Source organism: Leptospira levettii (assembly GCF_002812085.1).
Lineage (GTDB): Bacteria > Spirochaetota > Leptospiria > Leptospirales > Leptospiraceae > Leptospira_A > Leptospira_A levettii.
In genome coordinates, this window is sequence record NZ_NPDM01000001.1 from 115,343 (window position 1) to 346,028 (window position 230,686).

Consider the following 230,686-nt stretch of genomic DNA (forward strand, 5'->3'; position numbering starts at 1 on the left):
GTTTTTTTGGATTCCTTCCAATTCCTTTTGGATGTCTGCATCCGAAATTTTAATTTCTTTTGGTTGGATTTTGATTTTCTTTAACTTTGGTAAGGTGACTTCCGGTTTTGTATCGTAAGTGGCTTTTGCTTTTGCACCCGTATTTTTATCAAAGGTTTCCATTTGGAATTGTGGCAAACGGATTGGTTTGTGTTCCAATTTGTCAAAGAGGTCTGCCATTGCTTGGTTTAACATAATGTTGGCAGCATCGTCCATGACGGAGTCACCTAGGACTTTTTCCACCATATTGAGTGGTGCCTTGCCTGGTCGAAACCCAGGGATTTTTACTTTTTCAGCTGCATTTTTGTAAGCCTGTGAGTAGGCGGTGCGGACTTCGTCAGCGCTAAATTGAATGCTGAGGTCACAAGTTGCGTTGTTATTTTTTTTAGCCGTAAATTCCATCGTATTATATCCAGTGTAAAAAAAGAGAGTGTAGTGGAAAGAAAAAGAAGAAGACCTTCATTAGCGGGAAACGGGACTTGAACCCGCGACCCTCTCCTTGGCAAGGAGATGCTCTACCGCTGAGCTATTCCCGCAGAAGGTTTGTGAAACCATCATTTGGAACCTAATCAAATCGGCAAGGAAAAAAGTCGAAAAAGCATGAATGGAAATCCATCCCAATTGGGTTTGGAGATGAGTTCGGTTTCACTGGTGGGGGTATCCAGGTGGTGATGCCACCTAACAGAATCGTAACGGGCGGGATCAATTAGGCAAAGGAAAGGATTCTCGAGTTCGTTTTTTGTCGACGACTATCTCTCCATCCAAAAGGGACTTCGGAAGGAGAAGAATCTTATTTTTCTAAGAGGGGTTTGATATAGGGATACACCGTGTCCGCAACCAATTTGTGGCCGGCTTCCGTCGGATGGATACCATCCTTTTGGTTGAGTTTGCGAATGGTTGCCACTTTTTCTAAGATAAACGGAACAAGTGGAATGTTTTCTTCTTTTGCAAGTTCAGGATAAATCGTATTAAAAGCGGAGGCATATTTTTTCCCCATATTCGGTGTAGCCATCATACCAACTAACAAAATTTTGGTGTTCGGGTATTGTGATTTAATTTGTTTTACCATGGTTCGGAGGTTTTCTTTTGTGACTGTTGGGCTAATGCCTCGTAACATATCATTTGCACCTAATTCCAGAACAAAGATGGAAGGTTTTTCTGCGAGCACCCATTCCAATCTCCCAAGTCCTCCACTCGTTGTATCACCTGACACACCCGCATTGGTCATTTGGTAAGAATACCCTTCTGCATTGATTCGATTTGTGAGAACATGAGGCCATGCATCTTCATAATTCAGAAGGCCATATCCAGCAGTTAAGGAATCTCCAAAATAAAGAATCCTTTTGGTTTGATTTTCAGTGGGAATTCCCGTTTTCTTTTCGTTCTCTGGATTGGAAGGATTCCCACATTGGATGAGGAGTAACAGTGATAGAATTGTAATGAAGTAAGGCATCACTCATTAGATTGGTCTGAATCTAAGAAAATGCAAACATTTTTAGCGAACCAATTTGAATACCAAAACCAATTCCAAAGAAAAAAATAAAGAAAAGAAGAACTATCTCCTAATAAATTTTATCTTCGTCATAATAAAAGGAAACCCCTGGCATGATATAAAATTCTGTAACAGTATGTTTGATGGATGTTGACATTTCCGAAAATCCGATGTAAACGCTTCTGGCAGAATAATCACTTCTTGGGACTGACCCCACTGTATCTCCCAAATAGGTTTCATAGGTTCGCTTGATATCTTGGCGGATCATACCTATGTCCAAAGAAAAACGACAGTATTGGAAAGATGTTTCCAAATTTAAAATGGTTCCTTTGTCTCTGACCCTTCCACCATACGCAGGGATGACTGCTGTGAGAGAAGAGGAATTATCATTAAATACTTCTTGGATGATTTGAGAACCTAACACAGAAAAATTCCCTTTCCTGTCCAGAAGTTCCAAACGTGCTCGGATCTCCCACCAATCTCTTAATTTTAATTTTGAATAAATACCTGGTAATATCCCTTTCATGGAATATTCTGCATTGGCATCACCACCAATTGACCAAGTGGTTTTATTCGGAACGGTTGCTTCGGGACGACTTGTCGAATAAGAGCCATAAGAAATATTGTTTCGTTCCGTATAACGATGGAAATTGATCGATGGTCCCACCATCAATATTTTCGTAACAGGATGTGTGTAGGAAAATCGTAAATTTTGACTGACTCCTTCAAAACGGAGTAATCGGTTCCCTTCAAAACTACTTGCCCAATAAGCATCTGTCCTTGGAGAAATAAAATTATTGGAAGCAGGAAGGTTACGGCTATAAACACCTAACGTAGTATCTTCGGCATATTGGATTTCGTATTTATTTTTATAACCATACCGAATGTCAAAAAACTGCGAATTAACACCTAAATCTTTTGCAGGTTTATAAGGAATGGCAAGTGGAGCACCAGGTTCTGTGATTTGTCGAAATAAGGAATTTTGGAACCAAGCAGGTCCAGTTTCATTCAGGATCGCTGGAGATAATTTTCCAAAACCAAATCCACTTCGAATCATCAATCGGTGTTCGTAAACTTTATTAAAAATCTCCATTGGAGTTTGGTTGTCTTCTCTCCGTTCCAAACCCACAAGTGGATTTGTACTTGGTGGTTCAGTAACCGAAGTTGTTTCGGTTTTTGGAGCCACACTTGGATTTGTTTTTTCTGGGGTAACTACCGAATCCTTTTTTGGTTCAACACTCTGGTTCGCCTTATTTGTTTCTTCTGCGGATAACCGATTTCCACTCAATACAAAACTTAAAATGAGTACAGTATAAAGAACTGATTGGTATTTTTTTTGATTTAAATTCTTAGTAAACAATGCGAACTGTCCCTACGTAAATTTCAGTTCTACGATTTTTCTTTTCAGCTAACATCGTATCTACGATCTTATGTAAATCAGCATAACCATCCACTTCCTTAAATCGTTCTTCTGCGATTTTATGGACAAGTTTGAGTTCTTTTTTTACAGATTGAGATCTTTCTTTACTGAGTTTTAAATTCATGGAAAATGCCCCAACACTATCAGTGTGACCACCAATCCGACAATTGGTTTCTGGATAGGCTTCCATGGCATCCCCTACTTTTGCGATGAGTTCTTTTGCTTTGGGAGTTAATGTAGATTTTCCTGAAGGGAAGGCAACGTCTCCGTCAATGATGATGAGAAGTTCACGAAGTCTTTTTTCATCGTCTTCGATTCGTTTGAGTTCGACACCTTTGGCAACTAAACTTCCGCCTACTTCTTCGAAGGGAGTTCCTGTGTGTTCAAAATCACTTCGAAGTCCCTTGTATAATTTTTCTAAATAATCAGGAGTTCCTAATTTATCGAGAGAACCTACAGGTAAACTTCCTAAATGTTCACTGGGTTTCGATTCATCAATATGAACACAACCACAAAATCTTTGGAAGGCCTCTGATTCAATCCACTCTGGTTTGGTGGTCGTCTGGCAATAGGTAACGGATAACGAAAATACAGTGAACAATAATTTTCTAAACATAGAACGAACTGTCCCTATCTTTTGCACCAAGAATAGAAATCAATTGATAATTCTATCAGGAGATCATTGGAAATTAATTTCAAACTATTTCCTTCAATTTAACGTATCTTTGCCACATTTGCCTAGTAAAAATACGGAATGAATGGAATGGCTTACCAATCTTAGCGTCTATAATAAACATTGTTTAACGTACGTTACTTGTACATTCTTTCTACACAAGAATGAGATTGTCGTTGCCATGAATGGAAAGGCATCCATTTATTGTTTTATAAAAAAAGATTGGTTAACGGGAAATTTAGTATGAACTCCACCAAACAACGACTGGCATCATCCTTGTCATTATTATTAGTATCACTCCTAGTGGGATGTAGTGGAGCCGCATCTGCCGGAGATAATCTTTTATTTGGTATCAGCGAACGTTTTGAACGAACATTCGGGAATCCAACTTCTACTTGTTCTTCTGATGTGACCATCACTACCAAACTTGTTTCCCTTTCGGAAGATGGAGATGTTAACTCAACCTTTAGCACAGTGAATGAAAATGGTTTAGACGATGTGGATACTGATGGTGGGACTTCATGGGGTTATAAATCCTTCCAAACCTGTATTTATCCGAACGCTCCCTTCAGTGGGAGTTTGGAAATTCCTGTTTCCGTGACTTCCAGTTATGGAACAAGGATCATATCATTAAAAACCTTTCCTGCTCCCGATGTTGCCATCCCCACCAAACTCACGTTTACTGGCAACGGAGTCACACAAAGACAATGTTTTACATTTACTGTGGTTCAAGATGCTGTCAGGAGTGCAAAAGTAGATCCAATGGCAGTGGCCCTTGGAACCATGACACAAAAAAACGGTAGTGGTGAAGAAGTTTCTGGTACGTACACTGGAAAAGATGCCTGTGATATTTCTGTTGCGGTAGAGGATGATGAAGGACCCGGTGTACGCGTTTCCAATATCTCCTCAGTGATGGAAGAACCAGGCCCATCCGCAACAACAACTAGTGGCTCGTTCCAAGTGGTATTGCGTACGGCACCAACTGCCAATGTTACCATTCCCATCAATGAAGTGTATGATTCCGTCAACGCTAGTAACCGCGAAGCAACAGCCAATCCAAAGACACTCACATTCACAACTGGTGCATGCCCAGGAACCGGAAATTGGTGTACACCCCAAGATGTTACGATCACATCCGTTGATGATTTGGAAATTGACGGCATCAAAGTGTATACTGTGGAAGTATCGAATACAAGTAGTTCTGACGCCGATTATAATGGAATCAAACCAAGAAACGTTGTGGTTTACAACCGTGACCAAAGTGTTCCCGGTTACGCCTACCAAAGGTTTGATGCCACAACAGGAACTACTGGTGCATCAGGTGGAGCGATCAATCGATTTGCAACAGATGAAAGTAATCGATTTGGAACCAAATACTCACAATTCCAAATCAAACTCCGCACCAAACCCACAAATACGGTTACACTTAATTTTTCTTCCAATTGCGGGAATAAATGTAATATCCTGACACCAACTCTCAGTTTTACGACATCGGATTGGAATGTATACCAAACCTTCCAAGTCGAAGGGAAATCAGACTCAGCAAACACAGGAAATGCGGACTATACCGTTTCCTTTGTCGCATCCTCATCCGATGCCACATACAATACAACGGTTGCAGAACCAACCTTTTCTGTACGTTCCTGTGATAATGATGGAACCAACCTCCTCCAACCATGTAATTTTTCAGGTTCGTCCTTTGGTACTGTTAGCAACCGTTTGTCTGCTGTGGAAGGAGGGTCTACGAATATTTGGATGATCTCCCAAACGGCACCAAGTTCCGATATCACGATTGGCCTCACTAGTTCCGATACAACAGAAGGGACAGTTCCTGGAAGTGTCACTGTATCCTCATCTAACTATAATTTCATGGAATCAGGTGGGGCAAACCAAATTGTCCTCACACACGTAGATGATATCCTTGTGGATCTAACCCAAAACTGGACTGTCACAACGGCTTTATCAACGGGAGGCCTTTCCTACAATCCGATTGATGTTTATGCTGCCACAACTGATGATGAAAAATCATTTTATATCTCACATGTGGGAAACACTCGTGAAGGAACAAGCAACACAGCTACGGTATCGGTATGTTTAGGTGGCAATAACCCAACACAACCTGTGGTTCTCAATATCAGTTGCAAATCCTACTCTGCTGGAACCGCATCTGCTGGCGAATGTGGGACCATCACATCTTCCCCCATTACCTTCCCTGTGAATAGTGAAGTAGAACCTGGCAATGCTTCTGATAGTGGATGTGCAAGTTCTGCCAAAAAACAAACCTTCACTGTTGTGGGTCTTAATGATACCTATTCGGATGGAAACCAAAGTTTTGACATCCAACTCTCCATGGTTGCAAACACCGACACAAATTACCAAAATGCAACTAGCCCCAGTGACCATTCCATCACCAACGAAGACGATGAACCAGCCGGGAAAGCAATTTTTGTGACTACCTCTAGTTATAATGGAGAAATGACCGCACAAGGTGTGTTTGGTGCTGATGATACATGTAATAATAACAAACCTGGTGGAGTTCCCGCTGGAACTTATAAGGCTTTGATTGTCAGTGATAGCGCAGGTGGAGTTACAAATGATCGAGTTCCCAATGGAACCAATTGGGTGTTAACTGCTGGTTATCATTATTACCGTTGTAATAGTTCTGGGTATACCAATTGTAGTGATGAACATACGAGTTTATTTGTAGCAAATGGTTCCGCTGGATTTGATCCAACAAGTATCTCTCGTTCGTTTTCTACAGTGGGAGATCAGTACTGGACAGGGATGACAACAAGCCTAACAGCAGCAACACAAGGATTAACTCCTACGTGTACGGGTGATGGATTGACATACCGTCACAACTGTAATGGTTTTACGTACCAAAACTGTCCTTCTACACCAAGTTCTTATATGTATGGACAAACTTGGACCATGGCATCAAACACAAGTGTCACAAGCCAAGAATCCATTTGTTCTGCTACGAAGAAATTAATCTGTGTGCAACAGTAATCTTTATGAGTACGATAGGATCAGATGATGATAGATACAAGTGAACAATCACATCAGGAAAAAAAAATAAGGGACTAATTCCCTTTTAGTTTTTCCTTCAGTGATTTGGCGGCCATGGCAAATCCACCATCCGCTCCATCTACAAAATGAACCTCATCTGAGGATGCCACTTTTAAAACACAGGTCATGAGTGACCTGTTGGATACAAAAAGTCCATAGTGTAACAATCCTTCACCTTCTAACTTTTGTAAGAATGTCTCTAGTGCCAATCTATGTTTTTTTGTCCCATCGATTACCATTTTAAGTGTGCCATCATATTTCCGAAAATCAGCACTCATCACCTGGTATTCCTTTAATCGATCTAAGGAATAATGACCAGACTTTAATGGCAATTTCCATTTTATGGCAAGGGCCATCACTGTCCTTTCGATCCAAATTTTGATTAAGGTAAGTGCAAATTTGAATCCAGAATGATTGCCAGTCCTTGCGATTGCCTCTTTCCTGAGTTCACCACCTGATCCCAATTTGATTTGACCAAGGCTTAAAGGATGGTATTCCTTTTCTTCTCCATATTCCGACTTGATAAAGTTTAACACTCGTATCACGATCTTCTTACAAACTTCTAAATCGGAATGGTTTGGTTTGACAATGAGAGATACAATTTCCCCTCTTTCACTTGGGACATCCTTCCAACGGCAAGTAAAGCCTGTGAAGTCGGCAGGTAGGATTTTTTCATTTTCACGGACCAAATAGGATTCGTCTTTGCCTTCTTTGATCCATTGTTCCGCAAGTGGAAGTGCCGTTCCAAAGAGGGAACATTGTACGTAATGATCTGAAGCTTTGAATTTTGTTAAAAATAATTCCGTTCCCGCTCGGTATAATTCTTGTACAGGAACAATACCGGCTCTCATCGTAAGTCCAAAAGCAGACTTCACTTGTAAAATCGTATCTGCAATGGCAGAACGAATGGGGAATAATAAATTGATGGGTAATAAAAAGGTGACACCATCTCCACCAAATACAAATGGAAAGTCCATATGCCCATACACATTGGCAACTGCAATGGCAGTCAGTCCACCTGCAGTGTTCACATCTTTATAGCGTCCTTCCTCAATTGCTTTTGTGGAGCCCACAATATCAGTGATGAGGACAAACCAATCATCGGGAACTTTGGCAACGGTTGTTTCTTCAAAAATACTTTGGAACTGAGAACTGGGTTTTATGTTTTTATAAAAATCATCCACTAGATACTCAGACGACCCAAACCAAAAACATATGAGAGATTTTTCGTAGTTGTCTTAGAAAAGCGGATCGTAAAACGTACAATCATACTCTATGAACCAAGTTCTTTTACGTACCTCCTTTTCCCTCTTCCTTTTGTTCGGATTTTTTGGATCTTCTTATTGTTTTGGTTTTTACCTCACGGAACTGGCAGCAAACGAACGGAAACGATGGTTGGATGAAAAAGCATGGTCAATCACAAACAGTATGTCGGAAGAAGAACTGGTAGGCCAAACCATTCACATTGCCATCCCTTCCAAAACAGTGGACCAAATTGCATTGGATGAAATCAAACAAACAAAACCAGGTGGTATCATCCTCTTTGGAAAAAACCTAGGCAAAAAAGAAGAGATCCTCTCCCTCACTGAAAATCTGCAAATCGTTGCCAAAGAGAATGGTCTACAACCATTTCTCATCTCAACAGACCAAGAAGGAGGCCGTGTATTCCGTGTTCAAGATGGGATCACACATTACCCAGGTGCCATGGCTGTGGGACAAACTGGGAAAAAGGAATGGGGAGAAATCATCGGCTTTGTCACTTCCTATGAACTGAGAAGTTTAGGTTTGAATTTTTTGTTTGCACCTGTTTTAGATATCAACAACAACCCACTCAATCCAGTCATTAACACTCGTTCGTTTGGATCGGATGTAAACCGAGTTTCAGAAGTTGCCGTTGCCTATGAAAAAGGTGCAAGGGCTGGTGGTTGTTTACCGGTGATCAAACATTTTCCAGGCCATGGGGATACCACAGTCGATAGCCATCTCGGACTTCCCATCATCAATAAAAGCCTAGAGGAATTGGAAAAACTAGAACTAGTTCCGTTCAAACAATCCATCCAAGGTGGGGCAGAAGCGGTGATGTCTGCTCATATCGTGTATCCCAAAATTGATCCTAATTTTCCCGCCACACTTTCAAAAACAATTCTAACAGATGTTTTACGGAAATCACTACAATTTGATGGGATTATTATTACAGATGCAATGGAGATGCATGCCATTTCCAAAAACTATGAAAAAGACAGACCTGGTGTTTTAACAATCCTTGCTGGAGCCAATATCGTTTTACTGACAAGTTGGGGCGAAACTGCCAAAAAATTCAAAGCCCAATTGATGGATGCTTACAAAAAAGGAGAATTTCGTTTTGTAGACAAAGAAGGAAAAGAACGTGACATCTTAAAAGAAGCTGTCCAAAAACAAATTCGCAAAAAATTGGAACTGGGTATCTATGATGCAAACTCCATCTTACCAACAGTATACGAGGAAAACCAAAAACAAAAAGAATTCCTTACGACTTGGGAAAAAGAAAGAAACGATCGTTACACAACACTCAGTAAATCACTTTTTTTTGCAAAAGAAATCAATGAAGACTCAATCCGTGCCTATCCAAAAGCCGTAAAAACTGCCCAGATTTTACCAGAGCAAACTCTTTCCTTTGTGAAAAACCAAAAACTCAAAGAAGTATTAAAATCGAAAAAAATCCAATCTGTTCCCCCAAAATCATTTGGAAGTTATGTGAAACAAAAAACATATACAACTTATTTATTCGATTCCACTTCGGAACCTGAAATTCTTTATGTTGTGAGTCTTGCTAAAAAATTTCCAAACAAACGTTTCCTTGTCATGCATGGAGGGACACCCTTCATCCAATTACCAGAAATGCAAAACGTAGAGTATCTATTGTCTTTTTCGTTAACTGTTGGTTCTTGGGAAGCACTTGGAGTGAAACTCACTTCAGGAAAAGAGATTCCAAAAGTGGATTTGATTTTATTAACAAAGGAATTAAAGACACCTTCCAAAGGTGCCTTTCCTGAAAGTTTATAAGTTTAGATTACGTTAAAACTTCTCTCACTCCACCACGTTTGCGGATTTCTTCATACAAAGATTTCCGCATGGTTTCATCTGCATCTACATATCGTAATAAGTATACATCTGATTTTTGTTTTGTGGGCATCATCTTTGCACGGATATGAAAGGTTGGTCCTTTATCAAAACTAAAACTGACTTCCCATAAATCTTGGTGTTTCCAAATTTCAGAGGAAATTCCCGAAGGAAAGGTAAATAAAATCCCTCTATCAGACAATCGTTCTGAAAGTGTGATGAATGGTTTTGCGGTTTCTTTGATTTCGAATTTTTTTTCGTTATTTTCTTTTTGGTCTTTGGCTATGCGTTTTAACACTTCTAATTGTTTATCAATGTTTTCTTCGCTGAGTAATAATTTATGTTTATCTAACTCTAAATCCTTTTTTTCTTCAGGAGGTGGCCAAGGAGAAACGGTAATCGACATTTTGTCCATTAACATCAAATGGGATTCCCCTTTTCTTTCGATTTTTCCATTAAAATGAAAAATGACTCCACTTTCATTTGTTTTGATCACTTTACCATCTAACAAATAACCACCACTGCTAGGACGGAATACATATAATTTTGCTTCTTTTCCAGGAACAAGTAAGTCCTTCGACAAACCCTTTGTGGACAAAAGTAATTCATCGGAAGTTTTTTGCATCACATAGGTGAGTTCTTCTCGTCCGTCTGCTTCAAGTGCTGCCACCTCACCAACGGTTAAATCGTTTAAGGATAAAATTTCTTTTTTGAATTCAACACCAGAACGAAAGAGTTTATCAAAAAGATTCACTTCCTTTTCAGTTGTATTTGCATTTGATTTTAGAAAATAACGATACAATGCATTTTTGAGTTTGTTCCTGTTTTCAGGGAGAAGGTAAATCTCTCGTTCATCATCATTCAAATGGTCATAAAAACTATGTAGGATATTGAGTTCTACTTGGTTGCATTTTCTTGCAATGGCATACCTTTGGAATTCCACCCAGTGGTTTACCACACTTGTTTGTTTGTTTTGTAAGTAGTTCATGACCTTTACGTAAATAAAGGCTGCAACGCCCATGAGAAAAATGTAAAAGATGTAGATTGTATCAAATTTTGGAAAAATCCAAACGACTTGTGCCATAAAATTCATAAATTACTTTTCCTCATATCTCCGTTGTGTCGAATGGAAGCAAGGTGAGCTCTTCCTACTTTAAAATTATCGGCAAAAATCCACTCCACGGGACAATTGTTCCCCAAGGAAATAAAAACGAAGCACTTCCACTCCTAGGAGCTTTGCTCTTATGGGAAGGAGACGTGATTTTAGAAAACCTACCCGAAATTGCCGACGTCCAGAAGCTCATGGATGTTCTCCGCCACATTGGTGTGGAGATCACTTCCCTCGATACCAAAGGATCCTACCTCTTTCAGAAAAAAAATCCAGTGAAATCGGATTTACCTTATGAACTTTGTTCCCAACTCCGAGGGGCTGTGACTCTTGCAGGTCCTATCCTTGCCAGAACGGGGCGTGTATTTTTACCAAAACCTGGTGGAGACAAAATTGGTCGCCGCCGTATGGACACCCACCTCCTTGCGTTAGAAGCCCTTGGTGCGAAAATTGAAGTGTTTCCAGATGGTTATATGATCACAGCCGATCGATTGTTCGGGAAAGACATCCTGCTCGATGAAGCATCGGTGACCGCTACCGAAAATGCAGTGATGGCAGCCGTTTTTGCAGAAGGAACAACTACCATTCGAAATGCAGCTTCCGAACCACATGTACAAGGACTTTGCCGATTTTTACAAGCGGCAGGTGCCAAAATCGAAGGCATTGGGACAAACCACCTAACGATCACAGGTGTCACTTCTCTTTCTTCTCCCAGTGGTGGTTTAAGACACCGCATAGGATCGGATTATTTGGAAGTTGGATCCTTTATCAGTTTAGCAGCCGTAACTGGTGGGGAAATCCACATTACCGATGTTAATTTGGAAGACATTCGAATGATCCGAATGGTCTATTCCCGACTTGGGATCGAAGTGCGACCAACAGAAACTGGTATCCTTGTCCCTTCCGACCAAAAAATGGAAATTATACCCGACTACCATGGTGCCACTCCCAAAATTGATGATGCACCTTGGCCTGGATTCCCAGCTGATATGACATCCGTTGCGTTGGTGACTGCCACACAGTGTAAGGGAACTGTTCTCATCCATGAAAAACTCTTTGAATCTCGGCTCTTTTTTGTGGACAACATCATTGCGATGGGAGCCCAAATCATCCTATGTGACCCACACAGAGCCATTGTGATTGGTGCCAATCGATTGTATGGACAACGAGTGGCAAGCCCAGACATACGTGCAGGAATGGCGATGATCATTGCTGCTCTTTGTGCGGAAGGCCAAAGTGAGATCCATAACATAGTCCAAATTGACAGAGGATTTGAGTCAATTGATACAAGGTTAAGGTCACTTGGGGCACAAATCGAAAGAATTCCAAGTTAAATGAAACGTAAGGATCTTTTCCGAGAAGGATTTAAATCCGTTTTCCAATTCACCTTTACGAAAGCGGATGAAATTTCCGAAGCCATCAAAGAAGTTTGGCAGGAAGAAACAGACCAAATCCCTAAAAAAACACCCAAATCCGATCCAAAACAGAACGTCAAAAAAACAAAACAAAAGAGTAAGCCGACTCTTGTTCGGAAACGTAAGACAAAGATGTTCCAAACTCTGTCTTTACCTCCAGGAGCATCAAAAGATTTTTTTTCTCTCTGTACAGGTTGTAACGAATGTATTTTTGCCTGTCCTTACGCCGTCTTATTCCCTGTTACAGCAACAGATTCCGAAAAAACATATCCACATTTTGATCCAAATGCAAAAGCTTGTCACCTTTGTTCTGATTGGCCTTGTATCACTGCTTGTCCTGAAGACGCATTATTACCGTACGAAGTGTCCGAAACGACGCCAAAGTTTGGTAAGGCGAAACTTTTAAAAGAATTTTGTATCAATGAAAAAACAGGGGAATCAACCTGTAATGCTTGTTTTGTTACCTGCCCTATTGAAAAAACCGTTAAATTTAAAGGGAATTTACCAGTTTTTGCACAATCGAGTTGCACAGGATGTGGGTTATGTGTAGAAACTTGTCCAAGTTTTCCAAAAGCAATTCAGATTAAGTTATTCAAAAGCGAATGATCACCTATCAAACGTTTTAGAAAAAAAACTTCGCAAAACATCAAAAAATTGTTATTCGGTAAAAAAAATATCTTGAATTTTTATGAAAGAAGAGAGATACTCTTGTTAGGGCAAGGGATTTCCCTTCGTCAAAAAAAATATAAATTAAATTTAAAGGAAAAAGAAAGCTATGGAACCACAAAAAGTAGGCCCAGGACAAATCGACAAAATCGCGGATGATCTTAAAAAAGACCCAGAGAAGTCGATTGGGAATTACCTTTTCAAAGGATTCAGAATTCAAATCTCCAAGTACAAAGCATCTGGAGCGGAGAGAGTTCAACAACTTTACAAAAGAAGAAGAGCACAAGGTCTATGCATCGTTTGTGGTACCAAAGTAACTCGTAAAAATCCGGTAACAGGAATTCTTTACAGACTTTGTGACACTCATAGAGCAGAAATCGACCAAAAGAATAAAGAAAAAGCAAAAGCGAAAAAAGGAAAATAATTTCCTTTCCATTCACTTTTCGAACTGAAAGGGGACAATAGGTCCCCTTTTTTGTTTACAGAGACAAATCTTACCGTAACCTCATTTCCTATGAAAACTCTCCTTCCTTTTCTCCTGCTTTCTGTTTTTGGTTGTTCCCAACTCATTTGGCGTGATGCACAATTGCCAGAAGAAATCTCACCTAGTAATGATCCGAATGTGAACCTGGTTTTAACAGTCGCTTACCAAGAGAAAGATTCTTGGAACCCTCTCAATGGAACCACAGACAAACGTGATTACAAAAGTCATATCAAGTTGGTAACGAACGGTGTTACGGGAGGAAAAGTATTAAGGGAATGGGATTTACCATCGTGGGCGTTAGGGGATGGAATTTTTTACCATACAAAATCGAACACATTATTTGTGTTATATGGTAAAAATGACGAATATGGAACCCTTAACCAAACCCTTTCCATTTACCCAGAAGTAGGTGGTGCATTTTCGTATCCCGCAACTCCAGAAAGGAAAATTATTTTCCAAATGGCTCCTTCCCCCAACGGAAATTTAGTGGCACTCATCACAGCAAGTCCAACCAAAGAAGATGAATTCACAGAATTCGAATTGTCCATCCTGCAAACTGCTGACAAATCAGTGCAGTCCTACCCTCTCAGTTTCTGGACCGCATTACCTCTCTATGGGATTCGCTGGGCAGAAGATGGCAGCAAATTGTACGTTCGGACACCCGATCGTATCCTTGTTTGGACAGGCAAAGACCTGACCGAAACAAAAACCTTCCCAGATTGTTTTACGGTCCCTACCAATTTTGGCAAGTGGGCATATGAATCAGCAGACCTTGCGGAAGGTGGAAACGTCAAACTTGGGAAAAAACTGCCCTCCCCCAAACTGATCTCCAACATGGACCAAATCAAACTCTGTCGTTAGAACGAAATAGGCCAGAGATTCCTACTTTGAGTTTCTGGCATCAATTCGCTTGATTTAATTATGTCTCATGATTGGATGAGTGAAAAGACCCCATGATCGAGAAAAAATTCACAGAACAAATCGATGCCATTTCGAAATACCTGAATGTCGTCGAAAAAATCGAACCCATTCGCAAAAGTGGGGTCGTTGTATCTGTTGTGGGGAACGTCATCTATTCCCAAGGACCTCCCGATTCTAAGGTTGGTGAAATTTTAGAAGTCGAACGTGGGTCAGACAAAGGATACCTAGCCTGTGTCCTTGTTGGATTTAAAGACCATCTATACACCTTAATGCCATTAGGTGATACTCAAGAAATATTCCCTCATGCCTTTGTATTTTCCTCTGGTAGACAAATCACTTTAAATGCAGGTCCAGAACTTTTAGGACGAGTTTTAAATGGTCTTGGGAAACCAATTGATAACAAAGGGATCCTCATCACAAAAGAAGAAAGAGCATCTGAACCAAGGTTCTTAAACCCACTTGATCGCCCTCCTATCTCTGAAATTTTAGAAACAGGGGTTCGTGCCATTGATGGAATGTTAACTGTTGGGCGTGGACAACGGATTGGAATTTTTTCAGGTTCTGGAGTTGGTAAATCCAGTTTACTTGGGATGATCGCCCGTTATACGAATGCAGATGTAAACGTGGTAGCACTCATTGGAGAAAGGGGACGCGAGGTAAATGAATTTTTACATGTAGAACTTGGGAAAGAAGCACTGGCAAGATCGGTTGTTTTTGTTGCGACTTCTGATTCTTCCAAGATGGAACAAGTGAGTTGTGCAAACCTAGCTTGTTCAGCGGCAGAATACTTTCGTGAAAAGGGAATGTCAGTCAATTTGTATATGGATTCCCTTACCAGGTATGCAGAAGCCCTAAGAGAATTATCCATTGGCGAACCAGTTGTCACAAAAGGATATGCATCCACTGTATTTACTAAAATGGCAAAACTAGTCGAACGTGCCGGAACCTCACATAACGGCGGTTCTATTACTGGTTTTTATACTGTATTAACTGATGCCGAAGATGATATGGATGATATTGTGGCGGACAAGGTTCGAGGATTTATTGATGGGCATATTGTATTAACAAGAAAACTTGCCGAACAAAGCCATTACCCTGCGATTGATGTACCTTCTTCTCTTTCTCGATTGATGCAAAAAATTGTGAATGAAGATCACTATATGCGTGCCTCCATTGTTCGGGAATTGATCTCCAAATACAAAAATTCTGAAGATATCATCTTACTCAATGCCTATGTGCGTGGTGCTGATGAAAAAATAGACATGGCAATTGATAAAAAATCGCAAATTGATGACTATTTAAGACAACGAATTGAAGAAAAATCTTCTTACAACGAAGCGATCAAAAAACTGGAACTTATTTTACAATCATCATCTCGCAATGACGATGAGTTTTAATCCAATTAAATAGTCTTAACTCATTCAATTTCTAAGATCACAAGGGTTACGTCATCATCTGGAGTTCTGTTCCCAGTAAACTCTTTGATTTTTTCGAGTAACAAACGTTTTGATTCTGTGACGGGATAACCACTATAACGGTGTGACATCGTTTCCCAATTTTCTTGGCCAATCATTTCTTTTTGTGCGTTGGTAGCTTCCGTAATACCATCTGTATACAATACAATTCGATCACCTGATTGGATTTGGATGTGGTCTTCCTGAATATCAAGTTCTGGGATCCAACCAATGAGTTTTCCCTGTGGCATACTGAGTTTGGCTTTGTTTTCTCCTTTACGGTTGAGGATAAGAGGAGGGTGTCCACAACGAGCATGGATCATTTGTTTGGTTTCCAAATTGATATAGACATACGATGCAGTCACAAATGCACCCTTCATCTTTCCTAAGAGCGTTGTATTGATTTGGTTCAATAGTTGTGAAGGTTCTTTGGCAAGTCTCACTTGTGTGGAAAATGCAATTTTTAACATCGCTGACACAAGGGCAGCGGGGATTCCATGCCCGGATACGTCTGCAATGAGAACTCCCAATTCAGTTTCAGAGATCGCATGGAAATCAAAAAAATCTCCACCGATACTGTCCATTGGTTCATAATAAAACTCAGTTTTAATTCCAACTACATTTGGTGCTTCTTCCGGTAGAATGGAATACTGAAGTTTTCGCGCCAAACCCAATTCGTTTTGGATGGCGATGAATTTGTTTTGTTCTTCTACTGCTTTTTTTAAAGTAATTAGATTTTTAGCACGAGAGATCAATTCACGTTTGTCAAATGGTTTTGCCAGATAATCATTCCCGCCTGCTTCCAAAGCAGCGATAATGTCTGCAATTTGATTTTTGGCAGTTAAAAACAAGATGGGTAATTGGTATAAAGAATATGATTCTCGTAAAACAGCACAAACATCATACCCACTCATCCCAGGCATCATAATATCAAGCACCATAAGTTCAAATGGGCCTTCGTCTCTCACAAGACGAATCGCATCCACACCATTCGCAGCTTCACTTACATCACAGCCAATGAGAGTTAAATGATTCTTTAGCACCTGACGGTTGATAGGTTCATCATCCACAACGATGACTTTTAATTTTTCACCCTCAAATTCTTCTTCTGTATCTTCAATTGGTTCAAAATCAAAATTGTCTCCACCAAACCACATCTCTGTTTTTTTCATAGGTGGTTTTTCGATCGGGATTTCCCCTTCTCGTGCTAACGGCAATGAAAAAGAAAACACAGATCCTTCTGAAGGAATGGATTCTACCCAAATATTTCCTCCATGGAGTTCGACCAAACGTTTTGAAATGGCGAGTCCAAGCCCCGTCCCACCAAACTTACGTGTTGTGGAAGAATCCACTTGTTCAAAGGAACGAAAGATATCAGAAAACTTGTCTTTAGGAATTCCGATCCCAGTATCTCGGATGGAAATCACTGCCATTTTATCTACGATTTCACAAGATACTTCAATCCTACCCTTTTCTGTGAACTTGATAGCATTTCCAATGATATTGAACAAAATCTGTTGGAGTCGTGCTTCATCACCAAGAATCGGTGGAAAATCAATAGGAACATTATTCCTAACGGTAAGATTTTTTGTTACATATAAAGGTCTTGAAATCACAAGGACAAAATCACAAATTTGGTGTAGGTCAATTGCCTTCAGATCCAAATCCAAATCGCGATTTTTCATTTTGGAAAAATCTAAAATGTCATCAACGAGGGAAGAGAGTCTTTTCCCAGAACTGACGATCATTCCCAAATTTTGTCTCTGTTCTTGGTTGAGTTTCCCACCGATTCCATCAAACATAGATTCGGCGATACCAATAATCCCATTTAATGGTGTTTTTAGTTCATGGGATGTATTTGCCAAAAACTCATCTTTCAATTTATCCAAAGCCAATAATCGTTTCGATAAAGTTTCCACTTCTGAAAATGCACGGCTAAATCTTCTAGATAGTGTAAGAGATTGAACTAGGATAAAAACGAAAATCCCAATGGGAATTGCTTCCACCGAATAAAAAATTTGGTTTGCGTTTAACAAATCGACAAGAGCTGCAATCGCAACTGTACAGATTCCTACAAAAAACAAAAATCCACTTTCTTTTTTGTGGATGGCTGCCCGGAACACACCTTGTAGAATCATGAGGATCCCAAATAAAAATACAATCTGGTAATAACTGTTTAGTTCTGTATAAACTTGTGTTGGCAAAACAAACAAAAATGAAATAAACAAAAGTGTTGGGAAAAGAAGTAACCTGTGCATCCATTTCGGATAATAATCAGGATAAAACTCACGAAAAAATGCAAAGAACAAATAAGGTGAGATATAAAACGTAAAGTATTCAATTCGTAAACATACATTCCAACTTAAAATAGGTGATAGTTCATTGAAGACAAATCGTTCACCTGTGAATAAAGTCCGAAGTGCTAATAGTAATGCGGCAAACCCAAATAATAAATTCCCTTTGTCCGTGCGTCGAAAGTAAAACAATCCAAAATGATACAATGCAATGATAAATACAGATCCAGCCAAAAACAGTGAAGAGGCAAGGTCAGTTTCACTTTCCCTGTACAACTGGTTCCACTCACCGATGTAAGGTGGTTCCCATAACCCACCCTTAGCATGATGGAAATTAGAAATTTCAATGAGTAACTCGTTTGGGCCATCCTTCCATGGTAAAGGATACAATTGGAATTGGTAAGAAGGGTCAGACTTGTCTCGTGTTTTTCCGACAACACCGGAAGAACCAAGTTGTTTGCCGTTCCAAATCACACGAGAGGCAGTTGCCACATCCAAAATTTTGATTCCAAACACTTCCTCATTTGCCAAATAACTTGGCTTTTGCAAAACGAGGCGGTAGGTCCCATACCCTTCTCCTGAGCCGAGGACGGAGTTCCAAATCCCTGGAACTGTTAACATTTGGAAAGGAAGATCCCGTGTTTCCACTTCCGACAAAAACACTCGGGGGTAAAACTCCCAATCCCCTTCTAAATGGATCGGGGTACCACCACTGGACTCCACTGATTCACCAAGTGAGGTGGCAAATGCAGGAGAAAAGGAACCTAAAAACTGGCTCCAAACAAACAAAAGGAGATGTAAGTATTTATGGGACAATATTCCAAGTTTTACGTATTTTTTTAAAAATACGAGTAAAAAAGAGTACAAAAATTATTTAGAACCGAAGAAATAGACAGCTGTGAAACGATTTCGCTTCAGTTTGGAGACGGTTTTAAAACTTCGGGGCTTAAAAGAAGAGGAAGAAATCCGCCGTTTGTCACTCGTTGTATCCAAACTCAATTCCCTTATTTCCGAAAAGGAAAACAATCAAAAAGAAATCGAATCTTCCTACGAAGCAATCTTATCTTCTGCAAAAGTAGGGACAAGTTTATCTGACTATTTATCCATTGAACAATACATCAAAGGTCTCATTCGTCGGAACGAAGAATTGGATCATAGAATTTCAAACCAAACCGAAGAAGTCAATTTGGTTCGTAAAGATGTGATGGTTGCCAGGATGAATAAAAAAGTGATCGAGGTCTTAAAGGACAAACGATTCCTTGAATGGAAAAAAAAGCGAAATCGAATGGAACGTAGAGAAGTGGAAGAATTCAATTTCCATCTAAACAAACAGTCATTATTTGATTCACTTGAAAGTTATGGTCCTAAAGTTTCCAAAAAAATTCCAAGAACTTTCAAAATATTAAACAGGGAAGATGGCGGAGACGAACTCGCATCTGACTTTAAAACTCTCCGCGATTTTTATGAAAAATATTACCTAGGACAAGGCAAATCATAATGGCAAGTGTAACTGACAGCACAAGATCCTTCTTTTTAATTGTATTGATTTTCTTTCTTATAGCGATTGGTTTTTTTGTTTTTGACTACTTCCAAGTCATTAATGCTGAAGACTATCTTCCTTTTTTAAAAAAACAAGCGGGCCTTGTGAACCAAGACCTACTCTCTCCCACGGAACTTGAGAAGTTGGAGATGGAAAAAGCAAAAGAAAGACTCATTGCTGACCGTGAAGAACTTGAACAAATGGAACGTGAGTTAGAGGAAAAATCTTCATCACTCAGTGCTGACAAAGAACGATTGGAAGAACTCAAAGAAGGGATCCAACGGAAAGAAAAAGAAATGGCGGAAAAAGCGAGAAAGGACAATGCACGTGCCGAAAAAGTAAAAGTCCTCGCAAACAAAGTGGCGAACATGCCTCCCGAATCAGCAAGAGATATGCTCCTCAATTGGCCAGACTACGATATCATTGAAGTATTCGAACAAATGGACAAAGATGCAGAAGAAGATGGAAGGCAAACCATCACAACCTATCTTCTCACTTTATTCCCTGCAGAAAGAAGGTCTGTGATCTCGAATAAATGGCTCGATGCAGGTGCCAAAAATGTTCCAAACTACGGCAAAAGTATCGATGAGGAAAACGACGAACCTTAAATCAGAATTAAGTGTACTTGTTAGCTGGCGTCTTTTTTACTGAGTTTTCGTTTTTGTTCCACAAAGGATTGCTTTCACTTCTGTGATAGCATCTTCCAATTTGTCATTGATGACAACATAATCGAAGTTTGGTGCTTCTTCCAATTCTTTAATTCCATTCTCAATTCGCTTTTCGATACTTGTTTTTGAATCTGTCCCTCGTCTGATGAGGCGTTCAATCCAAATCTCACGGCTTGGAGGTTCGATAAAAATAGTAACAGATTCAGGTCTTAGTTCCTTAGCAGATTTGGCACCTTGCACATCCAAATCGAGAAGTGCCACACGGTGTTCCTTGATAGCCTCTAAGATCGGAGCTTTAGGAGTTCCATAAAAATTGCCATGAACTTCCGCCCATTCGTAAAATTCACCAGCAGCGATTCTTTTTTGGAACTCAAGCGTGGTTAGGAAGTAATACGTTTTTCCTTCTTCATCTCCAGGCCGCGGGTCCCTTGTTGTACAGGAGATGGAAAAATAGAACTCTGGGTTCTCTTTGAGAAGGGCTTGGATGATGGTCGATTTCCCTCCACCAGCAACGGAAGAGATGATATAAAGATTCGGAATTGCTTTCAATCTTCTGACTCCTCTTCCCCTTCTCCAATGTGGTTGTCACCTGTTTCCAAACGTTTGGACAAACTTTCAGGGCGAATTGCAGATAACAGAATATGGCCTGAGTCAAGGACTAACACAGACCTAGTTTTACGTCCACAGGTAGCATCAATGAGACGGTTCTCCGATTTTGCTTCCGTTCGGAGTCGTTTTGCCCCTGCTGAATCTGCCAACAATATGGTCAGAATTTTGGAAACAAAAACAACGTTAGAGAATCCTACATTGAGAACCGGAAACGAAGACATGGAAACATATTTTTAGATTCTTCTAGATCGATCAAGTCGAATCGTTTCTATCAAATGAATTTCATGGATACCAATGTTCATCGCTTCTGAGATTTCGTCATGTTTGTATCCCTTTTTGATGAGATGAACCACTTTATCTATCTTTGTTGCAGATGTTGGTAACTCTTCTAAAGCAGACTCAATGGAAAATTCCACCTTGTCTAAATTCATCCTTTGGTAAGAAGCAAATGCTGGATCATTTGCTTTCGAAACTTCATTTAAGAATTCTCTTTTTTTCTGACCTTCCACCATTTCATTCCGAATGGCTTCAGCAGGTTTTTCTTCTGTGAAAGGATTTCCACCGACCGTATAATTCATCTTAGGTTGGAAGGTAAGAACTTCCACATTATCCACTGCTTCTTTAGAAGGTTCCGTTAATGGTTCCATACCGAACATTCCTTTTACGGCCTTTCCTAGTTTTCCAAAGGCTTGGTTCACGGCCCCTTCTGTTGTTTCTGCCTCATCAATGGAAACGGGGATTTGGTTTGCTTGGTAAATTTTACCGATGCCAGTCCTTTGTTCTTTTGTATCAAGGATCGGTTCTTCTGATTCAAGAGGAGTTGGAACTAACTCTTGTTTCATTGAGAGACCTTGGTTCTGGTAGTGTTTGAATTCTTTTACTAAAGCCTCACCCTTCTCCATCATGGTTCGAAGTGCAACCATCTTAGATTCAATGATACTTACCGTGGCGTCTAACTCGCGTATGGTTTCCGCCGTAGCCATATCAATGGCTCGGTTTAATTTTTTATCGTAGTATTCACTTACAGCTTTTTGGACTTTTGCTGAGATGAAGACATACATCATCCCACAGAATAATAAATTTACGAGTACGAGAGAAAAAAGCTCCATATATTTCTCCTAAAGAACATTTCCAACAACATTCCGTAGAAAAAAATTATGCTTTTGAATCAAAACGAGATCCACGTTCCAAATTGGGACGATCATAAATGATCCCTTCTTTGGAATAAGCAAATACCGAATTTTCTTTGTCTTGTTTCGGTTTTGCCGCCGAACCTTGGGTTCCTGATTTTGTTTCAGGGACCGTTTGGGCTCGGTTTTGTGTTTGGATCACCACCTTTTGCAATTCCACCACCTGGTTTTGGTGGGTGAAGGGATTTTCAGCCTGAGCCCTACGTGCAAAATCGTAGTGGTGGGCGATACTGGCGAAATTTTCGTTGAGTATCATCTGGCGTCCCTCCTAATTCTTAGACTTACCACGCCCTCTCTTTTTTCTCCAGTCATTTTTCGTTTCATCTGGGTCTTCGTATGGCTGGCTACGGACTTGGGACTCTTCTTCGTAGAAGGTTTTGGCCTTGGTCTCGTGGCGGAGTTTGTATTCTGCGTTGCGGATACGGATCGTAACCCCTGGGAAGATGGTTTTTTCCACAGAAACACGACCGCTTGCAGCCTGTTCATCCATGTACTCAGTAAGGGTTTGGATGTCCTTACTTGCCTCAGCGATCCGTTTTTCGAGTTTTTTAGTCCCAGCTTCTAATTTCTGTAAATGGGCATCTTGTTCCGCTGTAAAACTCGCAGGGTCAGCATCTTTCCGTGCTTTGAGGGTGCGCATGGTTTTTGTGAGTTGGTCGAGTTTGTCTTGGTTCTCTTTTTTCTTCTCTTCAAACTCACTGATCTGTTTTAAGATCTTAGGATTGTTTCCAACGATGAGGTCGGTTTGTGGGTTTGCTTGGGAACCAATGATTTTCGCGGAAATGAGTTGGGCAGCCTGGATTGTTCCCCCCACAATTTGCCCCCGTTTCCCTTTACAGGAAATTTTTCCCCCTGCCATAAGGTGGGAATGTAAAATCCCTTCTTGGACGATGATGTCTTTTTCTGTGATACAAGTGGCGTTCTGGATGAACTTGGCAACGATATTGCCTCCTGTGGACTCCACACGTGCCTCCTCGCGCCCTGTGACCCCTTGGCGGACAATAATGTCTCCATCCGCTTCCACAATGGCCTTTTGGACCGTTCCATAAATTTCAATATTCCCAGCGGCTTTGACAGAATAATTGTCTTCGACGTTTCCTGTGATGATGATGGAACCAAGGAAGGTAACATTTCCTGTACGAACTCCCACATCTCCATTGATACGATAGACGGTTTCCACAGAAAGGCGACCAGCAGCGTATAACACTTGTCCATTGACTTCGGCGGTAAGACGCATTTTGTCTTCTGAAAGAATGGTTCCTTTCCCTTGTTTGAGTTCGGTGTCCAAACCATCTTTGGCCGGTAATACCATTCCAAATAAATTGCGACCAAACTTTCCTTTTTCAGCAGGGAGCTTTTCAGCTAACAATTGTCCAACGACAACGTTTTCGATCATATCCAGATCTTTGTAGTCCACACGACCCGATTGGTCTTCTTTGAAATTGATTTTCTTTTCCGTGCGAACGTAGTATTTGATTTCGGCATTTTTCCCGTTCACAGGGAAATCACCTTCGGCGCCAATAAATGGTTTGTTATGAACTTCTTCATCCAAATGTTTTCGGATTTCGTCTTCTTTTAAACCATGAGCGACACCCATGCCTTTTAAGGCAGCAACGATATCGGCAACTTCTAAATCACGACCACCAGGTCTTGCCGGGAATACTGTCACAAAGGCACGCATATTCTCTTGGGCAATCTCCACATTACAACTGGAGTCATTTCCAGGTTTTGGTTTTTGGTTGGAGATGAGGATTGGTTCCCCTTTTTTTTCTTTGAGGATTTTATTGATGAGGTTTTGGTCAACACCTGCCACACCACGAAACGACAGTTTTTTAGAAACATCTGCCATTGTCATTTCGAGACCTTCCCCGGAAGGCGGGTAAACAGTTAAAAATACGCCGGTTCGGTAAATTTTCACAACCACTCGGCCGTCTTTGTTTTTTGGAGTGACGAGTTCTTTTAATTCTTTGGAGACTAATTTTCCACTACCGCCCGTTAGGTGTTCATCCAATAAACTGAGTTCATCGAGTAACATATCATCAGGGATAACCGATGCGCGGATGTGGTACGGTTCAGAAAAAAATAGGGATTTTTTTCCGCGTTTTAAAACTGTATAATCGATTTCGTGGACTTTACGGCCTAGGTGACTCGAAGCAATTGCCAGACACTCTTCGATGGTATCGGCAATGACTTCCACTTGTTCTTTTTCCTTACGATCGAACTCTTTCAGTTCCTCTGTAAGAAATTCCGTGAGAGACATCTTCTATTACCTTTTTTGGATCGCTGATTTGACTTTGGAAAGTTTACTACGGAGTCTTGCGACTGCTTTGGTATGAAGTTGAGAAATTCTAGACTCAGTCACTTCCAAAACTTCTCCAATCTCTTTTAAGGTTAAGTCTTCATAATAGTAAAGTACGATGACTTTTTTCTCTTTTTCAGGAAGGGATTGGATGGCTTCGACAATTACGTTTTTGATTTCTTCTTTTTCGATGATATTGTCTGGGTTCATATTCATCGGAGACTCTAAAGTTTCCATAAAGGAAACTTCATCGTTCTCATCTCCGAGAAACCAAATATCATTTAAAGAAACAAGAGAGGTTCCAGAGAGTTTGGCAAGGAGAGAATTGTACTCTTCCATCGACACACCAAGTTCTTTGGCGATCTCTTCGTCATCGACTTTTTTACCCTCTTTGTTTTCGAGCATGGCAATGATGTTTTCGAGTTGTTTTGCTTTTTGGCGGATGGAACGAGGGATCCAGTCCACACTTCTGAGCTCATCAAAAATGGAACCACGGATACGGGTCATCGCATAGGTTTTGAATTTAATTTCTCGAGAAGGGTCAAACTTCTCAATTGCATCTAACAGACCAAAGACGCCATAACTGACGAGGTCTTCGAATTCCACATTTTGTGGCATTCCGATCGCAATCCGCCCAGCCACGTGTTTGACGAGAGGTGAATATTTTTCAACAAGGTAACTTCGGATTTCCGCGTCTTTTTTGACACGGTATTGTTTCCAAAGATCTGTCTCATCAAACTGATTGTATTTGTCTAGCAATCTTGACATTGGGAACCGGGGTACGGAATCTCTTTACTTTATAGAAAAAATCGTAAAGAAACAAAAATTACAAGAGGATTTTTTCTTATGTCCTCTAAAAACCGTAATTTTTCAGCCCTCTTGCGGGTCATCCTTGGCCATCATGGTGCGAATTGCCTCTGCCATGAGTTTTGGCTCGTTTTTGATCGCAATTTTGTCCACGATGATATGGTCTCCAAACTTTCCTGATTTTGCCATAGCGAGTTTGGCATCCATTGCCCCATCACCCACAGGTTGCACACCAAAGTCATCTGAAGACCCGCTTGCTGCGGAAGATGGTTCCATTCCCCCATGTTCGTGGTCGAAGTCATCTGCATGGTCTCCGCCCCCAAACCCACCAATGGAAAAGGTAGATAAAAACTCTAAAAATTCAGGGACTTTTTTTTGTAAGACACTAAAAATGCCAAAGCCAAGTCCACCAAACGCAAATGTAGAAATAAGAGAGACAAAGAAGATATAACCGATTCGATTTCCAACTAAAAACCCACAAACGGAACTGATGATGGCTCCAAGGATTGCAAATCCCAGTACAAACCCGACGAGCATTTAGTTGTCTTCCTCCATTCTCGATTCCATTTCTTTTTCTTTGAAGTCAACAAAGCTAAAGAACTTCTTAAAAAATCCAGTGAGGCCTTCTTCATCATCATAACCACCTTCTGTTTGTAAGAGGGTATGTGTGACACGTGTGAGGCAAGCTGCTGCTTTGGAACGAGGAGCTCCTATGATAAATGGTTTTTGTTCGCGAATGGATTTTTCTACTTCTTCATCTTGGAAAATAAAACCTAAGTTTTCCACTTGGACTTCCAAAAACTGTCCAGAGATATCAATGACTCGGTCAGCCACTTTTTTTCCTTCGATGGCAGAACGCACTCGGTTCACAATGATTTTGAGGTTTTTGTCTTTGGATTGGGAGACAATGGATTTGATGAGGCCATAGGAGTCAGTAATCGATGTTGGTTCTGGGGTTGTCACCACCACCACTTCATCTGCTGGCATCACAAGCCCAATGACGTTTGCCGAGATCCCAGCCCCAGTATCAATGATCATCACATCATAACGATCGAGTTCGGCAAAACCTTTGATGAGGTTGTTTCTTTGGGTTTCATTCAGGTTGGCTAGTTGTGAGTACCCAGATGCCCCTGCAATGATATCCACACCTTCGGGAGTGGAGATCACGATGTCTTTTAAGGACTTATGGCCTTTGACAACATGGTATAAATTGTATTTTGGAATGATACCGAGTAGGACGTTTACATTGGCAAGACCCAAGTCACCATCAAAGATTAATACTTTGAGTCCAGTTTTGGCGATGGAGATGGCTAAATTGACAGAGACTGTACTTTTACCCACTCCCCCCTTTCCAGAGGCAACCGCAATGATTTTGGTTTTTTTAGCGGCGTCCTGGGGTTGAACGAGTTTTAATCCAGTACCAGTTTCTGTTAACTTTCTAAGATTTGCTGCTTGGTCCATCGTTACCCCTAGGTATCAGGATAACGAGGCACCCTTACACAGTCTTCTCGAAGACTTCGCCCGCTATCCCTTTCAATTTTTCAGGAAAAATTACACATTCGGCAAGGATTTTTTTGGTGGCATTTAGGATATCAAATGGAACATCCTGGCCAACACTTAAGAATGCGAATTCCCTGTGAATAGTATCGGCTAATTCTACTACAGAACCTAAAAATTCTGCTTCATCGAGCTTAGTTAATAAAATTCTTTTATAACCTACCGACTCATACGCGTTTGTTACCGCAAGAGCATTGTCTTTGGAAACCGTAGAGGAAAGTACCAAGATGGTTTCAATATGATCCTTTTCCCCAAAAACTTGGTAGAATTCCTGAAGTTTTTCGAGGTTTTCCGATTTGCGATGGGAGTATCCAGCAGTATCGACTAAGATAAGTTCGGATCCATCTCGAAGGATGGCCTCCTTCCATTTGCGCAAGTCTTTGGCCGCATAAAACGGAAGGCCCATCGCATCTGCATAAAACTTCAATTGGTCAATGGCGGCGATGCGGTAATTGTCAGTCGTATACAGAGAAACTTTTTTCCCCATATGCAAACTGTATTTAGCAGCTAACTTTGCAATCGAAGTTGTTTTCCCTGACCCTGTAGGTCCTACAAAAAAAACAACCTTCCGTTTGCCACGAGGGGTTCCACTAAAAAGATCAGAATCTACTTGGATCCTTTCCTCTAAATAAGTCACTGCTTTGTCTGTGACATTCGCATAACGACTTAAGTCCACTGCAGAAAGACGCGATGTTAGAGTAACGGCCATTTCTTCTAAGTATGATTGAGAAAAACCTTCACGTAACAGACGATCAACGAGTTTTTGGATATGAGGGTGTCTTTCCTTTGTTTGGGGAACTGTTTCCGTTTTTGGTTCGAGGAATGATTCCTTTGCTTCTGCTAAAGACAAACCAACAGGTCTTTCTTCATACGACTCGATTTCATAAATGGTTTGGCTTTGTCTTCGTTTGCGTTCTGAAAAAGGGCGAACGGATTCTATATTTTTTTTACGAGAGTTGTAAGTTAGGTTTGTGTTTTGCGAAGAGGAAGAACCAACACCCACGCCCACAAGTCCAGATTCAGGGAGGGATTCTGTTCTTTGTTTTTGTTTGATGAGTTCTTTTAGGTCTTTGAGTTTTCGTTCGATTCGTTCTTTCGAATTTTGTTTTTCAGGCACACCCACATCGATTTCATACATACGTTGAGCCATAAGGCCAGTTCCAAAAAGACCACCTTCTGTGATCACTCGTTGGTCATACAAATGGGCCTCTGGACCATATTTCATCTTCATCTGCATGATGCAGTCTTGTAAGTCTTTGCCTCGGATTTTCACAAAATCCATAGAATCTCCCCCAAACCTGGGAAAAATATGAATGGTACCCTCAATTTGGAAAGTCTTTTTTATGAGACATAATAAAATTGACCAATTCGGATCCGTTTTTACCCATTTCCTAGATACAGGTTCAGATTCCGTTTCCCTTTCCCTTTTGTTCCCTCATTCTGGCTAAAAACAGAACCTTACCTATGGATCCAAACAAAGAAAAAGTCGGAATTGAAATGAAGGATGGAGTTCCCGTATCTCTTTCGTTTGATGATGTTTATTTTTCCAAAGAAGGTGGTTGGGAAGAATCCCGTTATGTATTTGTGGAAGGGAACCAAATCCCAAGTAGATTATCGGCAAACGAAACCGAGGTTGTCTCCATTGGAGAATTAGGGTTTGGTACGGGACTCAATTTATTTGTGACCTTAGATCTTTGGTTAGGTGCAGAGAACCCAACTTCCCTAGAGTATTTCAGTTTAGAAGGATTCCCTTTACCGAAAGAAACTTTACTCGCACTGAATTTTTCCTTTCCCAACAAACCTTTATGGACAGAAACATTACTCAAGTCCTATGAAGAACAATTCCAAAAATGGGAAATGAACCCAAGTGAGAAGGAATGGAAGACAGATTTCCTTCATCCAAAGGCGAAGGCTATGTTCCACGTCCATTTGTACTTTGGTGATGTGAGTGAATGTTTAAATGAATTTCCAACCATCGATTTTTGGTATTTGGATGGTTTTTCGCCAAGTAAAAATCCAAAGATGTGGTCCGAGGACACGTTATCAAAATTACGTAGTCATTCTAAAACGGGAACTCGATTTGCTACTTTCACAGCAGCTGGGTTCATCCGCAGGAATTTGGAAGGTTTGGGGTTTATGGTCCAAAAACAAAAAGGATTTGGGAAAAAAAGAGAAATGCTAACAGGAATTTTACGCTAATCCTTGTGAACCCATCTCAATCTAAAACAGCATTAGTTGTAGGAGCAGGTATCGCTGGTGCTAGTGTATGTTATGCACTTTCCAAACAAAACATCAAAACAATTTTATTAGAACAAGAATCCAGTGCCGCAAAAAAAGCAAGTGGTAACCCAATCGGAGTTGTGTATCCCTTCCTCACCAAACACAAAACTCCTGAGTCTGAATTTTCTCTACTTGCATTTCAGTATTTTTTAGAACTTTGGGAATCTTTGGAATTGGGGCAACGAGTACCACATGTAGATGGAATCCATTTTTTACTCGATTCCAATTCAGCATACGACCGTTATTCGCACTCTTTACTTTCCCATTGTATTCCAGAAACGTTGGCATGCCTTTCCAAAGAACCAAATTCAAATTTAGATGCATTACTATTTCCAAAAGGGAAGGCGGTTTCTCCCGTTTTACTCACGAAAGAACTCATTCGAATTGCAAATCCTTTGGAATCCTATCATACAAAACTCCTATCTTGGGAAATGAGTGATGCGAGCGGAAACCTCATTTGTCATACAGAAAAGGAAATCCTAAATGTTGATTATTTATTCTTAACACAAGGTTACCAATTTTTTACTGATCCAAAACTAGAGTGGATCCCTATGAAACAAGTTCGTGGGCAAATTGTAGAAATTCCATCCTCCATGTTTCAGAATCAAATTTCTATTTTATATGGTGATTATATAACTGCAGAGATTGGCGGTAAACGAGTGCTTGGTGCAAGTTTTGATGAGTTCCATTTGGAAGAGGAAACAAGGCCCAAGGAAACGTTCGATTTATGGAATGGGTTACAATCAAAACTTCCGAACTTACTTAAAAATTGGGAAAAAATCGATATCCAAAACTTTGATACTCGTGTCAGTTTCAGAACCCAGTCCCAAGATAGACATCCAATTGTCGGTAAACTTCCAAATTTATCACGTTTAGACACATCCATAAAATACCAAAATTTATTCCGAAAAAACGCCAAAACCTTTGAAATTCCTTATTATGAAACGGTAGGGATTCTGAATGGCCTCGGATCTCGCGGGTTAACACATGCACTACTCGCAGCAGAAATCTTAGTTTGTGATATTCTATCTCAAAGTATCAATATTTCTGAAACGATCAGGAAGGCTTTGAAACCAGACCGTTTTTTACTTCGTAAGTGGAAACGAGATGAGCTAACATAGACTCAAAAACAGATTGTTCCTTTATCACCACATCAACTCTGATGACTAATAGTTGTATTTTTTTCCGTTTTAATGCTTCGATAAATTTGTTTTGAGTTCTTACCTTTACCCAATCTTTTTCCGTTGTCACAAAAATTGTTTTTTCATCTTTACCATCCAGTAAAGAGAGCAAAACCTTTTCTTCAAATTCATAATGGTCAGGGAAAAATGAATGTTGGATTTGATTTGTATTCAAAGTAGAGATCGTTGTTTCCAAAACATGATGTGGATTCCCAACACCTGTAAACAAAAAATAACGATCGCTAGTTGATGCATCTTGCATTTGCGTATTATTGTGAATCAATGTTTGTTCAAATGTATCTAAATGAATTTGATAGACTTCCGCTTGGAAAGATGAACCAAAAGTAGGCAATTGAATTCCCAATTGTTTGAGTGTTTCTTTGCCTTTCTCGAATTCTTTTACATTAGATTCCGTGATTTTTGTGAATACAATGACGTTTGCTCGTTTTAAATGCGAAATAGGTTCTCGTAAATACCCAAGTGGGATCGTAAAACCATTCCCAAATGGAGCATTATTGTCGAGTAATACAATATCAAAATCTCTATAAATTTGGTTGTGTTGGAATCCATCGTCCAAAATCACAATGTGTTTTTTGGACTGAATTTGATTGTGATTGGAAAAACTAACAATTCGATTCTGCCCAATTATCACTTGAACACTAGGAAAACGTTCTTTGTGTTCGCTTGGTTCATCTCCATATAGATTTGGAGAATTTCCATTTGGAAGGATTGCACCTCGTTTTGACAATTTTGCTTTGTATCCACGTGATAGGATCGTTATCGCATATTCTTTGTTAGTTTTTTGAAAGTATTGGACTAAATATTGAACAAATGGAGTTTTCCCAGTACCACCAACTGTGATGTTCCCCACACTGATCACGAGGGCATTTGGTAATACGGTAGTATTTTTTCTCCCTTGAGACAACCAAAAGAGAAACTGATACAACCATGTAAGAGGTAAAAATAATGTGAAAAAAACTTTCATTTCGTTTCGCAAATGGAAACTACTACTCTTAACTATGTCTTTTTTCTAATTCTTTTGCGATTGTCGATAAGCTGATGCCTTTTTCTACCATCAAAACTTCTAAATGGAAAACCAAATCTGCAATTTCATGAATGAGTTCTTTTTCGTTTGGATTTTTTGCGGCAATGATGACTTCACCCGCTTCTTCACCTATTTTTTTAAGGATACGATCAACACCGTCGCGAAATAATTCAGCTGTGTAAGATTTTTCAGGTAATTCTTCTTTTCGTTTGCGGAGTAAATCTTCCAATTTTAATAAAAATTCCATTTCGTTTGCCTTCTAACTACCATGGAAACAGCCTATTCTATTTCGAAAAAGCGAAAATTGGTTGTTGGTAATCTATGAAATTAGCTAGAATGAGAAAGGATGTTACGATTTACCACTCTAGTTTTTTCCTTCATTTTTAGCTCGAGTTTATCTGCTGAGTCAAGTTGGGGTAATTCCATTCAAAAGGGATTTGAAACCGCCAAACAGGAAAATAAATTCATCATCGTAGATGTATTTGCAGATTGGTGTACGTATTGTATGGTTTTGGAAAAAGAAATTTTCCCAGACCCAGAAGTGAGTCGCATTTTAGACCAGTTTGTTCGAGTTCGACTCGATGGGGAAGAATTCCCCAACCTCCGCAAAAAATACAATGTCGAAGGTTATCCGACAATTTTGTTCTTAGATGGGGATGGTAATTTTGTCACTAAGATCGTAGGACTTGCAACTAAGGAAGATATTGTCTCCCTTTCCAAAAGGATCTTACAAGAACCAAACTTAGAATCTTTTTTAAAAACTGAAATCAGAAAAGAAAAAGAGAACCCTCACTTACACTTTCGTTTAGGACTGTTGTACTTTCAAAACAAGGAATATGAAAAAGCAGAAGAACAATTCCTCACTTCCATTCAAAAATCAAAAAACATTCCGATTGTGAAAGAAAACTCTCACTTTAATTTAAATTTGATTCGGACCGTTAATGGGCCTAAAGATGTAGCGCTTTCCTCTTGGAAAGAATTCATCAAAAATTATCCAAATTCCAAACGGATCACAACCGCTAAATTGTATTATGGGATTAGTTTAAAAGAAACGGGAGACTACAAACTTGCAAAATCGATTCTTACCGAGATCCAACCAAAGTTAGTCTCGGAGTCAGACAAAACAATTTGTAAAGAAACCCTTTTACAAATAGAAAAAGGATTTTAATTTAGAAATTATTTTGGCAAACAAAGGTTTGCCTAAAATCAAATTAACGATTCCCAATGGAATAATAAGTAAAACCTAGTTCTTGCATGAGTGTAGGTTTATATTGATTTCTTCCATCAAAGATAAGTGGAGCCTTTAACAAAGATTTGATTTTCGCAAAATCTGGTTCTCTGAATTCTCGCCACTCCGTTAATAATAACATAGCATCAGCACCTTCTAAAGTAGAATATGCATCTTTTTTATATTCCACTTTGCCATCAAAGTAATACTTTGAAGTTTCCATTGCAGCTGGATCAAATACTTGGATTTTGGCACCGTTTTTATGTAGTTCATAAATGAGTGGAATTGATGGAGCTTCTCGCATATCATCTGTTCCAGGCTTAAATGAAAGACCCCAAATACCAAATGTTTTCCCTTTCATATCCGTTGATTTGAAGTGTTGGAAAATTTTATCAGTAAGCCTTGTTTTTTGTTTTTCATTCACATCTTCCACAGATTGAATGATGTGCATTGGTGCATTGACCTCTTCTGCAGTTCTAAGAAGTGCCCTCACATCTTTTGGAAAACAAGATCCACCGTAACCAATGCCTGCATATAGAAATTGTCGTCCAATCCTTGAGTCTGTTCCCATACCTTTTCGAACATCATCGTAATTGGCACCTAACGCATCACATAAATTTGCAATCTCATTTACAAATGAAATTTTTGTCGCAAGGAAGGCGTTACAAGCATACTTCGTGAGTTCCGCAGAACGAATGCTCATGGTGATAATTGGGTTTCCATTTAATACAAAAGGAGAGTATAACTCACTCATTTTTTTAGCAGCATGATCTGATTCAGCACCAATCACAACTCGCTCAGGGCGCATAAAATCTTCAATCGCTGCCCCTTCTTTTAAAAATTCAGGATTGGAAACTACATCAAACGAGTATTTTGTGTTTTTTGCGACGATTTCCTTTACTTTGTCTGCAGTTCCAACTGGAACAGTTGATTTATCAACAATGATTTTGTGTCCATTCATTGTTTTACCAACTTCTTCTGCGACTGCGAATACAAATCGTAAATCGGCAGATCCATTATCGGATGTTGGTGTTCCAACAGCTATGAATACAAATTCAGAAGACTCCACACCATCCTTTAACGAAGTGGAAAATTTAAGTCTGCCTTCCTTATAATTACGTTCTACCAGTTCTGACAAACCTGGTTCATAAATCGGTATGATTCCTGTTTTTAAATCACTGATCTTTTTTTCATCTTTATCAATACAAATCACATCATTGCCATATTCAGCAAAACAGGTACCTGCAACAAGACCGACATATCCGGTTCCGACTACGCAAACTTTCATAGGATTTCCAGAATTTCTATTTTGACCAAAAAGGAAACTGTTTTTCTAATAGGAAGATCCTAATCTTCTCGGATATGGAATTCTGTTGGGATATGACAAATTCCTACGAATTTTTCAATTTTCCCTGATTCTACTTCAAAATCTAAGATGGATTCCCGCCAGAAATAACTCCCTTCAATATGGGATTCACCTTTATGGATTGAAACGCCAATGGTATACTTTCCTTGGGAAAACTGAATCGGGAATACAAACTCGACTTGGTATTCTTTTCCCTTCTGGAAACTCCTTTTGCCATCACCTAAATGGTGGGTATTGGTTCCAAAAATACGAATTCCTTTTTCATTATCGATATGAAAACCAACGGTTACATCTTCTAACAACCCATCGGATTGAAAGGTTAGTCGTAAACAAACTTTTGTTCCGATAAAAAACACATTTGAGGATACACCATTTTGATTTTGAATGGAAACATGTAAATTTTGAATGGAATTGGAAGAATAGGAATCTGATGGGCTCGTTTCACCAGCTAACACATGCATGTATTGTTCAATTGTTTCTTTTGGATTACCTTCATAAAGAAGTTTGCCCTTATCTAATAAAAGGGCACGTGTGCAAAAATAAGAAACCAATCCTAAATCATGACTCACGACTAGAATAGAAGTTCCTAATGCAGAGAATTCACGAATTCGTTTCAGACATTTTTGTTGGAAACTTGCATCTCCCACAGCCAAGGCTTCATCTACGATGAGAATGTCTGGTCGTTTTGCAGTCGCCAAACTAAAACCAAGTCTCATTGCCATACCAGAACTATAGTTCTTTAAGGGAGTGTATCGAAACTCCTCCAGTTCCGCAAAAGAGAAGATAGTATCAGATAACGATTTGATTTCTTTTGGTTTGTATCCCCACACAAGACCATTGAAGTATACATTTTCTTCACCTGACAATTCTGGGTTAAATCCAACACTTAATTCAAGTAAGGCACGAACGGAACCATTCACTTGTAAAGTACCCTTATCTTTTTGGATCACACCTGTGATTAACTTTAAAAGAGTCGATTTGCCAGCTCCATTCCTTCCAATGATGCCAAGTATTTCTCCAGGACTTACTTTTAAGTTCAACGAATCGATTGCTGTAAATTTTGAATCAATCCCTAAGTAACCAAAACTAAGACCCGCAAGGATTCGTTTCCAAGGTTTGGAGAACCCATGATAATCCTTGGAAAGATTTTCAATCAATACAGAATTCATGTGAATTTAAAGATGATCCAAAATCACGGATTGGAATTTCCGTTTGGCGAGTAAATAAACAAGAAAAAAGAAAAGTAAAAATGGTGTTATGTGTAACCACTCAAACTGAGACTGAAACCCACTAATCACAGTTGTGCGAAACACATCCAATGGAATTGTGAATGGATTCCATTCATTCCATTGTTTTAGATATCCTGTAGGGTAATACAAAACAGGGATCCCCCAAAATACCAATTGGCTCACCAAACGAATTAAAGGTGAAATATCCTTTAAAAGAATATTAAGACGTGAAAGATAATGTAATAGTAACATCAGATAGAGTCCAGACAGAACAAGGACTGTGTAGCCAAAAAAGATTCCTGTTAGATTCAATGTTCCTGAATACCCTAAGTAAAGGAACACCGGAATGGATGTGATAAAACTATGGATGAGAAACTGGACAAATGGAATCCATAAAAATAGATCTATGCCAAGGCTTGAACGTTTGAGCAGGGAACGATTGTCGGTAAGGATGCCAGTGCCTCGGACGAGTAATTCTTGGATGGGTATCCAATACAAAAGGCCAGTGAGTAAATACGCCGTGAAATCTTCTTGGGTGGATGGGTTTCGAAGATTGAGGACTAAAAAGACAAGGGCATACAAACTAATGAGCACTAAGTTCTGCAAAAACATCCATGAGATTCCCAGAAAGGAACCTGCATATTGCAGAGCATAGTCACGCCGAACGAGAGCCCAAAGTATGGATAGTTTCTCCATACTTTGATTGTCGGCCCCTAGCTTCCGATTCTAGACCAGAAACCAGGGCATTGGTCCTTACATCTTCCTTAGGTTCTTTTGGCCTAGGTCGGATAGGTTTGGCGATACCCAATTTCCTTTTTGGACCACCTCACCTTGGAATGCTTCCATGAGGTACTCTTCGAAGGTTTTTCCGGATTGGTTTTGGGCAAATCCCTTTTTAGGACCTTGGCCAGCGAGCCCAGAATCCTTATGGCGGTTGTAAGCGGGTTGTTGGATGGATCGAACGATCATAGGTTTTTCCTCCCCGTCATCTAGTTAGACGACATAAAACTAAAAAATAATACCAATAATATACTAAACGCTTGTTTACACTACTTAACATTTGAGAAGTTAAGTCAATATTTTTTTCACGTTTTTATCGGTTTGTATTAACAATTTAGCATTCCTATGGGACAAAACCCGCCCCTTCTTGGATTTTTTTTCGCTCTTCTCTAGAATATGTCCCTTTTTCAAAAAAAAGCAAACGGAATGAGGGAAAAAAAGAACAAAATCGAACCCCAATCCTGGTGGATTGGCAGAAAATTGCGCTATTTTTGTCGTTTATCTTCGTACAGTCATTGTTTGCTGGCGAAAAATCACCAAAAGAAGTACCTGTGGCCAGTTTGCTGCGTGTTGGATTTTCCCCAAAACTTGTGGCCATCTGGCAACAAAAGGTAAAAGCCCCAAGGGCAGAGTTTTTTGCCTGGAAACGTTCTCTGAAGGATAAAGAAGCGGCACTTGTATCCAAATTATGGAAAGTCGAAAACTTGAGTTATCCCCCTCCGACTAGAGAAACAAAACCAAACGTATACCAATTCCAAAACAATAGAGGGAATGATGTACTGAACGAAAACAAACCCAAAACAGAAAGTCCGGCCAAGGATCCATTTTTAGAAGATCATTTGTTTTTAGGACTTGGGTACCAAAACTTAGATGTCCAATACCTTCCCAGGGAAGAAAAAAACCACTCCTCCTTTGCCATTGGGGGATTCCAAAAAGGCCAACGATTTTCCTTCGAAAAACGAGATGAAAACTTTTTATATGGCATTCATATCAAATACAATTCCTTCCACATAACATCGGGTAATCGGTATAAACCAATCCCTCACTTTTACTTTGCCAAAGATCCCGAGTTTTATTCTCAAATGGATAGACCCAATTCACCTCTCCCCCAACCCATTCAAAGTTCCCATTTTTTCGGTACCCAAAACTCTATATTTGGGAAACTAACAGACTATGGAATTTATTATGCACCTGGGTTTTCATCATACCCTGGGATCTACGTTTCATCACCAAACAAATCATATTCGGGTGTTTGGTCCCCTGGCGAAAATAAATCCAGTTTTTTTATCAATGACACATTACAATTACAACAGTTTGGAAAACATAGAATCCAATCGGAATCAATTTTGAATCACAAAGAATCTGTTGGTTTTTACTATTCCAAATCAGAATTTGTGGATTCAAATTTTTTAGTTGATGTTACTGTTTACCGCGACTCACCACTTTTATATGGGAACGTATCCAGTGGTGACATTCGCCCAGAAATCCCACAAACATTAGGGTATATGAGAGGTAGCTACCGAAACATTCTAGGAGGAGAGGTTTTATCTTCGCAGGAAGGGCATCGTTATGAAAGTGGTGGTTCAGGTTTTTTACCCATCATTGTTTCGCAGTATGGAAATGTTCTCTGCCGGTATCGGCAATATAATGAAGTGGGAAACTACCAATACCAAGAAACAGGAAGAGCCATATTCTATGAATGGAGAAAAGATCGTACAGTTTTTTCCATTGGATGGGAGCGAAGGGAATTAGGAAGCCAATGGGAAGGAAAAATTGCAATCCCGATTCAAACTGGACATTTATTGGAACTGAGTGCAATTTTTAGAGAAGGGAATTTAAAAACAAGATCGTGGTTTGAGAACTGGACTTATGCTTCCGATTTTAATATCAATTTAACAGATAGAGAAGAAATCATCAAAATTAAATATATAAACCAATTTCTATCGTTAAACGTCAGTTATTCTGAGAAAAAAACATCACCCGCACCGATTTTATTCATCAATTTTCAATTTTTACATTTAATTGATCTTTAATACAACAAATCGTCGGTTCTGATTTCCTGGTAGGTTTGTAATTGAAAAATTGGAATGGATTGTTTATCGATAAATTCATTTTTTTCGCCAGGAAGTTTTTTGGGTGTGGGCAGAGAGGACCTTTTTCCTCTTTCATCGACTGCATAATAATAGTATCCGATCCATTCACCTTTTACTAAATAAGGATTACCAATAAACAAATCTTTGACAAAAAATTCTGCGTCCAAATCAAACTTATTCCTACGATACCGGAAGTGAATTTCATCTCCATTTAAATCATAAAATACAACAAAATCCCCTTGTTTCCCTTTAAAATACAACTTCCATTCTAATGGGAAAATTCCCGTTTTTTGGAATTCTATTTTACCATCTAAGATTCGTTTTTCGGAACGAGAGATAGGACCTGTGTATTTGGAATCCGTTTCTGCAAAAAGACTACTGGATAGAAATAGAAAACCAATGAATCCAAAAATTTGTATCGGAGATAAAAATATCTTAGTTTGGATGGGAATATATTGATTTCGTAAATGTTTCCATTGCAAGAGAACTTTATGGAAAAAATTTGTGTACCAAAAGAATTTCATTTCGGTTCTTCTTCTGATTTATCCTCAGTTGTTTTATCATCGTCAGAGGGATTGTCTTTTCCATTGATCAAATCAATCGCTTTTTTTGCTGCTTTTTGAACCTTCGGACTTGGATCACGATCTCGTTTGTATTCCAATAATTCTAAAGCTTTGGGATCACGTAAATTTCCCATAAATTCAATCGCACGTAACCTAACCATACTATCATCATCACGAGCAAATTCATTCAGTTCTTGGAAAACTTCTTTATCACCCATAGTTACCAAAGCACCAATAGCATAAATTTTGAGTGATTGTGCTTTTTTTGCATCTAACTTTCCAGATGTTTTTTTAAGAGAATCTAGTAGTTCATATAACTTAGGTTTCGCAGCTTCTGATTTCAATTTTCCCAAAGTATTCATTGAATAACAACGGAGAGTTGTTGGTTGGATGTCGTCAAAAGCAACCTCGAGAAGAGCCGACTCCGCTTCTTGGTATAAAACGGTTCCAAAATACAATGCAATTTGTCCACGGATATCTGCATTATTAAACTTCTCTCTAAACTTTGTTTCCAAATAAGGTGCCGCAATTTTTCCCTCAGGTAATTCGGCGAGAGAACTGATGTATAAACTAAGAGTATTTGAGTTTTTAGTGAAATCTTCTTTTTTTACTTTTTCTAAAAGTGGGCTCGTTGCTTCAGCGAGTTTCATTTTTTTTGCTGAAGTAACAGCTTGTTTGTTCACATCTTCGTTTGGATCTTCAAAGAGTGAAATGATAGTTTCATGGTTTTCCTTTAGATTCAAATCTCCTACTGTTTTGAGTAAGACAATCTTCATCCCCATATCTTTTTCTGTTTTGAGTTGTTCTCCAACCAAAACAAAAAGTTCACTTGCACTTTCTTTCGGAAAACGAACAAGCTCACCTAACGCTTGTTTTCGTTCTTGGCTTGTGCCATAACGAATCATTTTAGAGAGAACTTCTTTTTTTTTGGAAATTTGTTCTGAAGAAAGTTCTTTCTCTTTTCCCATTAATGGAGAAAGAGAGAGAACTCCGATGAATAAAAAACTAAGGAATTTATTTTGGTTGGTTTGCTTCCAATTCCAAAATCCTACGGTTGAGGGCTTGGATAAGGTGTTGGTTTTCCAAATTTTGACGGAACTTATCAAGTAAGTCTTTGATGTCTTTGGATAACTCTTCAATGTTCCAAGGTTTTTCGACATACCTACTGAGTCCCCCATTATTGATGGCGTAAATTGCGGAATCCAGTCCCGCTTGCCCTGTAAGAAGGATTTTGATCGCATCTGGGAGGCGTTGGTGCACCTGTTCCAAAAATCGATCCCCTTTCATTCCTGGCATCACCTGATCAGAAACGATGAGTTCTACAATATCGTTGCTACCAATGATTTCATCAATGAGGGAAAGTGCTTCTTCTGCACTACTTGCTGTCTCGATGATATGGGATTCTCCAAACCGAGCCAGTAGTTGTTCCGCAAGCGTCTCCAACACTGATACTTCATCATCGACACATATAATATAACCTTTACTCATTTGAAACCCTTCCCTTGGAACGATAATCCTTCTGTTCTATACTGTCGATTCAGTTTTGTGGCAATTTATAGATAGTTTGGGGTGGAATTGTGTCAAGGAGTGGGACTTTCCAAATGTCCTTGGCATATTCCCGGATCGTTCGGTCAGAAGAAAATTTGCCAGACCTAGCCACATTGAGAATGGACTTTTTGGTCCAAGTCACCTCGTCTAGAAAGTCATGAGCCACTCGGTTTTGTGTTTCGTCATAGGAGCGAAAATCAGCCATGAGTAGGTAATTGTCAGTGTAAAACAAACTATCATAAATCGGACCAAAAACACCAGGTTCGCCCAAAGAGAAAAAATTCTCACGGATCATGAGTAAAATTCGGTGTAAGTCTTCATTTTGGTGGATAACATCGGTTGGTTTGTATCCTGCTTCTTTCATTCGAAACACTTCTTCAGTATGGAGACCAAAGATATAAATGTTTTCTTGTCCCACTTCTTCCAAAATTTCAACATTGGCACCATCCAAAGTACCTATGGTCAAAGCACCATTTAACATGAATTTCATATTACTTGTTCCGGATGCTTCTGTACCTGCAGTTGAAATTTGTTCTGACAAATTACTTCCAGGTATAATTTTTTCAGCAAGGCTCACGCGGTAATTAGGAATAAAGACAACCTTCAGTCGTTCGGCAACATCCTTATCGCGGTTCACAACCCAAGCCACATTATTAATGAGTTTGATGATGAGTTTTGCCATGTAATACCCAGGAGCGGCTTTACCTCCAAAGATGACAGTTCTTGGTGTGATCTCTGTATTGGGATTTTCTTTGATCCTACGATAAAGTGCAATCACTCGTAAAACATTTAGAAGTTGGCGTTTGTATTCATGGAAACGTTTGATTTGCACATCAATCAGTGAAAGAGGATCGATTGTGATTCCAGTTTCACTTTTGATGATCCTTGCGAGTTCATTTTTGGCAGTAAACTTTACTTGTTTCCAATCATTGTGGAAATCGGCATCATCTACAAATGCCTCTAAATCCTTTAACTTGTATAAGTTGGTTGTGAACTCATTCCCTATTTTTTTTGAAATTAAATTCGCAAGGCTAGGGTTCGATTGTAACAACCAACGTCTTGGTGTGATTCCATTTGTTTTGTTATTAAACTTTTCAGGAAATACTTTTGTGAAAGGTTGGAAAATGGTTTTTTGGATGAGATCTGAATGTAAAGCGGCAACTCCATTCACACGGTATGATCCGATGACCGCTAAGTTTGCCATTCGCACTCGTTTTTCACTTCCCTCCTCGATGATACTCACTTGTTGGATTTCGGATTCGGTTAAAACTCCTTTGTTACGAACGTCTGTTAAAAAACGATGGTTGATCTCATAAATGATTTCTAAATGCCTTGGTAATAATTTTTCAAATAACTCAACACGCCAAGACTCAAGGGCTTCTGGTAACACTGTATGGTTGGTATAAGAGAATACGTTTGTCACAATCTCCCATGCAGGGTCCCAATCCATTTCCTCATTGTCTAAAAATATGCGCATGAGTTCTGCAATTCCAATGCTCGGGTGTGTATCATTCAATTGGATGGCAATATAATCTGGGAGTTCCTTTAAATTGTATTTGAATTCACGAAATTGGATGAGGATATCCTGTAAGGAAGCACACACCATAAAGTATTGTTGTTTGAGACGTAACACCTTCCCTTGTTCGGTAGTATCATTTGGATATAAAACTTTGGAGATATTTTCGGAGATTGATTTGTCTTGTACGGCTTTCATATAATCGCCGTGGTTAAAATAATCTAAGTTGAATTCCTCTGATGATTTTGCTGCCCAAAGCCTAAGATAGTTCACCGTACTCGTGTTAAATCCAGGGATAGGATAATCATGGGCGGAAGCAAGGACGGTTTCATCTGGTACCCAATCATGTTGTATTTTTCCTTTTCCAGAAACCCGCGTTTCTGTATGACCAAAAAATCCAACTGAAAACGAAATATCAGAGCGAACTACTTCATATGGAACACCATCTGCATCCCAGTGGTCCGGCATTTCTAATTGGCTACCATTGGCTATGATTTGATTAAAAATCCCATAATCATACCGAATTCCATATCCAAATCCTGGAACATTGAGAGTTGCCATTGAATCTAAGAAACAAGCTGCAAGTCGTCCAAGCCCGCCATTCCCTAAACCAGCATCCGTTTCAAATTCTAAAACATCTGTTAGTTCAAACCCAATCCCTCGTAACATTTCTTGGATGGTTTCATACAAACCAAGATTGATGAGAGCATTCATAAGAGTACGCCCCATTAAAAACTCTAACGAAAAGTAAAAAACTTTTTTTGGGTTTTGTTCTCGGTAACGTTCGTGAGTAGAATTAAGTCGATCAATCAGGAAGTCGCGAATGGTATGACCGAGTGCCTTATAGATGTCTTCATTTTTTAAATTATAACGATTTTTTCCAATGGTATATTCTAAGTGGTGAGCAAATTGTTTTTCCATCGAAGCCAAGTCGGCTTTTTGTTCTTCGGATAATAAATTGATGAGACGAGGGTTGTTGACTACCATGCTTCGAAATGGTAAACGTCTCGAAAGGAAGATTCAAGTAAAAAGAGAAAATTTAATCCTTTGCGGATACTTTCCTTTCTAGGGTGAGTACTGCATCTTTCCCAATTTTATGCTTCGCAAACCAACCTTGGTTCACTTCAAGTGCATACATAGCAGGTTTGGTTCCGTTATAAACCTCATCGGTTTGGTTCGGTTTCATATCGAATGATTCTAAAAGTCGCATATCTTCTGAAAAATAACCAATGGACAATGGGATCAGGGTATTTTTCATCCAAAAGTTTAGGTAATCAGGTTTGGGGAATACAAAAAGCATTCCCTCGTCTTCTCCCAGTTTCGTGCGGTACATCAGTCCCGTTGCACGAGTGGATGGGGTATTTGCAATTTCCAATTTTAATACACGGTCAGCAACACTTCCAAACAGTACTTCTGGAGTATTGGTTTGTGATGGGAATGATTCCGCTTGTTTACAAACCAATCCGAAAAGTAAAATCAAAAGGAAAATGAACCGTGTCTTCATAAATGGATTCCTTAAAAATTTGGTTTTCTTTTTTCAAGGAAAGCGGAAAGGCCTTCTTTCGTTTCTTTGTCTGCGAATCGACCACCAAACAACTGCTTTTCCCACTCAAGTCCACGATCCATATTGGTTTCTAAACCTTGGCGAATCGCAGTTTTTGCCGCCTTAATTGCGTTAGGTCCTCGAGATAAAATTGTGGAGAGAGTTTTTTCTGATTCGTTTAAGAGTTCGGCTGGATCACAAACTTTGTTGACTAGGCCTAATCTGTATCCTTCCTCAGAGGAAATCATATCACCAGATAAAATGAGTTCTGTTGCTCGGCCTACACCAATGAGTCTAGGCAATCTTTGGGAACCACCAAAACCAGGTAACAATCCTAAAGTAACTTCAGGAAGACCCAATTTGGCAACTGTCGACGCATAACGAATGTCACATGCCATTGCCAATTCCATTCCACCACCTAAACAAAATCCATTGATAGCAGCAATTGAAATGAGTCCCGACAATTCCATTTTTCGAAATACAGTTTGTCCCAGTTCCGAAAATGATTGTCCTTCTTTCACATTGAATTCTTTCATTTTGGCAATGTCAGCACCTGCGACAAATGCTTTCCCTTCGCCAGTAAGGATAAATCCCCTTACCTGAGGATTTGATTCTAATGTATCGACCATAGCGCCGATTTCAGTGATGACAACATCGTTTAGCGCATTGAGGGCTTCTGGTCTTTTGATGGTGACAATTGCAAAATTGGATTTGATTTGGATATCTAAAAAAGACAAATGATTTCTCCTTATTCTTCTACTTCCAATATGAGGAACATGGTGTCATCAGAAAAAGTATCTAAACCGAACTTGGTTTTGAGTTCATGTAGAAGATTGTTTTCGAGTTGCTTGACGTTTTCGCTATTCCTGTGGCGATTGAGGAGAGCAAGTAACCCTTCGGTACCCAAACAATTGCCTTTGTGGTCCATGGATTCTATGAGTCCATCGGTATAGATAAAAAACCTGTCCCCTTTTGTGATCGGAAGGATCTTCTCTGAGATAGGAGGTACTTTGATATTAAAACCAAGGATTGCTCCTTGTGTTTCCAATTCCTGAAAATCCTCTCCTTTTTTTGCCAAAATCAGATAAGGATGGCCTGCATTTCCGATGGTGAGTTTTTTTTCGATAAAATCAAAAAACAAATAAATTGCGGATGCATGGTATTTATTCAGATCATGTGCCAGACGGTCATCCAAATAATCCATCAAACGTGCCGGTGCCGTTTTAAAACGATAAGGGATCGTAGAGACAAGGACCTTCATGATAGAAGCGACCATTGCAGATGAAATTCCATGCCCCGCTACATCAGTCAGAAACACACCCACGTTTCCTTCCCTGAGTTGTACAAAATCAAAAAAGTCACCACCAATCACATTTGGACTTTTTCGATAAAAAGTAAAAGTTAAGTTTGGGATTTTGATATTTCCTGGGAAAAGTGCATCTTGTACACGTTTCGCAAGTTCTAACTCTTGTAACATAAATCGTTTTTCTTCAGACAGACTGTACATATCCGTTGTGTCTTTCCGTTTATTATAAACAAAAACTACCCCAAGAAGAGCACTGCCCCAATAAACAAAGAGTAAGAAGTATTGACTGAAATAAGAAGACCTTTCTGCAATCTCAAGTGGAAGTTGGAATGTATACGAAAGATGGAATCCTGTAAAATAAATTGCACTTAAGATACACCCCCAAGGATTGAGTCGTGTACTATATAACAAAATGGGAATGATAAAGGACATGAGGTAAGAATTTAAAAGATAAAAATGACTGAGTGAAGGGAATGATTGGATTCCTTTTAAGAATACCAAATAGATAAGCCCATCAGAAACAAACCCACTAAAATATATTACCTTTTCAATCGATATGGAATTTGTATAAAATTGTAATAACAAAACAAATCGAAGGATGGTAACTCCAAGCAAATAAGGAAGAATTTCCATTCGAATTTCTGCAAAAGGAGGAACGAAGAGTAAACTATAAACAATGAAATGCGTTAAAAAAACGGAATATGTATATTCTTTATCAAAACGAGGCTCTGCTAGTTTTAAAATGTCCCATTCTTGTTTGGTTGGCTTATGAAAAATTTCTTTAAAATAAATATAAAACGAACGAGTCAATCGGGTTCTCCCCATACCAAAGTTTGGATTTCAGATCCATTCAAGGTGATGGTGAAACTTTTTCCTGTGTCCAGAAACTTGTCCATTTGATTCGCAAGTTCCATGGCTTTTTTCTCATCTCCCATCCGAAAAAAAAAGGGATGGGACATTGCTTTATAATTGTAAGGGAATCGTTCAGAAACCAGTAACGTCACTCGGAAATGATCTGGGCGTTTTTCTAAAACAATATGCGAAACTTCTTTTCTAGTTAAGATACGCACATTTGGTCTAAGGTTCCATGGATTTATTTCAGCGAAAAGGATTCCTGGCAAAAAAAAGCATAGACCAACAAATCCTTTCATATAGAAATACCATCGGCAAATGAAATCAATTCCTTCTCTTATAACCTTCCTATCATTTCTTTTTTTGGGATGTTCCCCAAAAGATTTCCATTTACCTGAGAACACATATGCCACTTGGGCCAAAACAAGCCCTGGGCTACAATTCGATTCCATCCCGAATCTAAAACCAGAATGGAAAGATCGTATATACCCATTGGATGCAAAACGATTGAGTACACTGATGGAAGTCAATCAAATTGATGGAATCGAAGAAGTTCCAACCGGAATAAAAGATTTGGACAAATGGAAAGATCGTATCAGCGCAATCCATTCTTCTTTTCCAACTTCCTTAAACAAATTAGCAGATGAATTGTTAGTTGGCATTTATTTTGTATCAAATCTTGGATCAACTGGTCTAACAGGAATTCTGCGAGACAAAAATGGAAAACCAATTGCAGGTATCATATACTTAGATGCAGACTTATTGAATGTGGGAGGAAACGACTGGGTAACCAATCGAGAAAATACATTTTTCAAAAAAGATCCCGTTTACTCCGTAAAAATCCAATTGGACCCAACTAATTCATTCAATTCTGCTCTCTCTTTTATCATTTTACACGAATTAGGTCATATTGTTGCCATTGTGAAAGGTTATGCACCTGATTATACAGAACCTAAACGCGATTTTCGCAAGTATCCTTATTTTGAGGGAGTATGGTTGTCTGAAACATATTCTCCATATGAAGATAGCTTTTTCCCAGAACGACCCAACATCAAATTTTATCAAAAAAATCCGACAACTCCCCTTTTCCCTGATGGAAAATCCTTATACAAAAAATTGACAAACACACAGTTTGTATCTTTGTATGCTGCTACCAATGCAGATGATACTTTTGCAGAAGCATTTGCACAATACGTTCATGTATTAGTTTTAAAAAAAGAGTATAAGGTTATTTTTCAAACGAAGGGTGAAGAAGAAGTAATTCTACTCAACCCTATCCAAAAAGAAGGAGGCAGAAAATTTCGTGAGTTATTCCAAGATCTATTTGCGAAAACTTTATGATTTGATTCTTATCTCTTTCTTCTTTTTGATTTTAACAGTCCAAATTCGATCTGAATCAAAATCAGATGATAACAAATCCATCACAATTGATACTCATACAGAAATTGTGTCGGATTTTATTTGGAGGGGGAATTCATTTGCAGGGGAAGGACAAAATCGAAGGAATGGAGCGTCTTACCAAAGTTTTACTTATGCACCTGCATTACAACCTACGATATCCATTTTATCTCCAGACAAAAAAATGGAATGGATGTTATTTGGTAGTTTCCAATTAACAAACCGGAGTGATAAAGACTCAGACAAACGACTTTTCCAATCGAGTCCAGGTGGTGTGGGTCCTTCCTATTTGGGAGAAGAATCTAAGTATTTTGATCCTTATAACCAAGACCCATGCGTACAATCAGTACACAACCAATTGATTTCAGGGACTCCTACCAATACAAATTGCCAATCGTTCCTACCAAACCAAGGTTATGGCCCCAAAAAAGAACCTAACGGTAACAAACGTGTGGATGGAATGTTTTTTTCAATGATGTATCATTTTGATCCTAGCGTTTTTGGTGACTTCAGTGTGGGAATTTGGTTTTACAATACATTCCAAAAAACTCCCAACTCACTCCTTCCCCCTGCCACACAAAAACAAAACGGTGTGGTTTCTGGTGGTCCAAATAATGCTTTCAATGCAAACAATCCAGATGCGCAAACACGACTCTCTTGGCATGAATATTTTTTCCAATGGAAACTACCTTGGTTGCGAATTGTAAAACCAACCATTTCTTATTACACCCAGTATTCTACTGAGAATGGTGGGTTATTTGCAGGGAAAAATTACCTTGCCTTGTCTGCACAGTATACCTTTTTTGAAGGGGATTTTTTCCGCATCCAACCCCATTGGAACCTCGGTTATGCCATGAGTAATAATGCCATTGACAATCGAAATGGGATACAAGACATAACTTCTTCCATCACCTTTTTCTTTGGAGATTTTTTTCTAAAGGGAGCTCATATCCTGAGACCCAATCCTTATCTCTTCGATACCAATAATTACTTTGGTTACCCAAATGGTGATCCAGACAAAGCAAATTGGAATCGGAGTTCGGAAGATGGAAAAGTGGTGAACCCATCGCGGATCAATGGTGCGTACAACACCGCAATCCTAAATGCGATTGACCAAATTTCTACAGGGAATTCTCTAAATGATACAATCATCAAAACTGCCTTACGAGAATCCTATACCTTGCAGAAAATACCGATCCATTTATTTTATGTTAGCTTTGGTTATTCAAAATCATTCTAAGTGATTTGGGTTTTATAATTTTAATCAAGAATATTAGGAAAGGCTTGACTACCTAGGATTTAGCCTCATACTTTGCCCCACCTCTTGGGGACTAATTATGAAATGGATTCAAAATTTAAAAATTCGCGCAAAACTCCTTCTGGCATTTATGATCACGATTCTCTTAATGATCGTGGTTGCTTCCGCTAGTTTTTATTCAGCCAATCAAATTTTAGCATCCTTACACACAGTTTTTGAAGACAGGGTTGTGCCCATAAGCCAAATCAAAGAAGTTTCAGATGCTTATCTCATTGGAATTGTTGATGCTGCGAACAAAGTTCGTGCGAAAAAAATGTCAGTGGAGGAAGCTCTCGAATCCATCCGAGAATCAGAAGCTAAAGCGGATGAAGTATGGAAAGTTTATTTAGGAACGTATCTTGTCCCGGAAGAAAAAGCAATCATCGATGAAATGGAAAAAGAATTCCCACCACTAAAAGCTGGGGTCAAACGATTGCGAATCCTTTTGGAAACTAGGAATGAAGCAGAAATAGAAAAATTTGTTTCTGTTGATATGTATCCAATTTTTGAACCTCTCACCCACCATTTAGATGATTTGATCCGAGTGCAACTAAAGGTCGCAAAGGAAGAATACCAAAAATCAGAAGCACATTTCCAACAATCTTTGGTGATTGTAACAGTAGTGGTCATTGTTTCCTTTGTATTGGTATTTTTAATCGCTTTTCTCTTTTCCGATGCAATTGCAAGGCCCATGAAAAAAATAGTATCGATTGCCCAATTAATCTCAATTGGCGATTTAAATGTAAATCTAGAATCAAACAAAGAAACGATCCAATCAAAACACTTAGAAGGAAATGAAATCCAACAACTTTCACAAGCCTTTATGGAATTAGTCGACTTCATTAAGGAAAGAGCAGAACACTTGGAACGAATTGCAAATTCTGATTTAAGTTCCGATGTAACCTTAAAATCGGAACGGGACCAATTGGGCCTGAGTTTAAAAAGAATGTTAATCAATTTATCTGAGGTTGTAGAGAAACTTTATTTCACATCGCAAGAAGTTGATTTAGGGGCACAACAATTAGCAGATGCAAGTACTTCCCTTTCAGAAGCCGCAAGTGAACAAGCAAGTGCCGTGGAAGAAATCTCTGCAACTCTAACAGAAATCAGTAATAGTTTTTTATCCAATGCTGATAATGCAGAACAAATGACAGAATTTTCAGAATCCACAGCAAAACAAGCGATAGAAGGGAACAATCGGATGAAAGACCTTGTTTCAGCGATGGGCGAAATCAGCAATTCATTTGAACAAATATCAAAGATCAATAAAGTGATCAATGACATTGCATTCCAAACAAACATACTTGCTTTAAATGCAGCAGTGGAAGCTGCACGTGCTGGCCAACATGGAAAAGGATTTGCTGTTGTTGCAGAAGAAGTGAGAAACCTCGCTCAAAAAAGTGCCAATGCTGCAGACGAAACAACCCTCCTCATCGAAGCTTCGCTAAAAAAAGTAAAACTGGGAAATGAAGCAACGGAAAAAACTGCTGAAGTGCTTGGAAAAATTTCAGAAAGTGCAGATAATGTCAGCAATCTAACTAAAGACTTAGCACTCTCCATCAACGAACAAAAATCAGCTGTTTTACAAATCACACAAGGGATTGACCAAGTAACAACTGTTACTTCAACTACTGCCGCCTCAGCTGAAGAAGTTGCAGCTTCCAGTGAAACACTGAAAAGACAAGTGGAGATTATGCGAAACGTAATTATGGGATTTAAATTAAAAGAGGACGGATCCAAATCGACTGCTTTAACTCGTATCGAAAGGCCTAGAATTATTTTATAGGATACTACCATGAACAATACATCAAAATCATGGGAGATAATAGAAGATGAAGATACAATGCGAGACTTGTATCTTTGTTTTAGCTTAGAGAATCGTTTTTATGCATTCGAAGTTCGGTATTTAACGGAAATAATGGCCCTCCCAGCCATCACAACGATACCGGGTACCGCTCCTTTTCTAAAAGGTGTGATCAATATTAGAGGGAAAATAATCCCTGTAATGGATGTTAGATTACGATTTGATATGGAATTCCAACCATACCATGAACGAACTTGTGTCTTACTCGTTGAGTTGGATGGTCATCCTTTGGGACTGATCGTAGACAAAGTAAATGATGTAGTTAAAATACCTCCAGAGAATGTTGATTTAGCTCCAAAAATTGGAGAATCCAAATCATCTCGTTTTATTTATGGAACAGGTCGTGTTGGAGAATCAGTTAAAATCTTAATCAACCTCCAAAGACTACTCACCCAAGAAGAAAGTTATATGATCCAAGACATTCCTGGAAATTGAAAGATGGAAAGAGAAGATGTTTTAGAATACCTAGTCGAAGCCAAGGAAAGTTTAGAGAATATCGAATCCGGTTTATTAAACTTTGAAAAAACGACCTTAGATGGAAGTTTGGTTGAGCGAGAAATTTTAGATACATTGTTTCGGCATTTTCATACCATCAAAGGCAGTTCTGGTTTTTTTGGATTGTCTGGGATTGTTAAAATCGCTCATGCAGCAGAAAACCTACTTGATTATTTACGAAATAAACCTGAATCACAAGACGAAGAAACGTTAGAAATTTTACTTACCGCCTTAGATCTATTAAACGAACTTGTGATCCATGAAGAGGATTCGCCTACTGGCGGAGATTTGTATTCAGAAGAACAAAATCAGTTTTTACAAAGATCTCATGATAAATTATTAGAATTAAAAAATTCGGGAATCGATATAAGTCCAATCAATGAAACTGATCCAAACAAAGAAGAATTCGGAATCTTTCAAGACACTAAGGGCAATCTAACACCAAAGGAAGAATTTGGGATTTTTACGAAGGAAGTAAAACAACAGGCCCCAGAAGAATTTGGTTTATTTCAAGATGATACAATCAATACCAAAAATGAAGAATATGGTTTGTTTGAACCAATACAATCAGAAACAAATGCTGAATTTGGATTGTTTACTCCAAATCAAATCCAATTGGAATCAAAACCTGAAAAAACACCAACTAACATTTCAAAATCGAAACCTGAAGAAAAAAAATCCAACCAAAAAAAAGACATACGAATTGATACCGATAAACTTGACTCACTCTTAGACATCGTAGGTGAAATTGTAATCAATGAGCCAATGGTCACTGAACACCCTGATTTAAAGAAATTAAAATTAGAAAATTTTCATAAGTCTGCCATTCAATTAAAAAAATTAATTAGAAGTTTACAAGAGATCACACTCAGTCTACGTATGGTTCCTATCTCTGGTGTATTTTCACGTATGGAACGATTGGTACGAGATACAGCGAAAAAAACTGGTAAACAAGTAGAACTCATCATTTCAGGAGAAGATACAGAAATCGATAAATCAATTATCGAAGAAATGTACGACCCACTTGTTCATATCATTCGGAATGCAATCGATCATGGTTTAGAAACTCCAGAGGAAAGAAAAGAAGCAGGTAAACCACCTAAAGGCATAATTCATTTAACGGCCGTTCAATCAGGAAAAGAAGTTTGGATTGAGGTAAAAGATGATGGGAAAGGTCTACAAAGGGAAAAAATCATTCGTAAAGCAATTTCCTTGGGACTAATCAATCATCTGGAAGCTGAGAATTTAAAAGATGAAGAAGTTTGGGATTTTTTATTCCACCCTGGATTTTCAACAGCAAAAGAAGTAACTGATTTATCAGGTAGAGGTGTTGGCCTTGATGTAGTTCGTAAGAATGTCAGCACACTCAAAGGATTTGTAGACGTAAGTTCCAATTTTGGGCAAGGCACTGTGTTTTTAATCCGAGTGCCATTAACTCTTGCCATCATCGAAGGACTTGTTGTCAGAAAATCAGAAACTTACTTTATACTCCCCTCCATAGATGTAAAGGAATCCCTGTATATCAAAGAAGAGCCAATCCACGAATTGTATCGTAATAACCATAGTATCTTATATCGAGAGAATCAAATTCCTATTGTTGATATCGACTTATTATTTGGGAAAGAATCAGAACTTAATGATCAACATTCGATTAACGAAAAGTATATGATCGTAACTGAATCTCATGAAAAACAGATGGGAATCGTATTTGATGAAATTTTAGGGAACCAATCCATCGTTATCAAACCAATATCACCTTTATTTAAAAACATCAATGGTTTAGCAGGTTGCACCATCCTTGGTAATGGGCATGCTGGTTTGATTTTAGATGTCAGAAAATTAATCAACCAACACATGGCAATCCAATCGGCATGAAAAAACACAGAGCAATTATTGTAGATGACCAACGTTCTGTCAGAAGTATGATCAAACGTTGGATAGAATCGGATGAAAATTGGGAAGTGGTAGGAGAAGCTTCCAATCCTTTTGAAGCTAGAGATCTCATTATTGAAAAACAACCAGATGTAATGACACTCGATGTACATATGCCTGAGATGGATGGAATCGAATTCTTAAAAAAATTACTCCCTCAACATCCCATGCCAGTTATCATGTTTAGTTCATCCACGACCGAGGGCACTTCCATCACATTAGAAGCACTCGATGCAGGTGCATTTGATTATGTTACGAAACCGTCAGGTACAGAAGAAAGTTTAATAGAAGCCAAAGAAGATTTATTAGAAAAACTGAATGCAGCATTAAATTATAATGTCTCTCTTTTTGAACAATCGAAGAGAGTCATTTCTGCTTCACCTACAGTAACCAAAAAAACAACAAACTTCAGAACAAAGTTGATATTAATAGGATCAAGCACAGGAGGAACAACTGCCTTACGAAAGTTACTAGACGAAGTGGATCACACCTACCCTCCTATTCTCATTGCCCAACATATGCCAGAAAATTTTACTGCACTATTTGCAAGCCGACTCAATGCAGAATTAAAATCAAAAGTTGTAGAAGCAAAAGACAAACAAATTTTGGAAAAAGGAACCATATACGTAGCTCCCGGAAATTATCATTTAGAAGTTCAAAAATGGAATGGAGACTTATACACAAAAATTCTTCAATCCGATAAAGTAAATGGTCATAGACCATCTGTCGATGTTCTTTTCGAATCCGCAGTACAACATGGTTTAGCGAAAGACTCAATTGGTATTATACTGACAGGTATGGGAAGTGATGGTGCTAAAGGTTTACTCAAGTTAAAAAATAATGGATGCATGACACTTGGGCAAAACAAAGAAACCTGTGTTGTTTATGGTATGCCTAAGGTTGCCTACGAATTAGGTGCAGTGATGTACCAACTCCCTCTAGAAAAAATTCTGGATAAAGTAAAAGAGATAGGTGCCAGATGATTCCTCATAGTTTAATTTTAGAATCCTCAATTTCAAGCCAACTAATAACGATTTTAGATGATCTTCATTATACTTATGAACGATTGGAAAAATTGGATGATGTTTTAAATTCATTAAAAAAAGAGAAATTTCATTTTTTGATTATCCCAATTGATTCATTAAAAGAGAGTCATTCCCAAGAAATTCTCGAGAGTATCACAAATTCATTTCCCAATACATTGATCCTTCTTATCACCAATTCTGAAAACTGGGCACAAACTGCTTCTTTACTCAAAAGGCATAGTGCTTATGATTTTTTGCAAACGCCACTAGAGACCGATCATGTAAAGTTTACCATGGATCGTTCCTTCCAATACCTAAACACAAAACTAAAAACACAATTTATACACGAAGCGGAAAATCATTTATACCGAAGAGTGATTGAAATCTTCGATTGGAAAAAATCACTTACTCATAAAGAAAACCAAAATATATCTGCTGACATCATCCACCAAATGAATATTAATCTATTCCAAGGAAGTGGGATTGGCACCTTAATGAGTGTAGTAAGTATCTTACTTTCTAAAAGTAAGTGGGATGAGAAAAACAATCACTATACCATTCAAAAACCAATCTTAGATTTATTATCAGAGAACTACGATGCTGCAAAGAGTATGTTTGATAGTATGTCTATATCTCAGACTGTCATTGACGATAATGAATTAATCCAGTTAATGGAATCTCCATTAAAACTATTGCCAATTATTCACTCAGAAATTCAAACATTGGAAGAAGCATTAAAAATCAAATCACAAAAAATAAATGTAAGCCAAATCCCCAATTCGGTAAACCATCATGAAATTCGTTTTGATCCGGCCAAAATATCTTATGCAGTCCGAGAAGTTTTACTAAATGCAATCAAATATTCAAAAGATGCTGATGAGATTTATGTAATCTTCTTTCAAAAGGAAAATTTTTTGGAAGTGAAAGTCATTAATCCCGCATATCAGAATGAAGATGGAACAGTGGGAATTCCTGAAAAATTTGAATCCATTATATTTGAACCGTTTTTTCGAATTTCTTCAGTTGTGGATGATAGTTATGCTAAGTTTGAACAATTCCGATTTGGATTAGGTTTAACATTAGTTAAAAAGATTCTAGACCAACACCAAGCCAATGTGCAAATCTATAATATAGAAGATAATTTAAAAAATGATAACAAAGTAGATGTATGTTTAACAATTCGATTTCCATTAATCAAAAAGGAGAATTAAAATGGCGAGAATATTAACTGTGGATGATGCACCAGCGGTATTAAAAATTTTAAATTTAGTACTCACCACTGATGGTCATGAGGTAGAATCAGCATCCAATGGAATGGAAGCTCTGGAGAAAATTCAAAACTCAAAGTTTGATATAGGGATTTTTGATGTAAACATGCCAGGAATGACAGGGATCGAACTTACCGAAAAAGCATTAAAAACAGATAATGGAAAATCCATGAAAATAGTAATGTTGACTACTGAATCCAGCGAAGAAATGAAAAACAAAGGCAAAGCGGCTGGTGCAGTGGGATGGCTTGTAAAACCATTTGCAAATGAATCACTAACAAAGCTTATATCACAACTGACTTAAAATGAGTAATATTTTGGTTGTTGATGATTCTCCTGCAGTATTAAAAATTGTTCGCCTTGCATTAAGTAGCCAAGGTCACAATATCATTATCTGTGAGTCAGGAGAAATTGCCCTAGAAACTTTAAAAACAAATCCAAAGATTGGATTAGGTATTTATGATTTTAATATGCCAGGGATCAGTGGGATTGAGTTGATTCAAAAATCAAAAAAAATAATGGCTCAATTTAAATTTAAAATCCTAATCCTATCTGTAGAAAACAAACCGGAAATCATATCGAAGGCTCTACTAGAAGGGGTAGATGCTTGGATTGTAAAACCATTCAAAAATGAAGAATTAATCAAAAAAGTAAATGAGTTAGTTGAAGTAAATGATTCCCTTTGAGATTGATGTTATTTTTGCCGTTACTGCATTATCGGTAGTTGTCAATTCAGTCATTTCCATTATTATCTATTTCTTATCAAAAAATTCTAAATCAGAAATCAAACTTTCATATACATCATTCTTTTTAGCTATTTTAGTCATTCGCAATTATTCCTTATTTCTATACGGAAGTACACAAAACAAACTTTTTTTCTTATTTTCAGAATCCTTAACTCTACTTAGTTCCTTTTTATTAGTTTTATCTGTTCTCCCTATTATTTCCAAAACAATTTCCAAACATTGGGTATACCTTTCCTTTATTATAACTTATATTATTTTTGTATCCCTACTGATAAGTAACTTTAGTTTTTTTTGGTTCGCATTACCATCTGCGATCTTCAATGGATTAGCACTTTTGTTGTTTGGAAGCATCATACTTAGATTAGATGAATACCCAAAAAACATTCGATTGTATTTCTTTGCAGTTTGTATTTTATTATCACTCCAACGATTATTTTTTCCATATCTATTTACAATCGATTGGTATAAACCTTTAGGTTATACAATTAATACCTTGCTTATGTTTCTGTTTGGCGTAGCATGTATTCTTTTCAGTTTCCAAGTGCAAACAAAAAAACTAAACTTATCATTATTCGAATTAGAAACTCTCCAAAAAGCAATCAAAGATGTGAATGTACGTTTGCTTATCATGTACAATCAACTTCCAGCAATCATCTATAATATTGAATTTTTACCTGAACCAAGAACATCATATATCAGTTCCAAAATGGAAGAAATCACAGGTTATGGAATCAATTATTTTTACGAGAATTCTGATTTTTTCCGAGATATAGTCATTCCAGAAGACCAACACAAAATCGAAGATCTATTCTCAGGTGTTTCACCTATTATACTTAGAATGATCCATGCAAATGGATCCATCATATGGACAGAACACTATGTAAACATTTCCAATGATATCTTAGGAATTAAAAAACGGATCGATGTTGTTGCCCTCGATATCACAAACTCAAAAAAAACAGAAATTTCCTTACTACAAGAAAAGAATCTAAATTCAACTGTATTTGATAACGCAGCCAATCTAATCCTATTAACAAATGCAGATGGTTTATTAGAAAACATCAATCCAGCAGCATTAAGAGTATTAGAGTTGAATAAAAACGAAGTGCTCGGGAAGTACATCCAGGATATCATTCTTGCTGAAGAGGACAGAGAGTATTTAAAAGAAGTATTAGCAGATATAAGTGAAATCCAAAACATAGCAGAAAGTTTAATCCTTCGATACATTACCATAAACAGACAAATTTTATATTTAGAATGGCGACTTGGTATCATACGTGATTCCAAAAATGAACCTTCAAAAATCATTTGGATTGGAATTGATCAAACTTCGAAACGAACAGCGGAACTAGAATTAAAAGAACTCAATAAATCTCTAGAAGAAAAAGTAAAAGAGAGAACGAAGGAATTACAAACAAGTAATACAGAACTCAATTCCGCTTTGTTTGCTTTAAGAGAGGCGCAAGAAAAATTAATCCAGAATGAAAAGTTGGCTTCTTTAGGACAACTTGTTTCTGGACTATCACATGAAATCAATAATCCGATTGGTATGATCAAATCTTCAGTCGAAACTTTAATTGCAGAATGGGAAGAAGAATCTCATGATTTAAAAAATCAATCACTCATTGACATATTAGACTTGATTATCGATACAAATGATTCAGGACTAAAAATCTTAACTGGACTCACAAATCGACAAGCTCGCAAATCACTAACAGAATTGTTAAAAGAAAATTCCATTTTATATGCGGAAGAATTAGCAGAATTGTTTGTAGATTCAGGAATTCGAAATTTATCTCCTCCTATCTTAAAAAAAATCCAATCAGCAGTTAGGAATCAAAGTGATTTTAATCAATTGAGAAAGTTTTTACTGATGAAACAATCATCAGAACATATACTTTACTCGATCAAAAGATTATCTAAAATTACATTTACATTAAAAAACTTTGCAGGCCTTCAATCGAATTTGGAGTTAATCGATTTTTCACTCAAGGATACGATTCACTCCGCGATTTCTTTGTATAAGGAATATTTCTTACGAGATATAAACTTAATCTTAAATCTAGATTTTGAAGGTAAAATTCGATGTATCCAAGGAGATTTAGTCCAATTATGGAGTCAGATGATTTGGAACGCCATCCAAGCCGTCTCTTCCAAAGGCACAATCTCTATCAGAAGTTTTAAAAAGGTCGATGCTGTCATAGTTGAAATTGAAGATTCAGGGATAGGAATCCCAGCCGAACACCAATCCAAAATTTTTATGCCATTTTATTCAACAAAAACATCAGGTGATGGTTTAGGACTTGGACTCTACTTAGTGAAAGAAATTGTGAACCGACACAATGCAAATATTAGTTTTGAATCAGAACCTGGAAAAACTCTCTTTAGAGTTATCTTTCCTTTTAAGTCGTAATCGAGATTTTGCCTGTATCATTCGTTTTGCCAATGATGAATGCTTTTTCTCCTAACTGATCCAACTCATTCATGGTCGTATCAACCAAACCATTTTCAACAACGAGTATATAACCTATTCCCATATTAAAAGTACCATACATATCGTTCAAATCCAATGAATGGTCTTTTTTTAATTTTGAAAAAACATAAGATTCAGGTAATGAATTAATTTCTGCACCAATCCCAGTTGGCAATACCCGAGGTATGTTTTCGTAAAAACCTCCGCCAGTAATATGAACCATTCCCTTTATGGAGACTTTTTGAATTAAGGAGAGTATCGATTTTACGTAAATATTTGTAGGAACAAACACATGATCTTTAATAAAATTTAATTCGCTGTCGGAAGAAGGTAATTTACCATCTTTTAATAATAAACGACGAAGAAGAGAAAATCCATTACTATGTGGTCCAGAAGAGGCTAGTCCTATGATTGTATCACCTGGTTGGATCGATTTACCATCGATCATTTTATTCTTTTCAACAACACCAACAACAAATCCCGCTAAGTCATATTCTTCATCAGGCATTACTCCCGGGTGTTCCGCAGTTTCGCCACCAACTAACGCACATTCTGCCAACTTACAACCCTTGACAATTCCAGAGACAATACCTTCCATTGTTGGTAAATGTAATTTTCCGCATGCGATATAATCCTGGAAAAACAGAGGTTTTCCACCGTTGACCAAAATATCGTTTACGCACATCGCAACCAAATCAATTCCAACTGTGTCATGAATTCCTAACAATCTAGCTAGTTGTAATTTGGTTCCAACTCCATCTGTTCCAGATAATAAAATTGGCTCTTGGTATGATTTTAAAAAACTAACATCATAACAAGCCGCAAAACCCCCAAGACCACCTAACACATTTTTATTATGAGTTGTTGCAACATTGGATTTGATTCGTTTTACGAACTCTTGTCCTTTTTCGGTATCTACTCCGGCATCTTTATAAGTTACTTTATTTTGGTCAGACATGGAGTTTTCCTATTGTTGTATTAATTAATGACAAAGTATGATTTGGAGTGATTGTTTTTGCAATTCTTCCTGCTAAATGAACATAATCGGATTCAGAAGTATTCAATAGAATATCAAGTTGGTTTCTATTCTCTTTTGAGCCATCTGGTAATTGTAACATTTTTTTCATATGTAAAGATGTTCCCAGATTACCATCATAAACTTTTAAATTGGGATAATGATAATGAATCCTTTCTCTCAAAAAAACATAATGTGTACATCCTAAGACAATGATATCAGTTTCAGGGAGTATCATTTTAATTTTGGCATCTAAAAAATCCCAAGCATCTTCCCATCGATCTGAGTCAATCAGCTTCGCCAAACCTTCACAAGGAACTGGCAATATTTCAGATCCTTTCGTAAGTCCTGTAACCAAATTCTTAAACTTTTCTTCTTTTAATGTAAGTTCAGTAGCAAAAACTGCAATTTTTACGCCTGGATTTTCAACTAACGCAGGTTTGATGGCAGGCTCCATTCCAAAAATCGGGATAGAATGTTGTTTTCGTAAAAAATCTGCTGCAGCAGATGTTGCTGTATTACAAGCAAACAATACTGCTTCACAATCTTTTTCGATCAAATATTCAAATGCAGTTTTTGAAAGTTCGATTACCTTCTGTTTCGATTTTTGACCATATGGTGAATGGACCAAATCTCCAAAATAAATATAATCGATATTAGAAGTTTCTTTCCATAAAGTACGTAAAACTGAAAGACCACCTAAACCTGAATCAAAAATTCCAATTTTATATCTACCGCGAGAATTCATTTAGGATGCTAGATATTCTTTGATATTCTCAGCTAATGTTTGGTAAATCCATTCAAACTTATTGTCATCTTCTTCCAGAAGTGTCACTCTAAATCCATTTCGATTACAACAAAATGAACTGAGTGGGACAACACAAATCCCTGCTGAAGCTAACAGATGTAAAACAAACCGACGATCAAGGGCGGCTTTTTCCATAAGTGGAGAAACAAAATCTTTCACCTTTTGGTTTTTAATAAGTAAAGTCATATGAGATTTCAAAACATCATCTTCAAAAAGAACAGTTAAGTAAAATGCTCCTTTGGGTTGGATGACTTTGACCCCAGGGATTCCAGACAACATCTGTGTTGCCTTTTCTGCTCTTTTTTTAAACTTCTGATTTCTAAACTTTAAATGATTTAAAAACTCTGGATGAGAATATACAAGTGGTATTGAAAGTTGCGGCAATGTTGTGGAACATACTTCCAACATTTTAGCATCTAATAATGATTTGATGTAACGTTCAAAAGTTGGATCATTTTTTCGATTGAATACTTCTAACCATCCACATCTTGCACCTGGCCATGGGTATTCTTTAGAAATTGATCGAAGTGCAAATCCACAAACCTTATCTCCAATGACTTCTGATAAGTGTATACTTCCCCATTCCGAATAATTTACATGAGCGTATGTTTCGTCGCAAATCAGTATGATATCGTATTTTTCACAAATTTTTACTATTTCCCGCATAACCTCTTTTGGATACACGGCACCTGTTGGATTATCTGGATTGATGAGTAAAATTCCTGCAATCGAATCATTGTATTTTACTTTGTTCTCAATGTCTTCTAAGTCAGGCATCCAATCATTATTTGGGTTTAATTCATAGGTTAAATGTTCATAACCAGAGTGAGCAGCTTCTGCAGAAGATAACGTGGAATAGGCGGGAGAGGGTCCGAGTATACGAGCTTCCCTTCTCATAAATCCGAATATTTTTGCGACAGCATCACCTAAACCATTAAAGAATAAAATGTCCTCGGAGGTGATTTGTGCTCCACCTCTTTCATTTACTTTTTCTGCTAAAAATTTACGAGTGTTTTCGTCACCTTGTGTGGCTGTGTAGGCCCAAGATTTATTTTGGTTCACAAGTCCACTGACAATGTCTTTCATCCAATTGGGAATACTTTCCCCTTTTTGGATAGGGTCCCCGATGTTTTCCCAAGTGATGGAAACACCCATGGCTTCGATTTGTTTGGCAAGTGCCACAATCTGGCGAATTTCGTAAATAAGGGCGTCTGCACCCGAATGGACTATATTTCTTCTCATAAAATTATTTGCCCTTTTGGTAGGCTGCTTCCACCAAAGGGATCGATAATTCCATCTCTTGGGTATCCCGTAATATCTTCAACCGTAAGACGCCCCCAAGACCAACAAGTCCCACTTGTTCGCGTAAATCGTTGATATGGCGTACGGAGAGTCCATTTGCGCCTTCAATGAAGTCATACCGGCGTAAACCACCCTTTTCTGCTGCCGAATTCGGCTCTATGTCATACACAAGAACCCCAACAGCATCATTTGGGATTCCTAGGGATTTTCTGTGGTCTGGCAGAGGGGTCGTTGCCATCACACCAAGGGTTGCAGGACGAATGTTTTGGCCGACGTTTTGTTCAATCTGGCGGAGCACTCTTTTTGCATAATTGATAGGGATGGCAAATCCAATCCCAGCACTGGCCCCACTCGAGGAACGAATCATTCGATTGATACCCACAACCTCACCATAAATATTGAGGAGTGGCCCTCCACTGGAACCTGGATTGATTGCTGTGTCGGTTTGGATATGGGTTTGGCCTGTTTCATCTAAGTCCTCCCTAGATTTTGCAGACACAACACCAACAGTGAAAGTTTTTTCCAATCCGTAAGGGGAACCAACGGCAATGGCCCAATCTCCCACTTCAATTTCATCTGAATTTCCGAGGAAGGCAGGAGTGAATTTATCTTCACTTGGGATTTTGAGAAGAGCTATGTCGGCTCGTTCATGACTACCGACATAACGTGCAGGGAATATCCTTCCATCGGACATGATGATTTCGATGATCTCAGCATTTTTGATGACATGGTAATTGGTAACAACAAACCCACGTTCATCAATAATGAACCCACTGCCAATGGATGAAATTCGATCTTCCCGACTCTCTCCAAAAGCATAGGGATGGAAAATCATTTCTGTTTTTTTGGTTCGGATCGAGACAACAAATTGTTGGGCTTCACGATACACATTTCGAAAACTCGATTGGATTTGGATGGCTTGGCTCTGTTTGCTTGCAGAGATCGGTTTGGGAGAAGAAAAGAGTTTTGTGACAGCGGAACGTATCTCAGGGAAAAAAATAGCGAATAAAAGTACGAAGACTAAGGCAAAGTTAATGTAGACGACTGGTGGAATCGAATTTTTTCTTTCCATAGAATGCCAAAACCCCTTCCACTTTTGCCGATTCCATTCCCATGTCGAACCAAAAAGAAAAAATTGATCATGACAATCTCGTTCTTTCCTTTTTTTCTCACTAGTTGTTTGCCCTATTTATACCACTTGGGAAAGGAACAATCTGCAATCATTTTAGGCAGAGAAAAAATCGAAACGGTCTTAAACAAACCAAACATCGATTCTAAAACAAAGGAAAAATTATACTTAATCCGCGAAGTTAGAAAGTTTGCCATCGAGGAACTGGCGCTAAACGAAAAAGGTGGTTTTGAATACTTCACCAAACTTGAACGTGACGAAATCGGATGGAATGTCAGTGCTTCGGAATCATTGGCTCTCAAATCCTATACATGGTGGTTTCCCATTGCAGGAACAGTTCCATACAAAGGGTTCTTCAATAAAGAGATGGCGATTGAGTTAGAAAACGAACTCAAAAACAAAGGGTATGATACAAGGATACGTGCCATTGGTGGATACTCTACACTTGGTTGGTTTTCAGACCCTGTATTATCTCCACAACTAAATTGGCCTGACCATCGTTTGGTGGGACTTGTCATTCATGAGATGGCACATGCTACCGCATATTTGCCAGGTGACACAACCTTAAATGAATCCTATGCAAGTTTTGTGGAAGAAATTGGCACTGAACGATTTTATCTAAAAAAAGAAGGAGAAAAAAGTCCTCACTTAGAAAAATTCAAAAAGGAAAAAACAAAAAGAGAAACGACGATCCAATTACTGAAAGTGTATGCAGATCGCCTTAAAGAAGTTTATGAAAGTAACAAAAATTCGGAAACAAAACTTCTCCAAAAACAATCTTTGATCTCTGAATTCAAAAACAAAGTGATTGAAGACAAATTGATCCCAGAAGAAAAATCAAAAGAATTTTTAGCAAGAGATTGGAACAATGAAGACTTCTTGGGTGCCCTTCGTTACCATTCTGGTGAAGTAAGTTTTAATCATCTATATGCGAAGGCAAATTATGATTTAAAATTATTTCATAAAGAAGTAAAAAAACTTTTTGATCTTCCTGCAGACTTGCGGAAGGATTTTCTAAATCAAACCCATTAGTCTTCAATCATAGCAGATGTATAAAGGCGATACCCAATCCAATACCTATCATCTATCGAATAAGATTTTGCTGCATTTTTGCCATCAATCAATCGGATGTGTAAAGGTTTTTCCAATTCTTCATTCGCAAAAAATTGACGGATAAAAAACAAATTATGTACTCCATTTTGATTTCCAGAATGTAAGACAAACAATCCTTTATTCTGTTGTCCCAAATAATAGGCAATGCCACTAAAATCATTGGTAAATTGCAAAGAAGGTCCAATCTTCTGATTTGCATACACAATAGTCGTTTGTGATGATTTGGATTTTGTATCCATCAAAGGATGAGAATCCAAACACAAATAATTCAAAGAACACCAACCCAATTCTGAAAAATCTACTTTGTAAGGAGATTCAATCTCTTTTACACCATTTGTTTCCCACTGCACCAGACCAGCACTGATCTCGTTTTCCAATGAATTACGAAATCCGAATGTAGTTACCTTAGGATTTTTTGGAGAAATGTCTTTCAACTTAAGACTAGGGTTAGTTAAAAAATCGGATACAGAAGAGACTGAATAATACTCTGTGTCAGGAATAACAAATGGAACCACTGAATGGATTCCTGATGCAAATAGATAATGACGATTTTTTTGATTGAATCGTAAGTTGGTTCTATATTTGTCAGCTAACGATTCACGTAAAATCACTTCTTGGTTACCTGATTCCGAGGAACGGAAGTATCTCACCAATTCTCTATAAAGTAATTTGTTATCAGGGAACAATTCCCTACCCAACGACTTACCTTGCGCAAAACTTAAAAGATACGTTTTACGACCTAAGTCAAAAATACCATGAAACTCTTGATTGGCCACCATCTTCTTTTTTAATCGTTCTGCATACAATTCAAAGTTGGGAAGATACTTGAGGTATAGGACTTGGTCTGAAAATCTTTCAGAAGTATAACGAAAGATTTCCCTTGCAATCGCAATGTCAAAAAAACTTTCAGAGTTATTTTTCTCTAAACATTTTTGCATCAGGAAATAAAACAAAAATTCATATTCTGTTTTTAACTCGGGGCTTATGAATTCATTTCGATTTTTTTTATTAAAATCGTTAAGTAAGGATATATATTCTTCAGGTTTTTTAGTTAAAGCAGATTCATAGACTTTACTAAATACATTCCCAGACCTAACTTCATTTTTGGACTGGTTTCTTAAATAATCCCTCTTCCATAAAAAATCTGTCCACTTTGTAACCCAAAAAACGTTACCTTCCCCCACTTCAGAATGTGTTTTCTGGATTTTGGTAACCAACTGTTCTGCCAATTCCCAATCACCACGTAAATACAAAGCTTTTGCTAATTCCAACTGAAAAAATAAAGATCTGTAAGTTCGCCCCTCGTTTTGTTCCATTTGTAAAAGTAATTCAAACAATGAATTTACTTCTTGGTTCTTTTGGAACGGTATGGAACGTAAGATCATATGAAAAAACAAAGTTCGATTTAGATGAGAAAGTTTTGTTAAGACAGATTGTCCATTTGTCAAATATTCAGGGGTTAAAGATAAAATCTCCGAATAACCTGTTTGTAACTGTTCTTTCCAAGTTGTATATAACCTTAATCGATAGGTATCATATATGGAATCAGAATATCCAAATTTTGTAAAATCTCTAGATAGGATTTTTTCATCAAACAGGTTCCAATCTTTTTTGAATCCATAATTATATGCTGATGTGGAAGTTAGATTGGTAAGATATATTTCTTTATCACCAAATACAAATGCTTTATGAAAGTAAATTTCCAAAAGCCGATTTTTTAGGACATTTTTCTCTTTGGATGTCTTAACTAGTTTAGCTAATTTTTTAGTTTGATCATCAGCTTCCACAAACATATAATTTTGGATGTACAAACTTCCCAATCGATACGCTTGCAAAAATGGATCTTCTTCTTTTTCAACTTTTCTTCGCAATTCATCTTTTGAATTAAAATCTTTTAGTTTTCCTGAGCGTAATTGTGAATAAAATTCAAGAGCACCTAAGTAAGTATCTCTTTCTTCGCCAATAAAATCTGATGATTTATAACCACAATCTTCCTTTTCCTTTGCAGAAAAACAGGAAACCAAATACTCATAACGTACTTGGTTTTGGAATGGTAAATCTTTGTATTTTCTCCATAAAGGGCGAAATATGGATCGTTTAGGAATATTTGAAAATATTTCAGCTCGTAACCTTGCTAATCTCAATTCCAAATAAGGTAACAAGGGGCTACCTTCATCTAACAAAGTAGATGCGGTATAATAATTCTCATATGCCTCATTCAATTCCTTTGATTTTTCATTTTGATATCCAAGATCGATGAATGATTTGGCTGTTTCTATCAAACTCTCAGATGAAATTGAAAATGGTTTCCAATTGCCTATAAAAACCTGATTCTCTTTTTTTACGTATTGTTCGAGTTTCGAAGGAGTAAAATCTGGATTTTTATCTTCTCTAAATGAAACTATATTCTGAATTCTTTTAGTTCTTAAGATTTCATAAATGAGTCCAATTTTATTCCATTGTGATTCAGTTTTAAAGTTACTCTGATTAAAACCAACAATCGATATCTCAGAACCACTTCCTTGGAACAATTCTCTAAGTGGTAAAACCTGTGAAAGTTCATCTCCAAACAAACTTGTTTGACGATCTAAATTTTCCTTCGATACCAAATAATCTGTATCAGAAAGTAAAATCCCCAAATTGCCATTTGGCACCGCACGTATATGGGTGTCCTTTTTACGTTCCTGTTTCTCTCCATAAACAGTTACCCACTTAAATCGACGTTCATTTCGTTCACTGAATAATTGAATATGATTACGATCAAATATAACGGATGGATACCGATCTTTATGTTTACTAAATTCAATTAGTTTCTGAAGATTATCTCCTTTGTTTTGTTTACCCAATAATTGGATTTTTGGAGACGTGGGACTCAAATTGGGTAAACACAAATCTAATTCTTGTTTTTCACTACATTTTGTATGAACAATTTTCCCATCCTTCCAATAGAAAGTATGGATACTATCTCCAAATTGGTAAATTCCATTCCAATCAGGGAAATAGGATTCGCTGACAGGTCGTCTAGGTTCAAAAAAGGCAGTTCGTTCGGGAGACACAGATTTTAGTTTACCAATGATTAAGCCTAATTTAGTCGATTCTTCATTTTCTTGTTTTATGAATGGTTTAATATCTTCGCGTTTGATTGTTTTTTCAACGATTTGATTGGTTACTTTTTTATAACCTTTATACCATCGCAAAAGATCTTGGTAATTTAAATTGAGTTTAGAATCCTCAAACTCAAATTGTGCAGAAATCAGATCTCTAAAAATTTCCAAACTTCTGTAATTTTCCCAAAGATTTACCATTGGACTTATTTCAGAATTCTTCAAATGAATCTCTGAAAATGTTTCAATGAAATTTTCCAATCTATTTTTAGGAGTGAACATTCTGACTGACAAGTTTGTTTGGTAAGACTGTACTGCTTCTTTTAAATATGGATCTGAGGTAGAGGGATTTTGCGAAATTTTAGTTTGCCACTTTGTTCGCATCACATTCGACCAAAACTTTTCTTCATCCAATCGAAATTCAAATGCCAACTCAGCTGTTTCTTTCCATTTTTTCTCAGCCATGATTTGGTCACCTAACATCATGTAAACTGAATATAGGTTTAATAAAACTCGTACTCTTGTTTGTCTCGAAATGGGATCACTCACCAATCCGATTAATTTTGGATCAACGAGTCCTGGATTTTCTAATAAGGGAATCGCTTCTGCTAATTGTGGGATATATTCTTTTCCTTCTCTCACATTTTGAAGAGCTAAATAATACAATCCAAGTCCATAGTATAAATCAAAATTTGGATTTATGATTCGGAAATTAATTTCACAGGTTTCATTTGCCTGTTTACAATTTTTTAACTCTCTGTTTTTCCAAGAATTAAGGTCTTCGAAATAGGATTTCAAAGTATTTTTCTTATATTGTTCAGAAAGGTGATCTGTTTCTTGCACAACAAAAGCAGAATGACTATAATTATGAAAAACACGGTCTAAATCCTTATTGGATGCAGATTCGAGTAATTTATCAACTAACTCACGGTAACGATCATTTGCTTCAATTGGTAAATTACTTCTTTGGTATATTTGTGCTTCGACTTGTCTTGATTTTGCTAAAATATTTTTCCCAATGATGGTTCCATCCAAACCTTTCGATGTAATTAACTTATTCCTAATTTGGATTTCACTTAGAGCGGAAACATATTCCTCTTGTTCAATATGGTTTTCAATCCGAACACCAAGGGTTAATAAGTATTTGAAGTCATTTGGAAATTCACCGGGGAAACGACCGTCTCCAATCACTCGCACGTTATCCCCTAAAAATAGATTCCAAGGACTCCATTTTTTCCACCTAGCATAAAGGGATACATTAGTTGATTTATATTCCGATTCTGCCAATTGTAACATCTGATAAGAATCCCTAAATCTTCCACTTTTCTGAAAGGCAATTGCGAGATAATTGGCTAGGTTAATAGGGCTTATGAATTTTACATCTTTGTTATAAGCAATGGCTGTTTGAAATGAGACAATCGAATCTTCAAAGAGACCAAACTCCAATTCAGACAAACCACGTAACGCAAATAGTAATGCTAATTTGGATCGTATTGCGTTCAGTTGTGCTTGTGTGATTGAATTTGGTTCTTGGGCATACTGGTTTACATATTGATAATATTCATTTTTAAAATAAATATCAATAGATTTTGAAAATTGTTCAGATGCCTTTTTATACTGACCCTGGTAGATCAGGGATTTACCATAATTAAAACGATAGATTGCTTCTTGTTTATAACCATCAAATTGGTTTTTGGAAGACAATGCAGAAGAACTCTCTTCCACCTTCCGATAACTCTCATTTGCCTTTGGATAGTTGTTTAATAAAAAATAATTATTCCCTAAATTTAGATTTAAATCCGATATCACTTTTTTATTTGCATAATCATCCCCAAGGAACACTAATATTTGATTATATAACTCAATATTAGCTTCTAAATTCTTATCAGGAAAATATTTCTTGTATAAACTTTCATAAACCTCAAAATCAACATTCCCTGAATTTGGATCCTTTTGCAATTTCATCAAATCTACATATTGATATAACCAACCAAGCAATTGGTAAGCATCATAATGAGTAGGATCTGCATAAATGATCCAACGTAATTCTAATTCCGCACGTTTAAAATTTTCTAATATTTCTGCTTTTCGCACGTCAGTCATCGTGCCAGTAGAATAATAATACGATTCATACGTTACATACTTATTAATTAGATAATAAGAATAACCATAAAGTGTAGCTAAATCTAAATATGGCCGTGCTCGTGGAACTGCTTGTTTATAATACAACTCTGTCCAATTGAGAGCTTTCCCAGATAGAACTTCAATTTTTTCAAAATCTTTTATATTGACGATGTTTCGAACAAGTTCCCTATCGGTGACAATTGAAGTGATACTTGCCAAATTTCCAATGACATTGAGTTTATCCTTACTCAAAATATTGATTTGATTGAGTAATGCCCGCTCTTCTTCCTCGCGAATTTTTTTCCCGTAACTAAAAATGGTATCTACCATTTTCCTTTGGTAATAAATTGCATACTCTTTGTACAAAGAATCCAAATATAAATTCCTAGTTTTGACTAGAAACATGTTTTGGTTGTTAAAGAAATAATGAAATGAAGACTGAAGTAAATCTCCAATTCTTTCAAATTCAACAGCCTTATTTTCAAAATAAAAAAATGCACTTTTGATGTCTTCAGCACCCAAATCAACACCGAGTAGTGGATCGTAAAATTCTAAATAGATTTTTAAGTTTCGAAGTGCATCAGAAGTATTACCAGAAGCTTTTTGGTTATAGTATTTTAGCAAGTTAGCGCGCAACAAAATTGGGTTTTTGTACTCTGCCATATAACTTCTAGTCTCAAAAACAGATGGTTTCCCAGGTGGCTCTAAATCAATTTGAAGTGGGATTGGTATAATGGAGTCAAGTGTAAGATTCGATTCGTTATAACGCCTTAAATCAGAAAGTGCTTTTGCCTTAATATACAAAAGTGTATGTCTGAAGACATTTTGTTTCACACTTTCCTTCGAATCTAAAATAGAATTTACATAAGAAAGTACAAGTTCACTATTTTTGTTATCAGATATTTTGGAGATTACATCCTCTAAGAGGTATCGAAGGTCTCTCTTTCTATCATTTGAAAAACTATGATTTAGATCACTCAAATAAAGTGACTTTTCTTTCTCCCAAGTATCAATCATTTCCTCATAAAGATTAGATAGTTGGTATGTGTTTGGATTAAAATCGTAGCCACCTAACCTTCTTTTTATTTCATCTATTTGATGGTAACTTGGAAAATTTTGATAAATTTTAAATAATATTTCTTTAGCGTTTGTTATTTGTTTTTCATTTTCTAAAAAATCAGCGTAAAGATGATAAAGCATTGCTTCACCATCTGTTGGAAATTTTGAACCAGAAGATTGACGTATTTCAGTTAGTAAATTGAAACCTGAACGAGTTTGTTTCGTTTCATTCCATTTGATAAGGATGATTGCGAATATATTCTTATCTAATTCTACTTTTCTTTTATATTCGCGAATCAATTGGAGAGCTTCTTCGTTTTTTCCTATGCGTTTCAATGTTGCATATTTTAGCAAAGAAACCTGTGCTTCATATATTGGGTATAATGGATCTTCAGAATAAAATAATTCAACCGAGTCTAAGGCCAAGAAGTAAGATTCAATACTTTGACCAGGAGCAAGAACTTTGGAATATTGGTATTGTTCTTTTATATTGGGTTGTTTCGGAATGGATCCGTTCTCAGGTATAAAATAGATATTGATGGCATTAAAATAAGATGCCGAAAACAATATAGACCCACCATTAAAATTTGAATACCGAACATCAAAATTTGATGTTTCACCAGAAGACAAAATTCGTTCTTCACCTGTAGATAAATTTTTCTTAACAAGAACACTATGGTCACGTTCATCTAATCGCCCATTCCCATTTGTATCTTTTCGGATGGAAGAGAAATATAAGTTTTTTGATCGGTTATCAATTGTTGGAGAAAAGTCGAGGTATTGATCGTTTGTAATTCGTTTTGTGTTTCCATCCGCTAATTGAATTTGGTAAATCTCACCAAATTTGTTCTCGTTATAGGAAATAACTAGAACCGATTGTCCATCAGAAGAAACATAAGGTGAAGTTACTCCCATCGAAGTGATTTGTTTGATTTGAGTTGGTTTATCCAACTGGATAGAACATAAATTTGGTAACCCTGGAGTGAATCGATCTGAAACGAAGTAAATAGTTTTGCCATCAGGGGACCAAACAGGATCGGTATCGATGATTCCTTTATGGTATTCTCCTTTTTTATTTGGTAAATTTGTTAAATTGATAAACTCATCACTGATGAATCTATGACCTTTTAAGTATTCCTGGATCCACTCATCAGGTTCAATTTGTAATAATATCAAATCACCTTCGGAATCAAATTCCTCTGAAACAAAAACTAAGTATTTTCCATCCGGAGAAATAGCAGGTTTAGATTCAGAAAAAGGATTATCAGTGATTGGAACAACGATTGAACTTTGTAAATCGCGAAACCAAACATCAAAATTTCCCTTTTGGTCAGTTGCGTAAAAAAGATACCTTCCATCTTTAGTCGTTGAACTATATAAATTGTTCCCCCTTTGAACAGTTAAAGGAAATGGTTTCGATTGTGTTGGCGAAAAATAATTTTTTGAAATTGCAGAATAGTCAAAATTAACATTCGCATACCTCACTTTACTTTGGAATAAAGCACAATTGATTGTGATTAATATGAGTAAAAGTAAGGATGACGGGAAAACCTTATGAATTTGCTTCATTGGTATTTTTCCCACCTTCCTGAAACTGTCTCGTAATATTCACCAATCGAGACTGTTTTATAATATTCTTCGGCTAACGACTGCTTAATTTTTGATAATTCGTCTTCTTTTTTACCTTTTTTCTTTTGAATTGAAAGTTCTTTCTCCATAATGAACTTACGTGATTCATTTAGAAAAAGAATCACGTCTTCTACTCTCTTTTTTTTAGCTGGTAGTTCATAATTACTAAATGTTGGAAGAGAAGGTGCAAGTGGATTTAATTTTACATAACCTTGTGGTGTTTCACCCAGAATTCCATGTGCTTTGTATTTTTTGATTTCAGGAGAAAGGTAATTCAAACGAATTCGATGTGCTCGTATTTCTGGGTCTGAATCTTCTTTTGCTAATTTTTCCTGATTGTTCTGACCATTTGTAGAGGATTGAATCGAACCGATCATCCAACCTTCTTTTTCTAATTCTCTATCCTCACCTACCATCTGTTTTTCGGCAGCTGTTTGGGCATTGGTGATTGTAATTGGAGGTACTTTTAGGCTACAACCCATGAGTAAAAATGATAATAGAATTCGTTTCATACAAACCTCACTCTTGGTATGTTTGGATCTCGTTTTGTGCTCGTTTCAAAAAATTTGCAAGAGGCATTCTCTGTTGAGAAATTTTGCCATCTTCTAGTTTCATGATCAATGATAAGAGAGAACGATCAAAATACACATCAGCATATACAAGCCCTCTTGATAAAGATATGTCGATTTTACTAATGGGATAACTGTCTGTAATACGATCGATAAAGAAGTTCTGAGCTGAAATTACATTTAAAGCACTTTTACCAAAGTCACGACCAATTTGGAAAATTGAAAAAAACAAATCCAAATTAGCAATGGGTTCACTTAAATCCCTAACCTTAATGTTTAAGTCTGCCTTTAATTTCCCATCATCAATTTTATCTCGCACTTTAGGTGCCATGAGTTGTTTTAAATCAATATCTCTAATGAGTAAATTTCCTCTAAACTCCATGTTTTTAGGATCTAAATTTCCTAAATTAAAAACTAAATTTTTACCTAAGATGATGCCATCCATAGAAAAGGATTTTAAGGATTCAATATTTGCAAAATTCTCTTTGTATTCGATAAATGCACTAAAGCCAGGTGAATCTTTTTGTTTTTTCACATATTCAAAAGGTAAGTTAGGGATATTTGGGTGAGTTCCAATCACTCTACCAATTGTTACATTTGGAGTATTCATTCGTCCGTAATTTTTAATGAAGATCGACTTATCTCCAATGATTAAACTTTCATCTGGTTTGAAGGCTAAATCATGTTGGATCGGAATTTTTGCATTAATTTCTTCCATCAAGTATGCCTTACAAGATTCTCCTGGGCATTTTTGATTGTTGTAAGACAAGGAAGGTAATTTTGAAAATAACTCTCCATTAATATCATAATCATTTATTTTTAAATTTAACCCTAAATCACCATGAACCGAAATTCCTTTTGCCAAATATTGTTTGGATGGAGAAACCACAGAAACATTCAAATCTAAATTGCCAAAATAAGGACCTAACGGTGGTTTTGGTTTGTTTAGTTTAACCAATTTTCCACTCAAAGAAGTTTTTAAAACTCCAGAAAATGCATTCACTTTCATTTGTTTGATTAGAATTTCATTTGAATTTGTACCATTGATAGTGAGATCTGTTGTAAGTTTCAGATCTTTCATTTCTAAACCAGGCAAATCGGCAGAAAGGTTGGCATTTACATGTTTTGAACCTGGGATTTGCACATAACTTGCGTTAAGTTTTATTTTTGGTTGTTGGCCAAGTAAATTTTGCACAGGAGAAATTTTTTCCTTTAACACGAGTGGCAATACCAACAACAAGTTAGGAGTATTTAGTTTTAAATCGAGAGGTGAAACTTGAGCGTTCAGAGTATCTCCTGGTTTCACATACCCTTTCAACTGAAGTTCAATGGCTTTATTTCCAGTGAGTGTCCTTTGGTCTAAGATAAGGTTTTGGATTTGAATTTCTTTGATCCCAAATGGCCTATCAAAAATTAAATGAGTGTTAATATCTAAATTTAAGTGGGATGCAGGTGACCTGGAACGATCGATTTGGTACCGAAATCCGTCTATATTAATATTCGAATTTACATGAATGTTCGCAAACGAATCAGCCGATGATTGTAATGCCAATTTTACTTTGCCAGCAATCCCCTGTGAATATTCAGCAAGTTGTAATTTTTCGAGTGAAGCTAAAACTTGAAATCCTGAAGATTGTGAATACTCACCTGACAAACGAATCTCAGATTGGTTATAATTGAGCTGTGATGGTGAAATCGTAAGGGATTTTAGTTTTGGGAATGGAATTTCTGTCGTAGGTTCTTTCTCTGAAGCAAAGTCTAAATTTGCCGTTAGATCTAAATTGGCTGTATCAAGTGCATGAGGTTTTTGATTCCCAATCTTTACGTACACTTTGTTCGCAAGTAGTTTTAAATTCGCTTTTGTTTGGTTCCAATTTCCATGTATTCCAGTTCCAGCCAAAGAAAGATCTCCTGAAACCTTCATGAACGGAACAATTCCTTCTAATTGGTTTAATGAAGATTGTAGATCATCTAACTTTAGTTCAGACGTTTCTACATCCACATTCACCTCTGGAGTCTCTGTGGAAAGTTTTGAAATAACACCTCCCAGTTTGAGCCACGTTTGCCCGATCACACGTAAGTCAAATTGTTGGATTTTTAACAGGTCTTCCTTTGGATCAAAATGTATGTCCGACAGAAGTCGGAATCCAGTTTGGACTTGTTTCCCTCTGACATCTAAATTGAATTTGTCCTTCCCGATATCTGTTGCGAATAAAAACAACTCAGGTGATTCTGTACGGTCCCATTCAAATTGAAGTGACATTGGTAAGGTTTCTTTCCAATTCAATTGATTCGATTTAAATTCTATCGATAATGGTCGTTCTGAATTCAGATGAACCATGACTTCATCTAACTGATTGATGGCGTCTATATTCAAAGGAATTGAAGTGAATCGGTTGGTGATGAGTTTGGTTTGGAAGTCAAAATTCTGAATCGAAGCATATTGGATATTACCCGATTCCCGAATGTATTGGAGTGATACTCCTTGTAAGTTCAAATGAGCAGTTAACTGCAAGGGAAGATAGGTATTAATTTCTGTGAGTGGCGGACCAATTTCTTTTTTTGGTTTTTCTTCCTGTTTTGGATTTGGTTTTAGTAGGTGTGATACATTCCACTCTCCATTTTTCTCTTCTATCCGAATATTCGAATCAATCAAACTGATATCAGAGAATCGAATTTTTCCTAAAAACAAAAAGGGAAGGTTATAACGTATCCTGATTTCTTTTGCGCGAAAAAATGCATCACTAGCGAATGGTCCACCTGGGTATAATTTTAGGTCTTGGATTTCAATTCCATACAGTAAGGAAAAACTAGTGAACTTACCTTCCATTTTGACCAGAGTATACTGGGAAAGGAAATGGGGTACAAGCCAGTTGGCTGTAAAATGGTTAAAAACGAGTTTGTAGAGCAGAAAGAGGACAAATAGCCCTCGAAAGGTTTTGGTTTTGGCGATTCCTAAACTACTCTTCAGGATTGGATTCATCACAAGAATCGCCTCTAAGATTTAATATTCGAAGGAGTCTTCAGCCTCTTCCAGAGTTTTGTATATCTCAAACACACTGGAAAGTTTGGTAATTTCCATCAGGTTTTCGATATCGGAATTTAAGTTCGCAAAAACGAGACGTCCATTCAGTCCATCTATGTGTTTGTAGATGTTCAGAAACGTTCCCAGTCCAGCAGAATTGATAAAGGGAACCTTTTTCAAATCAATAATGAATTTGGGGACTTGGCCTTTTTTGATGTACTGTTCAATCTTTTCAGACAACTCGAACTCATTTCCGGCTTTGATGGCACCTTCAATTTTAATGATGTGCACGTCGTTTTTACTAGTAACTTTGATTTTCATAACCCTTCGGAAGGTGGTGTTGCCATAAGCATCAATCGAATTTACCGAATGTAAAGCAAATTTTTATGCATAGTGCAATAAATCTTTGCCGACTTTCCTAAGTTCATGTTTTCCTTGTGACAAATGATTGCGAACTGCCTTTCTTGTGATGCCAAGCCATTTGGCAATCTCCCTTTCTGAAAAAAAACTTCGATCGAAGGCTCTTGTCCTACGTAACATCCAAATTTTTTTCTGTTTCCCATACCAATCCCTTCGTTTTGGGTCCGTAGTTTCATATAATTTTCTTGTGTAACGTGTGATCATAGAAGTGAGTCGTAAAAGCAATTGGCGATGTAGATTTCGTCTTTCTTCCCATTCTGAAAAAAATAAATTCTCATCCGATTGGTTTTCCCTCAATTTCCATAAGAGGAATTGTTTTAGATTTTGTTTCATGGGTAAATCGAATTGTAAGGAAAGGACTAAAGCCGTAAAGATAGGGAGTTTTTCTAGATTTGATTTTAGAATCTCTACTTTTTCTTCCATTGGATCTTCCTCATTGGCTGGGTTTGAGTAATTCCAAAGTTGTAAATACAATTCCCCTGCTTCAGGAATTTCTGAATTGCGAAAACGATTTCTGTATTGGTTGAAGATATAAGTGACAAAAAATCCCAAAACATGAGTGAGTTGGTATTTTAAACTCAAAATCCACATTTTAGAAAATACTTCTAAAATGGTAACGACCATTTCAGAACTTTCATCTTCTGAGATGTTTCTTTTTTTGGCCAATCGATCAACCATCCAAATTGGCAAATATTCTCTTACAAGTCCAAGATCATTTGTGATCCTTGCTTGGCTGATCATCGGCAAAATTTTTTCATCTAATATCTTTGGTAACATAGCCAAAGTTTTTATCGAAACAAGGAAACAATGAATACTACAATTTGATGTTTAACATTCGTTACAATCGATTAGAATGAAAATTAGATGTTAAATTATGAACTTTTTAATTTAATTTTTTTATACAATAAAATCGAAACAGAGAGGAAAACATGGATTAAGTTAAAAAATACAAATGGTAAAAAACTCACGACGGAAACTCCCAATGAAGATGCCATAAATGCCCCACAACTATTCCATGGGATTAAGGGAGAAGTAATGGTTCCTGAGTCTTCTAATGCCCTTGAAATGTCTTTTTCAGGTATTTGTTTTTCAACCGCTAGCGTTCGGAATGCACGGGCGGGGATCACAAGGGAAAGATACTGGTCTGCAGTCATTAAATTCAGTAAAAAAGAAACACCCATCGTTGATAATAAAATGTCATATTGATCTTTAACCCATCGTTTGATTTGCAGTAGGATTTCATTGAGATACCCATAACCTTCTACCACCGCCCCAAACCAAACCGCACTTACGATCAAAATTTCTGTAGGTAATATTGAAACAATTCCGCCACCACTCAAAAATTGATCCCATGTGAGATTCCCTGTTTGAGATTTGTAACCCCAAACCAGAGACCGAAACATTTCAAACGAAACTCCAGATTCCAGGATGGGAAATAAAAAAGCAGAAACGATACCGAGTAAGAAAGAGACACGCACTGGTAAATGGAACATGGAAGAACCAAATACGAGGAAAACAGGGATTAATTTCCAAAAGATGATTTTATTTTGGAGTAACTGCGACATTCCAATCTCGGTAGGCAATACGATCTCTCGGGATGGATCCCAAACAAATAAATTCAAAAGATAAAAACAAAAAACTGCCAAAAAAAAACTCATACATGTAGTCTTTAACATATGCCGTATATGAGTCCATATAGGAACGTGCGTTAAACTAGATGCCAAATTCGTTGTATCCGACAATGGAGACAGTTTATCTCCAAAATAACACCCGCTGACGATCGCTCCTGCTGCCATCACATCAGAGAATCCCCAGATTTTGGAAACACCCATAAGAGCAACACCTAACGTCCCTGCCGTTGTCCAAGAGGAACCAGAAACCATTGAAGCAATGGCCGAAACAATCGCAACAGAAGGTAAAAATAATTTTGGTTCAATAAGAATTGTACCAATTTGCATCATCGTGAGTAATACACCAGAGTATGCCCATGATGCGATGAGTAACCCTACTAAAAATAAAATCTCCATTGCAGGGAATACTGAGAGTAAATTTTTACGAAAGGCTGAGTGTAAAAAAACAAATTTATGATGTAACCTTTGTAAGTATGCAAGGCAACCAGCAAGGCATAAAGCCAAAGGATGAGGGTATGATACAATCCATACATACCTAAAAAATAAAATAGATACAACTAAGTAGAGTATGGGTGTGAGAGAAAAAAATATCGAATATTTTTTTTCTCTCTCCATATCAGTTTAATTAGAAAAAAGTAATATTGACATAATAGATGGAAAATCCAAACAAAAACAAAATCCCAAACCAAGACAATAAATTCATCCAAGGTTTTGGTCTTTCTTCTTTCGGAATTTCTTTTCCAAACAATATTAAATGATGGATCAATGCAAGTATCGGAGCATTTAAAAAGGAGACTGTTGTCGCAAAGTCGACTAAACTTTTCATATTGGTTCGGAAAAAAAGTAGGATAAAAATTGAGCCAATCCCAACGAGTAAAATCCAATACCAATACAATTTTTCTGTCGAAAACTTTTGCAAAGTTGGGAACAATCGTCTGCTTGCATTGGATACAACACGTGGGTATGCATCAAAACATGTTAAAGTTGTTGAAAACATGGTAAAAAAAGCCGCAACCAAGATAATGGGATAAGACCAAGATCCAATGGCAGTGGTATACAGTTTAACCAACTCAGAAGCAAATCCAACTGCTTGTGAAGAAAATTCCATACCTGTGTTGTACATCATATTGGAACCAAGAGCCAAAAAACAAACAGCAAGAAGTGTAGTTCCAATATAACCAATGTTAAAATCAATCATGGCATATTTCATTGGGGGTAATTTTCCATCTGGAGTTTTTTTAGCAAGTGTCCAATCAGATTGCCATACAGCAGCTTCAATCGGAATGGGCATCCAACCCATCAGAGCAATTAAGAAGGCAACATCAGCTAAGTTTCCTAATGAAAACGATTTCCCTTCTGTTGTTTGTTTTGGGATGTCTGCATAAAAGGATAAAACCATAGCGACGATTGTTGCCACTGTGAGTAGCACTACAATCCACTTCATCAGTCCATCCAATGCTTGGAATTTACCGATTGCTAATAGTAAAAAACAAAATGTTAATATGATCGCACACAACATCCATGGTTCCATTGTTAAACCAAGTAAGTTAGAAAATAAACCTGATGTAACTAACGTTACTGTTGCGACAATGATACACATGGTTCCAACGGATATAAGGAAAAAAATCCAGATTGGTAATCTTCCCAAAGATTCATAACCATCTAACAATGATTTTCCGGTTACGATCGTATATTTTGTTCCCACAACAAAGAAGGGATACTTAATAAAATTGGCAAATATTACGACTGCGAGCAATCCATACCCATATACCGCTCCAGCTCGAGTGGATTGGACCAAATGGGAAACACCCACGGCTGCTCCAGCATACAATAAACCAGGACCAAGATACGCTAAAAAAGGAAATCGTCTCATTTTGGACAAAATGACGAAACAAGAAAGATTTTGCTACTCTATTCGAGTTTGGAAGGATTCAAATAATGGTATAAGACTTGATTGAGAGCCAAAATATCAATCGGTTTGGTCAAAAAATGGTCCATACCAACATCAAAACATTTTTTACGTTCTTCGTAGAGTGCACCAGCAGTCAAAGCTATGATTGGGATTTGTTGGTTAGATTTGTCATTTCGAATGATTGTCGCTGCTTCCAATCCATCCATTTCTGGCATTTGAACATCCATAAAAATCATTTCTGGTTTTTTTGCGCTAACCATTCGAACAGCATCAACCCCATTTTCAGCTTCCAATAAATTAGCGTTTGGAATGTATTTTAATATCATTCTTTTTAAAAGGTCCCGGTTCATCAAATTGTCTTCGGCAATGAGGATACTAGGAGTCACTTCGCAAAGTTTGGACTGGTTTATATTTTCCCAAATTTCTCTCTGGAAGTTTTCATTCTTTTCTTCAGTGACATTCGCATTTTTCAGAATGAAAGTTTCGATCGAAAAACGAAACTCCGTTCCCTTCCCTTCCACAGAAGAAAATTCGATCTCACCACCCATTAGTTCAAGTAGAGATTTAGTAATACGAAGCCCAAGACCAGTCCCACCAAAACGACGTGTGGAATTGGACTCTCCTTGCCAAAACGATTGGAAAATTTTAGTTTTGTGTGATTCTGGGATTCCGATTCCTGTATCTTGAATGGAAAATTTAAGATTCATTTTCTCATTCCCAACTAACTCTGGCTCAATCTTTAATGTTACACTTCCCTTTTCGGTAAATTTGACAGCATTTCCAAGCAGGTTAATCAATATTTGCCTAAGTCTGGTTGCATCAACAACAATCCATTCTGGTAATTGATTTGATTCTATAAATTCCAATTGGATATTTTTTTCTTTCGCCTTCCATTGGAGTACACCTAGCGAGTCTTTTATGATGTGCTTCAAATTTGAAACTGTTTCGTTTAACACTAGTTTGCCAGCTTCAATTTTAGAGATATCTAATATGTCATTGATAATGCCTAACAAACCATGTGCACTACTGATTGCATTTTTTACGTATTCTTTTTGGTCTGCATCTAATTTCGTTGTCATGAGTAATTCATTAAAACCGATCACTCCATTTAAGGGAGTTCGAATTTCATGACTCATATTTGCTACAAAATCTGACTTGGCTTGGTTTGCACGTTCCGCCTCTTTTTTTGCCTGTAATAAATGTAATTCCGCATTTTTTCGATCTGTAATATCATTAAAGTGAACTACAAAATACAATGGAGAACCATTCCGATCCCGAACAAGTGAATTGGAAATTTCGATCCATAAAACTTGATTGGATTTTGAGATGTAGCGTTTTTCATAAACCACATCCACATCTTTTCCTTTGAGTGCTGATTCTCGGTATTGATAAAAAATATTCTGGTCTTCTTTATAAGCAAAATCTTTGGAAGCTCGGCCTAATAGTTCCGTTTCCTTATAACCCAACATCAGTTGGAGTTTCTTATTTACACGCAAAAACTTACCATCTAAGTCGAGAAGGCAAACTCCAACTCCCGCATTTTCAAAACTCATGCGAAATCTTTCTTCACTTTCTGCGAGTTCTTCTTGGATTTTATTTTGTTCGGTTATATCTCTGTTGATGGCAATGACACCGATCGTATTGCCATCTTTGTCTTTTAAAAAACTAACAGCAGACCGTATTTTTAATTTGGAACCATCTTTTGCAGATTGAAACACTTCACCCTGCCAGATGCCAGTCGACTTGAGATGCGCAATACTCGTTTCTCGATCACTTTCCAACATGATCGTTTGTAAGATATCAACTGTTGATTTCCCGAGAACTTCTTCTACTTTGTAGCCATAAATCCTTTCTGCAGAAAGATTCCAACTGGTGATGCGAAAATCCAAATCGGTTACAATGACGGCATCATAAAAGTATTGAAGGATGAGTGAAGAGTAAGCTTCCTTCGGAATGTTATGATCCATCGTACATCAATATACGGTAGATTTTTATAAAAGTGCAAGCGATTCCTTAAAAATCTTATCAATCACAATCAAACAATTGGTTTCCCTTTGAAAATTAGTAGGAATCCCTATCGGAAAACGAATGGAGGCGATTCTTAACATTGATTTTCATCCATTCAAAACTCCTCCTACTCGCAGATGATCTTGCATTCGAAACCAATGCAAACTGCTCAATGGATTTTGATTCGTACATAAAAAAAGCGCTCACTTTCGTGAACGCTCTATCTTACGTTATGAGTGCTAACAGAGGCAACGTCCTACTTCCACCCCCACTCGCTTCTCCGCTCCGCGGGCGAGTGTCCGAGCCTTGCTCCCTATGGGTCGCAAGTCTGTCATTTCGCGAACAATCTTTTCTGTTTACTATTGGGTTAACTCAATGGATTTTCTTGTGTACACAAAAAAGCCAACCTTTCGGTTGGCTTTTTTTATTACGTTATGAATGCTAACCCGGCAACGTCCTACTCTCCCATTGAGCGAACCCAATAGTACCATCGGCGATGAGAAGCTTGACTTCCGTGTTCGGAATGGGAACGGGTATGGCCTTCTCTCCATAATCACCAGGAGTAATTACCATGTGTACAGAAGAGAGTGGGAAGTCAAACCTTTATAGAAGAAAAGTTACAAATTTAAATCGTAAGTGGCTCCAAATTTTAGGCCTGAAACTTCAATTCTGTGTTCGGCAGTGGCGGAAACAAATTCCATTAACGTGCCAAGTGTAGAGAATTGATTCCCATCAAAACTAAGAGCAATTGGACTTTGTGCTTTGGCATTCATATACTCTCTTTCAAAACTTAAGAATAAACGTAATTTAGGAACAACAACAATGCTTGCTCCAAAACTTAATTTTTCAGAGTTAAACGTATAACCACCATTAGCGTAATTGAATGAGGCACCTGCATTGGAAACTCGGAATTGTTCCGAACTATACGAACCTGTGGAGTTCAGAAGAAATGGTCCAAAAAGTAAAAAATCAGCAAATAACGTTGCTCTATCATTCAAATCAAATTCGAATCCAACGCCTAGAAGACCAGAAGTGCCGGTTGTATTTTTTGTATCTTGTCCAAGATAAGCGGGAGCACCAATTCCTAAATAGGACCCTTCCATTGTTTGGCTCATACTGCGTAACACATACTTTGGCAAAATGCGAAAATTGGAAGTAGGAGATAGAGTCACTCCAAAATTGATATCGGAATAAAGGAATCGGTAGTCAGCGTCTTTGATACCAAGTCCAGTAGAATAAAAAGAATTCCATTCATACCCTCTCACAAATCGATTCAAATGAAGGCCCACAAATAGATTCGAAAGAATACCAGCATTGATCGATTGGAAATAATCAAATCCCCAATCATTGATGAGACTTATCCCTTGGTTGTTCTGCCATTCCTGGTTATATTCGGTCCTAACAATATCATTATAGAAATTTCTTTTTTCTAAATCTGTACGAAGGCTACCTAAAAACAAACCACCTTTGACTCGTAATGTATTACCTTCTACTTTTCCTTGGGCATAAACGGAAGTGGTCAATAGAGAAAACAGGACCAAAAGAAAAACGAATGTTCGTTTCATGAATAGAATTACCTCTCTCATCCAATAACAAATGAAAAGGCAACCACTCAAGGAAATTTTAGAAAGTTTCTATCCCGACGTTTGTTTGTTTCTCGGTCGTTGCATCCTCCCTCACATTCTTTTTCCAAAATCGAATCCTCATACCCCAGACAAAGAAGGTAACTTTGTAAAAAAAAAACTGGATTGAGATGCTTTCAAAAAAAGAATGGTTCCATGCTAAATGAAATTGAGAACAAAACTCAGGCTAAGAAAGGGAATCACCTACTCTTCTTATGTTTCACTTTAATGGTTCCAACCCTCCTATTTTCTCAGGATGAAAAATCACAACCGACCCAAGAACCAAAAGTCGAAGTGCAAGCGAAGGAAGAAACACCTACCATCCGGGTCAAAGGGAAAAAAGATACAGACCGTGAATTTCTCGGAGATGTAGAAGGCACAAATATCTATTCAGGTAAAAAAAACGAAGTCATTCGATTAGATAAAGTAAATGGGAATTTAGCAATGGGAAACACTCGTCAGGTGTATGCGAAAGTTCCTGGCATCACCATTTGGGAAAATGATGGGAGTGGGATCCAACCAGGAATTGGTGCCAGAGGATTGTCTCCTAATCGAAATTGGGAATTTAACACCCGAATGAACGGGCATGACATCGCCTCAGATTCATTTGGTTACCCAGAAGCTTATTTTAACCCACCTTTGGAAGCTCTTGAAAAAGTAGAAATCATCAGAGGAGCCGGCGCTTTACAATATGGACCTCAATTTGGTGGAATGGTCAATTATGTGGTGAAAAAAGCAGACCCGACAAAGCCAGTCAAAGTGGAAACGAAAACAACCGGTGGTTCTTTCAACACTCTCAACCAGTATAGTTCTGTTAGTGGGACAGTGGGAGATTGGAGTTATTTTGTTTTTTACCAAGGCCGTAGTTCTGATGGATGGAGAGAAAATTCACAATACAATGTCCAAAATGGATTTGTGAATTTGGCATATAAAGTTTCCGAAAAATTGAAGATATCAATGGAAATGGCAAAGTCAACGTACTTAAGCCAACAAGCTGGTGGACTCACCGATGAACAATTTCGAATCGACCCAAGGCAATCAGGAAGGACAAGAAACTGGTTCAGTGCACCTTGGAATGTTCCAGCCATGAACATTGATTATGAACAAAGTCCAACTGCCAGGACCAATGTTAAAATCTTTGGCCTTTACGGCGAAAGAAATTCAGTTGGAGTTGTATCGGCAGCAAATGTTACGGACCCAATCCAACCTCGAACTTTAGAATATAGTCCAAGGCAAATTGATAGAGATACATATCGTAATTATGGGATGGAAGCAAGACAGATCATTAACTACGATTTGTTGGAACGAACTCATACTCTATCATTCGGTGGTAGGTATTTTAATGGAAATACAGATCGATTCAGAAATCCAAATGGAACAACTGGAACTAAATTTGATCTAAGGGAAACCAATTTCACTGGAGTATGTTATGATGGCACAAGAAATTGTAGGATTGCTGATTTAGAATTCTCAACATTAAATTACGCAGGATTTGTTGAAAATCTATTTCGTATCACTGATTCACTTTCTCTTACTCCTGGTGTACGATATGAATGGATTCGATCCACAGCTTCAGGCCGAGTCAATGAATCAATACCTAGCGCTTCAAAACCCTTTGGTGGTATGATCCAACCAATGGAACGCGTACAAAGACAGGTTCTTTATGGACTTGGTGCTCAATACCAAACGACAAAAACAACAAATTTATATGCAAATTATTCACGAGCGTTTCGGCCAGTCGTCTATTCCGAGTTATTTGCACCAACTGCTACCTTAAATGAAGTTGATCCTAACTTAAAAGACCAATCGGGTTATAATGCAGATGCAGGATACCGTGGGAAATTTGGACAATGGATCCAGTTTGACATGAGTGTTTTTGAACTTCGTTATAACAATCGGGTTGGCCAACTTCCAGGTCTTCTCCCTGGCCAAGCCAACTTCCAAACGAATGTGGGCGATTCTTTACACAGAGGGGTAGAAGCATACTTAGAAGTTGATCCAATTGTTTTACTAACTGAATCACAACCATACGGATCCTTTAGTTTATTCACATCGAGTGCAAATGTAAATGCTCGTTATATCCGTTGGGAAGATCCACGTGTACTCACAAATCCAACGAATGCACAAAACTTTTATCGTGTTGGAAAACTTGTAGAAAACGCCCCTTCACAAATCCATCGTTATGGAGTCACTTACCATTACAAAAATATCTTGAGTTTCACGTATTTGATTAGTTATACGGGCGCAACATATGCTGATGCTGCCAATACTGGACCTGCTACAGCGAATGGACAAATTGGCCTCATTCCTTCCTATACAGTGAGAGACTTTACGTTTGTTTGGAATTTTCACGAAAACTTCTCTCTTCGAGGAGGAGTTAACAACATGACAAACCAAATGTATTTTACTCGTCGTGCGGGAGGATACCCTGGACCAGGAATTTTACCTTCCGATGGGATGTTCTATTTTATTGGCTTAAGTGCTGTATTTTAATGAATGAAAGTTTATCTTACCCTCAGCGAATTATCGATTGAGGGTAGGATCTACTTGGTCAATCATGAATCACTTTTTACCAATCCATTCAAAGAATCACGAATCTCTTTGGATTAAAACTCAATTGGCATGTACAATGCGAGGTGAAAGGTTCTAAGTTCATAAGAATATCCATTTTCTTTTACAATGGGACCACCGAATGATACTCTTGCTCTAAGTCCTAAAAATGGAGGCGATTCTAAATACATCATAAATGCAAATTTTGCTACTGAGTTCACTCTGACTTGGTTACGCATAAGACTACTGATGGCAAGAGATTCAACTGCATTAAAACGTCCGCTAAAGTATGCTGCCAAAGCAGTAGAATCTGGTCGTAATAAACCTTGGCTTCCAAGATAATAACCAACTAACTCAAGATTGTTTCCAGAGGAAAGATTTGCGACTAGATAACTGAGTGTTGGATCCGAATTTGGATTTAAATTTCCTGATACAAATTGGTAGGCACATAAATTATTTAAAAATGAATTTCGACCTGGTCCAGAAAAGGCAATGAGTAAATTAGAAGCAGTATCTTTAAAATCGACATTCCCTCGAAGCCGAACATGTGCAGGACCCATACCAAATCCTAATCGAAAGGTATCAGGATTCCCGATATAAAAAATGGGAACTAACATTGAATAACTTCCTTCTACATCGGTACCTACATCTTCTGTTACCTTATTACTTTTTGAAGAGATGGAATCTCCATCGGAACTTGATGAATCCGATTCGGAAGAGGAAGATTCAACAGAAGCTGATTTAGAAAATATTTTTGGGATCGATTGACGATTGAGATAAAAATTGGAATTATGTAGCAGTAAATTCACTCCAAAGTATTGTGAAATTTGGTATTCAGGAGATTTAACATCCAATAACCAAGAGACCCTGCCTGGATCATCTTGGACCATCAATGCATCTCGATTTCTACCTTGGATGGATAACGAAACACTTTCCAATGTGACACCTGGATTGATGGAAACAAATCGGTATTTCGGTTTATCCGGCATGGGTCCGTCAGGTGTTTGTGAATTATCTTGGCCATACAAAACACTAGAAAGGAAAAATAGGAAGATGAAACATCGGAAATAAACACTTTGATTCATATTTTTTTACAGAATTGGAACAAAGTAAAACTACCGTTATGTTTTGGAAGTGATTTTTAAAACGAAATTTGATTAAAAACCTTGGCTTACAGAAGCAAACAACCATTACTACTTCCACCGCTACTCTGGCTGAATTTTTTCAATCTACGATTGTGTCCACTGAGAGGATACTCTTATGCACATAAAAAAAGCCAACCACGTAATCCGGCTTTTCCTCTCTATACTATCCATTCAAAATCTACCCGGCAACAATGCCGGAAAAAATAGAGCTAGGACACCTTGCTCTTTTTTTGAGGCAAACGACCGCTACTTGCGAGTCGCGGACGGCAGCCAGCCCACACTACGCCCTACAAACAAAAAAAGCGCTCACTTTCGTGAACGCTCTATCTTACGTTATGAGTGCTAACAGAGGTAACGTCCTACTTCCACCCCCACTCGCTATTCCGCTTCCGCGGGCGAGTGTCCGAGCCTTGCTCCCTATGGGTCGCAAGTCTGTCATTTCGCGAACAATTTTATCTTGTTTACTATTGGGTTCACTCAATGGATTTTCTTCTGTACACAAAAAAGCCAACCTTTCGGTTGGCTTTTTTTATTACGTTATGAGTGCTAACCCGGCAACGTCCTACTCTCCCATTGAGCGAACCCAATAGTACCATCGGCGATGAGAAGCTTGACTTCCGTGTTCGGAATGGGAACGGGTATGGCCTTCTCTCCATAATCACCAGGAGTAATTACCATGTGTACAGAAGAGAGTGGGAAGTCAAACCATTATAGAAGAAAAGATTGCGTTTTTTTGGAAAACAAAAAGCATTTCCTTATGGCTAATTTGTCAGAACCACTTGTTCAAACAGAAAAATTTACGGTTATGGGACTTCGTATTAGAACATCCAATGCACCTGGAGATGCAGAAGTCAAAATTCCAGCCACTTACTCGAAATTTTATAAAGAGGACATTCCTAAAAAAATGGAAATGTTACGGAAGATAGATCCTCTTTTTGCTGTATATTCTTCTTATGAATCGGATGAAAATGGTGCGTATGATTTCTTGTTAGGTTATGCTGTGGATCCAAACACAAAACCACTCCCAGGAATGGAATTAATCCATATAACACCACAGAACGGTCGTTATTTTGCAATCCAACCTGGACCGCCAGAAGAAGTTGTTCCAAAATTTTGGGCTGAAATTTGGAACCATCCAGAAATTCCTAAAATTCGAAGTTTTCAAACAGATTGGGAAGAATATTCGGAAGCAGGGATTCGAGTATTTTTATCCACTATTTAGGTATTATATTATAATTCTCCAAGTTTAGTTTCTATACACGAGGATGTTTTGCCAGAATTTCCAAGTTCTTGGGTTTGGTATTTATTTTTTTCTACCTTAACCATCTTCACTTTGATCGTACCCCCAATAAAATCCGAAATTTCAGGATCATTCGTTTCCATTAGGGTAAGTGTAAAAGAACATGGACCATTCCAAACAATTTTTTCTTTGAGATACATAGAATTATATTCTTGTACTTGGTAAGTTGCATATCGTTTAAACTGGGAGTTATGCCCCGACTGACATTTGTTATCAAAAATTCCAGTTTGGAAGTGAGAACATTTATTGTTATCTGATTTCATCAACTTAGGATGTGCAGCATCAACTACTTGTATAAGTGCTAGGAAAAAGAAAATCACAGTCCAATATTTCATATTACAGGTACTTCACTTGGTTCATTTAGGTTCGATTGGCTTTTTTTTTCAATCACGTAAATTCTCCAATCGGTAACTACCCAAACCCAGATCCCAACAAACATCGCAGTTGAAATCCAAAGTCCAATGGTGGCACCTGGGATGAGTAAAAAATCGACCACACCATGTTGCAAAACAGCAAGTACAAATCCAAAAATGACGATCAATCGTTTCGCACTCAAATCTTGTTTTAAGTTACTTTTCAGTAAGAACATAGAAAAACACAAATTGATCAAAAGATGGATATTAGAGGAATGGATGGTCCTTGCGATGAAAAGATTTAATTTTTTTTCTTCCGGTTCACGGAAGATATAATGTGTGTTTTCAATAAAGGAAAATCCCATTGCCACAAATCCGCCGAATAATACAACACTTGGTGAAAATTCTTTTGTTTTGCGATCATATCCCAATACAAAAGACAATACCATGATAAAGAAAATTTTGAACGTTTCTTCTGTGATTCCTGCTTGGATAAACGCTAAATGAGCAGTTTGTGTGAGTAAACTTACCTTTTTTTTAGGAGAAAAATCTGTCTCTGGCCAAAGGATGGGGTGTAATCTCAAGATTAAGTCGGTAGCTAACCAACCAAATACCAAAGCAAAGAGGATTCCTATGACCTCTTGCCACCCTTTTTTCGGTTTGTAAGCCTTCCAAATGACAACTGCCCATGGAAACACTGTAGCTGCACCAATCAAATAATCAAAGGTTCCCATTTCTTTCATTCGGGTATCTCTTCCATATAACGGCCGTCAAACAAGTTGATCATTTCTTTTTGTAAAGGAGTAGGAACAAACTCAGGGTCAATGGGTCCATTCCAAAATAGTTCGGTGACACGAATGTCACTTTTTGTGCCTGGTGGAGGCATAAGTGGTCCCAAACTCTCCACAAGTTGTAAGGTCCTTAAGTCTTGGTCTGGGTAATCAGATGCTTCTACAAGTTCGACATCAATAACATCACCATCTTGAGTGATCGTATACGCAACAACACTCGAATAAGGATGGGGGGCTTTTGCCCAGTAGTCCATATAACTTTCAGGAATCCTCATTTTTGCAGAGATATAATTGGAATAAGTGGGAGGGACTTTTTTCCCACGGATTTTTTTGATATAACCTTTCACAGGTCCATTGTCCGCTACTTTCTCATTGGAAATCTTTTCGCCCTTTTCCTTGTTTTCGGTTTCGTTTCCTGTGATGACTCCCCCATTCAAACCTTGGGTATCATCTGGGACATTCGGATCGATGAAATAAAACTCCATCTTTTCAGGTCGGAAGTGGTCATTCTTTTGGGCAGATTGTTCCTTTTTTTTACCACGTTGGATACTGATAGGAATCAGAAACACCAAACAAAGTAATACCAAGTGGAAGAGTAATGAGAGTGGTAAAACGTTTCGAAATCCTTTTCGTAAGCCTGGTTTAAAAAAAGGTTCCGATTCACCATCTTTGTCTTTTTTAATTCCTAAATTTTCTAAACTGAAAGACTTCTCTAAAATCATTGCCGAGTAAAAATACAATCCTACTAATGCAGCGAGGGAAAAGACCGCATATGCAATGTTTTGTGATGAAATAAAAAAATCTTTGTCGGGAATTCCAGGTTTTAATCCAAAACCAGCGAGGAACTGAATCCCAAAAATCGGACTGATATAAGAAAATACCCAAACTGCAGAAAATAAGTATAATAATAGTGTAAGGAATAAAATGGGAAAACCACGCCAATATTCATAAACATAAATATGACCAAACCCTGGCAATATTTGATCATTGAATTTTGCTTTTTGTTTGATGATGAGTTCTAATCGAAGTGGGAACTTTCCTTCAGTTTTAACAGCTTGTTTCCAACTTTCACGGATACGAATTCCTTCCATATAACGAAGATAAGGTTTCGCGAGAAGTGAAGGAATTTTGTTTCGATTAAAACTAAATAGTAAAATACAAATCGAAATAGAATAATTAAATACAAACTGATGAACGTCGTAAAGTGGCGCGAGAGGTGATAAATTCTTTTGTGGGTTTAGGGATTCGGTAATGTATAAAAATAAATATTGGAATACAAGTGCAAGGACAAGCACAAGCAAAATGGTATCAAATTTGGAATCTCTTACTCTCATCTCCGTTCGGATTTGGGAATTTGGAAATTCTCGATTGGCTCGGACCTGTCTTACCAATTCTCGTTTCCGATTTCGAAAAAGGCTGTGTAGGTAATTGGATAGGAGGAAAAGGAAACAAACGATAAAAAACCCAAACTTCAATCGGAAGGTTGTGCCATCCTGTGCTAAAAATGCATTGATCATTCCCTCCCATTCCATACTAGAACGATGTAATAACTCAACAGGGTAAAACAAAATCCAATTGAGAATGTAAACTGCGATCACTGCGATTGCTTTTAGGCGGAGGCGAAATTCCTTAGGGAAAGCAAATAGGATCCCAAATGCCAAAAATGGTCCCAAACTGAAAAGTGGAGAGAGCCAAAGGAAAAACGTTAAGGATTTTTTTGCCCAGGGTGAGAGGTATTGAGAGTTTGCCGAATCCATTCTTTAGTCTTATCTCAAGGAAAATACTTTGAATTTTCATGGAAAACAAAAAATTTGGCGGATATGGCACAGCCGAAAGAGAAAGAAGAACAGTCGCTTAAACCCATAGTCGCAGTCTCCAAAAGAAGAGGCTTTGTTTTCCCGGGATCCGAAATTTACGGAGGCCTCTCCAATACCTTTGACTATGGTCCCAATGGGATTGAAGTCCTTACTAATTTAAAACGCCTTTGGTGGGAGTATTTTGTCCACCGTCGGGATGATGTATTGGGACTCGACTCTTCTATCCTCCTCCACCCTCGAGTTTGGGAAGCTTCTGGCCATATCTCCAATTTTAATGACCCACTGATGGATTGCAAAAAATGCAAAACCCGAGTGCGTGTGGACAAATTTTTAGAGGATAAAGAAGGAGAAGGTGCGGCAACTGGGAAAAGTTTAGAAGAGTTAACAAACACCATCCGCGAAAAAGCCTATGCCTGCCCTACTTGTGGAACGGTTGGCAGTTTCACCGACGCAAGGCAATTCAATTTGATGTTTAAAACTTCTCATGGTGCTTCCGAGGAAGGTGCAACTGACATTTACCTTCGTCCAGAAACGGCACAAGGGATTTTTATCAATTTTAAAAATGTAACACAGATTGCGCGGAAAAAAGTTCCCTTTGGAATTGCTCAAATTGGGAAATCGTTCCGTAACGAAATCATGGCACGCCAATTTATCTTTCGCACTCGTGAGTTCGAACAGATGGAAATGGAATTTTTCTGTGAACCAGGAACGCAAAAAGAATGGTTCAAGTATTGGGTAGACTACTGCATGGACTGGCTTGTGAATGTAGTCGGTTTAAAAAAAGAAAACCTACGAGTGAGAGAACATGAAAAGGAAGAACTTTCCTTTTATAGTGATTCCACAAGTGATATCGAATACAAATACCCGTTTGGTTGGGGAGAACTTTGGGGTATTGCTTCTCGAACAGACTATGACCTAACACAACACGAAAAATTTTCATCCGAAGATCTAAAGTATCACGACTTAGACCAAAAGAAAAAATACCTCCCCTATGTTGTCGAACCAGCACTTGGCCTCAACCGTCTCTTCCTCGCAGTGTTATGCGATGCCTACGAAGAAGAAAAATTAGAAAAAGATGACATTCGTACTGTTTTACGTTTTGGAAAACGAGTGAGCCCCATGAAGGTTGCCATCTTTCCTCTGATGAAAAAAGACGGACTCGATGCCAAAGCAAAAGAAATTTATGCGGATCTTCGGAACCATTGGTATGTCGACTATGATGAAAGTGGTGCGATAGGGAAACGTTACCGCCGTCATGATGAAATTGGAACTCCATTCTGTATCACAGTTGATTATGATACCATGAGTGATGGAACAGTGACCATTCGAGAAAGAGATTCTATGAAACAAGAACGAATTCCAGTTTCAGAAATTAAATCATACCTCATCCAAAGAATGGTATAATTGATCCGCGATTTAATCGAATCAGATAGAAACCAAACCATCGAACTCGTGAATCAGTTTTTCCGAAAGGTAAACGAACTCGAGTTAGATGGACTTTTCCGTATTCGTCCCCGCGCCGCTACCAAATTCACAGATATCTATTTTAAGTTGATTGGTACAGGTAAAGTGTACATGCGTGGGTATTTTGTGGAAGAGGAACTTGTTTCTCTTGTCATTGGAAGGATTGAAGAAAAACCCCACCTCGAAGAAGAAAGAAGTCTCTTTATTGACCTTGCTGTCACCAAATTAGGAAAAAAGAAAAAAGGCTATATGTCTGAACTCTTGCAAGATGTGGATCTTTGGTGTTTGGAAAAAAACATTCCCGCGATTGAACTTCGAGCCATATTAAAAAACGAAGAGGCCATCCAGTTTTGGAACAAATCAAGTTTTGAGCCATTTTACATCCGTTACCGCAAACGACTCGTGAATTGAGGAATTGACACTCAAGTTATAGACTCAATCATTTCGTTCAGATGGATTTTCCAAATGGTTTTACCAACTTCCAGAACTCCCTCCTCCTCCAAAACTCCCTCCGCCACCACCACTAGAACTAGAACTTGAGCTGGATCGATAAGAACTAGAGGAACTTGTATAACTGGAAGAAGAACTTGAACTTGATGAGTATGAAGAATAGGAACTACCGTCACTTTCTTCCCAAATCGTATAAAAGAAATGAAGGAGAAGTAACACAAAATAGGAAAAAATAAAGGTAGAAATCGAAAAATTGAAGGAATCTTTAAACCCTAATATCCCTTCAATGGAAAATCCAAATGTCCACACAAGAGAGATGAAACCATACTTTAGAGCCCTTGTCTTCCAGGACTTCACTTGGATGGATTTTGCCAAAACATAACCTAACACCAAACAGAAAAACCATTGGAAGGAATTAAATACATTACAGAAATCAATTTGAGGAGAGGTATTCCCCCCCGTTGGCCAAAAAAAGAAAATCCCAGCAACTACGCTTAACCAAAGAAGAAAGGCTATTCCATAACGTAGTGCATGTTTTTGAAAAACCGAAATGGATAATCCATAGATGGTAAAAAGAATCAATCCTTGGTAGTATAAAATGGTAAACAAACGTTCCTGATTCAATATAGATTGGATGCTATACCATAAACTTAAAACGGCAATTGAATGGAAAAATAATCCACTTGCTGAAAATCCCAATCGTTTTGCAAAATTTTTATAAGATTGAATCAAAACTTCATCTAACGCCAATTTAATGAATAGCAGTATCCCACCAATGATTCCGATGACCCAAAAGAGCACGATCCATTCCGCATGAAAACTAAATTGCAAAAACGGAATCCAAAAGAGCAGGGAGAATATTGCAAGTGGATACGAAAACCATTCCCAAAGCCCATACAATAAGTATAAATTTAAGGCAACAATGCCAAAGCAAAAAAAATAAAAAACAGCATCTGGTAAGAAGTAAACAAGTCCCGCTACTACGACTCCACCATACAATACATCCAACCAAATTTTACGTTTGAATTTTTTCCCATCAGTCAAAAGGAAATACCCAATCCCAGAAACAACCAATACAACGATTGATATCCCAATATTTGTTACCGTATTGTCATTGGAAAAAGCTGTACCAATACCATCTGGATAATTCGTTTGTAAATTGGGGTTGGAATCAGCATCACCAAATAGGATTAATGTTATCGCATCATAACCAAGTAGAATTCCATTGGGAATATCTCCTTTTTTGAATTCTGGGATCATGATGTTTCTGATAATTCGATTGCACAATACATCTGTTAATGTTTCTTCTAAACCATACCCAACTTCAATCCTAACCTTACGATCACCTACTGAAAGTAATACTAACACACCATTGTCTTTTCCTTTTTGCCCAATTTTTGATTGTTCGGCAACCTGGAGGGAATAGGACTCTAAATTTTCTCCTTCTAAACTTTCAATGATGTATAAAAATACTTGCGCACCAGTTTTGGATTCGATATCGGATATCACCGATTGTAAGTGAGTGACTTGTGAAGAACTTAAGATTCCAACTTCATCTGTGATGGGTGAAGTGAGGATTTTGGTCTCTTTTGCAAATACTGGTGTCAAACAAATGAGATTAACCAAATAAATTGTGAAAAGGAATTGGAAGGTAGTTTTCGGATTCCATAACATAGGGTTAAGACTCTACCAAATTTTCCGTATTTGGCAAGTAGTGTTTTCGAAACTATTTATGATTTAAATTTTGCAAGTTTGACCATCCGAAAGATGGGTCCCATTACGTTTTTGAAGAGTGGGAAATTGGAAAGTTTGATGAGTTTAAAAGTAAGATCCAAAGAATCATGGATCATCAATTTTGTGTTCTGGAACGATTTAGAAGGATCACTTAACCAAAAAAATAAAATCCCCATCTGTTGCATCCATAGAAGATCAGGTAAAACTTTACTTAAGTCCTCTCGTAATTTTGTATTGGAACTCATCATAGCATGTCTGATGATTCCAACAGCTTCTTCACGCAAACTTTCACTTTCAGAACTAAATGGAGAGAGAGGATACGTTGGATCTCCTGCTTGCCTTGCAAGGACCTGTAAAAATTTTTTGTGATGGGTAAAAAGCTCCAATTGAGTAGTGATGATAAACTTATAACGCGCCTTAAAATCTTTTGTTGTTTTGAAAAACTGTTCCGATTGTCTGATCAATTCCTTTTGAGAACTCTTATAAAATTCTAATACCAAATCTTCTTTGGATTGGAAATGGTAATAGGTTAGACCCAATGAAACTTTGGCTTCCTTTGCTATCATTCGCATTGTTGTTGTTTCATACCCTTCTTTTTGAAATAGGACAATCGCTGTTCGAAAAATCTTTTGTTTGGTTTGTGCCTTTTTTGTGACTGATTTTGTTTGTCCTAGTTTCACTTGTACGTTCATTGAGTTTGGCATTGTGTACTCTGGTTAAAAAAAAATTTGAGAACAGAAAGTCCTAATTCTAAAAAATTGAACACGTTCAATTAGTATTCAGGGAACTTTCCCCTTTTTGAACATGTTCAATTATGACATATTTTTGCCATTTTTTTATTTGTCATAAAAAAATTTTCTTGCCCCACATAAGTCAAATTGCCACAATTTTATCTTAGAAAATTCAGAGGTGAAATATTTATGATTCGAAAAAGTCTTTTGGCCTTTTTTGTAACTGCCATGTTGGCAACCCCAGTTCTTGCGAGTTCTGGTTCTTCTTCTAAACCACTTGCGGGAACCTACCCGATCATCTTATCACATGGTCTTTTTGGATGGGGCGAAAATTCAGGCGGGATCATTAGTATTGTCAACTATTGGGGCGGAACAGATGACTACCTCAGAAGCCAAGGGGCAACCGTATACGCTCCATCAAAAACAGCAGCTAACTCCAATGAAGTGAGAGCAGCTGAATTAAAAGCTGCCATCTTAACTTATGCAGCAGCCACTAATTATTCTGGCAAATTCCATATCCTTGGTCATTCGCAAGGTGGTCTCGATAGTCGTTATATGGTTTCCAACTTAGGACTTTCTAGTCGAGTGGCAACCCTCACTACACTCAATACTCCTCATTATGGATCACCAATTGCTGATATCATTAAAACTGTTCTACCAGGTTGGATCCAACCCTTTGTAGCAAGCATTGTAGAAACTCTCGTCAAAGTAGTGTATGGTGGAACCAACCAACAAAATGCACTAGCGGCTCTTTCTTCTCTTACCAAAGAAGGATTATCTACTTTTAACTCCTATACTCCTAACCAATCAGGTGTGAAATATTTCTCATATGGTTCTTACATCACTCTACCTGATTTGATCCAACACCCACTGATGGGGATTTTACACCCAGCATGTGCTGCTGGTGGACTTTTCCAAGGACAAGGGGCAACAAACGATGGTCTTGTTCCACTTTCTTCTCAAAAATGGGGAACTTGGAAAGGAGGTCCTTCCTATGGAATCTTGACTACTGGAGTTGACCACTTACAAGTATCCAATACACTTCGTTCTGGAAGTTTATGGTATGATGTAGAAGGATTTTATATGAATATGGCTTCCAACATGAAGGCGAACCAATAATCTACTTCTGTTCATTTTTTAGAAAACCTAAGGCTTCGCCTTGGGTTTTTTTGTTTTCAGATCCCATTTTCTAACCTTTACTTTACTTCACCACTATCCCTATGCATACAAAATACCTTCGATTTTTGAGTTTCGGCGCTATTGTGATTGTCTTTGTCATTGTGATATATCAATTCACAAAAACGAATGAATTTGGATCTTCCAATGAAGAAAACCCAAATGACAAAGCTGAGTCTTTTTTTCGCACCCAAAGTGATGGTTTTTCTGTGGATCCTTTTTATTTAGAATCTGCGAAATCAATTTTTTCACCCGATGGTCAGTTTTTGCGGTTTGATGAGATCATCGCCAAAGCCAAGTCAGGTGATCTAAATTTAATTTCTGAATTATGGAATTTACGCCGTCAATGCCCGGAAGGTAGCACCAGAGAACAATGCCACGAATACATCAAAGCATTCATCCAAAATGAATATTCTGGTGAAGACGCAAAAAAACTCTTAAATCTCTTAACCAATTATTTGAAATATGAAGAAGCTATGGTACAACTTGATCCAAGTTCCAAGGCATTCACCAATGCCGAACGTTACGAACAAATCAAACAACTCAGAAGGAAATATTTTTCCAAGGAAGATGCTGATCTGATATTTGGATTAGAAGAAGCCACTGCTGATTTTAGTTTTAATCGTAAGAATTTTTTAGAGGAAACAAAAAACCTAAAAGCAGAAGAACGTATCCGATTGTATGAAGAATATCGCAAAAAATCCTTCGGGGCTTATTACAATGCCGTAGTGAGTCGTGAACCTCAGTATGATAAATTTGAAACTGAAATGGACCTGAGACAAAACGAATTGAATAAACTCTCTGGTGCAGAACGTGAATCAAAGGAACGTGAAGTACGAACTCGTTATTTCGGCAAAGATGGAAATGAACGAATGGAAAAAGTATTGAGAGAAATGAAAGAAGAGGAAGAAAAAATTTCAAAATTAGAAATTGAAGAAAAAAACTTACTCAAAAACAATCCAAATTTATCGAATGCAGAAAAAGAGAAAAAATTAATGGAACTTCGTATCAAGACCTTTGGCAACAAAGAACTCGCAGAAGAATACTCTCGCCGATTGGAATATGAGAATTCACTCAAAAATTCCGGGAATTAATTCCTACTTCACTTACACAGCGTTAGCTGCTATAGGTTTTGCACTCTCTCTTGAGCCTTACGGTTTTGTCACCGCAGGGTTTGTGTGTGTCTTATTCATTCTCCTCGTCACAAAAGAAATCATTCGAGTGGGAACATTCCGTTTTGCGATTCTTTGTACCGTTCTTTTTTCCTTTTTGGTAACATTTACTTCGTTTTATTGGATGTGGAGTGCGATCAAAAATATTTCTTCACAAGGGAACTTTGTCACATCCATTCTCTTCTTACTATACGCGATTCTATCATTTTATAAAATTGGAGTGGTATTTGTTTCCGCTTATTTCGTACAGAAATATCGTTTGGTAAGCGAAACAAAGTTTTATCTTTTGATTTTCCCTGCTCTTTTCCTGATTTCAGATTGGATCTGCCCTATGATTTTTCCTGTGTATTGGGGTGATCTCTTCCGAAACCAAATCCTTTGGCGCCAGATGGCACGTTTTGGAACCGAGGTGCTTGGTGTCGTTTCCGTTGTTTCCGTATCTTTACTTTACCTGATGGTGAGCCATAAAATTTCCAATTGGAAAGAATCAATATTATACTTGGCTCCGATTTTTTTTATTTTCTCTACCAATTTATATTTTTTGGCAGAAACGATCCCATCAGGAAAAAACCTACATATGGTTTTAGTCCAACCAAACACACCATATGCGAAAAATGAAATCAGAGAAAACTTTGATTTTATGACTAAAACCTTACAAGATGTTTATAATCTTTCAGAGGAAGCCATACGCAATGCTCCAAAACCAATCGATGTGATTGTTTTACCAGAATCTTCCATTCCTTTTTTAGGTACATTGCCATCTGATCATACAAACTCAACTTATAGCCAAAGTTTTGTAGATATTACAACCAATCTTGTCAGGAAGGCGAATACTACACTAATTTTCAATGAACTCGTCTGGGACCAAGGATCCAGAAATTCATTTAGTACACTACATCCAATCACCTTACAAATAGATAGGCGATACAAACACATCCTTTTACCATTTGGAGAATACCTTCCTTTCGAAGATAAACTGCCTTTCTTAAAATACCTATTCCCCGAAGTAAGCCACCATATTCCATATGGTGAATTTTCATCTCAAAACATCCAAACCAAATCCAATGAGTCTGTGATTTTGACGCCTCTCATTTGTTATGAAGTTTTGTATCCAGAATTTGTTAGACATATGGTAAAACATTCCCCTTCAGAGCTAATCATCAATCTCACAAATGACTCATGGTTTGAAAGCCATACGGAAACAAAACAACATGCTGGTGCGGGAAGGTTAAGAGCGATTGAAACAGGAAGGCCCTACGTTCGAGCCGCTGTATCAGGGATCACAACAGCATATGATCCTTGGGGAAGAGAGATGATGGGGGAATTACCTGTCTTTCAAAAAGCAATCGCCTATTTAGATGTGATGACCGTTTCCACACGGAGAGAGACTCCCTATTTACAAATTGGACCCTATCCTTGGAGGTTCATGGCTCTTTTTAGCTTATTTTTTGCATTTTTCACGAGTCCAAGAGCATTCCACTCGCATAAAAAGAAAAATGAAATTGAAATTTAGCATAGGATAGAAAGGCTATTCGAATATGGAATGGGAAAAAATACTTCGCGATGCAGTCAAAGAAAACTCAATTAAGGAGTTGTATCTTAGAAAGGTACCATCGTTAAAGACTTGCGAAGATTGGAATAAGGTAGTTGAAGTGGGAACCGTTGACCACAAAACGAAATATGCATACTACAAGGGTGGGCTTGTGAAATATGGAGAACGTTTGTTCTTTGTCACCCAAGAAAGATTGGATGCAGTTTCCCCTTTTCGCAAATGGGATTTTAAAAACAAAATCAAAGTCACTGATCCAGAAATGACTGCTGGTGAAAAAAAGTAAGCGATTCCCCGAATCGATTCTCCTTCCTTCAAACGGAAGGTAAAAAAAAGACCAACAATCGTTGGTCTTTTTTTTTGAATGGTTCTAATGAGAACCCATACTTGCTTGATGCAGGAAAGATTTTAACGATTCAATCGAATGATCATATTGAGTTTTTCAGCAATGGCAATTACTTCCATTACTTTTGATTTTTCAATGATGATCCCTGTTGGACTCACTTCTTCTAATACAAATTTTTTCCCTTTGATTTGACCAAGTAGAAGTTCCATCACTTGGGAATCTTTTGTTCGGAGGAGAACAGAGTCTTCTGTAATCGTTACGATTGGTAAATTGTTTCCCCAATCATCGAGTAAGAAGAGTAAGTTTTGTGCAAGATCAGCTTTCGAAGACTCACGTAAAAAATGGATAAAGGTTTCTTTATCATAACCAAGTAAAATCCCCAATTGGAAACTATCTTTGGTAAGTAAAAACGTATACACTCGATCATAATCTTTGAGTTCACAAAACGCTTTGAGTAAGTGGATTCCATGTAAGGAAACTCGATCAGGGAACGCAATGATCGAAAAGTCTGGGTTGATGGTAATCCCACCCTTTTCTGTTACCGTTACGAGTGGCTCATGGTTGAAGTAATGGAGTCCTAGTTCTGATAAACTTAGATTCCTTTGAGGGTATTCCACTTCGATGAGACCAAAAAGTTGTAAGTAAAAAATAGCAGAGATGATTTCTTTTCTGAGATCTGCCAAATCTTCTTCGTATGTTTTGATTTGGAAGGTAGGAGAAAATACCAAATGGTCACGAATGATATGGGAAAATATCACTGATGTATTGATTTTTCCGTGTGCCATAATGAGTTTTACAGTTTTATCTAAAATTCCTTTTTCATAAAAAGGGACTTCAGTAGCAGTAAACACTTCTGGGGGATTTAACCTACGAGTCCTTGCTTCATTCACTTCATGAATGACAAGTTTCATGATTTCAAAAATATCTTTTTTCAGGAACTCATCTGTTTCTTGGATTAAGATAACATTTTCGCCCTTGATATCCACATAACCTAACAGTTTTAAGATGGGGAGAATGAGTTCAATTTGATAAACTTGGCTTTTTTCAGGGAATATTTCAATATCAGGTGATAAAAGTTCTGTTTCTGTTCTTTTATGATCCGCTTGTTTGATTTTTCCTGACTTGGCAAGGTTCAAACCTTTTCTAGAAATATAAGAAATGAGTTTTTTTACGTTTAAGAAAAAATCGAGTCCGTTTGCAGAAATTTTTTCCTGACGAACACGAGTTCCCTTTTTTACAGGAGGTAAAATAGGAGAAAATTGTAAATGGTCGAGAATTTCCTTTGGAATGACAATCACACGAATGAATTTGTCTTCCACATAATACAAATCTCGAACTAAATAAAGTGCTGTTAGGTGAGGGATGGTTTGTTCAAACTTCCCACGACTGACTGTGATGTAATTGCGAATGGTTTCGGCTTCGATCACACCACCGTGTATGTAAATTTGGTGTAATACATCTTTATCAAAATCAGAGAGTTCATCGATGAGTTTTTGTAAAACTTCAGCACTGAGTGCATTCTTTAAAAAGGTTTCAATGTGTTCGCCTTTTTTTGCACCAACTGCTTCCTTCCATTCCTCGGGAAGTTCCGCAAGGGTTGCTTTGTGAAGTGTTTTCTCAATGGAATACTTAAATTTTTCACCCTTAGGATTTGTTTCTACTTTGATGAGTTTTTGATATTCGTCATAAGTATGGTATTTATCTAAATTATTAGTAAGGCGTTCGCGGTTTTTTCTTTGGTATAATAAATAGTACTTTCGAAGAACGTTTAGTTCCATCTCCACGTTGATGGGAGGAATGTTGACCTTTCTTGAAATTTCTCCGAGGGTCATCACTCCTTTGTTTTTCAAAATGGAGGTGAGGATGTTCACTTGAAGGGGAGTGAACTTTTCCAAAACACCTTTTAGGTAAAATTCGTTTTGGAAAATCTCCATGAGACCCAAAATGGTCGATTTTTTGTCCTTTCCTGGGATCTTTTGGATGTTCCAAAGGCTTGCGATTTTTTTGATCTCATTGAGATCGAGTTTCTCTAACTCTTGGTACAGGACAGTTTCTTGGCTCATGGGTGCGATTTGATAAGTTTTTGGTTGGGACCTAATCCTGCAACTCTATTTCAATTGTAGGTTCGGAGTCCATTTTGTCGTTTCCAATCCCCATTTAGGTCGCAAATTAGGGCTTATGGACTCTTTTTCCGAAATAGTATCTTTCGGTCTCCACTCAAGCCTTCGTGTGGCCCATTCCAGTTTTGTGTTTTCTACGAGACTCCTTGGAATCCTAACCAAACTGGCAAAAGGAAACCCAAACCATAGAGAAATCGCCATCTCCCTCAGGGAAGCCTTTTCCCAATTAGGTGCCACCTATATCAAACTGGGTCAATTCATTGCAAGTGCCCCATCTCTTTTTCCCATCGAGTATGTGGAAGAAATGCAAGCCTGTCTTGATTCCGTAAGACCCGTACAATTCCGAGAAATCCGTTCCTCTGTCGAACGGGAACTAGGTGGAAAACTAGAATCCCTCTTCCATAGTTTTGAAGAAACACCTCTTGCCTCAGCTTCCATCGCCCAAGTACATGCGGCCGTGACAAAAGAAGGCCTTGATGTAGTTGTCAAAGTACAAAGACCTGACGTCCACCTAACATTAAAAACCGACATGCAGATTTTAGGAATTCTCACCAAAGTTCTAGAAATCATAGCTCCTGAATTTAAAAAATCGGGACTCACTGCGATGTTCCAAGAATTTCAAACTTCGATCTTACAAGAGATCGATTTTATCCAAGAAGCCAAAAATATCGAAGAGTTCGAATCTTATCTGTTAAAAGCGAAAGAAACAAGGGCAAGAGTGCCTCGTGTGTATCATACTCTTTCTACCAAAAAAGTATTAACCATGGAACGGTTTTATGGAGTTCCCATCACAGATGAAAAAGGGTTAAAACAATTTACAGACAATCCAAGAAAAGTATTAAGTGATGCGCTAGAGATTTGGTTTTCTTCTTTATCCAACCAAGGTTTTTTCCATGCAGATGTTCACGCTGGAAATTTAATGATCCTTAAAGACGGAAGTATTGGATTTATAGATTTTGGGATTGTTGGAAGGATATCACCAAAAATTTGGAGAGGGTTAATGCTTTTCACACAAGGGATTGGAATTGGTGAACCAACACTCGTGGCGAAAGGACTTGTGGAAATGGATTCAACAGATAGTGGAGTGAACCCTACTCTACTTGCCAAAGAGTTAGATTCTGTATTCAATGAATTAGAATCAGTCTACGTACATTTAACTGAAAACGAAATGTTTGATGAATCGAAGGTGAATCGAATCATGTTCGAAATGAAGGAAATTGCTGAAAAAAATGGATTAAAAATTCCAAGAGAATTTGCCCTCCTCATGAAACAAATGTTATACTTTGATCGTTATGTAAAATCCATGGCACCTGAAATCAATTTATTCCGAGACTCTCAAAACTTTGTAATCGGGAAAACATGACATTACTCGATTTACACGAAGGTGATTCTGCTGTGATCCAGTCCATTAACATGGACCAATTGCCCAAACAAATGCTAACAGAACTATTGGAACTTGGCTTTTTCCCTGGTGCAGAAATTCGATTAAAAACAAAATCGAAGTACCTTGGTAAACTGATTTGTTCTCTTGGTGAAACCACAATTGGGCTTCGTATGAAGGACGGAGAAGCGATTTTACTAAAAACCAAATAAACGATGAAACAAAAAAACATTTACCTAGTCGGGAATCCAAATTGTGGGAAAACCACTTTATTCAATCAACTCACTGGCCTAAACCAAAAAACAGGAAACTTTAGCGGTGTCACTGTTGAAAAAAAAGAAGGTTTCGTTTCTTTACCAAACTTAGAATTAAAAATTACCGACTTACCAGGAACATACGGTCTTGGGGGAATTGCAGAAGATAAAAAAATTGCCTACGAAATTTTACTCAAACGGAAAGAGGATGAAGTAGTCATTTATGTACTTGATGCCCTGAATTTAGAACGAGGGTTACAATTCTTATTACAAGTCATTGATATGGGTGTACCAACTTTAGTTGTTCTCACCATGAAAGATGTATTGGAAAAAAAACGAATCCAATTTGATCTAAATGCTCTAAAACAAACATTAGGATTAGAAATTGTTCTCGTAAATGCAAAATCAGGCGAAGGAATTCCTGAACTAAAAAATCTACTTTCAAATGAAAATTGTTTTCGAAAACAAAAACGACTTTGGAAGTGGGAACCAAAAGAGGAATCCTTATTTACCAAACTTAAGAAACAACTCAACATCGATACAAACGAAGCAGAATTCTTTTTATCACAAGCCTTAAAATATTTAAATGGAGACACTCACTTACAGGACAATCGATATCTAAACCAATTCCCAAACTCAACCAAACAAATCTTATCTGAAGAATTACAATCAACTCACTACCAGTTTGGTTACCAAGAAGAGATGATCCATAGATCCATATTCATTAAAAAAATCATCTCTGAAACGATTTTATCTCCAATTTCGAAAAATGGAGGATTGGGAGAAAGATTAGATTCCATTTTTTTACACCCCATTCTGGGATTTTTATGTTTTTTCCTTTTAATGGGAATTTTATTTCAAAGTTTATTTACTTTTGCAGAAATCCCAATGGATATGATTGAAGTTGGAATTACACAATTGCAAGGATACACGACGATGTATTTACCAGATGGTCCGTTTCGTTCCCTTCTCGTTGAAGGGATATTAGGTGGAGTTGGAAGTGTGGTTGTATTTGTCCCTCAAATTGCCCTCCTCTTTTTATTCATTGGAATCTTAGAAGAATCTGGTTATTTGGCTCGTGCAAGTTTTCTCATGGACCGACTTATGGGTAAATTTGGTTTATCAGGAAAGTCGTTTATCCCCCTTCTCTCTTCGGCCGCTTGTGCAGTGCCAGCTATCCTTGGAACAAGGACAATTGAAAACAAATCAGACCGATTAACAACTATTATGGTTTCGCCTCTCATCATGTGCTCGGCTAGATACCCAGTTTATATTTTGATTGTCGGTACGGTATTTAGTTACCCGCCAATTTTTGGGATTTTGAATGTACAAGGATTTGTACTTTTTTCAATGTTTTTTCTCGGCATGATCGTTAGTTTTGCATTTGCACTACTCTTTAGAAAAACTGTTTTTAAAGAAAATGCATCATACTTTGTGATGGAATTACCCAGGTATAACATTCCTTCTTTCAAAAGTTTATTCTTCACTGTATATGGTAAGGTAAAATCATTTTTAGCGACAGCTGGCCAAATCATTCTCTATATCTCTGTCTTATTATGGTTTTTAAGCCATTTTCCAGCGGAATATAAAGACAATGTTTGGAAAACAAGTCCCATCGAAACTTCCTACATCGGTCGAGTGGGTAAGGTGATGGAACCAACAATTGCACCACTTGGGTTTGATTGGAAAATCGGAATTTCAATCCTTACTTCCTTTGCCGCGAGAGAAGTGATGGTATCCACCTTAGCTGTATTATACGGATCGGAAGAAGAAGGGGAAGAATCGGAATCCTTACGAGAGACCTTAAGGTCTGATCGTAGGTCAGATGGTACCTTGGTCTGGACACCCCTTACTGGAGTTTCCCTCCTACTCTTTTTTGCCTTTGCAAGCCAATGTATGTCGACACTTGCCGTTACCAAAAAGGAAACAGGGAGTTTGTTATGGCCTACTGTGCAGTTTTTGTATATGACCACACTTGCCATCACAAGTTCACTTCTGGTTTACCAATTAGGAAAAATTTTAGGATTTGTTTAATCTGCCGACAATGAATGCAAGAGGTTTACTTTGGATTTTCATATCGGGAACAAAACTCTAACTCGCAACTCAAGTCCCTATTTGGTGGCAGAAATTGGACTCAATCATAATGCCAATTTAGAAATTGGGAAACGCACCATCGAAAAGGCAAAAGAATCAGGTGCCCATGCGGTCAAGTTCCAAACCTACCGCACAGAAGAATTCATTGATGCCAAAAACCCTGATGTAAAGTTTTTATTTGATATCTTCAAACAGTATGAGTTGGATGAAAACTTTCATCGTGAATTCCAAAAAACAGCTTTGGATTTAGGACTCGATTTTTTTTCCACTCCCCTTTGCGATTCTGCAGTGGATTTGTTAGAAAACCTCAATGTTCCTATTTATAAAATTGCATCAGGAGATATCGTCAACTTATCTCTGTTAAACAAAGTAATCAAAACAGGAAAACCTATCATAGTCTCCACCGGCGCGGCCTTACCAGAAGAAGTGATTCGTGCCATTTACAAATTCCAAAAAGAAAAAGTGGAAGTTTGTCTATTACATTGTGTATCCATGTACCCAACACCACTAGACAAAGTGAATCTACAATCCATTCCCTATTATTTAGATACAACAGATTATGTTGTTGGATTTAGTGACCATTCCGATGGGACACTTGCCTCCTCTCTCGCCATTGGTTTTGGTGCTGTTGTCATCGAAAAACATTTCACACTCGATCGAAATTTGGAAGGACCAGACCACACCATTTCGATGGATCCAGTTTCTTTTCGAAAATTGGCAGACGATACCAAACAAAGCCATCTTATGCGAGGTGAGTATGGGAAAAACACACATCCAGAAGAAACAAATGGATGGTTTTATGGCCGTAGGTCGTTATATAAACAAAACAAATCAGTGATTAGCCTACGACCTGCACTCCATACAAAAGACAATACAGTATTAAATTCTTGGGAATTAGAAAAGGTAGGTGATCCTTCTCTTTTACCAGAAGGACCCATCCGATTGGCACCTAATTAGGTTTAGGTGCCGATAGTTTTACATCTTTTGGATGATTTGTTCCAATAATGTTTTTAAAAATACTGGATTTGGTGTTCCACTTTCAATCTTACGATCGTTGATAAAAAGAGAAGGAGTTGATTGGATATTCAATTTTTCTGCTTCGTCAATTTCTGCATTCAATTGGTTTTGAGCTTCTTTGGAAGCCATACATGCTTTTAATGTGGAAACATTGAGACCAATAAGGTTTGCCAAATTCACAACACTCGCACCTGAATGAGCTACTCCCTTTTCTAAGTTATCATACAATCCACGGTACATCGGTTCAAATTTTCCTTGTTTGTCTGCACAAATCGCCGCCATAGCTGCCACACAAGAAGTTGCCCCTGGTCTTGGTTGTTGCATGAGTCGGTTACAAGAACCATCCAATGGAAAATTTTTATACACTACTTTTACCATTCCATCATACTCAGAAAGCACTGTGTGTAATATATGGCTAGTGTGAAGGCAGTGACCACAATTGTAATCCGCATACTTTACAATTGTGATAGGTGCATCTTTTTTTCCAATGAATGGAGAACCTTGGGTTTTGATTCCAAGTGTTGGTTCTAAAAAGAAAGCATCAATTTTTGTTTGGATTTCTTTGGAATCCATTCCACGAGATGTGGCAAGGGTATTCGAAGATTCACTTTTCACCCACATTTTACTCGATGCAAATCCAACGGAAAAACTAAAAAAGAAAACGAGTCCAAATGTGGTGATCCCTTCTTTTAAAGAAGATGAAATATTTAATTTTGGTTTCCCTTCTGTTTTCCATAACACAAACAAAATTGCCAAAAGAGAGATGGTGACTAGGTATGTGACAAAACACAATTGGCAAATTGTCCCAATGATTCCCACAGAAATTCCCAAAAGAATCAGATCAAAAATAAATCCTAAAACCAAAACTGGGAATAGTAGAGAAATTAGTTTTGCCACTTCATCAGAATTTGTACTTTTAGAAATGAGATAAAATGCATAAGTGATTAATCCATAAAATCCAAACCCAAGTAAGGCGATAGGAACATTACCTAAAAAGGGAACACCAGGAATGGCTGAGTAAGAACTTTCGGCGACTTTTAAACAAGAATCTCCACCACCTAATGCAGAACAAGCGGCTCCAGCTACATTATCAGTTCCAATTCCAAAATACTCTACTGCCAATAGGAACGAAAAAAGAAGTCCTAAAACTCCTACGACGAGACCACCGATTGCCAAATTTTTACGATTCATTTCTACTTTTCCCTCTTTTGATTTAGAATCCTGATACTTTCTTTTAGATCTAATTTTCCTTCATAAATGGCTTTACCTGTGATGGCACCAAACAATTTTCCATTCGTTTTTTCAAATAAAGTTACCAAATCTTCAGTTTTAGAAACCCCACCAGAAGCAACCAATTGTAAATCAGGAAACTCTGTAAGTAATTCAACGTACACATCTGTATTGGGTCCTTCCATCATTCCATCTTTGGATATGTCCGTGAAAATTACATGGCGGACTCCCATACCATACATTGTCTTTAAAAAATCTTTGTATAAAATTCCAGAATTGGTTTCCCAACCTTTAGTTCTCACATAACCATTCTTAGCATCTACACCAATGACAATTCGATTTTGTCCAAATAATTCTAAACCTTTTTCGACAACTTTTGGATCTTCCACTGCAACAGTGCCTAAGATAAAACGTGAAACTCCAAGCCCATCATAAAATTTCATATTTTCGATGGAGCGAATTCCCCCACCTAGTTCAAGTTCGACGGAGCATTCCTCTTTGATTTTTTTGATTGTTTTCCCATTTTCTGATTTTCCAGTTTTGGCTGCATTTAAATCCACTATATGGATGAGAGTTGCGCCCTGTTTTTCAAATACTTGGATCATTTTTTCGGGGGAAGAAGAATAAACAGTTTTTTTAGAGTAGTCTCCCTGTAATAGGCGGACTGCTTCATTGTCGAGTAAGTCAATTGCTGGTAATACTAACATTAGAGTTCGATAAAGTTTTTTAGGATTCCAAGTCCAATTTTGTCTGATTTTTCTGGATGGAATTGAGTTCCAAAAATTGTTTCCTTTTCAACTACGGCCGGGAACGATTCTCCATAATAATGGCAGTTAGCTGTTATATCCAAACGATCAACACCAACAGGTCTATAGGAATGAATGAAGTACATAAAGGATTCGTTTGGAATTCCCTTTAGGAGTTTTGTATTTTTTTGTTTTATATCAAAGAGTTTGTTCCATCCCATATGAGGAACCTTGAGATTGGGTTTACCTTCAAACTTTCTGATTTTGCCTCTGATGAGCCCTAACCCAGGTATTGTAGAACCAATTTTATTAGTCTCATCTGAATCTTCAAATAACACTTGATAACCGATACATATACCAAATAAATATTTTTTTGCGGCAATATGCTCTTTGATAATAGAAACAAATCCTAACTCATTTAGATTTTGCATCGCTTTGTCAAAATGTCCGTCACCCGGTAAAATGATTTTATCTGCTGATTTTACTTTGTTTGGATCGTTAGTAAAAACAAAATCATCAGTATACAATGAAACTGCTTTTAATAAGGAATGGATATTCCCCATTCCAAAATCTAAAACAGCAATCACTCGAGCATTCCTTTAGTGGAAGGAATTTGGTCTTTGGCACTGGAATCAATCGAAATTGCTTGGCGTAATGCTTTTCCTAAGGCTTTAAAGATGGATTCGTGGATGTGGTGTCTGTTTTCACCGTAATGTACCACAACATGAAGGTTCATTTTTGCGTTAAGTGCTAGTTTTTGTAAAAACTCTAACGTTAGTTCGGCGTCGTAGATTCCAAACTTTCCATCAAGTTGTGGTCCCGTATACTTAAAATAAAATCTTCCACCCAAGTCAACTGCTACAGTGGTTAGAACTTCATCCATCGGAAGAGTGAAATTTCCATACCGAAAGATTCCTTTTTTGTCCCCGAGTTGGTTGTGGATCATTTGTCCAAGTAAAATGGCTGTGTCTTCCACGGAATGGTGGCAATCAATACCAATATCCCCGCGAAGTTTTAAGTCCATATCGATGAGACCGTGTTTGGCAATATGAGAGAGCATATGCTCGAAAAAAGGGATTTCTGTATCGAATGAATAAACACCACTGCCTCGGAGGTTTAGGTCCAAGCGGATGTCCGTTTCGGATGTTTTTCTGGATTCCACCATATTCCTAAGCATGTTTGGTAGAAAACCCTGATGTCAAGAGAGAATGTAAACGATTTAGGAAGCGAGGCTCAAAACACCTACCAAATTATAACCAATAAATACCCAAAAACAATAAACCAATGCTACCAAAACAAAAACCAAAATCCGTTTCCAACGTGAGTCCAAATATGTCCCTCTATGGGAACTAACAAACCAATCAAAAATCCTTCTCAATTTTTTAGGGAAATCCGATCCTTTTTTCTAAAATTTCCAATTTATTTTCCAAACCTTTGGTTGAACATGCGGATGAGTTCAGAGATCGAATCTTCCACATATTTAAAGTGTTTCGGTTTCATAGGATCGAGAGGCATCATGTCATGGATTTTTTTATAACGATCGAAGGATTCACGAATGTATTCCATATACTTTTGGCTCGTGATTCCATATCGTTTGAAAATCGCTTCGTTTTCGACAAACATTCGTTTGAATTCATCGGCATAATTGCCATCATTCAAAAAATAATACCGCAAATCTGATTTTGCCTGAGAAAAGGCGATATCGATATTCGTGATGAATTTGGAAGATTTGGAAGTCTCTGTGACAACTTGGCTCTGTGAGGACAATTTAGAGGCTGCTTGTTCGATTGCCTTCTGTTCGGAAACTCGTTTTTCCTTTTCGAAGTCTTTTGCTAATTTTTCGCGTTTTAATACCTCATCCACAGAGGACTTTTTTTCTTCAGGCATAGTTTCATTATCCCCATCTCAAATGAGTGTCAAGAAATTAGACGAAAAATTATTCCTGAACCTTTCGTAAGGCACAATTTGGCAACCACTCACACCGTAAACAAATCGGATCTTCGGTATTATACGTAGAAGGAGGGCAAATATTAGCGTTTTCCACTTGTAATGGTTGTAAATAATGAATCACCGAAGTTCGATCTTTTTTAGATTCAATTTGTCGTAAGACAGTTTCATTGAGTTTTTTTTGGTCCAAAAACAAATCTTCCACAGGCACCACTTTTGGTTTTTGTTGTGGGATTGATTCCGATTGCCTAGATGATTCCCATTCCATTCCAGGAAGGTATGGTAATGTTGTTGGTAAAAATTGTTTGGGAAAAAGTTTCACAAGTAACCAAGCAGTCATTGCACCACCCAAATGGCAGGTATTCGAAATGGGTGCATTTCCAAATTGGGAAATCAAATATCCAATCACAAGAGATACCCATACAGCATTTTTTGCCTTCACAGGGAAAATGAATAATAACAATTCTGCATTCGGATAGAATAGACCGAATAACGCAAGTAAGCCGAAAACTGCACCTGAGGCACCAATTGTTTGTGAGGTCATGGATTCTAATACAGAAATTCCGCCACCTAACATAACGTTCAGATATGCTGAACCTACTACAAAAATACCTGCACCAATCTGAGATAAAAAGTATAAAATGATAAACTTCGATTTCCCAATGATCGGTATGATGTTACTCCCTAACATGTACATTGCATACATATTAAACAAAAGATGGATAGGTAATAATCCAACCTCGTGTAAAAATCCATAAGTCAATATTTGCCAAATTTCTCCACTGAGTACGAAGTCAGGAGTGAGTCCAAATCGAAAGATCAATTGTTGGTTTGCGAAGTATTGTAAAAAAAAGATAAAACAATTGAGGATTAAAATTACATTTAAAGGATGAAGGATCGGATTCCCGAACAAACTAGGGCCCTGGCTTCGATTTCTACTCATGGTACTTCCAAAATTTAGAGTCTAGGGAAAGAAACAAGGGAAATAAAAAAAGGGGGAATCCTTTCGGAAGCCCCCCGGGAGTGATTTAAGGTAAAATCAGGCAACAGACCCTACCTTGATTATCAATCACTTCTACCATCGGAAAACCTTGGCTCTTGCTTAATAGTTGGGAGAAAAATTTAGGCAATTTTTGAGAGAGAATACAACGCATCTCTGTTCAGAATGTCGATGCGGTTTTTGTCGACGGAGATAAATTCTCTGGCTTTGAGATCCGAAAGCGCGCGTACCAAGGTTTCCGTTTTTGTACCAATAAATGTAGCAAGTACATCCCTTGTGACTTTTAATTCCACATGGTTTTTGCGTCCTTGTGCATTGTCCAAAACGATGAGGATCTCTGCTAATTTTTCATGGACTTGTTTGGTCCCGAGGGAAACCACATGTTCTTCCATCTCACGCCACTCTTTGGCCATTTGGCGGAATACTTCTTTTTGGAAATTACTATCGTCTTTGACAAGAGCATCAATGAGAGCACCCGTGATGTAACAAGCGTGAGTGTCTTCTACAGCGACAACATTATGATGGGAAATGGAATCAGAAATACAATCGCGAAAACCTACCCAATCACCAGGCCCACTCAAACGAAGGGTTTGTTCTTTTCCACTGGCGAGTTGCACATAACTGCGTACGAGTCCTGATTTGATGAAAAAAAATCCTTCGGCCTTTACACCTGCAGTGACGAGGTGTTTGCCACGAGGGAAGATCGTAAAATCTTTCCCTGCATTGATTCGTTCAATTGTTTCATGGGCTGCACAATGGAGCACATTATGATTTTTATAATCACATAAAAAACAATCAGGATTGAGAGGAAGGTCAGACATCGAACTTTTATGTAACCCCTTACCAGTCGCTTGTCGAGACAAAATTTTAGAAACTTTCTAAAATTTTATTTACCCTTAAATTTAGGATCTCGTTTTTCTATAATACTCTGGATGGTCTCTTTAAAGTCATCTGAGATAAAGTTTCGCGCTTGGGATTCCGCTTCTTTTTTTAATGCTGAATCCAACTGTTTCCAAGAGTACAAATTTTGTTTGAGTTCTTGTAAGGCAAGTGGTGCTGCTTTTGATAAGGAAAGGGCAAGTTCCATCGCACGTTCATACACAGATGATTTGGGAACAGCATCCAAGGCAAGATTCCACTCTTTTGCCAACTCCCCGTTAAATGTTTCACCTGTGAGGAGTAATCTACCACCTAAACTTTTTCCCAGAAGTTCTGGGGCAAGGAAACTCGATCCCATCCCTGGGTGGATCCCCAAACGGACAAAATTAAACGAATACTTCCCATCACTTGCAAAAATACGTAAGTCACATCCAAACGTTAAGGAAAGACCTGCACCAATTGCATGTCCATTCACGGCAGCAATGACAGGAACAGGAAGTTTTCGCACAGATAAAAAGAAACCATAGAACTTTCTCATATCACGTCTGTTTTGTGAAAAACTTTTCTCTGAAAATGATCGTAATAAATTCAAATCACCACCTGCGCAGAATACATCATTTCGACCAGAGATGATAACGGCTCTCGGTAATTTTTTTTGTTTGCGTATGGAATGAATGAGATGGGAAAACTCTTCTCCCATTTTCCATGTCATGGAATTACGGGAAGAAGGATTGTTTAAGAAGATGGAAAGGATGGTTCCATCTTCTGTTTCACGGGATTCTATTTCTAGGAATTCATACTCTTTGGCTTCAAATCGCGATTTCATCTATCTGAAAGGATTCGTACCAGGCTTTATCTTGTAAAGATAAAGGTTTATTCCCAATTTCCATATTTTCAAAGTAATTGAGTAAAATTTCTAAGTGTTGGCTTTCCAAATTTTTATTTGGTAAAACTGAGTCTATGCCTTTGCTAAACAAAACATCAGCTCTGATTTTGTCTTTGTAGTGGTCTGGTTTTCCAGAAAAAATCAAATGGGAAGAAATCAAATCAAATCGGATTGTATCGATGATCCTGCGAAGTGAATCTTCTGATTCTAAGTAATAACGGGATGCAACTTCTGTTTGGAAATAATCACCCCATGTGATGAGATCAGGGAGAGATCCAGTTTTTTCCAAAATTTTCTTTTGGGCCTCTTCATCAGTATACAAACACCCTGCAAATCGTTCCACTATGGAATGCAGTTCCGACAGAATGGCTACCTTTTCAGGACTTAGGAGTCCTTGTCGGATCATTGGCATCAGCTCAGGATTTACATGTTTGGGGAGAGTTAGTTCCATATACTTCCCATTTCGGCGGATTCTGTCGTTTTCTGGCATATTTTCTCTACCAGAAAATCAGTTTTGGACCTCTAAAAATCGATAATTTTAGTATGGCAATCGGCAGAACGGATTCGATGCAGGAACTCATCACGATTTTAGAATCGTTATTCGATGAGACGATTATTGGATCCGATGTCAATATTGTTAAACACCTCTTTTATTACTTAAAAGCTGACAACAGAGAGTTTGAATTTATCTATGAAGAGGATAACTTAGTCGCTGCCGTTGAGGAAATTGAAGCTCATACAGTCACTCTCATGATCCCTGACCTCGTCGAAAAAGGTTCCCGCAGAGCCCGCGTTCGATTTGAGGTAATGAACATCAATTATCAGTTTGAAGTTGTCATCCTTGATATCCAAAAAGACCAAATTGTCATCAAAACTCCGACGGAGTTGCAATCATACCAGCTAAGAACGAATAAACGGATCCCCGTAGATGATTTGTTCATGAATTTTATCATTCTCTTTCGAAGTTTGTCGGGAGGGTCAAGGGAAGTTGGGAAAAACCTTTATGCAGAAAGCAGGTTCCCTCACCTAATGAAGGAAGTACGAAAAGATAGACCTGACAGTAAACTCATCAATATTATGTTAACTGAGGCAATCGAAAGAATTTCCAAAGACTATGAAATTCATTTTTACAAAGAAGATGAAAAATTAAACGAATTTGATGATTTTACTAAAAAAACAATTCTTCGCACCGGGAAAACGATCTACATCCCTGATTGTAATCGGATCACCTCTTATATCAATGAGCCAAAAGATGATGTGTTATTTAATTATTTTTCGGAACACAAGGAGATGGCAAAGGAATTAGGCGATGAATTTGCTTTGGATTTTTTTGAATCCATGAGAAAACACGAGTCCAGAAATTTCTATGTTTCTTATATCATTACACCAATCCGATTGTACGAAGATGTTGTGGGTTATATCAAAGTGTATTCCACTGCAATGGAACGATTTACAATTTCACAAAACCAAGCCATTTATATTTTTGAATTGGCTGAAATCATCAGCTATGTATTCACAAAAATTGCGATTCAGTATGGAAGTTATGAAACCATGCAATCCACAACCAAAGTTGTCGACATATCATTGGATGGTTTACTTTTTGAAATCTATGACAAACGATTGTTTCATTATTTAAAACGACACAATATCATCAAAATGTTTATCCCATTAAATAAAGAAAGGACCATGATCCTAAGGGGTGAAATCATTCGTTTTTTAGATAAAGGAGATCACTACCATCTAGGTGTGAACTATTTTAGCTCAGCACCAGACGATATGTTGTTTTTAGAATCTTATTTATTTGAAAAAAGTATGAAAATACTTTCAGAGTAATCCAGATTGTTTTTCAGCAAGCCGAATTGCATTGAGTAAATCTTCCGACAAGGTAGTTTCGCCAGTATAATACAATCGCAAAAGTTTACCGTGTTCTACAAGTTTGGATCGATATGTGGTTTCTTCATTGGTTCCTCTTGTTTCTTTCCAACGTAAATTGTAAAACTCACATGCTAATTTATGTAGGTAATAGTCTGATTTTCTAAGAGAGTAAGCTTTGTTCAAAAATTCTTCTGAACGACTGGCAAGTTCATCCCTTGTTTTGCGAAGATCAACTGTATTCCCAGCTAAATTTGTATGTAATAAACTTAAGTAAGTCACTTCAAAACTATACAACCAAACTTCGTATATTTTTGGATATAATGTACGTGCTTCTTTTGCTACCTGTGGCATCAGTTCTAATTGTTTTTTATTTTCTTTCCCTTCCACTTTGAAATAAAAAGTCAAAAACCGTAAATAGTCTACAAGGAATAACAAACGTTCTTGGGGATTCGAAAATCGTTCTCTATTTTTCCAAGCCATGGAATATTCAAAGGCAGTTGATACATACCCTTCTCCATCTTTCCAATGGGCTTTTCCTAACGCATAATGTAAATCAGGTGAACTTTGATCTAAAGATACAGCATGTTTGTATTTGCGAAGGGCTTCATCCATTTGGCCTTTCGCAAAATAATGATCACCTTGTTTTTTTGCGATAAATGCTTCTTCATACTTAGTCGTATCGAGCATCCTTGCAGCCGTGACTGGCCTATCTTCGATCAAACGAAGGTAACCTTCCCCACGCACCTGCCATCCAAAAAAAGTAGTGAGGTATACAGATTTAACAGTGATCATTCCCACGATGTTAGCATCACGAAACGTTTTGTGGTCTTGGTTTTTCTCGAGTAAATATAAGGTTTGGCCAACTCGAATGCCTTTTGGATCTGCCACTTTGATTGTGACAGTGTCTGGCCTTGTATCTACTTCTAATTCTTGTGAGAGTTTATCAACTTCGTAAAAACTCGCTTTTTCAATCCCAACCACTTCCCCCACAACAATCATACGAAGTGGATCTAAAGAGGATTGGCTTCGAAAGGCAAATGCCATACGATCAGATGGTGACTGCGCAAACAGAAACGATACGAATAAAAATGGAAAAATGAAGGGCCGAACCATCTAATGTAAGAATCGACCAAAACAAAAATGGGAAGAGAAGAAAATTGAAACCCTACCCAAATGGATAGGGAAAAAACACTTATTTGGGTTGGAATTCTAAACGATACTTGCCATCTCCCACTTGGCTTTTCGAATACAGGATTTTTCGATGGACCCCATTGATATAATCATCCACAAGATTTCCATAAAACGGACTGCCTAGATTTCCACTGTTCCCTATTGGAAGTTGTGTCACTGACTCCTCAAACCTTCCATAATCGATGACCCTTCTTTTGGAGGGCCCTGCCATCGCAGTCCAATCTTCTTTCATCAGTTTGTATTTTAGATTGTTTACTACCTCTGCTCCACCAGCACTCGGCAATGGGCCAATATTAAAAACACTACCTATCAAAGGTAATACGCCTAGTGGATGAGGGTGTTTGATTTTATATAAATTTTTCCATTTCCAAAGACTTGGAGAGGCTGAAACATTTTTTTCCAAATACCTGGCGGTAAGTTCAATCGAACGATTTAAGATATCAGTTCTTGTTTCCAAGGTTCCAACTGTTCTCAGGTCATCCCAATAATTCGAATTTGGATTTCGGATGAATCTGCGGTAAGCATTCCAATACTCAGCCATGTCCCCATACAGTTCGAAGTGTTCAGGTCCCATTTCATCAATGAGTATTTCTTTCATTGTGATGTAAAAGAAAACATCGTAAACAGCCGCCCCTTGGGACTCTGGGAAGTGTTCAAAATTCCAATTTTTAAGAATTTCTAAAACTTTTTTGCCACCTAACGTCTTTGGTTCTTTCACAGAAGAAAACAAAATCTCTAAGTATTCTGGTGCAAAAGAAGAAACAGTATCATTCTGAATGGCCGCAAGTTCTTCCAAACTCCATTTTTCTTGGGTTTCGAGAATTCCAACTAACCTTTGAAAACGATCTGGTGGTTGCCAATTTCCTTCTGGTTTACCAAGTCCCGGTAATCTTCCACTGGTGACTAGGTTATTGGCTGTGACAATGATACCATTTTTAGGGTTGATGATCTTAGGATTGTCCTTAGAAGGAACATAACCTATCACATCATTTTCGCCAGTCGAACCTTCTAAAATTTTTCTCGGATTTCCAGATTTTAGGATAGGAAACCTTCCCACTGCATAATAGGCAATGTTCCCATTTTTATCTGCGTAACTAAAATTGAGCCCTGGTGCTCCAATCATAGAAGATGCAGAATCCAATTCTTGGAATGACTTAGATTTTCCCATCTTATACAAAACATCGAGTAAAGGATTGTCTAAATGGTGGTGTGCCCAATACAAACTAACAGGTCGACCCTTATAACCTTTTATATGTTCGGTGATGATTGGACCGTGGTTTGTAATCGCCACTTCAAAAGGAATTTTAGTTCCATCTTTTTGTTTGATCTCATCTTTGTAATAGGTTAAATCTTTCCAATTGGAACCAGACTTATATTTACCAGCCTCAATGGTTTCCATATACAAATTCACGTCATCTTGTTCGAGCATAGTTAAACCCCATGCCTTGTCTCTGTTATGAGCAATGAGCGGAAAAGGAATAATGGATAAAAAATAACCATAGTTTTCATATCCAGGATATTCGATATACGCTTCATACCAAGCACCTGGATTGGATAAAGCAATATGTGGGTCATTTGCAAGAACTGCTCCACCACTGGCAGAACGACTTGGACCAACAAGCCATGAATTACTACCTTCTAAAGGTTCAATTGGTAGATTGAGTGAACTCACAAATGTTACCAATTGTTTTAAATTGGTGATATCTTTGTTTGAACGTGAGAGTGAACTTTTAATTTCACTACCTTTTAAATCATTCTTTGGATTTACGTTTGGAATTGGAAGATTGGATGTTAATTTTTTAAATCCTGGTTGGGATTCTAAAATGGAGGCATTCGGTTCAAAATCATAACGAGGGAATAATTCACTAGCAGATCTATCAACTAACTCTGATTCCATGATCGAATACAAACTATCTGATTTAATTCCTTCCGCAAATGAAAATCCCATATAAAACAAGAACGAAATTGCATCCACTCTGTCAAAAGGTCGAGGTTTGATCCCAAGGATTGTATATTCGATGGGTAATGGTTCGGTTTCTAAGAAATGATTGACTCCTTCCAAAAACCAATCCAATTGTTCCCAAGCTTCTGGATATATATGTTTTGTTTGGTTAGCATAGATTTCTGCTGTTTGTTTCAATAATAACGATTTCAAAAATTGATCAGATGGGATGAGTTTTTCTCCAAAAATTTCAGTGAGCTCACCTTTCCCAATCCTTCTTTGTAATTCCATTTGGAAAATTCGATCCTGCGCCATCGTAAAACCTAACGCAAAATAAGCGGACTTGGCATCCTCACCGACAATGTGAGGTATTCCCACTTCGTCTCGAATGACTGTGGCTTTGGAAGTTAACTTATCGGAACGAATCTCTCCTTGGTATCTTGGTGCTTTTAAGGAAACAAGCCCCCAAAATACGAAATGTAGGGTAATTGGTAACGTTAGGATCAAAAGAAACAAGAGACTGAGTAATGGTCTCTTGTGAATGTATTTTTTAATTGAATGTATCATACTTTATTGTAGTGCTTTAATTTGACGAATTCGGTTTTGTTTATCAGCTGAGTCCCAAGCCGCATTGGAAAAAGATTCAACCTTATAGTATTTGGTTTTGTATTCATCTTTGTATGGGAGAACTAATTCACGATCAGGTTCTGTTGTTTTTGCAGCTTGGATTTTACGTAGACCTTCTGCTCCTTGGTTAAACCAATCAGGATCAATCGGTAAATTCACACGATGCCCTCTAAAAGAAGTAGCAAGGTAAGGTCCATCTAAGTCCTTGTCTCGTAATATTTTCCCAAAAAAAGTAAATTCTACTTCATTTGATCCAGAAACAAGATCTCCGTCATACACTGCATAGGCGATGTATTCACCATTTTTTTCATCCTTTAAATTGGCTTCTAAATGGTATTTTCCTTTTTTATACACATTGACTACAGCTCTCACGATGAGAGACCCATCTTGGAGTGAATCCGAAAAAACTCCATTAAACTCTGCGGGAATAGAAGGACTGGAAAAAAAACTAGAAGTTAATGTAGTTTTTAAATTTTCGGGACCATATGTTATTTCAGCAACAAGGGACATTTGCCCCCAATCCGCTTTTTGTGGTTTCCAAGAGAATGTATGAATGTTATCACCTCTGGTTTGGTCACCATCAGTTCCACTGTCGTTCACTGATGCACTCACCACTCCATATCGTTGTCCTTCCCACTCTTTAAAAACTTGGTGTGAATCTATGGAAACTTTCACACGATTCCTTGCTTTATCACGACATTCGAGTGTAACATACATCATATCTTTATTTCCAATCACTGCCCATGTTTTTGGTTGGAATAAACATACATAACCTGTTGGTTCGTTCGTTTTTGCATCGATTGTATAGTCTGGAGATGTTTCAATAATGAAAGGGAACGCTAAATCATGATTGAGAATTGACATTGGTCTTGAGAAAGGTGGGTATTCTGCCCATTCTAAGTATTTTTCTAATATATATTCAGGAGTTGCTCCATCATCAGGAATCCCTTCTCCGCCATCACCACCTTCTCCACCTGATTCATTTCCCTGCGTTGGATCCGAATTTCTTGCCATTCTTTCTTGTCTTGCTTTCTCTTTTGCTTCTTGGTCAGAACCAAATCCATCCTTAACGAAATAAAAGATCAAACCTACTAATACTAGTATAACAACAGTTAGATACACACCGTATCTACGAAATAAATCCATACGCTCCCTTCCTTATCTTTTATAAAACGGTTAAGAGCGTTGTCGGTTTTGAAACGATGTAAAGTAAAATTTAAATGGAAAAGAGACTAGCGATTGATTCAGAAATCGGGATTTCAGTCGGGATGGGCATCTGTTTCCATTCTTCATAGTATTTGTATACTGTTCGTGAATAAGAAGGAACACCACCAAATCGTTTGTATCCACCTAAACCAGCATTATAAGATAACAATGCTGCTTCGAGGGATTCTGTGCGTTCCATTAGATAATTTAAATAAAGAACACCTAATATCAAATTGGTTTCAGGTTCCAAAAGATCTTTTTCCGAATGGAATGGGATTCCTTCTTTATTCGCAAGCCACTTCGCTGTTTCCGGCATAACTTGCATAAGGCCAATAGCACCTTTATGTGATTTTGCTCGTGTATTGAATTGTGATTCCGTTTGGATGAGGCCAACCAAAAAACCTAGTTTGTCCATTGGTTCTTTTGCCACAGTGATTTTCTCTTTTGGGAATCGAATGTGGTAAGAAGCCCTCTCAATCACTGTGACCAAGTCCTTTTGTTCCTTTTTGGAAAAACCAGGTCGGTGTTTCACAATGAGGGAATGTAACTTTACCTTTGCGGAAAGATCACTTGGGCTGTTTCCAGAGGGGTTGATTTTCCCGTACGATTCGAACAGAAAGACCAAAACCAAACCAAATACCGCAATTTGATGATAGAAGTTGGATTGTTTTCGCATGGTGACTGGTAGTCTCCTTATTGTGCATTGCACAATAAGGCCAGTTTCTGGCAGCTCTCTCTGGTGGCAAGTGGGATTTGTGCGACGCACAACAAAAAAACCGGACAAATGGGAAATGCTTGCCGAAAGATTCTTCACTCGCATTTCTGGAGAGGCTTGGCACCAACTCTCAACCTTTACAGTTTCTTCTATTTCGGACTCAGTTTGGTGAGTGGGATTGCCTATATTTACTTTCGTTCGAGAAAAGAGGAACTGACCCCCAGTTTTCGAGGATTACTCATCCCCCTCCTCAGTTTGTTTTATTGGTCCGTTGCCTGGTCGATTTGTAATTCGTTCTTAAGCCACCTCACTGCCTATGTATTTGTTTTTCTGAAAAATCCAGCCATTCTTGTACTGGGTGTTTCTACTTCAGAGTTAGCGTTTCGGTTCCAAGAAGACTTGTTCCCACGTTGGCGTAAATGGAGTTTGCGGATCCAAACAGGACTTGCCTTATTTGCAGGTTTGGGGAATGGAATCGGTTTCTTTTTTCGTGAAATTCGTTTCGATCCTAAAATGGAATTTTATGTTCCCGTTCAATCATCAGAAAACACATTGATCCAATTTTCCATTTTATGCATTGCAATTACTCTCTGTTTGGTTCTTGTAAATACTTTAGTTGCCCTATTCACAAAATACAATCGATTAGATGGTTCTAAAAAAAGAGCAACTGGTGGATTTATCTTAGCAATCTTAGGAATCCTTTCTTTAGCATTTGCCGACATTCTTGTAGATCTCAATTATGTGAGTAAACCTACTTATTTATTTGTTCTGACCAATCTTACGATCATCATCATGACCATTCTTGTTTTGGTTTCACTCAACCAAGACACTGTTCCTTCAACTGTTGGATTTAAAATTATGACTTTTAATCTAACAATCTTGTACCTCATTCTTTCCATTGTTGCAAATTTTTTATTCAATCGTTTCCGTATCGACATTCAAAACGAAATGAGTAGAGAAAAACATAATATCAAAACCCAATTAGAACTTGGGAACATTTATCCTTTTGTATATTTATCTGACCTCGTCATTGACATGCAGGAAAAAAACTTTCGTATCAATAAAATTGAATTCTCGGAAAACCAAATAGATACCTTACAAAATAGAATTCCTTCCTATGAATTTTTTAAATTGGACACATTCAGCAATGACCCTAACGGAATTTATTGGACTTCTGATTTTTTTGCAAAAAACCATCACTTTTTAGTCGCTATCCCTTATATTGAGTATCGAGGCAAGGTTCACCAAACTGTTGTATGGTTAATCATAACGCTCCTTTTTTCAATTTTTACAATCTTTATGTTATACCCAGTCTTACATAAAACTAGTATTGTTTACCCTTTAACAAGACTCCTTTCTGGGATCAGAAGGATGCAATCAGGTGATTTATTTGTTTCAGTAGAAGTTTCCAGTAAGGATGAAATTGGGGAACTATCAAAAAGTTTTAATGAAATGATTTCGATTGTTAGAGAAGCAAGATTCCAACTCGAACAAAAAATTGAAGAACGAACCGTATCTCTCAATAATACAATTTTAGAATTACGAGATACCCAGGAACAACTGTTACATGCAGAGAGAATGTCCACATTGGGTAAAATCGCGGCAAGTGTAGCACATGAAATCAATAACCCACTCGCTGCCATCAAAGGGAGTATTCAATTCATAAAGGATAGTCAATTTTCAGATGACTCAGACAAACGTTCTCCATTGGAAATCCAAGCAGATGCACTCATTGAAAGTTTTAAAAATCAAAAACGTTCGGAAGTCACTTCCCGATTCAAACGAAAACGAGAACTCACTCATTTTTTTAGATCAAAACAAGTTTCCGATCCAATCTCTCTTGCCGATACCTGTTTCGATTTTCATATGGAAGAGATACCAACTCCCTTTTTATCTTTATTTGACACAAAAGAAGGGATCGAAGCCTTCCAATCAAGACTCAACGAACATGTGATCCGATTCCATTTAGGAATCATTGAAACTGCAGTCGAACGTGCCTCAAAAATCGTATTCGCATTAAAACACCACTCCTACCAAGGACCGAAAGACAACCAAAAAGAATTGTCCTTGAGAGAAGGCATCGAGTCAGTTTTGAGCATGTATTCCAAAAGTTGGAAACCCCATGTGGACTTGGAATGGAATTGTGAAGGGGATCCAATGGTATTTGGGCATGCCGACGAACTTGTACAAGTTTGGACCAATTTGGTCTATAATTCCTTCCAAGCCTGCCCGAGTGAAAATGGTAAAATTTCCATCAGCCTCAAAACTACCGATTCTGAAGCTGTGGTAAGGATCGAGGATAATGGAAAGGGAATTCCCGAAGACATCTTACCTCGGATTTTCGAACCATTTTTTACAACCAAAGAGCTGGGAATGGGCACGGGACTCGGTTTGTCCATCGTCCAAAAAATCATCGAAAACCACCAAGGGACAATCCAAGTCCATAGCCAACCAGGGAAAACCCTCTTCACCATCCACCTCCCCCTAGCAAATACCTAGGATATCTCGAGTAGTTTTGTCATGAAAACAGCGACAATGGCAAAATTATGTTAAAATTTTGTCTAAATTGGTCAAAAAAATTCTTGTCAATCTTTTGCCAAACTTATACAACAAGGGAAACACCAAACGGGAATAGGAAATTACAATGCGAACTCTCCTCACAGCCATCACCACTTTGCTCCTAGCAGGGTCACTCAGTGCACAAACTTACACTGTGTTCATACACGGAAAATCAGACAAAAACCATAACGGTGTGGGAACCACTGATGTGAACGGGTATTGGGGTTCTTCTGTGAATTCCGTAGGCGGAACTCGTATTTTCATTGGATATGATGGAACCACTGATCCTCGCTCCTACGGTTCGTCTCGTGCCCAAACCAATATTTCCACAGGACTTACAAACTACTGCAAAGGAGCAAACTCCTGTAAAATCGTCTGCCATTCGGCTGGATGTTATGCCATTGAATATTGGTTATCCAATTTAGGTTCTACTGCTTCTTCCAAAGGTTTTAACCTCACAAAAGTAACTGCCCTTGCTGCTGCTTCCGGCGGATCGGAACTTGCAAACGCACTGAACGGAATCACTTTCGGTTTTGGTGGAAATGCAATGGACAAATCACTCATCGTAACAACTGCACGTGGTGCGTTTAACCATAATAATACGGCTGGTGTTGCAGTGAATCATGTCCCTGGTTACAAAGGTATGTTCGGAGCTTCTGCCATCCTTCCTGGTGAAGATGATTATGCTGTCGCTTACCACTCTTCTTGTGGATACAACCGCGCTGGTGGACTCAACAAATGCCAATCTTCTCTCACTCAATACGAAGGATTATGGCCATTCGGATCGAACAAAACATATAACCAATACAGTGGCCACTACCGTGCACCATCTGTTTCCTCCACAGGTTTGTATCTAGACCATGGTCAGATCAAAACGGAAGGTTGGAGATAAAATTTAGGAATCATTGATAGAAAGGAAAAGGAAAAAAGAGATGCGTAGCTCAATCACAACAATACTTGCGTTCCTCGTTGCAGGATCGCTTAGTGCACAAACCTATACCGTGTTCATTCACGGTAAATCGGACAAAAACCACAATGGTGTGGGAACAACAGATGTAAACGGATACTGGGGTTCTTCCACTAGTTCAGTTTCTGGATCTAAAATTTTCATCGGATACGATGGAACTTCTGACCCAAGAACATACGGATCTGCTCGCGCACAAACAAACATCGCGACAGGTTTGACAAACTACTGTAAAGGTGCAAACTCTTGTAAAGTTGTATGCCACTCTGCAGGTTGTTATGCGATTGAGTATTGGTTATCCAATTTAGGTTCTACTGCATCCTCTAAAGGTTTTAACCTTACAAAAGTAACTGCACTTGCTGCTGCTTCTGGTGGATCAGAACTTGCTTCTGCTCTTAACGGAATCACTTTTGGTTTCGCTGGAAACGCAATGGACAAATCTCTTATCGTATCGACTGCACGTGGAGCATTCAACCATAACAATACCGCTGGTGTTGCTGTGAACCACGTCCCTGGTTACAAAGGTTTGATTGGAGCTTCTGCGATCCTTCCTGGAGAAGATGATTATGCTGTTGCGTATCACTCTTCTTGTGGGTACAACAAAGCAGGTGGACTCAACAAATGCCAATCTTCTCTCACTCAAAGTGAAGGGATTTGGCCATTCAACTCCAATGTAACTTACACACAATACAGTGGTCACTACAGAGCTCCTTCTGTATCTTCTACTGGTCTTTACCTTGACCATGGACAACTCAAAGGAGAGGGATACCGATAGGATCGGATTCCACTCCTAACCTTACCAATCTCTGGTAAGCCAAACGGACCAGCCACTCAGGCTGGTCTTTTTTTTGCCCCAATACATTACAAATTGACATATTTGACTTATTTGTGGAATTTGTGTTTAAAGAAAGAAAATCAGGAAAGGGAAAAACAATGCGAAGCACAATCACAACCGTACTAGCGTTCCTCTTAGCAGGATCACTCAGTGCACAAACCTACACCGTGTTCATCCACGGAAAATCGGACAAAAACCACAATGGTGTCGGCACAACTGACGTAAATTCGTACTGGGGAACCTCTGCGAATACTGTTTCAGGATCCAAAATTTTCATCGGGTATGATGGAACTTCTGATCCAAGAACATACGGAACTGCTCGTGCCCAAACAAACATTGCCACAGGACTTACGAACTATTGTAAAGGGGCAAACTCTTGCAAAATCGTATGCCACTCTGCGGGATGTTATGCGATCGAGTTTTGGTTGGCAAATTTAGGCTCAACTGCGTCATCTAAGGGTTTCAATCTTACAAAAGTAACTGCACTTGCAGCTGCTTCTGGTGGATCCGAACTGGCATCAGCTCTCAATGGTGCTACTTTCGGCTTCGGTGGGAACGCAATGGACAAATCACTCATCGTATCCACAGCTCGTGGTGCGTTTAACCATAACAATACGGCTGGAATTCAGATCCACCATGTACCAGGTTACAAAGGTGCATTTGGACCTTCTGCAATCCTTCCTGGAGAAGATGACTATGCAGTTGCATACCATTCTTCTTGTGGATACAACCGTGCTGGTGGTCTTGACAAATGCCAAACTTCTATCGTTAGCGGTAGCACCACTTATACACAATACACAGGACACCTTAGAGCACCTTCTCTAACTGCGACTGGTTTGTATAAGAATCATAGTGAGATCAAAAACGAAGGAACAAGATAATTGTAGGTATAAAAAAACCCAACGTTTTTAAATGTTGGGTTTAGATTTAAAAGCTGAAGGGAATCCTTCAGCTTTTTTTGTTTCGTTGAAGTCTCTAATTTGATTATCCGTGTTTGATCACACCTTGTCTTGACTTCCCAATGAACCAATAGTATAACACTGGCACTGCAAATCGGCTAAGAACAGTGGCTGCAATTTCACCAAACATGAGTGAGATGGCTAGACCTTGGAAAATTGGATCAAATAACATCACAAAAGAACCAACCACAACCGCTGATGCAGTTAGTAACATAGGTCGAAATCGAACTACCCCTGCATGCACTACCGCTTCTTTTAACTCAACCCCTTTTTTAATCTCTCCTTCAATGAAATCAACTAGGATGATAGAGTTTCGGACAATGATCCCAGCTCCCGCGATAAATCCAATCATCGATGTTGCTGTGAAATAAGCACCCATCACCCAGTGACCAGGTAAGATACCAATGAGTGAGATAGGGATCGGCGCCATGATGATGAGAGGCACTGTATAACTTTTAAACCATCCAAGCACAAGGACATAGATGAGTAAAATTACGACAGCAAAGGCACCACCTAAGTCACGAAATACTTCATATGTGATGAACCATTCTCCGTCCCATTTGATAACCGGTTTTGTTGTGTTCCATGGGACATCTGCTGTTTGTGTTGCATAATGAATCTTTGGTGCTAGTTTTAACATCCCATAAACAGGAGCTTCTTCTTCACCAGAAAGTTCACTCATTACATAATTCACAGGTTTTAAGTTTTTGCGAAAGAGAGCTCTGTCTTCTTCGAGGTAAGGATTTCCTAATACTCTTTCAGAAGAAACAACTCCCGATTCCATTGACATGATGTTTTGGTTTTGGAAAGGAGTTTTTGAACTACGAACATTTTGTTTCATCGATAGGTTGATGGAAACTTCTTCTGGTTCTTTTGCAGTCGCTAAACTAACAAGTGGTGATTCAGAAAAGAGTAAAGAACCTGTATAGGCAAGTGCGGAAGTTTTGATTCCGTATAATCCTGATTTATCAAAATCAATTGGATAAACCATCTTGGGTCTTCCATTTCGTAATGATGTGTCCAAATCGACTACACTTGGTTCTTCTTTAAAAATATTGTATATCTCTTCCGTTACTTTCTTCCTCTCAGCAACATTTGGGCCATACACTTCCGCTACCATAGTTGCCATCACAGGAGGCCCAGGAGGGATTTCTAAAACCTTGGTCACAGCATTGTTTTTTTCACCAAAGGCCTTAATCTCTCCTCTTAGCGATTCAATGATCTCGTGGCTTGAATCTTTTCGATCATTTTTATTCTTTAAGATGATTTGTAGGTCATTCATCGAATCCAAATTTCGAAGGAATGAATGTTTTACCATCCCAGAGAAAGAAAATGGAGCTGCTTCTCCACCGAAGATTTGGATTTTCTCTACATTCGGATTTTGTAATAGTGTTTTTGCTAAACCTTCCGATTGGGACATACTTTGTGTTAAAGTTGTTTTAGGTTCATAATCGATTAGAACTTGGAATTCTTCTTTATTGTCAAAAGGTAACATTTTGACTTTTACCCATTTGAAGGCAACAAAAGCCATGGAAACTAACAATAATCCAATGGTAATGGCTCCAAAGAGACTTGCATTTTTCTTTGTACCTAACAACCAATTGGTGAACTTGATGTAAAGTTGGTCTAATTTGGAAACTTTATGACCTACTTCTTTTTCCGAATGGGTATGTGATTCTTTTAATAATCTGACTGATGCCCAAGGAGTGATGACAAAGGCAACTATCAATGATAATATCATCGCAAGGCTTGCACCCACAGGGATCGGTTTCATATAAGGTCCCATGAGTCCTCTTACAAAGGCCATCGGTAAAATCGCTGCAATCACTGTAAAAGTGGCAAGGATGGTTGGGTTTCCTACTTCAGATACTGCAATGAGTGTCGCTCGTATGATACCTAGTTTTGGATTTTCTTCCAAATGGCGTTCGATGTTTTCCACTACTACAATGGCATCATCAACCAAAATCCCAATGGAAAAAATCAGTGCAAAGAGTGTGACTCGGTTTAGAGTATAACCAAGAAAGTAATAAATGGCAAGTGTTAGTGCAAGAGTAACAGGAATCGCAATGGCAACAACGAGTGCAGATCTCCATCCCATCCATAGTGCAATGAGGATTGTCACAGAAATGGTTGCTATCAACAAATGTTCGATCAGTTCATGGGATTTATCTTCTGCGGTGCTACCATAATCACGAATGATGCTAAGACTAATTTCTTTTGGTAAATCTTTTTGGAATAATTCAGCCCTTTCAATTAAGTCTTTCGATAAATTAACAACATTTGTTCCTTTTCGTTTCGCAAATACAATTGTGACAGCATTTCGTTTGGTTTCACCAAGTGATTTGTCATACAAAACAGAAGACCTTGTTCTTTCTTCAGGCCCTTCCTCAACTTGGGCTAAATCCTGAATCCGAACTACCCTTCCACCTCGTTGCGCAACAGGTAATCGTTTTACATCGGATATATTTCTTAACACTCCTCCAACTTCCATATCGACAACCGATTCTGATGACCAATTTTTCCCCGCTGGGATCAATGCATCATTTTGTTTTAAACTTTCGGCAACTTCAATGGCTGTAACACCAAATTGACTTAATAAACTTGGGTCAACTTTCACTCGAACTGTTTTTTTCAATCCACCTAACATTTGCACGCTTGCCAGGTCAGGTGTGGATGACAATTCTCTAGCTAAAGGTCCAACCTTTTGTCTTAATTCATAATCATTTAAAGATTCTGAACTAAAACTAAGAGCAAGAAAAGGAACGTCATCAATTGAGTAAGACTTTACGATTGGAGGCAACGTATTTTTAGGTAATACAGTTTTTGCCTCCATCAATTTATGATGGATTTTTACAAGTGATGGTTCAATTGGTTCGCCTACTTTAAAGCGAACAGTGATATAACTTCCATGCCACTTACTTGTGGAGTATATATATTCAACTCCTTCGAGACCCCAAACTGCACGTTCCACAGGTTCCGTAACTTTTCTTTCCGTTTCCTCGGGCGAAAATCCAGGACTGGGAACTTGGATATCAATCATAGGAACCGAAATTTGTGGTTCTTCTTCCTTTGGAGTTAAGTATACAGCAAACAAACCTAATACTAAACTTGCAATTGCTATAACTGGCGTTAATCTTGAATGTAAAAATGTTTCTGCAAGTTTCCCTGCAAAACCAGCCCTAATTTCTTCCAATGGATTCATTTGTGTCTTCCTTTTTTGAAAATATTGATACTTCCGTTCTCACTTGTAAAAGAGCGATTTCGGTCTCCATTAAAACTCGAGATAATTCTAATGATTTATTCAAAGTTTCTGCAAATTGTAAGGCATTGATTGCTCCACTCTGGAATAATCTTTGCATATTGATCACTTGTTCTTCTTGGAATTTCATAGACTCTCTTATGAGTTCCAGAGTTTCTTTGAGAGATACTTCTTTTTGAATTAGTGATTTTACGTGAGTCTCTTCTTCTTTCGTTTTTTCTTCTATTTTTTTGAGAGCAGCTTCTGCATTTAACTTAGATTCTTCTACAACTCCCATATCTTTTGGGTTGTATAGATTCATTTGAAGATACACACCTGCTTGGTAGGCATTTGATATATTACGACTGCCTTGGTATCCATATGCCTCGGAATAGGCTCCGATTTTTGGTAAAAACTTAGCCATCTCCATTTCTGCTTTGAGTTTTTCACCTTCTGCATACTTGATTTGTGCATTCATTTGATTGGATCTTTCATATCCAACTGGTCGTTTAAAATACGTATCCAAAAAGACATTTAAGTCTGATTCTACAATTTCCAAATCAGTGGCTGGCAAATCGGATAAAACATATAATGTATCTTTATAATCTTTGATTTGTAACTCAGATTGTTTTTCTAATACAGAGATTTGATTTTTGATCGATTTTAATGCCAGGTATCCTGCATAACCAACAGGATTTCCTTTATTACCTAACGAATAATTGGATTGAAAACGACTCTCGATTTTTTTTATTTGTTCGAGTCTTTTTTGATAATCATATAAACTTTGAATAGCTCGGTAGTAGAATCCAGCTTGAGCAAATTCTCTGTCTCGAATTGCTAACCATTCAAATTTTAATCCTGTACTTCTTTTTTCATTCATAGCAGCAAAGGTTTTACCTGATCCACCTTCATATAGTGGTAAATCCATTCCGAGAGTTCCTCTAGAATATTGATGGCTGCCTGGATAATTCAATGTATCCTTTGCAAAAAGATTCATTGTATCTGAGTTTAAAGTCGTATAAGGTTGGTTATTCGAATCTAAAAAATTACCTGGCCGGTAACGAGTGGAAGCTGTTGAAAAATCAGCGTCTGTTGCACTCCTTTGGCTTAATTTTCCCATAAAGTTAAGAGTGGGATCGTTTGTTTGAAAAGTTCTAAGATCAGCATAAACCCTAGGTAACCAGTGTTTATCGGATCTATCCTTTGCAATTTCACCAGCCTTCCACTCTAAATATTTGGATTTTCTTGCTGATGAATTTTCTTCGATTCGTTTCCAGAGGTCACCAAACCCGACTCCTTCAGCAGAAAGATAAATCGGTGTGATCAAAAGCAGAAAGCTAGTGAAAAGTTTCATTTGTTTAATCCTTAACCTTTGGCTCTACACCAAGTTTGTTCAAAAGAATTGCCATTGGGCAAAAACCGATGGTTGAAAATACAACCAAGTTGATTCCCACAAGTAAGTTCAAAAGGAACCACCAAGGTGAAACATAAGTTCCAAGTGAAACACCTACTAAACTAAAAACTCCAGCGATGAGAAACACCAATCGCTCCAAATACCATGTTTTTGTTGAAGCCAAGAACATTACCATACCCCCTATAGTATATAGCCTAAATCCATATATACCCTGCGGGGTATATATGGCAAGAATTTTTTATTGAGGATTTTAGAGGGAAATGGGGAAATTAAAGGGAAAAGGCAGCTGAAATGGCTTTTTTTACGTCTGTTTCGATGTTTTGAGTGGACTTCTTTTCTTTAAAACAAGTATCCATATATTCATGGATATAAGCTTCGCCGAACTTTTTCATGGCTTGGTGGGCTGCTTTTAGGAGTAGGATCGCTTTTTCACAGTCCTGTTCTTCTGTCACAATGGTATTTTTGATCGCTTCCAGTTGGCCTTGGATACGATTGATGCGATGGATGAGTTTGGTTTGGTTTTCGGAAAGGCTCATACCTACATACCCAGCAGGGTATATCAAAGTTTCAAGTAAAAAATGACACCCTTTCCATTTTCAAAATCCCCCATTACAGAACTTCCGCAATCACCACCTTATTACGTTTCCAATTTTGGTTACTGGTCTGGGGTCAAACAGTACGACCAGGCAGGCATTCAATTTTTATCTGAGTTTGCAAAACAATCTGGGCTTACAAAAAAAGCCTCCATTTTGGAAGTTGGATCGGGCCTGGGGGGGAGTTTACTCTATTGGAAACATATTTTTGATGCAAAAAAACTTTCTGCTATTAATTTACCTGGAGAACAATCAGACTTCGCCAAACAGTTATTTCACGAAAATGAAGTCAAAGTAGATCCTTTTATCGAAGCTGGATGGGAAAAAATGAATACTCTTCCCGCAAACACATTTGATTTTGTTTTTTCCGTCGATGCTGCTTATCATTTCGAAAATTTTGAAGAGTTTTATCACCAAGCCTATCGTGTTTTAAAACCAGGAGGGAAGTTAGTTTTCAACATATTCCATTCTGACAAGAATCTAGGAATTCCATTCCCCATCTTACTTAAATTATTCCTAATTCCACCAACCCAAATGAAAACTGCATATGAAACAGAGAAAGTAATAGATTCCATTGGCTTTACGATCGAAAAACAATTGGATTGGACAATACCAGTCATCGAGGGATTTATACAAAATTCCAGACAGATGAAATTGTCACTTCGTCTGTTTGGCTTTGTCTTAGAAAAAATCAAAAAAGTATTTGGGCTTACTTACCACTACTATGTTCTAAAAAAATAATTATCTCTGAATGATTGTATCTACAGACTGATTTAAAATTTTAGAAACTACTTGTAGGGCTGACTTGGCTCCAGCTTCCAACAATGGAATCCCATACAATGAATAGGAACCACATAACCAAAGATTACAATTCGGTTTTGCATGTAGGGCAGAGATACGTTCGATCGCTTTCGCTGTTCGATCGTCCATAACTGGTCTTTCAAATTTAGCTAATTTTAAAAGGTCATTTTCATTAGGCATTTTATGTGGGTTCCATGTTTGGAAAACTTTTTTGCCTTTTAACTCGGGGATGATCCTTCCCAAATCTAAGGTTACCTCAGGTTTATCATAACCGTCACGGATATTAAAAACTAAAGATACTTTGGGATTCTTAAAATAAGTTGGATCCGTATGTAAAACAACATCACTTGCTTCATAACGAAATTCATTTAAAATCTCTTTTTCTTCATCATAACCGTTCCCTAGTAAATTTTTTGCCTGATTTGCTTGGGTTGATAGAATGACATGATCAAATTCCTTTTCTTCCGTCTCGAATTGAATAATTGTTTTGGAATTCTTTTTATATATTTGTTTTATATTTGAATTTAAATGGATTTGTTTTAATCCCGAAGTGAGGCGATTGACAACATCCCGTGTTCCATATTTCGCTGTTTCCTGCGGAGTATAAGAATAACCTCGGGAATGGTATCCAATGATTGTTTCTGCAGGATAAAGAGCAACTGTTTCCGTTTTACAAGTATTCACCAAAGCAAAGGTAGGCAATAAAAACTCATAAATAAATTCATTTGAGTAATGATACTTTTTCAAAAAATCCAAAATGGTAATGTTTTGATTTTCGTTTTTCCAATCTGTTTTTGAATTTGTATAAAACTTTAATAAATCAGAAAAGATAAGCCTACCTTTTTTGGATAAAAAAACATCTGCCGTTGGAAATCCAAAATGATTCCCAAATATATTCTTGGAAAAAAATCCAAAAACAGCTTCATTACTGGAATCAACCCGAAAAGAATAATCAACAACTCTAGTTTGGATGTTTGCTTTATCGTAAACTTGGAACAAAGTTGGATAATAATCCCTTTTAATTGTTCGGAATGGAATATCAAACTCTACTTCAATTCCATTGATCAATTGTTTGGCGCCAAAGGCAGCCATCCCTACTTCAGGGTGTTTCTCATATAACGAGACATCCGAATATTTGTTCAAAGCCCAAGAAGCAGTTAATCCAGTAATTCCTGATCCAATAACTGCAATCACTTCATACTTCCGGTTTTTAAAAATTGAACATGCCATGATAAAGCGTTTTCTAAATCATGCGGAGTGTGTTTGCCTTTCGAAACTTTGAGTGCATTTTCATAATACGCTCTCAATTTATCTCGATAAATAGGATGAGCACATTTTTCAATGATGAGTTCCGCACGTTTTTTAGGAGGACATCCTCGCAAGTCTGCCAATCCATTTTCAGTTACAAAAATCATTGTTGAATGTTCGTTATGATCTGTATGAGAGACCATTGGTACAATCGCAGAAATGTTCCCATCTTTTGCAAGTGAAGGTGTCATAAAAATACTTAAATGCGAATTTCTAGTAAAGTCCCCTGACCCACCGATTCCATTCATCATAGATGTACCCATCACATGTGTTGAATTTACATTCCCATAAATATCAATTTCGATCGCAGTGTTCATAGCAATGAGTCCCATACGACGAATCACTTCTGGATGATTCGAAATTTCTTGTGGCCGTATGACAAATTTGGATTTCCATGCTGAAATATTTTCATGGAATCTCTTTAAACCTAACTCTGAAAAGGTGAGTGCAGAAGTAGATGCAATTTCTAATTTTCCCGCATCAATCAAATCAAATACCGAATCTTGGACCACTTCCGTATACATTTGGATTGCATGGAATTTTGGATCTTTTGCCATACTCGCAAGTACGGCATTAGCAATATTCCCAACTCCATTTTGGAAAGGCAGATATTCTTTAGGGATCCTTCCCATTTTGATTTCGTGTTGAATGAATTCCAAAACATGAGAAGCAATATTTTGACAGTCGACATCAGGTGATTTGAATACTGTAGCTGCATCAGGTTTACTAGAACGAACGATGCCTCTGATTTTTTCAGGTGGGACTTGGACAAATGGTTCACCCACTCGATCACTAGGATTGATAATAGGAATAGGTCCACCTTTCATATGGTGACTTGGTAGATAAATATCGTGATAAGATTTTAGTTCGAGAGGATGAGTATCAGTGAGTTCAATATAGATTGATTCCGCATTTTTTAAATAAGTCGCACTCATCCCAGAAGATGTGGATAAATAAATTTTTCCATCAGTTGTCACATCTATGGCTTCCACGATTGCAACATCAATTTTTGGTAAGATTCCATGTTCAATGTATTTCACGACATGAGAAAGGTGCATGTCTATAAAATCAGTTTCCCCTTGGTTGATTAAATTACGTAGATGTGAATTGGATTGGTATGGGATTCGTAATTTTAAAGCACCAGTTTTTGCCAAAACTCCATCTAGCTCTTCCCCAGTGGAAGCTCCTGCATACAAATTGATAGAAAATGACTTTCCAAATTTTTTTTCTTCTTCGATACGTTTTGCAAAGGCGACAGGGATGAGTTTAGGGTAACCTGCTGGAGTAAATCCAGAACAACCCAAAGTGACTTGATTTGGCAATAATTGGGCGATTTCTTCTGCAGTTTTTAGTTTTTCTTCAATCAATGAATTGGTTACAGTCATAAATGATAAATCTCTTCTTAGAGCAAAGATAAAGAGATTGCCTAAAAATAAAAAGTCCAAATTCTGAACGTATGGATTTTCTCTTATATTTCTATTCGGTGTTATTTGGAATCATTCTGATTGCTCCCTTTTTGGTATTCTATTATCGATTCCAGGTTGATGAGTCTCCCTTTGGCAAAGAAATGGATTCACAGTTGAGAGCAATTTATGAGAAAAAAAATAACTTATTAGATTCGTTAAAAGACATCCGATCCGATTTTGATTCTGGTAAATTAACTGAGGAAGAATTCCAAACTCAATCCATCCCTTATATTGAAGAATTAGAAACAGTAGAATCTACTTTAATAGAAAAGAGTAAAAATTTGGTAACGTTAGAACAACCAAAAATTCACAAAGATTGGACTTGTTCCAACTGTGGATCTTTTGTTTCTGTTCCGAATGCAAAATTTTGTCCCAATTGTGGGACAAGTCGATTGGCTTAATTTCGACTAATTTGAGTTAGAGAATTGCATGTCATACAATCGTTTGTATTTTGAATTTGGATTTTGCAAAAGTTCTGTGTGGCTACCACTCTCTACAATTTCACCATTTTCTAAATAATAAATTGTATCAGCAATTTTTACTGTGGATAAACGGTGAGCAATGATAATCACAGTTTTGTTTTCATACAACCGAACAAATGCTTGTTGGATTAATCTCTCTGATTCCGTATCCAATGCGGACGTGGCTTCATCTAAAATCAATACTTCTGGATTTGCAAGAAGGGTTCGTGCAATTGATATCCTTTGCCTTTGACCGCCAGATAACATAACACCCCTTTCACCAACGATTGTATCATATCCTTCTTCAAAAGATTCTATGAATTCAGAAGCAAATGCATCCTCTGCAGCTCTTCTGATTTCTTCTTCCGTCGCTTCAGGTTTTCCATAAGCAATGTTTTCACGAATGGAACCATTGAATAAAAATATATTTTGCGAAACAACACCGATTCTTTTTCGTAAATTATCTAAACTTAAATCTTTGGCATTTACATCATCCCAATAGATACCACCTTCAGTGGGATCAATCAACCTTGGTAATAAATCGACTAGTGTGGATTTTCCTGCTCCAGAGGAACCAACAATCGCAATCGTTCCTCCTTTTGGTAATGTCAGATTGATATTTTTTAAGGCGTATAAATCTGTATTTGGATAAAGATATGTAACGTTTTTATAAGTAATGGCATGACTCAAACTACCCAATGGTTTTGGAGAAATTGGTTCTTTGATGTCAACCTCTCGTCCTAAAATTTCAAAAACTCGATCGCTTGCAATCACTGATGCTTGGACCAAGTTTACTAAAATACTCATCTGTTTGAGTGGGCGCATTAGAAAAATCAAAGTTAGAAAAAATGCAATGAACATACCTTTGGAAAAACTTGCATCTTCTAATAAATAAGCTCCAATCCCTAAAAATACCATTGTTACAACAGAGCCAGATAACTCAGTTAAAGCGGGACCGATTTGATGGTAAAAATGAGTTTTAAATGTTTTGTCTGATAAGTTTTGATTTACTTTAAAAAATCTTTCGGCTTCTTTATCTTCCATTGAAAAAGCACGAATCACCCGTATTCCCGAAATCACTTCTTGTAAGTCACCATTTAGTTCCGATAATTGTTCCTGTTGGTTTTTGGTTGTCCTTCGAATTCGATCGGCAAAGGTACTAACAGGTCCTACAATCAGAGGGATCACAATAAAAAGTAAAAAAAACAATTTCCAACTTAACACAAGCAAGATGATCAAATGTGTGATGATATAAAAAAAATCGTTAATTGCATCTTTTAGATCGTTTGATACAACTTTGCCAACAATGTCAACATCGTTGATCACACGACTCATCAGTACTCCCGTTTTTTCTCTGTAAAATTCATTGAGAGGTAAAACTTGCAGTTTTTGGTAAAGTGCTTGTCTTAGGTCTTTGACAGCAAGTAATCCTGCTGAATTCACAAAGTAAATAGTTCCTGCAAGGCATAATAATTTTAAAAAGTAGATAGGTAGGATAATCAGACAAAAGAGATAAACCAAATCATCAGGTTTTTTCTCTGCAAGTTCGGCATTTGTTTTTTCTTTCAAATTTGCAAACTGCCACTCCCAATACGTTAGTCCTTGTAATCGATCTGGATTTTTGTATTCACCTAAAAGTGATTGGTCTTTTTTTGTAAGAGCAATTTGGAATTTATAATTTTCACCTGAACCTAAGGAATCAAAGATTGGGATGAGTGATGTGAGAGAAGCCCCGTTAAAAATAGAAACAAATATAGACAGAAAAACTCCAAGGCTGAGTCTGTATTTGTATTTTGCCAAATATGGCCATAGTTTTCGGTAAATCTTCACGTATGAGAACCTTATCCCTCGTTTTCTTTCTCTTGTCCCTCACTTTTTGTGGAAAAGACAAACAGGAGTTTGCGATCCAAATCGCCTTACCTTCGGATCCGGCCCAATTGGACCCATTGTTTTGTACGGACTTAACATGCCAAAAATTAGCTAGGTTCTTACACCAGGGACTTTTTCAGTTAGAAAAAAATACGTATATTTCCCCTTGGATCCAAAATTCTGAGAAACGCGAGAGCCCAACTGAGGAAATCCTTGTGGTACAGTTACGAAATACGGCCCCTCCTATTGGAGACATCCACTTTAGTTTCACAAGGTTAATCCAAGAATCCTATCCACGAAAAGAGGATTACCGTTTTCTGAAATCGGTTCAACTCCTTTCCCCTTCTGCGTTAGAGTTTCGATTCCAAAAAGGGACTTCGGAATCGGAATGGAAAGAGAAGTTCAGTTTACCATTTGCATCCATCATTGGGAAAAAAGAATGGGAACAAAATACTTTAAAAACCTATGGCGATTACAAACTCATTGAATGGAAAAAAAATGAATATATCAATATGGTTTCGCAAAACAAGGAATCAAAAAACCTTCCTGAATCCATCCGGTTTCTCATTTTACCACAATCCACTACTTCGTTATTTTTATATCGCAAATCAAAACTTGATGCATTCAAACTTTCAGATTTTTTACTCTCTATCCCTGAAGCTACTTCCCAATTTACTCTGACAAAAAAGGGAAGATCCGTTCAGTATGTAACCATCAATCAAACGAATCCATGTTTTGACATTCATTTCCGCACAGCATTGAACTTAAGCATTCCAAGAGAAATGATCATCAAAAAATTATTGGAAAACCATGCAGACTTAACATATGGCCCAATCCCAATTCCCTATCTAGAAAAACTAAATCTTCATCTAAATGAAAACGATATCACTTATAACAAAGAGAAGGCTATCTCTGAACTCAAACTTTCAAAGTGTTATCCTCATATTTTAACAAAAGAAATTGATTTTCGTATGAGAGGGGATGATGAAAACCAGACAAAAGGCAGAGCCATTAGACAAGCTTTAGCTGAAATTGGATTAAATATCAAACTAAGACCAATGGAAAAGGCACCAATGTATAAGGAAAATGGAGAAGGTAAAGGTGACCTAACGCTACTTACTTGGTATTCAGATTATGATTCTGTTTGGAATTTTTTAGACCCCGTTTTTCATCCTGACAAAATTGGCAATGGAGGGAACCGGTCTTTTTACCAAAATCAAATCATTGGTTCGATTTTAAACAAACCAAATCGAAATCTAACGGATGCAAAACATGTTATCGAAATTGTCACAAAGGAAAAACCTTGGATCTTTTTATGGTCGATCCAAGAAAATTACCTAGTCTCTAAGGATTTTCTTCGTTATAACGAACTCGCCGATTATCTATAAGAGGTGGTTCCAATTCCACTGAATCAACTGCTGCTGGTTGTGTTTTAGAACCATCTGCATTATAAGTTGAAATCTCAGAATCATCGTCTTCCAGATTGTTAGGTTGTGATAGAGGATTAGGTTGTGGTTCCGATTTGTTAAATCCGATGCGTTTGGGAGGTAAATCACCTATATAATAATACTGTGCATAAAGAGGCACTTTGCATACATACTCGGGATTATTTTCAATGAGTGTACCATCATCCGCACAAACATCTACCTTCACAAAATCCCCGACAAAACTTGGAATGAGTTGGTTCCCCATTCCCAATTTGGATTTTACATTTTGAATGTATCGATACCAAATTCCACCTGATACTCCGGAACCGGAGCCAGGAAAAGGTGCACCTTCATCATGGCCTACCCAAACAACAGTTACATTTCTTGGAGTAAGTCCTGCAAACCAAACATCTCTAACACCCTTAATGCCTTTCCATTTCGATGATTTCAGTTTAGGTGATTGCACTGTTCCAGTTTTTCCAGCATACAAAAAAGGCTCCCCTTCTTTACGTTTAAGGGTCATGGTTCCTTCTTCAGTGAGGACTGACTGTAACGTGTTAATTGCCATTGCACAAGCAACTGGGTCTAATATCTGTTCGGCGGCTTCGTTGGGAATTGTATTGTAAAACTCGTTCCCATCCATATCTGTGATTTTGATAATTTTTCTGGGAGTAACACGTCTACCGCCATTCATGAGTGTCGCATAGATTGTTGATAATTCCATTGGACTCAGTTCCCCAGAACCAAGGGCAAGCGAAAGATTCCGTTGGAATCTTTGTTCTGCTTCTTCTTCAGGAATGGATAAAATGGCACTTAATTTTTGGATGAAATACGAAATCCCAACTTCGTGTAATAATTTGACGGAGACCGTATTAACTGATTGTGCTAACGCTTGGCGGACAGTTATCTCACCTTTATAACCCTTATACCAGTTTTTGGGTGAATAACCCGAAATATCTAATTTCTCATCTTTGATTTTTGAGGATGGATTTACGATACGTTTTTCGAAAGCCAATGCATATACCAATGCCTTGATTGTGGAACCAGGTTGTCGTTTTGCCTCTTCAGCACGATTAAAACGAAAAACATTGGATATTTTATACCCTCCCACAAGTGCTTCTACATCTCCCGTTTCTGGATCCAAAGAAATCATCGATCCACTGAGTTGGGGTAAAATCCCTCTTGTCACTTCCGCTAAATCAGCTTTACCTTTACTTTGATACTCTAACTCTTGTTTGGAAAGATCTGCTCGTACAGAATCAACTCCAATTCTCAATGCTTCTTCTGCGAACCTTTGTTTTTCCAAATCTAAAGTCGTATAAACAAGAAGTCCTCTTTCTTCCAAATCCTCATTGGAAAACTTTTCGAGAATAAACCTTCTGATCTCTGCATTAAAATCGGGAGCTAAATTAACACGGAAGTCTTTATCCGCTCCGTATTTCCCAATTTCACTTGAATACTTTGGATTCCCATCTTCGTCTTTTGATTCTTTCACTTTGTAAATCGTTCGAAAACGTTTTAAATTAACTTCAATAGAGTCTGAAAACTTCACAGGGATATCTTTTTGCGAAGGATGAAGCTCTTGATTTCGCGCCATGTCGTATAACACTCGTTTTTGGCGAGAAAGTGCAATGCCTAAATTACGAACAGGGTTATACACACTTGGTGCTGGAATGATTCCTACTAAAAGTGCAGCTTCTTCAGGACTAAGTTCCGATGCAGGTTTACGAAAATAATATCTGGCCGCCTCTTCCACGCCAGTATTCCCTTCTCCCAAAAATATTTGGTTCAGATACATTGCCAAAATTTCTTCCTTTGAATATTGGCTTTCGATATAAAATGTACAATATAATTCGGTAAGTTTATTGAATAAATTCCGTTTACCAAGATTGAGAGTTAACTTTGCTAACTGTTGTGAGATGGTAGAACCACCTTGTGACAACCTGAATTGGACCAAGTTAGTCACAACAGCGCGTAATATTGCAGTGTAATTGATACCGGAATGGGAAAAAAATTCTCTATCTTCTGAGGAAAGTACTGCCCATACGATTACATTATGTTTTCTTAAATTATCAGTTCGAATTGGGCGGAAATTACGGCGATAAAATTCACCCATCACTTTTCCACTTCGATCCAGGATTTTTACAGACTTAGGTTGGAAACTATCATAAAAATTGGATACTTCTGATCTATATTTCTCTAATGATTTATGTACCCTTGTTTCTTCTCCAGACCAAACGACGTATGCACCTGCCAAAAAGAAAAAACTAAGAAAAATCCCAACCAGAAATCCAATTGTCAAAACTTGGTTCTTTTTGTTCCATAAGAATCGCAATAAGTCTGTTAGATGGCCAATCAAAACTTCTAAAATCAAATAAAAGGAATTATTTTTATAGTTCATTTTTTCTTACTCTTTGTTTTAGGAAAAACCAATGATTCCACTTCTTCAAATCGAGTGACAGGATAGAAGGTAACACCTTTTTTCACGTAATCAGGTATTTCTTGGAATGCTTTTTCATTATCTTTTGGAAAGATAATTTTTTTAATTCCAACACGTTTGGCAGCTACAATTTTTTCACGTAACCCACCAATTGCCAATACCTCACCTGTTAATGTTAACTCACCTGTCATACCAAATCCTGGGTTGACGATACGATTGGAGACAAGTGATAATATTGCTGTTGCCATCGTGATCCCTGCACTTGGACCATCTTTGGGAGTTGCACCATCTGGGACGTGTAAGTGGATTGCTTTTTTCTCAAATAAGGCATCATTGTTTAAATAATTTTTCACAAAAGATAAAGCAATGTTTGCTGACTCTTCCATCATTTTTCCCATTTGTCCAGTAAGAGTCAAACCACCCTTACCAGGGATAAGGACAGCTTCAATGAGTAATGTTGATCCACCGGCATTGGTCCAAGCAAGTCCGAGAGCCGTTCCTGGAACTTTAGGAATTGTCATTCGATCATCAACAAAAGGAGGAGGTCCTAAGTATTCGACCAAATCTTTTTCACGAATTTCTTTGGAATACTTTTCCTTTAACACTTGTTTAAGGGCAAGTTTACGAACCAATTTATCAAAAGTTTTTTCAAGACCACGGAGACCCGATTCTCTTGAATAGGAGTTGATGAGATGACTCACTGTTTCCTTTTTCATTGAAAACAAATCAGGATTTAATCCATTTTTAATGAAGATTTTACTCCACAAATACTTTTGAAAGATTTGTACCTTTTCTTCAGTGATATAACCAGACAGTTGGATCACTTCCATACGATCGAGTAATACTCTTGGGATGGGTTCAAAGGTATTGGCAGTGGCAATAAAAAGAACATCTGATAAATCAAACGGAAGATCTAAGTAATGGTCTCTAAAATTAAAATTTTGTTCTGGGTCAAGAACCTCAAGAAGAGCTGCTTGTGGATCTCCTTGGTAACCTTGTGACATCTTATCAATTTCATCGAGTAAAATGACTGTATCTCTTTCTTTGGTGATCTTCAGTGCATTGATGAGTTTACCTGGCATAGCACCAATATAGGTTCGCCTATGGCCTTTGATCTCTGCTTCATCTCTCACACCACCTACAGAAAAACGATAAAACTTTCGTCCGAGTGCTTCTGCAATGGATTTTGCGATCGAAGTTTTTCCAACTCCAGGAGGACCAACTAAACAAAGAATGGAACCCTTACTTTTTGGGTTTAATTTGTGAACCGCTAAAAATTCTAAAATCCTTTCTTTTACATCTTCTAACTTATGATGGTCACGGTTTAAAACCTTTTTAGCATGGAGTAAGTTGATATCTTTTGCCACTGGTTTTTCCCATGGAAGGCTATCCACCAAATCCAAATAATTCCGAATGACATTATAATCACTTGAAATAGGATCTGAATTTTTGAATTTATCAATCTCACGTTCCACTTCAACGATAATCTCTTCCGCAACGGGAATGGATTTTAAACGAGTGAGTAGTTTATCATATTTTTGTTCTGTTTTATCTTCCCCAACACCTAACTCTTGCTGAATGGCCTTTAACTGTTCTCTTAAGAAAAATTGCCTTTGTTGGTTATCAATTTTATCGTTGATTTGTTCTTGGATTTTTTTCTGTAAAACGACTAACTCAATTTCCTTTTTCAAAAAAAGTAATACTTTTTCGAGTCGATCATTGATTGGAATGGCTTCAATGACTGATTGGTATTCTTCTTTTTCCAAATTGAGAATGGAACAAACAAAATCAGCCATCTTCGCTGGTTCATTCACATTCATCATCGTTAACTTCATATCTTCCGTAAACAAGGGATTGTTTTGTGCAAGTTCCTTAGTCAAAATGAGTAAGGTTCGCATGAGTGCCTTGATGTTATTTTTACTTGTGCCCAATTCTTCTTCTGGGTAACTCACATTTGCAATTAACATTGGTTCTTTGGTGTGAATGGAATTAATCTTAAACCGTTGGATTGTATTCACCAATATATTCATCCCACCATCAGGTAAGTTGATTTTTTTTAGAATCCTCGCAACAACACCAATTTGAAAAATATTATCTTCGGAAGGAAGTTCAGATTCATCTTCTTTTAACAAGATGAGACCCAAAAATCCAGCACCTTTGGACGACTCCTCAATGGACTGAATGAACCTACCTGGAGGAACGATGAGAGGTGTGATGATACCAGGAAAAACAGGTCGTACTTTGATCGGAAGTAAAAAGATCTGTTTCGGTAAAGTATCTTCTAGTCTTGCCAATTTGGTTGGGTTTTCCCAAAATTCATTCGTTTCCAATCCGTATCCTTCCTTATGATTCGATTTTATCTGGGCCGAGTGCTAACATTTTGTCACGAAACATAGCAGCTTTTTCAAAATCCAAATCTTGAGCATAACGTAACATCTCTCGTTTTAATGCTTCACGTAACTTGTCTTTGGTTTTGTATTTCTTCAATGTAAATTCTTTTTCTAAATCTTTTAAGGCTTCTTCTTTGCTATCTTCTTCCGCCATCTCCCTAGGAAGGATATCATGAATTTCCTTTTGGATGGTTTGTGGAGTGATCCCCATCTTTTGGTTATGCGACTCTTGGATCAAACGACGTCTCTCGGTTTCACTAATCGCTTTTTTGATGGAATCAGTCATCCTGTCCGCATACAAAATTGCCTTTCCATTTACGTTCCTTGCAGCACGACCGATGGTCTGAATCAGAGATTTGTAATTGCGTAAAAAACCTTCTTTGTCTGCATCAAGGATAGCAACAAGTGACACTTCAGGGATATCCAAACCTTCTCGGAGTAAATTGATCCCTACAATACAATCATAAACACCTCTACGTAAATCACGAATGATTTCCGTTCGTTCGATGGTGTCAATTTCTGAATGTAAGTAAGCGATCTTTAGACCCACTTCTTTGTAATAGTCAGTTAAATCTTCTGACATTTTTTTTGTCAAAGTGGTGATTAAGATCCTTTCCTTCTGTTCAATCCTCAAACGAATTTCATTGAGTAAGTCTTCAATTTGATTGGTGGTTGGCCTTACTTCCACAATTGGGTCAAGTAGTCCCGTAGGGCGAATGATTTGTTCAAACACCGCTTCACTTTTCTCGAGTTCTTTTGTATCGGGAGTGGCAGACACATACAAAGTCCTGGGTGTCATTGATTCAAATTCTTCAAAGTTGAGTGGACGATTGTCAAGGGCACTTGGTAATCGAAACCCAAACTCAACTAACGTTTGTTTTCTGGATCTATCACCTGCATACATACCACCAATTTGGGGGAGTGTTACGTGTGATTCGTCAATGATGAGTAAAAAATCTTTTCCAGGGAAATAATCAAGTAAACAGGCAGGCCTTTCCCCTTCCGACCTTCCTGTCAAATGCCTTGAATAGTTTTCGATCCCACTACAATACCCAAGTTCGAGTAACATTTCCATGTCGTAGTTCGTACGAGATTCAATTCGTTCTGCTTCTAAGTGTTTTCCTTGTTTTAAAAAATACTCTTTTTGGGCCGCCATCTCTTCTTTGATTTTTTCAATGGCATCTTTGATTTTTGGACCAGAAGTGATAAAGTGTTTTGCAGGATACACAACCACTCGATCCAGTTTAGTTTTAACCTTTCCAGTGAGTGGATCAATTTTGGAAAGCCCATCAATTTCATCACCAAAAAGTTCGATGCGAATCCCCTCTTCTTGGTAAGAAGGCATAATCTCAATGGTATCTCCGCGAACTCGGAAATTCCCACGACTAAAATCAATATCGTTTCTTGCATATTGGATGTGTAAAAACTTACGAATGATTTGGTCACGATCGATTTTATCACCCACATGCAACATGACTACTGAGTTCATATAGTCTTCAGGGGAACCCAAACCATAAATACAAGACACAGAACTCACAATGATCACATCATCACGTTCTAATAAACTGGAAGTTGCACGTAACCTAAGTTTGTCGATCTCTTCATTCATCGACATATCTTTTTCGATAAATGTATCAGATGATGGCACGTAAGCTTCAGGTTGGTAATAATCGTAATAAGATACAAAATATTCTACTGCATTTTCTGGAAAAAATTCCTTAAACTCACGAAATAATTGTGCCGCCAAGGTTTTGTTATGAGATAGAATGAGTGTAGGTTTTTTGACGCGGGTGATGACCTCGGCCATCGTAAAGGTTTTCCCTGAACCGGTTACACCCACAAGAGTGATTTTATTTTTACCTTCACCGAATGACTTCGCAATATTTTCAATTGCTTTCACTTGGTCTCCGGCAGCTTTGAAAGGAGAAACCATTTTGAAATTTGCCATAGGAACCTATGTTAGTTTACGAGTTGCTTTTAGGATAGCTTGTTTTCTGTTATCAGTGATCTCTAAGTCCACTGAATCAAAAAGTTTTTGCATGACCATCATACCACGCATCAGTGTTGCGGTGGAAGAAAATTTACCCCTTTGGATATCATCTTCTAAATTAAAATCTTTTACAGTATTGATCATTTCAATCGTAAATACTTTTTGTTTATCGATTTGGAAGGTAACTTCCACACCACCACCATCACCGTACTTGGCGGCATTTTCAACGGCTTCTACGGTGGCGATACAAAGATCCATCCGTAACTCTTCATCAATTCCATTCCGTTTGAGAAAGTAGGCAAGTCTAGCTCGCACATACTGCATGGGGTTATAGTGAAGTGCTCCGAGGATCACAAAGGATTCGGATGTTCCCATCTTTCGGATGATGGAAGACTCGTCTGTAATGTAATACTCTCGCGGGTCAATGGGGTTTGTGGTGATGAGTCCTTCTTTGACAAACTCATCCATCACTGTGGAGACGGTTTCCAAAGTTACGTTTGGTACATCTTTGAATTTTCTCTGGGTTTCCATAAACACCCAAGAGGTAAAATCGTTCACATTCCCCGAAAGTCCATTGGAGAACAAAGTTTTGATTTCTTTCTCTAACTCAGTTCTGGAGAGAGGGAACGGCATATATTCCCATTTCAATGGGAACGGAGGAACTGTAAATTGTTTTATCCCTTAGGGATTAGTCCTTGTTTTTTCTTGGCGCAGTGCTTCATAAAGGATGATGGCAACAGCATTGGATAAATTGATCGAACGACTCGTTTCTGCCATAGGAATCGAAATGATTTGGTCAGAAGGGTGACCTTTGTGTATTTCTTCTGGAAGCCCAGAGGTCTCACGACCAAATAAAAACACATCTTGCGAGGAGAATGAAACATCCCAATAGGTTTTTTTTCCAAACTTAGATACTAGGAAAATTCGTTTCCCTTCCCCTTGTTTTGTCCTTTGGAATTCTTCCCATGAAGGAAACTGAGTCAAATCCAAGTCCTTCCAATAGTCGAGTCCCGCCCTCCTCACTGCCTTTTCAGAAAGATCAAAGGCTGGCTCACCCACAATGGACAATGGAACCCCAGCATTCACACACAAACGGGCAATATTGCCAGTGTTAGGTGGAATTTCTGGGCGATACAATGCAACTTCCAAGGAACTACTTCTTCTTTTTTTGGTTTTGGTTTTCCAAAGATTTTTTCAAAGCAAGACCAAAACTGGAAACCGAAGGATTGGACTCATCTTTAGAAAGATACTCTTGGTATTCCATTCTGTCTTTTGCTTCTGAAGCTTTGGAGATTGATAGAGCAATTTGTCTTTTTTCGGGATTGATTTCCAATACAAACACTTCTAGTTTTTGGCCAGGTTGGAACACTGTGTTGAGTGGAGTTCTTTGTGGGATTCCCGTTTCTTTGTTGGGAACAAGACCAGAAAAATCTTCTCCTAAGCGTACAAAAAGTCCGAATGGTTTGATGGATTCTACAGTACCTGAAATGATATCAGATTCTTTAAACGGAAGTTTGCCAGACCAAGGATCTGACAAAAAGTCTTTTACACTGAGGGAGATTTTATTCGTAGACCAATCCAAAGTTAGAATTTTTGCACGGAGTGTTTCTCCCACTCGAAACTCAGTTGTGAGGTCTGGACTTTTTTTGTATGTTGCTTCGGATTGTGGAACAAGGGCATCAAGCCCATCCATGTCCACGATGAGACCAAACTTATGGATACTTTTGACAGTGCAGGAAACAAACATTCCTACCTTTAATTCATCGCGTAACAGCTGTTTCTTTGTTTCTCTTTCTTTATCAGCAATTTTCTTTTGAGAAAGCAGGATTTTCGATTGTTTTTTTCCCAGTTCAGAGATGATAAACTTAATCCGTTTGCCCGCGATATTTTTACCTTTGAGTGATACATCCAATTGGCTGAATGGAACAAAAGCGGTGTAACTGCCAAGTTTCACATCCCATCCACCATTCCCTTCTAATAATAGTTGGCCAAGCACTGGGATCTCAAACTGATTTGCGAGTTCTAAATTTTCTTCTGTTAGGTTGTCTTGTGAAAGGCAAGTGGTGAAATAAAAATCACCAGAATTTTCTTTTAAGAAATAAACGATCAGTGTATCACCAATTTTTGGTAAAACATCTTCTCTCCATTCTTCTGTAGAAATATTACCAATGACCTTGTTGTCAATGGTTCTAATGAATACATAGTCATTCTTAACAGCTGTTACTTTCGCTTCATGGCGTGAGCCAGGTTCAATGGATTGTCTTTTTTTAAAACTTTCTTCTAATAAACGGTCAAATTCTGAGGATGGGCCTTTCATTTTGCGGTTCCTTCCTTGGTGGGTTTCGAGGTATATACCAATTTTCCTCCCAATACCATGGATTCAATTGGAAATATTCCAGAAGTGCGTTTCAGCGGATTTTCCGTAAGGATCGAAAAATGAGCAGGCCCTCCCACGCGGAGTTTGCCTCCATGGTCAGCTCCCAGGTATTGGCAGGTTGTTTCTGTTAAGGTTTGGATGATTCGACGTCTTATGATGGGTAGGCTTTCCTCATCTTTTGGGATGGAGAGAATCGTATAAGTTTTACGCCCAAAAACTGAGTCCCAAAAGTTTGAGGGACTTTCGTTTTGCCTTTCTTCTTTTTTCACATCGGATTGCAGTAAGGATTCCCAAAGTTTCACTTCCACAATGGCAGCTTGGCCAGGGAATAAACCCAAGTGACCTGCTCCACTCGCAAACAATAAATTAGAATGTGTCTCCTTTTCCAATTGGAACTGGCTCGCAAAAACAGAAAAAGGTATGGTGGGAAACGATTCAGAATTTTCCTCTTCGGGGACAAGTGACTCTTTCCAATACTTTGCATAATGAGGATTGAGTTTTGCCCAATGGGTTTGTTCTTCTTTCCAAACTTCTGGGTTCTTTTTTAATTCCTGGAGGTATAAAATGCCAAACATAGGTGCCCATAAAAAGTTTCGCTTCTGCGCTCGGAACAAATTGGTTCCTTCAGGCATCGGATGGAATAAAACAGAAAATCCTGTATCCAATGCATCTTCCCAACTGGTTTTATCAGCGAAGGTATAAGCAAGAGCTAAATGGCCATTCTCTTCTACTTCCTTTCGTTTGGAAAAAAGTTCCGTTTGCGAAAACCCACGGTTGTCCATTTCCTTCAGAAAAATCGGGAAGTGCCGATTTCGTTTCGGGTCAAACGTCCCTTTTAAACCAGATTGGTAAATGGCACCATCACCAACATTGAGTTCTGGGTACAAATTTGGTTTCTGCGATTGGGAGAGGATGGGACCATTCCATTTTGACTTTGCCATTTCCTTTAGCAGTGGAGCCAAATTGGGATCCGCAACGGATTCGATATGGCTAAACCCAGCAGATAAATACCCAAGTAGGACTTTGGGAAGTTCCCCTTTGGATGTTTTGCCCCCAACTGCATTTGCCCCGATGGTTACGGATGCATCACAAAACCCTGGGAGAATGAATTCTGGGTTCGGAATTTCTTTTGCCTGTTGGATGGAAACGATTTTACCCTGCGATACTTCTACATTGACAAATCCAGAAAAATTGGCTTTTTCACTGTCCCAAATCCGAACAGATTTCATTTTCAAAGATTGTGGCAAAAGAATCGAGGGGGCAATGGCCGATAGGAATAAGGTGAGGGATAGAAGCCTGCGGTTTTTCATGCTAGCGGTCTTAGTACCTTGACAGTAAGGACTAGAATGGAAAAGATTTCGGGTATGGGAAAGGAAACAAGCGAGATTTCTGATCACATCAAATTACATATCGAAAACGGGAAAATTCTCTCGCTAAAGACCCATCGGGTCTCCAAATCCGTTGAAGAACACATCAAGGAGGCCGTAGGCCTCATTTTGGACAGACTCACTTACCCAACCCTTGTTCCCACTCTCTACACCATCATCAAAGAACTCGCCATCAATGCCTGTAAGGCCAACCAAAAACGGGTCTTTTTTGAAGAAAGGGGTTATAGTATGTTAAACCCTTCCGAATATGCGAGAGGGGTTAGGGAATACCGAGAGATGTTTTCCGAAGAAATGTCGAACGAGTTTGGGATCAAAGCCAAAAAAAAAGGATATTACTGCCTCATTAATTTTAAATACAACGATGATGGTATCATCATTGAAGTGATCAACAATACACCCATTGCCAAAGAAGAAGAAAAATCCATCCGAGAACGATTGGAAAAGGGGATGATGTATGATGACATCGCTCAGTTTTATATCGACAATGCGGACACTTCAGAAGGTGCGGGTCTTGGTCTTGCGCTTATCCTCATTATGCTAAAAGGGGAAGGCATTGATCCTAATTTTTTTAGAATCATCATTGGCGAAGATTCCACCATTGCTAGATTGGAAATACCTTTAACAGAAAAGTTTATTTCCCAACGCGATTCTAATTAACCCCTCAATGACATCAATCCCCCTTTCTTGTACCATCATCACTTTAAACGAAGAAGACAATCTCAGTCGCACTCTCCAAGCGATTTCCTTCATTGAAGATATAGTTGTTGTAGATTCAGGTTCTACTGATGATACAGTGAACATCGCCAAATCATTTGGTGCCCGTGTTTACCATCATGAGTTCCAAAACTATGCTGACCAAAAAAACTTTGCGATCACAAAAACCAAACATGATTGGGTCCTTGCCATCGATGCTGATGAAGTAGTTTCCCCCAAACTCAAAGAAGAAATTCTAGTTCTATTTACGAAACTTCCTTTGGAAACAAAGGGATATCTTATCCCAAGACTTACTTATTATTTAGGAAAATGGATTCGATTTGGTGGTTATTATCCAAATTACCAAATGCGTTTGTTCCAAAAATCAGAAGGACAGTTTAGCGGTGGTTTGGTGCATGAACGAGTCAAACTGAATGGTAAACCATCAAAGTTAAAAAATCCTCTTTTCCATTATTCTTACAAAAACATATCAGACCATTTAAAGTTTATAGATCGTTATTCGAGTTTGTTTGCAGAAGAAGAATTTAGAAAAGGAAAACGATCTTCGGTTTTTTGGGCTTTCTTAAAAGGATGTTTTAAAGGATTTTATATGTATTGGATTCGTTTGGGAATCCTAGATGGAAAACAAGGATTTGTCCTTGCTCTCCTTGGATTTTATTATAACTTTTTAAAGTATTTGAAGTTGTATGAGAAATCGAACTCAGTCCCTTCTTTCTTTGTTATGATTGATTCGATTCATGATGTAGAGAGCAAAAAAACCACCAAGAAAAATAGCGACCAAATTCACGTTTGATAATTGTGTTGATCCAATTTTCGGTGACATGAGCCACATGATGATGTCTCTGATGTAAGTTTGTAGGGTTGCAAATACAATCAAAGCTCCAATCCCCGCAACAAATGTGGACCCCCAAAACTTTCCTAGTAGGTCTTTTCGTTTGTAATAATAAAAATAATAGGCACAGGCTGCGGATGCGAGAAAAAAGAATAAAATATCAACGAGAATTGTCCATGGTTCTGATGGTGCGGCAAGCGGTAATGAAATCATTGGTCTTGTACCTGTCTATTACCTATTTTCGGTAAGCCATTGTTTAGTCCATAAGATAAAAAAAGAGGTTTTCCTTGTATTCAAAACACACAGAGATCTTTGGCATATTGGGATTTCCCTTAGGCCATACCCTATCCCCTTGGATCCACAATTCTCTATTCAAACAGAGCGGTTATGATGGAGTGTATCTTGTTTTTGAAAACGAACACTGGAAACAGATCGGATTAAAACCACTGCTCGATTTAGGTGTCAAAGGAGTTTCTGTTACGATACCATTTAAAGAATGGGCGTATACCCAAGCAAACGAAGTCTGTGAAGCCTCAAAAACGATGGCAGCATCCAATACACTCCTCTTTCGAAATGGCATCAGTGCTGTGAATACAGATGGTACGGGAGCACTAGAGTCGATCAAACAAATGAATTCAGATTTGGTAAACTCTGGGATCGAAAAAAAAATTTTGGTCCTCGGGAGTGGAGGAAGTGCCAAAGGGATTCTTTTTGCCATCGCAAAAGAATTAGAAGGTAATCACAAACAACATTCTTTCAAACGAAAGGTACACATTCTTGCCAGAAACAAAGAAGCTAAAAATGAAATCGAACAATCGTTAGGAAAACCTTTTTGGCTAGAACAACCTTCGAAAGAGGAAGTGATACAAAATAAAGAAGATTACGATCTCATCATTCATACCACACCTGTGGGCATGAAAGGAGTTGGTGGTGAACCCATTTTAGACTCTCATTTTTTTACCAAAAAACATACGTTATTCGATATTGTTTACAACCCTTTGGAAACTGATCTTGTAAAGGAAGCCAAGAAAAAAAAGGCAGAGATCATCCCTGGTTATCATATGTTATTGTACCAAGGGATCAGACAATTTGAACTATTTACTGGCGAAACACTTAAGAAAAAATGGATTCAAAAAGTAGAATCTATTTTACTGAAAGAATTAAAAAATAGAAAATAAATTCTAAATTACCCAGTTGTTAACAATGCAGTTCATAGAGTTTTTAAACCAGAGGCAAAACATTGAAAAAACTAGAAATTTTAATGTCTTCCAAAATTATTCCCTGGATGGATTAAAATCTGTATTTGAACATATAGAAAGATCCTTTGATCAAAAAAAACCAAAACCCATACGGATCAGCGTTGTTGGGACAAACGGAAAAGGTTCCACCTCACACTACTTAGCCTGTTTATTCTCAAAATTAGGATACAACACAGGACTTTATACATCACCTCACTTACTCACACCATTAGAAAGATTACAACTGGTGAGAAATGGTGAACCTTCCCTTCCTAACATAGAGGATATAAATCTATGTTTCCAAAACTTTTTTTTAGCAGATTTACATCGTTATGATTCTTTGACTTACTTTGAATTTCTCACTGTATTTGCGTATCGATTTTTCCATGAACAAAATATGGAAGTGGAGATTTGGGAAGCGGGTCTTGGAGGAAGGTTAGATGCTACAAAACTTGTAGAAGCAGACTACATTGTCCTCACGAAAATTGGACTCGATCATTCTGCAATTTTAGGGAACACAAAAGAAGCCATCTGCCAAGAAAAACTCGGCATTACGGGTGAAAAAACTTTGTCTCTATTTGCGTTTCAAGAAGAGGTAGAAACACTTCCCGAATCATTTCACAATCGGCCTAAAAAAGAATTGGTTCCCCTCCATGTGATTTCCATTCCACCTAAGGAAAGTTATTTGGAGACTAATTTTCTATATGCAAAAAATATCGTTTCGAAAATTCTAAAGGAACAACAATCATCAGTATCCAAGATTCCCTATGTTTCCATTCGAAAACCGAAAGGAAGGATGGAAGTCCTTTCCGACTCACCATTGGTAGTGTTTGACCCTTCCCATAACCCGGATGCCATCGGTACCACCTCCTTTGAATTTGCCAAACATCACAAAAAATTCCACATTCTACTCGGGAGCCTTCCCGACAAAGACCTGACCGGGATCCTAGATGCCTTACCTGAACCATACCTAGAAAACCTCATCCTTTGGGAGGGAGAAGGTTTTGGACGATTCCCTGCCCCCACAGGGAAGTTAAAGGAGAGAACCATAAGGCATTCTTCCCTTCCCGGGTTAGTTCCCTTATTCCAAGGCGAAATTCCCGTTTTGGTGTTAGGAAGTTTCCGACTTTATGGAATTGTGGCAAATTTAATACAAAATACAATAAAGATGTAAAATTGGACTTTACAAATGAATCCTGAACGAGATTGTTCTTTTAGGAAACATCGTTCAGGACTATGCAAACTCCAAAAGAACATACTAGAAAAGAAATTCTACAAGCAGCTCGTGAAGAGTTCATCCAACTTGGTTTTGAAAAAGCCAGTATGCGAACCATTGCCAAAAAAGCAAAGGTATCAACGAGTAATATCTACAATTACTTCGAAAACAAAGAACACTTACTGACAGAGATCTTACAACCAGTGTTATCAGGACTTGAGAAAGCATTCGCCTATGTCTCACATCCTGATTATTTTGAAAAAAGGTTTAACGACAGTTATGAGACGTGGAGAGAAAGATTCCACATCGCTCTGGATTATGTGGATGCAAACAGGGATGATTTTATCCTGCTCCTCACAAAGGCTCAAGGGTCCCATTTGGAAGAATTTCCAGAAACTGTCCTTACAAGACTTACCAAAATCAATTTTGAGCAATACTCAACTTTCAAACAAAAAAATCCAACCTATAAAGGTGAAGTAGATGAGTTTGTGGTCCGTAACATCTTATCTTTTTTCCTGAATATCTTTGTCCAAATGGTACGACAAGGGATTTCCAAACAAGACATGCTTGTTTACCAAGATAGTTTCCTTAAATTTTTGCATTTTGGATACAAAGGATCGATTGCCTCCGATTTGAACTGAATCAATCTGGTTCTCGATGGGAACCGATTTCAAAATTAAAATCTGTGGAATCAAGGATTTGTCCACACTTGAGTTATGCCGTGATCTCGGTGTGGATTTTGTAGGTCTCAATTTTTCACCAAAATCCCCTCGTGGAATCAATCGAAACGTAGCAGAAGAAATACTTTCCATCCGCCACTTACCAGGATTTCCTAAACTTGTTTTTTTATTTTTTGAAAACTCAACTGAAGAGATCCTTTCTCTCACAAAAGAATTGAATCCAGACCTAATCCAACTGATTCGTGGTGATCGTTTTCTCACAAATGAAATTTGGGAATCTTTCACAAATCAAAATCGATTACTCCCTGCAATCCGAATCCAATCACCCGTCGTTTCTGATGAAGAACTAGAACCTAAGTCTTCACTAGTCATATTGGATAGTTTTCAAAAAGGACTCGGTGGTGGTAGTGGGCATGTTTTCCCTTGGGAATTTGTAACCAATGTAAAACGACCTTATCTACTTGCTGGAGGTATCACTCCAAACAATGTCCAATTAGCTCTAAATACATTAAAACCTTATGGAATCGATGTAGCAAGTGGTGTGGAAACAGACGGCAAAAAAGATTCGAATAAAATCAAAGAATTGGTACAAAATGTCCGAAACATATGAAGCTTTAAATACTCCTGTTATGCGCCAATATCTGGAAATAAAGGAACAACATCCAGATGGAATCGTATTTTTTCGAATGGGTGATTTTTATGAAATGTTTATGGATGATGCAAAAATTGCCGCACAAATTTTAGACATCACACTTACCAAAAGGCAAAACCAAATCCCAATGGCAGGAATTCCATACCATGCCACAGAAAGCTACATTTCAAGACTCATCTCTGCTGGGAAAAAAGTAGTAGTATGCGAACAAACTAAACCAGATGACCCCAAAGCAAAAATTATGTCGAGGGAAGTTGTTCGCATCATCACACCAGGAACTGTAGTAGAAGACAATTTACTTGGTGGGTATCAGAATAATTATTTATCATTGTATTATAAAGAAAAATCTTCCGTCTACTTAGCGTTTGCTGATGTTTCCACATCGGAGCTTGTTTATTTTTACTTTTCTGAATCGGAAAAAGAAAGAATTTTAGATACTATCAAACGATTTTCTCCAAAGGAGATGATTTATACAGAAGAAATCCCTCCCCTTTCAAAAGAATCCAAAATTATCCTTTCCCAAATTCCAAAAGAATACCTTCTCAAAAAAGAAGGAGCAGGAATCGATACCGTTGTACACGTATTAGATGCTTATTTGCAATATAATTATAGAAATCAAAACTTTGTATTCCAATCCCCAAGACGAATTGATGAAAGCGAATATTTAGTCCTTGATGAACAAACTGTTTCCCATTTGGAACTGGTTGAAAATCCCAACGACAAAAACCATACTTTATTTGGTGTCCTCAATCGTTGCACTACTGCTACGGGAAAACGTTACCTCAAACAAAGGATCTTATTTCCTACAAGGGATGAAAAAAAAATTAAAGATCATTGGGACAAAATTGAAATTTTAACTCAAAACAAAAAAGAACGCATCAAAATTAAAGAATCACTGGGGGATCTTATTGATTTAGAACGTGTGATGACACGTTTCCGAGTAGGAAAAGCTTTACCTCGCGATTTTCGTGGGATTGAAAAAAGTTTAACAGCTGTCAGTCAGATGAAAGAAATCTTAGATGGAATTGGATATGATTTTTCCAAACTTCCAAAAGAGTTAGAAGCCCTAGGTTTAGATTTTCAAAAAACTCTTTTTGATGGAGAGTTACCTGTATTTTTAGGAAACTCACCTTTTTTAAAATCTGGTTTTAATCAAGAGTATGATGATGCTATTTTAGCACGAGAAAAAGGGAAAGATTGGATTTTGGAACTTGAAGAAAAAGAGAAAAAAGAATCTGGTTGTTCTAGCTTAAAAATTCGTTACAACAAAATCTTGGGTTACTTTATCGAAGTTTCTAAGGCCCAAGCAAAAGATGTCCCTTCTCATTTTTTAAAAAAACAAACTCTTGTCACAGGGGAAAGGTTTACTTCTCCTAAACTCGAAGAACTGGAACGAGCCATTTTACAAGCGGATGAAATCATTGAACGAATCGAAAAACAAGTGTTTGATCGTTTGGTGGCAACATGCATTTCACTTTATGAAGCATTTTTAACTCTATCCAATGAAGTTGCATCTTTGGATTACCACTTGTCCCTTACGGAAACCAAAGAAGAATACCAGTGGACAAGGCCCGAGATTAGAACTGATGGAATCATTGAATACATTGATTCTCGTCACCCTGTTGTAGAAACATTTTTACCAATAGGCGAACGATTTGTTCCCAATACATTGGAACTTAATCCAAAAGAAAACGCAATCGCAGTGTTAACGGGTCCGAATATGGCAGGTAAATCTACCTTTATGCGCCAAATTGCCATTAACCAAATTCTCTTTCAGATGGGTTCCTATGTTCCTTCTAAAAAAGCATCCTTATCCATTGTGGATCGTATTTTTACAAGGATTGGATCAGGTGACAACCTAACGAAAGGTGAGTCTACATTTTATGTAGAAATGAAAGAAACAGCGACAATCCTAAACCAATTCACAGAAAATAGTTTGATCCTTTTTGATGAAGTGGGTCGTGGAACATCAACTTATGATGGTTTGTCGATTGCATGGGCGATTTTAGAATTCTTAAGTAAAAACTTTCCGAAACCAAAAACCATTTTTGCTACACATTACCATGAATTAACGGAACTCGAAAAAGGTGCCGGTATTTTTAATCTTTATTTAGATACCTTTGAAAAAGATGGTGAAATTTTATTCTTAAAAAAAGTAAAAAGAGGAAAATCAAAACAATCCTTTGGAATTTACGTCGCCAAGTTAGCAGGGATACCAGAATCCGTATCGGAACGTGCAAAAGAAATTTTATCGGGACTCGAATCCAAAAAACGAGAAATCAAAATCAAAAACGAAGAACCAAGTTTATTTGGGAATTTAATGGAGAAGGAACCAAAGGGACTTTCGGCTAACGAAGAGAAAGTTCTGAAAAGGATATCAGGGCTCGATCCTAATACAATTCCACCACTTGAAGCTTTGTCAATATTGGATGAATTAAAACGTATTCTCAAAGAGGAAAACTAAAGCGGATAAATTTGTAAAGTCTATCCAATTGGTGATTTGGTCTTTTAGACCTTGTTTGGCATGAATCCCAATCCCAATCCCTGCTGCATTTAACATCAAAGCATCATTGGCTCCATCACCTACTGCAACCACATGTTCAAGGGGAATTGAAAATTCATTCGCATACTTTCGTAAGTACATTTCTTTTTTTTCACGATTGATGATCTCACCCAAAATTTGGCCTGTGAAAAACCCACCCTTTTCTTCTAGTCCATTAGCACGAAAAAAATCCACAGGGTATTTTTTTGAAAATAATTCTAAAACAGGACTAAAACCACCACTTAAAATCCCAAGCTTACATCCGTTTGATGGAACAAATTGGAATACAGTTTCCATTCCATCATTTAATTGCAAAAGATCATACACTTCTTTAAAACTTTGGATGGAAAGACCGGCTAAATGTTTCACTCTGAGGCGAAGGGCTTCATCAAATCCCATTCCACCTTCCATCGCTTTTTTTGTCACACTTGCGACTTCTTCGAATACACCATGTTTACGAGCAAGTTCATCGATCACTTCTTCTTTGATGACTGTAGAATCCATATCAAAGACAAAGAGAGACGTCTGATTGTTCGGTAATAAAGAAGGTATGTATAATAAATCAATTTGGTATTTTGCAAACCTTTCCCGAATCATCACAATTTGATTTCGGTTCCAGGATGTATCGAGAGTGATACGAACAGAGTGAAGTCCGTATCGTTCTGAATGGGAAAATGTTTTTACATCTATTGTAGATAAGGATGTACCAAGGGTATCATCTTGGAAAGAATCGAAAATTTGAGTATTGTGAATGGGGTTATGCGAAAAGAGAAGGACTGAATTCATTCGTTATTTTTGTAAATAGGGTCTCAGTTTTTTACCCCAAAGTTCGTATCCTTTTTCATTAAAATGCAAACTATCACCATTCGGGCGAATGAATTCTTCACTTAGAGTTGGTGCATCTGGTTTTCGCATGATGTCCCAAACTTCTATGTATTCTACATTTTGTGTGGTACGAGCAACTTGGTTTAAAAATAAATTATAAACAGGAACAATTTGATTCAATTCCTTCACACGAGTTGGCGGAACTGCGATGAGAAATATCCTAGTTTGGTGGTTATGGGAATGGATTTTTTTGATGATCATGAGTAGATTATTTTGCACAAGGCTCAAACATTTCCCTTGGATAAAATCGTTTCCACCGATTTCAATCACCACTGTTTTGGGCTCTAATCGTAATACATCATCATCGATACGAGTGAGTAAGGTTTCTGTCATATCACCACCTATCCCACGATTGGTGACCGATTTGCCAGGGAATTCTTTTACCATTAGATCCGGTAAAAACAAATGTACCAAACTATCACCGGTAAAAACAATTTCAGAACGTTTGATTTTAGTATTGTCTTCGGCGTATAACAAACGTGTTGGGAGCCAGGCCTTTTCGATGTATTTTTTAAAATTTACATCATCGCGCCAACCCGGCTCTGCAAAACACTGGAAGTTAGAGTCAAAGTAATCTCGTTTTGAGGTGGTTTTACAATCTGTAACACTCAAAACTAGGGCGATCGAAACACCCCATCGAAGGAAGAATTTAATCCTGTTCTTGCGGTTCATTCATTCGGAAGCGCTTTTGCCAATCTTTGATTTGGGCTTGCGCATATTCTTCCGTGTCACAAATCCGAAATTCAATCGGGTTATTTGTGGTTGTTTCGATGAGTTTGGCTTCGATATACCCGTTCTTTAACTTGGTTGTCTCAATGCGATATCTCATCTGAATAGCTCCAAAAACCAGGATTTAATTTCCACGTATCTTTGCAATCTCTTCTAAAGTTTCATCCTCTTTGTATTTTCCAAAGAGAAAAATTGCAAGTAAACAGAATGCAGATGCCAACGGACCTGTCAATCGAACTCCCAGTTCCCCACCCGCTTCTACTTCTTCGACTTTACAAATGGTAGATTCCTTACTTATTTTTGCCTCAGACTCACTATTTTTTTTCGGTTCTGACTTAGATTCAGACACAGATGGAGCAATGATTCCTGTTACACTTGGAGAAATTTGTTTTTTAGAATCACGGTCAAGCCCGAGCAAAATCACTGAACTGAAGATTAATACCGCAAGTGTTTGTCCTAGTTTTTGCATAAAGGTCCTTCCTGCATAAAAAAGACCTTCTCGTTTGGAACCTGTTTTTAATGAATCAAGTTCAGCAATATCTGCTAATATTGCATTTGGTAATATACCAAGGATTGCAATTGGTATGGCAGCAACTGCAACGATCATGTAACCTTGGATATACGGGGACAATGGCAAACTATTTTTTCCAATAAAATAAATGGATAAAAACAGAGCGAGGAAAGTGTAAAATCCAATGAGAACAGTTCTCTTTTTCCCAATTTTCCGTGCGACAAAATTGACAACAGGGTAAAAGGCAAAGGATACAAGTAACATCACTGTGAGGAGTTGTGTGACAAAGTCCCTTTCCAATTCTAATAGTACTGTTACGTAGTAGGAAATACCGGTTGTGAGAATGGTGAGTGCAAGGAAGTAACACAAATCAGAAAGTGCAAAATACAAAAAGTTTTTGTTTTTGAACGTGAGGACAAGTGCTTCTTTAAAAGGTACACTTGATGCCTCTGATTCACAGTATGTTTTTTCATGGATGGTAAATACGGGGAAGTACATACAAATCGCAGCAAAGATACAAAGGATACCCAATGCATATTGTCTTGCGACAAGAGTTTGCAACGAAGGATCTGGATCAAAAACAAAACTAGATTGTAAAACACTCGCAATCATAGGTTCCGTGGAGGCAACAATGATCCCTAATGCATATGTTACTGAGATGTATGTGGATAAATTGAGTCGTTCTTCGGGAGTATGTCCAAGCTCAGGGATAAGTGCAAAAAATGGTGTGACATACACTGTTAAAAATAGATAGAAGAGTAACATAAAACTCGTCATCCAAACTAAGTTTGTCGAAGAGACGAAGTTATGTGGTGGCACAAAGATTAACCAACAAAAGACGGCAGATGGGATTCCACCCAGAAATAAAAAGGGAATTCTACGACCAAACCGTGAAGAAAAACGATCGGAAGAGTTTGCAATGAGGGGATCAGTGAATGCATCCCATAAACGACCAATGGCTGCGACCACACCGATGGTGGACAGGCCCCAAAACGCCATTTTTTCAATCAGATCAGGGAAACACTCTTGTCCTGGTTTCGGAGCTGGTGGTAGGTAAAAATAAACTTGGTGGAGACCAATGATGTTGATGAGCGTAGACCAACCAAGTTGGCCTACCGCATAACTAATTTGTTTTCCAAATGGTAAAGACGGTTTTTGCATGTGTATCACTAGAGGCGGTAAAGTAGGAGCATGATACCGCCAAAAGTGAAAAACGCAAACTACTTTTTATGTTTATAGAGTTCTGGAAAGTTTTTCTCGTCGTATAAAAACTTGGACTCGTAGTCTTCCCAACCTTCTGGGATTCCTTCTGTAAATTCTGGAACCATATTACAATCATGAATGAGATTCATCGTTTGTTCCATCTCACTTCCTTTTACATTCAAATACCCTTCTGCAAAAAGTGAATTGGCAACATATAATGCAATCGATTGAAGGGAACCCAAATGACCTTCACGACCCGCACCTACTCGGATTTCTGAGTCTGGGTTCACCAAACGGAACACAGACAACACTCTGATACAAAATTCAGGAGTGAGTGGTGACTTTTGGATCGCATGGCCTTTGATAGGGATAAAAAAGTTCACGGGAATGGAGATCACACCAAGTCGTTTGAGTTCAAACGCTACTTGTACGATGTCTTCCAATGCTTCACCCATACCCACAATGATCCCAGAACAAAGTCCAATCTCTGCTTCTTTGGCCGCTTTAAGTGTTGTTAATCGGTCTTGAAAGGTATGAGTGGAACAAATTTCTTTGTATTTAGATTCGGAAGTATTCAGGTTATGATTGTAACGATCAAGACCAGCGTCTTTTAACGTTTTTGCTTTTTTGGCATCAAGGATTCCTGCAGAAAGACAAACCTTCATACCTAATTCACCATTGATTTTGGAGATGGTTTCTGCTAATTTGTCGACAGCTTTGTCAGTTGGTCCTCTGCCTGAAGTGACCATACAAAAACGATATGCACCGTTTTCTTTTGCCTTCTTGGCATCTTCCCAAATTTCTTCAGGTGATTTTAAGGAATACTCTTGGATCCCCGATTCTCCACCCTTCCTTTGTGCACAATAACCACAATCTTCAGGGCAATATCCGTTTTTAATGTTATCTAAAATATGAATGCGAACTTTATTGCTGAAATGACGGAATCGTTCTTCCGAAGCTTTTGCCACGATGGGCAAAAAGGGAACCTCTCCTTTTAAAATTTTGAGGGCTTCTTCCTCGGAAATGATGGAGGGAGAGGAAGAGGTCGTTTTTTCTTGGATAGTTGCGATCATGAAAACAAAATCTATTCTGAGGGTGACTCTGTAAACGAAGAAAATGGAGGTAAAGATTTAGTCTTTTTCTGGTTCTAAAAATCCGAGAAGGGTCGTTTCAAGCGCCAAAAATATTTTTTCGAGTGAAGAATCTGAAATGGTATAGGGAGGAGTGATATATATAGTACGTCCCAAAGGTCTGAGTAAAATATGAAATTTCCGAAGGGAATTTTTGATCTGTTTTCCAATGGGGTTTAAGTATTCATCATGGGCAACAGGTTCCTTCCATTCAAAGGCAAATATTCCACCCATCACCCGGACATTTTCAACTGACGTCCCCATTCTTTTTTGGAAGGTGACTGCAAATAGATTTAGTTTTTTTTCCAATTCCCTTACTAGCGTTAGACCAAATTCTTGTAACATCGAAATAGACGTATAACCAACGCTGCATGCAAGTGCATTCCCTGTCATGGTATGTGCATGGAAAAATGCTTTGTATGGATCTTTCGAAAGAAACTGTTTATAAATAAAATCAGAGACGAGTGTTGCAGCAAGAGGTAACATACCTCCCGTAAGTCCTTTTGCTAAAATCAGTAAATCGGGAACCACTTCCGCCTTCTGGTAAGCGAACGGTTCTCCTAATTTTCCCATACCTGTAAACACTTCGTCAAATATCAGTAAAGTGTTTGTACTCGTTGCCAAGTCTCTAAGTTTGATTAATACTTTTTTATCATAAAACAACATCCCATTGGCACCAAAAACCAATGGTTCAATCACTATACCGGCATATTCGTTTTGTTTGATTGCAAGTTCTAAGTCTGCCAAACATTCTGTATCACAACTCGAAGATTGTTTCCCCCACGGACAGTTCATACAGTTGGGGGCTGGAAACTCCTTTGTTGGGAATCGGAGTTCGGAAAATATTCGATTGAAGTAATTTTTTCCAGATACGTTCATTGCTCCAATGCTATCTCCATGATAGGAATTGGAAAAAACGATAAACTCAGATCGTGGTTTAAAATCAGGATGGTTTTGGTAATACTGGATTGATAGTTTTAATGCAATTTCGATCGCATTCGATCCGTTATCCGAATAAAATACTTTTTTAAAATCGAAATTCGTGAGTTCCAATAATTTCTTCGCTAAATTTTCAGCACTCTCATGAATATTGCCTGCAAGCATCACATGATCCAATGATTGTAATTGGTTTTGTAAAGCAGAGATAAGCCGAGGATTCCTATGACCATAAATCACTGTCCACCAACTGGAGATGGCATCGATCCATACGTTTCCATCTTCATCCGTAACAAATTCATTTTCGGCAGAAATAACGTTTAATAAGGATTCAGATTCATCTTGGATCGTAAGTGGAACCCAAGTATTGGTATTAACTGGATTAAATTTCATCTTCAGCGTTTAAGACAACATCAATCACATTTCGGTCTATATCAAAATGAGTAGAAGCAAAACTGTTAAATTCATCAGAAGATAATCTTTGTTCAGGAAAGTTTGTGATACCTAGAAGGGAAACTCCACCTAATTTCTGTATCATGGTGGCATTATCTTCTTGTAGATCGTTTTTAGGACCCACTAAATAAAAACCATACACAGGGATAAACCGAGAAGTTAAAACCTCCAATGTTAAAAGTGTATGATTGATGGTGCCAAGTTCTGTGGAACCAACCACTACCACACCTAAATTGGATTCCTGTATGGCACGTATGGTCAGATAATTTTCGGTGATAGGAACAAACACACCTCCTGCGCCTTCGATCAGTGTATTGTTATTTCGTTCTTTGGAAATCAATGCCAAAAGAGTTTTTGGGTCGATGGATTGTCCTTCCAACTTTGCCGCGTAATGTGGGCTTGCTGGTGTTTTATACTCAAAACTAGGCTTTAGAAAATGTGAATCAGGCAAATGAGTTGTATTTTGGACAAAACTTGTATCGTCGGCGCTGATGGTCCCTGTTTGGATGGGTTTCCAATACCGAAAACCAAACTTTTTCGCGTATTTTGCCATAAAAAGAGAGGAAAAAAAAGTTTTACCTACGTCCGTTCCGGTCCCTGTCACATAAAAAGCTTGTCCCATAAGAGCAAGTTTTATCAATTCCAGGCCTCGTCTATCCGATTTATATAGAAGAGGCAATATGCAACTTCCCCTTTGGAAATCCATTCTCAAACGCGATGATAACCCCATCACAGAGATTTCACATTTTTTACGTGAAACTGCAATCTTTGAAGGTATGTCACGGAGGACACTCCGTGAAGTAGCAAGGCTCATCCATAAACGAAAGTATTATGCGGGTGAAACCATTTTTTTTCAGGGACAAGCAGGAACGGGAGTTTATCTAATCTTACAGGGAAAAGTTGAAATTTTTTCTGAACGAGAAGGAGTGACACTGAAACTCGCCGAACTTGAAAAAGGTGCTTTTTTCGGTGAACTTGCTCTTTTCCAAGATTTCCCACGGTCAGCTACTGCTGTTGCACTTGTTGATTCCATTTTACTTGGATTTTTCCAACCAGAGTTAAAAACTTTATTGGAAACAAAACCTAGAGTTGGAAACGATTTACTTCTCAGTTTTGCATCAATCATTGCAGATCGACTTCGCAAAACAAATGATACATTAGAAGCAGCTTACTTTAAAAGTAAAAAGAATAAACCCAAATGATCTTTAAAGAAAATAGTATATCATCACTGGTTTTACGATCTGCTTTTTTTGGGCTTATCGCATTAACTGTTTTAATTGGTATTGTCGGTGTAAAATTTTTAGCAATCCCACTTCTCATTTCAGGAATTCATTTTTATATTTTCCATGGAGTTGTTGATTATTTTGAATCGAGAGGAATCCATCGGGCATTCACGATTATTATAATCTTCTCCATTTTGATTGCAGGTGCGTATTGGTTTTTAGCATTTTATTTACCTAACTTATTTGAAAAAGCACAACCAATTGTTTCGGAGTGGTCAACCAAAATGGATGACCCCAACTTCCAGTTGCTTGATTTCACAAAACTTCCTGTTGTTTCTAAAAATCCGGAACTATGGAAAAAAATCATCAATCCAGAAGAGATTGCAAAACTTGCCACCAATAACTTAGAAGAATTTTTAAGAGGAATTGTTGTGATGATTCCAACATTTATCAGTTGGATGATCATTATTCCTATCATTAGTTTCTTTTTGTTATTAGATGCAAACCTAATCTACAAAACAATGATTAGTTTTATCCCCAATCGTTTTTTTGAAATGTTTCTTATGGTTTTTTATCGTATGAACCAACAGATCACAAGTTACTTAAAGAGTTTAGTGATCCAATGTGGTATCATGGCAGTCGTTGCATCCATTGGATTTTATTTTGTGGGTGTAAAATTCTTTGTTCTGTTTGGAATATTTTTAGGAGTTGCCAATTCGATACCTTACTTAGGTCCGTTAGTTGGTGCTATCCCACCCATTTTGTTTGCAATTTTATTCCCAGAAATGTCGCCTTCCATAGGTTCCATTGCATCCGTTGTCATAGTAGCACAATTGGTCGACAATGCGATAGTCCAACCTGTTGTGATTGCAAATGCTGTTTCGTTACACCCACTTGCGATCCTCATTGGAATTGCAGTTGGTGGAAACTTTTTTGGTATTTTTGGAATGTTACTTGCCATTCCTGTTTTATCCATATTAAAAGTGACCATAGGCATTTTGTACCATGCTCTAAAGGAACACCAAATCATATAAAATTTTTACTTAAGATGCAGGAGAGGGAAGTATTTTGGTTTTGTCCAAAATTCATTCCTCTCGTTTATTCCACTTTCCCATTTCCGAAAACAAAATTCCAAATAGTGTGAGAAAGGAACCAATCGCACCAATCACACCTAGCCTCTCACCTAACACAAGATAAGCCAGGAAAAAGGAAAACACTGGTTCCAAACTATAAAGTAAACCTGCCCTCGCAGGAGAAACTGCCTTTTGGTATCTTGTTTGGATTTGTGTTGTAAAGATCGTTGCAAAAACTGATGTATAGATGATACCAATCCAGAATTTTAAATCAAATTGAACATGGATGGTTTGTTTTAAAAATATAGATTCTATTGGGAATAAAAAACTAGAGACAACTGCTATTAGTAAAATTTCAAACGATACTAAAATTTGAGAGGGAATTTTTTTTGTGTAAATATCGATGAGAATGATATAGACAGCAAAAAAAAACGCTCCTATTAGAGTGAGACCATCACCAAACCCAAATCCCAAATCACCTTGGAACTCATCTAAAGATTTACCATTTTGTGAAATACAAAACAATCCGATCACCACAATCACAACAGCAATCCATGTTCGTAAAGAAGGCAGTTTTCGTTCGATGGCAATCTGTAGTAATGGTACAAAAATCACATATGCACCAGTCATAAAACCTGATTGGGTAGCGGAAGTGTAAACAAGCCCAATGGTTTGAAATGCATACCCTAGTAATGCCGAACAGGCGACAAAAAAAGCAGGGAGAATGTAATCCAATCGACGATTTGCTTTGGAAAATAAGGTTTTCCGATACAGTAATAATGTGATGAAACCGGCGAGGGAAAATCGGACTGCTAAAAATAAAAAAGGAGGAACCGAATCAAGCGCAAGTTTGATGACCACAAACGTTCCACCCCAAAGAATGGCGGCAATCACCAAAAACAGTTCTGGAGTGAAGATCCTTGGCATGTAAGGTCAATCTTTCTAGGGAAATTCGGATAGCAAGGAAAAGATGAATTGGAAATTTAAAATCAGGAAACCACAATTGGGAACTCCCTTAACTTGGGAATTGTACTTCCCTCCAGGGACTTCCACTTGGGTGGGAGAAAAAGTAAAAGAAATTTTAGACCATGTACCTATGCCCAACCAACCGGAAGCCAATGTCCGTGTTTTTTCTGAAAAAATCAAAATTGAAAATGTAAACCCTCACCAAATTACTTATCTTTTATTCCATGGTTATTTCATTCGAGACCTTCGTCTTGTGATCGCAAGGACCAATGATTGGGACATGTCAGCAGACAAACGTGAAGACGAATGGGACCGAATCCTCACAGAAGCTGTCTCAATCGCAAAACCGTTGTTTACTGACAATGAAACAAAGTTTTATGAGATCAAAGAAAACTTACATATTAGTTTTTTTGAGGAAGAGGTCACAGTCACACTATCGGTATTAGGGGAACCAGGTTACAAAAGAGGAATCAAAGCTAATTTTCCCACAAGTGCACCCATTCCAGAAGATTTAGCTCACATTCTAACAGAACAATGTTTTCAATTTTTTTCCATTCCTAAAGACAGTGTAAAACTAGTTTACATTCCATTTGCAGGAACAATGACATTTGCCACCGAATGGAAATTAGCTGAAGAGAAAATACCCTTTTTAACTCTCCCTAGAGACTTAGTATGGAAAAAATTGAATTTATTCCCGACCAAATCATTTGAACATTTCCTTAAAAAACGAGATTCCTTAAATACGAATCTAAATCTCACTCCTGTAGTCATCCAAGATACAGATCCAGCTCTCGAACCTTATTGGAAAAAGGAAATGGACCATTGGAGGAAATGGATCCATGTTGAAACCATTGACCATACTGTTTCTGACTTTTTAAAAACTTTCCCCGTTTTTCCAGAAGGAAAAGAATCCTCTACTCATTATTTTTTACCTTTGAACCCACCATATGGGTATCGAAAAAACGAAAGGATTGGTCCTGACGAAAAGTTATATTCAAAAATAGGAAAACGACTAGGAGAACTTTCCCAAGTGTTTCAAAATGAAATTGCACTCATTGGTTATATCCTTTGCCCAACGGAAGAGAAGTGGAGTGAGTGTATGAAGGACTTACGTGCATTTGCGAAAAAAACCATTCATGTTACTCATGGTGGTATCGATTTACGCGTGTTATTCTTTCATTCGGAGGGAAAATCTGAAAGACGTTCAAATAGAATCTAGTTGGAAAGAGGTTTTACAGGCAGAATTTGAAAAACCTTATTTTACAAAATTACGGGAATGGGTAAGAGACGAGTACAAAACCAAAATCGTCTACCCTCCTGCCAAATTTATATTCAATGCATTTGATTTATGCCCTTTTGATCAGGTAAAAGTAGTAATCATTGGCCAAGACCCTTACCATGGACCAGGACAGGCTCATGGACTTTGTTTTTCGGTATTGGATGGTGTTTCGTTTCCTCCTTCTCTCCAAAATATCTTCAAAGAAATCCAAGATGATGTCAAAAAACCAATCCCAAAATCTGGTGATTTAACATACCTTGCCAAACAAGGAGTGTTTTTATTGAATGCAACACTCACGGTTGAAAAAGACAAAGCAGGTTCCCACCAAAACAAAGGTTGGGAAGAATTTACGGATGCAGTGATCCGTATCTTAGCAAATCAAAAATCAAATTTAGTTTTTTTATTATGGGGATCCTTTGCACAAAAAAAAGAGACTCTCATCCCACCAAACAAACACTTGGTGCTAAAATCAGCACACCCTTCTCCACTTTCTGCCTACCGAGGTTTTTTAGGAAACCGCCATTTTTCGAAAACGAATGAATACTTAAAATCAATAGGAAAAGAAACCATTGACTGGTAATGAAAAAAAGGGATATTTTTTTGTATTTTTAACCGGAGTCTTTTTCGCATTTGAAGTCATCGGTTTTAAAGAAGTATTTCGAAGGTATAGTTTATCTCCAGAGATGGCTGCCTTATTTGGTGTTGGATTTGCCTTTTTGGTTGTGAGTCCCTATTTTATAACTTCAACGAAACGTCGAAACAAAGTAATCTTAACCATCAAACGGGATGGTAAAATTTTACTCATTGGAACTTTGTCCAATGCCATGGGAATTATCTTGTATTATTATGCTTTAAAACAAACCGATTTAGGCCCCGCAGCAATTCTCATCAAAACAACTGTTTTGTATAATGTTTTACTTGGTGTTGTGTTCCTTGGAGAAAAATTAAAATATAGAGAGACTTTTGGGATCATCATCTCCATGTTTGGAATTTATTTCATATCAACCTTAGAGGGTCAAATCCATTGGATCGCGTCAATTTGTATACTCATCAGTGCTTTTTTGTTTGCGATCCAAAGTTATTTAATTAAAAAATACATCCCTGAAATTTTAGGTTTAGAATATGCTTACTTACGTTTATTGTTATTATGTGTGTTTTTCTTTTTTTATTCACTTGGTATTGGGTCTTTTTTAGTACCTAAATATTCCGTCATATTAACCCTTGGGGTCTGTTCCCTGCTTGGTTATTTTTTAGGGAGAGCTTTTTACTTTGAAGCACATAATTATTTACCCATTAGTAAACTGAATGCAACTCTTCTCATTGAACCAATTTTTTTGATGTTTGTTGGTATATTTTTTATGAACGAGCCAATCGACATACAAAAACTAGGTGGTGGTGGTCTCATCATACTTGGTTTGTATTTAATTGTATTCCATAAAAGGAAGTCTAAACAGAATGAAACAACCGAATCAGATATTGAATGAAGAAACAATTGAAACTTTCTTAAAAGACTTTCCTCAATGGAATTATACAAAGGAAAAAACACTCAGTTATCTTAGTTTTGAACATTCGTTTGTTTCCTTTAAAAGTGCATTTTTGTTTTTAACAAAACTTGCATTGGTTTCAGAATCGTTAGACCACCATGCCGAAATATGGAATGTTTACAACAAAGTCCGACTCAAATTATATACACATGAATCAAATGCGATCACTACCAAGGATTTGGAATTGATTCAAATGTTAATGGAAGAACCAAATGAGTTTTTGTAAAAAGAGGATGAGTATGTGGACAAAAAAAAACCGGAGTTGGAATCCAACACCGGTTTTTTCCTTTAACAGCGATTAACTGATTAAATTTCGATTTTGTAACCTACGCGGTAAGTTTGTCCACCGATAACCACTGGGTATGCTACCCAAGGTGCAAGAGCAGAAGCTCCTCCAACCGATGCAACTCCACCAACTCCCATTCCTGCAGAAAGGATAGTTTCCAATTCGAAGAAAAGGTGACCTTTGTCAGTTACTTTTGTTTGAGCACCAACAAGCCAGTTTAAACCAAAACCGTGTGCACCAAAACGTACGTTTTCTTTGTTGATTCCAGGGTTTGGAGCATCACCAAGAAGTGATCCACCAGGTCCTAAAATTCCAGGAGCGAAAGTTTGAAGTCCTGGGTTGTTGATGGTTCCAGAAACTCCCCACCATCCGTGGAAGTAGTTTACCCCTGCTCCGACGTAAACAGCAGTGTCATTTGCAGCATTGTATAATTTAATCCCTAAATAAGTAGGAACTGTCCAAGCAGTGTATTGCCACTCTTGGTCTAACCACTTGTATCCCATAATTGTGGAAGATGTTTCACCACCAGAGATTTTCGTAGTATAGTTAACGTTGATTCTCCAGAAAAGGCTAGGAACTCCGAAGACTCCTTCTTTTTCGTAACCTACGTTTACGTTACCACCAACCATAGCTCCGCTAGTTTTTGCACCAACAGCACCACCAGTTGTTCGTTTCAAACTGATAAGGGTGTTTTCAGCGTAAATAGCTTTTTGAAGTGAACCAGTTGGAGCACCAGTTCCGCTCAATTGTGGGTTTCTAGAATCTAGACCATCTTTTGTAATGGTTCCGCCGAGTTGTGCAAGGTCGAATTGCATACCAAGACCGACCATAAAATAAGAACGAGGACCAGATTGTGCGCTAAGGCTGCCAGCCAAGCACATAAGTAAGAACCCCATCATTCCAAAGCGTAGAGATTTCAGCATTTGATGATTACTCCTTAGTGAGTGTTTCCTGAATTTTTTTCATTCCTGCGGACAAACGAATACTGTGAGCAGTCGTTCATACCGACAATTGCAATGAAACTAGTGCTTCTCATAAGATTTGTCAAATAAAATTGTTAAATCTTCACGAAAATTGTGTTAAATGTGGAATTTCGAATGAGTCTAACCCGGTCTAAACAACTTTTCCTTATTTGCAGATTCCTTTGGCTTTTTGTTCTTTTTTCTACCAATATTACCGCGAAAGAAAGAAAGGTCATACGTTTTTCAGGCGAATTGTTGAGTTGGGAATCAGAAGGTGAGAACTCACATTTTGTCTTTTTAGATGCCACCAACTTACGGGAACGAACCATCTATTGTGATCCCGATACCATGTCCCTCAGTTTTGGGAATAAACAAAAAGGGAACCTTCATGTCGAAGGGAAAGCGACACAAAGTTCACCCACTTCCGATACTTGGCTCTGTGTTGGCAAACCACATGTGTTCCAAAAGTACCAAGTGAATTCTCCCAGTCGTACCTCCCAAACCAAAACCATCCAGGGCCAAGTGGTAGAGGCTGATCCAACCACAGGGCAAATTGTATATCTCGTCAGAGGAAGGAGGTTTTACCTCACCATCAGTCCCACAGAAGCAAAGGAAATGGCAGATGCTCTTTCCCAATTGAAAACCGTCTCCATCGATGGGGAATTCAGGTATGACAGGATCAAACGTTATTATGTAAAAGATTGATGAATTTTTGTTCGCAAGCCTGGCATGGTTCTTTGGAATGGATTTGATGCAGGCTTTTTTGGTTTTAGCAAACGGAACGGTCATGAAAGGCCGATCCTTCGGTGCAAATAAGAATTCGATCGGCGAGGTAGTTTTTAATACCTCTATGGCGGGCTATCAGGAAATTTTAACTGACCCTTCCTACAAAGGTCAACTTGTCACACTTACCTACCCAATGATTGGGAACTATGGAATTAACCCAGATGATATGGAATCAGATCGAATCCAGGCTTCTGGTCTCATTGTCAAAGAGTATGTCAAACGACCTTCCAATTTCCAATCCAAAGAAACACTTAGTGATTTTTTAATTCGATTTGGAGTGCCTGCCATCGAAGGGATCGACACCCGCAAACTAACACGCATTATTCGAAATGCTGGAGCCATGAACTGTGGTATCTTTATCGCCGAAACATATGAAGATTCCTTTTTAGAAGCTGTCAAAAATGCTCCGAGTATGGAAGGCCAAGACCTCGCCCAAGTGGTCACTTGTGAAAAACCTTATGTTTTTGGTGCTCATTCTCCAAGCAAATTCAAACTAGCTGTTTATGATTTTGGCATCAAACGTAACATCTTACGTTTACTCGATTCTGCTGGATTTAATGTACATGTTTTCCCTGCTAAAACAAAAGCTGAGGATTTATTAAAAGAAGGATTTGATGCTTTCTTTTTATCCAATGGCCCTGGGGATCCTGCTCCACTCGATTATGCAATCCAATCAGCAAAAACGATTATGGATGCCAAAAAACCATTGTTTGGGATTTGTCTTGGCCACCAAATCATAGGCCTTGCTCTTGGGAAAAAGACCTCCAAACTCAAGTTTGGTCATCGAGGTGGGAATCACCCTGTGCGAAATGAAGAAACAGGAAAAATTGAAATCACTTCCCAAAACCATGGCTTTCATGTGTTAGGTGAATCTTCGGCAGATATGCCCATCACTCGGATCAATCTTTTTGACAATACTGTAGCTGGACTCAAAACAAAAGGTTTGCCTGTGATGGCGGTACAATACCACCCAGAAGCATGTCCAGGTCCCCATGATTCCGCCTACCATTTCCAAGAATTTTATACTATGGTAGAAACCTCAAAATCCTAAACTTTGGTAAATTGAGGGGGCACTATGTCATACAAAGAAGATAAAAATTTCTGGGGGATTCCTTACGGAACTGAAATCTCCGCGGAAGCGTTCGTAAAAGATATTTGGGATCCAAGCACAGAAGAAATTCTCACTCCAAAACAATTCCTTGGAATTGGTTGGGGGATCAACTTACATGCCCTTGGCAGACGAGTTGGTGTGATCAAGTAAGGTTTTTTTTAACAAGTTTCCAAAAGCATCTCTTCCTTTCTGGTTGAGGTGCGTTAAATCCGCAAAGTATCCATAGTCTTTTAAAAAACTAGATCTAAAATCATAAACGAATCTTCGATTTTGGAATTGAGTTCTTTCCATCCATTCAATGAATGAATCCGTAACTCCATATGCATTTTTTTCTTTCAAATCCATTTCCATTTGGGGTGAAAAAGGAATTCTAAGAATGACTACATCTAACTTTTGTTTATTCCATTCTTGCAACGTTCTGACCCACAATTGAATCGATAACTCTCTTTTCCCAGAAAGGATTGTTGTATCCAAATTTGGGAATTTGTCACCTTCCTTTAAAATTGGATCTTCACTGATCGATTTCCATATCCAAGCACCACTTGTGAGTCTCATACTCTTTTGAATCGCATCAAACTCTAACCTTCTCCTTGTTAAATCTTCCTTCACAATTGGATCATAGAAAATACGATTTGTATTGGAACTAAGTCCAAAATAGGGGAACAAATTGATGACAAACTTCCAACTTAGATCCGCTAGATTACTAAAATAAGCCTTCCTTAGCAAAGGCTCAGTTATATGGTGGAATTCAAAATCACCGAATGAATAATACAATTGTTTGTGTGCATCTGTGATGGAATTTTTACTTGTATTAAGAGGAGAGATGTTTACATAGACTTTCCTTAGATTGGGAAGTGCATTCGTCAAACAAAGAGTATCAGACAAAATACCTTCTGGTTGTTGGCTTGGTCTTGGTAGGAATAAAACCTCGTCCAAGTTCACAGATTCAATCTCTGCAATTGTTTCTGGTAAGATCCCACTGACGATCTGACTATCACCTAAAACTAAGATTTTTGCTTTCGGATTCCATTTACGATCTTTTGCAAAAAACCAGTAGATGGAAGTTGTATCACAATATGGAACTAAATACTCCCATGTACAATACATGAATAATGAAATACCAAAAAAGAGAAGGACTAAAAATCGCAGTTTCATTGGATCAATTTCTAAAAAGTGTAATACAATTCGCTTAAAATTGAAAATAGAAAAAATCTTCTTTTGCAAATGGTGAAACTAACGAAAACCAAAAAAATCCAACCACAAACAAACAAACAAATATATAAGGTTTTTCATTCACAAAAAAGCTAGGTCTTTCCGTTTCCTTCCACTCTTGCCAAATATCAAATAAAACCAATGGTAAGATGATCAAAAATAGGGAATAAGGAATGTAGGAAAGACTTGGTATGTGTTGTAAGTTTTTAACAATGAGTAGAGACTCAGAAGGAGAATTGATACGAAACAAAAGAAGACCCAATGAAAAACTATAAAAAGTTAAGAGAATTCCCAAAACTTTTATAAAAGGATTTTGGAATTGAGTGAAACCAATATGTTTCAAAATTCGATACAAGATCAGACATATTCCTAAATACAAACCCCATATGATAAAACCGTATCCAGCTCCATGCCAGATACCAGTAAGAAACCAAACTAATAATAAATTAAAATTCTCCCTAAGAAATCCATGTCGATTTCCACCTAACTTAATGTATACATAATCACGCAACCATGTTGAAAGAGAAATATGCCACTTTGACCAAAATTCAGATGGGTTGGAAGAAAAAAATGGTCTTTTAAAATTGTTCATGAGTTCAAAACCCAACATCTCTGCAAGACCCATGGCACATAACGAATATCCAAAAAAATCTGCGTAAACTTGGAATGCAATGCTTGGTGCGACAATCCATAAGATGCCAGGTTCTAAAGAATCAAACGAATTTGCTACAATTCCTACATAACGAGACAAAGGATCAGCAATACTCGATTTGATAAATACTCCGAAACAAAATAGAGAAAGACCATTCCAAATTTTTTCTTTTGAAATCAATCTTACAGATTCAAATTGAGGGATTAAATTGCCTGGTCTTTCAATTGGTCCAAGCAACAATAAAGGAAAAAATAAATCATATAAAACGAATGTGAAAAAGTTTTTACATACCTTGATTCTGTTATCATATACCTCAATCAAATAACTGATGTTATGAAAGGTATAAAAAGAAATCCCAATTGGTAATAGTAGATTTGGTTTCCAAAGAGGTGATTGCCCTCCAAGTTCAATTTTCAAATCAGAATAGATTCCCCATACAAACAAAAAATACTTAAAAACTCCCAAATATAGAACATTGACTATAATTCCAAATACAAAGATTCGTTTACGAAGTTTCGAATCATTTGAATCAATGAGAATACCCATTAAAAAATTAAATATGATAGATGTGATCAGTAAAAGTGTTCCAACAATTCCCCATTGCGAATAAAAGTACAATCCAAAAAGGATTAATAATGTTTTGCGAATCGTGAAGGTGGAGTAAAAATAAATGATGTAAAAAAGAGAAAAGTGTAAAACGAAAGTGAGTGAGTTAAATAACACAAAGGTAAATTATGCTTCCTCTACCATTTCCAAAAATTGGTTTTTGTCTTTGGTATCATGAGGGTATGCTAAGGTCAAAACTCGATAACTTGCTCGGAAATTTCCAATGATTGTATCTTCTTTTTTAGCAAAGGAAGACTTTATCTTCTTTATCACAACATCGGTTTCTTCTTTGTCTTTTCCATGTAGAACTAAAACAAATTTTCCTTGGCCTACTCTTGTGAAAAAATCGAGTTCACTGATATGGTCCATCATTGTTTTTCGTAAAGTATCTGCGTATCTGGCGAATGTCCCTGTTCCGACTAAATGGATCATTCTAGAAACGTTTTGAATTTTAAATAAAGATACTGTAAAGGAAGCCTTGAGACTAGATGCTTTTTCCATCTCAGCAAGGATACGAGATTCCAAAGGATTAAATGGATTCCGGAATAATGCTTCTTTTTCTTGCAGAATGAGTAAATTAGCAAAAACAGGAGCTGAAGTTTCAAGCATTGAAACGGCCACATCACGTGTTGTATCAGTCCAAGCAGTTCCAGTAGAATGGATGATTACCATACCAACTAACCAATTTAAGTTGATGATCGGAAGAATCGTAAATTCACTCATGATTCCCAATTCGTCATTTGTAAAAATCGATTTGAGTTCCGCATCTTCTCGGAAATTTTCTAGTTTGTAAACTCCCGATACATTGGAAACCATACCAACAATATCAGAATCCTTACTGAGTCGGAAATCTTTTGTCCTTTCAGGTAAAATAAAATTGGATCCAAAAACTATATAATCGGATCTAGTCTCAGAATCTAATACTAAGAAAGAGAACTGCTTAACACCCAATTTGTTTTTGATATTATCGATTAAAAAATCGTAAGCTTCATCCATTTTGCGTACTTTCGAAAAATCCCTTGCGAATTGGAGAACCGATTCATTGATCTCTATCACTTCTTTTGCATGTACTAATTCATCATTAATTGATTCAAATTCGGATACTCTCTCAAATACTGAACCCGCAATATCACCAACAATTTTAGCAAATTCTAAATCATCTGTAATATATTCTTCACCATTGATGAGTTTCCCAAGTGATAATACCCCAAAACATTTTTCACCATGTCGAATTGGAACAAGAATCTCTGAACCCATCTCATTTAATAAGTTTAATTCTCGATTTGGTAATCTTGAAGATTTAAATTCGCCTGCATAAATAACAGTTTCAGAGTCAGAAATCCTCGCATAAATTTCATCACCAGGAGAGAGATACCAAGCATCTTTTGAAGTGATCCCTTGTGCAGCGACAGCTTCCCATTTTGTATTTTTAGGATTTGTTGATGTTAAGATGACAACGGAGTGACAACCTACTTGTCCAATTAAACTATAAACCAAGTTATCAAAAAAATCTGAAAATTCTTTTGAAGAAGCAATTTCTTTTGTGATCTCGAAGATTGCTTGGTAATTCTCAATTCGTTTTTTGGAAGCCAAATGATATGCCATTGGTGCCGTTCCAAAATCAGATTCATCATCGAATAATACTTCTTCACCGATGGGTGCTGGATCTTCTTTTGCTGGTCGTAATGGTTGTTTTGCGGCTTCTTTTTTTGCCTCATTTTCCCATTCATCAAAAAGATTTACTTCGGGTAGAGGTGCATCGGCTTCATTTAAATCATCGTGATAATCACGATCAATCAAATCGTCACCTAACTCAGGTTCTTTCTCGTTGTTCGAGACTGATGCCTGTTCCTCCTCTCCTTCTGGTTCTGGAATTTCGGTTTCGTGATGAGAATCATGATCTGGCTCTAATTCAGAATCTGAATCGGATGCAACTGGTTCATATGGATTTGATTCGTCATGCAATGAATCTAAATCATCTTCTAAATTTGAAATTGGATTGTCTTTCCAATCCTCATGGCTTTCACTTAAATCACCAAAGTCTGAATCTGTTAGTTCGGGAATGTCGCTTAAGTCAAATTCTTCTTCCCCATCTGGACTTGGTAAATCACCGATTTCTGTCGCAAGCGAATCTGAAATTGCTTCATCTAACCAATCTGAGTCGGAATCAGCAACAGGAATGGATTCGGATACATTTTTGCTTGGGGAAGGATCTTCTTCCCGAAAATGTTCAGCTTTTTTTAGTAAGGACGGACTATCTTTTTTTGCAGATGGAGTTTGGGATACTTTTGTTTCCGAAGTTTTTTTAATCTCTTCGGCACGATCAAGGAGCCCCACTTTATAACTCCAGTTCTTTCATCATTTTTTTGTATAACTCAAAGTATTGTGACTTAGAGAATTCTCGAATGACTTCATCTGGAAGATTTCCTAGTAAATTATCAAGGTAACTGAGAACTTTTTTACGATCACCAACTGATAGATGATCACCACCCGCTTCCGCAAATGCATCTTCTGATTCTTTGTTAGTTGCTGGAGCTGCTACATCTGATTTACGTAATTCTTCCAGTGGAGAGAGTTTTCCCTCCATAGCATATTCATCTAAATCAACTTCAAATTCTTCCGAATCATCTGAAGCAAGTGTTGGTGTTCTTACTTCTTCCGAAAGATCATGAGTTAGGTCAAAACTATCATCGATGGTAACATCAGAGGAAAGATCACCAAAATCAGATTCGCCTTCATGTTCAACTAAATCGATGTCTTCCATCGGCTCTAAGTCAAATTCAGAACTGGAAGATTCATCTGTTGGTTCTAAATTGAAATCGGCAACTGGTTCTTCTTCGATTTGTTCAGAAAGAGTGAATTCTTCTTCTTCAGGTAAATCAGCAATGTCTTCCAATCCTTCCCCAGGAAGTTCCTCACCGAGAATTGCATCTAAACTTTCTGGAGAAAGTGTGACGTCTTCCTGTTCGATTTCTGCTTCGAGTTCTGATGCTCCACCATGTTCCGAGGAATCTTCTTCTTCGGTTGCTGTAATGTTCTCTAACTCTTCCATTGAAAGTGCAATGGATTCGTCTTCTTCCTCTTCAGCCAATAAGTCAGATTTTGGAGTTAGGTCTTCTTCGTAAGGTAGTGGTGCTCGGTCTAAACTATCTACTAATTCTTCATCTGAAACTTCTTCAGCTTCAGCGGCAATGGAATCTAGTTCTTCTAAAGAAAGTGCAATTGGTCCTTCCTCTTCGTCCTCTGAAGAAGATTCAAATCCTTCCATTTCACCTTCCAATCCTTCAACAGTTGGTTCGGAAACATCAGATTCAGGTTCACCAAAATCTAATCCAAAATCATCACCTAAATCAGTATCCAATTCATGATGTTCTTCATCTGAATCATCTTCTTCAATTGGATCATTGGCGATGATACTTCCAAGTTCGTCTGCACTCAATGTGATGGATTCATCTTCAATTTCTTCACTAATTAGATCAGAACTTGAATCGTCCATATCTTCTGCCATTGTCTCACCAGAGATATTTTCCAATTCCTCTAAAGAAAGAGTAAGTGGACCTTCTTCCTCTTCTTCTGTGGTGGTTTCATCTTCTTCTGCAGGTTCAAACTCACCACCTAACAGATCAAAACTACTTTCTTCGTCCGTGAAACTTGGTAAATCTTCGTGATCGTCAGTAGTAAAAAACTCTTCTTCGGATGCTAATGTTTCTTCTAAACTTGCTTCGCCACCAGCTCCGAGTATACTTCCTAGTTCTTCATCAGAAAGTGTAAGATTTTCATCTTCTTTGTTATGGCCGAATAATTCTTCTTCTTCTGGGTCAACAAGTGATGTGAAACTAGATTCTTCTTCTCCGCCTGGTCCCAAATCGTCTTGAGGGACAAATGTTTCTTCATTGTCGTAATCTGTTAAATCAAATTGTGGTTTGCCTTCTTCGTCAAAAGCAAGTGTTGTATCAATCTCTGAGTCATCTAAATCAAGATCTAAATCAGAATGTTCATCGATGAGTGCATTTTCTGAGTCAAAATTGTCTTGGAAGTTTTGATCACGATTTGGTAATCCAGAATGTTCTTCTTCTGGAAGAGAACCTGTGATGTTTTCCAACTCTTCTAATGAAAGAGAGATTGGACCATCTTCTTCTTCGTCATGTGCTGAAGGTTGTTTTTTGGAAGTTAATATTCCATCTTCACCATTTAGAATGGATTCAATCTCTTTATCGAGATCAATTAAATCATCATCGAATTCTAATTCTAAATCTTCATCATCCAAATCAATGGATTGTTTTTTTTGAGAGTTTGTTGGTTGTTTAGAATGATGCTCTTTTTCAGATTCTTCTTCGTAATCTGAAAAATCTGCATGGATGTCTTCATCATGCAAAATGGGGTCTTCTTCCCCGAGTAAATTTAAGTCAGAGTCTAAATCTATATCAAGTATATCATCATAATCATCTGATGAAGCAACTAAATCAGAAATTGATTCATCTTCATCATCAAAAGCGGAAATATCATCTAAGTTTGGTGCTTCAATTCCTGGTGATACATCTAAATCATCTTCACCAATATCAAAATCATCCAAATCTAATGAAAACGAGTCTTCATCGAGTATAGGTTCGATGTTTTCTAGATCTTCGTTTTGATTCTGTTCTTGATCCGCCATTCGCCTCGATTACCGTTTTCCCAATTTTAGTATCTGGCCATCCTCTAACGGTTGTTCCAAGATACTGTCCTCCAGTTTGATTTGCGCCCCTGGGATGATTCCACCAGCGATCCCAATTAAATCGTTTCCATTAGAACCTGCATCTAGTGTATAAATTCCGGGGTTCATTACGGGTCCCTCAATTTTAACACGGATTGGTGCTTCCGAATAGATTCTTTTTCGCAAATCAGGGTTTTCCTTTAAGATCACCAATCCAGACAATATTACAATAAAGAATACCATTCGTCTGAGCCAGATTGGATTCAAAGGAAATCCCCCTCTGGTTTATTTTCGGCAAGAAGGGGGGAAAAAAATTAACGTTCGTGCAGTAAAATGCGAACTTTTGCTTTCTTTAGGAGATTTTCTTTCTCTTTCGAGGATGGGAGAGATTCTGCTTCTTGTAAGAGCTCGATGGCGTGGTCATGAGTCAAATCATCTTCAGAATCCCCACCTTCCGTGAGCACTCGGATTTGGTCATTTCTCACTTCACAAAATCCACCATCAATGGCGATTCGGAATTCTTTTCCAGCTGTATGCAACTTAATGAGGCCAAAATCGAGTTGTGACACAAGAGTTGCATGCCCAGGTAAAATTCCAAAATAACCTACTGAACCTGGCAGAATCACTGATTCTGCCTTGCCTTGGTAAAGGATTTTGTCCGGCGAGATGACTGTTAAAGTCAGTTCTTTACTCATCCGAATTAACCTTTGAGTTGTTTCGCCGCTTCGATCACTTCGTCAATCGATCCGACCATGTAGAATGCTTGTTCTGGAAGAGAGTCATACTTTCCTTCAATGATTCCTTTGAAGGAACGGATTGTGTCTTCTAACTTCACATATTTACCAGGTCGACCAGTGAACTGTTCTGCCACGTGGAATGGTTGGGAGAGGAATTTCTCCAAACGACGAGCACGAGCCACTAGGATTTTGTCATCCTCAGAAAGTTCGTCCATACCTAGGATCGCAATGATATCTTGGAGGTCTTTGTAACGTTGTAAAATTCTTTGTACTTCACGCGCCGTGTTGTAATGTTCTTCCCCAACGATTTGTGGGTTCATAATCCGTGATGTGGAATCGAGTGGATCCACAGCCGGGTAAATCCCTTTTTCAGAAATCGCACGAGAAAGAACTGTTGTTGCATCTAAATGCGTAAACGCAGTTGCAGGAGCCGGGTCAGTTAAGTCGTCGGCAGGAACGTAGATCGCTTGCACAGAAGTAATGGAACCTCTGGTTGTGGAAGTGATTCGTTCTTGTAATCCCCCCATCTCTGTGGAAAGAGTTGGTTGGTATCCTACCGCTGATGGCATACGTCCAAGAAGGGCCGATACTTCAGAACCTGCTTGGGAGAAACGGAAGATGTTATCTACGAAAAGAAGGATATCAGATCCAGATTCGTCACGGAAGTTTTCTGCCATTGTTAAGGCAGAAAGAGCCACACGAAGACGTGCACCTGGAGGTTCGTTCATCTGACCAAAACAAAGAACTGTTTTGTCGATAACTCCAGATTCTTTCATTTCATTCCAAAGGTCGTTTCCTTCACGAGTCCTTTCACCCACACCAGCGAACACGGAGTAACCACCATGTTGTTTTGCGATGTTGTTAATCAACTCTTGGATAAGAACGGTTTTACCAACCCCAGCACCACCGAAGAGTCCTGTTTTTCCCCCTTTGATGTAAGGAGCAAGAAGGTCGATAACCTTGATCCCTGTTTCAAAGATCTCAGTTTTAGGTTTAATTTCTTCGTAAGAAGGAGCATTTCTATGGATTGGCATCTTCTTTACGTCTTTTGGAAGGTCACCGAGTTCGTCGATAGCCTCACCAAGGACGTTAAAAATTCTACCAAGTGTTTTTGTTCCTACTGGAACAGAAATTGGAATCCCTGTATCAACCACTTCCAAACCACGTTTTAAACCGTCTGTGGATTGAAGGGAGATCGCACGAACTGTGTTGTCTCCGATGTGTTGTTGCACTTCTGCAGTGATGGTAACGTCTTTGCCGTTTACTTTCGATTGAATCTCTACGGCATTGTAGATCTCAGGCATATTCCCGGAATCAAAACTGATGTCCAATACCGAACCGATGATTTGTTTAATTTTACCTTTATTCATATATACTCCGAAAGACCTTTGTTAGGAGATGGCTTCCGCTCCCCCTACGATTTCTGAAATTTCCTGCGTAATTTTTGCCTGACGAACTCTGTTGTAACCGCGAGTCAGAAGTTTAATCATCTCACCAGCGGCATCTGTAGCTGCTTTCATCGCCACTCTACGTGCAATGTGTTCGGAAGCAACTGACTCCAAAATGATTTTAACAAAAGTTGTTTTAATCACCATTGGAAGTAAGTTTTCTAAGATGGTTTTTGGATCTGGTTCGTATAACACTTCTGGACCAGAAGAACCCTTGGAACCCGATTCTTCCATTTGAAGCGGAAGAACAGAAGTGATCTCAGGTTTTTGATTGGCTGCTGAATAATAATGAGTGGAAATGATTTCAACAGAATCCACCGATTCGTTGGCAAAACGTTCCATAAAATAAGAAGCAAGGTCATTCGCTTCTTTACTTCCAGCTTTGTCATCGATGTTGGTGTATGAAGTTACCAAATCAACTTTAGCAAATTTAAAGAAAGAGATCGCCTTTTTCCCTGCAGCATGGACTTCTACTTCCACACCTTTTGCCTTCAACTCTTCGATACGGTTTTTCACCATACGAAGAAGGTTGGAGTTAAAACCACCACATAACCCACGGTTTGCGGCGATTGCAAGGATAGCTACCTTACGGATTTTGTCCGGCTTCCTTAAGTAAGGGCTGTGGATGATCCCGGCAAGGCTAGACAAAGAAGATACTAACTCACGTGTTAAGTCAGCGTATGGTTTCGCCGCATTCACTTTGTTAGTGGCTTTTTTTGCCTTAGCCGTGGAGACCATCTCCATGGTTCGAGTGATTTTTCTCGTGTTTTTAACCGAGTTAATCCTCTTTTTTATCTCACGCGGTGTCGCCAAGATCTTTCCCCTTAGTTATTCTTTGCTAAAAAATGTTCTACAATCGATTTGATTGTTTTTTGCAGAGCTGCTTCTTGTTTTACTTCTTTGGCAGTTCTGATTTCTTCCAAAATTTCTGCGTGTTGCTCTCTCATTGTTTTCAAAAGGAAGGCTTCGAATTCTCTTACTTTTGCAGTAGGAATTGTATCCATAAATCCTTTTGTTACAGCGAAGATCGAGATCACTTGTTCTTCAACTGGAGTTGGAGAGTTATTTGGTTGTTTGAGAATTTCAAGAACTCGGTAACCACGATCCAGCTGGGCTTGAGTCACTGGGTCTAGTTCTGTTCCTAACTGCGCAAACGCTTCCAAGTCACGGAACTGTGCAAGGTCAGACTTGAGAGTTCCCGCTACTTTTTTCATCGCTTTGATTTGCGCTGCAGATCCAACCCGTGATACAGAAATCCCTACATCCACCGCAGGGCGTAGGCCCGATGCAAAGAGGTTGGATTGGAGGTAAATCTGACCATCCGTGATGGAAATTACGTTTGTAGGAATGTATGCTGATACTTCCCCTTCTTGTGTTTCGATGATTGGAAGTGCTGTCATGGACCCACCACCGAATTTATCATCTAGTTTCGCTGCTCTTTCAAGGAGGCGAGAGTGAAGGTAGAATACGTCCCCAGGATATGCTTCACGACCTGGCGGGCGGCGAAGTAGAAGTGACATTTGTCTATAAGCAACGGCTTGTTTGGAAAGGTCATCATAAACAACGAGAGTTGCTTTCCCTTCTTCATACATGAAGTATTCAGCCATTGTCGCACCAGAGTAAGGTGCAATATATAACATAGGAGCAGGTTCAGATGCGTTAGCCGATACAATGATCGTATACTCAAGAGCACCTTTTTCGCGTAACATTTCGATGGTGGAAGCAACAGTTGATGCTTTTTGTCCAATCGCTACGTAAACGCAGATCACACCTTTCCCTTTTTGGTTGATGATGGTGTCGATTGCGATGGAAGTTTTTCCTGTTCCACGGTCACCAATGATGAGCTCTCTTTGTCCACGTCCAATTGGGATCATCGCATCAATCGCTTTGATTCCCGTTTGCATTGGTTCGTGAACTGATTTTCTCATCGCGATTCCAGGAGCTGGAGACTCAACTGGTCTTGTTTTTTTCGCGTTAAGAGGTCCTTTCCCGTCGATCACTTCCCCGAGTGGGTTTAGCACACGACCAAGAAGTTCTGGTCCTACTGGAACTTCGAAGATTTTTCCCACACGTTTAACTGTGAAACCTTCTTCGATTTTAATATAATCACCAAAGATAACAACCCCAACTGAATTTTCTTCTAAGTTGAAGGCTTGGCCTCGAACTCCGTTTTGGAATTCAACGAGCTCTCCTGACATTACGTTTGTGAGTCCGTAAACTCTCGCAATCCCGTCCCCGACTTCGAGAACTGTTCCGACTTCTTCAACTTGAAGGTCTTTCTTGAAGTTTTTAATTTCTTGTTTTAGTACCGACGTTACTTCGTCTGTTTTAATTTTCATTCAAATGCTCCGACTGGGATTTTCTTTTGGAGGAGAGCCTCTCTTGTTCCTGCAAGTTTTGCGCGGATTGAGGCATCGATTAAAAAGTCGTCTATATAAATTTTGAATCCACCGATGAGTGCTGGATCCATATGCTCTGTGACACGAACATCGCGTCCGAACTTGGAAGAGATGGACTTAGTGATTCGATCCACTGCTTCTTTGCCCAAAGATTCTTTGGAAACGATACGAAGGGAACTACGATTTCTAAGTCGGTCTACACCCGTACGATAATCTTCCAGAATATCCTTTAAGTAAAGGAACCTGTTTTTACGAACCACAAGTGTAATGAAGTTAGCAACAATTTCTGATGCTTTCCCTTGAACTGACTTTGCGGCAGTTTGTTCTTTCTCAGAAGGATCAACTAATGGAGAAAGAAAATAATGGCGGATTGTGTCATCGGAAAAGAAAACATCCACTAAAGATGAAAGTTCCTCTTCCGTTGACTCAAGCGAGTTAGTTTCTTGAGCTAACTCTAAAAGTGCCGTTGCGTAAACCTTTGAAATTTGGTTCAGACTCATTTTATTTTAAGTTTATCGAGTTTTGCGATCTCTTTTTCGACAAAGGAAGCATAGTCTTCCTTCTTCAATTGTTTCTCCAAGATCTCACTCGCGATGAGAACGGACATTTCCACAATTTGGTTTTGTAACTCAGACAAGGCTCTGCCTTTTGCCAATTCGATTTCTCGAACAGCATTGTCTTTGATTCCTTTTACTTCATTGTGTGCTTCTTCCGTCAAACGTGTGCGGAGAGCAACTGCATCTTTCTTAGCTTCATCGACAATTCTGTGTGCTTCTTCTGTTGCTTTGAAGAGTTGGTCTTTATATTCTTTTAAAGACTTTTCTGCTTCAACACGAAGAGATTCCGCTTTGTTGATATCACCTTGGATGCCGGAAGCACGTTCTTCGAGAGCATGAAGGATCTTGTCCCATGCAAATTTTTTAAGAACGAAGACAACAACTGAGAAAGTGACCAGGGTCCAGATGACCAGACCCGGATTGACTTTCAGCAAATTGAAGCCGGAAGCCGCGAGGAGTACCAAGACTATTGTCCTTGTTCTACTTTAGTGGCACCAGCACCAATTGTTTTGTCAATTGAGCCATTGAGTTTGAGCGCGATAAGAAGAGCGATTACCACTGCGAAAAGTGCTGCACCTTCAATCATACCTGCTGCTACGTAAAGAACGAGTTGGATCTTTCCCGCTGCTTCTGGTTGGCGGCTAATGCTTTCTGCCACTGATCCACCAATTCTACCAATACCGATTCCTGCACCAAGTAATGCAAGTCCTGCTGCGAGTCCTACTGCGATGTATCCTAAACCGAATTCCATTGTTTTCGTTTCACTCCTGTGTGTTTTATAATATAAATAAAACCAATGTTAATGTCTATGCATCACAGTTCCGATGAAGACGGTTGTGAGCAGTGAGAAAATGAACGCTTGTAGAAATGCTACAAGAAGTTCTAAAAAGTAGATGAGCACTGAACTGAGAACAGAAACAGGTGCAATCATCCAACTTTCACTCATAAAGATAAACCCAAGTAACGCAAGGATCATAACGTGTCCTGCTGTCATGTTGGCAAGTAACCTCATGGTTAATGCAAACGAACGGGCAATATGAGTAACGATAAACTCTAGAACCCACATAAGAGGCCAGAGTGGGAGAGGAACTCCCTTAGGAACTGCATGCGCTACGAAGGAAATACCTTGGTAAGTAAATGCTGTTCCGTATATCGTAAGTAAGGTGATGGATGCAAGAGAAAGAGTGACACTGATATCACCCGTTGGAGTAATCCCTGACCAGATTTCTCCGAATGTATGCAGAGAATGTGGTGTGTGTTCGAAAACGCCAAGAGCCACAAGTCCATCAGATGCTGCAACTGTCAGCTCCCCAATCGATGGGATAAGTCCAAACAAGTTACAGAATAGGATAAAGAAAAACAAAGAGAAGATGTAATGGTAGTAAGAATGACCGTGGTGATCGAGAGACGAATCCACAACATTTTCTTTTAGGTAACTTACAAATGCCTCAACACCCGAGGTGAATTTGTTATGCACTTTTTTCGGGTTTTTAGAGATGAGATTTGCTGCAGGGATAAAGATGATGAACATAAAAAAACAAGCGATCCACATCATGGTCACTCGTTTGGTGATGTGAAGGTCGAGACCACCAACATAGTGGTATTTCACTCCCTCATGGTTTACGAAAACATCGTGATTTTCAGCATCAAAACCAGGTTGGCCTTCTGTAACGATTGTGCCACCAAAGTTTAATGGGAAGATGGGAGCGTCACCTAAGTGGTGTGCCATCACTTCGCTGAAATCGAAGCCCTCATCAGAGCCGTGCCCTTCCGAATCGTTTGCAAAAACATTCGTAAAACTAAGGGAAAAAACTAATAAAAATGATAAAAAAAACCGATATTTAGACTTATTTTCCACTGAAATAGCTCGCAAATACAAGGAAAAGAAGGTGGACGAAATAGGCAATTAAAAATCCAGAAGTTGCCTCAAAAGGGTACTCTAACACCTGGAAAGTTGTCAAAATGCCCAAATTCAGAAAAAAGGAAAGAAATACTGTGAAAAGTGGGAAGCCAGTCTCTGATAATGCAGGGATTTTGCGTGGTAAAAATCGTAATTGCAAGATAGCCATTTGCACAGAAAAGGAAATGGCACCTCCCATATAAAAAAGAATTCGATACCCGTCTTCCACCAAACTGATTGTTAGCGGAAGACTTAGAATGAATAAAAGAAACAAATACGTAAAATAATGAAAATGGAACCTTCTGAGATTGATTGAGTTTAGATCCATTGTTTCAGATTGTATTAGGAGGGTTTTGGGGGCAAGTAGGTTTGGAGGGGATTGGAAGGTATAGTTCCCCGCCCGTATTGAACTGGGTGGGGTTATCCACCCGCCACCCAATGGCTTCCATATATCATATGTTCGCTGGTTTGTAACGCGGGAATCGATAATTTCAATTTTTTAATTCCAAAAAGTTCGTGTTTCGAATCTAAAACAAGCGCTATCTGAAAAACTATACTGAATCGGTTTGAAATCGTTTTCAATTGCGGAAAAGAGTAAATTTCAACTGAAATGATATAATTTGCAAAACTTAAGGAATGAATTTCACGAGTATGGATAAATGACCGCACCTCCTCCTTTCACAATGATTTATCAGTAAAATCACCTAATATGCGTTATCGATAATCTTTTCCAAACTCATCCAAAATAGATTTTAATTGGATCGCTTGGCTTTCTTCGATCCCAGATAAACAAAAAATTTGATCTGGTATGGCTTTTGCCTTTTCGCGGAGGAGTTTCCCGTTTTTTGTGAGTGTAAGGACAACCACACGTTCATCTTCTACACTTCTTGTCCTTTGTATTTGTCCACTTTTCTCCAATCTTTTTAGTAGTGGAGTCAAAGTCCCTGAATCCAATTGTAACCTATCACCAAGCTTAGTGACGGTAATCTCCTTCTCTTCCCACATAACAAGCATTACTAAGTATTGCGGATAAGTTAACCCTATGTCCGCAAGAAGCGGACGATAGAGTTTCATCAATCGATGCATTGAGGAATACATCGAAAAACAGATTTGATTCTTTAATAAAAGAACCTCTTCTTTGGATGCCTTAACCTTGGACAAGTTTTTCAATATCCTTTTCTATTGCTTCTGGTTTTGTGATGGGAGCATATCGTTTAACAACGTTTCCATTTTTATCTACTAAAAATTTTGTGAAGTTCCATTTAATATCTAAAGATCCGAAGATACCAGGAGCATTCTTCTTTAAGTGTGAATAAAGAGGATCGGTATTAGGTCCATTCACTTCAAGTTTGGAAAAGATTGGAAATGTTGTTGAGAATGTCTTCTCACAAAAAAGTTTGATCTCTGCATCAGAACCTGGCTCTTGTTCTCCAAATTGATTACATGGGAAAGCCAAAATTTCTAATCCTTTTCCTTTCCAACGGTCATACGTTTCTTGTAAGCCTTTATATTGAGGAGTGAAGCCACATTGGCTTGCTGTATTCACAATTAACAATACTTTATCTTTAAATTGTTCCATTGGGATCTCTTCGGACCCTCGTTTCACTTTAATTTTGTAAAATTCTTCTGCCATTTTTTGCCCTCGCTCAATTATTAGATTGTGCACAATTTAATTTTGTTCAACCTTTTTATGAAAACTTTTCAATAAATGTAAGGATTTTTTTCCAATACGGCGCGAATTTAGTATCCCCGCCCTTATTTGGGTGGGGAACTAGACCCGCCTCCCAATACCATCCACTTATCACAACTCAAACCAACCGGCAAACTCGTTCGTAACTTCTCCGATTTTTCTTAAAAAAAGTTCATCTTAATGCGATTTTTACTCGCTTTCATACTCTAGCCATTCCAAATAATACGAATTTTATTTCGGAAATTGAATCTAGTAACTTTGGAGTTATTTATGAATTTACAACTGGTCTTAAGGCCTGTATTCCTTTGTTTTCTCTTTTTTCTGCCCTCTCTTCTTATGGCAGATGCAGAAATAACGACGCCAAACCCAATCGATAAATCCGATACCACTTGGATGTTGATTTCTTCTGCATTGGTTTTTTTTATGATCCCTGGACTTTCTTTATTCTATGGAGGGATTGTCAGATCCAAAAACGTTTTATCCACAATGATGCATAGTTTTGTTGCGATGATTGTAATGACATTACAGTGGACTATTTTTGGTTATAGTTTTGCATTTTCAGGTGAGAATCCATTTGTTGGAAATTTTGATTTAGCTTTTTTGGATGGAATTAACATTGATTCCACGAAAGGTACAATCCCTACTTACGTACATTTTTTGTTCCAAGGTATGTTTGCTTTGATTACACCAGCCTTAATTTCTGGTGCGATCGCAGAAAGAATTAAACTCTCCGCATACATTGTATTTATACTTGTTTGGTCAACGTTAGTTTACGATCCAGTCGCTCATTGGGTTTGGGCAGATTCAGGTTGGTTGTTTAAAATGAATGCCTTAGATTTTGCAGGTGGAACTGTTGTCCATTTAATTTCAGGTATTGCAGGTTTATCAGCTGCAATCGTGATTGGAAAACGAAAAGGTGATGCAGGTCTCCTAACCCATCCAAATAACATGACTTATACATTACTTGGCTCAGGTTTATTATGGTTTGGTTGGTTTGGTTTTAATGCTGGATCTGGCCTTGCTGTGAATGGACTTGCGGCAAGAGCTTTTTTAGTCACTTTAATTGCTCCTGCAGCGGCCGGTGCAAGTTGGTTACTCATTGAATGGTATCATACAAAAAAAGCAACCGCACTTGGAGCGGCATCAGGTATTGTTGCAGGTTTAGTTGTCATCACACCAGCTTCTGGTTTTGTAGGAGTCAAAGGAGCCCTTATTATGGGTATACTCGTATCACCTATTTGTTATTTGGCGATTCTATTAAAAGGTAAACTAAAATACGATGATACCCTAGATGCATTTGGTATCCACGGTGCAGGTGGAGCATTTGGTGCCATATTAACAGGTATATTCGCTTTAGAACTTGCAGAAGGAATGACATTCGAAAGTCAGATGATGGCTCAAATTATAAGTGTGATTGCTACAGGTTTTTATTCTTTTGTAGCTTCATACCTCATTGCATTTGTAATTGAGAAAACCATAGGATTTAGAATTGAAGAAGATAAAGAAATCACCGGTCTCGACCAAGAGATTCATGGTGAAAAAGGATATGATATAAGGTAATCAATATGAAATTAGTAATAGCAATTATACAACCACATAAATTAGAAGAAGTTAAGAACGAATTAACTAAAAACGAAATTTATCGTTTAACAGTGAGTGATGTGCAAGGTTATGGCCAACAAAAAGGGAAAACAGAAGTATTTCGCGGACACGAATACCAAGTGAACCTACTCAGAAAAGTTCGCTTGGAAATCGCAGTGAATGATGAATTTGTAAAACCGACAGTCGATGCGATCTTAAAAGCAGCAAAAACTGGACCAGAAGGTAAAATTGGAGATGGTAAAATCTTCGTTATGCCTTTGGAAGAAGTGATTCGTATACGAAGCGGCGAACGAGGAAACAAAGCCATCTAATTTCAATTCAATTGTAACTCCCATAGAAAAGAATCCAATTCTATGGGAGTTCTGGATTATGTTTTTACCAAATCCAAAATGTATTCTTGGTTGGATTTCCCACCTGGCACAAATGGATAAACACCCCAATCGGATGGAATTTTGATTTCCACAAAAACAGGTCCATCATTTCTAATTAAAGTTTCTAGTTCAGAATCATTTTGACCTTTTTCCCAAATTATGTAAGGGATACCAAACGATTCACTTAACACCGAGAAGTCGGGATGATAATGAAATTTAGAACCTGAATAAACATTTCCATAAAATAAATCTTGTTGTTGTTTCACTAACCCTAGATGCCCATTGTTCATCAAAATGATCTTTACATTTAGACTTTCTTCTCTAAGTGTTGCTAACTCTTGTAAATTCATCATTATGGAACCATCACCAGTGAAACAATAAACAGTTCTATTTGGGTTCACCAAAGAAACACCAATGGAAGTTGGTAACCCAAATCCCATTGTCCCTTGTCCGCCAGAAGTGATCCATGTATTTGGATTTGGAAACGGATAATATTGTGCAACCCACATCTGGTGTTGTCCAACATCAGTGATCACAAAATGTTCTTCGTTTGGAACGAATGAGGCAAAAGAATTGATTAATTCTTTCGCAGGATGGATTTCGGGAATATCCTTCCAAATCTTTATTTGTTTCTGACCGAAGTTCCCTACGATTTCTGTGTGACTTCCATTGGAAGTTTCCCTTGTATCTAAAAATAAATTAACAAGGACTTCAGAAATATCTGATTTCAAACTCAAATTTGGTTTTCTGATTTTCCCAATCTCGTTTGCATCAATATCGATATGAATGATTTTTGCATTGGGACAAAATGTTTCTTTGTTCCCAATCGCACGGTCATCAAATCGAACACCAATGGCGATGAGTAAATCACAAATTCCCAATGCTTCATTGGCCGCAACAGTTCCATGCATTCCCATCATTCCCAAAAACAAAGGATCATTTTTTTCAAAAATTCCAAGACCCATAAGAGTGGTTACTACTGGAATTTGGTAGAACTGAACCAATTCTCGTAATCGTTTATATTCTTTTTTGGCTCCTCCACCAATGTAAAACAAAGGGAATTTTGCTTTTGAAACATACTCTTTCCAATCTTTTAAAAATGAAGTTAGAGAATGTGAATGATCCTCTTTCAGTGATATTTGGTTTTCTTTGATCAAACAATGGGAAAGATCAACCTCATTCAAATGATTCTCGTTCATTGTGATCATTTTTGATTGAATATCTTTTGGTAAATCAATCCATACAGGCCCTTTTTTCCCTGTGGATGCTAATTGGTAAGCTTCTTCCAAAACATTTGGAATCAAATTTGGATCTTCAATCGAATATATTTTTTTTACAATCGAGGAAACGATACGTTCCGTATCTAACTCTTGGAATGCATCAGTTCCTTTTAAGTGCATAGGTACTTGGCCCGAAAAGACCAACAGAGGAACAGAATCTCTAAGAGCATCAGCGACCGCAGTGATGAGATTGGCAACACCTGGGCCAGAGGAAACAAATACGACACCCACCTCCCCTGTGCTTCTTGCCATCCCTTGAGCGATAAATCCTGCTCCCTGTTCATGCCTGGCAAGAACATGTTTGATGTTTGACGCCGCCAAACTTTCGTATAATGGCAAGATAGTGCCACCAGGAACACCCGAAATCCATTGAATGCCCTTTGATTCTAAAAATTGAATGATATATTGACTAACTGTGATTTTTTCCCACATAACAGGTCTCCTCTTGTAGTTTCCCCGTCGACTTTTGCTTTCTGTCGACCGAGGAAACAAAGGGAGATTATGACAGAAAGCTAGGTATGTATGGGGAGAGGACGACGACTAGAACGAGGGTTGTGAGTAAATAAGAAGGCATTCCCATTTCAAAACTGGAACTTTTTCCAATTGAATTTGTTAATGCCAACGTTTCCATGTTCTGATTCTTTTATTGATTCACTGATGATTTAGTCAAGAAAATAATTGGTGGTGGATTCATTCATTTTCTTTCGCTCGTTTGATGAGTGAATAAAAGGCAAAGGCAAAACCCAAAAAAAATCCAACGAGTAACCAAAGTGGTTCTGATTGTAAATACCCGTCTAAGTAATACCCCCCGATGACAAAAAAAACAATCGAGGATACAAATTCAAAACCGGCTCCAGCCATGGCCAAAGGAGATTTTTCTCCCTTACCCGAGGGAATTTTTGGGGATTCGTTTGTCACTGCAGAATTCGACCAATACGATCAAATCTTACGCTTAGTCTCCACAGTCTGTAACGAAGTGTTCTTTCGATCCAACCAAAACGAGACTCATCTCCAAGATAACGAGCATTATGTGAAGAAAAAACTTCGGAATAATGGCAACGTCTCTCAAGTGCATCTCCATCATAACGTTCTGCGACTTCTGGACCTTTTTCTGCTAATTCTTGTCCATCTTTGTATTCACATGTAGCATCTTTCCAATCGATGGAAAAATAAATGATGAGAGCCTTACCCAAAATATCTTCTCGTTTCACAAATCCCCAAGCACGTGAGTCATGAGAATCATCACGGTTATCTCCCATCACCATATACTGGCCTTCTGGGATTTCACAACCATGTAAAAAATCGCAATACTCAAAGATATGAGCCCTTCTATCGTCTTCAAATCCTTCTAAGATATAGTGTTCAAACCCAGGTTTGACTTCCTTAAAGAGTGCTCTTTGTGTTGCTTCTAAATTATCTAAATCAGAAAGTTCCTTTCCAATGGGAACTTCTTTTGGTTCATACGATTTGAATTCTGTAGCTCCCTTCTCCTTATACTCAATGAGTGCAAAGTGTACTCTACCTCTGTCTTTTGTTTCGATGAATTTTCTTGTGATACGGATGGTATCACCTGGTAACCCAACAACACGTTTGACAAATCGTTTGGCAAAAATTCCAGAACGTGACTCTTCTTGTCCAAGTGCCGTTGCTGGTGGGATAAAGGTGACAATGTCTCCTCGTTTTGGGTCATCAATGCGGAAGAGTTCTTTTTCCGTAAAAGGCATGCGGAAGGAATAACGCATTTTATTCACAAATAAAAAGTCCCCAATTTTTAAGGTAGGGATCATCGATCCTGATGGGATATTATTTGCATCTAATATGGATGATTTGAATGCAAAAACGAGGACAACAATGATTCCAAAGGAAATTCCTGAGGCTGCAGCCCCTTCCTTTTCTGGTTCTTTGGATTCTGGTTTTGGCGAGGACTTGAAAATAGAAGAGAATAATCCCATAGTTCGAAGCTATGGAATTGGAATTTTCTGTCAAGAAAGGGGGAAAAAAAGCGCAAAAGACTTGTACTATTTTCGGGAATCGACGATACCATACATGGAGATCTTCTGCTTATGGAAACATCAATCCGTGGATTACGTAATACCCTACTTGAGATGAAGGAAAACTATTCTTTTGTCTGTGTAAAAACGGGAACCGAAACAGAAGATATGGGAGAGGAAGAAATTGCTCTCTTAAAAACAATCACTTCAGGGATTTTACCCCTCTATGTTAAAATTGGTGGGCCCGAGGCAAGGAATGATATCCGAATTTGCCAAAGGATTGGTGTTTCAGGAATTTCTGCGCCTATGGTGGAATCTGAATACTCTTTAAAAAATTTCATCCAAACGATGAAAAACCTGCTCACTCCCTCCGAATTTGAATCTTATAACAAATCCATCAATATGGAAACCATCACAGGTTACCGCAATCTCATGGATATCTTTGATTCTCCTTCTTTTCAGGAGCTAGAGCAAGTAACAGCCGCTAGATCTGACTTAAGTGCCTCCATGGACAAAAAACCAGATGATAAAGAAGTGACACGTGTTGCCAAAAAAATCATCTCTGAAGCTAAAAGCCGTGGGAAAAAAACTTCGGTAGGTGGGACAATCACCAAAACCAATTTTGAACTGATTGCAAATGAGATCCAACCTGATTACATCAATTCTAGACATATCATGGTCGATACAAAACAAGCGATGAAAATTGGTGCAACCGATATCGCAGAATGTATGTTAGTATTTGAAATGGACTTATTCGAATTTTTCTCTAAAACATTCCCTGAAAAAGGATACTATTACCGTAACCGAGTTGAGATCAACAGAGAACGAATCGGTGAAAGAAAAGTATTGTACTTCATTCGATAAGTGGTTTATTTATTCTTTCTTTTTAGTTTAGTTACCTCCTTTCTTTTTGTTTCTCCTAAACACTTACATGCCCCCTTTCAAAAGGGGGTATCTCTTTTTTTAATGATCCTTTTCTTATTCCATTATTGGAAACAAAGGAAAGTGTTTTCACTCGATCGTTCTAGTAACAATGGATTGGCTAAGTTGAATCAAACGAAAGTCCTTCCCTATCTCGTTGGGTTGAGTACTTTCTTTTTTCTCATTGCGAGTTCCTTCCATGCCTATGAGCTTACTCAATTTTTTGCGGAGTCATTTTTATTCCATGATGCCGACTATATTGGAATCTCCGATGTATTACTTTCTTTTGTAAAAGGAAACGGATTTCAAAGCCATTATTATAATGAAAACGTGAATGGTAGTTACTTAAACCATCACTTTGCTCCAGGGATGGGTTTCCTTTCTCCTTTTGTGAAATGGATTCCCGATCGGTATGGGCTTGCTGTCGGTGTATTTTTATGTTACCAACTCACAACGATTCTTTGGTTAACTTGGGCTTATGTTGTTTCCCAAAAAAACAATCAATTTATCGATTTGAAGTTTTTAGTGATTTGGGTGGTTCTTACGAATCAATTGTATTTATATCGGATTGGTTCCAGTTATCATTTTGAAATCCTAGTCGTTCTCTTTGGTTGTTTCTTTTTTTACCAGTGGGAAAAATGCAAAACCCTCCTTTTGGAAGGTGGGACCAAATTCACCAAACATTTGTTCTTACTTGGATTATTTCTTATCTTATTCCTCTTGCAAAAAGAAGACATTGGTTTTTACCTTTGTTTGTTTTTCCTCCCAGTGTTTCTCACTTCTCTTCATCAGGTTTATTTGACCAAGCGAGACAATAGGAGTTTGGTACCTTTGGCTCGTCTGTATGCGTTTTGCCTCTTTAGTGTTTTACTCGTAACCGTATTGTATCTAGGTTTTGTTTTTTTCCTTTTCCCAATTTTTGATGGTTCCCATTCCACATTAGGGTGGTCTCAAGTTCTGAGACAAGAGTATCACTCTGCCTTCAAACAAGTCACTGGTATTTCAAAATCCATCCAGATATATTGGGAACTTCTTTTGAGTATGGGACTTGGTTTCGTACAACTAGTTCCCGAACTCCTTGGCATCAGCTTGATTTACCTAACCCATGTTATCTCCACAAGGCCTTGGCACCATGAAGTGTATTCCTATTATAGTTATTCACTCCTTCCTTTTTTACTCTACAGTGGGATTTTATGGCTTAAGTCCAAAAAACAAATTTCACTTCCCTTTGTGTATCTTATCTTAGCTTTTTTGTTTTGGAAAAACTCGATGGACCAAAATTTCCCACTCGAAGCCAAAACAAATACAAATTGGTATGACCCTAAAGTACAATCAGAAGTAAACGAGGACTTACCTTTCGCCAATGGAATTTTACAATCTGAGGTTTCCAAAGTTTCAAGGAACACAGGTAATCAATCAAAAGAACAAATTGTATTTTCCCAATACAATCTTTCCTTTTATATCCAAGACAAAGTGACACTCTATCCGCTCGAACAACTACACAATGCAAAAGAAATTTGTGATAAAACGAAGAGTTGTTATGTGGTTTTGGCACCTGATTTGACTAACACAACAATTTGGCCCAAAGAACGAATCCTCGATACTTTTGCTGAGTCAAAACCATTCAAGTTACAGAAAATTTGGGAAGGGAAACAAATTGAAGTTTGGGCACTGGCAGAGTAGAATCCAAAGGCAAACTTAGATCCGATTTTGGAATTAGGCGATACAAACTTTCTCTGGAATCAAAAGAATCAAGTGAAGGAAAATGGAAATCCTCTCTATATGAAAATCAAATGGATCAGTAGACAGAGAAACCCGCTTTATTTGTATATCGAATGCTCAGAATCAAAAGATAGGGATCTCTTAGTTCACGGAACAATATGAAACACTTCGTATCCATTCTCTCTTTTTTCGATGCGGATTTGACCTTCTAACACAAGTTTTTGGATGATGCTATACACAAGACCTAGAGCCGTTGGCAAGTGTCCACCATTATGCACTTTTTTTCCAATGGCAGCTTCCATTAAGACTTTTAAGTCGGATTCCCCTTCCCGTAATCTACGTAACACTCCTTTCTCTAAGATGCTAAGTGTTTTTTTCACGAGAGTGATCGTTTTTTTGGGGTCTTCAATTTCGCTTCCATGAGCAGGTAACATCCGTTTGATGGGTTCTTCTAATAACTTAGAAAGAGTAAAATAATAATCCCCCAAGTTCCCATCCATCTCCGAATAAATCGCAGTGAGATTGGCGATGATGAGGTCTCCCGAAAAGTATACTCCTGTAGATGGGTCAACTGGAGTGATATGGTATAAGTTATGCCCTGGTGTATGTAAAAATCGAAAGAGCCTTCCACCTAACTCCAAACTGTCATTATGATCAATCGCCACATCAATGCGTAAAACTGGATCCCCTTTTTTGGTTTCTCCAAACTTACTAAAAAACTGGCGCCAACCTTTTCTAGATTCAGCTAAGATTCGATCCAATTCTTCTTTATCACCAAAAGCTTTGTGGAATAAATCTTCAGTGGCTTCTTCAAAGAGTAACATCGACTCAAGGTAATTTCCCACTCCATCTGCCATAGCTCGGTAACCATAATAAGTTACATTTTTGGCATAGGATTTGAGTACTAAAGCTGATGATATATGATCGAGATGGTTGTGTGTGTAGATAATGTGACGGATATCTTTGAATGAAAATCCCTTGGTTTTTAGGGATGCTTGTAACATGGGTATGGACTCAATGTAACCCGAATCAATTAGGGTTAGGCCATCATTTCCTTCATACAAATAGATATTATTTGGTGCGTAAAAGGGTTGGGGCAGAACAATTTTGAAGATACCATCCCCAATGTCCTCCATTTCAGGAATTCGTTTAGGGATGGTTACTTTCAAAGTTTCACCTTATGGTTGTTTTTTGATGATCAATCTTCTTTCAATTTCGAAGATTTTTTCTGGGATTTTTTCTTTTCCCAATTTCTTTTTGTCGTTCTCTTTGAGGAAAAGATCCGCACCAAATTTATCCAATGCATCATTTGCTTTGATGTTTTTCAGACCGATAAATTGGATTTGAACTTCTCCCGCTGGGATTCCGTATTCTGTTCCTTTGTCTTCTGTTGTGAGGATACGAGAAATACAAGTTACCGTATCACCAGAGAAAGCAGGTTGTGTATGGTATCCTTCTGTGAAACCAAGTTCCCAAATTGCGTTTTCGGAAATATCACGAGATGCCATACCAGCTAACCAACCAAATACGAGTCCACCATACACCACTGGTTCTCCACCCATTGGGCCTGAGATTCCTGCAGAATACAATTTATCATAATGAAGTGGGTGTGTGTTTCCTACTCGGTAGGTCCATTGGTAGTGTTCGTCTGTGATCGTTCTACCGTTTTGGTGCACGTAAATTTGACCTGGTTTGAAGTTTTCAAAGTAAGTATGCCCCCAAGTGACATCTTTCATTTCTGTTGGGAATTTGAGATTTGGAAGTTTGAGTGCAGGAGTTTTGGACTCAGGAAAAAAAGCAGAAGCATCACCAGGTTTTGGATTTCCTTTCGGTTTTCCATTGGACTGGTAAATCATGATCTTACGTTCGTACTGTAACACCACTTCGTTTTTTTGGTTGAGGCAAAGAGTTCTCACACTTACGATTCCTGGTTTATCAGGCCCTTTGTCATCGACTGCCAAAATTTTTGTGCGAGAAGACAAGGTATCACCAGGATACACTGGCATTAAAAATTGTGCGTTGTAATAACCAAGGTTTGCAAGCGCCTTTTCACTGTTATTCTGAACACCAATAGAAAGTGCTAAGTTAAACACCATGAGTGGGTGGACAAGTAGGTCTTGGAACCCATGTGCCTTTGCATATTCACTGGATAAGTAAAGTGGATTGGCATCCATAAACACAGTGGCAAATTCTTGGGCAAAACTTCTGTCGACTGTGAATTGGCGAGGGTGAACGTAAATATCACCGACATTGAATTCTTCGAGGTATCGTCCGTAGATGTTCTTCTTGATGTCAGAGAGAGAGGCAGGGGTTTTGGGAGCTAACTCACCAAAGGGGGACACTGATTTTTCGACCATGGGAATTCCTTTTTCGAATGGGATAGGACTAATTTTCCAAGAGAGGTCCTACAGAAAACGATTTTTCCAGCTCATCCGGTCGCTCGTTTGGCGTATTCCTCCTTCCAAGCGCTGTGCCAAAGGTACCATTCTTCCCGAACCGCACGGTACCTTGTCAAATCACTGCGCACTTCTTGCATCAGTAATTCCAATTCTTCCACTCGGCGAAAAAGTCGTAAGGTCAAAGCCTCCCACTCTTCCTGGTTCTCTGCCATCCATGGTTCCATAATTTATCTATCGGCGGATCTTTTCCGTAAAATGTTGCTTTTTTAGTCCTATGCGCATTCGATTCATGGATCATGAGCTTTGTTTTCCCGACAGAAGATTCCATTCCCGCTGCTTACCGCATCTCACCCATCCACCAAACCAAATACCTTCTCGGTGGCGAAATTCTGGAGTGGAAGGGAGAAACACAAATCGTCAAGTCTCCGATTTTTCTCGAACGGAATGGCAAATTGGAACAAGTGGTTCTCGGTTCTTACCCAAGTTTCGATGAAACACAAAGTCTAAAAGCACTCGATGCCGCAGTGAAAGCTTACAACCACGGAACAGGTGTTTGGCCCACTTCCACACCAGAGGAAAGGATTTTGGCAGTGAACCATTTTGTTTCCCTCATGAAAGAAAAACGAAACCAAATCATTTTACTTCTGATGTGGGAAATTGGAAAAACGGAAAAAGATGCCACAAAAGAATTTGATCGCACCATCGAATACTTAGAAGACACAGTCGATGCACTCCGAGAGCTGGAATCCAATTCTTCTAAATACATACAAGAAAGTGGACTCATTGCCCAAATCAAACGTTCCCCTTATGGAGTGGTTTTGTGCATGGGGCCATTTAACTACCCGTTAAACGAAACTTTTTGTACCTTAATCCCTGCAATCCTTATGGGAAATACAGTTGTTTTCAAACCCGCAAAGTATGGTGTATTGCTTTTAGAACCACTCCTCGAATGTTTCCAAAAAGCCTTTCCCCCTGGTGTGATCAACACTGTCTATGGTGATGGGGCCAAAGTCATTTCACCCATTATGGAATCAGGTAAAATTGATGTGTTTGCTTTTATTGGTTCGAGCCAAACTGCAAATCTCATCACAAAAAAACATCCCAAACTCAACCGCCTAAGGTCTGTTCTCGGACTCAATGCAAAAAATCCTGCCATTATCCTTCCCGATACCGATTTAAAAACAATGGTTCCTGAAATTATTTCGGGATCCTTGTCATACAATGGACAACGGTGTACCGCACTCAAAATCCTTTTTGTCCACAAAGATATCTTAGATGAGTTTACCAAATTGTATTTGGAAGAATTTTCCAAATGGAAAGCAGGAATGCCTTGGGAAAAAGATGTTAACTTCACTCCACTCCCTGAAGAAGGAAAAACCAAATGGCTAAAAGAACTTTTGGATGATGCAATACAACATGGGGCAAAGATCTTAAACCAAGGTGGTGGGGGAATTATAGAATCCTTTATGACACCTGCCATCCTTTCACCCGTCTCACCTAACGCTCGCCTGTATCACGAAGAACAATTTGGACCACTTGTTCCGATTGTCCCATTTACACACATTGAAGAACCAATGGAATACATCATCAATTCGAATATGGGCCAACAAGCCAGTGTGTTTGGGGAAGACCCAAAAACGATTGGAAAACTCATCGATACCTTGGTCAACCAAGTGGCTCGTGTGAATTGGAATGCACAATGCCAACGTGGACCTGATGTGTTTCCATTTTCAGGAAGGAAGGATTCAGCAGACGGAACCCTTTCTGTTTCCGATGCCCTACGTGTTTTTTCCTTACGCACAGTGGTGAGCTTAAAGGACACGGAAAGGGGACGTAATCTTCTAGGAGATGTACTGAGGACAAAAAGTTCCCGGTACCTCTCAGAAGAATTTCACTTGTAAGTCCTTCAGTTTTCTCCGATCATTGAGAAAGGGGAATCCCTAATTTGTTTTAATAGGGAAAGAGGGAGGAAAATGTACAAACAGATCGTTCGATTGCTTTCCTTCCTTTTGGTCCTGGGTTTCCTTTCCTGCAATCCGGTCAAAGGGAGGGATGAGTATCTGTTATCTCTTGTCAATGGATTGAATCCTACGACAGCCGTAACCACTTCGTTCACCATTGGAACTTCTTCCAAAATCAATGTCACAAGTGCGAGTGTGATTCTCTATTATGGAACTCCTCAATTATTTGGTTTTTCACTAGTATCACCACCAACTGCAAATGTAACTCTAGCTTTCACAAATTCTAAACTCAATGCAATTGGGAACTTAACCTTTACTCCAGCCAATTACAGCACAATTCAAACCATCACACTTACGTCTAACACACAACTCATGGAGTCATCTTCGCTGAGTGTATCGGCAACAAGTGCAGACCCAAATTATTCAGGTGTCTCTGGGTCCATTACCATCAATCATAGAAATGTAAATATTGTGTATACTGGTAGTTCTTTTATTTTTAAGGAAGATGATTCTGCACCTACACTGAATCCAGTCCTTGGATTCCCCATCACAAATTGTTCTGTTGTCCCTTCCCTTCCCAATGGACTAACATTGAACACAAGTACATGTGTAATTTCAGGAACTCCCACGGACTCCCAAGCTGGAACAACATACACAGTCACCGCCACCGATGGAACCAATACGGATACAGAAAATATAACCATTCGCATCACACCAACCGTTTATAAAGTTTTTATTACAGCTGTACCTTTTGATGGAGACCTTCGTGGAGCGGCAGCAAACGGACCAGCAGGTGCCGATCTCAAATGTAATGCTGATACAAACAAACCTTCAACAGGAACATATAAGGCAATGTTGACTGATGGAACAAACAGGAGAGCTTGTTCTTCCGATAACTGCGGTGGTGGAATTGGCGAAAATATAGACTGGGTTTTCCAATCTGGGCGGATATACATACGTGCAAATGATTCAGCTAGTTTACTAAGTCCTAATGCTGCAGGAATTCTACCAGCAGATGGTTCAGGAAATTTCACAACCAACCCTTACAACTTAAATCATTCCTTTGATTCAAGTACCACGGCAAAGGAATATTGGACAGGATTTGCGCAATCCAACTATTGGCAAGAAGCTACAGCACAAACTGAGAATAGTTGCAATGATTGGACATTGAATGTTGGTCCTGCAACAACAAGTTTTGGAGGGCGAGTCGGAACATCCAATAGTACAAATTATTCAGCGTTCCGAAATGGAAGCGGAAGGAGTTGTGCATCTTCATTTTACCTAGTCTGTGTCGAACAATAATCACCAGAGTTTCATCCAAATCCTCTACATGAGTCTTTGGATCCACTTAAAACAATTCGAAAACAAGTTTTAAAAACAAAGTCCTTTCGGTATTTTCTTCTCGCTTTCTTAAAAATTTCCATTACACTTTCCCACCGTGATCCAAATCCTTATCAATTCACTTGCTGGCAAAACCGTATCCCTCACCCAAAAAACAACAGATTCCCTGTTAAAAGGGGTTCAATTCCTTGTCAAAGGAAGCCTCTCTTCCACGGGCGATGGATTGGATTTACTTTCCAATGCTTTTTTTTATAAACCTGAATGGAGAGATGCACTCCAAAAACTCGGTGTACAAGTGAAGGACAAAGGTATCCGATCCAACGAAGAATTCCAAAAAACGATCGAACTCACAAACCAAGCCTTTGACAAAGCACTCTTCAAAGTAGAACTCACAGCCAAAAAAAGTGATGATATGGTGTTTGATAACCGTATGGTTTCAAGTATATTGGGAAGTTCTCATAATCAAAAATTCAAACTCACAAAAATTGATATGAGTTTTCGAACTTTTGGAAAAGACATCACGGCAAAAGAAACCATCACAGAATATAAAAACTCTGGTAAAACAAAATCTGTCTTATTTTTACCGGGACTTTTTACGGACGAAACGGTTTGGCAAGAACAAACTGTCGAATACAAGGACAGGAAAATTACATCTCCAGGCCTTGCTACGGAACTTGCGGAATGTGGATACTTCTCTTTTTATCTCAGATACAACCATGGTCTACCCATCCATGAAAATGGAAAAAAACTCATGCACTTACTAGATGTATTTTTTGAAGAAAACAAAGAGATCCATCCAGATATCATCTGTTATAGTTTGGGTTGTTTGATTTTTCGATCTTGTATGTATTATGCAAAATTAGAAAATAAACCTTGGATTACAAGACTTGGAAAAATCACACTCGTTGCATCACCTAATAAAGGTTCGTATTTGGAGAAAATTGGCTTTTGGTTAGGTTTTTTATTCGAAAAAAGTCCAAACGTTGCCTTAAAGATCATTGGAATGATCGGTAATTTACGAAGTGATGCCATCAAAGATTTATCGTTTGGTCTCATCCGAAAAGAAGAAAAAGGTTGGAAGGAAACAATCTCGGGATACTTTGCAGAAACTTATTTTGGTGAACTTGATGATTTGGATGTGTACCAAGCATATGCATTGATGGAAGGACCTGAAAATCCCTTACAGAATTTTTTGGGCGATGGTATTGTTGAGAAAAAAAGCTTAACCTACTTAACGGACAAAGTGTTCGATAAAAAACCAAACCCTGCCCTTCGTACATTAGAATTAAAAAAACAAAACCATTTTTCCATCATTAGCTCACGGCCCCTCATCCATTGGGTAAAAGAAGTATTTGGTGTGGCACCAAAAGTTTAAATTGCCAATGCCTCCAAATGCACTTTCACCGATTCCGAAAGTGCATGGAAATCATACCCACCTTCCAAAAACGATAAAAGTTTGCCTGCAGAGTAGGTGTTTGCAATTTTTTTCACTTCTTCAGTCAGTTTTTCATAAGATGATGTATGTAAATTCATACCAGCTAACGGGTCCCTTTCGTGAGCATCAAACCCAGCTGATACGAGTACAAACTCAGGTTGGAATGTTTCCATCTCTCTATGTACCATTTGGAATTGGTCTAAATATTCTTTTTCTCCCGCACCTCGTGCCATGGGCAAATTGAGTGTGAAACCTTTGCCTATCCCTTTCCCTCGGTCTTGTGAGGAACCAGTCCCTGGGTAAAAAGGGTATTGGTGGAGTGATACAAAATAAACAGAATCATCTTCATAAAACTGGTGTTCGGTGCCATTTCCATGGTGGACATCCCAATCCAAAATCAAAATCCGTTTGATTCCTTGTGTCTGAAGGTATTTTGCCGTGATTGCAATATTATTGAATAAACAAAATCCCATTGCATGATCTGCTTCCGCATGATGTCCTGGTGGCCTGACAAGAGCCATACCATTTTTCAATTTACCATCCAATATGTCTTGTGCAAGTGTGATACCTGCCCCAACCGCAAAACTTGCTGCCTGAAACGAATTTGGTGAAAAAACAGTATCTCCATCCAAATAACCAGATCCTTTTTCTTCACAAACTTGTCCCACTAAACGAACGTAATTTGGATCGTGAATCATAGAAATGAATGACAAAGGAGCTTCCTTAAACGTTTTTTTCCATTCAAAGGATTGAGAAGGTAAATCAGAAATTTTATCTAAAATAGATTCTAAACGTACATGGGTTTCTGGATGACCAGTTCCAGTTTTGTGGTCCAAAAAAGAGGAATGGAATGAGATACCAGTTTTCATTGGAATAACATAAACCTTTCGATATAAACAATCATTTCAATGATTTCAGCGATAATCCGATCAATTTGTTTAGTGATTTGAATTTTTTCGTCAGGTGAAATGGTTTTGTCCATACCTGCATTTCCATATACAGCATAAAATGTTTTAATATCATTTGAGAAGTCTGTGTTAAACCAATCTTTAAACACTCGTTGTTTCATCTTGTATTCAGGCCGGATGTTTCCAGTGATTTCCCAAATCCCACCTTCACCAAAACGTAATCGTAATTCAAACAAACTTCTATCCTTTCGGATGTACACTTCCTCATCAGTTTGTGCAAAATCAAGTTTCCGTAACATCACAAGTACGATCAGAATGTTTTCTAAATATTCGATTAAATCTTTTTTTTCAGTACCGCTGATTTTTGCATCATCACCCAAATGTTGGAGATAGGACTCACCCATCGATTTATACAGTTTTGAGACTTCCACCATTCTGTCTTTAAATTGGACTTGTTCGGATAAAACTTCTGGGAACCGACCATAGGATTTGATCTGGAAGTCATTTGTGATTTCAATCATGCCCAAATTTTGGGAGAGTCAGGGAATTTCGTCAATCGATTCGATTTGAATTTTCTTTCATGTGGGAAAAACTTGTCATAACGACTATGAAACCTTTATTCACATTCCTACTCTTATTTGTTTTTGTCTCCTGCCAGTCGGTCTCCTCCACCAAAAGCCAACAAAAATCGGGTTCTATCCAGGAATCACCTGAATTTATAGAAGGGCTCTATATCAATACCAAAACCATACGCGATAAAAAACGATGGAGTTTACTTTTCCAAGTGATGAAAGATGCAGGAATGAATACTGCTGTTGTTGATATGCAACCTTATCCACCGACTCCAGAACAAGTTGCGGAAGCAAAAGCACTTGGAATTTATATGGTGGCAAGAGTTGTCAACTTCGAAGGTGGATTACTCGAAAAAACACCTAACGCAAACCTTGTTTCTTCCATCCAAAAATCGATTCGTAAAGCTTGTGAATTAGGATTCCCTGAAATTCAATTGGACTACATTCGATATGCTGATGGTGGCACTAACTTTAGTATGAGTTATGAAAAACGATATGAATCGATTTTAGGAATCATCAAAGACCATAAAGAAAAAACGAAAGACAGTTGCCCAAGTGATACAAAGTGGTCAGCTGATATTTTTGGAAGGGTTCCTTTTATAGAAAATGATATCATTGGTCAAAAAGTAGAACCATTTAGTGAGGAATTGAATGGTCTTTATCCAATGTTGTACCCATCCCATTTTTATGGTTTGACCAAACGTGTTTCAGATCCTTATGGAACCATCAAAGATGGTCTTGACCTAACAGTCAAAAGAGCCAAACAAGGAACCAAAGCCATTGCTTGGGTCCAAGGATTCAAAATGATGGTAGGTCCAAGTAAATTGAGTTACATTGACTACATCAAGGTGCAGATGCAAGGGGCAAGAGATTCTGCAGGCCATGGTTTTATCGTTTGGAATGCAGGGAATGAATATCTAGAAACTATGAATGCTTATGAAAAATACAAAAAGGAACCAACACCTAATAACACAAAGGTTTCCAAAAACGAAGAATAACTTCGTATTTGGAAACTGATTTCTTTTGGTTTTCAGAAGCTAACTCACAAAATATCAAAAAAAGGAAGCGGGGTTATTTCCCTGCTTCCTCTATATTCTTTCTCCTTAAATAAGCATCTGCTTCTTCTTCTGAACCTAACATTTGGATTCGAAGTTCTTTCAATTTTTTATCTTTCTCAGCTTGTGAAAGATTGGCATTTTCTTTTAAAAATTCTCTCTCTTTGGATTCGTAGGATGAAATTGATTCAGAAAATTTTGCCTCTTTTTTACGTTCATTTGCTAAATTTTCGGCCTTTTCTTTTCCAAAGTATTTGGATTCAATTTTAAATAGGTATTTTTCTTTCTCTTTTGGATCCGAAATGGAAGAAAACTCTTTATCACGAAGAGACATTTCCATTTGGTAATGATCAAACTTATCTTCCCTGGAAACCAAAGAATCATAATAGTTTCCATAAGTTTTTTTCTTAAACTCTTCGTACTGTTTTACACGAAGATCAGCGGGTAGGTTTGCCGATTGTTTGATAAAATGATTGCTACCTTCCAAAAAACTAACTTGTGATTCTTCCATTCCAAAAATTAATTCAGCTTTATCAGAAAGCACTTCTCTGCGTTTGGATTTAATTTTTTCATACAACTCCAAAAATGGAAGGTCCGTTGGTTGTTCCCATTTTCGGTATTCTTCCTCATATCGGAAATAGGAAACAAATAGGTCCCTTACCTTTTCTTTGTCAGGGGAATCATATTCAGCATCGATATACGCAAGAATTGTCGCATTACATTGGTCAGGTGTAAAATCAGGTTTGCATTTCCGTCGTAATGCCCACACTTCCCAAACAAAATTGATCTTACCCGATTTAAGATCATCCAGTAACTCTAAATAAGGTTTGGCTCTATCTTCTCGAAAGGGAGAGATCGCCTCATCCCAAAACCCTTCCCCATTTCCTAAGGGAGAGATTCGGTCAGAAACCATTTGTTCCTCAGGTGATAAAGAATTTTTGGAAACACTGTCACTGTCTGATTGTTTCAGATAAAAAAGTAAACCGGCAAAAAGAATGAGAAAGAGGATAACAACGAGTAATATTTTTTTAAAATCCATTTGTAGTATCGAAAAAACCTTTGGGGAACATTTCAAAATTTAAGCAGAGTAGAAGATGGGGATTTGTGTACAATAAAAAGCCGACGGTAGTACCATCGGCTTTTCACTTTGTGGAAAATTATAATCCAGCTTTTGCGTTTTTCGCGATGTTTAAGTAATGTCCTTGCACATCATAATAGTTTTGTCCACTCCATGCCAAGTTCGTTGCTTGGAGGTGGTCAATCCCAGTTGCAAACCAATACGAAGAAGGAGTTCCTTTCCAAGTTCCCCATTTTTGAGAATTCAATGGAACCACTCCATCATTTGCTCCACCCAATCCGTAAAACAATCCACCTGCCCAAGTGATTGGGTGAGTGAGTGCCATGATTGGGTGTTGGATGAGGTCTGCCCATGCCATTTGGCTTCCGTAAGAGTAGTATTTGATACCAGATTTGTTAGGTGAATTTGCGTTGAACGTTTTTACATAACTCACAGTCAGAGATTTTCCCATTGCGATCGCATCTTGAGGACGACCGTCACGGTACACTAGTTTTGCAAGTAAACCAAGTGCAGAATTTGCAAAAGGTTGTAACCAACTAGGGATCGCTGCAAGAACGATGTCAGCCATCGGTGCCCCTTGGTGAAGGGAGTTAATTGTCGTAACAGTTTGTGTTTTTCCAGCAAATCCAAGATTGGAAACCATATAACGGATCACAAGTCCACCTTGGCTGTGTCCCATCAAATGAACCTTAGAACAACCGTTTGCTGTCATCCAAGTTGAAACAGCAGATTGGATTTGGCTTGCACGAACAGGAATGGAATTTGTCGCAGAACTTCCAGGTGTTGTGACTTTCGCGCCTTGGCTACGGAGGTAACCATCTAGGCCTCCCCAATACTTAACGAGACCACCAGCGAGTCCTTGTGTGTCGTCAAATCCGAGAATCCCGTGAACAAGAGCGATGCATTGGCCATCCAATGGACCAGCAAACAGACCTGATGTGGGGAAGGAGAGAAGGGTCGCTAAAAACCCGATTACGATTTTCTTTTTCATATTTCACCTGAACTTTCTATGTTTTTGGCTAAATTAACCCATACCAATGCCATAAGTCAACGCTTTATGGCACAAATATGGCAAATGTTTCGGAACGGTGTTCCTAGAAGGTCCTAATTCACACCGTAAGTGCGTTCGTCCGAGGCCCGGTAATACCCACTTGCTTCCTCATTTTTGATGATATCGGCCTCTTCCCCAAAGAGTTGTTTCCTGAGTGCATCCAATTGTTTTTCATCTTCTGCCGTCATTCCTCCCTTTTTGGTCGAAAGTTGGCTTCGTTTCTCAGCATATTTCTGTTGGTTTTGCCAGTTTTTTTCCCTTTCTTCTTCGAGGGCATCCCATCGGTTGAGGGCAGCTTGGTCCATTCCCATCGTTTGGCGGATTTCTCGGAGGGCCGATTTCCTTTCCCCATAGGACATCACCTTCAAGTCTTTTTGGACAGAAACCATAAACCCTTCTGTGAGTTGTTGGCGTTTGTTTTCCATCAGACGTGGGTATTCTTTACCAAACTGTTCCTTGAGAGTCTGTGCATAATTACTGAGTTTCGCATCCAAATTCCCTGCTGGGCTTTCTTTGATGCGTTTGAGTGTGTCTCCTATCACCGTCATCTTTTTTTCCATCGCCCAGATCTGATCGGCTTTGTCTCCAAAGAGACGATACCTTTCCTTCCACATCATAGCCCGGCGTGCGTCATCGGACATGAGCCCCACCTTACTCATGTTTGATTCCCTGAATCGATTGTAATTATAAAGACTCTCCGACATACGTAGTAGTTCCAATGCTTTGTTAGGGAAAGCGTAACCCAAAATTTGATTCAGAACTTTCACCCAATCATTTGGATACAATTTCGGAAGGTCTTTCATCAACTCTTCTATCATGGCAATTTGGGCGGCAGGGTTATCTATATTTTTGCCATACTTCTCTTGGAGGATCCTTGCGATTTCTTCAATCGAATACTCCATGAGTTTATGATCCGCATAGTCTTCTGGTAAATTGGGAAGTTCGATGGATTCGGCGACTTTTCCTTCACTCAGGATTTTTTCAAAGTCCTTTTGGTTTTTATCTTTTCCTGGACGTAAAACTAAAATTCCAACGAAAAGAACGATAAGAGAAATGAGGATTGTGTATAAAATTTTTTTATTTTGGAACATACTCTAAATGAATGAATGGAATTTGAAATTTGATTTGTTGGGACAAAAAGGAAATTGGCAGTAAGTTTGTTCTTACTGCCAAAGAGGTTGTTAACCGCCTTTAGAGACGATGAATTCTAAAATAGAAGCATAAAATTCTTCTTCATCAAATGTATCTGGTGGAACACCAACCACATCTAAATGGTCTTGGCTTACCACAGAAGACTTAGATGTCATTTGAGCAGAAGTTGGAGCATTTAAGTTACTTACATAACCAAGGCTTGTATTCACTGTGATCGAGTCGAAACAAAGTGCACATTCGTTGTATTGCAAACGATCACCCATTTGTTGTGAGTTGATCCCAACAAGTCCATCATCATCATTGTTACCACGAGTGCCATCACCTTTTCCAGCAGCACCATCATTATCACAATCATCTACACAATATCCATCACCATCAATGTTGTAAAATCCTTCTTTCAGAAGGTACAATGCTGGGTTTGTGTTGAGACTATCTTGTGCAGTGATGATAGATCCCCAATAAGCTGCATTACTTGAGTTTACGTTGTAATTCGTGTTAAATGCTTTCATTCCAGTGGTGATTCCATCTGTAGACGAATAGTCATTATAAACCAATTGTTTTGCTGCAGCAATCCCATCATTTCCAGATCCATAGATTGCGTTTCCGAAAAGTTTTGCTAGTGCGTTGACAACTGATGTCACACCTGGACCTAAATCAAGGATGTACTTCGCAGTAGGAGATCCTCTATGTGGACTTGAAACGGAGATAAGAGCATGGACAACTTGTCTACCATAACGTGCTCTTAATACAGCAGCTGCTTTTCTTGCATCAATTCCACCTTGTGAGTGACCAATGATATTCACTTTGGTTGCTCCCGTGGAGGTCATATAGTTTTGTATGCGATCTGCTAGTTGTGTTCCTCTGACTTCCGAAGATTGGAAGGGAGTTACACTTGCTGCTAACGCTTTTTGACTGGAGCTTATGCTACCGTTACACGCTGTTTCCAAAAACTCGTCACATGGATCACCTACGAAGGTACCATAGTCGTTACCAAAGTAGTAGTATCCGAGTAAGTTGTCGAATCCAGATAGTCCATGTGCGAACACAACTGGATATACCGTTTTTCTTGCGCCTGCATGTACCCCTGTTGTGAACAACAAGAGGGCGAGGAGGCAAACAAGATTTTTCTTTTTAGAGTTCATAAATCACCTCTGAACAATCTACAGATGTATTCCAGTTGTAGGAAAAAAGTCAAGTTAATTGTGTTAAATTTGGGTCATTTTGTTATTTCATGACATACTTAGTACTTAAACTATCATTTTTGACAGATTTGAGACACATTCACGGGAAATGCCTGAAGGGAATCCCCAAGTTTGTTAGGAAGGATGTATATGGATCGTCAAAGACCAAAGGGAGCAAATGTGAAAACTTTACGGAACGCTGATCGTTTCCAACAATGTCTGGGACTCACCATCATTTTTAGTCTCAGTTTTTTCCAATGCCAAAAAGAAAAGGATAATGAGACCTTAAATCTGTTAGCTGGGACAGCTCTTGCCTACCAAGCTTCCACATCAATCATCTGTACAAGCGAACAATTGAACAAAACGCAAAATGCAAGGATTTTCCAGACCAGTTTTGAATCCACGAGTGAGTTCTCAAACTTTTATAGTGTTCCTTCCCCTTACCAATCAGTGGATACACATGGACAAAGTACGGAACAAAAACGAACTGGAACCTATTCACACAAAGCAAACATTTCAGGGCTTGGTCCCACTTGTTTTTATCCACAAAATTGTAACCATAGAGGGTACCCCACGATTCAGCTAAACAAACTGGCGTCAGGTGGATTTAAAACACCAGTTTTAATTGAATTGTATGTGTATTTAGATATGGATTTAACGAGTAACCAAGATTGGTTTAGTTTTGCCACGTATTCAGCAGATCCCACAGATTTATGGCGGAGGGTGGTTCTTGTCAATATTGATGCGAGTGATTATGTATACCTCATGCATGTCCCAGTCCATAACCAAAATGTCCATACATACCAAGTCACAAACTTAAGTTTTCCGAGAAGGCAATGGAAAAAACTAACAACATGTTTGGATTTTTCTCCGCAAGGTGGGATGGCAAAGCTATGGGTGGATTCAACTTTAGTTTCGACAGCAAATGTTGCAGGTGGATGTGGAGTATTGGAACAAGCACATTTTGGTTTGTATGCCTCACCTACACTCAGTTCTGGCTCTATTTATAATGATGATTTGCGGATCCAAGAAGTGAGTGTCTGCCCTTAAAAAAAAGTTTCTGTAGGCTAATTAGCCATTGGATTTTTTTTAAGATGGTTTTGGTTTATAAACCTAATTCTTGTAAGTGTTTGATGGGAGAAAGTTGAAGGGAGGGGAACATACCTTCTACCTCTTTCCAATTGCCATGTGGGATATAAATATGACTAATTCCGATGCCTGCTAGTTCTTTGATACGCAAACTGATTTGGCCAACACTTCTCACTTCACCAGAAAGACCAACTTCGCCCAAGTAACCTGTTTCACGTGAGATGGGTTTGTCTCGAAACGAAGAAACAATCGAAGCCGTGATGGCAAGGTCTAAACTTGGTTCGTCGACACTCAGTCCACCTGCCAAATTACTAAAGATATCTGACTCTGACAAAGGAAGACCCAAATACTTTTCAATGACTGCAGAAAGTAAAATCACCCGGCGGTTATCAAGTCCTTCTGCCATACGCCGAGCTTGGCCAAACGCTGATTTGGTGACAAGGGCTTGTACTTCGACACTAATGGCGCGAGATCCTTCCATCACAGAAGATAAAACACTCCCAGACCTTTCTTCTGTTTCAGGTGATATGAATAAACGGTGGCGGTCGAGGACTTGTTTGAGTCCACCAAGCACCATTTCAAATATCGCAGTGTCCCCTACGGCTCCAAATCGATTTTTGACTGCTCGTAAAATGCGGTAATAATTAAAACGATCCCCTTCAAAGTACAATACTGTATCCACCAAATGTTCTAACACTTTTGGGCCTGCAATTTGTCCTTCTTTTGTGATATGACCAATGAGGAAAATGGGAACTGACGTACGTTTGGCGGTTTCTAAAAAAACTTGGGAAGACTCACGGAGTTGGGTGATGGTTCCTGCTTGGTTCACAAGACTTTCTTTTAATATCGTTTGGATAGAATCAATAAAAACAACTTTGGGTTGTAAATCCGTTATCATCTGCGAGATGTTTTCTGCATACACTTCGGATGACAAAAGGATATTTTTAGAGTTCACTCCCATCCGTTTGGCACGAAGACCAATTTGAGATGCTGATTCTTCTCCCGAGATATACAAAACAGTACCTTGGTTTGCGATGTTTTTTGCAGTTTCCAATACCAAAGTAGACTTACCCACACCCGGCTCACCTCCAACTAACACCAAACTTCCTGGAACAATCCCACCACCCAGTACCAAATCAAGTTCGCTAAATCCAGTGAGAGTCCTTGTGTGGGCATCACTTACAATCGAACCAATAGACTTTGGTTCTGTGTACTTTCTGTCCCTTGGTTTTGAGATATTGGGAGAATCAAACCTTCCTTGGGAAGTGTTCGTCATTTCTTCAATTTGGTTCCATTCACCACAAGATGGACATTTGCCTGCCCACCTGCTAAATGTATCTCCGCAAGCTTTACATTGGTATTGTGGGAGTTGTTTTTTTGCCATCAGTGTTCGAAGAGATTGTACACTTCGAGTAAATCAAGTTCCACTTGTGTTTCTAAAAAACCAAAACATTTTTCAGCAATGGCAAACCGGTTTTCACGGATCATCATCTCAGTCAAAATGGATTCTAACGAAATCAAAAACCGTACATCAGTGGAAGCATAGTCAACTTGGTCTTTGGTGAGAATTTTTTTCCCCCAATCGGAACTTTGGTTTTTTTTGTCGATGTTTTCCTCAAAAAACTCTCGTATCAATTCCTTTAACCCGTGTTTATCGGTATATGTTCGTGCCAATTTACTTGCGATTTTGGTACAAAATACATTTTGCACTTTGATACCAAGTCTTGCGCGAAGGAACGTCATGTCCATACGAGCAAAATGGAAAATTTTGGTAATTTCTTTTGATTCGAATAATTTTTGGATATGAGGGGCTTCTTTTTGGCCAGGGAGGATTTGAACTAAAGCGACTTTATTTTTAGAATCGGAAATTTGAACAACACAAAGCCTGTCCCTTCTGGGATTGAGCCCCATCATCTCACAATCGACTGCTAACCGGTCATCCTTTTTAAAGGCTTCAAAAAAATCTTCGTTCAGATCTCCTTGTAAAACGACTGGTTTTATAGTTGAACGTTTTTGGGTCATAATGGCTTACTATGGAAACCACCCTAACAAAATCATCAAATAGATTTTTCCAAGATGAAAATTCAATATAGAGTTCATAATTCCGTCACCATATCCAATTTCCTCCCTGTGAAAGCAGGTGTTTTCCAATCCGAATGTAAAAAATTCGAACTTTTACTCGCTACGACAAAAGACTCAAAGCTGGGAACTGTCCTAAGTCCCAAATTGATATGGCGGGAAAGTACAAGGCCTGAGGTTGGATTTTCAGTCGACCATCTCGAGTTAGAACTCACAGACCTACCAGAAGGGAATGGATTCAAAATGTTCCAACATGGTTACCAGTCCTGGTCCATTTCCAGAAAAGTGGAAAGTTCAGAAACAGACCGACCACCATTATTATCATTCCTACATTATTCCCAAGAAAACGTTTATTCCAAAAATGAATCCAAAGTAGGAAAGTTTATATCAGAATACCTCACTCTTCTTTATAACCAAGAGAACCAAAACGGTGTTTTGTATGCTCCATTAGAGGCAGGCGAATTTGGAACCAAATTCGAAGTCGTCTTTGGTAACGAGGGGAATGTAACTTCCGTTAGAGTAATTTATGATATCCATTGCCTCCCTGATTTACGTCCAAATGCAAAACTGAATATCTCAAAAATCAAAATTTTGTTTTTTAAAGGATCACCTGAAACTAAGTTATTAAAATACTTTGAGGAACTTGGTAAAAAAGAAGGTCCGACCAATTTACCCAAAAAAGTACCTACTGGATGGTGTTCTTGGTATTATTATTATACGAATATTGACCAAAAAACCATTTTGGACAACTTAACAAAAGTTAGGGAGCTCAATTTACCATTTGAGTTTTTCCAAATCGATGATGGTTACCAAAAAGAAATTGGAGATTGGCTTGTTCCCAATGAAAAATTTCCAGGTGGGATGAGAATCCTTGCTGACGAAATCAAACGAGTTGGTCTCAAACCCGGAATCTGGCTTGCTCCTTTCCTTGTCAGAAAAAAATCAGAATTTTTTCGTAAGTACCCTGAGGCCATTCTCAAAGACCAAAATGGAAAACCTGTCCCAGCCTTATACAATCCACTTTGGGGACGTGGTTACACATACGCACTCGACATCACTCATCCGACTGCCCTTGCCTACATAGAAAAAGTATTCACTACAATTGTGAAAGAATGGGGTTACCCTTATTTGAAACTTGATTTTTTGTATGCGGGACTTCTTCCAGGTGATGTGTACAACAAAACACTTTCTCCTCAAGCACGTTACCAAAATGCATTAGAACTCATTCGTAAAATTGTTGGGAAAAATACATTCCTATTGGGATGTGGAGCACCCATGTTACCATCCATCGGTTTTTTTGATGGTATGCGAATTTCGTGCGATGTGGCACCATTTTGGAATCCAGAGAGGATCAGAATCTTTTTAAAAGATCGAAATGCCCTTTGTACAAAAAAAGCTCTCATCAATGATATCACAAGGTCATCCATGCATAGACATTTGTGGCTCAATGATCCAGATTGTTTACTTGTTCGAAAGAAAAAGAACAAGATGAACGAAGCTCAGACAAAACTAATGGCTTCCGTCATGGCAGTGTCAGGTGGTATGTTACTAGTCTCGGATGATTTAACAAAATTGGAAACTGACAGATTGGATCTCTTAAAAAAAGCCTTCCAATTGAACAGAGAATGCCAAGCATACACTCCCATCCCCATTGGTATCTTTGAAAATGAATTCCCTCTCGCACTTTATAACCCTGGTGGCTATTTAGGCATTTGGAATCCAACAGAAGAAGAAAAAACGGTCAGGATTACCCTTCCACCAGGAGTCAAAACGAAAGCTCCGTTCCTTGACTTTTGGACTGGCACACGTGTGGATTTACAACCTGTCGATGGTGGTTTTGAAACAACTTTACCAGCTTTTGGTTCTGTTGTGGTTTCTGTTTAGGAAAGAAAATTCATTGACGTGTTTTGAAAAAAACTTATAATCTTTGCAATTCGACGTAAGAGGTTTTTTATGCGTTCCATGAAAATTTTCACGTTGTTATCTGCAATGGCTTTGTTCGTTTCAGTTAACAATTGTTCAATTTTAGATTCCGCTTCAGGAAGTGTTAGCCGTTTAGGAGTTTCAGTTTCTGATTCTACTTCTGCACTTGTAAAATCGATTTCAAAAAGTATTTCTTCTATTTCTGAAAGTGAAAAAGAAAAAGCAATGAACGAATACAAAGAAGATATCATTGCAAGTGTTGCCTTACAAATTCGCTACGAAAACCAAAAACAAGAATTAGAAAACCAACTCTCTTTGATTGCTAAAAAACATGGTGTAGTTGCATGGAAATCCAATCCATCTACTTACATTGCGATTGGACAAGGTTTAAAACAAGCTAACCTAACTCCTTCCGAAATGAAATTGGTAACAGAAGACATTTCAAAACAAAATGTAACCGTTGCTAAACTTGTTTCAAAAGGATACAACTTATAATTCACTTCTTTTTTGGGCGGAAGTATTCCGCCCTTTCAAAATCCCTTTTCATTCCTTGCATTTTTTTCTTTCTCTCATTCTCTGTTGCTTCAAAACCAACACCAAATCAACCCAATGAGTATGGCTTTTTGTACATTGATTCCAATTCTGGGCAATCCAGTGGGGGCCATTCTGCTCTCCTTTTAGGAGACCGCGTTTACCATTTACAGTATTCCTTTGATGACCAAATCTTTCATATTGTGAGAGAAAGTTGGAATGACTTTCGGTTCCAATACGGAGTCATCGAAAATCGAAATATTGAATTTTACAAATGGAACTTATCACCATCCGCCAAACAAACCTTACGCCAAAAATGGAATGAACTTTATTTGGTCCAAGAAACACATATCCAAAACCAAAAAGTTTTAGAAGAGGACTCGGAATCAAACGAACCACAAAAAAAAGAAAACATCTTCCAGAATACGAGGATTGGATTTGGATACTTTACCACTATCTTAGACCCAAACTCTCCAATCCCAAAACTTTTCCACTTCCAAAGAGAAGAACTCAAAAATACCAAATCCCAACTGGAGCAACTGAAATTAAATATAAGCGGTAAAATCTTTAATCAAACAAATGAGCCAATCATCTTACCAGATACATCTTCTCCCCTACGACTCGTATCAAGTATCCAAACGAAAACAAATCAATTGATCCAATGGGAACGAAAATTCTTTGTACGAAAGTTTTTACAAACTCCAGTTCTATTATATGAACAAGCCTTTGTCACACTCGAAGGAAAAGAATTTAATCTCACAAATGAAGAAATTCATATTTATAAAGATTACCAATCCAAACTCATCAAAGAGTTAAAAACCTGCATCCTTTCCAACGAATGCCAAGATTGGGAAGAGTTAACTTTATTACTTCGTGTTTTGTATCTCGAGAAATCGATTGGAAGTAAACAAATTGTTTTCCCTAAAAAGAATTTTACAGGATTTTCTTATTTAGAATTCACCGAACTGCCGAGTGCCGTTCTTAACACCAAAAAGAATGAATACGCTGTTCTATTTCTGGAAAAACGAAAGGATTTTCTCAGTGGTTACCATCCTATACAATTTTATAATTGGGAAACTTTTTTATCACATTACCAAAGTTTTATGGATGGTCTAACATACACTGAAGGTATCGAATTTAATTTAGTAGGAAAGAATCCATACCCACTTGATACAAATATAAGCCAAAACACAAAACCAGAGTTCACGATTACAGAATCACAAAACCAAGCAGAAATTTATACAAAAAAGATCCAAAACCTGTATTCATACAATTTAATATTCCAGAACTGCACGAATGAACTATTATATTATTTGAATCTTATGTTTCCCGATGGAAAAATTGGAGGAGAACAATTTTGGGATCCTTTATCCAATTCAATTTTTGGTCTCAATTTTATTCCATCCGTAGCAGCAATGAAATTGAGTTCAGACAAGTTTACAAAGGAAATAAGACTATATCCATCTTATCGCAATCTTAAACGAAACAATCTAAAAGTTTGGGAAGAGAAATACATAGTAGAACGATTTGTTCCTACTTCAAAAATATACCGACCCAATCCGATGGACCATTCGTTTTTATTTTTTACTGAAGAATCCATTTGGAATCGGCCTATTTTCGGTTTTGCCAATGCGGTATATGGTTTGGGTTATACGGGGATCGGTTTGATCAAGTCACCAATTGATAAAGGTCGAAATTTTTCCAAAGGAACGGAAACAATCTTTTATAGTTTACCTGAACTTTTTTTCTTTAATATACGGAAGGGTCATTTTCCATTGATAGCAGCAGAAGAAATTCCGGAAGAATATTACCACAACGAGTCACAATGAACTATTTATTCCTCTACCTACCGTATCTATTCCTTTTCATCGTTTTGTATCTTCCCACCAAACCTTGGTTTTTACCAAGTGATCAAATCACTTATCTTTACATTCTTTCATTTTTTATTTTCTTACAAACGATTGTTCTGATTTTCATCAAAAAAAATATTTTTAAGGAAGTTCGTTTTCTAAAATACCTTCCACCAAACTGGTGTATTGCTGGTTTTTATTTTTCATTTATGTTATGGTTTCCAATTCGCAATCGAAATTGGGGGGATGGATTATTACTTCTTGAAACCAATCTTTTAGAGACTAAACTTTTTGGATTCCAATTTACTTTGGATGAAATTTTAGAAAGTATCCTACATAGCAAATTTACAAGTATTCTTTCGTATTTTCAATTTGATGAAGACCCGATCCTTTCTTACTCAATCCTTTCCTATATTGCAGGGATTTTGATTCTCTCTGGATTTTTATGGTTAGGAAAAAAGAAACAAAAAGACCTTTCTATATTAGTTTTACTTTCTTCAGGTGGGATTTTACTTACCTTCGGGTATGCTGAAAACTATACATTAGTCACAGCCGTACACTTACTTCTTTATCTATTCCTAAATCGATTTTCACAAAATACCAAGGACAGTGACATACTATTGTATGGAAGCACGGCAATCGTCGCCATATCGATGTTATTTCATTTGGTGTCGGGGTACTTGGTGATATACCTTGTTTATTTATGGATTTTCCACTCTCCAAAAGAGAAAAAACTCAAACACTTAGTGATTTGTACCTTCCTTGGAGGTATCATTTTATTCCCTTGGTTTGTTTACTTTAGTGTATTTCATGATCCAACGGTTGATCGAAATAGTACCCATCTCATCCATCCTCCTTTTTATCCCATCAAACGTTGGGTTTCAACTAGCCATATCAAAGAGATTTTCTCTGTATTCTATTGGAATGTTTCTTTTTCTTCGTTTTTTCTCCTCTACCAATGGTATTTTCAAAAAGAAAAATGGAATCATTTCATCCAAAAACCAAATCACAAACTAATACTCGTTACGACTTTTGCTTTTATCCTCCATGGATTTTTACACAACCCACAACTAGGATTCCCTGCGGATTGGGATTTAATGGGATTTTATTGGTTGCCCATTACCGTTTTGGCATTTTTATATTGGAACTCAGAAACAGAATTACCAGTGGAGTGGATTCCCCTACTTTTACTTTGTGTAACTTTAGTTATGGTATCTGCTATGGAATTATCAAAAACAAATCCAAAAGATGAATTAGTTTGGCAAATTACAAAGAAAGCGATCACAAAGTATTCAATTGAAAATCAATCATTCATCCAAAGCCTACCTAAGGAAGATAAAAAGTTTTTTGCAAAAGGTGATTTTTTATTTTTTAAGGGAGAATACATTACAGATCAATTATGTGATTTTAAAGAAAAAAAATCCCTCATACAATCGATGAAAGATCATCGAAAAAATTGGAGAGAAGGATTTTTAAATAGGACATTCCAATCAAAAGAAAAATTAAATATTTTCCTGACAGACGCAACCAAAACGAATGTGTTGTATCTCAAATCTCTAGAAGCAAATAAGATATGTCATCCGAAGCTTTAGAAGATGTTTCCAAATATTGGATATAATTAGAAATTTCTGATTTCATTGCATCAATTCGATTTTCACCACCTGGCAATTGAACAAGTGTTTGTACCAGAGGGTGAGTGCTTGATGCAAGGAGTCCATCCGAATACAAAAATAAAATATCTCCAACTTCAGCCTGGATTTTATTTTCAGCAAATTCCATCTCTTTTAAAATCCCAAGGATCTGCCCAGATTGGTCTTGTAAGATCATAGGAGCCCGGCTTTCTTTTTGAAAAACAATAGGGAAAGGATGTCCACCCCTTGCATAGGTAATACTTTTTTCAATATGATTGACTACAATACTAATTGCTGTCATACTATGAGTTCCAATTTCATTACACAATTCACGATTCAATCGAGACAATAATTGTGAGGGAGCAATTGTAGTTGTACGAGCAAGTTCTTTATGAATGGTAGTCATAAGGATTGCTATGAGTCCAGATGTCACACCATGTCCTTCAATATCTCCCATAAGAATTAAAGTTCTGTTTTCATCTAGTGGAATGACTTGAAAAAAATCTCCTGATACAAAACTAACTGGTTTGATTTCAGAATAAATTTTACGTTTTAATACGGGTAAATTCATTGTTTTGGACTGAATTTTAGCAGCAAGCCTAAGATCTCGTTTGATCGATTCATCCATTGATTCTTTATCTTTTAAAAAATTATAATACTCGAATGCCCTTGAAATTGCTGCTTCAATTGATTTTGTATGAAATGGTTTTAAAATAAAATCGGATGCTCGATGATACAAAGAGGAAACAACAGTTTGGATGTCATGTTCCCCTGTCATCATTAAGACTTGGGTTTTGGAATCGATTGCTTTGATTTTAGGTAATACTTCCAATCCAGAAGTTTGTGGCATGTTGACATCTAAGAAGACTATTGGATTTTTTTCCCTTTCAAAGTATTCCAATCCTTGTAAAGGATTTGTGAAGTACCGAACAAAGTAACCCAAACCATTTACGATTAATTCTAATGTTTCACAGATTTCGGTATCATCATCTATGATGAGAATTTCAGGTTTGAAAGAATACTCGGACATCTACCATGATTATCGGAATATGATCCCCCTATTTTGAGACCAATCGGAATTTTAGTTTTCCTTTTACCTCATCCACACGACGGAAATAGGATTCATGAAAAACTTTTTTTTCAAGATACGGGTCCGTACAGGAAATCATTTCCCCATATTTCCATTCATAAGGTTCACCATTTTCATACTGAACTCTGTTTTGATGGATCTGAGACGATAAACTGCGAAGATTTGTCCCTCGAAAATTTTTAACTAGCGCACGAAATGTACCCTCTTTTTCGGGATCAATGAAACGAAATTTTCGAGAAAACAAAACAGCGTCATGAAAATATTCAGGAACATTAAAAGCACCCGATGTTCCAAGTCGTTTTGAAAGGACACGAATAAAATCTGTAAACTCATTTAGAACATTTAGCCCAGGATATTCCTGCCCAAAGTATAATTCTTTTTTAATGTCACCAGGTTCAAAATTTAAGTTTTGTGTGAGTAACCAATCGATATAGATCATTGGAAACTGTTCATCATCACCTTTTAACTGGAACTGAGACACTTTGAGACGTGTGTGAACTAAAATCTTTTTTGATTCAGTTTTGATATAAATACGATTGTCAAAATCATTGAGTATTTCGAGTTCAATGATGGGATTGTGAAATCCACGTTTTTCTACAGCAGAAATCATCCCCGAACTTACTAACAACTGTTCCACTTCATAGTGAGTGAAACGATTAAAAAGTTTGGGTTCCATGTTTAAGGAAGTATTCAGTTCTTTAGATACATCTACTAAAGATAAATCATCTAAATTTAACCAATCAGATTGATTTTTCTTTTTGTCTGTAGAAGAAAAAACTCCCATTATTTTTCACCAAATGCTGCGATTGTATTAAAATGAATTTCAACGGTGTCTCGAAAGTCTCTTGCATAACCACCAGCTAAAGTCACAACACAAGGGATGTTAAGTGATTCGGCAAATTTTTTAACCATCAAGTCTCTTTCTTTTAAACCTTTCATGGAAACTTTTAGTTCTCCAAGAGAATCATCCTCATAAGGATCAGCTCCTGCAACATAATAAATGATATTAGCATCAAAATCCTTTCGAATTTGATTTAATGAAGTATTGAGAATGGAAAGATATTCATCGTCTTTTATATTTGCTTCTAAATTCACATCTAAGTTAGATATTTCTTTCTTAGGGTAAAGATTGCCTTGGTGCATCGAAAATGTGAAAACTTTGTCATCATATTGAAAAATATACGAATTACCATTGCCTTGGTGTAAATCTAAGTCAATGATCAATGCATTTAGATTTGGTTTGGATTCTTTTTGTTTCCGAATGGCAATCGCAACATCATTCAAATAACAAAATCCCTCAGCTCTGTCAGGAAAACTATGATGGTAACCTCCACCCATATTGAAAGCAAACTGATGTTTGTCGGAAAGAACACTAGCATATATTGTTCCTCCCACTCCATACATAAAACTTTCCACAATACTTCGATTCAACGGTAATTCAGAATACATCGTACGTGTTGTATGTTCGTAACTAAAAAGATCATCGAGGTATTCTTTGGTGTGAACCAACTCTAAATCAGCATCATCTGCTTTTTTTGGCAAGAGGATATCCCATGATGCAAAAACAGGATCTCTTTTGACACGGTTATAAAGATGTGAGTACTTATGTGCAGGGAAAACATGACCAGGTAATTCGAGGTTGTACGAAGAATGGTAAATGAGAGCAAGTGCATTTGATGCCATTAAATTGATATTTCTGCGAAAAATGACACAAGTCAATTCAATCCATACAATTTACTTGCAGGAAAAATCAAAAAAGCCAAGCTTTGGGTCTATGCCTGTAGACGATAAAATCCCTCAAAAACGCACAAAAATTATATGTACCATTGGACCTGCTTCTGCAAATCGGGAAACCATTCTCAACTTAATTTACGCAGGTATGGACCTTGCTCGGATGAATTTTTCCCATTCCACTCATGATTACCACAAAGAGATATTCGAATTGATCCGTGAATGTGAACAAGAATCGGGAAAATCAATTGGGATTTTAGCAGATTTACAGGGTCCCAAAATACGTACGGGCAAATTGGGAACGGGCCCTATCGAATTAAAATCAGGTGACCAAATCGCAATCAACAACAAAGCAGATTTTATAGGAACCAAAGAGGAAATCGGATGCACCTACCAATACATTCTGAATGATATCGATGTTGGACATAAAATCCTCATTGATGATGGAAAACTTGCGTTTGTGGTAAAATCCAAAACAAAAGAACGAGCCATTTTGGAAACGGTAATTGGAGGAGTCTTAAAAGACAATAAAGGAATCAATTTACCAGGCACACCCATTTCTGCACCTGCTCTTTCTGAAAAAGACATCGAAGACCTACAATTTGCACTTTCACTGGGAGTTGATTATATTGCCTTATCATTTGTTAGACGAGCAAGTGATCTAGAAATGGCACGCCAATTTATGAAAGACAGTTACGCAGGACTCATCGCAAAAATTGAAAGACCTGAAGCCATTCAAAACATCGAAGAAATCATCGACCATTGTGACGGGATCATGATTGCAAGAGGTGATTTAGGTGTAGAACTTGACACTCAATATGTCCCTATCATCCAAAAAGAAATGATCACAAAACTCAATCAAAGAGGAAAACCAGTTATAACCGCCACACAAATGTTAGAGACAATGATCGACAATCCAAGACCAACTAGGGCTGAAGCAAGTGATGTGGCGAATGCTGTGATGGATGGAACCGACGCAGTTATGTTATCTGGCGAAACTGCTTCTGGAAAATATCCCGTTGAAACGGTTAAAACGATGACTAGTATCATCCAAGCAGCAGAAGAATCTGAAATTTATTTGTCACATTTAAGAAGTATGGACCGTTCTGAATTTGAAGTAGAACGAACAGCTCTTGGAAGTGCTGCAGAATCAATTTCTAGATCCATACATGCGAAAGCCATTATCAACTTCACTAGGTCCGGTTATTCTTCTTTGTTATCTTCAGAGTTTCGTCCACTCAATCCAATTTATTCTTTCACTCCCTTCTTAGGTACAGCAAGAAAGATGCAATTGTTTTGGGGTGTTGAATCCTATGTGATGCCAATGATGGATAAGTTCCCTGATATGATCGCGTTTATGAGTAAAACTTTAAAATCTGAAGGAAAACTAAAATCGGGAGATACTGTTGTGATTTTGTCAGGTGCTCCAGGTTCCGTGGCACAAACAGTTGATTTTATCCAGATTCACAAAATCAAATAACAAATGTTTTATGAATTCCTTGGGCGGCAATCACACTTGTCGTCCAAGCATTTTGAAAATTAAAACCGCCAGTGATTCCATCCACATCGATCACTTCACCCACAAAAAACAAACCTGGACAAACTTTACTCTCCATAGTTTGGAATTGGATTTCTTTGCGGTTCACTCCACCAGCAGTCACAAACTCTTCTTTAAAAACACCTTTTGCAACCATTTGTAATTTTTTTTGTGTTAAGTTTAAGGATATATTTCTAATTTCGGATTTACTCAAATCCGAATAACGTTTGTTCGCCTGAATTCCGGATTCTTTTAGTATCCATTCAAAAAATCGAGAAGGTAATTTCCAGTTAGGATCTTGTGCGATTTTTTCACTTGGCGAAGTTTCTTTTTTTTTCAAATACAAATCTTCAACAAACTGAGTGGATTCACCACCAACCCAATTCACTGACAATTCAACATGGTAATTGGCATCAAATAAAGTCCTTGCTTCCCAAGCTGATAATCGAAGTGCACATGGACCACTGAGACCCCAATGGGTAATGAGGATTGGACCTTTTTGAGGTTTTCCTTTTGGTAAAATTTTAATTTCTGCATGGGGAACAACTAGCCCAGTTAATTCCATCAAATCGGTATTTTCTAAAGTTAACGTAAACAAAGAAGGTACTGGGTTTATAATAGAATGTCCTAGTTTTTCAATCATACTCCAAACTTTTCGGTTTGAACCTGTTGCAAGGACAACGGCATCAAAAAATTCCTCTTTACCACCTTCCCATAAAAGTCGAAATGATTCGGTATCTTTTTCCGTTTTATAAATTCCAACTAATCCTTGTTCAAAGTGGATTGGGATTTTATTTTTTTTTAGTTCATTTAAAAAACAATCGATGATGGTTTCTGACTTGTCTGTAGTAGGAAACATTCTGCCATCTGCTTCTGCTTTCAGTGTTACACCTCTTTTGGCAAACCAATCGATTGTATCTTTAGGTTGGAAGGTTTCAAATGCCCAACGTAATTCTTTTTGGCCTCGCGGATAACGCAGTGACAGTTGTTCGGGATCAAACAACTGGTGTGTTACATTACATCTGCCACCACCAGACACACGAAGTTTGGCGAGTGGTTCTTTACTCCTCTCAAAAATTTGAATGGAGACATTCCCAGAGAAAGCATCAAACAATTGGTTGGCGACAAAACAACCTGAAGCACCTGCGCCAATAATCGCTATTTTGGGTTTTTTACCCAAACCTCACCACTCTCCTGTATTTGGCATGGAAACCCATGGTTCTTTTGGAGGTAAGGGATTTCCTTTTTGTAATAACTCAATCGATATTAGATCAGGCGACCTAACAAAAGCCATACGACCATCCCTAGGCGGTCTGTTGATGATGACTCCCATCGATTGGATTTTTTCGCAGGTTTCATAAATGTTATCAACTTCATATGCCAGGTGACCAAAATTCCTTCCTACCGAATAGGGTTCAGCTTGGTCCCAATTATAAGTAAGTTCGATTTCGGAACTGTCATTTTCTTCAGTGGATACAAATACTAACGTGAATTTACCTTCTGGGTAGTCCTTCTGGCGTGAAACTTTCAGGCCTAATATATCCACAAAAAAATGGAGAGCTTTCTCCAGATTTTGGACACGAATCATCGTATGTAAATATTTCATAGTTTTGTGCTTCTAAGATTTAAAAAAATATAAGAGCAGAAATAGCCAAGAGAAATACTTAGGAATTTCCACAGAAAACCACTCTTTTTTCCCTTCCAATAATTTTCCAAGGGAATAAAATGAAAAAACTAACAAAACAAAAACAGAAGATACTTCTAATAGTTGATACAAGTGCATACGTTTCAAGAAATACAATGTGAGAGCCGTAGGGAATAGAAATTGGATAAACAAAAACACTCGATACAATATAGTTCCTGATGCTTTGTGATACACTGGGTTATGTACTTTGTTACGTAATTCTAAATAATGGTGTGACAACCACAGTTTGGGATCTCTGACACCTCGGTCCATCACCGCTTGTAAATCATCGGGGCGAACAGATGGATAGGAAAAAAAGGAAACTATCCCTTGCCATTTATTTTTAGTATGAATCAAATCCGAGAATAAATCTTTTAATACATGCACATTGGCATTAATGGGATCATAACTATGTAGTTGTGTTGTGAGTCCATACCTTGGTTCAAATGTTTCTTCACAATAGGTTCCAAAAATTTTATCCCAGATGATAAAAACACCACCGTAATTTTTATCAATGTATTCTGGATTCATCGCATGGTGTACCCTGTGATGAGATGGTGTGACAAATATTGACTCAAACCAATTTGGTAATTTATGGATCGCACGAGTATGTACCCAAAATTGGTAAGTGCGATTGAGTGCATCGATGATCAAATAAGATTCAACAGGAAAACCCAATAGAGCAAGAGGCAAATAAAACATTCCTATCCCGATATTTCTGATAAAGGACTGCCTAAGTGCTACGGACAAATTGAACTCTTCGCTAGAATGGTGAACAACGTGAGATGCCCACAAAATCTTAATTTCATGACTATATCGGTGAGCAAGATAAAACAAAAAATCCAAAAGTACAAATAAAACCAACCAATGGAGAAAGGAAGATGGAGCTAAATAGAATTTGGAAAGTGTTTCTATACCGAAGGATAAATGATATAGTTTATCATAAACGAACACAAGACCGAGTAATACCAAACCATCGAAGATTCGACTCAACACACCTAAACTCAAATCGGTGAGAGAGTCTTCGAAAAAATAGAATTCTTTCTTTTTGATTCGAGTGTAAACGATCTCGATGATCATGAGTAAAAAATAAAAAGGAACAATGGATTCAATCAGTCTCATAAACTTACCTTAACGATGTATCTATCGATAAGAAAGAAGAAAGGAAAGCAAGTACCTTTCCTAGGATTTTCTATTTTGCCTAAAATTTAATTTTACGTTTATCCCCAAAGATTGCGTTCGTTATTGAATGGGATACCAACTCAATAACGAACATGGAAATTATTTTAATTGTTTACTCAAATCTATATTCAATTCTGTGAATGCGTTATTGAGAGCTGAATTCCATCCAATGACAAGTGCTTCTGCATCCTTTTTTTCGATCGTGATATTTTGTTTGTATGTTTTTCGAAACACTGGTGAAGAAATACTGTTCATATCTTCATAAACAACAACTTCAAATTCCACAACAGCCTTTGGTTCTTTGGATCGAAAATCTCCGTACAATTGTGATAAATTTAGTTCGATGTAATGAGTTACATTCACTCTTGTGTGTAAATTTGCATCCCATTCAAAATTTCCTGAACGTATTAGAGATTTCGAAAATTCCTCTTTGAAGTTATGCGATGGAGGAATAAAAAATCCATTATAAAAATCGGATTCATAAACAGCATTGTCCTTTCGGTATACAAACTCTTTTCCTTCAAATCTTTGCGAGATAAATACTTTTCGTACAAAAAAGGTTCTTGGTTTGGGGGGAGAAAACAACTGTTTTGTATCATTTGTCTCGATTAAAAAAAATCTTTTTTCGGGGAAAGTTTTACTCACACCAAAACATTGTGTGAGTAAAATACCCAATAAACTAACTGTAAATAAGCGGATCAAAAATTTCATGAAAATCATTTCCAAAGTTTAGACTTGTTTGGTGCTTCTCCAAATAAAAATTGGGAAGGGTATTTTTTCGCATTGGATGTCACTTCCTTTAAGTCTTCTGAAGCAATTCGTAAGTTTTCAATAGAAGTAGAAATATCACCTTGGTTTGCCGCGAGTAATGTATCCAATCGTTTGAGTGTTGTTTGTAGTTGTGAAACAGATTGGTCTAATTTTTTAGGAAGATTTTGAGTTTCAGGGCTTGCGATAAGTGCTTTTACCTCTCCATTCGTTTTCCGTAAGTCCACAAGTAATGACGTTGCTTCCCTGGAAAGGTCACCAAGCCTTGCATCTAAAATCGTTTGGTTTAAGTTTTTGATCAAATCACCAACACCCATTAGAATTTTATCTACATCAGCTTTTTCTACCTTATCAAAAAACTTATCAACAGAAGCTGTAAATCTTGAGATGGTACTTGGAGCAGAGGGAATATAAACTGTTTTTGGTTCCCACTCAATGGATAGAGGAGGATTTTTTTCAGGATTTAAATAATCCACTTCTAAATATGCTGTTCCAGTTAATCCTTGTGAGGCGAGACGGACACGAAGACCACTTTGAATCATCCTTTCTACAGTCTTTTTTAAATCATTCCCATATACACCTTTCACAAAATCAGGAACTGACATTTTAATGAGAACATACCTTCCATACCTAAGAGCCGTATCTTCGTTTAGTTTATCTGCATACTCATTTTGCACAAATGTAATTTCTTGGACTGTTCCTACCTTTACACCTCTATGTTTCACGGGAGATCCAATATCTAAACCTTGGACCGACTCATCAAAGTAAGTTTCTAAACTGACTGACCTTTGGAAAATATTCCCAGCCGTGAAAACGATGAGAAAAAGAATTAGAGTAAAAAAACTAACTAAAACAAAAATTCCAACTTTAAAATAGATTTTATTGGATTGGTTCATAAGGGATTACTCTCCTGTGGGATTCGATTGAAAAATTGTCTTACAAAAGGATCTTTTGATTTTTCTTTTAAGTCTTTCGGTTTTCCTTCGGCTATGATTCCTTTTTTTGATTTATCTAACACAATCACACGATCAGCCATTGTAAACACTGATGGTAATTCATGTGTTACGATCACAAAAGTAACACCTAAGGTTCTCGACAAACGGATGATTAAATAATCAAGCTCTACGCTAGTAATGGGATCAAGACCGGCACTTGGTTCGTCCAAAAAAATAATTTCAGGATCCATCGCCATTGCTCTTGCGATGGCAGCACGTTTTTTCATTCCCCCTGATAATTCAGACGGACTCAAATGAGCAAATGGAAATAATCCTACCATTTTCAATTTGGTCATAACAATCTCATTCATGATAGGCAGTGGTAAGTCAGTAAATTCTTCTAATGGCAGTCTGACATTTTCTAAAAGAGACATGGAACCAAACAATGCACTTTGTTGGTACATAACACCGATTCGGTTCCAGATTGACACTTTTTGTTTGCCTTCTGCAAGAACGATGTCATCCTCATCAATCCATATCCTTCCACTGAATGGTTTTGTTAAACCAATCATGTTCTTAAGCACTGTTGATTTCCCACAACCAGATCCACCTAGGATCCCAAAGATTTCTCCTTTATAAACATCAAAAGAAATATCTTCCATGATCACAGAGTGGCCATATCCAGTTGTTAGGTGTTCGACACGAATGATTGGTTTCTCGTTCATATGCGTAAGTAAAAATATAGGACAGAAAAAATTCCATCTAAGATGGAAACTAATATGATTGAACCTACGACTGCCGATGTGGTGGATTCACCGACAGCTCCAGCTCCTGATGCTGTTTTTAACCCTCGGTAACAACCGATGGAAGCAATGATCATTCCAAAAAAATAGGATTTTAAGAGTCCTCCTAAAATATCGGAAAGCCCAACAGCAATGTTCACTTGGTTGACAAAAGTAATGAGAGGGAATCCAAAACTCACAAGCACAACTGCTCCACCAATGAGACCAAATAAGTTAAACACTATGGTAAGAAGTGGTGTGACGATGAGAGAGGCAACAAGCCTTGGGATGATGAGAAATTGTACGGGAGGAAGACCCATCGTTGTCAATGCATCAATTTCTTCTGATACTTTCATGGTTCCAAGTTCTGCAGCAAATGCAGAGCCAGACCTTCCTGATAAAATGAAAGCAGTCATAAGAGGACCCAGTTCTCGGAATAGAGATAATCCGACAAGGTTTGCAACAAAGATCTCGGCGCCAAATTTTCTCATTGGAATGGCAGATTGGAAAGACATGATCAGTCCCAGTAAAAATCCAATCATGGCGATGATGGGAAACGCATTCACACCCATGGATTCCGCTACACGGAAACTATCTTTCCATCGGATCTTGGATGGGTGTAAAAAAGAACGCCAAAAGGAAACAGTGAGTTCACCTGTAAAAGTGATCAGATACTTGAATTCCAATAAGGAATCGATGGTTAGTTTTCCAATTTGTTCTGATTTGCGAAGGGCTATTGCAAATTGTTCTTGGTATTTTTTGCTATCATCATTCGTGATGTTGAGTCGGTATTGGAATTTTTCATCTAATCCATATAAGGCGAACTGTATTTTCTTCGATTCACATTCGGTTCTTACTAATTTTAGAAATGATATTCCAGATGAGTCAGATTCTTTTAATTTTTGAGCAAATATTGAGATATTTCTGGGAGTGTTTTTCGAAATACTTTCCAAAAATGTAACCCAATCTTTTGAAACTTCTTTTGTATTAAAAATTTCGGGTAAGTGAATTTCTAAGGTATTTCCTTCCCACAAAAATGAAGATTGTCTTTGGTTAGATTCCACGTTTCAAACGTAAAACTAATTCAGAACGAACACTAGGCAAGTGATTTTATTTTACATTCTAAAGCATTCTTTAGATCCTTCTATATTTATGGGCAATTTTATGATCCAACTAATTGCATTTTCAGCAGGTTTATCCTTCCTATTTGCCATTGGCGAGTTCCTTAGGACAAATGCGAGCCAGCAGACCAAAGTACAAGGATTGTTATTTTTATTTGTAGCCTTTTTCCAAACACACACCTATCTTTCAAGCACCGAACTGTATCAAATCTATCCACATTTTTATTTGGTACATTTACCATTCACTGCAAGTATAGGTTCTTTATTAAAACAATATTTTTCGGAACTTTGGAATGAAAACCCAGAGAAAAACAGATTTTCCATTTGGGAATTGGCTCCTGCCGTTTTCGTTTTAATCCTTATGTTTCCTTTTTATCTTTCTTCTGCTGAAACTAAAATATCAATTCACAATTCTTATCTGCAAAATGGAGTTCCTCTTAAATTCCAACTCATCATCCTACTTGCTGTTTTACCTATTTTTTATTCTGCGTATTATGTTTTTTCTCATATGATTCACTACGTTCGTTGGGAATCATTCAAAAAGTCAGCTCACCTCCGTTTGGTGGGACTCGTTGTTGGTTTTGGTGCATTGGTGAGTGCGATTGGAGTTTATACTTTATTTTTCCATGCAAAACATGGTTTGGAAATTGTGTCCTTTTTCTTATCTTGCCTGATCATCAGTATTTACCTTTTACGACAAAAAAGTCCCGAACTTTGGGGTGAAGTACAAAGGATTGTCATTGAAGAAAAAAAATACCAAACATCCCAATTGGGATCTTTTAACTTAGAAGACCTTCACAAACGTTTGAATTTTCTCATGGAAACAAAAAAAGTATATTTAGATGAAACGATAAATTTGGAAAAATTGGCGAAACATATGAGTTTATCAGAACACCAACTTTCTGAATTTCTCAATTCTTATGTGAAAAAAAGTTTTTTCCACTTAGTCAATCATTACCGCATCAACGAAGCAAAATCATTATTTGCAAACCATCCAGAAAAAAACATTCTCACAATTGCCTATGAAGTCGGATTCCCTTCCAAATCAACATTCTATGATGCCTTCAAACGTGAGATAGGGCAAAGTCCGAGTGAATACCGCAAGAATCTAAAAAAATAAAAACGAACGGACCGATTCGGAAGCATTTTTCATTCCGAATTGACCGATTCGGTCGATTCAAGGGACAAAACAGTTTATGCTAGTCCTTAGTCTAAAGTAGGTCAGGAGAAAAGTATGTTTGGTGGTCCCGTTCAGTGTGAATTGGTTCTTGATTGTGTAACCAAAATTGGTTTTATGCAGGGCATTTTAAATTTTATTCGTTATTATCCCATTGCTGGATTGGCTTTCCTCCTATTCTATGTTTGGCGAAGGGATTTTTTTGAAACATACCGAATCCAAAAACTCTACCCAAAAGCGGAA

203 protein-coding genes, 1 tRNA gene and 2 rRNA genes (2 of these 206 cut by a window edge) are annotated in these 230,686 nt (G+C 38.0%); 76 read left to right on the forward strand and 130 right to left on the reverse strand.

Annotation, left to right across the window (positions count from 1 at the left end):
* The 5 genes from tig to CH354_RS00525 form a co-directional block, all read right to left on the reverse strand.
* Window positions 1-441, reverse strand: the start of a protein-coding gene (gene tig, locus CH354_RS00505; RefSeq protein WP_100716411.1) for a trigger factor. 906 nt of this gene lie to the left of the window's left edge; only the first 441 of its 1,347 coding nucleotides appear in the window; its start codon is at window positions 439-441; the stop codon falls past the left edge of the window.
* 62 nt (window positions 442-503) lie between these two features.
* A tRNA-Gly gene (locus CH354_RS00510) sits at window positions 504-575 on the reverse strand.
* 254 nt (window positions 576-829) lie between these two features.
* Complete coding sequence (locus tag CH354_RS00515; RefSeq protein WP_100726354.1) at window positions 830-1,492, reverse strand: arylesterase; 663 nt, start codon at window positions 1,490-1,492, stop codon at window positions 830-832.
* Window positions 1,493-1,601: 109 nt separating this feature from the next.
* Window positions 1,602-2,891 carry a hypothetical protein gene (locus CH354_RS00520; protein ID WP_100726353.1) on the reverse strand — a complete coding sequence of 430 codons (1,290 nt, stop codon included), beginning with the start codon at window positions 2,889-2,891 and terminating at the stop codon, window positions 1,602-1,604.
* Window positions 2,881-3,567 carry an OmpA family protein gene (locus CH354_RS00525; RefSeq protein WP_100726352.1) on the reverse strand — a complete coding sequence of 229 codons (687 nt, stop codon included), beginning with the start codon at window positions 3,565-3,567 and terminating at the stop codon, window positions 2,881-2,883. The genes CH354_RS00520 and CH354_RS00525 overlap by 11 nt, the downstream gene beginning before the upstream one ends.
* A gap of 300 nt (window positions 3,568-3,867) precedes the next feature.
* On the opposite strand from CH354_RS00525, the gene CH354_RS00530 reads away from it, so the two are divergent.
* On the forward strand, window positions 3,868-6,633 hold the full coding sequence (locus CH354_RS00530; RefSeq protein WP_100766258.1) for a hypothetical protein: 2,766 nt from the start codon (window positions 3,868-3,870) through the stop codon (window positions 6,631-6,633).
* A gap of 74 nt (window positions 6,634-6,707) precedes the next feature.
* On the opposite strand, the gene CH354_RS00535 is transcribed toward CH354_RS00530, so the two are convergent.
* Entirely contained in the window at window positions 6,708-7,877 is a 1,170-nt protein-coding gene (locus tag CH354_RS00535) for a DUF3095 domain-containing protein (protein WP_100766259.1), read from the reverse strand.
* A gap of 91 nt (window positions 7,878-7,968) precedes the next feature.
* Between CH354_RS00535 and CH354_RS00540 the strand changes: the two genes are divergently transcribed.
* Window positions 7,969-9,735 (forward strand): glycoside hydrolase family 3 protein, encoded by a 1,767-nt coding sequence (locus CH354_RS00540; protein ID WP_100766260.1) that lies wholly within the window; start codon window positions 7,969-7,971, stop codon window positions 9,733-9,735.
* Window positions 9,736-9,742: 7 nt separating this feature from the next.
* Here CH354_RS00540 and CH354_RS00545 read toward each other — a convergent pair whose 3' ends face one another.
* The gene (locus CH354_RS00545) at window positions 9,743-10,885 is read right to left on the reverse strand and encodes a hypothetical protein (protein WP_100726349.1); all 1,143 of its coding nucleotides are present in this window, start codon (window positions 10,883-10,885) and stop codon (window positions 9,743-9,745) included.
* A gap of 44 nt (window positions 10,886-10,929) precedes the next feature.
* Between CH354_RS00545 and murA the strand changes: the two genes are divergently transcribed.
* The 5 genes from murA to CH354_RS00570 all read left to right on the forward strand — a co-directional run bounded on the left by murA (window position 10,930) and on the right by CH354_RS00570 (window position 15,783).
* Complete coding sequence (murA, locus tag CH354_RS00550; protein WP_100716403.1) at window positions 10,930-12,234, forward strand: UDP-N-acetylglucosamine 1-carboxyvinyltransferase; 1,305 nt, start codon at window positions 10,930-10,932, stop codon at window positions 12,232-12,234.
* Window positions 12,235-12,921, forward strand: a complete 687-nt coding sequence (locus tag CH354_RS00555) for a 4Fe-4S dicluster domain-containing protein (protein ID WP_100726348.1) — start codon at window positions 12,235-12,237, stop codon at window positions 12,919-12,921.
* Between the two features lie 169 nt (window positions 12,922-13,090).
* Window positions 13,091-13,405: an LIC10235 family protein gene (locus CH354_RS00560; RefSeq protein ID WP_015678495.1), complete on the forward strand. Its 315-nt coding sequence runs from the start codon at window positions 13,091-13,093 to the stop codon at window positions 13,403-13,405.
* A 90-nt stretch (window positions 13,406-13,495) separates the two neighbouring features.
* Window positions 13,496-14,326: a hypothetical protein gene (locus CH354_RS00565; RefSeq protein WP_100726347.1), complete on the forward strand. Its 831-nt coding sequence runs from the start codon at window positions 13,496-13,498 to the stop codon at window positions 14,324-14,326.
* A 92-nt stretch (window positions 14,327-14,418) separates the two neighbouring features.
* Window positions 14,419-15,783: a FliI/YscN family ATPase gene (locus tag CH354_RS00570; RefSeq protein WP_100726346.1), complete on the forward strand. Its 1,365-nt coding sequence runs from the start codon at window positions 14,419-14,421 to the stop codon at window positions 15,781-15,783.
* A gap of 20 nt (window positions 15,784-15,803) precedes the next feature.
* Here the strand turns inward: CH354_RS00570 and CH354_RS00575 are convergent, their stop codons facing one another.
* Window positions 15,804-18,950 carry a SpoIIE family protein phosphatase gene (locus CH354_RS00575; RefSeq protein WP_243395903.1) on the reverse strand — a complete coding sequence of 1,049 codons (3,147 nt, stop codon included), beginning with the start codon at window positions 18,948-18,950 and terminating at the stop codon, window positions 15,804-15,806.
* 82 nt (window positions 18,951-19,032) lie between these two features.
* Here CH354_RS00575 and fliJ point away from each other — a divergent pair, with 82 nt between their 5' ends.
* Together fliJ and CH354_RS00585 are read left to right on the forward strand one after the other, a co-directional pair.
* The gene (gene fliJ, locus CH354_RS00580; RefSeq protein ID WP_100716399.1) at window positions 19,033-19,632 is read left to right on the forward strand and encodes a flagellar export protein FliJ; all 600 of its coding nucleotides are present in this window, start codon (window positions 19,033-19,035) and stop codon (window positions 19,630-19,632) included.
* On the forward strand, window positions 19,632-20,282 hold the full coding sequence (locus tag CH354_RS00585; RefSeq protein WP_100726344.1) for a periplasmic-type flagellar collar protein FlbB: 651 nt from the start codon (window positions 19,632-19,634) through the stop codon (window positions 20,280-20,282). The genes fliJ and CH354_RS00585 overlap by 1 nt, the downstream gene beginning before the upstream one ends.
* Before the next feature lie 36 nt (window positions 20,283-20,318).
* Here CH354_RS00585 and CH354_RS00590 read toward each other — a convergent pair whose 3' ends face one another.
* From CH354_RS00590 to flhF, 9 genes are all read right to left on the reverse strand, one after another.
* Window positions 20,319-20,891, reverse strand: coding sequence for a guanylate kinase (locus CH354_RS00590; RefSeq protein ID WP_100726343.1), 573 nt, complete (start codon window positions 20,889-20,891; stop codon window positions 20,319-20,321).
* The gene (locus CH354_RS00595; protein WP_100716396.1) at window positions 20,888-21,172 is read right to left on the reverse strand and encodes a DUF370 domain-containing protein; all 285 of its coding nucleotides are present in this window, start codon (window positions 21,170-21,172) and stop codon (window positions 20,888-20,890) included. The genes CH354_RS00590 and CH354_RS00595 overlap by 4 nt, the downstream gene beginning before the upstream one ends.
* Window positions 21,173-21,184: 12 nt before the next feature.
* On the reverse strand, window positions 21,185-22,060 hold the full coding sequence (locus CH354_RS00600) for a hypothetical protein (protein ID WP_100726342.1): 876 nt from the start codon (window positions 22,058-22,060) through the stop codon (window positions 21,185-21,187).
* A gap of 46 nt (window positions 22,061-22,106) precedes the next feature.
* Window positions 22,107-22,397, reverse strand: coding sequence for a hypothetical protein (locus CH354_RS00605; RefSeq protein ID WP_100716394.1), 291 nt, complete (start codon window positions 22,395-22,397; stop codon window positions 22,107-22,109).
* A gap of 12 nt (window positions 22,398-22,409) precedes the next feature.
* The gene (locus tag CH354_RS00610; protein WP_100728434.1) at window positions 22,410-24,401 is read right to left on the reverse strand and encodes a FapA family protein; all 1,992 of its coding nucleotides are present in this window, start codon (window positions 24,399-24,401) and stop codon (window positions 22,410-22,412) included.
* A 6-nt stretch (window positions 24,402-24,407) separates the two neighbouring features.
* Window positions 24,408-25,208, reverse strand: a complete 801-nt coding sequence (gene whiG / locus CH354_RS00615; RefSeq protein ID WP_012387953.1) for an RNA polymerase sigma factor WhiG — start codon at window positions 25,206-25,208, stop codon at window positions 24,408-24,410.
* A gap of 102 nt (window positions 25,209-25,310) precedes the next feature.
* Window positions 25,311-25,784 (reverse strand): hypothetical protein, encoded by a 474-nt coding sequence (locus tag CH354_RS00620; RefSeq protein WP_100726340.1) that lies wholly within the window; start codon window positions 25,782-25,784, stop codon window positions 25,311-25,313.
* Window positions 25,785-26,708, reverse strand: a complete 924-nt coding sequence (locus tag CH354_RS00625; protein ID WP_015678483.1) for a MinD/ParA family protein — start codon at window positions 26,706-26,708, stop codon at window positions 25,785-25,787.
* Between the two features lie 34 nt (window positions 26,709-26,742).
* Complete coding sequence (gene flhF, locus CH354_RS00630; protein WP_100726339.1) at window positions 26,743-28,086, reverse strand: flagellar biosynthesis GTPase FlhF; 1,344 nt, start codon at window positions 28,084-28,086, stop codon at window positions 26,743-26,745.
* A gap of 182 nt (window positions 28,087-28,268) precedes the next feature.
* Here flhF and mnmC2 point away from each other — a divergent pair, with 182 nt between their 5' ends.
* Window positions 28,269-29,003: a tRNA (5-methylaminomethyl-2-thiouridine)(34)-methyltransferase MnmC2 gene (gene mnmC2 / locus CH354_RS00635; protein WP_100726338.1), complete on the forward strand. Its 735-nt coding sequence runs from the start codon at window positions 28,269-28,271 to the stop codon at window positions 29,001-29,003.
* A 5-nt stretch (window positions 29,004-29,008) separates the two neighbouring features.
* On the forward strand, window positions 29,009-30,205 hold the full coding sequence (gene mnmC1 / locus CH354_RS00640; RefSeq protein WP_100726337.1) for an FAD-dependent 5-carboxymethylaminomethyl-2-thiouridine(34) oxidoreductase MnmC1: 1,197 nt from the start codon (window positions 29,009-29,011) through the stop codon (window positions 30,203-30,205).
* Here the strand turns inward: mnmC1 and lpxK are convergent.
* Entirely contained in the window at window positions 30,141-31,250 is a 1,110-nt protein-coding gene (lpxK, locus tag CH354_RS00645) for a tetraacyldisaccharide 4'-kinase (protein WP_100726336.1), read from the reverse strand. The two genes, mnmC1 and lpxK, sit on opposite strands and share 65 nt — an antisense overlap.
* 28 nt (window positions 31,251-31,278) lie before the next feature.
* Window positions 31,279-31,557 carry a phosphoribosyl-ATP diphosphatase gene (gene hisE / locus CH354_RS00650; RefSeq protein WP_015678552.1) on the reverse strand — a complete coding sequence of 93 codons (279 nt, stop codon included), beginning with the start codon at window positions 31,555-31,557 and terminating at the stop codon, window positions 31,279-31,281.
* A gap of 99 nt (window positions 31,558-31,656) precedes the next feature.
* Between hisE and CH354_RS00655 the strand changes: the two genes are divergently transcribed.
* Window positions 31,657-32,478, forward strand: coding sequence for a thioredoxin fold domain-containing protein (locus CH354_RS00655; RefSeq protein ID WP_100726335.1), 822 nt, complete (start codon window positions 31,657-31,659; stop codon window positions 32,476-32,478).
* 43 nt (window positions 32,479-32,521) lie between these two features.
* Here CH354_RS00655 and CH354_RS00660 read toward each other — a convergent pair whose 3' ends face one another.
* From CH354_RS00660 to CH354_RS00675, 4 genes are read right to left on the reverse strand one after another with little or no spacing between them, the layout of a single operon-like run.
* Window positions 32,522-33,826 carry a UDP-glucose dehydrogenase family protein gene (locus tag CH354_RS00660; protein WP_100726334.1) on the reverse strand — a complete coding sequence of 435 codons (1,305 nt, stop codon included), beginning with the start codon at window positions 33,824-33,826 and terminating at the stop codon, window positions 32,522-32,524.
* 59 nt (window positions 33,827-33,885) lie between these two features.
* Entirely contained in the window at window positions 33,886-35,073 is a 1,188-nt protein-coding gene (locus CH354_RS00665) for an ABC transporter ATP-binding protein (RefSeq protein WP_100726333.1), read from the reverse strand.
* 6 nt (window positions 35,074-35,079) lie between these two features.
* On the reverse strand, window positions 35,080-35,829 hold the full coding sequence (locus tag CH354_RS00670) for an ABC transporter permease (protein WP_100726332.1): 750 nt from the start codon (window positions 35,827-35,829) through the stop codon (window positions 35,080-35,082).
* Between the two features lie 57 nt (window positions 35,830-35,886).
* Window positions 35,887-36,102 (reverse strand): LIC12298 family protein, encoded by a 216-nt coding sequence (locus CH354_RS00675; RefSeq protein ID WP_100716383.1) that lies wholly within the window; start codon window positions 36,100-36,102, stop codon window positions 35,887-35,889.
* Window positions 36,103-36,404: 302 nt separating this feature from the next.
* Here CH354_RS00675 and CH354_RS00680 point away from each other — a divergent pair, with 302 nt between their 5' ends.
* A complete protein-coding gene (locus CH354_RS00680; protein WP_243395904.1) occupies window positions 36,405-37,946 on the forward strand; it encodes a hypothetical protein in 1,542 nt (513 codons plus the stop codon).
* Here CH354_RS00680 and CH354_RS00685 read toward each other — a convergent pair.
* Genes CH354_RS00685 through CH354_RS00720 form a run of 8 tightly spaced genes read right to left on the reverse strand, consistent with a single transcriptional unit; the run spans window position 37,943 to window position 45,633 of the window.
* Window positions 37,943-38,530 (reverse strand): LIC_11959 family protein, encoded by a 588-nt coding sequence (locus CH354_RS00685; protein WP_243395905.1) that lies wholly within the window; start codon window positions 38,528-38,530, stop codon window positions 37,943-37,945. The genes CH354_RS00680 and CH354_RS00685 overlap by 4 nt on opposite strands.
* The gene (locus CH354_RS00690; protein ID WP_243395906.1) at window positions 38,527-39,537 is read right to left on the reverse strand and encodes a HEAT repeat domain-containing protein; all 1,011 of its coding nucleotides are present in this window, start codon (window positions 39,535-39,537) and stop codon (window positions 38,527-38,529) included. The genes CH354_RS00685 and CH354_RS00690 overlap by 4 nt, the downstream gene beginning before the upstream one ends.
* A gap of 46 nt (window positions 39,538-39,583) precedes the next feature.
* Window positions 39,584-40,057, reverse strand: a complete 474-nt coding sequence (locus CH354_RS00695; RefSeq protein WP_100716381.1) for a response regulator — start codon at window positions 40,055-40,057, stop codon at window positions 39,584-39,586.
* Between the two features lie 49 nt (window positions 40,058-40,106).
* Window positions 40,107-42,620 carry a glycogen/starch/alpha-glucan phosphorylase gene (locus tag CH354_RS00700; protein WP_100726330.1) on the reverse strand — a complete coding sequence of 838 codons (2,514 nt, stop codon included), beginning with the start codon at window positions 42,618-42,620 and terminating at the stop codon, window positions 40,107-40,109.
* A 52-nt stretch (window positions 42,621-42,672) separates the two neighbouring features.
* Complete coding sequence (locus CH354_RS00705) at window positions 42,673-43,137, reverse strand: DUF192 domain-containing protein (RefSeq protein ID WP_100716379.1); 465 nt, start codon at window positions 43,135-43,137, stop codon at window positions 42,673-42,675.
* An 11-nt stretch (window positions 43,138-43,148) separates the two neighbouring features.
* Complete coding sequence (locus tag CH354_RS00710) at window positions 43,149-43,913, reverse strand: enoyl-CoA hydratase-related protein (protein ID WP_100716378.1); 765 nt, start codon at window positions 43,911-43,913, stop codon at window positions 43,149-43,151.
* Window positions 43,914-43,924: 11 nt separating this feature from the next.
* Window positions 43,925-45,292: a PP2C family protein-serine/threonine phosphatase gene (locus CH354_RS00715; RefSeq protein ID WP_100726329.1), complete on the reverse strand. Its 1,368-nt coding sequence runs from the start codon at window positions 45,290-45,292 to the stop codon at window positions 43,925-43,927.
* A complete protein-coding gene (locus CH354_RS00720) occupies window positions 45,289-45,633 on the reverse strand; it encodes a hypothetical protein (RefSeq protein ID WP_100726328.1) in 345 nt (114 codons plus the stop codon). Before CH354_RS00720 ends, CH354_RS00715 begins: the two co-directional genes overlap by 4 nt.
* Before the next feature lie 19 nt (window positions 45,634-45,652).
* Here CH354_RS00720 and CH354_RS00725 point away from each other — a divergent pair, with 19 nt between their 5' ends.
* The 10 genes from CH354_RS00725 to CH354_RS00770 all read left to right on the forward strand — a co-directional run bounded on the left by CH354_RS00725 (window position 45,653) and on the right by CH354_RS00770 (window position 57,772).
* Window positions 45,653-46,675: a hypothetical protein gene (locus CH354_RS00725; RefSeq protein ID WP_100726327.1), complete on the forward strand. Its 1,023-nt coding sequence runs from the start codon at window positions 45,653-45,655 to the stop codon at window positions 46,673-46,675.
* Between the two features lie 25 nt (window positions 46,676-46,700).
* On the forward strand, window positions 46,701-47,972 hold the full coding sequence (locus CH354_RS00730) for a hypothetical protein (protein ID WP_409036412.1): 1,272 nt from the start codon (window positions 46,701-46,703) through the stop codon (window positions 47,970-47,972).
* Window positions 47,973-48,069: 97 nt separating this feature from the next.
* Entirely contained in the window at window positions 48,070-49,815 is a 1,746-nt protein-coding gene (locus CH354_RS00735) for a HAMP domain-containing methyl-accepting chemotaxis protein (RefSeq protein WP_100726325.1), read from the forward strand.
* Window positions 49,816-49,824: 9 nt separating this feature from the next.
* Window positions 49,825-50,328: a chemotaxis protein CheW gene (locus CH354_RS00740; RefSeq protein WP_100726324.1), complete on the forward strand. Its 504-nt coding sequence runs from the start codon at window positions 49,825-49,827 to the stop codon at window positions 50,326-50,328.
* Between the two features lie 3 nt (window positions 50,329-50,331).
* Window positions 50,332-52,263 carry a chemotaxis protein CheA gene (locus CH354_RS00745; protein WP_100728435.1) on the forward strand — a complete coding sequence of 644 codons (1,932 nt, stop codon included), beginning with the start codon at window positions 50,332-50,334 and terminating at the stop codon, window positions 52,261-52,263.
* A complete protein-coding gene (locus tag CH354_RS00750; protein WP_100726322.1) occupies window positions 52,260-53,303 on the forward strand; it encodes a protein-glutamate methylesterase/protein-glutamine glutaminase in 1,044 nt (347 codons plus the stop codon). The genes CH354_RS00745 and CH354_RS00750 overlap by 4 nt, the downstream gene beginning before the upstream one ends.
* Window positions 53,300-54,556 (forward strand): sensor histidine kinase, encoded by a 1,257-nt coding sequence (locus tag CH354_RS00755; RefSeq protein WP_100726321.1) that lies wholly within the window; start codon window positions 53,300-53,302, stop codon window positions 54,554-54,556. The genes CH354_RS00750 and CH354_RS00755 overlap by 4 nt, the downstream gene beginning before the upstream one ends.
* A gap of 1 nt (window position 54,557) precedes the next feature.
* A complete protein-coding gene (locus CH354_RS00760) occupies window positions 54,558-54,917 on the forward strand; it encodes a response regulator (RefSeq protein ID WP_100716368.1) in 360 nt (119 codons plus the stop codon).
* Window position 54,918: 1 nt separating this feature from the next.
* Window positions 54,919-55,299 (forward strand): response regulator, encoded by a 381-nt coding sequence (locus CH354_RS00765; protein WP_100726320.1) that lies wholly within the window; start codon window positions 54,919-54,921, stop codon window positions 55,297-55,299.
* The gene (locus CH354_RS00770; RefSeq protein WP_100726319.1) at window positions 55,286-57,772 is read left to right on the forward strand and encodes a PAS domain-containing sensor histidine kinase; all 2,487 of its coding nucleotides are present in this window, start codon (window positions 55,286-55,288) and stop codon (window positions 57,770-57,772) included. The genes CH354_RS00765 and CH354_RS00770 overlap by 14 nt, the downstream gene beginning before the upstream one ends.
* Here the strand turns inward: CH354_RS00770 and purM are convergent.
* From purM to CH354_RS00790, 4 genes are read right to left on the reverse strand one after another with little or no spacing between them, the layout of a single operon-like run.
* On the reverse strand, window positions 57,762-58,790 hold the full coding sequence (purM, locus tag CH354_RS00775; RefSeq protein ID WP_100726318.1) for a phosphoribosylformylglycinamidine cyclo-ligase: 1,029 nt from the start codon (window positions 58,788-58,790) through the stop codon (window positions 57,762-57,764). The two genes, CH354_RS00770 and purM, sit on opposite strands and share 11 nt — an antisense overlap.
* Complete coding sequence (murI, locus tag CH354_RS00780; RefSeq protein WP_100726317.1) at window positions 58,783-59,595, reverse strand: glutamate racemase; 813 nt, start codon at window positions 59,593-59,595, stop codon at window positions 58,783-58,785. The genes purM and murI overlap by 8 nt, the downstream gene beginning before the upstream one ends.
* On the reverse strand, window positions 59,596-60,897 hold the full coding sequence (locus tag CH354_RS00785; protein WP_100726316.1) for a pyridoxal phosphate-dependent aminotransferase: 1,302 nt from the start codon (window positions 60,895-60,897) through the stop codon (window positions 59,596-59,598).
* Window positions 60,898-60,901: 4 nt separating this feature from the next.
* Window positions 60,902-62,029 (reverse strand): S1C family serine protease, encoded by a 1,128-nt coding sequence (locus CH354_RS00790; RefSeq protein ID WP_100716362.1) that lies wholly within the window; start codon window positions 62,027-62,029, stop codon window positions 60,902-60,904.
* Window positions 62,030-62,032: 3 nt separating this feature from the next.
* On the opposite strand from CH354_RS00790, the gene CH354_RS00795 reads away from it, so the two are divergent.
* Window positions 62,033-63,118, forward strand: coding sequence for an aminopeptidase (locus tag CH354_RS00795; protein WP_100726315.1), 1,086 nt, complete (start codon window positions 62,033-62,035; stop codon window positions 63,116-63,118).
* Here the strand turns inward: CH354_RS00795 and CH354_RS00800 are convergent.
* The 10 genes from CH354_RS00800 to CH354_RS00845 all read right to left on the reverse strand — a co-directional run bounded on the left by CH354_RS00800 (window position 63,115) and on the right by CH354_RS00845 (window position 82,244).
* On the reverse strand, window positions 63,115-71,055 hold the full coding sequence (locus CH354_RS00800; protein WP_100726314.1) for a PD40 domain-containing protein: 7,941 nt from the start codon (window positions 71,053-71,055) through the stop codon (window positions 63,115-63,117). The genes CH354_RS00795 and CH354_RS00800 overlap by 4 nt on opposite strands.
* Window positions 71,052-71,627, reverse strand: coding sequence for a YdbL family probable chaperone protein (locus tag CH354_RS00805; RefSeq protein WP_100726313.1), 576 nt, complete (start codon window positions 71,625-71,627; stop codon window positions 71,052-71,054). Before CH354_RS00805 ends, CH354_RS00800 begins: the two co-directional genes overlap by 4 nt.
* 7 nt (window positions 71,628-71,634) lie before the next feature.
* Window positions 71,635-74,667, reverse strand: coding sequence for an LIC_11026 family protein (locus tag CH354_RS00810; protein ID WP_165780323.1), 3,033 nt, complete (start codon window positions 74,665-74,667; stop codon window positions 71,635-71,637).
* 21 nt (window positions 74,668-74,688) lie between these two features.
* On the reverse strand, window positions 74,689-75,030 hold the full coding sequence (locus CH354_RS00815) for an STAS domain-containing protein (RefSeq protein ID WP_002989181.1): 342 nt from the start codon (window positions 75,028-75,030) through the stop codon (window positions 74,689-74,691).
* 63 nt (window positions 75,031-75,093) lie between these two features.
* Window positions 75,094-75,906 carry an RNA polymerase subunit sigma-70 gene (locus CH354_RS00820; RefSeq protein ID WP_100716357.1) on the reverse strand — a complete coding sequence of 271 codons (813 nt, stop codon included), beginning with the start codon at window positions 75,904-75,906 and terminating at the stop codon, window positions 75,094-75,096.
* A 95-nt stretch (window positions 75,907-76,001) separates the two neighbouring features.
* On the reverse strand, window positions 76,002-77,375 hold the full coding sequence (locus tag CH354_RS00825) for a Na+/H+ antiporter NhaC family protein (protein ID WP_100726311.1): 1,374 nt from the start codon (window positions 77,373-77,375) through the stop codon (window positions 76,002-76,004).
* A gap of 10 nt (window positions 77,376-77,385) precedes the next feature.
* On the reverse strand, window positions 77,386-78,633 hold the full coding sequence (locus CH354_RS00830) for an NRAMP family divalent metal transporter (protein ID WP_100726310.1): 1,248 nt from the start codon (window positions 78,631-78,633) through the stop codon (window positions 77,386-77,388).
* Between the two features lie 38 nt (window positions 78,634-78,671).
* Window positions 78,672-80,639 carry a PAS domain-containing hybrid sensor histidine kinase/response regulator gene (locus CH354_RS00835; protein WP_100726309.1) on the reverse strand — a complete coding sequence of 656 codons (1,968 nt, stop codon included), beginning with the start codon at window positions 80,637-80,639 and terminating at the stop codon, window positions 78,672-78,674.
* A 484-nt stretch (window positions 80,640-81,123) separates the two neighbouring features.
* Window positions 81,124-81,240: ribosomal RNA gene (gene rrf, locus CH354_RS00840) — 5S ribosomal RNA — on the reverse strand.
* Window positions 81,241-81,296: 56 nt separating this feature from the next.
* Window positions 81,297-82,244, reverse strand: a complete 948-nt coding sequence (locus CH354_RS00845) for a hypothetical protein (RefSeq protein WP_100726308.1) — start codon at window positions 82,242-82,244, stop codon at window positions 81,297-81,299.
* A 213-nt stretch (window positions 82,245-82,457) separates the two neighbouring features.
* On the opposite strand from CH354_RS00845, the gene CH354_RS00850 reads away from it, so the two are divergent.
* Window positions 82,458-84,794: a TonB-dependent receptor family protein gene (locus CH354_RS00850; RefSeq protein ID WP_100726307.1), complete on the forward strand. Its 2,337-nt coding sequence runs from the start codon at window positions 82,458-82,460 to the stop codon at window positions 84,792-84,794.
* Between the two features lie 113 nt (window positions 84,795-84,907).
* Here the strand turns inward: CH354_RS00850 and CH354_RS00855 are convergent, their stop codons facing one another.
* Both CH354_RS00855 and rrf (CH354_RS00860) read right to left on the reverse strand, forming a co-directional pair.
* A complete protein-coding gene (locus CH354_RS00855) occupies window positions 84,908-85,936 on the reverse strand; it encodes a hypothetical protein (protein ID WP_100726306.1) in 1,029 nt (342 codons plus the stop codon).
* Between the two features lie 609 nt (window positions 85,937-86,545).
* Window positions 86,546-86,662: ribosomal RNA gene (gene rrf, locus CH354_RS00860) — 5S ribosomal RNA — on the reverse strand.
* Between the two features lie 91 nt (window positions 86,663-86,753).
* Between rrf (CH354_RS00860) and CH354_RS00865 the strand changes: the two genes are divergently transcribed.
* A complete protein-coding gene (locus CH354_RS00865; RefSeq protein ID WP_100726457.1) occupies window positions 86,754-87,218 on the forward strand; it encodes a GyrI-like domain-containing protein in 465 nt (154 codons plus the stop codon).
* A gap of 8 nt (window positions 87,219-87,226) precedes the next feature.
* Here the strand turns inward: CH354_RS00865 and CH354_RS00870 are convergent, their stop codons facing one another.
* The 3 genes from CH354_RS00870 to CH354_RS00880 are packed head-to-tail and all read right to left on the reverse strand — an operon-like array spanning window position 87,227 to window position 90,197.
* Complete coding sequence (locus CH354_RS00870; RefSeq protein ID WP_100716349.1) at window positions 87,227-87,631, reverse strand: hypothetical protein; 405 nt, start codon at window positions 87,629-87,631, stop codon at window positions 87,227-87,229.
* Window positions 87,628-88,392: a PrsW family glutamic-type intramembrane protease gene (locus tag CH354_RS00875; RefSeq protein WP_100726305.1), complete on the reverse strand. Its 765-nt coding sequence runs from the start codon at window positions 88,390-88,392 to the stop codon at window positions 87,628-87,630. The genes CH354_RS00870 and CH354_RS00875 overlap by 4 nt, the downstream gene beginning before the upstream one ends.
* Window positions 88,389-90,197, reverse strand: a complete 1,809-nt coding sequence (locus CH354_RS00880; RefSeq protein WP_100766261.1) for an energy transducer TonB family protein — start codon at window positions 90,195-90,197, stop codon at window positions 88,389-88,391. Before CH354_RS00880 ends, CH354_RS00875 begins: the two co-directional genes overlap by 4 nt.
* Window positions 90,198-90,260: 63 nt before the next feature.
* Here CH354_RS00880 and CH354_RS00885 point away from each other — a divergent pair, with 63 nt between their 5' ends.
* Window positions 90,261-91,661: a glycine--tRNA ligase gene (locus tag CH354_RS00885; protein ID WP_165780322.1), complete on the forward strand. Its 1,401-nt coding sequence runs from the start codon at window positions 90,261-90,263 to the stop codon at window positions 91,659-91,661.
* Window positions 91,662-92,132, forward strand: coding sequence for a GNAT family N-acetyltransferase (locus tag CH354_RS00890; protein WP_100726303.1), 471 nt, complete (start codon window positions 91,662-91,664; stop codon window positions 92,130-92,132). It begins immediately after the preceding gene.
* A 60-nt stretch (window positions 92,133-92,192) separates the two neighbouring features.
* On the opposite strand, the gene CH354_RS00895 is transcribed toward CH354_RS00890, so the two are convergent.
* Window positions 92,193-93,845, reverse strand: a complete 1,653-nt coding sequence (locus CH354_RS00895) for a TPM domain-containing protein (RefSeq protein ID WP_100726302.1) — start codon at window positions 93,843-93,845, stop codon at window positions 92,193-92,195.
* Between the two features lie 56 nt (window positions 93,846-93,901).
* Entirely contained in the window at window positions 93,902-94,609 is a 708-nt protein-coding gene (locus CH354_RS00900; RefSeq protein WP_100726301.1) for a TetR/AcrR family transcriptional regulator, read from the reverse strand.
* Between the two features lie 216 nt (window positions 94,610-94,825).
* Between CH354_RS00900 and CH354_RS00905 the strand changes: the two genes are divergently transcribed.
* The 4 genes from CH354_RS00905 to CH354_RS00920 all read left to right on the forward strand — a co-directional run bounded on the left by CH354_RS00905 (window position 94,826) and on the right by CH354_RS00920 (window position 98,819).
* Entirely contained in the window at window positions 94,826-95,755 is a 930-nt protein-coding gene (locus tag CH354_RS00905; protein ID WP_100716342.1) for an esterase/lipase family protein, read from the forward strand.
* Window positions 95,756-95,880: 125 nt separating this feature from the next.
* Window positions 95,881-96,906 carry a lipase chaperone family protein gene (locus CH354_RS00910; RefSeq protein ID WP_243395907.1) on the forward strand — a complete coding sequence of 342 codons (1,026 nt, stop codon included), beginning with the start codon at window positions 95,881-95,883 and terminating at the stop codon, window positions 96,904-96,906.
* Window positions 96,875-98,497 (forward strand): apolipoprotein N-acyltransferase, encoded by a 1,623-nt coding sequence (gene lnt / locus CH354_RS00915; RefSeq protein ID WP_100726299.1) that lies wholly within the window; start codon window positions 96,875-96,877, stop codon window positions 98,495-98,497. The genes CH354_RS00910 and lnt overlap by 32 nt, the downstream gene beginning before the upstream one ends.
* A 25-nt stretch (window positions 98,498-98,522) precedes the next feature.
* Window positions 98,523-98,819 carry a hypothetical protein gene (locus tag CH354_RS00920; protein ID WP_100716339.1) on the forward strand — a complete coding sequence of 99 codons (297 nt, stop codon included), beginning with the start codon at window positions 98,523-98,525 and terminating at the stop codon, window positions 98,817-98,819.
* A 122-nt stretch (window positions 98,820-98,941) separates the two neighbouring features.
* Here the strand turns inward: CH354_RS00920 and CH354_RS00925 are convergent, their stop codons facing one another.
* A complete protein-coding gene (locus CH354_RS00925; protein WP_100716338.1) occupies window positions 98,942-100,942 on the reverse strand; it encodes a helicase in 2,001 nt (666 codons plus the stop codon).
* 115 nt (window positions 100,943-101,057) lie between these two features.
* Here CH354_RS00925 and CH354_RS00930 point away from each other — a divergent pair, with 115 nt between their 5' ends.
* From CH354_RS00930 to CH354_RS00945, 4 genes are read left to right on the forward strand one after another with little or no spacing between them, the layout of a single operon-like run.
* On the forward strand, window positions 101,058-102,362 hold the full coding sequence (locus CH354_RS00930) for an ABC1 kinase family protein (RefSeq protein WP_100726298.1): 1,305 nt from the start codon (window positions 101,058-101,060) through the stop codon (window positions 102,360-102,362).
* On the forward strand, window positions 102,359-102,592 hold the full coding sequence (locus CH354_RS00935) for a FeoA family protein (protein WP_100726297.1): 234 nt from the start codon (window positions 102,359-102,361) through the stop codon (window positions 102,590-102,592). The genes CH354_RS00930 and CH354_RS00935 overlap by 4 nt, the downstream gene beginning before the upstream one ends.
* A 3-nt stretch (window positions 102,593-102,595) precedes the next feature.
* Window positions 102,596-104,668 carry a ferrous iron transport protein B gene (gene feoB / locus CH354_RS00940; protein WP_100726296.1) on the forward strand — a complete coding sequence of 691 codons (2,073 nt, stop codon included), beginning with the start codon at window positions 102,596-102,598 and terminating at the stop codon, window positions 104,666-104,668.
* Window positions 104,669-104,698: 30 nt separating this feature from the next.
* Window positions 104,699-105,685: an N-acetylneuraminate synthase family protein gene (locus CH354_RS00945; RefSeq protein ID WP_100726295.1), complete on the forward strand. Its 987-nt coding sequence runs from the start codon at window positions 104,699-104,701 to the stop codon at window positions 105,683-105,685.
* A gap of 18 nt (window positions 105,686-105,703) precedes the next feature.
* Here the strand turns inward: CH354_RS00945 and CH354_RS00950 are convergent, their stop codons facing one another.
* The 9 genes from CH354_RS00950 to CH354_RS00990 form a co-directional block, all read right to left on the reverse strand.
* Window positions 105,704-106,936, reverse strand: coding sequence for a vitamin K epoxide reductase/DsbA family protein (locus tag CH354_RS00950; RefSeq protein WP_100726294.1), 1,233 nt, complete (start codon window positions 106,934-106,936; stop codon window positions 105,704-105,706).
* A 2-nt stretch (window positions 106,937-106,938) separates the two neighbouring features.
* Complete coding sequence (gene hisA / locus CH354_RS00955; RefSeq protein ID WP_100726293.1) at window positions 106,939-107,682, reverse strand: 1-(5-phosphoribosyl)-5-[(5-phosphoribosylamino)methylideneamino]imidazole-4-carboxamide isomerase; 744 nt, start codon at window positions 107,680-107,682, stop codon at window positions 106,939-106,941.
* Entirely contained in the window at window positions 107,682-108,308 is a 627-nt protein-coding gene (gene hisH, locus CH354_RS00960) for an imidazole glycerol phosphate synthase subunit HisH (RefSeq protein ID WP_100716331.1), read from the reverse strand. Before hisH ends, hisA begins: the two co-directional genes overlap by 1 nt.
* Window positions 108,305-108,886, reverse strand: coding sequence for an imidazoleglycerol-phosphate dehydratase HisB (hisB, locus tag CH354_RS00965; RefSeq protein ID WP_165780321.1), 582 nt, complete (start codon window positions 108,884-108,886; stop codon window positions 108,305-108,307). The genes hisH and hisB overlap by 4 nt, the downstream gene beginning before the upstream one ends.
* 254 nt (window positions 108,887-109,140) lie before the next feature.
* On the reverse strand, window positions 109,141-109,608 hold the full coding sequence (locus CH354_RS00970; RefSeq protein ID WP_100726292.1) for an LIC11177 family protein: 468 nt from the start codon (window positions 109,606-109,608) through the stop codon (window positions 109,141-109,143).
* A gap of 49 nt (window positions 109,609-109,657) precedes the next feature.
* Window positions 109,658-110,611, reverse strand: coding sequence for a rhomboid family intramembrane serine protease (locus CH354_RS00975; RefSeq protein ID WP_100716328.1), 954 nt, complete (start codon window positions 110,609-110,611; stop codon window positions 109,658-109,660).
* Between the two features lie 179 nt (window positions 110,612-110,790).
* The gene (locus CH354_RS00980; protein ID WP_100716327.1) at window positions 110,791-111,489 is read right to left on the reverse strand and encodes a Crp/Fnr family transcriptional regulator; all 699 of its coding nucleotides are present in this window, start codon (window positions 111,487-111,489) and stop codon (window positions 110,791-110,793) included.
* 65 nt (window positions 111,490-111,554) lie between these two features.
* Complete coding sequence (locus CH354_RS00985; RefSeq protein ID WP_100716326.1) at window positions 111,555-112,373, reverse strand: enoyl-CoA hydratase/isomerase family protein; 819 nt, start codon at window positions 112,371-112,373, stop codon at window positions 111,555-111,557.
* Window positions 112,357-112,884: a hypothetical protein gene (locus tag CH354_RS00990; protein ID WP_100726456.1), complete on the reverse strand. Its 528-nt coding sequence runs from the start codon at window positions 112,882-112,884 to the stop codon at window positions 112,357-112,359. The genes CH354_RS00985 and CH354_RS00990 overlap by 17 nt, the downstream gene beginning before the upstream one ends.
* A gap of 92 nt (window positions 112,885-112,976) precedes the next feature.
* Between CH354_RS00990 and CH354_RS00995 the strand changes: the two genes are divergently transcribed.
* On the forward strand, window positions 112,977-114,266 hold the full coding sequence (locus tag CH354_RS00995; protein WP_100726291.1) for a DUF1577 domain-containing protein: 1,290 nt from the start codon (window positions 112,977-112,979) through the stop codon (window positions 114,264-114,266).
* Here CH354_RS00995 and CH354_RS01000 read toward each other — a convergent pair.
* From CH354_RS01000 to CH354_RS01015, 4 genes are all read right to left on the reverse strand, one after another.
* Window positions 114,258-115,421 carry a tetratricopeptide repeat protein gene (locus tag CH354_RS01000; protein ID WP_100726290.1) on the reverse strand — a complete coding sequence of 388 codons (1,164 nt, stop codon included), beginning with the start codon at window positions 115,419-115,421 and terminating at the stop codon, window positions 114,258-114,260. The two genes, CH354_RS00995 and CH354_RS01000, sit on opposite strands and share 9 nt — an antisense overlap.
* Window positions 115,422-115,500: 79 nt before the next feature.
* A complete protein-coding gene (locus CH354_RS01005; RefSeq protein ID WP_100726289.1) occupies window positions 115,501-118,008 on the reverse strand; it encodes a penicillin acylase family protein in 2,508 nt (835 codons plus the stop codon).
* Between the two features lie 3 nt (window positions 118,009-118,011).
* The gene (locus CH354_RS01010) at window positions 118,012-119,214 is read right to left on the reverse strand and encodes a hypothetical protein (RefSeq protein WP_100716322.1); all 1,203 of its coding nucleotides are present in this window, start codon (window positions 119,212-119,214) and stop codon (window positions 118,012-118,014) included.
* Between the two features lie 70 nt (window positions 119,215-119,284).
* Window positions 119,285-119,950: a lytic transglycosylase domain-containing protein gene (locus CH354_RS01015; protein WP_100726288.1), complete on the reverse strand. Its 666-nt coding sequence runs from the start codon at window positions 119,948-119,950 to the stop codon at window positions 119,285-119,287.
* A gap of 156 nt (window positions 119,951-120,106) precedes the next feature.
* Between CH354_RS01015 and CH354_RS01020 the strand changes: the two genes are divergently transcribed.
* The 4 genes from CH354_RS01020 (at window position 120,107) to CH354_RS01035 (ending at window position 125,228) form a co-directional block, all read left to right on the forward strand.
* Window positions 120,107-122,488 carry a HAMP domain-containing sensor histidine kinase gene (locus tag CH354_RS01020; RefSeq protein WP_100726287.1) on the forward strand — a complete coding sequence of 794 codons (2,382 nt, stop codon included), beginning with the start codon at window positions 120,107-120,109 and terminating at the stop codon, window positions 122,486-122,488.
* A gap of 145 nt (window positions 122,489-122,633) precedes the next feature.
* Window positions 122,634-123,440, forward strand: coding sequence for a hypothetical protein (locus CH354_RS01025; protein ID WP_100716320.1), 807 nt, complete (start codon window positions 122,634-122,636; stop codon window positions 123,438-123,440).
* Window positions 123,441-123,480: 40 nt separating this feature from the next.
* Entirely contained in the window at window positions 123,481-124,287 is an 807-nt protein-coding gene (locus CH354_RS01030) for a hypothetical protein (protein WP_100726286.1), read from the forward strand.
* Between the two features lie 158 nt (window positions 124,288-124,445).
* A complete protein-coding gene (locus tag CH354_RS01035) occupies window positions 124,446-125,228 on the forward strand; it encodes a hypothetical protein (RefSeq protein WP_100716433.1) in 783 nt (260 codons plus the stop codon).
* 103 nt (window positions 125,229-125,331) lie between these two features.
* Here the strand turns inward: CH354_RS01035 and CH354_RS01040 are convergent, their stop codons facing one another.
* The 4 genes from CH354_RS01040 to CH354_RS01055 all read right to left on the reverse strand — a co-directional run bounded on the left by CH354_RS01040 (window position 125,332) and on the right by CH354_RS01055 (window position 130,494).
* Window positions 125,332-128,508 carry an efflux RND transporter permease subunit gene (locus CH354_RS01040; protein WP_100716318.1) on the reverse strand — a complete coding sequence of 1,059 codons (3,177 nt, stop codon included), beginning with the start codon at window positions 128,506-128,508 and terminating at the stop codon, window positions 125,332-125,334.
* Window positions 128,486-129,898, reverse strand: a complete 1,413-nt coding sequence (locus tag CH354_RS01045; RefSeq protein ID WP_100716317.1) for a TolC family protein — start codon at window positions 129,896-129,898, stop codon at window positions 128,486-128,488. The genes CH354_RS01040 and CH354_RS01045 overlap by 23 nt, the downstream gene beginning before the upstream one ends.
* A gap of 4 nt (window positions 129,899-129,902) precedes the next feature.
* Window positions 129,903-130,127, reverse strand: coding sequence for a YgaP family membrane protein (locus CH354_RS01050; RefSeq protein ID WP_100716316.1), 225 nt, complete (start codon window positions 130,125-130,127; stop codon window positions 129,903-129,905).
* A gap of 100 nt (window positions 130,128-130,227) precedes the next feature.
* Window positions 130,228-130,494 carry a metal-sensitive transcriptional regulator gene (locus CH354_RS01055; protein ID WP_100716315.1) on the reverse strand — a complete coding sequence of 89 codons (267 nt, stop codon included), beginning with the start codon at window positions 130,492-130,494 and terminating at the stop codon, window positions 130,228-130,230.
* A 42-nt stretch (window positions 130,495-130,536) separates the two neighbouring features.
* Here CH354_RS01055 and CH354_RS01060 point away from each other — a divergent pair, with 42 nt between their 5' ends.
* Window positions 130,537-131,292 (forward strand): class I SAM-dependent methyltransferase, encoded by a 756-nt coding sequence (locus tag CH354_RS01060; protein WP_100716314.1) that lies wholly within the window; start codon window positions 130,537-130,539, stop codon window positions 131,290-131,292.
* Here the strand turns inward: CH354_RS01060 and CH354_RS01065 are convergent, their stop codons facing one another.
* Both CH354_RS01065 and CH354_RS01070 read right to left on the reverse strand, forming a co-directional pair.
* Window positions 131,293-132,546 carry an NAD(P)-binding protein gene (locus tag CH354_RS01065; RefSeq protein ID WP_100716432.1) on the reverse strand — a complete coding sequence of 418 codons (1,254 nt, stop codon included), beginning with the start codon at window positions 132,544-132,546 and terminating at the stop codon, window positions 131,293-131,295.
* Window positions 132,543-134,045 carry a succinate CoA transferase gene (locus tag CH354_RS01070; RefSeq protein WP_100726455.1) on the reverse strand — a complete coding sequence of 501 codons (1,503 nt, stop codon included), beginning with the start codon at window positions 134,043-134,045 and terminating at the stop codon, window positions 132,543-132,545. Before CH354_RS01070 ends, CH354_RS01065 begins: the two co-directional genes overlap by 4 nt.
* A gap of 71 nt (window positions 134,046-134,116) precedes the next feature.
* Here CH354_RS01070 and CH354_RS01075 point away from each other — a divergent pair, with 71 nt between their 5' ends.
* On the forward strand, window positions 134,117-134,527 hold the full coding sequence (locus CH354_RS01075; protein WP_100726285.1) for a zinc ribbon domain-containing protein: 411 nt from the start codon (window positions 134,117-134,119) through the stop codon (window positions 134,525-134,527).
* Window positions 134,528-134,533: 6 nt separating this feature from the next.
* Here CH354_RS01075 and CH354_RS01080 read toward each other — a convergent pair whose 3' ends face one another.
* Complete coding sequence (locus CH354_RS01080; RefSeq protein WP_100716311.1) at window positions 134,534-136,417, reverse strand: ABC transporter ATP-binding protein; 1,884 nt, start codon at window positions 136,415-136,417, stop codon at window positions 134,534-134,536.
* Window positions 136,418-136,419: 2 nt separating this feature from the next.
* Here CH354_RS01080 and CH354_RS01085 point away from each other — a divergent pair, with 2 nt between their 5' ends.
* Window positions 136,420-137,844, forward strand: a complete 1,425-nt coding sequence (locus CH354_RS01085; protein WP_100726284.1) for an ABC transporter substrate-binding protein — start codon at window positions 136,420-136,422, stop codon at window positions 137,842-137,844.
* Here CH354_RS01085 and CH354_RS01090 read toward each other — a convergent pair.
* The 7 genes from CH354_RS01090 to CH354_RS01120 are packed head-to-tail and all read right to left on the reverse strand — an operon-like array spanning window position 137,801 to window position 148,309.
* On the reverse strand, window positions 137,801-140,284 hold the full coding sequence (locus tag CH354_RS01090; RefSeq protein WP_100726283.1) for a transglycosylase domain-containing protein: 2,484 nt from the start codon (window positions 140,282-140,284) through the stop codon (window positions 137,801-137,803). The genes CH354_RS01085 and CH354_RS01090 overlap by 44 nt on opposite strands.
* Entirely contained in the window at window positions 140,281-142,653 is a 2,373-nt protein-coding gene (lon, locus tag CH354_RS01095; protein WP_100716308.1) for an endopeptidase La, read from the reverse strand. Before lon ends, CH354_RS01090 begins: the two co-directional genes overlap by 4 nt.
* A gap of 13 nt (window positions 142,654-142,666) precedes the next feature.
* Complete coding sequence (gene uvrB, locus CH354_RS01100; RefSeq protein ID WP_100726282.1) at window positions 142,667-144,661, reverse strand: excinuclease ABC subunit UvrB; 1,995 nt, start codon at window positions 144,659-144,661, stop codon at window positions 142,667-142,669.
* A gap of 6 nt (window positions 144,662-144,667) precedes the next feature.
* Entirely contained in the window at window positions 144,668-145,336 is a 669-nt protein-coding gene (locus CH354_RS01105; protein WP_100726281.1) for an ATP-binding protein, read from the reverse strand.
* A gap of 48 nt (window positions 145,337-145,384) precedes the next feature.
* Complete coding sequence (locus CH354_RS01110) at window positions 145,385-145,852, reverse strand: tRNA (cytidine(34)-2'-O)-methyltransferase (RefSeq protein WP_100726280.1); 468 nt, start codon at window positions 145,850-145,852, stop codon at window positions 145,385-145,387.
* 4 nt (window positions 145,853-145,856) lie between these two features.
* Window positions 145,857-147,020 carry a S1 RNA-binding domain-containing protein gene (locus tag CH354_RS01115; RefSeq protein ID WP_100726279.1) on the reverse strand — a complete coding sequence of 388 codons (1,164 nt, stop codon included), beginning with the start codon at window positions 147,018-147,020 and terminating at the stop codon, window positions 145,857-145,859.
* Window positions 147,017-148,309: a hypothetical protein gene (locus tag CH354_RS01120; protein WP_239671123.1), complete on the reverse strand. Its 1,293-nt coding sequence runs from the start codon at window positions 148,307-148,309 to the stop codon at window positions 147,017-147,019. The genes CH354_RS01115 and CH354_RS01120 overlap by 4 nt, the downstream gene beginning before the upstream one ends.
* A gap of 117 nt (window positions 148,310-148,426) precedes the next feature.
* Here CH354_RS01120 and CH354_RS01125 point away from each other — a divergent pair, with 117 nt between their 5' ends.
* Together CH354_RS01125 and CH354_RS01130 are read left to right on the forward strand one after the other, a co-directional pair.
* Entirely contained in the window at window positions 148,427-149,125 is a 699-nt protein-coding gene (locus CH354_RS01125; RefSeq protein ID WP_100716302.1) for a histidine kinase, read from the forward strand.
* A 7-nt stretch (window positions 149,126-149,132) separates the two neighbouring features.
* Window positions 149,133-149,975 carry a glycosyltransferase family 2 protein gene (locus tag CH354_RS01130; protein WP_100716301.1) on the forward strand — a complete coding sequence of 281 codons (843 nt, stop codon included), beginning with the start codon at window positions 149,133-149,135 and terminating at the stop codon, window positions 149,973-149,975.
* On the opposite strand, the gene CH354_RS01135 is transcribed toward CH354_RS01130, so the two are convergent.
* A complete protein-coding gene (locus CH354_RS01135; protein WP_012387849.1) occupies window positions 149,883-150,227 on the reverse strand; it encodes a hypothetical protein in 345 nt (114 codons plus the stop codon). The genes CH354_RS01130 and CH354_RS01135 overlap by 93 nt on opposite strands.
* 74 nt (window positions 150,228-150,301) lie before the next feature.
* Between CH354_RS01135 and CH354_RS01140 the strand changes: the two genes are divergently transcribed.
* The 5 genes from CH354_RS01140 to mutS all read left to right on the forward strand — a co-directional run bounded on the left by CH354_RS01140 (window position 150,302) and on the right by mutS (window position 156,264).
* The gene (locus CH354_RS01140; protein ID WP_100716300.1) at window positions 150,302-151,192 is read left to right on the forward strand and encodes a shikimate dehydrogenase family protein; all 891 of its coding nucleotides are present in this window, start codon (window positions 150,302-150,304) and stop codon (window positions 151,190-151,192) included.
* A 25-nt stretch (window positions 151,193-151,217) separates the two neighbouring features.
* Window positions 151,218-152,426 (forward strand): folylpolyglutamate synthase/dihydrofolate synthase family protein, encoded by a 1,209-nt coding sequence (locus tag CH354_RS01145; protein ID WP_100716299.1) that lies wholly within the window; start codon window positions 151,218-151,220, stop codon window positions 152,424-152,426.
* 62 nt (window positions 152,427-152,488) lie between these two features.
* On the forward strand, window positions 152,489-153,109 hold the full coding sequence (locus tag CH354_RS01150) for a TetR/AcrR family transcriptional regulator (RefSeq protein ID WP_100716298.1): 621 nt from the start codon (window positions 152,489-152,491) through the stop codon (window positions 153,107-153,109).
* A 58-nt stretch (window positions 153,110-153,167) separates the two neighbouring features.
* Window positions 153,168-153,758, forward strand: a complete 591-nt coding sequence (locus CH354_RS01155) for a phosphoribosylanthranilate isomerase (protein ID WP_239671121.1) — start codon at window positions 153,168-153,170, stop codon at window positions 153,756-153,758.
* The gene (gene mutS / locus CH354_RS01160; RefSeq protein ID WP_100766262.1) at window positions 153,742-156,264 is read left to right on the forward strand and encodes a DNA mismatch repair protein MutS; all 2,523 of its coding nucleotides are present in this window, start codon (window positions 153,742-153,744) and stop codon (window positions 156,262-156,264) included. The genes CH354_RS01155 and mutS overlap by 17 nt, the downstream gene beginning before the upstream one ends.
* Here the strand turns inward: mutS and serB are convergent.
* Genes serB through bioD form a run of 7 tightly spaced genes read right to left on the reverse strand, consistent with a single transcriptional unit; the run spans window position 156,235 to window position 162,811 of the window.
* Complete coding sequence (serB, locus tag CH354_RS01165; RefSeq protein WP_100716295.1) at window positions 156,235-157,128, reverse strand: phosphoserine phosphatase SerB; 894 nt, start codon at window positions 157,126-157,128, stop codon at window positions 156,235-156,237. The genes mutS and serB overlap by 30 nt on opposite strands.
* A gap of 3 nt (window positions 157,129-157,131) precedes the next feature.
* Entirely contained in the window at window positions 157,132-157,899 is a 768-nt protein-coding gene (locus CH354_RS01170; protein ID WP_100716294.1) for a GDSL-type esterase/lipase family protein, read from the reverse strand.
* Window positions 157,877-158,056 carry a hypothetical protein gene (locus tag CH354_RS01175; RefSeq protein WP_002975048.1) on the reverse strand — a complete coding sequence of 60 codons (180 nt, stop codon included), beginning with the start codon at window positions 158,054-158,056 and terminating at the stop codon, window positions 157,877-157,879. The genes CH354_RS01170 and CH354_RS01175 overlap by 23 nt, the downstream gene beginning before the upstream one ends.
* Before the next feature lie 24 nt (window positions 158,057-158,080).
* Window positions 158,081-159,628 carry an MFS transporter gene (locus tag CH354_RS01180; RefSeq protein WP_243395908.1) on the reverse strand — a complete coding sequence of 516 codons (1,548 nt, stop codon included), beginning with the start codon at window positions 159,626-159,628 and terminating at the stop codon, window positions 158,081-158,083.
* 59 nt (window positions 159,629-159,687) lie between these two features.
* Window positions 159,688-160,743 carry a biotin synthase BioB gene (gene bioB / locus CH354_RS01185; protein WP_100726277.1) on the reverse strand — a complete coding sequence of 352 codons (1,056 nt, stop codon included), beginning with the start codon at window positions 160,741-160,743 and terminating at the stop codon, window positions 159,688-159,690.
* Between the two features lie 57 nt (window positions 160,744-160,800).
* Window positions 160,801-162,129, reverse strand: a complete 1,329-nt coding sequence (gene bioA, locus CH354_RS01190) for an adenosylmethionine--8-amino-7-oxononanoate transaminase (protein ID WP_100726276.1) — start codon at window positions 162,127-162,129, stop codon at window positions 160,801-160,803.
* Window positions 162,119-162,811 (reverse strand): dethiobiotin synthase, encoded by a 693-nt coding sequence (bioD, locus tag CH354_RS01195; RefSeq protein WP_100726453.1) that lies wholly within the window; start codon window positions 162,809-162,811, stop codon window positions 162,119-162,121. Before bioD ends, bioA begins: the two co-directional genes overlap by 11 nt.
* 58 nt (window positions 162,812-162,869) lie before the next feature.
* Here bioD and CH354_RS01200 point away from each other — a divergent pair, with 58 nt between their 5' ends.
* Window positions 162,870-163,391 carry a cyclic nucleotide-binding domain-containing protein gene (locus CH354_RS01200; protein WP_100716291.1) on the forward strand — a complete coding sequence of 174 codons (522 nt, stop codon included), beginning with the start codon at window positions 162,870-162,872 and terminating at the stop codon, window positions 163,389-163,391.
* Window positions 163,388-164,446 (forward strand): AI-2E family transporter, encoded by a 1,059-nt coding sequence (locus tag CH354_RS01205; protein ID WP_100726275.1) that lies wholly within the window; start codon window positions 163,388-163,390, stop codon window positions 164,444-164,446. Before CH354_RS01200 ends, CH354_RS01205 begins: the two co-directional genes overlap by 4 nt.
* A 51-nt stretch (window positions 164,447-164,497) precedes the next feature.
* Here the strand turns inward: CH354_RS01205 and CH354_RS01210 are convergent, their stop codons facing one another.
* Window positions 164,498-165,412: a DMT family transporter gene (locus CH354_RS01210; protein WP_100726274.1), complete on the reverse strand. Its 915-nt coding sequence runs from the start codon at window positions 165,410-165,412 to the stop codon at window positions 164,498-164,500.
* Window positions 165,413-165,455: 43 nt separating this feature from the next.
* Between CH354_RS01210 and CH354_RS01215 the strand changes: the two genes are divergently transcribed.
* Genes CH354_RS01215 through CH354_RS01230 form a run of 4 tightly spaced genes read left to right on the forward strand, consistent with a single transcriptional unit; the run spans window position 165,456 to window position 168,500 of the window.
* On the forward strand, window positions 165,456-166,670 hold the full coding sequence (locus tag CH354_RS01215) for a hypothetical protein (RefSeq protein ID WP_100726273.1): 1,215 nt from the start codon (window positions 165,456-165,458) through the stop codon (window positions 166,668-166,670).
* Window positions 166,597-167,310 (forward strand): uracil-DNA glycosylase, encoded by a 714-nt coding sequence (ung, locus tag CH354_RS01220; RefSeq protein WP_165780320.1) that lies wholly within the window; start codon window positions 166,597-166,599, stop codon window positions 167,308-167,310. Before CH354_RS01215 ends, ung begins: the two co-directional genes overlap by 74 nt.
* Complete coding sequence (locus CH354_RS01225; RefSeq protein ID WP_100726272.1) at window positions 167,300-168,214, forward strand: DMT family transporter; 915 nt, start codon at window positions 167,300-167,302, stop codon at window positions 168,212-168,214. Before ung ends, CH354_RS01225 begins: the two co-directional genes overlap by 11 nt.
* Window positions 168,186-168,500: a 4a-hydroxytetrahydrobiopterin dehydratase gene (locus CH354_RS01230; RefSeq protein ID WP_100726271.1), complete on the forward strand. Its 315-nt coding sequence runs from the start codon at window positions 168,186-168,188 to the stop codon at window positions 168,498-168,500. The genes CH354_RS01225 and CH354_RS01230 overlap by 29 nt, the downstream gene beginning before the upstream one ends.
* 80 nt (window positions 168,501-168,580) lie before the next feature.
* Here CH354_RS01230 and CH354_RS01235 read toward each other — a convergent pair whose 3' ends face one another.
* Complete coding sequence (locus tag CH354_RS01235) at window positions 168,581-169,483, reverse strand: porin OmpL1 (protein WP_100726270.1); 903 nt, start codon at window positions 169,481-169,483, stop codon at window positions 168,581-168,583.
* Window positions 169,484-169,777: 294 nt separating this feature from the next.
* Here CH354_RS01235 and CH354_RS01240 point away from each other — a divergent pair, with 294 nt between their 5' ends.
* Genes CH354_RS01240 through CH354_RS01250 form a run of 3 tightly spaced genes read left to right on the forward strand, consistent with a single transcriptional unit; the run spans window position 169,778 to window position 171,569 of the window.
* Window positions 169,778-170,227, forward strand: a complete 450-nt coding sequence (locus CH354_RS01240) for a hypothetical protein (RefSeq protein WP_243395911.1) — start codon at window positions 169,778-169,780, stop codon at window positions 170,225-170,227.
* 46 nt (window positions 170,228-170,273) lie between these two features.
* Window positions 170,274-171,359 (forward strand): glutamine-hydrolyzing carbamoyl-phosphate synthase small subunit, encoded by a 1,086-nt coding sequence (carA, locus tag CH354_RS01245; RefSeq protein WP_100726269.1) that lies wholly within the window; start codon window positions 170,274-170,276, stop codon window positions 171,357-171,359.
* Between the two features lie 24 nt (window positions 171,360-171,383).
* A complete protein-coding gene (locus CH354_RS01250) occupies window positions 171,384-171,569 on the forward strand; it encodes a DUF5808 domain-containing protein (protein WP_100716283.1) in 186 nt (61 codons plus the stop codon).
* Here CH354_RS01250 and CH354_RS01255 read toward each other — a convergent pair.
* The 16 genes from CH354_RS01255 to CH354_RS01335 all read right to left on the reverse strand — a co-directional run bounded on the left by CH354_RS01255 (window position 171,531) and on the right by CH354_RS01335 (window position 187,256).
* Window positions 171,531-172,574 carry a hypothetical protein gene (locus CH354_RS01255; RefSeq protein WP_100726450.1) on the reverse strand — a complete coding sequence of 348 codons (1,044 nt, stop codon included), beginning with the start codon at window positions 172,572-172,574 and terminating at the stop codon, window positions 171,531-171,533. The two genes, CH354_RS01250 and CH354_RS01255, sit on opposite strands and share 39 nt — an antisense overlap.
* A 34-nt stretch (window positions 172,575-172,608) precedes the next feature.
* A complete protein-coding gene (locus CH354_RS01260; protein WP_100726268.1) occupies window positions 172,609-174,006 on the reverse strand; it encodes an MBOAT family O-acyltransferase in 1,398 nt (465 codons plus the stop codon).
* A gap of 9 nt (window positions 174,007-174,015) precedes the next feature.
* Window positions 174,016-176,226, reverse strand: a complete 2,211-nt coding sequence (locus CH354_RS01265; protein ID WP_100726267.1) for a GAF domain-containing protein — start codon at window positions 176,224-176,226, stop codon at window positions 174,016-174,018.
* 1 nt (window position 176,227) lies between these two features.
* Window positions 176,228-178,543 carry a hypothetical protein gene (locus CH354_RS01270; RefSeq protein WP_100726266.1) on the reverse strand — a complete coding sequence of 772 codons (2,316 nt, stop codon included), beginning with the start codon at window positions 178,541-178,543 and terminating at the stop codon, window positions 176,228-176,230.
* A gap of 9 nt (window positions 178,544-178,552) precedes the next feature.
* Complete coding sequence (locus tag CH354_RS01275) at window positions 178,553-178,849, reverse strand: hypothetical protein (RefSeq protein ID WP_100716279.1); 297 nt, start codon at window positions 178,847-178,849, stop codon at window positions 178,553-178,555.
* Window positions 178,850-178,896: 47 nt separating this feature from the next.
* A complete protein-coding gene (gene atpC, locus CH354_RS01280) occupies window positions 178,897-179,277 on the reverse strand; it encodes an ATP synthase F1 subunit epsilon (RefSeq protein ID WP_100716278.1) in 381 nt (126 codons plus the stop codon).
* A gap of 5 nt (window positions 179,278-179,282) precedes the next feature.
* A complete protein-coding gene (atpD, locus tag CH354_RS01285) occupies window positions 179,283-180,689 on the reverse strand; it encodes a F0F1 ATP synthase subunit beta (protein WP_100726265.1) in 1,407 nt (468 codons plus the stop codon).
* A 21-nt stretch (window positions 180,690-180,710) separates the two neighbouring features.
* Window positions 180,711-181,580 carry an ATP synthase F1 subunit gamma gene (gene atpG, locus CH354_RS01290; RefSeq protein ID WP_100726264.1) on the reverse strand — a complete coding sequence of 290 codons (870 nt, stop codon included), beginning with the start codon at window positions 181,578-181,580 and terminating at the stop codon, window positions 180,711-180,713.
* Window positions 181,581-181,591: 11 nt separating this feature from the next.
* Window positions 181,592-183,106: a F0F1 ATP synthase subunit alpha gene (gene atpA, locus CH354_RS01295; RefSeq protein WP_100726263.1), complete on the reverse strand. Its 1,515-nt coding sequence runs from the start codon at window positions 183,104-183,106 to the stop codon at window positions 181,592-181,594.
* The gene (atpH, locus tag CH354_RS01300) at window positions 183,103-183,666 is read right to left on the reverse strand and encodes an ATP synthase F1 subunit delta (RefSeq protein WP_100726262.1); all 564 of its coding nucleotides are present in this window, start codon (window positions 183,664-183,666) and stop codon (window positions 183,103-183,105) included. The genes atpA and atpH overlap by 4 nt, the downstream gene beginning before the upstream one ends.
* Window positions 183,663-184,187: a F0F1 ATP synthase subunit B gene (locus CH354_RS01305; RefSeq protein WP_100726261.1), complete on the reverse strand. Its 525-nt coding sequence runs from the start codon at window positions 184,185-184,187 to the stop codon at window positions 183,663-183,665. The genes atpH and CH354_RS01305 overlap by 4 nt, the downstream gene beginning before the upstream one ends.
* A gap of 2 nt (window positions 184,188-184,189) precedes the next feature.
* Window positions 184,190-184,474 (reverse strand): ATP synthase F0 subunit C, encoded by a 285-nt coding sequence (atpE, locus tag CH354_RS01310; protein ID WP_002975055.1) that lies wholly within the window; start codon window positions 184,472-184,474, stop codon window positions 184,190-184,192.
* Window positions 184,475-184,522: 48 nt separating this feature from the next.
* Window positions 184,523-185,602, reverse strand: coding sequence for a F0F1 ATP synthase subunit A (gene atpB / locus CH354_RS01315; RefSeq protein ID WP_372487272.1), 1,080 nt, complete (start codon window positions 185,600-185,602; stop codon window positions 184,523-184,525).
* Entirely contained in the window at window positions 185,571-185,951 is a 381-nt protein-coding gene (locus CH354_RS01320; RefSeq protein ID WP_100726449.1) for a hypothetical protein, read from the reverse strand. Before CH354_RS01320 ends, atpB begins: the two co-directional genes overlap by 32 nt.
* A 386-nt stretch (window positions 185,952-186,337) precedes the next feature.
* Complete coding sequence (locus CH354_RS01330; protein ID WP_243395912.1) at window positions 186,338-186,784, reverse strand: MarR family winged helix-turn-helix transcriptional regulator; 447 nt, start codon at window positions 186,782-186,784, stop codon at window positions 186,338-186,340.
* Window positions 186,771-187,256 carry a glutathione peroxidase gene (locus CH354_RS01335; RefSeq protein ID WP_100718416.1) on the reverse strand — a complete coding sequence of 162 codons (486 nt, stop codon included), beginning with the start codon at window positions 187,254-187,256 and terminating at the stop codon, window positions 186,771-186,773. The genes CH354_RS01330 and CH354_RS01335 overlap by 14 nt, the downstream gene beginning before the upstream one ends.
* A 393-nt stretch (window positions 187,257-187,649) precedes the next feature.
* Here CH354_RS01335 and CH354_RS01340 point away from each other — a divergent pair, with 393 nt between their 5' ends.
* Complete coding sequence (locus CH354_RS01340; protein ID WP_165780329.1) at window positions 187,650-188,873, forward strand: ammonium transporter; 1,224 nt, start codon at window positions 187,650-187,652, stop codon at window positions 188,871-188,873.
* A 5-nt stretch (window positions 188,874-188,878) separates the two neighbouring features.
* Entirely contained in the window at window positions 188,879-189,226 is a 348-nt protein-coding gene (locus tag CH354_RS01345; RefSeq protein WP_002975072.1) for a P-II family nitrogen regulator, read from the forward strand.
* Between the two features lie 56 nt (window positions 189,227-189,282).
* Here CH354_RS01345 and ilvB read toward each other — a convergent pair whose 3' ends face one another.
* From ilvB to lepB, 3 genes are all read right to left on the reverse strand, one after another.
* Window positions 189,283-190,998, reverse strand: coding sequence for a biosynthetic-type acetolactate synthase large subunit (gene ilvB / locus CH354_RS01350; RefSeq protein ID WP_100726257.1), 1,716 nt, complete (start codon window positions 190,996-190,998; stop codon window positions 189,283-189,285).
* Window positions 190,999-191,256: 258 nt separating this feature from the next.
* Window positions 191,257-191,427 (reverse strand): AtpZ/AtpI family protein, encoded by a 171-nt coding sequence (locus CH354_RS01355; RefSeq protein WP_100718425.1) that lies wholly within the window; start codon window positions 191,425-191,427, stop codon window positions 191,257-191,259.
* Between the two features lie 53 nt (window positions 191,428-191,480).
* Complete coding sequence (gene lepB / locus CH354_RS01360) at window positions 191,481-192,518, reverse strand: signal peptidase I (protein ID WP_100718413.1); 1,038 nt, start codon at window positions 192,516-192,518, stop codon at window positions 191,481-191,483.
* A 111-nt stretch (window positions 192,519-192,629) separates the two neighbouring features.
* On the opposite strand from lepB, the gene CH354_RS01365 reads away from it, so the two are divergent.
* Both CH354_RS01365 and CH354_RS01370 read left to right on the forward strand, forming a co-directional pair.
* On the forward strand, window positions 192,630-193,421 hold the full coding sequence (locus tag CH354_RS01365) for an aldolase (protein WP_100726256.1): 792 nt from the start codon (window positions 192,630-192,632) through the stop codon (window positions 193,419-193,421).
* Window positions 193,422-193,523: 102 nt separating this feature from the next.
* The gene (locus CH354_RS01370; protein ID WP_338092372.1) at window positions 193,524-195,161 is read left to right on the forward strand and encodes a glycosyltransferase family protein; all 1,638 of its coding nucleotides are present in this window, start codon (window positions 193,524-193,526) and stop codon (window positions 195,159-195,161) included.
* 185 nt (window positions 195,162-195,346) lie between these two features.
* Here CH354_RS01370 and CH354_RS01375 read toward each other — a convergent pair whose 3' ends face one another.
* The 3 genes from CH354_RS01375 to CH354_RS01385 all read right to left on the reverse strand — a co-directional run bounded on the left by CH354_RS01375 (window position 195,347) and on the right by CH354_RS01385 (window position 197,811).
* Window positions 195,347-196,369 carry an MBL fold metallo-hydrolase gene (locus CH354_RS01375; RefSeq protein ID WP_100718409.1) on the reverse strand — a complete coding sequence of 341 codons (1,023 nt, stop codon included), beginning with the start codon at window positions 196,367-196,369 and terminating at the stop codon, window positions 195,347-195,349.
* A 9-nt stretch (window positions 196,370-196,378) separates the two neighbouring features.
* Window positions 196,379-197,557, reverse strand: coding sequence for a MaoC family dehydratase (locus tag CH354_RS01380; RefSeq protein WP_100718408.1), 1,179 nt, complete (start codon window positions 197,555-197,557; stop codon window positions 196,379-196,381).
* Between the two features lie 71 nt (window positions 197,558-197,628).
* Complete coding sequence (locus CH354_RS01385; RefSeq protein WP_207762651.1) at window positions 197,629-197,811, reverse strand: hypothetical protein; 183 nt, start codon at window positions 197,809-197,811, stop codon at window positions 197,629-197,631.
* 84 nt (window positions 197,812-197,895) lie between these two features.
* On the opposite strand from CH354_RS01385, the gene CH354_RS01390 reads away from it, so the two are divergent.
* The 3 genes from CH354_RS01390 (at window position 197,896) to CH354_RS01400 (ending at window position 202,276) form a co-directional block, all read left to right on the forward strand.
* The gene (locus CH354_RS01390) at window positions 197,896-199,500 is read left to right on the forward strand and encodes an NADP-dependent glyceraldehyde-3-phosphate dehydrogenase (protein ID WP_100728817.1); all 1,605 of its coding nucleotides are present in this window, start codon (window positions 197,896-197,898) and stop codon (window positions 199,498-199,500) included.
* 72 nt (window positions 199,501-199,572) lie between these two features.
* Window positions 199,573-200,862, forward strand: coding sequence for a DUF1554 domain-containing protein (locus tag CH354_RS01395; RefSeq protein WP_100728818.1), 1,290 nt, complete (start codon window positions 199,573-199,575; stop codon window positions 200,860-200,862).
* Between the two features lie 136 nt (window positions 200,863-200,998).
* Window positions 200,999-202,276 carry an esterase/lipase family protein gene (locus tag CH354_RS01400; protein ID WP_100726251.1) on the forward strand — a complete coding sequence of 426 codons (1,278 nt, stop codon included), beginning with the start codon at window positions 200,999-201,001 and terminating at the stop codon, window positions 202,274-202,276.
* Here the strand turns inward: CH354_RS01400 and CH354_RS01405 are convergent.
* Together CH354_RS01405 and CH354_RS01410 are read right to left on the reverse strand one after the other, a co-directional pair.
* Window positions 202,273-203,205 (reverse strand): histone deacetylase family protein, encoded by a 933-nt coding sequence (locus CH354_RS01405; RefSeq protein WP_100726250.1) that lies wholly within the window; start codon window positions 203,203-203,205, stop codon window positions 202,273-202,275. The genes CH354_RS01400 and CH354_RS01405 overlap by 4 nt on opposite strands.
* Window positions 203,202-203,765 (reverse strand): hypothetical protein, encoded by a 564-nt coding sequence (locus tag CH354_RS01410; RefSeq protein WP_100726249.1) that lies wholly within the window; start codon window positions 203,763-203,765, stop codon window positions 203,202-203,204. Before CH354_RS01410 ends, CH354_RS01405 begins: the two co-directional genes overlap by 4 nt.
* An 86-nt stretch (window positions 203,766-203,851) precedes the next feature.
* On the opposite strand from CH354_RS01410, the gene CH354_RS01415 reads away from it, so the two are divergent.
* Window positions 203,852-204,814: a putative glycoside hydrolase gene (locus tag CH354_RS01415; RefSeq protein ID WP_100726447.1), complete on the forward strand. Its 963-nt coding sequence runs from the start codon at window positions 203,852-203,854 to the stop codon at window positions 204,812-204,814.
* Between the two features lie 73 nt (window positions 204,815-204,887).
* Here CH354_RS01415 and CH354_RS01420 read toward each other — a convergent pair whose 3' ends face one another.
* The 4 genes from CH354_RS01420 to CH354_RS01435 form a co-directional block, all read right to left on the reverse strand.
* Window positions 204,888-205,910, reverse strand: a complete 1,023-nt coding sequence (locus tag CH354_RS01420) for a lipase secretion chaperone (protein ID WP_100728819.1) — start codon at window positions 205,908-205,910, stop codon at window positions 204,888-204,890.
* Between the two features lie 118 nt (window positions 205,911-206,028).
* The gene (locus CH354_RS01425) at window positions 206,029-206,940 is read right to left on the reverse strand and encodes an esterase/lipase family protein (protein WP_100718401.1); all 912 of its coding nucleotides are present in this window, start codon (window positions 206,938-206,940) and stop codon (window positions 206,029-206,031) included.
* A 113-nt stretch (window positions 206,941-207,053) separates the two neighbouring features.
* Window positions 207,054-208,091, reverse strand: coding sequence for a hypothetical protein (locus tag CH354_RS01430; RefSeq protein WP_100718400.1), 1,038 nt, complete (start codon window positions 208,089-208,091; stop codon window positions 207,054-207,056).
* Window positions 208,092-208,181: 90 nt separating this feature from the next.
* Window positions 208,182-209,294 carry a lipase family alpha/beta hydrolase gene (locus tag CH354_RS01435; protein WP_100718399.1) on the reverse strand — a complete coding sequence of 371 codons (1,113 nt, stop codon included), beginning with the start codon at window positions 209,292-209,294 and terminating at the stop codon, window positions 208,182-208,184.
* A 189-nt stretch (window positions 209,295-209,483) separates the two neighbouring features.
* Here CH354_RS01435 and CH354_RS01440 point away from each other — a divergent pair, with 189 nt between their 5' ends.
* On the forward strand, window positions 209,484-210,383 hold the full coding sequence (locus tag CH354_RS01440; protein WP_243395914.1) for a polysaccharide lyase: 900 nt from the start codon (window positions 209,484-209,486) through the stop codon (window positions 210,381-210,383).
* A 55-nt stretch (window positions 210,384-210,438) separates the two neighbouring features.
* Here CH354_RS01440 and radA read toward each other — a convergent pair whose 3' ends face one another.
* Both radA and CH354_RS01450 read right to left on the reverse strand, forming a co-directional pair.
* Window positions 210,439-211,806, reverse strand: coding sequence for a DNA repair protein RadA (gene radA, locus CH354_RS01445; RefSeq protein WP_100728820.1), 1,368 nt, complete (start codon window positions 211,804-211,806; stop codon window positions 210,439-210,441).
* Complete coding sequence (locus CH354_RS01450; protein ID WP_100728821.1) at window positions 211,806-212,444, reverse strand: ribonuclease D; 639 nt, start codon at window positions 212,442-212,444, stop codon at window positions 211,806-211,808. The genes radA and CH354_RS01450 overlap by 1 nt, the downstream gene beginning before the upstream one ends.
* Window positions 212,445-212,498: 54 nt before the next feature.
* Between CH354_RS01450 and CH354_RS01455 the strand changes: the two genes are divergently transcribed.
* The 4 genes from CH354_RS01455 (at window position 212,499) to CH354_RS01470 (ending at window position 218,397) form a co-directional block, all read left to right on the forward strand.
* Window positions 212,499-214,385, forward strand: coding sequence for a glycoside hydrolase family 36 protein (locus tag CH354_RS01455; protein WP_100728822.1), 1,887 nt, complete (start codon window positions 212,499-212,501; stop codon window positions 214,383-214,385).
* A 78-nt stretch (window positions 214,386-214,463) separates the two neighbouring features.
* Window positions 214,464-214,919 carry a putative lipoprotein gene (locus CH354_RS01460; RefSeq protein ID WP_238760568.1) on the forward strand — a complete coding sequence of 152 codons (456 nt, stop codon included), beginning with the start codon at window positions 214,464-214,466 and terminating at the stop codon, window positions 214,917-214,919.
* Between the two features lie 128 nt (window positions 214,920-215,047).
* Complete coding sequence (locus tag CH354_RS01465) at window positions 215,048-216,784, forward strand: hypothetical protein (protein WP_100729003.1); 1,737 nt, start codon at window positions 215,048-215,050, stop codon at window positions 216,782-216,784.
* The gene (locus tag CH354_RS01470; protein ID WP_100729002.1) at window positions 216,781-218,397 is read left to right on the forward strand and encodes a dolichyl-phosphate-mannose--protein mannosyltransferase; all 1,617 of its coding nucleotides are present in this window, start codon (window positions 216,781-216,783) and stop codon (window positions 218,395-218,397) included. The genes CH354_RS01465 and CH354_RS01470 overlap by 4 nt, the downstream gene beginning before the upstream one ends.
* Here the strand turns inward: CH354_RS01470 and CH354_RS01475 are convergent.
* Genes CH354_RS01475 through CH354_RS01485 form a run of 3 tightly spaced genes read right to left on the reverse strand, consistent with a single transcriptional unit; the run spans window position 218,354 to window position 221,209 of the window.
* Window positions 218,354-219,466: a SpoIIE family protein phosphatase gene (locus CH354_RS01475; RefSeq protein ID WP_100718392.1), complete on the reverse strand. Its 1,113-nt coding sequence runs from the start codon at window positions 219,464-219,466 to the stop codon at window positions 218,354-218,356. The genes CH354_RS01470 and CH354_RS01475 overlap by 44 nt on opposite strands.
* 28 nt (window positions 219,467-219,494) lie before the next feature.
* On the reverse strand, window positions 219,495-220,310 hold the full coding sequence (locus tag CH354_RS01480) for a hypothetical protein (RefSeq protein ID WP_100729001.1): 816 nt from the start codon (window positions 220,308-220,310) through the stop codon (window positions 219,495-219,497).
* Window positions 220,310-221,209: a histone deacetylase family protein gene (locus tag CH354_RS01485; protein ID WP_100729000.1), complete on the reverse strand. Its 900-nt coding sequence runs from the start codon at window positions 221,207-221,209 to the stop codon at window positions 220,310-220,312. Before CH354_RS01485 ends, CH354_RS01480 begins: the two co-directional genes overlap by 1 nt.
* 91 nt (window positions 221,210-221,300) lie before the next feature.
* Here CH354_RS01485 and pyk point away from each other — a divergent pair, with 91 nt between their 5' ends.
* A complete protein-coding gene (pyk, locus tag CH354_RS01490) occupies window positions 221,301-222,737 on the forward strand; it encodes a pyruvate kinase (RefSeq protein ID WP_100718422.1) in 1,437 nt (478 codons plus the stop codon).
* Here the strand turns inward: pyk and CH354_RS01495 are convergent.
* The 7 genes from CH354_RS01495 to CH354_RS01525 form a co-directional block, all read right to left on the reverse strand.
* Entirely contained in the window at window positions 222,730-223,974 is a 1,245-nt protein-coding gene (locus CH354_RS01495; RefSeq protein WP_100728463.1) for a BaiN/RdsA family NAD(P)/FAD-dependent oxidoreductase, read from the reverse strand. The genes pyk and CH354_RS01495 overlap by 8 nt on opposite strands.
* Window positions 223,975-223,977: 3 nt before the next feature.
* Window positions 223,978-224,400 (reverse strand): VOC family protein, encoded by a 423-nt coding sequence (locus tag CH354_RS01500; protein ID WP_100726240.1) that lies wholly within the window; start codon window positions 224,398-224,400, stop codon window positions 223,978-223,980.
* 12 nt (window positions 224,401-224,412) lie between these two features.
* A complete protein-coding gene (locus CH354_RS01505) occupies window positions 224,413-225,600 on the reverse strand; it encodes a sterol desaturase family protein (protein WP_100726239.1) in 1,188 nt (395 codons plus the stop codon).
* Between the two features lie 159 nt (window positions 225,601-225,759).
* Complete coding sequence (locus CH354_RS01510) at window positions 225,760-226,371, reverse strand: ABC-type transport auxiliary lipoprotein, LBF_0736 family (protein WP_100718421.1); 612 nt, start codon at window positions 226,369-226,371, stop codon at window positions 225,760-225,762.
* A gap of 5 nt (window positions 226,372-226,376) precedes the next feature.
* Window positions 226,377-227,324 (reverse strand): MlaD family protein, encoded by a 948-nt coding sequence (locus CH354_RS01515; protein WP_100718386.1) that lies wholly within the window; start codon window positions 227,322-227,324, stop codon window positions 226,377-226,379.
* A complete protein-coding gene (locus CH354_RS01520) occupies window positions 227,321-228,088 on the reverse strand; it encodes an ABC transporter ATP-binding protein (RefSeq protein ID WP_100726238.1) in 768 nt (255 codons plus the stop codon). Before CH354_RS01520 ends, CH354_RS01515 begins: the two co-directional genes overlap by 4 nt.
* Window positions 228,085-229,209 (reverse strand): MlaE family ABC transporter permease, encoded by a 1,125-nt coding sequence (locus CH354_RS01525; protein WP_100726237.1) that lies wholly within the window; start codon window positions 229,207-229,209, stop codon window positions 228,085-228,087. Before CH354_RS01525 ends, CH354_RS01520 begins: the two co-directional genes overlap by 4 nt.
* Window positions 229,210-229,309: 100 nt before the next feature.
* Here CH354_RS01525 and CH354_RS01530 point away from each other — a divergent pair, with 100 nt between their 5' ends.
* The gene (locus CH354_RS01530; RefSeq protein ID WP_243395915.1) at window positions 229,310-230,386 is read left to right on the forward strand and encodes a helix-turn-helix domain-containing protein; all 1,077 of its coding nucleotides are present in this window, start codon (window positions 229,310-229,312) and stop codon (window positions 230,384-230,386) included.
* A 114-nt stretch (window positions 230,387-230,500) separates the two neighbouring features.
* On the forward strand, window positions 230,501-230,686 hold the start of the coding sequence (locus tag CH354_RS01535) for a sterol desaturase family protein (protein WP_100726235.1). It continues 684 nt past the right edge of the window; 186 of the gene's 870 nt are visible here — the first part of the coding sequence; the start codon lies at window positions 230,501-230,503; its stop codon lies beyond the right edge, outside the window.

Coding starts and splice junctions, on each gene's coding strand:
- CH354_RS00515 (WP_100726354.1), bottom strand. CDS start 1,492: ATGCCTTACTTCATTACAATTCTATCACTGTTACTCCTCATCCAATGT.
- CH354_RS00525 (WP_100726352.1), bottom strand. CDS start 3,567: ATGTTTAGAAAATTATTGTTCACTGTATTTTCGTTATCCGTTACCTAT.
- CH354_RS00530 (WP_100766258.1), top strand. CDS start 3,868: ATGAACTCCACCAAACAACGACTGGCATCATCCTTGTCATTATTATTA.
- CH354_RS00540 (WP_100766260.1), top strand. CDS start 7,969: ATGAACCAAGTTCTTTTACGTACCTCCTTTTCCCTCTTCCTTTTGTTC.
- CH354_RS00545 (WP_100726349.1), bottom strand. CDS start 10,885: ATGAATTTTATGGCACAAGTCGTTTGGATTTTTCCAAAATTTGATACA.
- CH354_RS00555 (WP_100726348.1), top strand. CDS start 12,235: ATGAAACGTAAGGATCTTTTCCGAGAAGGATTTAAATCCGTTTTCCAA.
- CH354_RS00560 (WP_015678495.1), top strand. CDS start 13,091: ATGGAACCACAAAAAGTAGGCCCAGGACAAATCGACAAAATCGCGGAT.
- CH354_RS00565 (WP_100726347.1), top strand. CDS start 13,496: ATGAAAACTCTCCTTCCTTTTCTCCTGCTTTCTGTTTTTGGTTGTTCC.
- CH354_RS00570 (WP_100726346.1), top strand. CDS start 14,419: ATGATCGAGAAAAAATTCACAGAACAAATCGATGCCATTTCGAAATAC.
- CH354_RS00585 (WP_100726344.1), top strand. CDS start 19,632: ATGGCAAGTGTAACTGACAGCACAAGATCCTTCTTTTTAATTGTATTG.
- CH354_RS00595 (WP_100716396.1), bottom strand. CDS start 21,172: ATGTCTTCGTTTCCGGTTCTCAATGTAGGATTCTCTAACGTTGTTTTT.
- CH354_RS00600 (WP_100726342.1), bottom strand. CDS start 22,060: ATGGAGCTTTTTTCTCTCGTACTCGTAAATTTATTATTCTGTGGGATG.
- CH354_RS00605 (WP_100716394.1), bottom strand. CDS start 22,397: ATGATACTCAACGAAAATTTCGCCAGTATCGCCCACCACTACGATTTT.
- CH354_RS00610 (WP_100728434.1), bottom strand. CDS start 24,401: ATGTCTCTCACGGAATTTCTTACAGAGGAACTGAAAGAGTTCGATCGT.
- whiG (WP_012387953.1), bottom strand. CDS start 25,208: ATGTCAAGATTGCTAGACAAATACAATCAGTTTGATGAGACAGATCTT.
- CH354_RS00620 (WP_100726340.1), bottom strand. CDS start 25,784: ATGCTCGTCGGGTTTGTACTGGGATTTGCAATCCTTGGAGCCATCATC.
- CH354_RS00625 (WP_015678483.1), bottom strand. CDS start 26,708: ATGGACCAAGCAGCAAATCTTAGAAAGTTAACAGAAACTGGTACTGGA.
- flhF (WP_100726339.1), bottom strand. CDS start 28,086: ATGGATTTTGTGAAAATCCGAGGCAAAGACTTACAAGACTGCATCATG.
- mnmC2 (WP_100726338.1), top strand. CDS start 28,269: ATGGATCCAAACAAAGAAAAAGTCGGAATTGAAATGAAGGATGGAGTT.
- lpxK (WP_100726336.1), bottom strand. CDS start 31,250: ATGAAAGTTTTTTTCACATTATTTTTACCTCTTACATGGTTGTATCAG.
- hisE (WP_015678552.1), bottom strand. CDS start 31,557: ATGGAATTTTTATTAAAATTGGAAGATTTACTCCGCAAACGAAAAGAA.
- CH354_RS00655 (WP_100726335.1), top strand. CDS start 31,657: ATGTTACGATTTACCACTCTAGTTTTTTCCTTCATTTTTAGCTCGAGT.
- CH354_RS00660 (WP_100726334.1), bottom strand. CDS start 33,826: ATGAAAGTTTGCGTAGTCGGAACCGGATATGTCGGTCTTGTTGCAGGT.
- CH354_RS00665 (WP_100726333.1), bottom strand. CDS start 35,073: ATGAATTCTGTATTGATTGAAAATCTTTCCAAGGATTATCATGGGTTC.
- CH354_RS00670 (WP_100726332.1), bottom strand. CDS start 35,829: ATGGAGAAACTATCCATACTTTGGGCTCTCGTTCGGCGTGACTATGCT.
- CH354_RS00675 (WP_100716383.1), bottom strand. CDS start 36,102: ATGATCGTTCGATCCATCCAACAACCCGCTTACAACCGCCATAAGGAT.
- CH354_RS00685 (WP_243395905.1), bottom strand. CDS start 38,530: ATGAAATTCTTTTGGTACACAAATTTTTTCCATAAAGTTCTCTTGCAA.
- CH354_RS00690 (WP_243395906.1), bottom strand. CDS start 39,537: ATGGGAAAAGAGAAAGAACTTTCTTCAGAACAAATTTCCAAAAAAAAA.
- CH354_RS00695 (WP_100716381.1), bottom strand. CDS start 40,057: ATGAGTAAAGGTTATATTATATGTGTCGATGATGAAGTATCAGTGTTG.
- CH354_RS00700 (WP_100726330.1), bottom strand. CDS start 42,620: ATGGTAGTCAACAACCCTCGTCTCATCAATTTATTATCCGAAGAACAA.
- CH354_RS00705 (WP_100716379.1), bottom strand. CDS start 43,137: ATGAAGACACGGTTCATTTTCCTTTTGATTTTACTTTTCGGATTGGTT.
- CH354_RS00720 (WP_100726328.1), bottom strand. CDS start 45,633: ATGAAAGGATTTGTTGGTCTATGCTTTTTTTTGCCAGGAATCCTTTTC.
- CH354_RS00725 (WP_100726327.1), top strand. CDS start 45,653: ATGAAATCAATTCCTTCTCTTATAACCTTCCTATCATTTCTTTTTTTG.
- CH354_RS00735 (WP_100726325.1), top strand. CDS start 48,070: ATGAAATGGATTCAAAATTTAAAAATTCGCGCAAAACTCCTTCTGGCA.
- CH354_RS00740 (WP_100726324.1), top strand. CDS start 49,825: ATGAACAATACATCAAAATCATGGGAGATAATAGAAGATGAAGATACA.
- CH354_RS00745 (WP_100728435.1), top strand. CDS start 50,332: ATGGAAAGAGAAGATGTTTTAGAATACCTAGTCGAAGCCAAGGAAAGT.
- CH354_RS00750 (WP_100726322.1), top strand. CDS start 52,260: ATGAAAAAACACAGAGCAATTATTGTAGATGACCAACGTTCTGTCAGA.
- CH354_RS00755 (WP_100726321.1), top strand. CDS start 53,300: ATGATTCCTCATAGTTTAATTTTAGAATCCTCAATTTCAAGCCAACTA.
- CH354_RS00760 (WP_100716368.1), top strand. CDS start 54,558: ATGGCGAGAATATTAACTGTGGATGATGCACCAGCGGTATTAAAAATT.
- CH354_RS00765 (WP_100726320.1), top strand. CDS start 54,919: ATGAGTAATATTTTGGTTGTTGATGATTCTCCTGCAGTATTAAAAATT.
- CH354_RS00770 (WP_100726319.1), top strand. CDS start 55,286: ATGATTCCCTTTGAGATTGATGTTATTTTTGCCGTTACTGCATTATCG.
- purM (WP_100726318.1), bottom strand. CDS start 58,790: ATGTCTGACCAAAATAAAGTAACTTATAAAGATGCCGGAGTAGATACC.
- murI (WP_100726317.1), bottom strand. CDS start 59,595: ATGAATTCTCGCGGTAGATATAAAATTGGAATTTTTGATTCAGGTTTA.
- CH354_RS00785 (WP_100726316.1), bottom strand. CDS start 60,897: ATGAGAAGAAATATAGTCCATTCGGGTGCAGACGCCCTTATTTACGAA.
- CH354_RS00790 (WP_100716362.1), bottom strand. CDS start 62,029: ATGGAAAGAAAAAATTCGATTCCACCAGTCGTCTACATTAACTTTGCC.
- CH354_RS00795 (WP_100726315.1), top strand. CDS start 62,033: ATGCCAAAACCCCTTCCACTTTTGCCGATTCCATTCCCATGTCGAACC.
- CH354_RS00800 (WP_100726314.1), bottom strand. CDS start 71,055: ATGAAGCAAATTCATAAGGTTTTCCCGTCATCCTTACTTTTACTCATA.
- CH354_RS00805 (WP_100726313.1), bottom strand. CDS start 71,627: ATGAAACGAATTCTATTATCATTTTTACTCATGGGTTGTAGCCTAAAA.
- CH354_RS00810 (WP_165780323.1), bottom strand. CDS start 74,667: ATGAATCCAATCCTGAAGAGTAGTTTAGGAATCGCCAAAACCAAAACC.
- CH354_RS00815 (WP_002989181.1), bottom strand. CDS start 75,030: ATGAAAATCAAAGTTACTAGTAAAAACGACGTGCACATCATTAAAATT.
- CH354_RS00820 (WP_100716357.1), bottom strand. CDS start 75,906: ATGTTACCAAAGATATTAGATGAAAAAATTTTGCCGATGATCAGCCAA.
- CH354_RS00825 (WP_100726311.1), bottom strand. CDS start 77,375: ATGGAGAGAGAAAAAAAATATTCGATATTTTTTTCTCTCACACCCATA.
- CH354_RS00830 (WP_100726310.1), bottom strand. CDS start 78,633: ATGAGACGATTTCCTTTTTTAGCGTATCTTGGTCCTGGTTTATTGTAT.
- CH354_RS00835 (WP_100726309.1), bottom strand. CDS start 80,639: ATGGATCATAACATTCCGAAGGAAGCTTACTCTTCACTCATCCTTCAA.
- CH354_RS00845 (WP_100726308.1), bottom strand. CDS start 82,244: ATGAAACGAACATTCGTTTTTCTTTTGGTCCTGTTTTCTCTATTGACC.
- CH354_RS00850 (WP_100726307.1), top strand. CDS start 82,458: ATGCTAAATGAAATTGAGAACAAAACTCAGGCTAAGAAAGGGAATCAC.
- CH354_RS00855 (WP_100726306.1), bottom strand. CDS start 85,936: ATGAATCAAAGTGTTTATTTCCGATGTTTCATCTTCCTATTTTTCCTT.
- CH354_RS00865 (WP_100726457.1), top strand. CDS start 86,754: ATGGCTAATTTGTCAGAACCACTTGTTCAAACAGAAAAATTTACGGTT.
- CH354_RS00870 (WP_100716349.1), bottom strand. CDS start 87,631: ATGAAATATTGGACTGTGATTTTCTTTTTCCTAGCACTTATACAAGTA.
- CH354_RS00875 (WP_100726305.1), bottom strand. CDS start 88,392: ATGAAAGAAATGGGAACCTTTGATTATTTGATTGGTGCAGCTACAGTG.
- CH354_RS00880 (WP_100766261.1), bottom strand. CDS start 90,197: ATGGATTCGGCAAACTCTCAATACCTCTCACCCTGGGCAAAAAAATCC.
- CH354_RS00885 (WP_165780322.1), top strand. CDS start 90,261: ATGGCACAGCCGAAAGAGAAAGAAGAACAGTCGCTTAAACCCATAGTC.
- CH354_RS00895 (WP_100726302.1), bottom strand. CDS start 93,845: ATGTTATGGAATCCGAAAACTACCTTCCAATTCCTTTTCACAATTTAT.
- CH354_RS00900 (WP_100726301.1), bottom strand. CDS start 94,609: ATGCCAAACTCAATGAACGTACAAGTGAAACTAGGACAAACAAAATCA.
- CH354_RS00905 (WP_100716342.1), top strand. CDS start 94,826: ATGATTCGAAAAAGTCTTTTGGCCTTTTTTGTAACTGCCATGTTGGCA.
- lnt (WP_100726299.1), top strand. CDS start 96,875: ATGAGAATTCACTCAAAAATTCCGGGAATTAATTCCTACTTCACTTAC.
- CH354_RS00920 (WP_100716339.1), top strand. CDS start 98,523: ATGGAATGGGAAAAAATACTTCGCGATGCAGTCAAAGAAAACTCAATT.
- CH354_RS00925 (WP_100716338.1), bottom strand. CDS start 100,942: ATGAGCCAAGAAACTGTCCTGTACCAAGAGTTAGAGAAACTCGATCTC.
- CH354_RS00930 (WP_100726298.1), top strand. CDS start 101,058: ATGGACTCTTTTTCCGAAATAGTATCTTTCGGTCTCCACTCAAGCCTT.
- CH354_RS00935 (WP_100726297.1), top strand. CDS start 102,359: ATGACATTACTCGATTTACACGAAGGTGATTCTGCTGTGATCCAGTCC.
- feoB (WP_100726296.1), top strand. CDS start 102,596: ATGAAACAAAAAAACATTTACCTAGTCGGGAATCCAAATTGTGGGAAA.
- CH354_RS00950 (WP_100726294.1), bottom strand. CDS start 106,936: ATGAATCGTAAAAATTTGGCAATCGGTGGTCTCGTCGTAGGAGTTTTA.
- hisA (WP_100726293.1), bottom strand. CDS start 107,682: ATGTTAGTATTACCAGCAATTGACTTACTCGACAATGAAGCAGTCCGC.
- hisB (WP_165780321.1), bottom strand. CDS start 108,886: ATGGTGGAATCCAGAAAAACATCCGAAACGGACATCCGCTTGGACCTA.
- CH354_RS00970 (WP_100726292.1), bottom strand. CDS start 109,608: ATGCCTGAAGAAAAAAAGTCCTCTGTGGATGAGGTATTAAAACGCGAA.
- CH354_RS00975 (WP_100716328.1), bottom strand. CDS start 110,611: ATGAGTAGAAATCGAAGCCAGGGCCCTAGTTTGTTCGGGAATCCGATC.
- CH354_RS00980 (WP_100716327.1), bottom strand. CDS start 111,489: ATGTCTGACCTTCCTCTCAATCCTGATTGTTTTTTATGTGATTATAAA.
- CH354_RS00985 (WP_100716326.1), bottom strand. CDS start 112,373: ATGAAATCGCGATTTGAAGCCAAAGAGTATGAATTCCTAGAAATAGAA.
- CH354_RS00990 (WP_100726456.1), bottom strand. CDS start 112,884: ATGGAACTAACTCTCCCCAAACATGTAAATCCTGAGCTGATGCCAATG.
- CH354_RS00995 (WP_100726291.1), top strand. CDS start 112,977: ATGGCAATCGGCAGAACGGATTCGATGCAGGAACTCATCACGATTTTA.
- CH354_RS01000 (WP_100726290.1), bottom strand. CDS start 115,421: ATGGTTCGGCCCTTCATTTTTCCATTTTTATTCGTATCGTTTCTGTTT.
- CH354_RS01005 (WP_100726289.1), bottom strand. CDS start 118,008: ATGATACATTCAATTAAAAAATACATTCACAAGAGACCATTACTCAGT.
- CH354_RS01010 (WP_100716322.1), bottom strand. CDS start 119,214: ATGGATTTATTTCGTAGATACGGTGTGTATCTAACTGTTGTTATACTA.
- CH354_RS01015 (WP_100726288.1), bottom strand. CDS start 119,950: ATGCGAAAACAATCCAACTTCTATCATCAAATTGCGGTATTTGGTTTG.
- CH354_RS01025 (WP_100716320.1), top strand. CDS start 122,634: ATGCGAACTCTCCTCACAGCCATCACCACTTTGCTCCTAGCAGGGTCA.
- CH354_RS01030 (WP_100726286.1), top strand. CDS start 123,481: ATGCGTAGCTCAATCACAACAATACTTGCGTTCCTCGTTGCAGGATCG.
- CH354_RS01035 (WP_100716433.1), top strand. CDS start 124,446: ATGCGAAGCACAATCACAACCGTACTAGCGTTCCTCTTAGCAGGATCA.
- CH354_RS01040 (WP_100716318.1), bottom strand. CDS start 128,508: ATGAATCCATTGGAAGAAATTAGGGCTGGTTTTGCAGGGAAACTTGCA.
- CH354_RS01045 (WP_100716317.1), bottom strand. CDS start 129,898: ATGAAACTTTTCACTAGCTTTCTGCTTTTGATCACACCGATTTATCTT.
- CH354_RS01050 (WP_100716316.1), bottom strand. CDS start 130,127: ATGTTCTTGGCTTCAACAAAAACATGGTATTTGGAGCGATTGGTGTTT.
- CH354_RS01055 (WP_100716315.1), bottom strand. CDS start 130,494: ATGAGCCTTTCCGAAAACCAAACCAAACTCATCCATCGCATCAATCGT.
- CH354_RS01060 (WP_100716314.1), top strand. CDS start 130,537: ATGACACCCTTTCCATTTTCAAAATCCCCCATTACAGAACTTCCGCAA.
- CH354_RS01070 (WP_100726455.1), bottom strand. CDS start 134,045: ATGACTGTAACCAATTCATTGATTGAAGAAAAACTAAAAACTGCAGAA.
- CH354_RS01075 (WP_100726285.1), top strand. CDS start 134,117: ATGGATTTTCTCTTATATTTCTATTCGGTGTTATTTGGAATCATTCTG.
- CH354_RS01085 (WP_100726284.1), top strand. CDS start 136,420: ATGAGAACCTTATCCCTCGTTTTCTTTCTCTTGTCCCTCACTTTTTGT.
- CH354_RS01090 (WP_100726283.1), bottom strand. CDS start 140,284: ATGAACTATAAAAATAATTCCTTTTATTTGATTTTAGAAGTTTTGATT.
- uvrB (WP_100726282.1), bottom strand. CDS start 144,661: ATGGCAAATTTCAAAATGGTTTCTCCTTTCAAAGCTGCCGGAGACCAA.
- CH354_RS01105 (WP_100726281.1), bottom strand. CDS start 145,336: ATGCCGTTCCCTCTCTCCAGAACTGAGTTAGAGAAAGAAATCAAAACT.
- CH354_RS01115 (WP_100726279.1), bottom strand. CDS start 147,020: ATGAAAGGCCCATCCTCAGAATTTGACCGTTTATTAGAAGAAAGTTTT.
- CH354_RS01120 (WP_239671123.1), bottom strand. CDS start 148,309: ATGAAATCTGTTCGGATTTGGGACAGTGAAAAAGCCAATTTTTCTGGA.
- CH354_RS01125 (WP_100716302.1), top strand. CDS start 148,427: ATGGAAAAGATTTCGGGTATGGGAAAGGAAACAAGCGAGATTTCTGAT.
- CH354_RS01130 (WP_100716301.1), top strand. CDS start 149,133: ATGACATCAATCCCCCTTTCTTGTACCATCATCACTTTAAACGAAGAA.
- CH354_RS01135 (WP_012387849.1), bottom strand. CDS start 150,227: ATGATTTCATTACCGCTTGCCGCACCATCAGAACCATGGACAATTCTC.
- CH354_RS01145 (WP_100716299.1), top strand. CDS start 151,218: ATGCAGTTCATAGAGTTTTTAAACCAGAGGCAAAACATTGAAAAAACT.
- CH354_RS01150 (WP_100716298.1), top strand. CDS start 152,489: ATGCAAACTCCAAAAGAACATACTAGAAAAGAAATTCTACAAGCAGCT.
- mutS (WP_100766262.1), top strand. CDS start 153,742: ATGTCCGAAACATATGAAGCTTTAAATACTCCTGTTATGCGCCAATAT.
- serB (WP_100716295.1), bottom strand. CDS start 157,128: ATGAATTCAGTCCTTCTCTTTTCGCATAACCCCATTCACAATACTCAA.
- CH354_RS01170 (WP_100716294.1), bottom strand. CDS start 157,899: ATGAACCGCAAGAACAGGATTAAATTCTTCCTTCGATGGGGTGTTTCG.
- CH354_RS01175 (WP_002975048.1), bottom strand. CDS start 158,056: ATGAGATATCGCATTGAGACAACCAAGTTAAAGAACGGGTATATCGAA.
- CH354_RS01180 (WP_243395908.1), bottom strand. CDS start 159,628: ATGCAAAAACCGTCTTTACCATTTGGAAAACAAATTAGTTATGCGGTA.
- bioB (WP_100726277.1), bottom strand. CDS start 160,743: ATGATCGCAACTATCCAAGAAAAAACGACCTCTTCCTCTCCCTCCATC.
- bioA (WP_100726276.1), bottom strand. CDS start 162,129: ATGAAATTTAATCCAGTTAATACCAATACTTGGGTTCCACTTACGATC.
- bioD (WP_100726453.1), bottom strand. CDS start 162,811: ATGGGACAAGCTTTTTATGTGACAGGGACCGGAACGGACGTAGGTAAA.
- CH354_RS01200 (WP_100716291.1), top strand. CDS start 162,870: ATGCAACTTCCCCTTTGGAAATCCATTCTCAAACGCGATGATAACCCC.
- CH354_RS01205 (WP_100726275.1), top strand. CDS start 163,388: ATGATCTTTAAAGAAAATAGTATATCATCACTGGTTTTACGATCTGCT.
- CH354_RS01210 (WP_100726274.1), bottom strand. CDS start 165,412: ATGCCAAGGATCTTCACTCCAGAACTGTTTTTGGTGATTGCCGCCATT.
- CH354_RS01215 (WP_100726273.1), top strand. CDS start 165,456: ATGAATTGGAAATTTAAAATCAGGAAACCACAATTGGGAACTCCCTTA.
- ung (WP_165780320.1), top strand. CDS start 166,597: ATGGTGGTATCGATTTACGCGTGTTATTCTTTCATTCGGAGGGAAAAT.
- CH354_RS01230 (WP_100726271.1), top strand. CDS start 168,186: ATGAAACAACCGAATCAGATATTGAATGAAGAAACAATTGAAACTTTC.
- CH354_RS01235 (WP_100726270.1), bottom strand. CDS start 169,483: ATGCTGAAATCTCTACGCTTTGGAATGATGGGGTTCTTACTTATGTGC.
- carA (WP_100726269.1), top strand. CDS start 170,274: ATGCAGGCTTTTTTGGTTTTAGCAAACGGAACGGTCATGAAAGGCCGA.
- CH354_RS01250 (WP_100716283.1), top strand. CDS start 171,384: ATGTCATACAAAGAAGATAAAAATTTCTGGGGGATTCCTTACGGAACT.
- CH354_RS01255 (WP_100726450.1), bottom strand. CDS start 172,574: ATGAAACTGCGATTTTTAGTCCTTCTCTTTTTTGGTATTTCATTATTC.
- CH354_RS01270 (WP_100726266.1), bottom strand. CDS start 178,543: ATGGCGGATCAAGAACAGAATCAAAACGAAGATCTAGAAAACATCGAA.
- atpC (WP_100716278.1), bottom strand. CDS start 179,277: ATGAGTAAAGAACTGACTTTAACAGTCATCTCGCCGGACAAAATCCTT.
- atpD (WP_100726265.1), bottom strand. CDS start 180,689: ATGAATAAAGGTAAAATTAAACAAATCATCGGTTCGGTATTGGACATC.
- atpA (WP_100726263.1), bottom strand. CDS start 183,106: ATGAAAATTAAAACAGACGAAGTAACGTCGGTACTAAAACAAGAAATT.
- atpH (WP_100726262.1), bottom strand. CDS start 183,666: ATGAGTCTGAACCAAATTTCAAAGGTTTACGCAACGGCACTTTTAGAG.
- atpE (WP_002975055.1), bottom strand. CDS start 184,474: ATGGAATTCGGTTTAGGATACATCGCAGTAGGACTCGCAGCAGGACTT.
- CH354_RS01320 (WP_100726449.1), bottom strand. CDS start 185,951: ATGGATCTAAACTCAATCAATCTCAGAAGGTTCCATTTTCATTATTTT.
- CH354_RS01335 (WP_100718416.1), bottom strand. CDS start 187,256: ATGGCAGAAGAATTTTACAAAATTAAAGTGAAACGAGGGTCCGAAGAG.
- CH354_RS01340 (WP_165780329.1), top strand. CDS start 187,650: ATGGCAGATGCAGAAATAACGACGCCAAACCCAATCGATAAATCCGAT.
- CH354_RS01345 (WP_002975072.1), top strand. CDS start 188,879: ATGAAATTAGTAATAGCAATTATACAACCACATAAATTAGAAGAAGTT.
- ilvB (WP_100726257.1), bottom strand. CDS start 190,998: ATGTGGGAAAAAATCACAGTTAGTCAATATATCATTCAATTTTTAGAA.
- CH354_RS01355 (WP_100718425.1), bottom strand. CDS start 191,427: ATGGCTGGAGCCGGTTTTGAATTTGTATCCTCGATTGTTTTTTTTGTC.
- lepB (WP_100718413.1), bottom strand. CDS start 192,518: ATGGGATTATTCTCTTCTATTTTCAAGTCCTCGCCAAAACCAGAATCC.
- CH354_RS01365 (WP_100726256.1), top strand. CDS start 192,630: ATGGAAACATCAATCCGTGGATTACGTAATACCCTACTTGAGATGAAG.
- CH354_RS01370 (WP_338092372.1), top strand. CDS start 193,524: ATGATCCTTTTCTTATTCCATTATTGGAAACAAAGGAAAGTGTTTTCA.
- CH354_RS01380 (WP_100718408.1), bottom strand. CDS start 197,557: ATGGTCGAAAAATCAGTGTCCCCCTTTGGTGAGTTAGCTCCCAAAACC.
- CH354_RS01385 (WP_207762651.1), bottom strand. CDS start 197,811: ATGGCAGAGAACCAGGAAGAGTGGGAGGCTTTGACCTTACGACTTTTT.
- CH354_RS01390 (WP_100728817.1), top strand. CDS start 197,896: ATGAGCTTTGTTTTCCCGACAGAAGATTCCATTCCCGCTGCTTACCGC.
- CH354_RS01395 (WP_100728818.1), top strand. CDS start 199,573: ATGTACAAACAGATCGTTCGATTGCTTTCCTTCCTTTTGGTCCTGGGT.
- CH354_RS01405 (WP_100726250.1), bottom strand. CDS start 203,205: ATGAAAACTGGTATCTCATTCCATTCCTCTTTTTTGGACCACAAAACT.
- CH354_RS01410 (WP_100726249.1), bottom strand. CDS start 203,765: ATGATTGAAATCACAAATGACTTCCAGATCAAATCCTATGGTCGGTTC.
- CH354_RS01415 (WP_100726447.1), top strand. CDS start 203,852: ATGAAACCTTTATTCACATTCCTACTCTTATTTGTTTTTGTCTCCTGC.
- CH354_RS01420 (WP_100728819.1), bottom strand. CDS start 205,910: ATGGATTTTAAAAAAATATTACTCGTTGTTATCCTCTTTCTCATTCTT.
- CH354_RS01425 (WP_100718401.1), bottom strand. CDS start 206,940: ATGAAAAAGAAAATCGTAATCGGGTTTTTAGCGACCCTTCTCTCCTTC.
- CH354_RS01430 (WP_100718400.1), bottom strand. CDS start 208,091: ATGTTCCAAAATAAAAAAATTTTATACACAATCCTCATTTCTCTTATC.
- CH354_RS01435 (WP_100718399.1), bottom strand. CDS start 209,294: ATGAACTCTAAAAAGAAAAATCTTGTTTGCCTCCTCGCCCTCTTGTTG.
- CH354_RS01440 (WP_243395914.1), top strand. CDS start 209,484: ATGGATCGTCAAAGACCAAAGGGAGCAAATGTGAAAACTTTACGGAAC.
- radA (WP_100728820.1), bottom strand. CDS start 211,806: ATGGCAAAAAAACAACTCCCACAATACCAATGTAAAGCTTGCGGAGAT.
- CH354_RS01450 (WP_100728821.1), bottom strand. CDS start 212,444: ATGACCCAAAAACGTTCAACTATAAAACCAGTCGTTTTACAAGGAGAT.
- CH354_RS01455 (WP_100728822.1), top strand. CDS start 212,499: ATGAAAATTCAATATAGAGTTCATAATTCCGTCACCATATCCAATTTC.
- CH354_RS01460 (WP_238760568.1), top strand. CDS start 214,464: ATGAAAATTTTCACGTTGTTATCTGCAATGGCTTTGTTCGTTTCAGTT.
- CH354_RS01470 (WP_100729002.1), top strand. CDS start 216,781: ATGAACTATTTATTCCTCTACCTACCGTATCTATTCCTTTTCATCGTT.
- CH354_RS01475 (WP_100718392.1), bottom strand. CDS start 219,466: ATGTCCGAGTATTCTTTCAAACCTGAAATTCTCATCATAGATGATGAT.
- CH354_RS01480 (WP_100729001.1), bottom strand. CDS start 220,310: ATGGGAGTTTTTTCTTCTACAGACAAAAAGAAAAATCAATCTGATTGG.
- CH354_RS01485 (WP_100729000.1), bottom strand. CDS start 221,209: ATGGCATCAAATGCACTTGCTCTCATTTACCATTCTTCGTACAACCTC.
- pyk (WP_100718422.1), top strand. CDS start 221,301: ATGCCTGTAGACGATAAAATCCCTCAAAAACGCACAAAAATTATATGT.
- CH354_RS01500 (WP_100726240.1), bottom strand. CDS start 224,400: ATGAAATATTTACATACGATGATTCGTGTCCAAAATCTGGAGAAAGCT.
- CH354_RS01505 (WP_100726239.1), bottom strand. CDS start 225,600: ATGAGACTGATTGAATCCATTGTTCCTTTTTATTTTTTACTCATGATC.
- CH354_RS01510 (WP_100718421.1), bottom strand. CDS start 226,371: ATGAAATTTTTGATCCGCTTATTTACAGTTAGTTTATTGGGTATTTTA.
- CH354_RS01515 (WP_100718386.1), bottom strand. CDS start 227,324: ATGAACCAATCCAATAAAATCTATTTTAAAGTTGGAATTTTTGTTTTA.
- CH354_RS01520 (WP_100726238.1), bottom strand. CDS start 228,088: ATGAACGAGAAACCAATCATTCGTGTCGAACACCTAACAACTGGATAT.
- CH354_RS01530 (WP_243395915.1), top strand. CDS start 229,310: ATGATCCAACTAATTGCATTTTCAGCAGGTTTATCCTTCCTATTTGCC.